Source organism: Paenibacillus donghaensis, assembly GCF_002192415.1.
GTDB classification, from domain to species: domain Bacteria; phylum Bacillota; class Bacilli; order Paenibacillales; family Paenibacillaceae; genus Paenibacillus_AQ; species Paenibacillus_AQ donghaensis.
In genome coordinates this window covers 173,015-403,700 of sequence record NZ_CP021780.1, presented here as the reverse complement: position 1 = coordinate 403,700, position 230,686 = coordinate 173,015, and the positions used below count along the sequence as shown (strand labels likewise).

At 50.1% G+C, this 230,686-nt stretch carries 154 protein-coding genes, 3 tRNA genes, 6 pseudogenes and 1 riboswitch (1 of these 164 only partly in view); of the genes and pseudogenes, 40 read left to right on the top strand and 123 right to left on the bottom strand.

All coding sequences use genetic code 11. From position 1 onward, the window contains the following. The first annotated feature begins 278 nt into the window (after positions 1–278). From B9T62_RS01555 to B9T62_RS38585, 3 genes are all read left to right on the top strand, one after another. Positions 279–1,241 carry an alpha/beta fold hydrolase gene (locus B9T62_RS01555; RefSeq protein WP_087913663.1) on the top strand — a complete coding sequence of 321 codons (963 nt, stop codon included), beginning with the start codon at positions 279–281 and terminating at the stop codon, positions 1,239–1,241. Positions 1,242–1,433: 192 nt separating this feature from the next. Next, entirely contained in the window at positions 1,434–1,517 is an 84-nt protein-coding gene (locus B9T62_RS40395) for a putative holin-like toxin (RefSeq protein WP_157794186.1), read from the top strand. 1,067 nt (positions 1,518–2,584) lie between these two features. Further along, a complete protein-coding gene (locus B9T62_RS38585; protein WP_157685397.1) occupies positions 2,585–2,782 on the top strand; it encodes a hypothetical protein in 198 nt (65 codons plus the stop codon). Here the strand turns inward: B9T62_RS38585 and B9T62_RS01550 are convergent. After that, positions 2,764–4,794 (bottom strand): B12-binding domain-containing radical SAM protein, encoded by a 2,031-nt coding sequence (locus B9T62_RS01550; protein WP_087913662.1) that lies wholly within the window; start codon positions 4,792–4,794, stop codon positions 2,764–2,766. The two genes, B9T62_RS38585 and B9T62_RS01550, sit on opposite strands and share 19 nt — an antisense overlap. A gap of 15 nt (positions 4,795–4,809) precedes the next feature. Beyond that, on the bottom strand, positions 4,810–6,636 hold the full coding sequence (recQ, locus tag B9T62_RS01545; RefSeq protein ID WP_087913661.1) for a DNA helicase RecQ: 1,827 nt from the start codon (positions 6,634–6,636) through the stop codon (positions 4,810–4,812). Positions 6,637–6,956: 320 nt separating this feature from the next. Between recQ and B9T62_RS01540 the strand changes: the two genes are divergently transcribed. The 5 genes from B9T62_RS01540 (at position 6,957) to B9T62_RS01520 (ending at position 11,417) form a co-directional block, all read left to right on the top strand. Further along, on the top strand, positions 6,957–7,979 hold the full coding sequence (locus B9T62_RS01540; protein WP_087913660.1) for an RluA family pseudouridine synthase: 1,023 nt from the start codon (positions 6,957–6,959) through the stop codon (positions 7,977–7,979). Positions 7,980–8,128: 149 nt separating this feature from the next. After that, positions 8,129–8,644 (top strand): hypothetical protein, encoded by a 516-nt coding sequence (locus tag B9T62_RS01535; protein ID WP_087913659.1) that lies wholly within the window; start codon positions 8,129–8,131, stop codon positions 8,642–8,644. Positions 8,645–8,667: 23 nt separating this feature from the next. Then, positions 8,668–9,063: a hypothetical protein gene (locus B9T62_RS01530; protein WP_087913658.1), complete on the top strand. Its 396-nt coding sequence runs from the start codon at positions 8,668–8,670 to the stop codon at positions 9,061–9,063. A gap of 25 nt (positions 9,064–9,088) precedes the next feature. Then, positions 9,089–9,658: a TetR-like C-terminal domain-containing protein gene (locus B9T62_RS01525; protein WP_087913657.1), complete on the top strand. Its 570-nt coding sequence runs from the start codon at positions 9,089–9,091 to the stop codon at positions 9,656–9,658. A gap of 178 nt (positions 9,659–9,836) precedes the next feature. Further along, entirely contained in the window at positions 9,837–11,417 is a 1,581-nt protein-coding gene (locus B9T62_RS01520; RefSeq protein ID WP_087913656.1) for an oleate hydratase, read from the top strand. A gap of 717 nt (positions 11,418–12,134) precedes the next feature. On the opposite strand, the gene B9T62_RS01515 is transcribed toward B9T62_RS01520, so the two are convergent. Beyond that, positions 12,135–12,863: a DsbA family oxidoreductase gene (locus B9T62_RS01515; RefSeq protein WP_087913655.1), complete on the bottom strand. Its 729-nt coding sequence runs from the start codon at positions 12,861–12,863 to the stop codon at positions 12,135–12,137. Between the two features lie 248 nt (positions 12,864–13,111). Between B9T62_RS01515 and B9T62_RS01510 the strand changes: the two genes are divergently transcribed. Beyond that, positions 13,112–14,044: a glycosyltransferase family 2 protein gene (locus B9T62_RS01510; protein WP_087913654.1), complete on the top strand. Its 933-nt coding sequence runs from the start codon at positions 13,112–13,114 to the stop codon at positions 14,042–14,044. A 149-nt stretch (positions 14,045–14,193) separates the two neighbouring features. Continuing rightward, positions 14,194–15,300 (top strand): FAD:protein FMN transferase, encoded by a 1,107-nt coding sequence (locus B9T62_RS01505; protein WP_087913653.1) that lies wholly within the window; start codon positions 14,194–14,196, stop codon positions 15,298–15,300. 92 nt (positions 15,301–15,392) lie between these two features. Here B9T62_RS01505 and B9T62_RS01500 read toward each other — a convergent pair whose 3' ends face one another. From B9T62_RS01500 to B9T62_RS01450, 11 genes and pseudogenes are all read right to left on the bottom strand, one after another. Further along, entirely contained in the window at positions 15,393–16,103 is a 711-nt protein-coding gene (locus B9T62_RS01500) for an HAD family hydrolase (RefSeq protein ID WP_087913652.1), read from the bottom strand. Positions 16,104–16,135: 32 nt separating this feature from the next. Then, positions 16,136–16,378 (bottom strand): GNAT family N-acetyltransferase, encoded by a 243-nt coding sequence (locus tag B9T62_RS01495; protein ID WP_245864303.1) that lies wholly within the window; start codon positions 16,376–16,378, stop codon positions 16,136–16,138. Between the two features lie 246 nt (positions 16,379–16,624). Beyond that, positions 16,625–17,131 carry a metallophosphoesterase family protein gene (locus B9T62_RS01490; RefSeq protein ID WP_087913651.1) on the bottom strand — a complete coding sequence of 169 codons (507 nt, stop codon included), beginning with the start codon at positions 17,129–17,131 and terminating at the stop codon, positions 16,625–16,627. A gap of 236 nt (positions 17,132–17,367) precedes the next feature. Continuing rightward, entirely contained in the window at positions 17,368–18,558 is a 1,191-nt protein-coding gene (locus tag B9T62_RS01485) for an anti-sigma factor (protein ID WP_087913650.1), read from the bottom strand. Then, positions 18,555–19,055 (bottom strand): sigma-70 family RNA polymerase sigma factor, encoded by a 501-nt coding sequence (locus B9T62_RS01480; protein WP_087913649.1) that lies wholly within the window; start codon positions 19,053–19,055, stop codon positions 18,555–18,557. Before B9T62_RS01480 ends, B9T62_RS01485 begins: the two co-directional genes overlap by 4 nt. Before the next feature lie 115 nt (positions 19,056–19,170). After that, a pseudogene (locus B9T62_RS01475) lies at positions 19,171–19,851 on the bottom strand (RtcB family protein); the annotation flags it as partial. Between the two features lie 385 nt (positions 19,852–20,236). After that, positions 20,237–22,321 carry a serine hydrolase domain-containing protein gene (locus B9T62_RS01470; RefSeq protein ID WP_245864302.1) on the bottom strand — a complete coding sequence of 695 codons (2,085 nt, stop codon included), beginning with the start codon at positions 22,319–22,321 and terminating at the stop codon, positions 20,237–20,239. 78 nt (positions 22,322–22,399) lie between these two features. Then, positions 22,400–23,167 (bottom strand): DUF3169 family protein, encoded by a 768-nt coding sequence (locus B9T62_RS01465; protein ID WP_087913648.1) that lies wholly within the window; start codon positions 23,165–23,167, stop codon positions 22,400–22,402. After that, positions 23,167–23,385: a helix-turn-helix transcriptional regulator gene (locus B9T62_RS01460; protein ID WP_245864301.1), complete on the bottom strand. Its 219-nt coding sequence runs from the start codon at positions 23,383–23,385 to the stop codon at positions 23,167–23,169. Before B9T62_RS01460 ends, B9T62_RS01465 begins: the two co-directional genes overlap by 1 nt. A gap of 180 nt (positions 23,386–23,565) precedes the next feature. Next, positions 23,566–23,826 (bottom strand): YqkE family protein, encoded by a 261-nt coding sequence (locus B9T62_RS01455; protein WP_087913646.1) that lies wholly within the window; start codon positions 23,824–23,826, stop codon positions 23,566–23,568. 74 nt (positions 23,827–23,900) lie between these two features. Then, on the bottom strand, positions 23,901–25,112 hold the full coding sequence (locus tag B9T62_RS01450; RefSeq protein WP_087913645.1) for an IS701 family transposase: 1,212 nt from the start codon (positions 25,110–25,112) through the stop codon (positions 23,901–23,903). Between the two features lie 188 nt (positions 25,113–25,300). Here B9T62_RS01450 and B9T62_RS01445 point away from each other — a divergent pair, with 188 nt between their 5' ends. Beyond that, positions 25,301–25,639 carry a winged helix-turn-helix transcriptional regulator gene (locus B9T62_RS01445; protein WP_087913644.1) on the top strand — a complete coding sequence of 113 codons (339 nt, stop codon included), beginning with the start codon at positions 25,301–25,303 and terminating at the stop codon, positions 25,637–25,639. A 7-nt stretch (positions 25,640–25,646) separates the two neighbouring features. Here the strand turns inward: B9T62_RS01445 and B9T62_RS01440 are convergent, their stop codons facing one another. The 3 genes from B9T62_RS01440 to B9T62_RS01430 form a co-directional block, all read right to left on the bottom strand. Further along, on the bottom strand, positions 25,647–26,171 hold the full coding sequence (locus tag B9T62_RS01440; protein WP_087913643.1) for a GNAT family N-acetyltransferase: 525 nt from the start codon (positions 26,169–26,171) through the stop codon (positions 25,647–25,649). A 30-nt stretch (positions 26,172–26,201) separates the two neighbouring features. Next, positions 26,202–27,044 (bottom strand): SDR family oxidoreductase, encoded by an 843-nt coding sequence (locus tag B9T62_RS01435; protein ID WP_087913642.1) that lies wholly within the window; start codon positions 27,042–27,044, stop codon positions 26,202–26,204. Between the two features lie 62 nt (positions 27,045–27,106). After that, on the bottom strand, positions 27,107–27,631 hold the full coding sequence (locus B9T62_RS01430) for a PQQ-dependent sugar dehydrogenase (RefSeq protein ID WP_245864300.1): 525 nt from the start codon (positions 27,629–27,631) through the stop codon (positions 27,107–27,109). A 194-nt stretch (positions 27,632–27,825) separates the two neighbouring features. On the opposite strand from B9T62_RS01430, the gene B9T62_RS01425 reads away from it, so the two are divergent. Further along, a complete protein-coding gene (locus tag B9T62_RS01425) occupies positions 27,826–28,920 on the top strand; it encodes a M24 family metallopeptidase (protein WP_087913640.1) in 1,095 nt (364 codons plus the stop codon). Positions 28,921–29,009: 89 nt separating this feature from the next. Here the strand turns inward: B9T62_RS01425 and B9T62_RS01420 are convergent, their stop codons facing one another. Beyond that, entirely contained in the window at positions 29,010–29,741 is a 732-nt protein-coding gene (locus B9T62_RS01420) for a queuosine precursor transporter (protein ID WP_087913639.1), read from the bottom strand. A gap of 291 nt (positions 29,742–30,032) precedes the next feature. Here B9T62_RS01420 and B9T62_RS01415 point away from each other — a divergent pair, with 291 nt between their 5' ends. Next, complete coding sequence (locus B9T62_RS01415) at positions 30,033–31,724, top strand: methyl-accepting chemotaxis protein (protein WP_087913638.1); 1,692 nt, start codon at positions 30,033–30,035, stop codon at positions 31,722–31,724. A gap of 92 nt (positions 31,725–31,816) precedes the next feature. Here the strand turns inward: B9T62_RS01415 and B9T62_RS01410 are convergent, their stop codons facing one another. From B9T62_RS01410 to B9T62_RS01345, 13 genes are all read right to left on the bottom strand, one after another. Further along, complete coding sequence (locus B9T62_RS01410) at positions 31,817–32,143, bottom strand: YnfA family protein (protein WP_087913637.1); 327 nt, start codon at positions 32,141–32,143, stop codon at positions 31,817–31,819. Further along, a complete protein-coding gene (locus tag B9T62_RS01405) occupies positions 32,143–33,789 on the bottom strand; it encodes a cobyric acid synthase (protein ID WP_425436673.1) in 1,647 nt (548 codons plus the stop codon). Before B9T62_RS01405 ends, B9T62_RS01410 begins: the two co-directional genes overlap by 1 nt. Before the next feature lie 1,032 nt (positions 33,790–34,821). After that, positions 34,822–35,637, bottom strand: a complete 816-nt coding sequence (gene cobS, locus B9T62_RS01400; protein WP_087913636.1) for an adenosylcobinamide-GDP ribazoletransferase — start codon at positions 35,635–35,637, stop codon at positions 34,822–34,824. After that, the gene (cobU, locus tag B9T62_RS01395) at positions 35,634–36,182 is read right to left on the bottom strand and encodes a bifunctional adenosylcobinamide kinase/adenosylcobinamide-phosphate guanylyltransferase (RefSeq protein ID WP_087913635.1); all 549 of its coding nucleotides are present in this window, start codon (positions 36,180–36,182) and stop codon (positions 35,634–35,636) included. Before cobU ends, cobS begins: the two co-directional genes overlap by 4 nt. Further along, complete coding sequence (gene cobT, locus B9T62_RS01390; protein ID WP_087913634.1) at positions 36,179–37,240, bottom strand: nicotinate-nucleotide--dimethylbenzimidazole phosphoribosyltransferase; 1,062 nt, start codon at positions 37,238–37,240, stop codon at positions 36,179–36,181. Before cobT ends, cobU begins: the two co-directional genes overlap by 4 nt. Before the next feature lie 179 nt (positions 37,241–37,419). Continuing rightward, positions 37,420–38,583: a pyridoxal phosphate-dependent aminotransferase gene (locus B9T62_RS01385; RefSeq protein WP_087913633.1), complete on the bottom strand. Its 1,164-nt coding sequence runs from the start codon at positions 38,581–38,583 to the stop codon at positions 37,420–37,422. Further along, positions 38,576–39,520, bottom strand: a complete 945-nt coding sequence (locus tag B9T62_RS01380) for a D-alanine--D-alanine ligase (RefSeq protein ID WP_087913632.1) — start codon at positions 39,518–39,520, stop codon at positions 38,576–38,578. Before B9T62_RS01380 ends, B9T62_RS01385 begins: the two co-directional genes overlap by 8 nt. Positions 39,521–39,534: 14 nt before the next feature. Then, positions 39,535–40,992, bottom strand: coding sequence for an aminotransferase-like domain-containing protein (locus tag B9T62_RS01375; RefSeq protein WP_087913631.1), 1,458 nt, complete (start codon positions 40,990–40,992; stop codon positions 39,535–39,537). A gap of 1,456 nt (positions 40,993–42,448) precedes the next feature. Further along, positions 42,449–43,153, bottom strand: a complete 705-nt coding sequence (locus tag B9T62_RS01370; protein ID WP_087913630.1) for a histidine phosphatase family protein — start codon at positions 43,151–43,153, stop codon at positions 42,449–42,451. An 8-nt stretch (positions 43,154–43,161) separates the two neighbouring features. Then, a complete protein-coding gene (gene cbiB, locus B9T62_RS01365) occupies positions 43,162–44,127 on the bottom strand; it encodes an adenosylcobinamide-phosphate synthase CbiB (RefSeq protein ID WP_087913629.1) in 966 nt (321 codons plus the stop codon). A 799-nt stretch (positions 44,128–44,926) separates the two neighbouring features. Further along, a complete protein-coding gene (locus B9T62_RS01355) occupies positions 44,927–45,712 on the bottom strand; it encodes an adenosylcobinamide amidohydrolase (RefSeq protein ID WP_087913627.1) in 786 nt (261 codons plus the stop codon). A gap of 188 nt (positions 45,713–45,900) precedes the next feature. Then, positions 45,901–46,149 carry a hypothetical protein gene (locus tag B9T62_RS01350; RefSeq protein WP_087913626.1) on the bottom strand — a complete coding sequence of 83 codons (249 nt, stop codon included), beginning with the start codon at positions 46,147–46,149 and terminating at the stop codon, positions 45,901–45,903. 148 nt (positions 46,150–46,297) lie between these two features. Beyond that, complete coding sequence (locus tag B9T62_RS01345; RefSeq protein WP_087913625.1) at positions 46,298–47,440, bottom strand: pyridoxal phosphate-dependent aminotransferase; 1,143 nt, start codon at positions 47,438–47,440, stop codon at positions 46,298–46,300. 228 nt (positions 47,441–47,668) lie between these two features. On the opposite strand from B9T62_RS01345, the gene lplA reads away from it, so the two are divergent. Beyond that, positions 47,669–48,670: a lipoate--protein ligase gene (gene lplA, locus B9T62_RS01340; RefSeq protein WP_087913624.1), complete on the top strand. Its 1,002-nt coding sequence runs from the start codon at positions 47,669–47,671 to the stop codon at positions 48,668–48,670. Between the two features lie 104 nt (positions 48,671–48,774). Here the strand turns inward: lplA and B9T62_RS01335 are convergent, their stop codons facing one another. From B9T62_RS01335 to B9T62_RS01320, 4 genes are all read right to left on the bottom strand, one after another. Next, entirely contained in the window at positions 48,775–49,917 is a 1,143-nt protein-coding gene (locus B9T62_RS01335) for an ABC transporter permease (protein WP_087913623.1), read from the bottom strand. Then, on the bottom strand, positions 49,914–50,861 hold the full coding sequence (locus B9T62_RS01330) for an ABC transporter ATP-binding protein (protein WP_087913622.1): 948 nt from the start codon (positions 50,859–50,861) through the stop codon (positions 49,914–49,916). The genes B9T62_RS01335 and B9T62_RS01330 overlap by 4 nt, the downstream gene beginning before the upstream one ends. 20 nt (positions 50,862–50,881) lie before the next feature. Then, positions 50,882–51,457: a TetR/AcrR family transcriptional regulator gene (locus tag B9T62_RS01325; protein ID WP_087913621.1), complete on the bottom strand. Its 576-nt coding sequence runs from the start codon at positions 51,455–51,457 to the stop codon at positions 50,882–50,884. Between the two features lie 190 nt (positions 51,458–51,647). After that, positions 51,648–52,361, bottom strand: coding sequence for a metal-dependent hydrolase (locus B9T62_RS01320; RefSeq protein ID WP_087913620.1), 714 nt, complete (start codon positions 52,359–52,361; stop codon positions 51,648–51,650). 223 nt (positions 52,362–52,584) lie between these two features. Here B9T62_RS01320 and B9T62_RS01315 point away from each other — a divergent pair. Beyond that, positions 52,585–52,989, top strand: a pseudogene (locus B9T62_RS01315) (EamA family transporter); the annotation flags it as partial. A gap of 136 nt (positions 52,990–53,125) precedes the next feature. Beyond that, positions 53,126–53,932 (top strand): Cof-type HAD-IIB family hydrolase, encoded by an 807-nt coding sequence (locus B9T62_RS01310; protein WP_087913619.1) that lies wholly within the window; start codon positions 53,126–53,128, stop codon positions 53,930–53,932. A 446-nt stretch (positions 53,933–54,378) separates the two neighbouring features. Here B9T62_RS01310 and B9T62_RS01305 read toward each other — a convergent pair whose 3' ends face one another. The 8 genes from B9T62_RS01305 to B9T62_RS01270 all read right to left on the bottom strand — a co-directional run bounded on the left by B9T62_RS01305 (position 54,379) and on the right by B9T62_RS01270 (position 62,795). Continuing rightward, complete coding sequence (locus B9T62_RS01305) at positions 54,379–56,193, bottom strand: ABC transporter ATP-binding protein (RefSeq protein ID WP_087913618.1); 1,815 nt, start codon at positions 56,191–56,193, stop codon at positions 54,379–54,381. 17 nt (positions 56,194–56,210) lie between these two features. Then, positions 56,211–56,783: a GNAT family N-acetyltransferase gene (locus B9T62_RS01300; protein WP_245864299.1), complete on the bottom strand. Its 573-nt coding sequence runs from the start codon at positions 56,781–56,783 to the stop codon at positions 56,211–56,213. Positions 56,784–57,114: 331 nt separating this feature from the next. Continuing rightward, entirely contained in the window at positions 57,115–57,816 is a 702-nt protein-coding gene (locus B9T62_RS01295) for a 5'-methylthioadenosine/adenosylhomocysteine nucleosidase (protein WP_087913616.1), read from the bottom strand. After that, positions 57,813–58,940, bottom strand: a complete 1,128-nt coding sequence (locus tag B9T62_RS01290; RefSeq protein ID WP_087913615.1) for an iron-containing alcohol dehydrogenase family protein — start codon at positions 58,938–58,940, stop codon at positions 57,813–57,815. Before B9T62_RS01290 ends, B9T62_RS01295 begins: the two co-directional genes overlap by 4 nt. A 65-nt stretch (positions 58,941–59,005) precedes the next feature. Further along, positions 59,006–59,665, bottom strand: a complete 660-nt coding sequence (locus tag B9T62_RS01285; protein ID WP_087913614.1) for a methionine ABC transporter permease — start codon at positions 59,663–59,665, stop codon at positions 59,006–59,008. After that, entirely contained in the window at positions 59,662–60,681 is a 1,020-nt protein-coding gene (locus B9T62_RS01280) for a methionine ABC transporter ATP-binding protein (protein WP_087913613.1), read from the bottom strand. Before B9T62_RS01280 ends, B9T62_RS01285 begins: the two co-directional genes overlap by 4 nt. After that, a complete protein-coding gene (locus B9T62_RS01275) occupies positions 60,678–61,883 on the bottom strand; it encodes an aminotransferase class I/II-fold pyridoxal phosphate-dependent enzyme (protein WP_087913612.1) in 1,206 nt (401 codons plus the stop codon). The genes B9T62_RS01280 and B9T62_RS01275 overlap by 4 nt, the downstream gene beginning before the upstream one ends. Before the next feature lie 66 nt (positions 61,884–61,949). Next, the gene (locus B9T62_RS01270; protein WP_087913611.1) at positions 61,950–62,795 is read right to left on the bottom strand and encodes a MetQ/NlpA family ABC transporter substrate-binding protein; all 846 of its coding nucleotides are present in this window, start codon (positions 62,793–62,795) and stop codon (positions 61,950–61,952) included. 254 nt (positions 62,796–63,049) lie between these two features. Between B9T62_RS01270 and B9T62_RS01265 the strand changes: the two genes are divergently transcribed. Both B9T62_RS01265 and B9T62_RS01260 read left to right on the top strand, forming a co-directional pair. After that, complete coding sequence (locus B9T62_RS01265; RefSeq protein WP_087913610.1) at positions 63,050–63,505, top strand: S-ribosylhomocysteine lyase; 456 nt, start codon at positions 63,050–63,052, stop codon at positions 63,503–63,505. Positions 63,506–63,526: 21 nt separating this feature from the next. Further along, positions 63,527–64,297, top strand: a complete 771-nt coding sequence (locus B9T62_RS01260) for an SDR family NAD(P)-dependent oxidoreductase (RefSeq protein WP_087913609.1) — start codon at positions 63,527–63,529, stop codon at positions 64,295–64,297. 884 nt (positions 64,298–65,181) lie between these two features. Here the strand turns inward: B9T62_RS01260 and B9T62_RS01255 are convergent. From B9T62_RS01255 to B9T62_RS01220, 8 genes are all read right to left on the bottom strand, one after another. After that, on the bottom strand, positions 65,182–65,964 hold the full coding sequence (locus B9T62_RS01255) for an MBL fold metallo-hydrolase (protein ID WP_087913608.1): 783 nt from the start codon (positions 65,962–65,964) through the stop codon (positions 65,182–65,184). Between the two features lie 140 nt (positions 65,965–66,104). Then, positions 66,105–67,172 (bottom strand): sulfate ABC transporter substrate-binding protein, encoded by a 1,068-nt coding sequence (locus B9T62_RS01250; protein ID WP_211296395.1) that lies wholly within the window; start codon positions 67,170–67,172, stop codon positions 66,105–66,107. Positions 67,173–67,192: 20 nt separating this feature from the next. Beyond that, entirely contained in the window at positions 67,193–68,257 is a 1,065-nt protein-coding gene (locus tag B9T62_RS01245) for a sulfate/molybdate ABC transporter ATP-binding protein (RefSeq protein WP_087913607.1), read from the bottom strand. Positions 68,258–68,259: 2 nt separating this feature from the next. Then, on the bottom strand, positions 68,260–69,057 hold the full coding sequence (locus B9T62_RS01240) for a sulfate ABC transporter permease subunit (RefSeq protein WP_087913606.1): 798 nt from the start codon (positions 69,055–69,057) through the stop codon (positions 68,260–68,262). Next, on the bottom strand, positions 69,054–69,869 hold the full coding sequence (cysT, locus tag B9T62_RS01235; protein WP_087913605.1) for a sulfate ABC transporter permease subunit CysT: 816 nt from the start codon (positions 69,867–69,869) through the stop codon (positions 69,054–69,056). Before cysT ends, B9T62_RS01240 begins: the two co-directional genes overlap by 4 nt. A 556-nt stretch (positions 69,870–70,425) precedes the next feature. Further along, a complete protein-coding gene (locus B9T62_RS01230; RefSeq protein WP_087913604.1) occupies positions 70,426–71,007 on the bottom strand; it encodes a TetR/AcrR family transcriptional regulator in 582 nt (193 codons plus the stop codon). Between the two features lie 3 nt (positions 71,008–71,010). Then, a complete protein-coding gene (locus tag B9T62_RS01225; RefSeq protein ID WP_087920075.1) occupies positions 71,011–71,643 on the bottom strand; it encodes a YigZ family protein in 633 nt (210 codons plus the stop codon). A 129-nt stretch (positions 71,644–71,772) separates the two neighbouring features. After that, a complete protein-coding gene (locus B9T62_RS01220; RefSeq protein WP_087913603.1) occupies positions 71,773–73,128 on the bottom strand; it encodes a glucose-6-phosphate isomerase in 1,356 nt (451 codons plus the stop codon). Positions 73,129–73,345: 217 nt separating this feature from the next. Here B9T62_RS01220 and B9T62_RS01215 point away from each other — a divergent pair, with 217 nt between their 5' ends. After that, positions 73,346–74,287 (top strand): NAD(P)-dependent oxidoreductase, encoded by a 942-nt coding sequence (locus B9T62_RS01215; protein WP_342746153.1) that lies wholly within the window; start codon positions 73,346–73,348, stop codon positions 74,285–74,287. Between the two features lie 292 nt (positions 74,288–74,579). Here B9T62_RS01215 and B9T62_RS01210 read toward each other — a convergent pair whose 3' ends face one another. From B9T62_RS01210 to tkt, 3 genes are all read right to left on the bottom strand, one after another. Further along, positions 74,580–75,413: an alpha/beta fold hydrolase gene (locus B9T62_RS01210; RefSeq protein ID WP_087913601.1), complete on the bottom strand. Its 834-nt coding sequence runs from the start codon at positions 75,411–75,413 to the stop codon at positions 74,580–74,582. A gap of 592 nt (positions 75,414–76,005) precedes the next feature. Next, positions 76,006–76,326 (bottom strand): pyrimidine/purine nucleoside phosphorylase, encoded by a 321-nt coding sequence (gene ppnP, locus B9T62_RS01205; RefSeq protein ID WP_087913600.1) that lies wholly within the window; start codon positions 76,324–76,326, stop codon positions 76,006–76,008. A 34-nt stretch (positions 76,327–76,360) separates the two neighbouring features. Then, positions 76,361–78,403, bottom strand: coding sequence for a transketolase (gene tkt, locus B9T62_RS01200; RefSeq protein ID WP_087913599.1), 2,043 nt, complete (start codon positions 78,401–78,403; stop codon positions 76,361–76,363). A gap of 303 nt (positions 78,404–78,706) precedes the next feature. Here tkt and B9T62_RS01195 point away from each other — a divergent pair, with 303 nt between their 5' ends. Next, entirely contained in the window at positions 78,707–79,363 is a 657-nt protein-coding gene (locus B9T62_RS01195; protein ID WP_211296394.1) for a hypothetical protein, read from the top strand. 47 nt (positions 79,364–79,410) lie between these two features. On the opposite strand, the gene thiC is transcribed toward B9T62_RS01195, so the two are convergent. From thiC to B9T62_RS01180, 3 genes are all read right to left on the bottom strand, one after another. Continuing rightward, positions 79,411–81,201: a phosphomethylpyrimidine synthase ThiC gene (gene thiC / locus B9T62_RS01190; RefSeq protein ID WP_087913598.1), complete on the bottom strand. Its 1,791-nt coding sequence runs from the start codon at positions 81,199–81,201 to the stop codon at positions 79,411–79,413. Positions 81,202–81,306: 105 nt separating this feature from the next. Further along, a riboswitch (TPP riboswitch) is annotated at positions 81,307–81,413 on the bottom strand. 55 nt (positions 81,414–81,468) lie between these two features. Continuing rightward, positions 81,469–83,772, bottom strand: coding sequence for a beta-L-arabinofuranosidase domain-containing protein (locus B9T62_RS01185; RefSeq protein WP_087913597.1), 2,304 nt, complete (start codon positions 83,770–83,772; stop codon positions 81,469–81,471). A 22-nt stretch (positions 83,773–83,794) separates the two neighbouring features. After that, on the bottom strand, positions 83,795–84,496 hold the full coding sequence (locus B9T62_RS01180; protein ID WP_245864298.1) for a dicarboxylate/amino acid:cation symporter: 702 nt from the start codon (positions 84,494–84,496) through the stop codon (positions 83,795–83,797). Between the two features lie 9 nt (positions 84,497–84,505). Between B9T62_RS01180 and B9T62_RS01175 the strand changes: the two genes are divergently transcribed. Further along, positions 84,506–85,333 carry an AraC family transcriptional regulator gene (locus B9T62_RS01175; protein WP_245864297.1) on the top strand — a complete coding sequence of 276 codons (828 nt, stop codon included), beginning with the start codon at positions 84,506–84,508 and terminating at the stop codon, positions 85,331–85,333. A gap of 182 nt (positions 85,334–85,515) precedes the next feature. On the opposite strand, the gene B9T62_RS01170 is transcribed toward B9T62_RS01175, so the two are convergent. Together B9T62_RS01170 and B9T62_RS01165 are read right to left on the bottom strand one after the other, a co-directional pair. Next, on the bottom strand, positions 85,516–89,400 hold the full coding sequence (locus tag B9T62_RS01170) for a hypothetical protein (protein WP_087913596.1): 3,885 nt from the start codon (positions 89,398–89,400) through the stop codon (positions 85,516–85,518). Beyond that, entirely contained in the window at positions 89,394–90,926 is a 1,533-nt protein-coding gene (locus B9T62_RS01165; RefSeq protein ID WP_087913595.1) for a hypothetical protein, read from the bottom strand. The genes B9T62_RS01170 and B9T62_RS01165 overlap by 7 nt, the downstream gene beginning before the upstream one ends. Positions 90,927–91,485: 559 nt before the next feature. Here B9T62_RS01165 and B9T62_RS01160 point away from each other — a divergent pair. Continuing rightward, positions 91,486–91,686, top strand: a complete 201-nt coding sequence (locus tag B9T62_RS01160) for a hypothetical protein (protein ID WP_087913594.1) — start codon at positions 91,486–91,488, stop codon at positions 91,684–91,686. On the opposite strand, the gene B9T62_RS01155 is transcribed toward B9T62_RS01160, so the two are convergent. The 12 genes from B9T62_RS01155 to B9T62_RS01105 form a co-directional block, all read right to left on the bottom strand. Beyond that, positions 91,676–92,320, bottom strand: coding sequence for a hypothetical protein (locus B9T62_RS01155; RefSeq protein WP_087913593.1), 645 nt, complete (start codon positions 92,318–92,320; stop codon positions 91,676–91,678). The genes B9T62_RS01160 and B9T62_RS01155 overlap by 11 nt on opposite strands. Before the next feature lie 29 nt (positions 92,321–92,349). After that, the gene (locus B9T62_RS01150; protein ID WP_087913592.1) at positions 92,350–92,847 is read right to left on the bottom strand and encodes a hypothetical protein; all 498 of its coding nucleotides are present in this window, start codon (positions 92,845–92,847) and stop codon (positions 92,350–92,352) included. Between the two features lie 20 nt (positions 92,848–92,867). Then, positions 92,868–93,248, bottom strand: a complete 381-nt coding sequence (locus tag B9T62_RS01145) for a hypothetical protein (protein ID WP_087913591.1) — start codon at positions 93,246–93,248, stop codon at positions 92,868–92,870. 16 nt (positions 93,249–93,264) lie between these two features. Continuing rightward, positions 93,265–93,387, bottom strand: coding sequence for a hypothetical protein (locus B9T62_RS41145; RefSeq protein WP_281257676.1), 123 nt, complete (start codon positions 93,385–93,387; stop codon positions 93,265–93,267). A 26-nt stretch (positions 93,388–93,413) separates the two neighbouring features. After that, entirely contained in the window at positions 93,414–93,623 is a 210-nt protein-coding gene (locus B9T62_RS01140) for a hypothetical protein (protein WP_087913590.1), read from the bottom strand. A gap of 57 nt (positions 93,624–93,680) precedes the next feature. After that, positions 93,681–94,550 (bottom strand): hypothetical protein, encoded by an 870-nt coding sequence (locus B9T62_RS01135; protein ID WP_087913589.1) that lies wholly within the window; start codon positions 94,548–94,550, stop codon positions 93,681–93,683. A gap of 11 nt (positions 94,551–94,561) precedes the next feature. Further along, positions 94,562–95,611: a hypothetical protein gene (locus B9T62_RS01130; RefSeq protein ID WP_087913588.1), complete on the bottom strand. Its 1,050-nt coding sequence runs from the start codon at positions 95,609–95,611 to the stop codon at positions 94,562–94,564. Between the two features lie 13 nt (positions 95,612–95,624). Next, a complete protein-coding gene (locus B9T62_RS01125; protein ID WP_087913587.1) occupies positions 95,625–97,145 on the bottom strand; it encodes a P-loop NTPase family protein in 1,521 nt (506 codons plus the stop codon). Next, the gene (locus tag B9T62_RS01120) at positions 97,142–98,206 is read right to left on the bottom strand and encodes a P-loop NTPase family protein (RefSeq protein ID WP_087913586.1); all 1,065 of its coding nucleotides are present in this window, start codon (positions 98,204–98,206) and stop codon (positions 97,142–97,144) included. Before B9T62_RS01120 ends, B9T62_RS01125 begins: the two co-directional genes overlap by 4 nt. A gap of 16 nt (positions 98,207–98,222) precedes the next feature. Further along, positions 98,223–99,002 carry an SAF domain-containing protein gene (locus B9T62_RS01115; protein WP_087913585.1) on the bottom strand — a complete coding sequence of 260 codons (780 nt, stop codon included), beginning with the start codon at positions 99,000–99,002 and terminating at the stop codon, positions 98,223–98,225. Positions 99,003–99,225: 223 nt separating this feature from the next. Next, positions 99,226–100,125 carry a formyltetrahydrofolate deformylase gene (gene purU / locus B9T62_RS01110; RefSeq protein ID WP_087913584.1) on the bottom strand — a complete coding sequence of 300 codons (900 nt, stop codon included), beginning with the start codon at positions 100,123–100,125 and terminating at the stop codon, positions 99,226–99,228. Between the two features lie 48 nt (positions 100,126–100,173). After that, positions 100,174–101,301: a deoxyribonuclease IV gene (locus B9T62_RS01105; protein WP_087913583.1), complete on the bottom strand. Its 1,128-nt coding sequence runs from the start codon at positions 101,299–101,301 to the stop codon at positions 100,174–100,176. A 171-nt stretch (positions 101,302–101,472) separates the two neighbouring features. Here B9T62_RS01105 and B9T62_RS01100 point away from each other — a divergent pair, with 171 nt between their 5' ends. Further along, positions 101,473–101,931, top strand: coding sequence for a DUF2621 family protein (locus B9T62_RS01100; protein WP_087913582.1), 459 nt, complete (start codon positions 101,473–101,475; stop codon positions 101,929–101,931). Between the two features lie 18 nt (positions 101,932–101,949). Next, positions 101,950–102,852, top strand: a complete 903-nt coding sequence (locus tag B9T62_RS01095) for a TIGR01777 family oxidoreductase (RefSeq protein ID WP_087913581.1) — start codon at positions 101,950–101,952, stop codon at positions 102,850–102,852. Positions 102,853–102,882: 30 nt separating this feature from the next. Here B9T62_RS01095 and B9T62_RS01090 read toward each other — a convergent pair whose 3' ends face one another. The 12 genes from B9T62_RS01090 to B9T62_RS01035 all read right to left on the bottom strand — a co-directional run bounded on the left by B9T62_RS01090 (position 102,883) and on the right by B9T62_RS01035 (position 114,435). Next, on the bottom strand, positions 102,883–104,532 hold the full coding sequence (locus tag B9T62_RS01090; protein ID WP_087913580.1) for a DUF6382 and FHA domain-containing protein: 1,650 nt from the start codon (positions 104,530–104,532) through the stop codon (positions 102,883–102,885). A 16-nt stretch (positions 104,533–104,548) separates the two neighbouring features. Then, entirely contained in the window at positions 104,549–105,070 is a 522-nt protein-coding gene (locus B9T62_RS01085; protein ID WP_245864296.1) for an A24 family peptidase, read from the bottom strand. A 13-nt stretch (positions 105,071–105,083) separates the two neighbouring features. Next, on the bottom strand, positions 105,084–106,076 hold the full coding sequence (locus B9T62_RS01080; RefSeq protein WP_245864295.1) for a TadE/TadG family type IV pilus assembly protein: 993 nt from the start codon (positions 106,074–106,076) through the stop codon (positions 105,084–105,086). Positions 106,077–106,094: 18 nt separating this feature from the next. Further along, entirely contained in the window at positions 106,095–108,359 is a 2,265-nt protein-coding gene (locus B9T62_RS01075) for a hypothetical protein (protein ID WP_087913579.1), read from the bottom strand. A 58-nt stretch (positions 108,360–108,417) separates the two neighbouring features. Then, a complete protein-coding gene (locus tag B9T62_RS01070; protein ID WP_087913578.1) occupies positions 108,418–109,092 on the bottom strand; it encodes a TadE/TadG family type IV pilus assembly protein in 675 nt (224 codons plus the stop codon). Then, positions 109,089–109,277 carry a Flp1 family type IVb pilin gene (locus B9T62_RS01065; protein ID WP_169834307.1) on the bottom strand — a complete coding sequence of 63 codons (189 nt, stop codon included), beginning with the start codon at positions 109,275–109,277 and terminating at the stop codon, positions 109,089–109,091. The genes B9T62_RS01070 and B9T62_RS01065 overlap by 4 nt, the downstream gene beginning before the upstream one ends. A gap of 13 nt (positions 109,278–109,290) precedes the next feature. Further along, positions 109,291–110,163 carry a type II secretion system F family protein gene (locus B9T62_RS01060; RefSeq protein WP_087913576.1) on the bottom strand — a complete coding sequence of 291 codons (873 nt, stop codon included), beginning with the start codon at positions 110,161–110,163 and terminating at the stop codon, positions 109,291–109,293. A 13-nt stretch (positions 110,164–110,176) separates the two neighbouring features. After that, positions 110,177–110,947, bottom strand: coding sequence for a type II secretion system F family protein (locus tag B9T62_RS01055; RefSeq protein WP_245864503.1), 771 nt, complete (start codon positions 110,945–110,947; stop codon positions 110,177–110,179). Positions 110,948–111,092: 145 nt separating this feature from the next. Beyond that, positions 111,093–112,322: a TadA family conjugal transfer-associated ATPase gene (locus B9T62_RS01050; protein WP_087913575.1), complete on the bottom strand. Its 1,230-nt coding sequence runs from the start codon at positions 112,320–112,322 to the stop codon at positions 111,093–111,095. After that, positions 112,315–113,475, bottom strand: coding sequence for a P-loop NTPase family protein (locus B9T62_RS01045; RefSeq protein WP_157685394.1), 1,161 nt, complete (start codon positions 113,473–113,475; stop codon positions 112,315–112,317). The genes B9T62_RS01050 and B9T62_RS01045 overlap by 8 nt, the downstream gene beginning before the upstream one ends. Positions 113,476–113,633: 158 nt before the next feature. Further along, complete coding sequence (locus B9T62_RS01040) at positions 113,634–114,056, bottom strand: thiol-disulfide oxidoreductase DCC family protein (RefSeq protein WP_087913573.1); 423 nt, start codon at positions 114,054–114,056, stop codon at positions 113,634–113,636. 100 nt (positions 114,057–114,156) lie between these two features. Further along, a complete protein-coding gene (locus B9T62_RS01035; RefSeq protein ID WP_087913572.1) occupies positions 114,157–114,435 on the bottom strand; it encodes a hypothetical protein in 279 nt (92 codons plus the stop codon). Positions 114,436–114,845: 410 nt separating this feature from the next. Here B9T62_RS01035 and B9T62_RS01030 point away from each other — a divergent pair, with 410 nt between their 5' ends. Next, on the top strand, positions 114,846–115,325 hold the full coding sequence (locus B9T62_RS01030; RefSeq protein WP_087913571.1) for a glutathione peroxidase: 480 nt from the start codon (positions 114,846–114,848) through the stop codon (positions 115,323–115,325). A gap of 162 nt (positions 115,326–115,487) precedes the next feature. Here B9T62_RS01030 and B9T62_RS01025 read toward each other — a convergent pair whose 3' ends face one another. Continuing rightward, positions 115,488–116,255 carry a DUF6179 domain-containing protein gene (locus tag B9T62_RS01025; RefSeq protein WP_087913570.1) on the bottom strand — a complete coding sequence of 256 codons (768 nt, stop codon included), beginning with the start codon at positions 116,253–116,255 and terminating at the stop codon, positions 115,488–115,490. After that, positions 116,252–116,599 carry a DUF6179 domain-containing protein gene (locus B9T62_RS41140; protein WP_169834292.1) on the bottom strand — a complete coding sequence of 116 codons (348 nt, stop codon included), beginning with the start codon at positions 116,597–116,599 and terminating at the stop codon, positions 116,252–116,254. The genes B9T62_RS01025 and B9T62_RS41140 overlap by 4 nt, the downstream gene beginning before the upstream one ends. A gap of 644 nt (positions 116,600–117,243) precedes the next feature. Between B9T62_RS41140 and B9T62_RS01010 the strand changes: the two genes are divergently transcribed. From B9T62_RS01010 to B9T62_RS01000, 3 genes are read left to right on the top strand one after another with little or no spacing between them, the layout of a single operon-like run. Beyond that, entirely contained in the window at positions 117,244–118,146 is a 903-nt protein-coding gene (locus B9T62_RS01010) for an ABC transporter ATP-binding protein (protein WP_087913568.1), read from the top strand. Further along, positions 118,121–119,773, top strand: coding sequence for an ABC transporter permease (locus tag B9T62_RS01005; protein ID WP_087913567.1), 1,653 nt, complete (start codon positions 118,121–118,123; stop codon positions 119,771–119,773). The genes B9T62_RS01010 and B9T62_RS01005 overlap by 26 nt, the downstream gene beginning before the upstream one ends. A gap of 40 nt (positions 119,774–119,813) precedes the next feature. Beyond that, entirely contained in the window at positions 119,814–120,056 is a 243-nt protein-coding gene (locus B9T62_RS01000; RefSeq protein ID WP_245864294.1) for a hypothetical protein, read from the top strand. 793 nt (positions 120,057–120,849) lie between these two features. Here B9T62_RS01000 and B9T62_RS00990 read toward each other — a convergent pair. The 4 genes from B9T62_RS00990 to B9T62_RS00975 all read right to left on the bottom strand — a co-directional run bounded on the left by B9T62_RS00990 (position 120,850) and on the right by B9T62_RS00975 (position 124,059). Next, positions 120,850–122,124, bottom strand: a complete 1,275-nt coding sequence (locus B9T62_RS00990; RefSeq protein ID WP_157685393.1) for an ABC transporter permease — start codon at positions 122,122–122,124, stop codon at positions 120,850–120,852. Positions 122,125–122,129: 5 nt separating this feature from the next. Continuing rightward, complete coding sequence (locus B9T62_RS00985; protein WP_087913564.1) at positions 122,130–122,834, bottom strand: ABC transporter ATP-binding protein; 705 nt, start codon at positions 122,832–122,834, stop codon at positions 122,130–122,132. Between the two features lie 692 nt (positions 122,835–123,526). Further along, positions 123,527–123,609 (bottom strand) — tRNA-Leu (locus B9T62_RS00980). A gap of 84 nt (positions 123,610–123,693) precedes the next feature. Then, on the bottom strand, positions 123,694–124,059 hold the full coding sequence (locus tag B9T62_RS00975) for a helix-turn-helix domain-containing protein (protein WP_087913563.1): 366 nt from the start codon (positions 124,057–124,059) through the stop codon (positions 123,694–123,696). Positions 124,060–124,302: 243 nt separating this feature from the next. Here B9T62_RS00975 and B9T62_RS00970 point away from each other — a divergent pair, with 243 nt between their 5' ends. From B9T62_RS00970 to B9T62_RS00940, 6 genes are all read left to right on the top strand, one after another. Next, positions 124,303–124,500, top strand: coding sequence for a Rha family transcriptional regulator (locus B9T62_RS00970; protein ID WP_087913562.1), 198 nt, complete (start codon positions 124,303–124,305; stop codon positions 124,498–124,500). Between the two features lie 37 nt (positions 124,501–124,537). Further along, positions 124,538–125,170 (top strand): hypothetical protein, encoded by a 633-nt coding sequence (locus B9T62_RS00965; RefSeq protein ID WP_087913561.1) that lies wholly within the window; start codon positions 124,538–124,540, stop codon positions 125,168–125,170. Between the two features lie 657 nt (positions 125,171–125,827). Further along, positions 125,828–127,267 (top strand): transposase, encoded by a 1,440-nt coding sequence (locus tag B9T62_RS00955; protein ID WP_157685392.1) that lies wholly within the window; start codon positions 125,828–125,830, stop codon positions 127,265–127,267. A 53-nt stretch (positions 127,268–127,320) separates the two neighbouring features. Further along, on the top strand, positions 127,321–128,298 hold the full coding sequence (locus B9T62_RS00950; protein ID WP_169834306.1) for a tyrosine-type recombinase/integrase: 978 nt from the start codon (positions 127,321–127,323) through the stop codon (positions 128,296–128,298). A gap of 830 nt (positions 128,299–129,128) precedes the next feature. After that, on the top strand, positions 129,129–130,574 hold the full coding sequence (gene dgt, locus B9T62_RS00945; protein WP_087913559.1) for a dGTP triphosphohydrolase: 1,446 nt from the start codon (positions 129,129–129,131) through the stop codon (positions 130,572–130,574). A 63-nt stretch (positions 130,575–130,637) separates the two neighbouring features. Beyond that, positions 130,638–131,255: a hypothetical protein gene (locus tag B9T62_RS00940; protein WP_087913558.1), complete on the top strand. Its 618-nt coding sequence runs from the start codon at positions 130,638–130,640 to the stop codon at positions 131,253–131,255. A 264-nt stretch (positions 131,256–131,519) separates the two neighbouring features. Here the strand turns inward: B9T62_RS00940 and B9T62_RS00935 are convergent, their stop codons facing one another. From B9T62_RS00935 to B9T62_RS40380, 8 genes are all read right to left on the bottom strand, one after another. Further along, complete coding sequence (locus tag B9T62_RS00935; protein ID WP_087913557.1) at positions 131,520–134,006, bottom strand: pPIWI_RE module domain-containing protein; 2,487 nt, start codon at positions 134,004–134,006, stop codon at positions 131,520–131,522. Then, complete coding sequence (locus B9T62_RS00930; RefSeq protein ID WP_087913556.1) at positions 134,003–137,086, bottom strand: pPIWI_RE_Z domain-containing protein; 3,084 nt, start codon at positions 137,084–137,086, stop codon at positions 134,003–134,005. Before B9T62_RS00930 ends, B9T62_RS00935 begins: the two co-directional genes overlap by 4 nt. Continuing rightward, positions 137,083–138,144, bottom strand: coding sequence for a restriction endonuclease-related protein (locus tag B9T62_RS00925; protein ID WP_087913555.1), 1,062 nt, complete (start codon positions 138,142–138,144; stop codon positions 137,083–137,085). Before B9T62_RS00925 ends, B9T62_RS00930 begins: the two co-directional genes overlap by 4 nt. A gap of 210 nt (positions 138,145–138,354) precedes the next feature. Further along, positions 138,355–141,594 (bottom strand): UvrD-helicase domain-containing protein, encoded by a 3,240-nt coding sequence (locus B9T62_RS00920; protein ID WP_087913554.1) that lies wholly within the window; start codon positions 141,592–141,594, stop codon positions 138,355–138,357. Next, a complete protein-coding gene (locus B9T62_RS00915) occupies positions 141,587–144,493 on the bottom strand; it encodes a PD-(D/E)XK nuclease family protein (protein WP_087913553.1) in 2,907 nt (968 codons plus the stop codon). The genes B9T62_RS00920 and B9T62_RS00915 overlap by 8 nt, the downstream gene beginning before the upstream one ends. Positions 144,494–144,836: 343 nt before the next feature. Next, a complete protein-coding gene (locus B9T62_RS40390; RefSeq protein WP_245864502.1) occupies positions 144,837–145,124 on the bottom strand; it encodes an RNA-dependent RNA polymerase family protein in 288 nt (95 codons plus the stop codon). A gap of 179 nt (positions 145,125–145,303) precedes the next feature. Next, entirely contained in the window at positions 145,304–145,468 is a 165-nt protein-coding gene (locus B9T62_RS40385) for a hypothetical protein (RefSeq protein WP_245864293.1), read from the bottom strand. Positions 145,469–145,554: 86 nt separating this feature from the next. Then, the gene (locus tag B9T62_RS40380) at positions 145,555–145,809 is read right to left on the bottom strand and encodes a TetR family transcriptional regulator (protein WP_245864292.1); all 255 of its coding nucleotides are present in this window, start codon (positions 145,807–145,809) and stop codon (positions 145,555–145,557) included. A 914-nt stretch (positions 145,810–146,723) separates the two neighbouring features. Between B9T62_RS40380 and B9T62_RS41610 the strand changes: the two are divergent. The 5 genes and pseudogenes from B9T62_RS41610 to B9T62_RS00890 form a co-directional block, all read left to right on the top strand. Continuing rightward, positions 146,724–146,837 (top strand): annotated as a pseudogene (locus B9T62_RS41610) (transposase); the annotation flags it as partial. An 8-nt stretch (positions 146,838–146,845) separates the two neighbouring features. Beyond that, positions 146,846–147,856 carry a tyrosine-type recombinase/integrase gene (locus B9T62_RS00900; RefSeq protein WP_245864291.1) on the top strand — a complete coding sequence of 337 codons (1,011 nt, stop codon included), beginning with the start codon at positions 146,846–146,848 and terminating at the stop codon, positions 147,854–147,856. Next, on the top strand, positions 147,853–148,794 hold the full coding sequence (locus B9T62_RS00895) for a tyrosine-type recombinase/integrase (protein ID WP_087913550.1): 942 nt from the start codon (positions 147,853–147,855) through the stop codon (positions 148,792–148,794). The genes B9T62_RS00900 and B9T62_RS00895 overlap by 4 nt, the downstream gene beginning before the upstream one ends. 571 nt (positions 148,795–149,365) lie before the next feature. Beyond that, the gene (locus B9T62_RS41135; protein WP_281257675.1) at positions 149,366–149,497 is read left to right on the top strand and encodes a hypothetical protein; all 132 of its coding nucleotides are present in this window, start codon (positions 149,366–149,368) and stop codon (positions 149,495–149,497) included. A gap of 182 nt (positions 149,498–149,679) precedes the next feature. Beyond that, on the top strand, positions 149,680–150,432 hold the full coding sequence (locus tag B9T62_RS00890; protein WP_087913549.1) for a hypothetical protein: 753 nt from the start codon (positions 149,680–149,682) through the stop codon (positions 150,430–150,432). A gap of 390 nt (positions 150,433–150,822) precedes the next feature. Here the strand turns inward: B9T62_RS00890 and B9T62_RS00885 are convergent, their stop codons facing one another. The 17 genes and pseudogenes from B9T62_RS00885 to B9T62_RS00805 form a co-directional block, all read right to left on the bottom strand. Continuing rightward, on the bottom strand, positions 150,823–151,212 hold the full coding sequence (locus tag B9T62_RS00885; protein WP_087913548.1) for an STAS/SEC14 domain-containing protein: 390 nt from the start codon (positions 151,210–151,212) through the stop codon (positions 150,823–150,825). Between the two features lie 30 nt (positions 151,213–151,242). Continuing rightward, positions 151,243–152,217, bottom strand: a complete 975-nt coding sequence (locus B9T62_RS00880) for an acyltransferase domain-containing protein (protein WP_087913547.1) — start codon at positions 152,215–152,217, stop codon at positions 151,243–151,245. Between the two features lie 38 nt (positions 152,218–152,255). Continuing rightward, a pseudogene (locus B9T62_RS00875) lies at positions 152,256–152,897 on the bottom strand (MBL fold metallo-hydrolase). A 58-nt stretch (positions 152,898–152,955) separates the two neighbouring features. Then, a complete protein-coding gene (locus tag B9T62_RS00870) occupies positions 152,956–153,714 on the bottom strand; it encodes a polyketide synthase (protein WP_087913546.1) in 759 nt (252 codons plus the stop codon). 37 nt (positions 153,715–153,751) lie between these two features. After that, positions 153,752–154,516: an enoyl-CoA hydratase/isomerase gene (locus B9T62_RS00865; protein WP_087913545.1), complete on the bottom strand. Its 765-nt coding sequence runs from the start codon at positions 154,514–154,516 to the stop codon at positions 153,752–153,754. Beyond that, positions 154,513–155,772 carry a hydroxymethylglutaryl-CoA synthase family protein gene (locus tag B9T62_RS00860; RefSeq protein ID WP_087913544.1) on the bottom strand — a complete coding sequence of 420 codons (1,260 nt, stop codon included), beginning with the start codon at positions 155,770–155,772 and terminating at the stop codon, positions 154,513–154,515. Before B9T62_RS00860 ends, B9T62_RS00865 begins: the two co-directional genes overlap by 4 nt. Before the next feature lie 18 nt (positions 155,773–155,790). Further along, positions 155,791–157,029 (bottom strand): beta-ketoacyl synthase N-terminal-like domain-containing protein, encoded by a 1,239-nt coding sequence (locus B9T62_RS00855; protein ID WP_087913543.1) that lies wholly within the window; start codon positions 157,027–157,029, stop codon positions 155,791–155,793. After that, a complete protein-coding gene (locus tag B9T62_RS00850; RefSeq protein ID WP_087913542.1) occupies positions 157,007–157,255 on the bottom strand; it encodes an acyl carrier protein in 249 nt (82 codons plus the stop codon). Before B9T62_RS00850 ends, B9T62_RS00855 begins: the two co-directional genes overlap by 23 nt. Before the next feature lie 26 nt (positions 157,256–157,281). After that, positions 157,282–158,706, bottom strand: a complete 1,425-nt coding sequence (locus B9T62_RS00845; RefSeq protein ID WP_087913541.1) for an MATE family efflux transporter — start codon at positions 158,704–158,706, stop codon at positions 157,282–157,284. 39 nt (positions 158,707–158,745) lie between these two features. Then, entirely contained in the window at positions 158,746–162,369 is a 3,624-nt protein-coding gene (locus B9T62_RS00840; RefSeq protein ID WP_169834305.1) for a type I polyketide synthase, read from the bottom strand. Between the two features lie 113 nt (positions 162,370–162,482). Then, positions 162,483–178,184, bottom strand: a complete 15,702-nt coding sequence (locus B9T62_RS00835) for a non-ribosomal peptide synthetase (RefSeq protein ID WP_087913539.1) — start codon at positions 178,182–178,184, stop codon at positions 162,483–162,485. Then, the gene (locus tag B9T62_RS00830; RefSeq protein ID WP_087913538.1) at positions 178,181–183,934 is read right to left on the bottom strand and encodes a beta-ketoacyl synthase N-terminal-like domain-containing protein; all 5,754 of its coding nucleotides are present in this window, start codon (positions 183,932–183,934) and stop codon (positions 178,181–178,183) included. The genes B9T62_RS00835 and B9T62_RS00830 overlap by 4 nt, the downstream gene beginning before the upstream one ends. A 5-nt stretch (positions 183,935–183,939) precedes the next feature. Beyond that, positions 183,940–198,258 (bottom strand): annotated as a pseudogene (locus B9T62_RS00825) (SDR family NAD(P)-dependent oxidoreductase); the annotation flags it as partial. Positions 198,259–198,542: 284 nt separating this feature from the next. Then, positions 198,543–209,855, bottom strand: a pseudogene (locus tag B9T62_RS40130) (SDR family NAD(P)-dependent oxidoreductase); the annotation flags it as partial. Positions 209,856–209,874: 19 nt separating this feature from the next. Beyond that, the gene (locus tag B9T62_RS00815; RefSeq protein ID WP_169834304.1) at positions 209,875–217,830 is read right to left on the bottom strand and encodes an HAD-IIIC family phosphatase; all 7,956 of its coding nucleotides are present in this window, start codon (positions 217,828–217,830) and stop codon (positions 209,875–209,877) included. A gap of 13 nt (positions 217,831–217,843) precedes the next feature. Beyond that, positions 217,844–220,216 (bottom strand): ACP S-malonyltransferase, encoded by a 2,373-nt coding sequence (gene fabD / locus B9T62_RS00810; protein ID WP_087913534.1) that lies wholly within the window; start codon positions 220,214–220,216, stop codon positions 217,844–217,846. After that, a complete protein-coding gene (locus B9T62_RS00805) occupies positions 220,213–220,986 on the bottom strand; it encodes a 4'-phosphopantetheinyl transferase family protein (protein ID WP_087913533.1) in 774 nt (257 codons plus the stop codon). The genes fabD and B9T62_RS00805 overlap by 4 nt, the downstream gene beginning before the upstream one ends. Positions 220,987–221,358: 372 nt before the next feature. On the opposite strand from B9T62_RS00805, the gene loaP reads away from it, so the two are divergent. Beyond that, the gene (gene loaP, locus B9T62_RS00800; RefSeq protein WP_087913532.1) at positions 221,359–221,931 is read left to right on the top strand and encodes an antiterminator LoaP; all 573 of its coding nucleotides are present in this window, start codon (positions 221,359–221,361) and stop codon (positions 221,929–221,931) included. 389 nt (positions 221,932–222,320) lie between these two features. Here the strand turns inward: loaP and ltrA (B9T62_RS00795) are convergent, their stop codons facing one another. The 9 genes from ltrA (B9T62_RS00795) to B9T62_RS00750 form a co-directional block, all read right to left on the bottom strand. Continuing rightward, entirely contained in the window at positions 222,321–223,559 is a 1,239-nt protein-coding gene (gene ltrA / locus B9T62_RS00795; RefSeq protein WP_087913485.1) for a group II intron reverse transcriptase/maturase, read from the bottom strand. 543 nt (positions 223,560–224,102) lie between these two features. Then, on the bottom strand, positions 224,103–225,365 hold the full coding sequence (ltrA, locus tag B9T62_RS00790; protein WP_087913531.1) for a group II intron reverse transcriptase/maturase: 1,263 nt from the start codon (positions 225,363–225,365) through the stop codon (positions 224,103–224,105). Between the two features lie 614 nt (positions 225,366–225,979). Further along, a tRNA-Leu gene (locus B9T62_RS00780) sits at positions 225,980–226,062 on the bottom strand. Positions 226,063–226,072: 10 nt separating this feature from the next. Beyond that, positions 226,073–226,144, bottom strand: a tRNA-Glu gene (locus B9T62_RS00775). A gap of 154 nt (positions 226,145–226,298) precedes the next feature. After that, on the bottom strand, positions 226,299–227,498 hold the full coding sequence (locus B9T62_RS00770; RefSeq protein ID WP_087913530.1) for an ABC transporter substrate-binding protein: 1,200 nt from the start codon (positions 227,496–227,498) through the stop codon (positions 226,299–226,301). Positions 227,499–227,666: 168 nt separating this feature from the next. Continuing rightward, on the bottom strand, positions 227,667–228,368 hold the full coding sequence (locus tag B9T62_RS00765) for an ABC transporter ATP-binding protein (RefSeq protein ID WP_087913529.1): 702 nt from the start codon (positions 228,366–228,368) through the stop codon (positions 227,667–227,669). 6 nt (positions 228,369–228,374) lie between these two features. Further along, positions 228,375–229,157, bottom strand: coding sequence for an ABC transporter ATP-binding protein (locus B9T62_RS00760; protein WP_087913528.1), 783 nt, complete (start codon positions 229,155–229,157; stop codon positions 228,375–228,377). Then, positions 229,138–230,094 carry a branched-chain amino acid ABC transporter permease gene (locus B9T62_RS00755; RefSeq protein ID WP_087920070.1) on the bottom strand — a complete coding sequence of 319 codons (957 nt, stop codon included), beginning with the start codon at positions 230,092–230,094 and terminating at the stop codon, positions 229,138–229,140. Before B9T62_RS00755 ends, B9T62_RS00760 begins: the two co-directional genes overlap by 20 nt. Before the next feature lie 15 nt (positions 230,095–230,109). Beyond that, positions 230,110–230,686: the 3' portion of a branched-chain amino acid ABC transporter permease gene (locus B9T62_RS00750; protein ID WP_087920069.1), read on the bottom strand. It continues 329 nt past the right edge of the window; only the last 577 of its 906 coding nucleotides appear in the window; its start codon lies beyond the right edge, outside the window — the gene reads right to left on this strand; its stop codon occupies positions 230,110–230,112.

The following is a 230,686-nucleotide window of genomic DNA, read 5'->3' as shown; positions in this document are numbered from 1 at the left end:
GTGCTCACAAAACTAGGTGTATGCTTCCGTAGCCAGTTTTGATCGCGCATGACGAGCATGCGGGTGCTCACAAAACTAGGTGTATGCTTCCGGAGCCAGTTTTGATCGCGCATGACGAGCATGCGGTGCTCACAAAACTAGGTGTATGCTTCCGGAGCCAGTTTTGATCGCGCATGACGAGCATGCGGTGCTCACAAAACTAGGTGTATGCTTCCGTAGCCAGTTTTGATCGCGCATGACGAGCATGCGGTGCTCACAAAACTTTAGGAGGGGCAAATATGACGGAAAACAGCTTCACCATGACCGATCCCGTAGGTGTTAATATCCATGTCTATGAGTGGCTGCCGGAGCCGGATATTCCAGTAAGGGGAATAGTCCAGATCTCCCACGGCATGTGTGAAACGGCTGCCCGTTATGCCCGGTTCGCCACTGCGCTGACTGCTGCCGGATACGCCGTCTACGCCAACGATCACCGCGGCCACGGCAAAACCGCCGGCCAGGTCAACCTGCTCGGCGATACCGGAGAGAACGGCTTCTACTGGATGCGCCGCAACCTGCTGCAGGTGGCCGCGATCGCCCTCTCCAGGCATCCGGGGCTGCCAATCTTCCTGTTCGCGCACAGCATGGGCTCCTTCCTGGCCCAGAAGCTGATGTGCGAAGAAGGCAACGAGGTCTACGCAGGGTATATCCTCTGCGGAACCAACGGACCGCGCAGCCTACTCCTGCTTGCAGAGACACTGGCGCGTGCCCAGTACAAGCTGCAAGGAGAGCTGCACCGCAGCGTACTGCTGAATGGTGTGATTTTTGGCAGCTATAACCGCTCCTTCTCTCCCGTACGGACCGCCTTCGACTGGCTGAGCAGCGACACGGAGGAAGTGGACCGCTTCATCGCCGATCCGTTCTGCGGAACCATCTGCACCACCCGCTTCTTCCGCGATTTCTTCCACCTGCTGCGTGAGCTGCACACCCGGGAGACGCTGCGCACCTTGTGCATCGACAGGCCGGTATACCTGCTCTCCGGTGCCAAGGACCCCGTCGGAATGAACGGCAAAGGGATTGAGCGTCTGGAGCAGCTCTACCGGGAGCGGGGAATTGCCGACATCGAGCGCAAGCTGTACCCTGAGGGCAGACATGAGATGCTCAATGAAATCAACCGGGACGAGGTTACTTCGGATGTGCTGGATTGGCTGGCACGCCATCTTCCTGCAGCCTCCATGCTACTTCAGGAAACAGCGACCTAGAACGCCCGCAGCAAGCATTGCAGGTACCAATAAAGACAGGTATTTCCGTTTTCCGGAAAGTCTGTCTTTATTTTTTTCCGCTACAAATCTACTAATGATCCATTTTTTGGCATTCTGAATATGATATGATTTACATGTACAACACTGCTTAAATGAGCAACCGGTCATTCTTCTAATACGGAGGTGACAGAAATGGAGGTAAAAGATGCCCTAGCACTAATGTTCGCGTTCGGAATGTTCATATTGGCCTTGCTTGCCTATCTCAAAAAGAAATAGACCGCCCCGGCAAGGTAACGGTCTATCTCAAACCCAAACATGAACGGCCGGCTGCTCTATAGCAGCAGTGAGTGTACAATGGAGCAGTGCTGACGACACTGCTCTTTTGTATTACTATTATTACAAAAACCATTTTATTACAGAAGACCCGATTCAAGCAAACCACGCGTCTAATTTAATGATTTCTCCGCAGAAAAGGCTTCGTAGGATGACACTGCTTCATACGGCGGTACCACTGCCCAAACATCCTCATGCATCCTCACGTTTAGTTGCAAAAATGGTTACTACTTAGGACCCTGCGAGGGCATAGAAGGTTTACTTGCGAAGGTTAAGGGATCGCGCTACCTTAACCCAAACACTCCCCCCTTTAGGTAACCCACGTCCTAGCGGTCCCGTATAGCTCCTATTTCCTCATTCCTGCGATGGTTTGGAGTCTAGCGGACCGCATAGCCTCTATATTGGAAAAACAGGCCCTAACTAGTGGGTTTTTGCCTGAATAGAGGCTCCTGAGTCCGTTAGACCTGCAAAACAGCCTTTTTTCAGCAAATAGAGGCTCCTGAGTCCGCAATAATCTGAAATTTAAGTGCAGGTTACTGGCGACGGTCTTCCTTTGTTATTCTTAGCCTCCTTGTCGCGCAGTGTTGTATGACAGGCACGGACGAGTAACACATGGAAAAAAAGGGGGCCCTAAGTAGTAACCAGTTTCGCATCTATTTGCTCCCAACGTGCCAGGGCAACATTCTAAATCCCTGCTGAACCTGAATAGAAACCACTAAAGCAGCTAATCGCTCTGTAAGTTAAACACAAACATCTAAGGTCCTCGTCATCCAAACTTATTGCCTTTAACTAAAGCCGACTCCCCAGGCCGCACGCTCTTTAACCCTGCTGACCCTACCAAAATTAGGAGCGTATCTCCAGCGTTGTGGGACCTCCACCTGTTGCTACAACGCCAGCGTATACCTCTACTGCGCCAGCATGTAACACTACTACGCCATATACCGCTACTACGCCAGCATATACCACTACAGCGCCAGCAATACCACTACGACGCCAGCAATACCGCTACAATGCCAGCAATACCGCTACAATGCCAGCAATACCGCTACAATGCCAGCAATACCGCTACAATGCCATATACGGCTACTACGCCAGCGTATACCGCTACTGCGCCAGTATATACCACTACAGCGCCAGTTTATATCGGCTACAACTCGAGCATTACCGCCACTACGGCCAGCGTATACCGCTACAGCGCCAGCGTATAATACCGCGCCCGCTGGCTCTCATCCTGCTGATACATCACGATCAGCAGGGTGCGGTCGCCTGCAAGCTGCGGCGGCCTCTGCTCAGCAAGCACACCCGCGCTGCCCACGGCCTGCACGTGCTGCGACACCAGGCTGCTGACCCCCGCCTGCACATGCTGCGCCGCCAGGTAATCGCCGCTCGTCTGCACCGCTAGGCCACCGCCGCTCGCCGGCACCGGCTGCACTACCGCGGCTGGCACCGCGGCAACAACTGAGCCATCGCCCGATCCGGCGATGGCATCCCCGGCCGCCCCCTCCATCGGGGCGGCCGCATCACCGAACGCCGGAGCATCTGCTCCGGCCCGCAGGCCGCTGATGGAGGCAAGCACCGCTTCCAGCGGGAAGGGCAGCACCTCCAGCACCGTAAACTTCTGCAGCTCCCGCTCGCTGAAGCCCGCTTCGGCCAGCTCCGGCGAGATCCGCGCCGGATGCGTGGCAATCTCCTTCATGTAAGCCGACCAGTCCGCTTTCTGAAGCGGGGTGTCCCACCAGATTTTGCGCGGCTTGTATTTATGGCCCAGGAAATAATCCAGCTTCATCAGACCCGTAACGATCTCCATCGATCCGGTGCCTCGATCTGTCAGGAACTGGTGGAGGCGGGTGAACAGGTCCTCCAGCTGATGGCCGATCTTCTGCCAGCCCCGCGCCTCCCAGTAATCCCCGAACTCCTGGAAGAAATCAAACGGCGACTCAAACACATGCCGGATCAGATATTTGGCGGTATGGTCCAGCCGGTGGCTGTTCCAGTATTTCTCCAACACATCCTCCAGCCGCTTAAGACGGATAATGTCGGAGAACGGCATCATATGGCTGCTCAGGATCTCATAAGGCGCATGCTCCATGTAGGTATAGTCATATTTGGCTGCCTGGGCGCGCAGTCCGGTGCCGCGCAGCATCTTCAGGAAGCCCAGCTGCAGCTCCTCCGGCTCCATCGCAAACACATCATTAAAGGTCTTGCGGAAGGTGGAGTAATCCTCCATTGGCAGTCCGGCGATCAGATCCAGATGCTGGTCAATATTGCCGCTCTCCTTGATCTTCATGACCGTGCGGGACAGCTTGGTGAAATTCTGGCGGCGTTTGACCAGCTCGTTCGTCTCATCGTTGGTGGACTGGACCCCGATCTCGAAACGGAATATGCCCGGGGGCGCATTCTTGGAGAGGAAATCCAGCACCTCCGGCCGCATAATGTCAGCTGTGATTTCGAATTGGAACACACAGCCCTGGTGGTTGTCTATTAGGAACTGGAACATCTCCATCGCGTAATTGCGGTTAATGTTGAAGGTGCGGTCAAGAAACTTGATGATGGTCGCACCATTCTCGATCAGGTACAGCAGATCCGACTTGACCCGCTCGATATCATAATAACGCACGCCCACCTCGATGCTGGAGAGGCAGAACTGGCAGTTGAACGGGCAACCCCGGCTGGTCTCGAAATACACGATCCGTTTGCCCAGGTCCGGCAGATCATCGGCGAAGCGGTGCGGGGTGGGCAGGGTGTTCAGATCACTTTTGGGACGCGGCGGATTGACGATCAGCTCCTCGCCCTTGCGGTAGGCGGCTCCATAGACGAAATGGTATTTGTGCTCACCCTGAATCTCCTGCAGCAGATGGTGGAAGGTCTCCTCCCCGTCGCCATTGACGACAAAATCAATCCCCGTCTCCCGCTTCATCCAGTAGAGAGGTTCATAGGATACCTCCGGTCCGCCCAGCACAATCTTCACATCAGGCATGACCTGCTTCAGGATGCCGACCAGCTTGACCGTCTCCTCGATATTCCAGATATAACAGGAGAAGCCGATCACCTCCGGCTGCTTCTGGTAGAGGTCGGACACGATATTCATCAAGGGATCTTTGATTGTATATTCTGCCAGTAGGATATCGCCGAATTCATGCTCACTGTAAGCCTTAAGCAGCCGGATCGCCAGCGAGGTGTGGATATACTTGGCATTTAATGTGGCCAGGATGATTCTCATGTCTTCAGACCTTCTTTACAATTCATTTTGAAAAAATTCCAGGAATGCCTTGCCGTATTTCCGGTATTTCACCTCACCGAGACCCTTCACCCTCAGCATCTCCGCTTCGGTCTGCGGGCAAACCACACTCATCTCGCGCAGGGTCGCATCATTAAAAATGATATAGGACGGCACATGCTCCCGCCCCGCCAGCTCGCGCCGGATCAGCCGCAGCTGCTCGAACACCGTCTCGTTGACGGCCGACGGCGAGATATCCCGGCTGCGGCTGCGCTCCCGTGAGCTGCCTGCGCGGGAAGGCCGGGCCACCCGCTGCATCACCTGCCGCTGACCGCGCAGCACCTCTGCTGCCGGAAGCTGCAGGCGCACGACCGGATACTGCCCTTCGGACAGGGCCAGATAACCTTCCGAGATCAGCACATTGATGCTCTCGGAGATCTCCTTCTCAGTCTTGTTGGACATCATCCCATGCGTGGGCAGCTGGTCGAAGCCATACTGCACCACCTTCTGGTTGCGGGAACCCTTCAGCACCGACGCTACCAGCGCCACGCCATAACGCTCACGCATGCGGTGAATGCAGGAGAAAATCTTCTGCGCATCCACAGTCATATCCACCAGCTCCCGCTCATCCGTGCAGGAGCTGCAGATGCCGCAAGGCTCGTCCGGATGCTCCTCGCCGAAATAATCCAGCTGGGCGCTGCGCAGGCAGCGGGTGGTGTAGCAGTAATCAATCATCTGCTGCATTTTGCGGTATTCGTTCGCCTTGCGCTCCGGGTCCTGCGGATTCTGCTCGATCAGGAACTTCTGGGTCATAATATCCTGCGCGCTGAACAGCAGGATGCAGTCGCTGGGCTCGCCGTCACGGCCGGCACGCCCCGCTTCCTGAACATAAGCCTCCATATTCTTCGGCATATTGTAATGAATGACGTATCGCACGTTCGATTTGTCGATCCCCATGCCGAAGGCATTGGTCGCCGCCATCACGCGGATATCGTCATAGAGGAAACCCTCCTGGTTGGCTGCCCGCTCCTGATCAGTCATACCGGCATGGTAACGCCCGGCGGCGACACCCGCCGCCTGCAGCCGCTGGTAGAGGTCGTCTACCTCCTTGCGGGTAGCAGCGTAAATAATGCCCGGCTGATGGGCATGTGAAGCGGCGTAGTCCATCACGAATTCGCGTTTGTTCTCTCCGCGCAGGACGGACATCGCCAGATTATCACGGCCGAGGCCGGTCATGAAGACGCCCGGCTGCCGCAGGCGCAGCAGCCGGACCATATCCTCCATTACCTCCGGCGTAGCGGTGGCAGTAAACGCAGCCAGGATCGGGCGCTGCGGCAGGCCTTCCACAAACGGCGACACCGACAGGTAGCTGGTGCGGAAATCATGGCCCCACTGCGAGACGCAGTGGGCTTCATCGACCGCTACGCAGGAGATGGGAAGCTCCGCCATCTCCTGGCGGAACCAGTCCAGCTCCAGCCGCTCAGGGGCGACATAGAGCAGCTTCAGCTCGCCCCTGCGGGCAGCGCGAATCCGCTCATTCACTTCCTTGCCGCTGAGCGTGCTGTTGATGAAGGCGGCGGAAATGCCCGCAGTGGTCAGCGCATCGACCTGATCCTTCATCAGCGAGATCAACGGCGAGATGACCAGCGTCAGGCCGGGCAGCAGCAGTGCCGGCACCTGATAGCAGATCGATTTGCCTCCGCCGGTAGGCATGATTCCCAGCGTATCCTGGCCCTCCAGCAGGCTCTGGACAATCTTCTTCTGGCCTTCCCGGAAATCGGGATATCCGTAATATTTTTGCAGCTCGGCTTGAGCCTGTTCCATGGTAGGTGCTTGCATGTTCATCTCTATCATAACTCCTTAGGCGTTTCTACCTTTAGTTTACCGGGCATCGGGGCAATGATCAACCACCGACATTATAAAGACAGGCATAGTTCTGGTGAAGGCCACATAAAAAGAGCAGCGCAGTGGGACACTTACCCTAGCTAACCGTGATTAATGGGTAATGGGCTGGATTCAGGTCGTACTGTCCTTGCTAATCATCGCCGGTTTGCTTATGTTTGTCTAAGCCTGATCGTTCGGTTCCCAGCCTTTCCGTGGTATTTCTTCACGCCCCATGGTATATTGAGGAATACACTGAAATTCAGAGGACGGAGAATGTAGTTATGAATACAAGACGCAATCCCAAAGATACCGCCAAACGGGGCGCCAAGCCTGATTCCGCCGCCAAGTCACAGCCGAAGCAAGGCTTCAAGGGCTCACATAAACCGAACAGCCGACCTGCCGACAAGGTGAAGGCGCCGCTGCCGGCCAAGCTGTATCCGGTAACCGAACCGGCCGAGCTGCTGCCTTTTCTGCTCACCCATATTACCGGACGCGGGCGCAATGCGATCAAATCCATCCTGTCGCGCGGACAAGTCTCCGTGAACGGCAAAACGACCACCCAGCATAATCTCCAGCTGCATCCGGGTCAGGTTGTAGCTATCGACCAGGAGAAGCAGGCCCCACCCGAAGAACTGATCGGCCTGACCATTGTCCATGAAGATGAGGACTTGATTGTCATTCAGAAGGATGCCGGGCTGCTGTCCATCGCTACGGCAGAGGAAACCGAGCTGACCGCTTACTACCAGCTGATGGAGCATGTCCGCCTGGCCAATCCCAAGAATCGGATTTTTGTGGTGCACCGGCTGGACCGCGACACCTCGGGACTGATGATGTTCGCCAAAAGCGAGCGGATTCAGCAGCTGCTGCAGACAACGTGGAAGGAAACGGTGAAGGAACGCTCCTATGTGGCATTGGTGGAAGGCGCTGTGAAACACCCGGAAGGAACAATCAGCTCCTGGCTGAAGGAGACCTCCACGCTGAAGATGTACTCCAGCCCCCATGAAGGCGATGGCCAGCATGCGGTTACCCATTACAAGCTGATCCAGATGAACCGTCACTTCTCTCTCCTGGAGGTGCATCTGGAGACTGGCCGCAAGAATCAGATCCGTGTTCATATGTCTGATCTCGGGCATCCGATCGCAGGCGACAAGAAATACGGCGCAGAGACGAAGACCGTCGGCAGGCTCGGACTGCATGCACGTGTACTCTCCTTCACACACCCGGCAACCGGGGAGCTGATGATCTTCGAAAGCCCGATTCCGAAGACCTTTCTGAAGTACACGGCACCTTCTTCTTCCAACTGACCTTAACAATCAGAGGTCTAAGGATTCCTATCGTTTCACCTCCAAGTGGATTCAGCGGCGACAGCCGGATGAATCCACTTTTTTCACTCTTATGACCCGCATGGTACAATAAGATAAATATAGTTACCCCCATAGAGAAGGTGCCGCACTTGTTCCATCCTACTGTCTTTGACAATATTAAAATAAGCTTTGAGAATCAGCTCTACGATTATGACAATCTGGACGGCATTCTCGTGATTACAGACCGCTCCGACCTGCTCAACCTGGCTCTGATGTCGCGGGAATTCAGCCTCTCGTTCAAGCTGCTCTCGGGCAGAAACATCACGACGGAGGTGTTCCTCAGCTCTTCCGTGAAGGATTTGAGCGATGAGATTCTCGAAGCTCCCGATACGGACCCGGGCTGCAATCTTTCACTGCGCTTTTATATGGAGATTGAAGATATCGATGTTCAGTGTCCGGCCGTGGAACGGGTACTGAGCTCGATCTGGGGCCCTGAACTGAAGCCTGTACAGGCGCTCAGCTTCATGTATGGACAGGATAATGATACCTACAATAATTGCGTAGAACTGAAATTCAACAGACAAATTACCGAGGAGCAGATGGAGGATATTCCAAGCCTGCTGAACCATTTGCTGCAAAGCGCCGAAGAACTGGAAAACATCTAATCCTAACTAAGAGGTGATTGGTTATGAAGCTCCTGCCTCCCGCCAGAAGCAAAAGCTGGGTCCTGCTGATGATTGTTTACAGCATCCTGCTGTGGTTGATTTTCTGCCTGAACCGATTTGTGCAAATGGAACGACCTGCTGATGCCGGACTGATGCTGCGGCTTGCCCTGCTGGCACTTGGCTTGTCTGCAGTGGTTCATCTGCTCGGTTGGCTGGGCCTGCGCCTGTTCTGGCTGGTCAGTACCGCCTGCACATTTGCCGGACTCGCGCTGATGTTCTTCTCCACCTACAGGGATATGTCCGGTTGGGAGGATCTCGCTGGCTTCCTGTTCTTCGTGCTGCTGACCCTGGGCGGCTTCACTCTCGGTTTGATCGTGGAAGGTGTATACCGGTTGCTTCAGCGGCAGCACCCGTATTGATTATTTATAAAAGGGGATGACCCGTGTGTCCAATTCGTCATTGACCCAGAGAACGCTCGCCCATTCACTGAAGGAACTGATGGAGCATATCCCGCTGAACAAAATAACGGTCAAACAGCTGGTGGAGCATTGCGGGCTGAAACGCCAGACCTTCTATTATCACTTTCAGGATATCTTTGATCTGCTGGGCTGGATTTATAGAACCGAAGCGGTGGAAAGCATCTCCTTGTACCGGAGCTATGATACCTGGACCGACGGCTTCTGCCGGATCTTCTGCTATATCGAGAATAATCGCGCCTTCTGCTGCAATACGCTGGACTCGCTGGGCCGAAACCATCTGGATGTCTACCTCTACGAAGTAACCTATGATCTGGTGATGGGCGTCATCCAAGAGCTGGCTGAAGGAATGACTGTCAGCGAAGAGGACAAACGTTTTATTGCCAATTTCTATACACTGGCCTTCAGTGGCCTGGTGATCCAATGGCTGAAGGGCGGTATGAAGGAGCCGACGAAGGTCATTATCGATAAGCTCAGCGATCTGATTGAGGGCCATTTCCTCAGAGCGCTGCATAAATATGAGTGCAAGCCGTCGTAGCCACTGCTGCGGCTTTTTTTCACTTGGGAATTTGTTATAAAACCATACACTTTACCCAAATTGTCTCAATTTCGTACACACGGCTGATTTTGCATATACCTTCCATGAAGGCGTTTGGATTACAGTTAATCCAGGAACTTTAACACATTCGTAATTAATTATCCTGGAGGCGATTATTGTGAACAAAGAAATTAGCGATCAACAAGTGTATTTCGTGGGAGGCGGACTGGCATCCCTGGCAGGCGCGGTATATCTGATCCGAGACTGCGGTTTCACGGGACCACAGATTCATATTATTGAAGAAATGCCCATTCTGGGCGGCAGCAACGACGGCGCGGGCAGCGGCAAAGAAGGTTATGTCATTCGTGGCGGCCGGATGCTCAACGATGAGGTTTATGAGAATCTGTGGGAATTGCTGAAGACCATCCCTTCGATTGACCACCCGGAGCTGTCGGTAAGAGAAGAGATCATTGCCTTCGACACGGCGAATCCGACTCATGGCAACGCCCGGCTGATTGACCGTAACGGCGAGGTTCAGGATGTACTGTCGATGGGCTTCGATACGGCTGACCGGCTGGCAATGGGCAAGCTGATCATTACGCCGGAGGACAAGATGGGCAAGGCGCGGATCAACGACTGGTTTGGTCCACATTTTTTCACCACCAATTTCTGGTACATGTGGGCGACCACCTTCGCCTTCCAGCCTTGGCACAGCGCCGTGGAATTCAAACGATATATGCTCCGCTTTATGCATGAGTTCCCACGGATTCAGACACTGGAAGGTGTAACACGCACACCTTACAACCAATATGATTCTATCATTCTGCCGCTGCACCGTTATCTTGAGCCGCATGGTGTCGATTTCACCTTGAAATGTACAGTCACCGACCTCCAATTCAAGGAAGGCGAAGGTATTACCGTTACCGCGCTGAATGTACTGCGCCAAGGTAAAGAATCTGTGATTGAGGTCCAGGAGAAAGATCTGGTAATCGTCACTAACGGCTCCATGACGGAAGGCTCTAGCCTTGGCTCGATGACGTCGGCTCCGAAGCTTGGCGGCAAGGGCAGCTCTTGGAAGCTCTGGGAGAACATCGCGGCCAAGAAACCGGGCCTCGGCAATCCCTCCTCCTTCGATGATCATGTGGATGGCTCGAAGTGGGAGTCTTTCACAGTAACGTTCCAGGATTCGAAATTCTTCGATCTGATGGAGAAATTCACCCGCAACCGTGCAGGCACCGGCGCGCTGGTGACCTTCAAGGATTCCAGCTGGTTCATGTCGGTGGTGCTGGCCTTCCAGCCGCATTTCCGCAACCAGCCGGAGAACGTAACGGTGTTCTGGGGTTATGGGCTGTACACGGACAACGTGGGAGATTACGTGAAGAAGAGAATGTGCGACTGTACCGGAGAAGAAATTATGGAGGAACTGATTGGGCATCTACACTTCGAGGAACACCGCGAAGAGATTATGGCTACTGCCAATTGCATCCCTTGCATGATGCCTTATATCACCTCCCAGTTTATGCCGAGACTCGGCAGCGACAGACCGCAGGTGGTTCCCGCAGGCTCCACGAACCTAGCTTTTGTCGGACAATATTGCGAAATTCCCGACGACGTGGTGTTCACGGAGGAATATTCGGTCCGGGCTGCAAGAATTGCCGTCTACACGCTGCTTGGCAGCAATCGGCCGATTGAGCCGATCAACCAGTACCAGTACGATGTCCGCACATTGTTCAGCAGCTTCGTAACTTCATACCGGTAAGACAGCAGGCGCTGAGTGAGTGACTGAGGGAGATAGATAGACTGACTGCTGAGTGAATCAGTGGGTGAATGGCTGAAAAGAGTGAGCGACTGACTGGCTTACTTGACAAGCTGACATATTGAGACTGACAGATTCAACTTACTTTTGTCCTGCGACCCTCTGCACGCCAGAAGCTGCACCACACAAACAAGCGATTCTCCACTACCTGGAGAACCGCTGTTTGTGTTTAGGCTATTAGTCAGGGCTTGGTATGACTAGAACACCATTGAATTAGTTGCGAAGTTGGTTACTACTTAGGTTCCCTAGCCCTCTTCGCTCGTAACCCTCGCTTCGATTTCAGACGGTTGCGGACTCAGGAGCCTCTATTTGCTGTACATAGGCCGTTTTGCAGGATTAACGGACCCAGGAGCCTCTATACCATAGAACAACCTTGGGTTAGGTCTTGTTTTGACGACTTAGGGGCTATACGGTCCGTAAGACGTCAAAAGATCGCAGATAGGAGGAAATAGGGGCTATACGGTCCGCTAGAATGCAGGTTACCTAGTTCAAGGGCTTGGAGTCTCGCGGGGGCCTAAGTAGTAACCGAAATTGCATCTAATTGGCGGATTTTTTGCGTTTTGGAGGAAATAGCTGCAAAAAGGCATCTAATTTCGGCGTTTGAGCAGAATAGGCCTGATTTACTCGAAATTAGTTGCAGATTCGCACTCCCTCATCCGCTTACACACTGCAGGAGCCGTCCGTACATCCGTCATCGCCGGCTGCCTGGTCGGTCGCCTTATTCCCGCCAACTGTCTGCAATACGGGGGCCGCCTGCTCCTCCGCCCATACCGTGTCAAGCACCTCGGTGAATACAGGGCCGGGCTGTGCTCCGGACACCGCATATTTATTGTTGAATACAAAAAAAGGTACGCCGGTAATATTCAGCCGCTGGCCTTCGGCAATATCTTCGTTCACAGTATCCTTATAGGCCTCTGTCTCCAGCATGGCGGCGGTTGCCGCTTCATCCAGCCCAACCTCTGCAGCCAATTGTGCCAGCACAGGGCGTTCACCCAGATTCAGTGAATCCGTGAAATATGCGCGCAGCAATCGCTCGGTCATCTCCGGCGCTTTGCCCTGATCCTTGGCATAATGGGCCAGCCGGTGGCTGTCAAACGTATTGGTAGGCTTCATGCCGTCAAAATGAAAATCAAGTCCCACGCCCTGGGCCTGCTCAGCCAGCTGATCATTCGTCGCTTTGGCCTTCTCACGTGTCATGCCGTATTTGGCAGCCAGCATGTCGTGAATATCCTGGTCCGTGTGCACAGGGGCGGAAGGGTCCAGCTGGAAGCTGCGGTACACTACCTCAACACTGTCGCGGTCCGCAAATTGGCTAAGTGCGTGTTCAAGTCTTCTTTTGCCGATATAACAAAACGGGCAAGCATAATCTGACCAAATATCTATTCTCATGAGAAAATCCTCCTAGTGTATTTATATCATTCTTAAATTCATCTTATATAACAATAAATTTGTTACTTACAATTATATAGTATAGATCATAAAATAACAACCTATTCCACCCCGCTGAAACGTATCAAAAGTAAACGAAAGTGGTATATACGCCCTCCGTTTCGACGCTTAAAATAAAAGGTAACAGACTGACCGGAAACTATCATCACAAAAGTGGGCACCCAGGTGTCCCGGAAGGAGACAACGCCATGTTTGATCTGTCTATTGTTATCCCCACCCGCAACCGAATTAATGATCTCACGCGTTGTATTGAATCGATTGGCCGCCAGGACCGTCTGCAGGATATCTCTGTAGAGCTGCTGATTGTGGACGACGGTGAGATTCCGCCGGAGGTGCTGGAGCAATTCCGCCAACTGCTGGCCCGCCTCCCGCAGGCAGAGCTGCATTATTACCGCAAGACCCGTCCGGGCGTATGGCTCTCCCGCTACGAGGCACTTGGGCTGATCCACGGTGAGATTGTGCTCTCCTTCGACGATGACGCCGAGCTGGATGATCCACTGTATATCCGCCATATGCTGGACACCTATGCATCTGATCAGACGATTGTCGGCGTAGGCGGTATCGCCAAAGGCCTCTCCAGCAGCCGCTCCGGCAAATGGCTTGGCCGGCTCACCTTCCAGATGTCCGCATCGCCCGGCAAGCTGTCGGCAAGCACGCTGGCAGGTTCACTGCTGCTGTGGGGAGAGACGGAGCAGACGTTTGAGACTGATTTTTTCCATGGCTGCAATATGTCATTCCGCGCCAGCGCTCTGCAGGATATGAAGCCTTATCCGTGGATGACCAGCTACGCTGTGGCCGATGATATCTACATGTGCCAGTTGGCCAGCCGTTACGGCAAGCTGGTGATCAATCCGGCAATGAAGATTACCCACCACGAATCACCCAGCTCACGCGACAAGGCGGGACGGGTGGCCCGGGCCACGGCAGTCAACCATTATTACCTGCTGAATCTGCGCAAAGCCCCGGTTAAGAACTATGCCGCCCTGCTGTGGACACTGACTTATCTAACCGGCAAATCGACACTGAAACGAAATTTCAACGCCGTAAACGGCTATCTTGCAGGCATCCTGTTCGTTCTGAATCCGCGCAAGAACAAATATCGTGAATATATGCTGGATTAAGCACGCCTGTTAGTTTTGTGCCGTTCTTATGCAGCCCTAGACTCTGCTCCGAAACTTCGGATGCGGAGTTTTTGGGTTTCCATGAACTTCCGTTCTGGGGTATGATAGTAAGGATGACGTCAAGAAACTAACTATATGGATGGTGGAACATGCTTAAGAACAAAAAAACGCTGCTGCTCCTAGCCGCACTGGTGTTGATTATTGGTGCCGGAGTATGGCTGTATGTTAGCAATACTAAAGAGGACAAGCCTGCGGAGTCAGCCGATGAAGCTAAGGTAAACACTTCCATCAGCGCCAGATCGTTGGAGCAAACCTTTTATATCTACGATACGGTTGTGACAATCAAGGTGTTCGGAGACGAGGTACAGCAGAGCAACATGGATTCTATCCAGCAGATGCTGGAGCGGATGGATATGGAGTTAAGCCGCACCAAGGAGGGCGGCGAGGTCTACGCCGTCAATCAGGCCGCAGGCAAGGAAGCGGTTGTCGTCTCCGACGAGACGCTGGACGTAGTGAAGCAGTCGATTAAATATGCCGAAGAAATGAACGGCCTGTTCGACCCGACCATAGGTCCCCTAGTGGACTTGTGGGCAATCGGCAATGGCGGGGAGCAGGTTCCCCCAGAGGCTGATATTGCAGCGGCTACAAGCCTGACCAATTATAAGGATGTTATTATTGACGATGCCGCGAAGACAGTTAAGCTGACCAAGGAAGGTATGGTACTGGACCTTGGGGGTATCGGTAAAGGATATGCTGCCGACCGGATTGCCGACTACCTGAAGGAAGAGGGCCTCGACAGCGCGATGATCAATCTGGGCGGCAGCAGCATCATTGCCCTGGGTACCAAGCCGGGCGGAGCACAGTGGAATATTGGCCTGCAGGACCCCGACCAGACCCGCGGCACCCAACTGGGAACGATCAAGATTACCGATGAGGTGATCGATGCGTCTGGCGTATATGAACGTTTCTTCATGCAGGACAATGTCCGTTACCATCATATCCTTGATCCACGTACAGGATTCCCGTCCCAGAACGGGCTGAAGAGCATCACCATCATGAGCCCGAATGCGACTGATGCGGATGCCTTGTCTACCGGCGTATTCCTGATGGGTCTGGAAGAGGGCATGACCTATCTTGAAGCGCTGCCCGGGGATGTGGAAGCCTTCTTCATTACCGATGACAATAAGATTTATGCCACCTCCGGCATCCGGGAACGGCTGCAGCTGACGGACCCGACTTACGAGTTCGCCAACTAGAGCTGCCTCGGCAGAAGGAAGAACCCCCTTGCCTTATTAAGGCAAGGGGGTTCTTCTGCGCCTGAACGCATCGGCTTCACTTCAGCGGACACCTAACCAATCGGCAGCTCGCCGAATTCCTTATAATCTCTAAATATATAACTAGGCTCATGCGCCGACCCCGGAAGACGGCTGCGCGGATTATACCAGCATACCTTCCAGCCCGCAGCCAGCGCGCCAACCACATCGTTCGCCCACGTATCGCCTACATAGACCGATTGGTCCGGAGAAGTACCTGTAACCTCATTCACATGGGCAAAAATCGCCGGGTCCGGCTTGGCCAGACCCACAGCGTCCGAGATAAAAATCAGTTCCGGTTTAATGATCTTGTCCACGCCCAAACCGCGGATTTTGTTCATCTGATGCTCTTTGGGACCGTTCGTGATAATCCCCACCTGATAGTCTGCCGCAAGGAATCGCTCCAGCTGCTCGCGCACGCCTTCAATCAGTTCAATCCGGTACTGGCGGCTGATATAGGCTTCCTGCACAAGAGCGGCCTGTTCATGGTTCAGCTCCATCCCCATTTCGGCGAACGCCCGCTCCAGCCGCAGCACGCGGGTCTCCTCAAGCGCCAGCTCCCCCCGCAAATATTGCGGCCACAGCAGATCACTATGATGCCTCACGGTGTAAAAAAGCTCCTTATAGTCCACACTGCCCTCTGCCGGAGACAGCACCTCACGCACGGCTTCACGGAAAGGAACCAGATGATCGTACAGCGTATCATCCAAATCAAAAAATATAGCCGGCTTGCTGCTTGTTTCCATCGTTAATCCCCTTTTAGCTACCTGCTGCTTGCTCACTTGCCGTAGAACAGGTTATACGTATAAAAATCCTCGTCCTTCACATACCCGGAAGCCTCATATAACCGCTGCGCTAGATTATTGCCCTTCATCGTTGTTAGCGTCAGACCTTTGGTTCCTGAATGAACAGCATACTGCCGCGCACTTTCCAGCAGCATTGCTCCAAGGCCATGGCCGCGCTGCTCCGCCGAAACAAACAGATCATTCAGAATCCACAAGCGCTGCCACTTGCCCGACATTCTGTACATCCGCACGTTCAATACGAAATGATTCCATGTTCATTGCCCATTTTCCGGCCAGGCCATTTTATCGCTATATAAGATGAACTTAAGAATGTTACATCAGGAGTTGGCAGAATGCCTTATACACTTGGCTTTATCCAACTCCGCTGCTTCATTCTTAAGTTCACGTTCTATATTGTACATCTGCGTCTGTCTGGCTGACCATGGAGAGTATGTGGAATAATTTGGACTTTTGCTCGATGCTCAGTCCTTTGACCCATAATACACATGGCGTGCGCTGGCTTCGCCGTCCTTCAGATGCAGAACGCCGAACGAATACAACTTCTCGCGCCGTTTGTCGGTAGCCGAGCCGGGATTAAACAGCAGAATGCCATTCTCCTGCCGCAGCAGCGGCTGATGCGAATGTCCGAACAGAATCACATCCACCTGCTCATCCTCAAAAGCGCGCAGCGCATTCCCGTCTGTCCCTTTGCCGGAATACGGGGTATGCCCATGAATCATGCCGATCCGCACGCCCTCCAATGTGAGCAGCTTGCGTTCGCCGAACCGCTTGATGATCTCAGCCCCATCGTTATTCCCGGCAATGCCCTCTACGGGGGCCAGCTCAGACAGCAAATCATAAATCTCCATAGCGACCCAGTCTCCCAGATGCAGGATCAGGTCCGCATCCCTCAGTTCCGCCTTCAGGGCCTGCGGCAGCCCTTTGCCCACACTTGACATATGTGTATCGGATACGACGCCTACTTTCATTTCTATCAGCTCCTAATTCGTGATAATTGCAGCTTCGTCAGCCTGATGATTTTCTAACAATATTGTCACTAATTGTACGTTCTGTATGGGTTAGAAGCAAGTCTGCGATCTCTTCCCCTCCAGCCCTGGCAGTGATTCATAGCGGCTTCCCAACAGCAAACAGGCAGCACACCCCTACAGAGGTGACCACCTGATTGCTGCTTCTTTGCTTACCTTGGGCAGAATCCACCGCAACCTTAGCGCTCACGGTCCCGCCAATTCCACAGCCGCACCTCACCGACACGCAGGTTGCTGATCCACTTCTCCTCCTTCAGCTTCAGCAGCTCCTTCACCGGTCCGGTCACGACGACACCGTACAGCTTGATTCCGTTCTTCTCCAGGTAAGGGATGGCTTCTTTCAGCCGGATGAACGGTGCCACACGGCTCGTAATGGAAGGATGCTCCTCCAGCAGATAGAGGGTCTTCATGAAATAATCGCCGCGCAGCTTTCCGTCGCCAAATTCCTCAACCGAAGGGCCTTGGCTCACCGAGCTGAAGGTACGGGTGAACCAGCCCCGCTTCTCCGTCTCCGAGCTTATTACTGTCATATCTACCTTACGCCATTGGGGATGGTACGGGAATCCAAGCGGCGTCGTCACCACGGCCTCATGCACATAGGGGCCGGAATCAACGGCGAACCACAGCAGTTGCAGATTGCGGTGCTCGAACTGCTTCAGCAGCTCATCCACCGTGAACAGCCGGTTCAGCGACAGTGTGGCTTCGGCCACCGTTCCTTCCGGCAGCTGCTCCAGCCGGTTCCATTCCTCGCGGTCAGCACCTTGATTGTTGATCGTCTTGTTCAGCGGATAATAGAAGATTGATCCATTGCCTGCGTTACGGTCCAGCCGGTCAATCTGACCCAGCCGGGCCCAGCCCAGCAGCATGTTCACCGACATCTCTCCGGCCGTCACCTGCTCATCGCCAATGGTCCGCACCACCTGGCCGTTCATATCCATTGAGAAAAAAGTATTCTGCCCCGTACTCAAATGTACGGTTTCATTCGGGCGTGAGACGGAAAGCGCAGCGGCTGCAACATCGCTGTATGTCTCGCTCCGCTCTCCGGTACTGTAAAACACCGCCGTAATGATGCTGCTGACCACGGCCAGAATCAGAAATGCAGAGATCACCGTCCAGGCGTTCATGAAGCGGGCCTTCCACTTCCCCCGGCGGATGATCTTCTTCTCCCGTCCCGGCTTCAGCCCGCCTTCCGTAGGCAGAGGCTGCCTTCCCAGCTCACTGTTCTCCTGATCGTCAAGCTCGGTAAGCTGCTCCAGATACTCCTGATAGGCTTCCATCTTCAGCATTTCGCGCTCCACCTCCTCCTTCTCCTGCCCGGAAAGTGTGCCTTCGCTGTAGCTCTTCAGCTTCTGCTTGAACTCTTCGCTCATCTTTCGTTCCTCCTCTGCTCCAGCTCACGCAGCTGTTGTCTGGCGCGAAAAATCAGTATCTTATATTGAGACAGACCAACCTCCATAATATCTGCCGCTTCCCGGTAGGAGAGCCCATGCCAATCATGCAGCAGCAGCGCATGGCGCTGACGTTCCGGAAGTTGGGACACATCCACGGTCATCTCTTCCCAGCGCTCTTGGCGCAGCAGCGTACCTTCGGTGGTCTCCGGGTGGGCAAGCCCCTGGAAATAACCCTCACCCTGCACTATGCTGCGTTTCTCCTTGCGTGTATAATCCACCCAAGCGTTATAGGCCACGCGGAAGAGCCACGGCTTAATCTTCTCGTCCTTACAGTCCTCCAGGTACATATAGGCACGGTAAAAGGTTTCCTGCATCAAATCCTCGGCAGCGTGATGATCCTGGCAGAGGGAGCGCAAATAACGGTAAATATCCTGGACATACTGTTGGTAAATCTCATCCAGCGTTTGCGGCTTCATCCTCTCCCCCCTCACCTTAGCCACGTACCAGCCTGCTGAAAGTTACAACATTTCTGCAAAAAGAAATGGTCTGTCCGTTACCGGACAGACCGTTCAAGCTTCGAGCAGCCAATCTTTATTTGCTGCCTTTAATCGCCGCAAGCGGCTTGCAGCGGGCCACGACCGCAGCCAGCCCCGCACCGGTCAGACTCTCAATAATCTCATCCACATTCTTGTAGGCCTGCGGCGATTCATCAAGAATCGATTCCAGGGAATGCTGATTGACTACAATCTCGTCCTGCTTGCCTACCCGCAGCGACCAGCGACCGGGCGAATTCGCCCACCGTAACCAGCTTCTTGGTCGCAGAGCGCGAGCGCAGACGGCCGGCGCCGTGGCAGATCGAATAATAACGTCAAACGCCATTCGGCTAATCTCTACATGCGTCAGCGCAGTCGATTTCTTCGGGGTGTAGCTATCGGGAACATATTTGCCCGGCAGGCCGTGCAGGCCTTTGCGGATCACATGCTCCAGCCGGATATCGTCGAAATGCCCCCGCTGCTGCGATTCCATTGGCAGATATTTCTCAATCGCCTTCACCAGCTTCCTGCGCAGCTTCACGTCCTGCAGTTCATCCTTATGCAGGTTGGTGAGATGCACCCGCATGCCGCAGCCGATATCGCTGCCGACGATCGAAGGCGACACCTAACCGTCCATTCCATCCCATACGGCGGTAGTGCCGATACAGGTGCCGATCCCTACGTGTACGTCCGGTGTATAACTCATGTATTCAATACCTGGAATATGCAGATTGTTATTGGTACTCATAATAGGTTGTCATTTCCTTTCTTATTTCCGGAAAAATCATAAAAAAGAGCCGCAGATCCTATACGGATCCACGGCTCGGCTAGAGCATCGCTTGAGCGAAACGACTGCAAATCCGTTGATCTGCCAGCCGACCCCTGAGATAACGTACAACATGACAAACTAACGTATCATGTCTGCCGGACAGGGCCAATGGAATCCAATTTCCGATATGCAGTTGGCATGGGTTGTGCCTGCGAGAATAGCGTATCCGTTCCAATCATCTTCATCGGCCCCCTTCTTAGTAAGATAAGTCCCATCTTAAACGTTATTCGAAAGTTCTGTCAACCCTATTATTGGAAATTAGTCATCTGTCCGGCTATTTCAGCTGCGGAATTTCTTAGGATTTCTCCATTAGCTTGGCAACGATCTGATTCATCGGATTCGTGAATAGAGCATACAGAATGGCTGCATTCTCTTGCTTGCTCAGCGCTGCTCTGGACTTGAAATCAACTTTACCTTTGGCATCAGCCTTGATCTCAGGTCCGTACAGACCCAGTGCCACTGCCATCTTCACTGCCGGAATCGCCCATTTGTCCGTGTTGCCCGCCAGCTTCACATTTGTGAACAGCTTATCCGGGTATTGCGCGTTAAGCAGTCTCCATATCATTACCGCCGCTTCCTGGCGGGAAATCACCCGGTCAGGCTGGAACTCTCCACCTGCCGTTCCCTGAATCATCCCGATCTCAACGGCCATCTGCACAAAAGCGGCATCCGGGTGACCCTGCAGATCCGGGAAAGCCAGCTTCTCTGTCTTGCTGCCTTTCAGCCCGCTGCTCTCCAGCATCAGCCGTACATACTCGGCACGCGTAATTCCTGCCTCAGGCTGGAAGCTCAGCGCTGCATCATTCGGCAGATAGCCCAGCGACTGCAGCATCATAACCGGGGCCGCATAAGCGTGGTTGGCGGTGACATCGGCATAACCGACACCATCCGGCCCTTTTTGCTCATAGCCGTAAGGATTGAGGTAAGGTTCTTTCAGATAGGTGCCTTGCCCGTCCGCATCCAATTCAAAGGCGGTAAATTTCTTGGTCAACTCATCAATGAACAGATTATCGTCCACCTGACGCAGCTGGCGGGTGCCCAGCAGTGCATCGGTGATGCTAAGCGCACCCCCGTTTACAGCAACGGTAGAGACCAGGCTCTTAAGACGGAGGTCAGCATAGTAGCCTGTGAACGCGTCCAGTGCTTCAGCACTCAACGGCTGGAAGGCGTCAAGCTTCGCAGGAGCGGCATATTGCGGGAAGAACTCCTGGATAAACGCCGGGTAGAACAGCTCCCGCAGCGCGCTTTGCTGATTGTAGCCAATGAAGACACCAGTGTTCTGCTCTGGAATCAGGAACATATAAGAGCTGAAGCCAATCAAATCGCCTGCTTTGGTGATAATCTTGGAGCTGCTGCCCGCGCCAGGAAGCTGAATCGGTGCTTCAAAGCCATAGGTGGTATTCGGCAGCAAGGGGTGAATCGAGGAGCGATATTGCTCCATGGCCTCTACTGAACTTTCAGCCAGAATGCGGTTGTTCCCCGCGGCGCCTCCGTCCAGGAAAGCGGTCATGAACTTGCCGATATCATCGGCGGTGGACAGCATGCCTCCATGCGGCATCACTGTTGGAGTTACCGTATACAGGTCAAGCGCCTTGCCTGTTGCATCATAGGCTGTGGCAAGATCCTCTTTCAGCTCGCCTTCCAGCAGGAAGCCGCTTTTGTCCATATTCAGCGGGGCAAACACATGCTTCTCCATATAATCCTCGTATGGCTCACCACTGGCCTTCTCAACCACCAGGCCGAGCAGCAACGAAGCAAAGTTGTCGTACATGTAGGAAGTACCCGGCTCACGGACCACCGGCGGTATATGCTGCTTCACGTAATCCTCAATCGATACCTTTGTCTTGAAATCATCATTGATATCTTCCGGCTGGGGGTCCTGAATCCGGAACCCTGTTGTGTGGGTCAGCAACTGCTCCACCGTAACCGGAGTACCGAAGGGATTATCGAAATTCAGCGGCCCGGTGTAGGTCTGAAAATCCGCTTTCAAGTCGATCTTGCCCTGCTCCACCAGCTGCATGGCGGCAGCGGCGGTGAAGGTTTTGGATACCGAAGCCATCCGGAAGACGGTTTCATCAGGGTCCACAGCAGTTTTACCAGCCTTATCTGCATAACCGAAGCCTTCTTCGATCACAGTCTTGCCATCCTTGACCACAATTACAGTTGCACCGGCAAGCTGTGCCTTAACCTCCTCCGAGCTGAAGAACTGCTTGAGGAATGCTGCGACATTCTCCGTGGTCAACGCCTTCGCTTGCGCGGGGATTGACACGGGAGCGGCCGCTGCTTGCACCGTCGAGGCCATCAGGCAAAGAATCAGGGTAGCGGCAAGAACGGTTCTCGTCCAGAAGGCCGAGCGGATACGGAACGTTGGCATGTACATTCACTTCACTCCATTTCAATATTAAGTATAAGTATAGATGTTATTACGACACTATCATGGATAAAGACTCAATTAAATTTATTTATACGCCTTGCCCGCCTCATGGTAATAGACGGTATGCTGCACCAGCAGAATGATGCCCAGCACGATAATCGGCAGCGGCGTGAAGCCGAACAGCAGAGAGTACAGCGTGAACAGCACGATGCCGGCGATTAACATTACGTTGGTAGTCCTAAATGCAGAATAGGCAGACCGGTATACGGTCCATTGCTCGCCTTCGTCCATCTTGGCAAACAGCTCACGTGCTGCTTCCTTCCCGCTGTTGGACTTCAGATTATACGTCCGCTCCGGATAGACCTTGTTGTAGATACTAAGGGTGCGATGCTGAAGGTAGATGGCCATGAACATCGTAACGCAGCCGCTGATCATATTCACCAGCATGTAGGTCTGCATATCTTCCCGTGGACCGTCTGGCGCCATGGCATGGGCAATAGCAAGCACCAGCCATAACAGGGTGACAATGGTGTTATACGAGCTGACCTTGATGATTGTGCTGAGCAGCTTTTCCTTCGGACTCATCAGCTCATCTGAATTCTCGCCTTCATCATTCATGGCGCCCAGCTGGCTGAGGCCAATCACATTCCAGACCAGCAGAACAAGCACAATCAGTGCCAATGCGGCGAACATGAGGTCATATTCGTAGATGAGCGAGAAGCTGAAGTTGGCATCCTTAGGAACAGTCAAGTCACCCGAAGCAGAGATGTAGCCGATCACCCCTCCAATAAAAGCCCAAAAAATCAGCCGCCAAGTTCTTTTGCTCTTAAATAGTTTATTTGTGTTCTCCATTAGAATTCACGCTCCTCAGTTTGGATGGAAAAGATATCTTCGACCTTCACTTTAAACACTTCAGCTATCTTGAGCGCCAGCACCACCGAGGGAGAATAATCGCCCCGTTCAATTAAGGCGATCGTCTGGCGGGAAGCTCCAATCCGCTGTGCCAGCTCTTGCTGCGATAATCTGTCTCTGGCCCGCAGGACACGGACGTAGTTAATCAGTTCACTCAAACGTTCCACCTCCATGATTCAAATTGTATATGATCGTATTTATTTTGTAAAGTATAATATACAATTTGACTATAATTATGTACATGATTCGATTAAAAATCGAGCCTGTTGCTCAAGAAGAAACGGCTGCGCAGCCCCTTTGAGGACCACGCAGCCGTCTGCAGCGCTTACGCATCATATTTATTTGAATTTGCTCCAGTCCTGGTTGCTGTTCTCCAGCAGATGGCCGAAATCATTCTCCAGCCGCTTCAGCTCCGCCTTACGCTGGTCTTCTACTGCCTGGCGCGCAGCCTCTTTGCGGCTCGTTTCCTCCGCCTTCAGCTCATCGGCCTGCGCCTTCAGCTTGCCCAGTACCTCGCTGCTGAGCAGATCCTTCAAAGTGGCCGGGCCATCTTGTGCCGCAGCCCGCGGTGCCTGGGTTACTTTTTTCTTTTTTGCCACGGTTATCTCCCCGTTCCTCTTTTGTTTTAGCTATAAATGAGCAAAAACGGATACAAAAAATTCCAAATCAAAGATCATGCTAATTTTAATCGTTTTTGAATCACTTGAAAAGGAATGTTCTTTCGGCCGCAGTCATAGATAAACTGGGCGATATCTTGTTTGACTTGCTTGCGAACGGTGCGTAGCCCATCGCCAAAGGAACAAGGCTGTTCAAGCCCCACGGTACAGAACAAATGTGTCCAGGCGAGTAGTGCCCATAGACGAATAAACGCAGTGGCCGAGCGAACTTGATACGTCTCGAATCCTAAATTACCTTTGGATTGTCTAAAGAAGATTTCAATCGGCCATCTTTTGCTGTAATACGTACAAATCGTCTCTGTCTCTAAAGACACATTCGTGCACAAAAAGGCGCGTAAAGCTTTCGGCTGACCAAAGGCTTGCTCAGGCCAACAGAGAAGTACGACTGCATTCGGGATGTCGTTTAAGGCTCCCTCATATCGGTACGTCCAGTACGAAGAACCATTCACGGTCACGAGGTGAACGTCTTTTTTGGACACATGCGCGGCAAAATGCTGAACCGAGATCCGGATGCCTTGCGGATAGAGAATACGATTGGTTTTTAAAGCGCCAATCAGGTGGTATCCTGCAGTCGCGTAGCTGTCAATGATCCGGGAGCAAGTAAACCAGGAATCGACAAGCGCATATCCCCCATATGGAGGCAAAGGCATCGTCGCAGCCATGTCACACACATGATCGATTTTAGTATAGACGGAGCCATCCGGATGAACTTTTTTTCTGTCGTATAGATCTATAGAATGAATCAATGCCGCTGCACCACATTGTACGATAGTGGCCTGAACCTGATGGCCCCAGACGGTTTTACCTTCGAGATGCGAATGATGATATCCAGTCTGTTCGATGGGAGACTTGGCCTGTGACGAAGGCTTGGTCTTCTTGCAAATCGAATCATCATGAATCACAAATAGAGGCTCCGCCGTTTGTGTGGACTCGCGGAGTACATGACGAATAGATTCTTGCTTCACTTTATGTTGAAGAATCCTTTCGTCCCAGTGCCCGTGAGTCAAAAAGTGCCCGAGAGCAGTGCGGTGACACGGGCTATAATCGGCTAGATCTACGACCTTACCCCGAAATCCTTTGGACGTTGCTGCTGCCATGTAAGATAGGATATGATTCATCACGGGTTTAGAGAAATATAAAGGCAACCGGTGCTGCAATAAATAGTTGCGAAGCATTTGATGATCAGGTACGATGGCGGTATGGGACATTGTGAGTTCTCCTTCGGCTAAAAAGTGTGTTGTGGTGACTACTTTTTAACACAAGGAGAGCACTTTGTCTCTATTCTTTTTGATTTTACAGTTTACTGGAAGCGAATTTGCTCATTTATAGGTTTTAGTTCAAATTTGTTTTAGTGCAGGGTCTTTTCGTTTATAATGTACAGTAAGAGGTGAGCCTTATGAAATCCACACACTTGTGTCCGCGTTTACAAAAAAGCATGGATATTATAGGCAGACGCTGGACGGGACTGATTATCTACCAGTTGCTCCAGGGACCACAGCGCTTCAGCGCGATCGAAGCCTCGCTGCCGGTCAGCGGTCGGCTGCTCTCCGAGCGGCTGAAGGAGCTGGAGCTGGAGGGCATTGTCCGCCGCGAGGTGTTTCCAGAGACTCCGGTCCGTATTCAATATTCGCTGACCGATAAAGGGCTGGGACTGGAAGCCGTCATCCGCGACCTGCAGCAATGGTCAGATGAATGGATTATTTCGGGTGAAGCCGTCTGTCCGCCCCCGGAATAAACGTCCCTTACGCCTTCGCAGGCTGGCCGTTCAGCTTCAGACCTATGATAACCAGATCACGCTTGACTCCATCCAATTCCGCCACACCGGGCAGCAATCCCCAATCCTTGAAGCCATTTCTGCGCAGCAGACGCAAGCTCGGTTCATTATGTCCAAACACAAAGCCCACCAGATTCTCGATGCCAAGATCAGGGGCTGTTTCTATTGCTTTGGCCAGCAGTATGCTGCCTGCTCCGCTGCCGCGGAACTTCTCGCTCACATAGACGCTGATCTCGGCTGTGCCGTTGTAGGCAGGACGGCCATAGAAGGACTGGAAGCTGAACCAGGCCGCAACCTCGCCATTCTGCCGCAGCACCCATAGCGGACGGTGATGGCTGTTATGCTTGCTGAACCAGCGCTGCCGGTCCCGGACGCTCACCGGCTCCAGATCAGCAGTCACCACTCTGCCCCCCACCGTAGAATTGTAAATCTCCACAATCGCCGGCAGATCGGTCTGCAGCGCATCCTCTATCGTATAATTCTGCCATTCCATCCTGTATTCCCCCATCATCATATTCCCTTTTCAGTCCAATCCAACCTGCTCACGGCTCCATAACCACAACCGCTGCGCTTCTTCCCGGCTCTTTGCTCTGGGTGATAATTCATTAATCTTGCGGCGGTAATAATATTGGCCTGTGGTTTCCTTCAGCTCCGGTGCCGTGGCCAGATAAACCGCCGTATCCGCGCCCTGCTCAGGCGTCAGGAAGAAATAGGACAGCAGCTTCAGCACCGAACGGCCAAAGCCGGTCTCCCGGTTAACCCCAATATTCGTGCCCACCGCTCCCGGATGCACTGCGTTGACGGTGACCCGTGTGCCCTGCAGCCGGGCTGCCAGTTCTCTCGTAAACAGAATGTTAGCCAGCTTCGAACGGCCATAGGCCTTAGCCGGATTGTAGCCGCGGGAGAGTGTCGGGTCGCTGTAGTACATCTTCCCGATTTTGTAGGCACCCGAAGCCACCACTACTACTCTGCCCTGCTCAGCGCCCTTCAGCGGTTCAAGCAGCAGATCGGTCAGCAGGAAATGGCCCAGATGATTGACACCGAGATCCAGTTCGAAGCCGTCTGCCGTCAGTTGGCGTTTAACCGAAACTACCCCGGCATTATTGACAAGCACATCCAGTACCGGATAGCTGGCAATGAAGTCCGCAGCGAACCTGCGGATACTCTCCAGTGAAGCCAGATCACAGAGCATCAGCTCAATCTGCTGCGAGCCGCTCTTCAGCCGGGCGGAAGCCAGTGCTGCTTCTCCCCGCTCACGGCTGCGGCAGACCATGATGACCTTGGCTCCCTGGCGGGCCAGTTCAATAGTAGTAGCCAGCCCCATTCCAGAATTCCCGCCGGTAACCACCACGATTTTGTCCTTCATAACCTGTCTTCCCCCTTCTGACTGGCATGTCCGGACGCTTGTCCAGCCTTTCCCTATCAATTTTACTCCCAGTTCGGTTTCAGGGCAATCAGGCGGTCGTCTGCATCACCCGCATTCCCCCTGCCATCCCTGTTGTTAGTCATCACATACAGCGTTCCATCGGGACCTTCGGCGACATTGCGCAGCCTGCCCCATTCTTCTTCAAACAATTCCTGTACGAAGGCGGGCTGGTCTCCACTCTCCGGGGATACCCGTAGCAGCATCTCTCCTCTAAGACTGGCGACCAGCAGTTGTCCTGCCAATGGACCTTGTGTAATAAAAGCCATGCCCGAAGGCGCCCACGTCTCCTCCCAGCTGTGCAATAGCGGCTGCTCCAGCTCTGCTTCAGATTGGCCGGAACCAGCCTCATCCCCTTCGATCAGCGGCCAGCCATAATTGACGCCTGCCTTAATGATATTGATCTCGTCATGGTTGGACTGCCCATGCTCCGAGCTGTACAGGACACCGCTGCCCGTCTGCCAGGCCAGGCCTTGCGGATTACGGTGGCCCCAGCTGTAGACAGCTGATCCAGGCCGTTCGGTGAACAAGATCCACCCATCCTGATTGGCATGATAAGCTAATCCGACTGGTTACATCAGCCTAAAGTTTCGGCAACTATTACCCGTGGAGTCCATCACTCAAACTCAGGCAGGCTGATCCGGAGGCAAGTGCACATGGACAAATTATGATTTATAATAAGAACATTGCCTAGTTACGTGAAGCCGAAAGGGGAACTATCGAAATGAATGAAGCTCTGAAAAGTCTGGAGCAGGCTATGGCGGGTGAAGGGCTGGATGCCCTGCTCGTCACCGATCCGAAACATGTCTACTATTTAACCGGATTCGCCAGCAACCCGCATGAACGATTTCTGGGACTGCTGTTGAAGCGCGGAGAAGAACCTGAGCTGATCGTTCCGGCGCTTGATGCCGAAGCCGCTCACTCTGCCTCTTCTGTAAGTACCATCCTTACCCACAGCGATACGGATAATCCGTATGAACTGTTGAAATCGCGTTTCGGCGGCAGCCAACCGGGAACCATGGGCCTGGAGAAGGAGCATCTATCCGTTGCACGCTTTGAACAGCTGGCCGCTGCAGTTCCGGCCGGAACATTCAGTGATATTGGAGCGCTGCTGCGCGCTATGCGGGCCAGAAAAACCCCTGAGGAGGCTCAGCGGATGATCCACGCCGCCGAGCTGGTCGAGGAGGTGCTGCGCCAAGGCCTTGAGCATGTTAAGGCAGGCGTAACTGAAATTGAACTGGTAGCGGAGCTGGAGTATATCATGAAAAAGGTTGGCGCATCCGGCCCTTCCTTCGATACGATGGTGCTGTCGGGTCCGAATACCGCTCTGCCGCACGGCGTGCCGGGCAGCCGGGTAATCCAGCCGGGCGATTTCCTGATGTTTGATCTGGGTGTATACGCTGGTGGGTATGCTTCGGATATTACACGCACCTTTGCCGTAGAGACAGCAGACAGCCAGCTGGTTACCATCTACAATACGGTGCTGGCTGCCAATGAAGCCGGAATCGCCGCCGCCAGACCGGGAGCCACCTTCGGCTCTGTCGACAAGGCAGCCAGAGATGTCATTGAAGCGGCTGGCTTCGGACCTTATTTCATGCACCGTGTCGGCCATGGGCTAGGCATGGATACCCATGAATATCCCTCCCTGCACGGCCTGAACACAGACCTGATCGAGACCGGCAATGTATTTACCGTTGAGCCGGGCATTTATGTGCAGGGAGTCGGCGGTGTGCGCATTGAAGATGACCTGCTGATTACTGCGGAAGGCGCGCAGACGCTTACCATCTTCCCGAAAGAGCTGACTGTGCTTCATCTGTAAGAGTGAGGCGTTATTTCATTTCTCGGTGGGGCCGCGCAGCAGCATATTTCAAGAAAGAGCCGTGCATTGCCGCACGGCTCTTTCTTGTTTCATTTATAAGGAGGCTGCCCGGCTTCGGGAGCTTGCCTGAGCGGCAATTCATCCTCGGCAAACCAGAAGGAACGGGCAATATATAGTACAGGGGTGCCTGCGGCGGTCAGTACAAACTTTACAATATAGGTAGTCAGCAGAATCTCCAGCCATACTCCCCACTCATATCTTCCGGCAAAGGCTATCGTGCAGAAGATCAGGGTATCGACAAAAGAGCTGATCATCGTGCTGCCGTTCGAGCGAATCCACAGCTGGCGTGCAGACCCATAGTAATTGCGGATCCACGAATACAGCCTTACATCGAGGAACTGGCTGACGAAATAAGCGGTCAGGCTGGCAAGGGCAAGCCGGGGCATAAGCCCGAATATCGCCTTCAATGCATCATGGGCCAAATCACTCCCATCCGGTTCAAACACCAGTACCATCTGCATGATGACCGTTGTCATCAGCAGCGTGAAGAATCCGAACCACACGGCGTTCCGCGCTTCTGCCCGGCCGTATTTCTCATTCAGCAGGTCACTGGTCAGATACAAGGTGACATACATGGTATTGCCGAGCGTCATAACGATATGCGGCGGCATGGCAATCGTCTTGGCTACCTGAATGTTGGCGATTACCGTAGCTATCCCTACCCAGGCATACAGCCCTTTTTTGCCGAATTGACGGTAGCAGAACAGATAAAAAATGAAATTGACCAAAACAAAAAAAACACCCCACACCAAATTAAACATTCTTCTCTATTCCTCCTAGTTTTGATTACGCGGGATGGTTACGAACCGCGGCATGCATACTTGTGAAACAAAACATTTACACTCTACCATACTGCCAGAAAACACACCACAACAATTTTTGGTTACATGAAAACAAGGTATGTCAGATATTTTTCGTGAAATTACAGAATAAATCTTCAATTATTCAAACATTTCAGAAAAATATACAAAAATGACCAAACTTCCACTATTCAACCGAGGGTTAATTCTATAGAATAGTATCAATCAAGTTTCATAGAAGGAGAGAATCATATGTTCCGCTTCAAGCAATCCATCAGCCGCAAAATTACCCGCTTGCTGTTTGTCGTTCTGCTGCTAACGTCACTTTTGTTAAGTATTAGCTTCTACTTCATATCCGTCAGTATCTTCAACAGCTACGTGGCTCCACAGATTAATAAATCGCTGACCGCTGCCGGCCAAGACGTGTATAAGAGCATCAACACCACGTTCGCCCAGCAAACACTCAGCAACGGCGAACAAGCCAGGACTCAGCTGGAGTTCTACTTCAAGGAGAAGCAAAAGCAGCACGGTTCCGAAAGCATCTATCTGCTGAACGTCAAGGACGGCAAACCCGTTGTGCTTGCTGCTGAACGGAGTGCCAAGCTGAAACCTCAGGAGAGCGTAGAGCTGCAGCCTGCCATGGAGCAAGCACTCAAAAGCGGAAAACTGGCGCTCAGCGACATGTACAGCGACAGCCACGGTATACATATTTCTTCATACATAAACATTCCCGGCAGCACCATGCTGGTAGGAGTTAACGCCGATGTGCGTTTCATCGAGGAGAAGCTGAGCAACATCCTCTGGACCAGCGCTGGAATCACCCTTGCCGCAATGGTCGTAAGTATGGTAGGCGCTATGTTTATGAGCCGGAGAATTACCCGGCCTATTACTAAGCTTGCGGCATATAGCAACAAGCTGGCTGAAGGGGACTTCACCCAGGAGTTGCACATCAAAGGCAGCGATGAGGTTGGACAGCTGTCTGAAAGCTTCCGCACCATGACCGAACGCCTCAAGGGAATGATCGGCCAGGTGCTGAACACCTCCAATACGGTCGTTATGGATGCCAACGACTTGAAGGAGCGCGTGGCGATGCTCAACGAGATGGCTAGCCACTCCTCTCAATCTGTCGAAGAGATCGGCAAGGGCAGTACAACCATTGCCGTTGCCGCCTTGGACAATGCCCGGGCGATGGAGGAGATCAACCTGGGCATCCAGCAGATTGCTTCCTCTGCAGGCGAGGTCACGGAGCAGATCAGCGAAGCGTCCGACCAGGCAACCGGCGGTAATGATACGGCTCAGCATGCCGTTGAGCAGATGCGCCAGGTGCAGCGGGCTTCCCAGAAATCGCTGCAGCAATTCCAGACGATGAATGAACGCTCTCTGATGATCGGCGAGGTCGTACAGGGCATTACCGAAATCACCAAGCAGATTCAGATGCTCTCGCTCAATGCCTCCATTGAAGCGGCGCGGGCCGGCGAGCATGGCCGCGGCTTCGCGGTGGTAGCGGGCGAAGTGCGCAAGCTGTCCGAGCAGTCCCGCAATGCAACCGAGCAGATCCGTGAATTCCTGATGAGTCTTCAGGAGGACATGAACCGCTCTGTGACCGAGATGAATCAGGTGAATGCCGAGGTTGCATCCGGGGCCGGCAAGGTTGCAGAAGCCGGAGATGCCTTCAGCCAATTGCTGATTCTTATTCAGAGCATTGACCAGAACATCCAGTCCGTATCCGCCGCCACCCAGCAAATCTCAGCAGGCACTGAGGAGGTCAGCGCTTCGGTGGAGGAGACGGCACAGATTACAGCCAAGTCGCAGGCCAACGCGGATACTCTCCAGCAGAACTCAGACCGGCAGCGCAGTGAGCTTGATGCCCACGGCCTGACTGTGGAGCATCTGCATGAGCAGGCGATCCAGCTTCAGGAAGCGGTCAAGCAGTTTAAGATTTAGTTTGTTATCCGTTTATCTGTTCACCTGTTTACTTAAAAGCTCCCGTCAGCCCTATTCGGCTTACGGGAGCTTTTGCGGTGTACGCCAGTAAATTAATGCCGGGGCGCCCACAGGATGACGGAAACCCCGATGACGCAGATGCAGGCACCGATCCAGTCGTAGAGATCCGGTGTTTTTTTGTCCACCAACCAGCCCCAGAGTACAGCAAGTACAATAAATACCCCGCCATATGCTGCGTATACCCGCCCGAAGGACGGAAACTTCTGCAAAGTGGGAATAATCCCGTAAGCGACCAGAATCAACGCCCCGACAATTCCGTACCAGAGCGGTCTCGATTCCCGCAGCCACAGCCAGACCAGGTAGCCGCCGCCAATCTCGGCAAGCCCCGCTATCACAAACAGCAGAATAGCCGCTGCCATCAGCGCTCCTCTGTCTTCTGCAGACCCATAATCTCGTAAATGGCCTGCATATTCAGATGCTCGCTCACCGCGTCTGCCAGACGGTCGAACTCCCGCTCGCGTGCGGCGGCGGCCGAGAAGGTAGACTCCAGCGGCTTCAGACCCTTGGATACCCGCAGCCCGTCCAGCCAAGCTCTGCGCAGGCCATCATTGTGAAAGAGGCCATGCAGATAAGTGCCCCATATTTTGCCGTCCAGCGTACCCCAGCCCTCCGGCTGCAGCTCGCCGTCAGCCCCCTTCAGCCGGAAGAGGCTACGGACGGCATCCGCGCCAAGATTGCTGGTGGCGCCCATGTGGATCTCATACCCGCTGACCCCCAGCTCCGCTGTTGCCGCCCTGGCACCGCCGCCAAGTCTCAGCGGGTGGTCCGCAGCCAGGCTGCCGCTGACGCGTACCGTCGTCTTGTCCGGGAGGAATACCGTCGAGAGCGGCAAATACCCGAGTCCGGCGCTTTCGCCCGGCTCACTGCTCTCGACCGCATCCGGGTCCAGCAGCTTGACGCCCAGCATCTGGTAGCCGCCGCAGATGCCAACCAATTGATGCGCTCCATCCTTCAGCGCAGCCGTAATGGCCGCAGGGAATCCCTGCTCCCGCAAATAGCGCAGGTCAGCGGCGGTATTCTTCGTTCCCGGCAGCAGAATGACATCCGGGGACCCCAGCTCCTCTGCCCGGCTGACATAACGCACTGCCGTATCCGGCTCATCGGCCAGCGGATCAAAGTCCGTGAAGTTGGAGATTCGCGGATAGTGGATCACGGCGATATCCAACTCCTTGCCGTCGCCTTGCTGCCGCGTGCCCGGCGTTCCTTCCAGAACTACGGAGTCCTCGGCTTCAATCCGCAGCTGCGGCAGAAACGGCAATACGCCCAGCACCGGAATGCCGGTGCGTTGCTCCAGCCAGTCCAGTCCGGGCTGCAGCAGCGACAGATCGCCGCGGAACTTGTTAATAATGAAGCCTCGGACGCGCTGGCGTTCATGCGGCTCCAGCAGCTCCAGCGTGCCTACGATGAAGGCAAATACGCCTCCACGGTCAATGTCGGCCACCAGCAGCACCGGGGCATCCGCCCAGCCTGCCAGATTCATATTGACGATGTCATTGGCCTTGAGATTAATCTCGGCGGGACTGCCAGCCCCTTCAATCAGCACAGCCTCATAGCTTGCGCGCAGCCGTTCCAGCGCGGCCATCACCGTGCCGCGCGCTTCCGGCAGGAACTTCTCACGGTATTCCCTGGCGCTCAGAGCGGCATGGGGTACTCCGTGCACCACAATCTGTGCGCTCATCTCACCGGAGGGCTTCAGCAGAATCGGATTCATATCGGTCGTCGCGGCAATGCCGAACGCTTCGGCCTGCATGCCCTGGGCCCGCCCGATTTCTTTGCCGTCCTCGGTAACGTAGGAATTCAGCGCCATATTCTGCGATTTGAACGGAGCCGTGCGGTACCCGTCACGGGTCATTAAGCGTCCGATAGCAGCGGTCACCAGGCTTTTGCCGACGTCTGAGGCTGTGCCCTGGATCATCAGCACAGCGGCGCGCGGTTTGCCGGATGGACTAGGGCTGAGGTTCGACGTCTGGCTGGCGGTCTGGCTGGCGGATAACTCCTGATCCATATCGGTTGAATCTTCCATATTATCGTCCCTCGCTCTCATGTTGATTTCGTTGTGAAAGTGAAGCTAATTGGCAGATTGATGTGTTTTGGAGGAAATAGATGCAGAGAAGGTTATTACTTCAGCCCCCTGTCTTCCCTATGTATGTTTAAGCCTTGTAAGTAGTATACAACTAGCAGGTGATAGGGAAAAACTACCGTTAAATTTCGGCTATTCCCCCTGTTGTCGTGGCATATAGGAAAAAGTTACCACTAAATCGTCTGTTGATGGCATTACGGGGTTGAAATCACCGGGTTAGGGGTAGTAATTCCCCATATCACCCCTGAATCGCCGTTCTGAGACCAATTTGCGGTATTTCTTCCCTATAACGAATTTGTCAGAACAGCATAAGTGCTTCATTGCAGGTACCGTCCACAGGTTGGCCATCCAGTTAGATGTAGTTTTACTTTCTTATTGGTGTATTGTGAACGCCAACAATTCAGTGGTGGGATAGGTTGCTAAGCTCGTGCCATTGAATTAGTTGCGAAAGTGCATCTATTTTGCTGATTTTTTGCGTTTTGGAGGAAATAAGTGCGAATGCGCATCTATTTTGGACTGTTGAGCGTTCCAGGGGAGTGATTTGCTCGAAATTAGTTGCATATTTGCACTTATTCGCCTAATAATGGACGTTTCATCTGAATTTAGTTGCAGTTTCGCATCTATTTGCTCCAGCGGCAGGGAACTAAATAGTAACTTGAAGTACAGTTAGCTTCGTTCAGCGCAGCGGGTTCGTTCAGCACAGCGGGTTCGTTACGCGCAGCGAGTTCGTTACGCGCAGCAAGTTCGTTCAGCACAGCGGGTTCGTTACGGCAGCGGGTTCGTTACGCGCAGCGAGTTCGTTCAGCGCAGCAAGTTCGTTCAGCACAGCGGGTTCGTTACGCGCAGCGGGTTCGTTACGCGCAGCGGGTTCGTTACGCGCAGCGGGTTCGTTACGCGCAGCGAGTTCGTTACGCGTAACTGCATTCGTTAAGCTCGGCGAGATTAATGAGCGCCGGGCTACAGCAGGTTATGCTGGAGAAGGACCAGCGCCAGCAGCAGCACCGCCTCCAGCAGCTCATTCAGCGCGCCGTACACATCGCCGGTGAGCCCGCCGAGCCGGCTGGACGCCCGGCGCGCAGCCGCGGTGCCGCAGGCCAGGGCCGCAACCGGCAGCAGCACCGCTGCTGCCAGATGCTGCGGCCACGCGGCCAAGCCCGCGCCGAGCGCCAGCGGCGCTGCGGCTGCGGCCAGCGAGAGCAGCGCGGCCCAAGCCAGCGCGCGCCGCTCGTGGGCAGGGGCCAGGCCCGCGAAGCTCGCGGCCAGGCCTTCATCGCCGCGGGCAATCGGCAGGCGGACCATCGTCCGCACCATGAACCAGCGGCTCCACACCGGCGGCAGCAGCAGCAGCGGCAGCTCGGCAATTTGTCCGCGGGCCAGCCACGCGGACAATAACGAGGCCTTCAGCAGCAGCAGCAGCACACAGGCGAGCACACCCATCGCCCCCACGCGGCTGTCCTTCATAATCTCCAGCATCCGCTCGCGCGGGCGGTAGCTGAGCAGTCCGTCGGCGCTGTCCATCCAGCCGTCCAGATGCAGGCCGCCAGTCAGCCCCACCCACAGGCAGAGCGTAATCACGGCGGCAGGACCGGCTGGCAGCAGCCAGGACGCCGCCGCACCGCCTGCCGCTACGCTAAGCCCGATGGCTGCGCCCACCAGCGGATAATACACCACGCTGCGCCGCAGCAGCTCGGGTGAGAAGCCGGGCTGGCTTCTCACCGGAAAGCGCGACAGGAACTGAAAAGCGGCCGCAGCGGCATCCCGGCGCGCCCTCACAGCTTAAACTCCCGGCTCTTCAGCTCGACGGGAATGCCCACCGTAACCAGGAACACCTGGTCACACCGGCCCGCCAGCCGGGCATTCATCCGCCCGGCCAGGTCGCGGTACAGCCGACCCAGCGCATATTCCGGCACAATGCCGTCTCCTACCTCATTGGTCACCAGTATCAAAGTTCCGGCGAAGCCGTCCACACTCTGCTCCAGCCTTGCCATTTCACGCTCCATATACTCCTGTCGGTCCGCCCGTTCCTCCGCCGCCAGCAGCACATTGGACAGCCACAACGTCAGGCAGTCCACCAGGACCGCCTCCTTGCCGGAGAGACGGTCCAGCAGTGCGGGGAGGTCGTGCGGCTCCTCGACCGTCTTCCATGCGTACCCGCCTTGGGCCCGCTGCTGGCGGTGGAGAGCGATTCTCGCCTCCATCTCCTCATCGAACGCCTGCCCGGTGGCAATATAAGTCGCTTGCCCGGCAAGCGAGGCCATCAGCCGCTCGGCGAAGCCGCTTTTGCCGCTGCGGGCACCTCCTGTGACCAGGATGCTCATAGCTTGTCTGCTCCCGAGACGCCTGCACTTTCGAAGGTAGCCATCTCGCTCATCACCCGGCTGATCGAATCGATCAGATGTAAACACAGCACCCCGCCTGTTCCTTCGCCAAGCCGCAGGCCCAGATCCAGCAGCGGCTCCAGTCCCAGCCGCTTCAGCAGCAGCCGGTGGCCCTGCTCTCCAGAGACATGAGAAGCTATCATAAACGCGGTTGATTCCGGCGCTACAGCCTTGGCCACCAACGCCGCTGCTCCAGAGATGAAACCGTCCAGTACAACAGGCGTCCGGCTCGCCGCTGCGCCAAGGATCAATCCGGTCAGAGCCGCGATTTCCAGTCCGCCCACCTTGGACAGCACGTCCAGCGGATCGGCAGGATCGGGCCAGTTCACATCCAGCGCCCGCTGCACGACGGCGATTTTGTGTAGCAGCCGCTCATTGTCAATGCCCGTTCCCCGGCCCACTGCCATCTCGGGAGACAGGCCTTCCAGCGCACATAGAATAGCAGCGCTGGCTGTCGTGTTCCCGATGCCCATCTCGCCGGTCACCAGAATCTCCGTACCGCCGGCTACCGCTTCCTGGGCCACCCTTACACCAGCCAGTACTGCACTGAGCGCTTCCTCGCGGCTCATCGCCGGTCCGGCTGCCATGTTATCCGTGCCACGCTTCACCTTGCGGTTGATCAGCTCGGGATGGTCAATATCTCCGATCATGCCGATATCCACGAACTTAACCTCTGCCCCAGCCTGGCGGGCGAGCACATTGACCGCCGCCCCGCCGCTGAGGAAATTATCGGCCATCTGCATCGTGACCTCCTGCGGAAAAGCGCTGACCCCTTCGCAGCAGACCCCATGGTCGCCGGCCATTACCACCACTGTGCGTTTGGCGTAAACAGGCTGCTCCGTTCCCGATATACCGGCCAGTCGTACGGCCAGCGCCTCCAGCTGTCCGAGGCTTCCCGGCGGCTTGGTCAGGCTGTTCAGGCGTTGCACCGCCTGTAGCGCAGCCTTCTCATCAGGTTGGGCAATCGGACCGGTTACTGCTTCAATTTCTTTTATCATATATTCTCCTCCTAGTGTCATCGAACCCTATGTACAGCGCACTGTCGGCGCAGCGAACACCACGCAAGAAACCCCTTCTCTGAAAGAAGGGGCACCCCATGCAGCGGCCGTCAGGCCATTATATCGCTATCCCTTATTCTTCCTGTAAGGATTATAGGGGATAGCGAACGATCTTACAATTACATTTTTACCTTCATAAAAGCCTCCATCCGTGTCAGCGCCGTGTTCAGCTTCTGCGGAGAAGCCGCATAAGAACAGCGGATATGCCCTTCGCCGCCCGCTCCGAACACCGAGCCTGGAACCGCGGCTACGCCTGCTTCCCGCAGCAGCCGCAGCGCGAACTCCTCCGACTTCATTCCGCTGCGTCTAATGGAAGGAAAAGCATAAAATGCACCCTGCGGTTCATGGCACTCCAGACCCGCCGCTCTTAGACCCGCCACGAACATCGACCTGCGCTGCTTGAAGGCGGCGACCATTTGGTCTTTGGCGGCCAGCCCGCTGCCCAGCGATTCGATGGCGGCAATCTGCCCCAGCACCGGCGCACACATCGCGGTGTACTGGTGGATCTTCAGCATCGCCGCCAGCAGCCCGCTATCGCCGCACGCATAACCCACCCGGAAGCCGGTCATCGCAAAAGCCTTGGAAAAGCCGCTAATCACGATCGTCCGCTCTTTCATCCCGGGTAGCGAGGCCGGACTGACATGTCTGCTGTCAAAGGTCAGCTCGGCATAGACTTCATCCGAGAGCACCAGCAGGTCATGCTCCTTCACGACCTCTGCCACCGGCAGCCAATCCTCATACGTCATGACAGCCCCGGTAGGATTATTGGGGAAATTCACCACCAGCAGCTTGGAACGCGGTGTAATCACTTTGCGCAGCGCCTCGGCTGTAAGCTTGAAGCCCTCTTCTGCACAAGTTTTCGCTTCTACCCATGTCCCTCCATTTAGATGAGCAATCGGTGAATAGGCGATATAGCTTGGAGCCGGAATAATAATCTCATCCCCCGGTGCCGTGAAGGCGCGGAGAGCCAGATCCAGGGCTTCACTGCTGCCGACGGTGACCAGAATCTCTTCAGCCGGATCATAGCGAAGCCTGAAGCCCGTCTGCAAATATCCGGCGATTTCCTGCCGCAGCTCCAGCAGTCCGGCATTTGGCGTGTACTTCGTCTCTCCCCGGTCAAGGGCGCGGATGCAAGCCGCTCTCACAGACTCTGGCGTAGCGAAATCCGGTTCACCAATCCCAAGTGATACAATATCGTTGTTACCTGCATCCACCTCGAAAAAACTGCGGATTCCCGAAGGAACAATCTCCTTCACACGCGGTGCAATCCATTCCCTAGACATGACTGACCACCGTCCCTTGCCTGCAGCTTCGTTCCTGGAGTGAACCGGTGATAATTGCATCCAGTAATCCGCTAAAAGTAAACCCCGCCGCAAGTGCGCTTTGCGGAAGCAGGCTGGTTTCGGTCATGCCGGGAAGCGTGTTGACTTCCAGCACATAAGGAACGCCATCCTTCAACATCATATCCACGCGTGCATATACCGAGCATTTCAGCAGTCTGTAGCTAGCCAAGGCCGCTTCCTGCACCCGTTCTGCGGTTGCCGCTGGCAGCTGCAGAATCTGTTCGTCCGCCCCGCCCTGTTCATATTTGGCACTGTAATCGAACCATTCCTCACCCAGCGAGCGAATGCCGATGACCGGCAGCAGCTTTCCGTTCAGCAGCGAACAGGTGATTTCCTGCCCTGCGGTGTAACGCTCAATCATCACGCAAGCATCCTCGGCAAAAGCCTTCAGTACTGCGTTCCGCAGCTCCTGTCCGCTGTTCACCTTCGTCATCCCGATGCTGGAGCCGCCGGCGTTCGGCTTCACCATCACTGGATAACCGAGACGCCGGGCGGCGTCCGTGTCGTAACACTCCATGCTGTCCCAGCAGAGCCAGTCAGGCGTGGGGATGCCGGCGTGGCGAAGAATGGTTTTGCTCAGCTGCTTATCCATACACAGGCTGCTGGACAGTACCCCGCTGCCGGAGTAGGGAATGCCGAGCGTTTCCAGCGTCCCTTGTACCGTACCGTCCTCGCCATAGGCCCCATGCAGGGCCAACAGAGCGAAATCCAGCCCATTCACGCCCTCGATCAGCTGATCCAGCCGGTTAATGATCACCGGAATGCCTTCATATTTGCTTGGGTCCAGATGCTTCAGCATCTCCCGTCCTGTATTCAGCGACACCTCATATTCAGAGGATACCCCGCCCATAATGACCCCTACTTTTAACCGCTGCATCACCCATTCTCCTCTCATCCCATCATTTCTTTCGCCGTCCGGCCGATAATCTCGATTCCCTTGCGGATCTCAGCTTCAGCTACTCTGGAGAAACCCAGCCGCAGCGTGTTCAGCCCTTCGCCATTCGTGAAGAAGATATCTCCCGCAGTAAAAATAACCCCCCGCTCCCGGCAAGCCGCCAGCAGCTCCCTCGTGCTGAAGCCCTCGGCAAACGTCACAAACAGATGCAGCCCGCCGTCTCCCGACACTGTGGTATAAGAAATATGCTCCTTGCAGCAGGCAAGCGTTAATTCGTATTTCCGTTTATATTCCGCCCGGGCTCGCTTCAGATACTTCTCCAGGTTGCCACCGAGCAGATATTGGTACAAAATCGACTGGTCGAGCGTTGAGGTGTGGATGGTTCGCGCTCTTTTGACACTTTCGAGAGCATCAATCAGCTGGCGGTCTGCCAGCACCCAGCCTACCCGCAGTCCGGGGAACAGCACCTTGGAGAAGCTGCCCAGGTAAATCACACCGTTCCCGCTGCCCGCCGCTGCAATTAACGGGGCGACGTGGGAGCCTGAATAACGCAGCTCCTCGTTGAAGCCGTCCTCGATTACCGGCACCTTGTATTCTGCCATCAGCTTCATAAGGCCAAGTCTTTTCTCGGGGGACATCACGATTCCGGTAGGATTATGATAGGAAGGAACCAGGTAGGCACAGTCATACTCGCGTTCCGCAAGCGCCTGCTCCAGTGCTTCCAGCTGAAGGCCGTCCCGCTCCATGGGAATGCCGGTCAGGGCGAAGCCGTGCAGACGCAGGTTTTTGATCGCTGTATGATGGGTCGGATTCTCACAGAGCACCGCTCCGCTCCGCTTGCCCAGCGTGGACAGCACCAGGTCGAACCCTTCCGTGAACCCGTTGGTAATCAGCATCTCCTTGCCGCGCAGATCCACGCCCTTATGCTCCATATATTGTTTTAAATAATCGATTAAAGGTTTATAACCCCTGGCATATCCGTAGTTGAGCAGCACGTTTCCTTCGACGGCCATCCGGTCCAGAAACGCTCTTTTGACATTATCGAGATCAAACAGGCTCTCATCCGGCGCAATGCTGGTAAAAGAAATCGTGCCCTTCTCCGCGCGGATGCCACGTTTCATAATATCAAGCTCGTCGGCCAGGACCGCCTGGGCGCTCAGCCGCTGACTCCAGTCCATCGTCCAGACCTCGCTCTCCAGGCTTCCGGTGTTCGCCGCAGCGGGGGCGACATAACTGCCCTGTCCCTGCAGGGTATAAGCGAACCCGTCATCCTCCAGACCCGCATAGGCGGAGATCACCGAGTTGCGGCTGACCTTGAGCAGTGTGCCCAGCTCCCGTGTGGAAGGCAGCTTCTGACCGCCTTGGAGGGCGCCTTTTAGAATCAGATGCTTCATGTAATCCTTCACTTGTATATAGACCGGACGTCCGGGCAGCAGCTTGAAATCCTTAAACATCTTTCCATCTCCCTTACAGCTATCATGGCACAGACCTCTGCATAAAAAAAGAACCACCGCCCCGGGATTTTCTTCCGGGCGTGGTTCTTTGGGTGGAATGGGAGTGGGGACAGGCCAAGTCTGGGGCGAGATATAAGCTGCGGCAGTCAGTTAGTACATTCCTTCCCCGTTCCCCAAGTTTGCAAGGCTAAAGCTTACGGACGAAGGGTCGGTTTGCATAGCCATAGCTTACGGACGAAGGGACATCAGGCTCACCCGGAGTGAAATTCCTGCAAATGTACAGGAATTTCTGCTCTTCCTCTCCTTGTTTGCTGAATTCCTGCATAAGTGCAGGTTTTCCGGCCATTGGGTTTGCGAACCAGTGCTAAGAGCGTGAATTCCTGCACTATTGCAGGCTTTGGGCCCCGAATGACCGTTTTCGCACGAAAAAACTGTAGGATTGCAGGAATTTTGAGCAGGAAGTGACTATATATATGGTCGCTGAGCTTAAAGCTGGCGGGCCTGCGTTGCTCCAGCGGTCTTCCTTCCTCATTGCCCGTTCCAAACGTTAAACTAACCCTGCTTTACAAATCTGGAGTATGCCCGGGTAAGAACTTCTGAAATGTTGCACCAGCGACTCGGAAGGGGTGGCGACGTACGCAGGGTGCAGGTAACCAGGCAGCGGTGGGGTGACGTACGCAGGGTGCAGGTACGCAGGCAGCGGTGCGGGGGACGTACGCAGGGTGCAGGTACGCAGGCAGCGGTGCGGGTGACGTACGCAGGGTGCAGGTAACCAGGCAGCGGTGCGGGTGACGTACGCAGGGTGCAGGTAACCAGGCAGCGGTGCGGGTGACGTACGCAGGGTGCAGGTAACCAGGCAGCGGTGCGGGTGACGTATGCAGGGTGCAGGTAACCAGGCAGCGGTGCGGGGGACGTACGCAGGGTGCAGGTAACCAGGCAGCGGTGCGGGTGACGTACGCAGGGTGCAGGTACGCAGATAGCGGTGCGGGTGACGTACGCAGGGTGCAGGTAACCAGGCAGCGGTGCGGGTGACGTACGCAGGGTGCAGGTAACCAGGCAGCGGTGCGGGTGACGTACGCAGGGTGTGCAGGTACGCTGGCAGCGGTGGGGTGACGTACGCAGGGTGCAGGTACGCCGGCAGCGGTGCGGGTGACGTACGCAGGGTGCAGGTAACCAGGCAGCGGTGCGGGTGACGTACGCAGGGTGCAGGTAACCAGGCAGCGGTGCGGGTGACGTACGCAGGGTGCAGGTAACCAGGCAGCGGTGCGGGTGACGTACGCAGGGTGCAGGTAACCAGGAGGGGTGCGCCGTGTTACGGCGTAACCACGAGGGCTGGCACACTGTTGGGCATTCATCGTTACGTATTCTCGAGAACATGTGGCTTGAAGGCGCTTGGCAGTTGCAGTGTTATTTGTAACACTCCCGCTTCTCTATCCTGGAGTTGCCTCGGCCACCCTTAGAATCGCCAGTTTCCATTCTCCATCCGAAGGCGGATTGTCGTTATGCCTCCTGGCGGCGGAGCAGGAGCGTTGTAGAAGCTTAGCTCTGCTTCAGACCATGCCCGCAACTGGCGGATAACACCGCCGTGAGTCACGATCAGCACGCGCAGCGGCTGGGTAGCGACAGGGTGGGTTTGGTGGTCTTGATGTTCTTGATGTTCTTGGTGGTCTTGGTGGTCTTGATGGTCTTGGTGGGCTTGGTGCCACTGCTCTGCGGCTTGCCCTAGCTCGTCCAGGAAATGCTGCAGGCGCGCCGTGAATGCCCCCCAGGCCTCCCCTTTGGGCGGCGTGACCGCAGCAGGATCATCAACCCAGCTTCGGTATTGCTTGTTATGCTGCAGCTGCTCATACGTACAGCCTTCCCACGCCCCGAAATTCAGCTCGCGCAGCCGTAGATCATACCTTGCTCTGGAGATAAGTTCAGGGGCCACACAGGCCAGTGTCTCCCGGCAACGCAGCAAATCACTGCAATAGACACGCCAGAAGCTGGCCGACAGCTCCGGCTGATCCCGGCGCAGCAGCAATTCATCCCTCGCTCCGGGAAACAGCGGAAGATCCGTATGGCCCAAATAACGCCGCTCTGCATTCCACCGGGTCTGTCCATGGCGGAGTAACGACAATTCCAGATCGGCTTCGGGTTCTGTTCTCTTATTGTGTTCCATAGTTGGCATCACCTCCAGGCTACAGCCCACAGCCATGCCGCGGCGGCACACAGGCATACAAACAGGGTGCCAGCCAGCATCATGATCCGCGAGGTCAGCCTGATATCCTCCGGCTCCATCGTCCGTAGCGGGTCCCCCATGTAGGCGCGGAACGAGCTTACCCCGTGGTAGACATTGTAGCCGCCGAGACGGATGCCCAGAGCACCGGCCACTGCCGATTCCGGGTAGCCGCTGTTGGGGCTGGGATGCAGGCGGGCATCGCGCCGTACGGTGTGCCAGCATCTGCGCCAGTCAAGCCGCAGCAGCCAGGCACATAAGGTCAACAGTAGCCCGGTCAGGCGGGCCGGAATATAGTTGGCCACGTCGTCCAGCCGTGCTGAGGCCCAGCCGAGGTCACGGTATTTATCGTTTTTGTAGCCGACCATGGAGTCAAGCGTGTTCACCGCACGGTAGGCCATAGCCAGCGGCGCGCCGCCCAGCAGGGCGTAGAATAGCGGCGAAATCACCGCGTCGACAATGTTCTCCGCCACCGTCTCCACGGTGCCGCGTACAATCTCCGGGCTGTCCAGTCCGGCGGTGTCCCGGCCAACGATCATCCCGAGTGCCTTGCGGGCTGCGGGGATATCGCCTCTCAGCAGTTCGCCGTATACCGCCATCCCCGCGTCCTTCAGACCTTTGGAGGCGATGGTCGTGGAGATTAGCCAGACCTCTGCGGCCCAGGCCAGCCAGGGCGAGAGCCGTGAGAGCAGCCAGACAACCAGCACCGTCAGTCCCCAGGCACCGCCCGCTATAATCAGCGGCAGGAGCACGCCACCTCTCTTCAGGCTGCGCGGCTTGTAGCAGAATCGGCGGATCAGCCGCTCAAGAGCAGCAATGGCCCGCCCCATCCCTACCACCGGATGGGGCAGCCTGCGCGGATCGCCCACCAGCCGGTCCACGATGTACGCTGCCAGCAATAATCCTGCACGCATCATCGGCAGGCACCTGTAAGCGGCTGGCGAGGCGGGCGCTGCATGGAGCCTGCTGCACGCGGCAGAGATGCTTGTGGGCTGGGCAGCGGGAAGTGGGCGGCTGGCTGATACACCAACAGGCCGGGGGTATGCTCGGACCGGAGGGATAGCTGATACGCTAACCTCTCGGTGGCGGGCTCAGACCGGAGGGACTGCTGATACGCTAAACTCTCGGTGGCGGGCTCGGACCGGAGGGACTGCTGATACGCTATCCTCTCGGTGGCGGGCTCGGACCGGAGGGACTGCTGATACGCTAAACTCTCGGTGGCGGGCTCGGACCGGAGGGACTGCTGATACGCTAAACTCTCGGTGGCAGGCTCGGACCGGAGGGACAGCTGATACGCTAAACTCTCGGTGGCGGGCTTGGACCGGAGGGACAGCTGATACGCTATCCTCTCGGTGGCGGGCTCGGACCGGAGGGACAGCTGATACGCTATCCTCTCGGTGGTGGGCTTGGACCGGAGGGACAGCTGATACGCTATCCTCTCGGTGGCGGGCTTGGACCAGGACGGATATCTCTGATCTCCAAATCTTTTTACGTGTGTGTGATCAAGCTTCAACAGCTCCGGCATGCCGGGTATGTACATCACACACCCGGACTCACCTTGCTGTGCTGGCAGATTAGACTCTGGTGCCCTAGCTTCATAAGTGTGAGTTGACGTGCAGGGGAGGGGCAGAGGCCGGACAGCTTGTATTCGCAATGGGAGTAGCCTATGTGTTACAGGTTGGGTTGTCTGCGGCTGTGCCGACGAGTCCGAGCAGATCATAAGTCGGAATTCCTCGCCTGCTGTGCCAATGCTGCTGCTCCTGAATCTAACAGCTGCGCAGCCTGCACCGATTGCAGGCTTGCCGTCACCGCCGTGTACACGAGCCGTCCGATGGCTCCGCCCAGATCAGTGGCCGTTCCGGCGTAGACATGCTCTGCCGCATAGCGCCGGCTTCCGCTCACGGCGAGCACAACTGCGTCCGTGGTTGTGCCCGTAGCCGTCAAGCCATTCTCGGGGTCGGTGATGCCGAGATCGGCCAGGGCGGCGGCTTTGGCTTCGGTGGCCGTCATGACGGCATTGACCATCGCCGCCGGGGTGAGGCAGCCGTCGATGGCGAGCATCAGGTTGATCGTGCCCGGACGGTATGCCTGCAATACCGGACGCAGCACTCCGGCACGCGCCGCGTTGCCCGCAGCGGCGGTAACGCAGCACCAAATGCCCGCCGAGCCGGTATCCTCCTCCAGGACGGCAGCATGCTCCAGCGGCACGGCCGTCATCAGACCGGCGCAGCCTTCCAGCGGGTAACCCCATTGCCGCAGCTGCTGTTCCATATCACGCACAGGATTGCTGCATTCGTAATCACGGCTGACAAATTGATTAACAGCCCGCTTCAGCCGGACCATTCCTCCGCCATAAACAGCGCTGGACAGCCCATCTGCCTCTGTTGGGAATTCAAGTAGCAGATGCCCGCTTTTCAACTCCAGCGTAAGCCCTGGCCATACCTTGGATTGGTAAATACGCGGCTGATCTCCATCGAAGAATGGTGTAATCTGTTTGTCCACTTGTGATCTCACTCCTTTAACTAATATTAGTTTTATGTAACTGTCGGAGCACGCGCTGCAGTCGCCGCACAGAGTTAACACGCTGCCCGCTCCTCCCTATCCCACCACTCAAAAGCATATTTGCCTCTCATTCCACCATATCCTGCTCTAGCACACATTTTAAAGGCATTTTTGCCTCTCATTCCACCCTATTCCGCTCTAGCACACATTTCAAAGGCATTTTTGCCTCTCATTCCACCATATCCTGCTCCAGCGCACATTTCAAAGGCATTTTTGCCTTTCATTTCGCCATACCCCGCTCCAGCACACATTTCAAGGGCATTTTTGCCTTTCATTTCGCCATACCCCGCCTCAGCGCACATTTCAAAGGCATTTTTGCCTCTCATTTCACCATATTCTGCTCTAGCACACATTTCAAGGGCATTTTTGCCTTTCATGATAGCTCCGTCCACCTGCAGCAGTCCAAAGTATGGGATTTATCCCCTATTTTTCTCGACATCTGCCACTTCGAGCGTAAAGTATGGGATTTATCCCCTATTTTTCTCGACATCTGCCACTTTGAACGAAAAGTATGGGATTTATCCCTTATTTTTCACGCAGCCCACCGCAGCGGGCACGGCCCTTACGGCTAGGCCCAGCCCGCATAAGCTCCTCCATGCGCAGCAGGAGGAGCGCGTTGTCGGCGCGGCCCTTGACGGCCACGCGGATGTGCCCGGGTCCCAGCCCCGGGTACATCGCGCAGCTGCGCACCAGCAGGCCGGTGCGCCCGAGCGCTTCCTGCATCTGAGCGGCGCCCCAAGGGGCAGGCAGGCCGCAGAGCAGGAAGTTCGCTTCGCCCGGCGGCACGTCGCAGCCGAGCGCAAGCAGACCCTGCCGCAGCAGCGCGCGCGCTGCTGCAATGCCCTCCCGCGTGGCCCGCTCATACTCGGGGCCGCTGCGCAGGCAAGCCTCCCCGGCCAGCAGCGCTAGGCCGTTCACGCTCCAGGTCACCTGCTTGCCGGTCATAGCGGCGGCCAGCTCCGGACGGGCGAGCGTGAACCCGAGCCGCAGGCCGGGGATGGCGTAGAACTTCGTCATCGACCGCACCAGCACCACCTGCGGGTAGCGGGTAAGCTCCGGTAGCAGCGACTGACGCTGCTCCTCTTCGATAAAGTCAATAAACGCCTCGTCCACCGCCAGGCAGGTGCCGCAAGCCTCAGCATGCTGCGCCAGCAGCCGCAGCTCCGCGAGTGAATACTGTACGCCGTTCGGGTTGTTCGGCTGGCCTAGGAACAGCAGGTCCACCTGCTCCAGCAATCCGCAGATGGCCCCGGCCTCTGCCCGGAAGCTCTGCTCCGCCGTTCCGTGCACCGATAGTACCTCGGCACCGAACTGCTCCGCGAGCTGGCGGTACTCGGAGAAGCACGGCTCCACGATGCCCACCTTCTGCGGGGCCAGCGCCAGCAGCAGTAAGGCCATCGATTCCGCTGCCCCGTTGGCAACGGTAATCTGGCTGCTGTCCACATCCAGTTGCTCCGCCAGCAGCTGCTTGAAGCGGCGGTGCCCCGGGTCCGGGTAAGCGGTCACCGCAGCCAGACCATGCTGCCGCAGCACCTCCAGCACGCCCGGCGGCGGACCGAGCGGGTTGATATTGGCGCTGAAATCGATAAAAGCGCCTTCCCCTTCCTTAACCCCGAACAGTTCAGCCGCTGTCAGCAAATCTCCGCCGTGGCCGTATTTTTCCAGCATCCTAACCTCTCCTCTTCCGATACTCCACTAATAAGACACACTTGCTTCTCCCTAAGCCAATGCCCCCATTATTGCCCAGCGCCCGGAAAGGCGTCAATGACTTCCCCGCCAAATGCTGATCCCTCCGCCGATCTTCCAACGCTCCCGCAAGCTCTCATTTTGTGAAAACTCCTATTTTGGTTTACAATAAATGCTGTATTCAATCATGCGGCAACGGAGGAGTTAACCATGCTTTTTATTGATAACACAGGGATTACGGATGCAACCGTCAATCTGGCGATTGAGGAATACGCGCTGAAATATCTGCCGATGGACGAGAGTTATCTGCTTTTTTATATCAACAGCCCGTCTATCATTATCGGCAAACACCAGAACACGATCGAAGAGATCAACCAGGAGTATGTCAAGGACAACAACATTCAAGTGGTGCGGCGGTTGTCCGGCGGCGGTGCGGTCTATCATGACCTCGGCAATCTGAACTTCAGCTTCATTACCAAGGATGATGGCCAGTCCTTTCATAATTTTCTTAAATTCACCCAGCCGGTCATCGATTATCTGCAGAGCATGGGTGTGAATGCCGAGCTTAGCGGACGCAACGACCTCCAGGTCGGCGAGCAAAAAATCTCCGGAAATGCACAGTTCTCCTCGCGCGGACGCATGTTCAGCCACGGTACCCTGATGTTCAACCTTAATCTGGAGGATGTGCAGGCCTCGCTCAATGTGAATCCCGAGAAATTCAAATCCAAGAGCACCAAGTCTGTCCGCAGCCGGGTCGCCAACATCAAAGACCTGCTGGGAACAGACATGACGATTGAGGAATTCCGCAACGGACTGCTGCGCTCGATCTTTGGCATGGAACCTGCCGAGGTACCCCAGTACAAGCTGGAGATGGACGATTGGGTCCGGATCGGTGAGATCTCCAAGGAGCATTACCAGAACTGGGATTGGAACTACGGGCTGTCTCCCAAGAGCAATGTGAAGCATATGCGCAAATTCCCGGCCGGGTTGGTCGATATCCGCATGGATATTGAAGACGCGCTGATCAAGGATATCAAGATCTATGGTGACTTCTTCGGAGTCGGCGATGTGGTAGACGTGGAGAACGCGCTGCGCGGCAGACGCTACGAGCAGGCAGAGGTCAGAGCCGCCCTGGCGGATCTGGAGCTGGGACATTACTTTGGCCGCATTGAGCCGGAGGACTTTATCGGATTGATTTTCTTGGAGGAATAGCTTCTTTAGACAATAACCAGCCAGTCTCCAATAACACGGGAACTGGCTAATTTTTTAATGAAATAGCGGTTTCAATCATCCATCATCCTTAATTTAATAAATAGCTATGCTCTGGAAAGCTTACGCCTCTGGTAGAGTATTAATCCTATTACAAAATATATTACTGTGAGTATAGCAATCATTACGAAATCAAACCAAACCTCATTTAAGCCTGCTCCATCATTCAAGATGTCATTAAATGCATTTGCGGTATGCGTAAGCGGCAATATATCTATTATCCCAAAGGAATGCCCGTGGATTGTAAATAAATTCATCTTAGGTAGGGGGAACATACTGCCTGAAAAAAACATCAGAATAAAGAAAGGAAAACAACCCACGGTTAAAACATCAAAAACTGTATTTAGGAAGCTTGCTACCACTAAGCTTATCGCAACCATTGCGAAGCTCGAGATGATCCCAACGACAAGGATTGCGCCGAATCCTCCTGCCGGTCTGTAGCCTAACCCAAGCGCCGTCCAGTATGAAAGAACAATTGCTCCTGCTGCTACTATTGCTTGCGTAATACATATACCGGCAAGGAAATTAAACGCTCCAAGACGGCTGAGCTTCAATCTTATGAGTGTCTTGTTATCATTTTCCTTCACAATTGAAGCGGATGCTGTAAAAAGAACCATTAAAACAGCCAAAGAGATTAAGCCTGGAACATATCCTTCAAATTCATTCAAGGGCTGCTTCTTCTCAACAAAAGTTTCACTTATACTTGCGGGCAACATTATTTTGGCAACATCCATGCCTTGTTTGTAAACACTATCTGCCGTGAGTACCGCCGCAACCGAATACCTCATATTTCCCATGCTTCCATAAAAGTCTACAAGAGCAGGGTTTCCATTGTTCTTAGCAGCCTTGATGGCTAATCTGTCAGAATAATCTTCAGGTATAACGATTCCTATATCTATGGTCTTTTCTTTTACCTTTGCCTTTAATTGATCTTGGTTACTGAAATCGGTTAAATTAAATATTCGCGAGTTGTCCTGCCCCTTCATCGTCTCCAGGCTGTTGATTAATTCGATGGATGCACGGCCTGAATCTAAATTCAGAACTCCTAAATGATAGGTGGTAGCTTCTCCTCCATAAAAAAGGTTCATTAGTAATAAAAAGAACGGAGAGAACATTAACACCATCACAAGAACTTTCCAATCCCTTATGTTCTCCTTGAAGGATTTGGTAACAGAAGCAGCCAGTTTCATTCCCGAAGCCCCCTTCCTGTGACAGCAATAAATGCATCCTCAAGTGTCCGCTTTCTGATCGTCATATCCTCTATATGTATGTTAAAAGCTTGTAATCTCTTGTTTACCATTGGAATAAGCTCAAGAACTCCACTCGCCCCAAGCAGAAATAGTCCATCCGAATATGTTCTCTCTGTACATTCATGCGGCATAGACTTCAACACTTGATGTGCTAAATCTTTGCTTACCCCGTTTACCCGTATCTGCAAAATATCCCCCGCCCCGGATTTTTCCTTGAGCTTCTCAGGAGTGTCTATCAAAAGCACCTTCCCATGGTCAATGATGGCCACCCTGTCTGAAAGTCTGTCGGCTTCATCCATGTCATGCGTTGTAAGAATCACCGTTCTTTCTTGTGCCAATTGCCTGATGAAGTCACGTACCAGAATCCTGCTCTGAGGGTCGAGCCCTGCCTGAGGTTCGTCCAATATGATCAGCTTCGGATCATGGACAAGTGCCAGTGCTATATTGAGTCTCCTTTGCATACCGCCTGACAGCGTCTTGGCAAGCTTATTTCTTTTATCCCAAAGTCCAAGCGATTGCAGAAGGCTTTCTGCCTTATTACCGGCAACCCTGGAGGTTAGCCCATAGGACATCCCGGCAAATTTCAATTGCTCAAGGCAGGTAAGCAGCTCCCATATAACAATTTCCTGCGGACACAGCCCTATCATAGCTTTTATACGCTCATAGCCCGAAGACATCGAGATTCCATTTAAAGTAATATGGCCTGAATCCACTTTTAATAGACCACATAACATTCTTATGGTAGTGGTTTTACCGGCACCATTGGGTCCCAGCAACCCGAAGACTTCTCCCTTACGCACCGAGAAGCTTACATCGTCTACTGCGAGCAGTTCACCATATTTTTTGCTTAATCCTTCTACAGAAAGAAATATCTCATGCTCCATACATTGATTACTCCTTTCGTTTATTTCAGCCAGACCTGCCCAAAACGTTCTGCCAGAATCTTAATATCCTCTTCAGGATGAATCATCGCATAAGAAACTACCCCATCTAGTGCTCCCATCAAAGATATCCCATAGGCTTCGGGGTCCCTCATATCAGCCTCACCTGATTCAACTGCTTTTTGAAACATACCCACAAAGAAAGCGGTACTTTGTTTTATATATTCTCTGTAATACTCCATAAGGGCGGGAGCTCCCAATGCTTTTGACATCGATAAGAAAAGAAAACTCAGTTCTCTTGGCCTGCTTACCCAATATTTCAAGTATTCTTTAATATATTGTCTTAATCCATCCATAGCACTACTATTCAAGCAAGCCTTTTCTACCATTTCCATTATTGGCTCTGAAAGCTTCTGATTCGCCTCCATCATTAGTACTTCCTTATTTGGAAAATGATGATAAAAGCCGCCCTTACTAACACCGGCTCTCTTGGCTATTGCATCTACAGATGCGCCATCATAGCCCTTTTCGAGAAATTCTTCTACTGCTGCCAGGAGCAAAGACTCCATTCTAAGTTCTTTTAACTGCTTTTTTGTCATATCATCTCTCCATTCCGACCGTCGGTATGTTAAACTTAGCAAGGTCTATGGTTTATGTCAATTAACTAAATAACATCATGCTCACAGACCTCATTGGCAGGTGCCTTCTTTTTTCCGATATATTTGAAAAAAGGATCCCCGCTGCAAGCAGCGGAAAACCTTCGGTGCCCCAGGAGGGGCCTCGCCCGTCTCAAAGGGTGAGCACAAAAGCATAGAGTGCCAGCACCAGCGTGATCACAATGCAGATGCTCTCGACCTTCTTGCCCTTCTTCGTGCCGGTGCTCATCAGCTTGAAGCGCAGCTTCAGCGGAATCGGCGGCAGCGGGGTAATTCCGCGTTGGGTCAGCGAATCGGCCAGCAGATGCATCGCATAAGACAAGCCGCCTGCGAGCCACAGGCTGCCGCCGTCATCCATGCCTTGGGAGGCGAAATACAGCAACGCTCCCCAGCCGGCAACCGCATAAAGCGTATGCGTCAGCCCGCGGTGCGGAACGACCGATACCACCACCAGCACACAGGCCGCGATGTAATTCCAGGGTTCATAGGCATCTGCAAAAGCAAATACGCCGACCGCAATCAGCAGCATCACCAGATGGCGCAGCCTGCGGCCAGGCAGGAAAGATACGCTGCCTACGAGCAGGGCCAGCACCATATTCCAGGGCGTCTCGGCAATGTCGGCAAAAAACAGGTAAATACCAGCCCCGATTAGGGCCACCTGCAGCAGCCTGAGCATAAACTCGGGGATCGCCTTGCGCACCAGCAGCGAATTCGGCTCGTCAATATCGGGCAGCAGCGAGCTTACTACCGCTACCGCGATAGCTGGAAGGGTAATGTCATAGTCCAGCAAGCTCATAACCGATAAGCTAACCCCTGTACTAATGATTATGTGGGATTTGCCCATCATGGTGAACCCGCTCCTCTCCAAGGTGTCAAAAATAGGAACAAATGTACGGTTATCGAAGTATATCAAGGACCGGAGGCTTTGTCCAGCATGAGTTTCTTGTGGAGAAGCGACTGCAAACCGTAAGGGGACATGTCTTGTCCTACTCTTGGTTTTAGGATACAATTTGAACAACTTGACCTTGCCTTCCTTCTATACATAGAAGCGGCAGATGATTGAAGAAAGAATGACGCCCTGTGAACCGCTCGCTCTGGGCCGATCTCAGCTTGCTGTGGCGATGATGTGGGACTGCACCTTTCTGATCGTGCAGAATGCGGTCCGCGTGCTGCCGCCGCTGGCCTTCAACAGCATCCGTTTCCTCGGTGCGGCCATGCTGACTGGCGCTGATTACCGCCGTATTCTACCGCAGCGAGTGGAAGCAGCTGAGCGGACGAATAGTCCGCGATTCGCTGCTGCTGGGCCTGTTCCTCGGCTACGGCTTCCAGGGCGATGGGACTCTTGTACACCACGACCTCCAACACCGGTTTCATTACCGGTCTGTCCGTGGTGCTCGTCCCGTTCCTCTCGCTGGCGCTGCTGAAGCATGCCACCCTCGCGTTACACCTGGTTCAGCGCCTTGCTGGCAGCAGCCCTCTTCGGCTGCGGTTGCATACTGGCGGCCATGCTGCTGGCGGAGCTTGCGCCGAAGCCGGGGCAGTACAGAAATACCTATTTTGTCCGCTTCCGCCGTTCTGCAAGGAATAAAGAGACTTAAGGAGAGAAACCTAATGTACAAATTGATTGCTATTGATATCGACGATACCCTGATTAATGATGACAAGGAAGTGACCCCGGCGACGCAAACCGCGTTGGAGCAGGCCGTAGCTGCAGGAGTTGTGGTTACGCTGGCTACCGGACGTGCTTATGCTTCCGCCCAGGCGATTGCCCGCCAGACCGGACTGAACGTGCCGATTATCACGTACCAGGGCGCGCTGGTTAAGAACCTGCTCGATGAGAAGGTGCTCTATGAACGTTATGTGCCGCAGGACGCCGTGCGCAAGCTATTCGATTACTGCGTGGAGCATGACCTGCACCTGCAGACGTATATCGACGACAAGCTGTACTCCCGCGAAGAGAACCAGAAGCTGAAGGATTATGCCACCCTGAACAAGACTCAATATTATATCGAGCCAGATTGGGAAAAGCTGGTGCCGCGCCAGACGCCCAAAATGCTGATTATCGACGAGCCTGACTTTCTCGATGAGTTGGCCCCTAAACTGCGCCTGCTGCTGGGCGATTCCGTGCATATCACGAAATCGAAGCCGTATTTCTTAGAGATTATGCACCATGAGGGCACCAAGGGTCTTGCACTGGAATTCCTGGCCGGGCATTTCGGCTGCCAGCTGTCCGAGACGATCGCTGTCGGCGACTCCTGGAACGACCACGAGATGCTGGAAGCGGCCGGCCTTGGCATCGCGATGGAGAACGCCATCCCGGCGCTTAAGGAAATCGCCGATTTCGTCACACTCAGCAACAACGAAGACGGCGTGAAATTCGCCATCGACAAGTTTATTCTGCAGACCGTCGGAGAGTAACGGCTCCGGGGAATTTCTTACAGGCGCTGCACCCTGCAGCGCTTTATGGCTATAAAACGCCGCAAAACGAGCTAGTCTCCGGGTTTGGAGACCAGCTCGTTTTTGTTTTTTTAAATCACCTACACAAACGGACCTTTATACCGCCTCCGCCATGTCCGCCGAAATCAAAGGCCTTTTTGCCTCTCATTCCGCCCAAGCAGCAGCATTCCGCCAATTCAAAGGCCTATTTGCCTCTTATTCCGCCCACCCAGCAGCATTCCGCCAATTCAAAGGCCTATTTGCCTCTCATTCCGCTCACCCAGCAGCATTCCGCCAATTCAAAGGCCTTTTGGCCTCTCATTCCGCCTACCACCGACAAGTAACGTTACTCAGGCTTTTTTGTGCCCGTAATCAATCAGGAGCTGCGCCCACATAACCAGCTGCGCTGCCACCCGGCTCAGAACAGCTTACACCCCTGCCGTTTCAGGCCGCAGCTCCCCGCCGGCCTCTGCTTCCTTGCCCAGATTAAGGCCACCCTGCTCTTGGTCCGCCTCCTGCCGCAGCTGGGAATAATAGAGCGCATGATAGCGGCCTTGCGCGGCCAGCAGCTGCTCATGGTTGCCACGTTCCACGATCTCTCCCTTGTCCAGCACCAGAATCAGGTCGGCATTCTGCACCGTGGATAGCCGATGGGCAATCACCAGCGTCGTCCTGTTCCCCATCAGCTGGCTGAGCGACTGCTGCACCAAGCGTTCCGACTCATTGTCCAGCGCTGCCGTCGCTTCATCGAGCAGCAGCACGGGAGCATCCTTCAGGATGGCTCTGGCAATCGACAGGCGCTGGCGCTGCCCGCCGGAGAGCCGCGAGCCCTCTTCGCCGATGTCGGTATCCAGGCCCTCCGGCAGCTCCATCACGAACTCATAGGCATTGGCCTGCCGCAAGGCCGTGATCATCTCCTGCTCCGAAGCCCCCGGTCTCCCGTTGCTCAGATTGTCGCGGATCGAGCCGGTATAGAGACCGGATTCCTGTGGAACGTAAGCGAACAGACTACGCAAACGACCCAGGCTCAGCTCCTGGAAATCCGTTCCATTGATCAGTAGACGCCCCGCCGCCGGTTCATAGAATCCCAGCAGTAGCTTGAATAGCGTGGATTTGCCGCCGCCGCTGGGTCCGACCACCGCCATATTCATTCCCTTATGCAGCTCCAGGCTAATCTTGTTCAGACTCAGCTTGTCTGCGCCAGGGTAGCCGAAGGACAGATCCGACAGCACCAGACTCTGAAATTCCAGGCTGCCGGTCACCGGCTCTGGAAGCTCCTCCACCTCAGCCTTGCTGTCCATCACCTCGAAGATCCGGCCTGCCGCCCCCAAGGACTGCTGCATCGCAGCGATAAGACCGGGCAGGGAAGAGAAAGGGTTCACGAGATAATTCATCAATTGGATAAACGCCAGCATCCCCCCGACCTCAAGCGAGCCCCTGGCGACGAAGGAGCCGGCAATCACAATCGCCAGCAGGAAGGTGGCGTTGCCTAGCAAGGAGGACACTGCTCCCGTGGCCCCTTCGATCCGGCCGCGCTTCAGTTCTCCGCTGATTATACTCTTGCTGTGTCCTTGATATTGCTTCAGCAGCCTGCGCTCAATCGAGAACGATTTGAACACCATGCTGCTGCCGAGAATATCGTGCAGGAAGGAAGTGGTCCGGCCCATATTCTGCTGCAGCTGCTCGCTGTTGGACCGCATCGCTTTGCCGAAGATTTTGCCGGTTAGGAAGATCAGCGGTCCCATCGCCAGACAGATCAGAGCCAGCAGCCAATGGATGTATAGCAAATAAACAAAGGCGGCCATTGCCAGCAACGGATTGCGGATCAGGCCAATCAGCACTTGACCGCAGGCCTCTCCTACCGTCTGATTATCATTCGTGAAGCGGGACAGCAGGTCGCCGGAATGATTATTGTCGAAATAGGATTGCGGCAGTTTCAAGGTATGTCCCATCATATCCAGCCGCAGCTCATTGCGGATTCTGGCCGAAACCTTGTTCTTCAGATAGGCATCCGTATAATTGTTGAGCCCAACCACCAGCAGATAGAACACACCAAATATCGCCAACCCTTTGAGTCCTTCCACATCCATCCCTACTGCTTTGTCTGTCACTGCCGACAGCAGCCAGGCAATGCCCAAATCCAGAGTGATGCTGAGCAGGGTAGTAAGCCCCAGCACCGAATAGAGCAGCTTATGCCTAAGCATATATGTACTTAATCTGGAGAATACCCCTTGCTGTTTCACTTCATGAACCCCTCCTGCTAGAATTCGTCACCACGTACCTTGGCATAGATCTTCGTATCATGCAGCTGGCCGTCATTCTCCAGCCGGTCCTTACGCAGAATCCCGTCCAGCTTGAAGCCCGTGCGTTCAGCCACGGCAGCACTCCGGACATTGGCGGCATTGCAGCGGATTTCCAGTCGGTTAGCGGCAAGCTCGCGGATCGCAAAATCAACAATCCCATTCACCGCTTCTGTGATGTAACCCTTGCCTGAGCAGGAGGTGCGCACCCAGTAGCCGATCTCAAACTTTCCGGCCTCCCAGTCAATCTGATGCAGACCGCTGCAGCCGATGAAAGCTCCTGTATGCTTGTCATAGATCCGCAGGAACAGACTGCTGCGTTTCAGATAAGAGATCCGCCCTTCCCGCGAGAATATTTCGGATTCCTCCACGGTAGGCAGGTTCTTGGCAAAAGGCATATACGGCAGCAGCTCGCTCCGGCTCTCACGGATAGCTTCGTTTAATTCAGCCCCGTCCCCAGCCTGCGGGGCACGGATCAGCAATCTCTCGGTTTCAAAGCTCTCGGGGAAATCAAGCAAAATCGGATTGGACATAGTAATTCCCTCCATTATGGCTCAAAACTAAAATCCTCCGACTCCTTGTGAATGATTCCCGCTAACGGGTTCGGAGGGTTCTCAGCTCTGATCACACTTATAGTCAACCGCTGAATTTTAGATGAAGCCTCATTATGTATGGTTCTTTGCCTTCGCTTTACATTTTTCCATAATATACCTCAGCATTATAACTTACGTCAGCTCGCTTGCAAACCGTAAATCTCATTGCCGCACGCCAAAAAAACCACTTCCGGTTATATGAGATGGCCTGCGCCATTCACCGGAGGTGGTTCTTAAGAAACCCGCTTGGTTCATAGGCCCTCTTCAAGGCCTAAATCGTATAAAGGGACAGGAAATCCCGCACGGCTGCTGCGGAGTTGGCCGCAGCCAGTTCGAGATTAGAGTTAAATAATCCGGCTGCTTCGCTGCCGCACACATCCGAGATCGAGCGGAAGGCAGCATAAGGAATGCCGAACTGATAGGCCGTCTGGGCAATGGCTGCCCCTTCCATATCGGTGGCCTTGCTGTCCGGGAAATTCTTGCGGATCGCCTCAGCCAGCTCTGTTCTCCCGATGAAGGAATCCTCCGTCGTGATCAGCCCAGTAACTATCTTCTCCTGACGCGCCTTAAGATCGATCAGCTTCTGTGCCAGGGCAAGCCCATCCGGATGCACCGGATAACGCTGCGGCATCTGCGGAACCTGGCCATAGGCATAATTGAAGACGGTAGCATCCACATCACTGTAGACCTGTTCTGTAGCCATCACTACATCGCCAACCGCAAGCTCCGGGTCCAGTCCGCCGGCAGCGCCGGTGTTGATAATCAGCTCCACCCGGAATCGTTCCAGCAGCACCGCCGTTGTCATAGCCGCATTCACCTTGCCGATCCCGGAGCGGACCAGCACCACCTCTCTGCCGTCCCAGCGGCCTGACCAATAAGTTGCGCCAGCCACCTGCAGCACGCGGACATCCGCCAGCTGGGAGCGGATCGGCGCCACCTCTTCTTCCATAGCTCCGATAATGGCAATGCTCATGATATCCCTGCTTCCTGTGTGATAGAGTAATGTATGTAATCTGCCAGATGTTTCTCCAGCTGCTCAATCGCCGCTGCTACCTTCACCGCGCTGATCTCTCCAGGCATTCTATGAATGGAGGCTTCCTTCACAATCGCACGCTCCGCAAGCCTCAGCAGATCATCACCGCCCAGGAAGCCAAGCCCCATATCCTTCAGTCCGGCGGGCAGCCCCAGCTTACGGTAGAACGGCAGCAGTGAGGTAATCTCGGCCCACTGGCCTTCCAGTGCTAGCTGTACCAAGACACCATAGGCTACTTTATGACCGTGCAACTGTTGATGGGCTTCTGGAATCGCAGTCAAGGCATCGTGAATCGAATGCGCCCCTGCGGTGCGTCCGTAATCCTCACCGAAGCCGCCCACCAGCCCGGCCACCATAATGTTCGTCTCAATTATCCGCAGCAGTGCATCGTTCATCTCCCCTGCCTGCAGCGCGGACAGCGCGGCTTCGCTGCATTCCAGCAGCGTGTCCCGGCATTTGCGGGCTGCGTACCAGGCCAGCTCCAGCTCTACCGGCAGCGAAGCCAGCTGCCGGATGATCACGTCAGCCTCATACCACTTGGCCAGAGTATCCCCGATTCCCGCAACCAGCAGGTCGGGCGGAGATTGGGCGATCACACGCGGGTCCACCAATACGAGCGCATTGCTGTAAGGAAACACATCCATGCTGCGGAATCTGCCCGCTTCATCATACATCACGCTCAGCGAGGACCAGGCTGCGCAGGTGGCGGCCAGCGTAGGCAGCAGGATGGCCGGCAGCTTCAGCAGCGCACCGGCAGCTTTGGTCAGATCAGTGATTTTGCCGCCGCCTATGCCTATAACAGCCTGAAGCCCATGCTGAGTCAGCAATCCGGCTATCCGGTCGCGCTCCTCATAGGTACACTCCCCGCTGTAGGCGTGGTAGAACACCTCGGTCTCGCGCAATACCGGCAGCCACGGGGCTGCGGCGCTCCAGGAACGGCTGCCGTGCACAATCAGCACACGCCGCAGCCCTCTTCTGCGCAAATGCTGCTCCAGCTCCTCCCAGCAGCCGGTACGGCAGATATATTCCTGCGGTGCCGCACGGACGATTATGGATGGCGTCATCTTCTTTTCCTCCCCGCTTAAACTGGTGGATCAGCTATCATTCTCCGGTGCCGGCTGCCCCCGGACTAGTCACGGCGTGCCTTGCGCGCCAGCCGGTTGCCGATGGACTGAATGCCCTGCACAAAAATAATCAGGATCACCACGGTCACGATCATTACAAACGTATCAAACCGCTGATAACCATAATTGATCGCCAGGTCGCCGATTCCGCCGCCTCCCACCGAGCCGGCCATCGCCGTCGCGCCCACCAGACCAATCATCGCCGTCGTCATCGTCAGGATCAGTGAGCCAAAGGCCTCAGGCAGCATAAAATGCCAGATGACCTGAAAGGTGGTGGCCCCCATCGCTTCTGCCGCTTCCAGTATGCCGGGGTTGACCTCCAGCAGCGAGTTCTCCACCAGACGTCCGATATAAGGTGCGATATAGACAACGAGCGGCACAATGGCCGCACTGGTGCCGATGGAGGTATGCACGATGGCCCGGGTAAAGGGAATAATGGCTACCAGCAGAATAATAAATGGCAAAGACCGGACAATGTTGATTACCGGATTCAGCACGGCATAGACATAGCGGTTCTCCAGAACCCCTCCCGGACGGGTAATAACCAGGATAATTCCAATCGGTATCCCCAGCAGCGCCCCAAAGAACAGCGACATCCCCACCATTACGACGGTCTCATTCAATGCCTGGAACAGCTGCTCGGAAGTAATCGTTGTATCGATCATGCTTCCACCTCCTGAATCTGTACACCCTGGGCGAGCAAATATGCCGCTGCCTGATCAATCACACCGTGATCCCCGCTCAATTGAAGAATCATTGTGCCCAGCGTCGTGTTCTGTATTTCCGTCATATTGGCAAACAGCATGTTCACATTGATCTCATAATTGCGGATCAGATTATTGATAATCGGCTCGGAGGCTGTACTGCCTACGAATTTAAGCTTGAACAGCCTTCTTCCACTCTCCGCCTTCAGCGTCTGCAGCACACTCTGCGGAACGCTGTTATGAATAACCGTCTGCACGAAATTCTTCGTCGTTGGATGGCTCGGATTGCCGAATACCTCCAGCACATCACCTTTCTCGATAATTTCGCCCTTCTCCATCACGGCTACCTTGTTGCAGATCTGCTGAATAACGGCCATTTCATGCGTGATAATCATAATTGTGATGTTGTATTCCTCGTTGATCCGCTTCAGCAGCTCCAGAATGGACTTGGTAGTCTGCGGGTCTAGCGCCGAGGTCGCCTCATCACAGAGCAGAATCGAAGGGTTGGAAGCGAGTGCCCGGGCAATGCCGACCCGCTGCTTCTGCCCACCGGACAGCTCCTTGGGGTAACTTTTGGCTTTGTCGCTTAATCCGGTAAAGGCCAGCAGCTCTGTTACCCGCTTCGCAATCTCCTGTTTACTGCGCTTCAGCAGTACCAGCGGGATGGCAATATTATCGAATACGGTCTTGGACTCCAGCAGATTGAAATGCTGAAAAATCATCCCGATCTTCTTTTTCACATTGCGCAGCTCTGCCGGACTGTATTTATCAAGCGGCTCGCCCTCCACAAATACCTGGCCAACAGACGGCTTCTCCAGATAATTCACCAGCCGGATCAAGGTACTCTTGCCTGCTCCGCTGTATCCAATGACGCCGTATATATCACCTTTTTCCACCTGGAGGCTGACATTGCGCAGCGCTTCTATGGATTGTCCCTTGCGTTCGAAGGTTTTGGATATGCCTCTGAGCTCAATCATGCCGTTCCTCCCCCTGCTGGGTGAGTGGCGATGCTGAGGATGTCTGTTGCGGCAATCCGTTCCAGCGCCTCCTTCAGCCTCTCCTCACTGTTCACCAAGCTTACTCTGACGTAATAACGTCCCTCGCTGCCGAAGCCTTCGCCTTGGGCTACCGCCACATGCGCTTCCTCCAGCAGACGGCTGGCGAACGATTCCGCTGTATACCCTTCCGGCACTCTGAACCAGGCGAAAAAAGACCCCTGCGGTGCAGTGACCCTCCAGCCCAGCTGGTGCAGGCCGTCAACCAGCACGTTGCGGCGGCGTTCATACAGTGCCCCCAGGCGCTTGACCGCATCCTGCGGACCGAGCAGGGCGGCTGCCGCCGCATCCTGAACCGCTCCGAAGATCGTGCTGTATGCCTGGGTATGATAATGCTTCAGCGCCGCAATGATTGAGGCATTGCCCACCGCGAAGCCAAACCGCCAGCCGGCCATATTGTAGGTTTTGGACAAGGTATAGGTTTCTACACCATATTCCTTGGCACCCGGCGTCTGCAGCAGACTTACCGGCTGATGCCCGTCGAACCCAAACGCGCCATAGGCAAAATCATTCAGCACAGGGATGCCATGTTTGGCCGCAAAAGCAAGCGTCCGCTCCCAGAAGCCGCTGTCCGCCAGGGTTCCTGTTGGATTATTGGGGTAGTTGAGCACCAGCAGCCTGACGCGTGCTGCAATCTCAGCCGGCACCTGCTCGTAATCAGGCAGGAAATCCAGCTCCTCATGCAGCGACATCGTATAAACCGATGCTTGGGCTAGGGAAGCTGCCACCTTGTAGGCGGGATATGAAGGGTCAGTCGTCAGCAGCACATCTCCGGGATTCAGCAGGCTCTGGGGGATGCCCACCAGCCCGATGCCTGAGCCGTTAAAGATGGCTACCTCTGTCTCGGGGTCCAGCTCCACGCCGTATTCGCGTTTATAGAAGGCGGCTACCGCTTCGAGTGTACTTTTTTTACCGTAAAATGGCGGGTATCCCTGGTTCTCCGGTTGGTCTATAGCTTCCTTAAGGGCTGCGATAATGGGTTCCGGTGTCGGTTGGTCCGGGTTGCCGCTGGCCAGATCGATAATATCCGTTCCTCTGCTGCGGTACAGGGCAATCTTCTCTTTCATCGCGTTGAAATAGTTTCCGGGCAGCTCGCTGACTGCAGTGGAGGGTTTGAAATCCATGACTGTTGCACCTCTTTATTGAAATCGAAGGATAATGGATGGCGTGAAACCTATACACTCTTATATTTAAAAATAGTCCGGCAGCCTGTAGCCTTCATAAATTGGATTGGACTTGATGTACTCCTTGAACTCGGCAGAGTGATAACCCTCAATGATGTCTTTGACAAATTGCGCATCCTTGTTCTTGCTGTCCACCGCTACAATATTGGTGAAGGGATCGGTCATATTCTCCAATTGGAGCGCGGAAGTCAGCGGAATCTTGTTCGACACTGCGAAGTTGCCCTGAATGGCGGCATAATCCACATCTTCCAGTGCACGCGGCCCCTGGGCCGGGTCAACCGCGATAAATTTGATATTGTGCGGGTTGGTCACAATGTCGCTCAGCGAGGTCTGCAGCGGGTCAATGTCTTCCTTCAGCGTTATCCAGCCTACATCCTTCAGCACATTCAGCGCACGAAGCATATTAACTGGCTCATTCGGCACGTTCACCTGGGCACCGTCGCTGATCTCGTCGAGACTGGTGTGTTTTTTGGAATAGAGACCCATCGGCGGGGTTGGCACCTGCACGACTCCCACCAGGTCAATCTTCTCCCTTTCATTGATAGACTGCAGATAGAGTGAATGCTGGAAGACGTTGGCGTCAATATCTCCATTGGTTACGGCCACATTTGGCTGGATGCCGTCCGTGAATTCTTTATATGTGATTTCATACCCTTTTTTCTCCAGATAGGGAGCTACGCCTTGTTTGAACTGGTCGCTGTAGGGGCCGGGATTGAAGCTGATATGCAGTGTTTTCTGGTCCGCTCCGGCATTGCCGCCAGCGCCTGAAGCTTCTTTGTTGTTCCCGCAACCTACTGTAAATAAAGCAACCGCAGCGATAATCAGCGTAGAATGAAGCCATTTTTTGTTCATGTGTAATCTCCCCTTAATCATTATTCCTAGTATTTTCATCTGAATTAATTGATTCATATGTTACAATGCATTAATATACAAGTCAACAGATTTTATATGCATACCTCTATAAATTAGTCGGATTACTCTGTTTATCCTATTTACTTCTATTTCGCTTTATGATAGTTTGGTACGAAAGCAAGAAATACAAGCAAATGCATAGAGAAAGCACTATAATTACTTGTATTCAAATAAAGCTCGAGAGGGAGATACACATGGCAAAAGTCGAAAGTTTCCAATTGGATCACACGAAAGTTAAAGCACCTTATGTACGCATAGCGGGTACCGAAAAGAACGAAAAAGGAAGCACCATCCAGAAATATGATCTGCGTTTCCTGCAGCCCAACGAGGATGCCTTGCCGACTGCGGCTGTCCACACTCTGGAGCATCTGCTGGCTACCTACCTGCGCGATGAGCTGACCGGTATTATTGATATTTCTCCAATGGGCTGCCGTACAGGCTTCTATCTGATTATCTGGGACGAGCATGATCCTGCCGATGTGGCAGCCGCGCTTACTACTGTTCTTCAGAAAGTGCTTGAAACCGTACATGTGCCTGCAGTCTCCGCACTCGAATGCGGCAACTACAAGGATCACTCCTTGTTCAGCGCTCAGGAATATGCCCGCATTGTACTGGAAGCCGGCATCAGCGACGACCCTTTCCGGGCGTAATCACGAAAGGAGCTGCGGTGTATGCTGACCATTGATTTCACCGGCAAGACGCTGGTCGTTACCGGCGGACTGACCGGAATCGGCCGCGGCATCGCCGATCTGTTCCTGCAGGCGGGTGCCAACGTCGTCGTGGGTGATATCGCCTGCACAGAGCCGCAGCGGACCGTGCATGAGCGGCTGGTGCATATCCGCATCGATGTCACTTCGGCTGCGGATGCGGCGGCTCTGATCGAGGGAGCGGTCCAGGCCTTCGGCCGGATCGACTTCCTGGTCAACAACAGCGGAACCTCGACGATGGATTATGCCGTGGACATTAAGGAAGCCGACTGGGATAAGGTGATGGATATCAACGCCAAAGGCGTCTATCTCGTTTCCCAGGCCGGAGCGCGGCAGCTGCTGCGCCAGGGCGGCGGCGGGCGGATCATCAACATCGCCTCGCAGGCCGGCAAGAACGGCTACCGCTGCATGGGCAACTACGTGGCCTCCAAGCATGCTGTGCTGGGCTTCACCAAGGTGATGGCGCTGGAGCTGGCTAAGGAGCAGATCCTGGTCAACGCCGTCTGCCCGGGGATTGTCGAGACCGACATGAAGCGGCGTGAGCGTGTCGAAGGGGCAAGCCTGCGCGGCATGCTGCCGGAGGATATTCTCGCAGAAGACCAGTCACAGGTGCCGCTTGGCCGGACAGCCGAGCCGGAGGATGTCGCTAATGTAGTGCTTTTTCTGGCCAGCCCATTCTCTTCCTACATGACCGGCCAGGCCATCAACGTAACCGGCGGTATGAGCATGAACTAGCCTCAATGAAACAAGAAGAAACGGATGCCGTCCTCTGCAAGAGGCGGCATCCGTTTCTTCGATAAACTTATATTTCAACAAAAGGAAGCCATGTCCGCCCATTTGGGCAACTGGCTTCCTTTTTGTTGAAAGTTGATCACCGATTATATGCAATAAACAAGTAATTCACTCGAAAATAGTTGCATATTTGCTTACTACTTAGGACTTCATAGGAAACGAGCACAAATTTTGATCGCCACATCAGTCCAATCATGAAATTAGTTGCGAATCTGCATCTAATTCACGGGTTTTTCACGTTTTGAAGCAAATAAGTGCCATAATGCACTTAATTTCCGATTCTGAGGACTGAACAAACAATTTACTCGCAATTAGTTGCATAATCGCACTTATTTACCTTCTAACAGCCGTTTTGGTTGAAATTAAGTGCGTATTCGCATCTAATTTCTTTGAAGGGATCTGCGCAGCATTCACATCGTCAGTGGACCTAAGTAGTAACCATATTTGCACTAATTTGACCGATAACAGTAATTCCAGCTGAAATGAAATGCAGTTGTGGTTACTACTTATGACCCTGCGACACTCCAAGTCCTTCAAGGATAGGTAACCCGCTTTCTAGCGGACCGTCTAGCCGCTAAATCATCCAAACAGGCTCTAAACGGGGTGATTCCTGTAATATAGGGGCTCTCCGGTCCGTCAATCCGGCAAACCTGTCTATTTCCAGCAAATAGAGGCTCCTCGGTCCGCTAGCTGTCTGAAATCGAAGCGAGAGTTACGGTCGAAGTGGGATAGGGGGCCTAAGCAGTAACCAGTTTTGCATCTAATCTCTATGAAAGCTCTAGTTCAGCATTCTACATCCTCAGCGGGATTAAGCAGTAACGTTTGTTCTAGGCTTCCGCTGTGCCAAGCGGCAGTCTGAGGCCTGTCCGGGCCAGTGTCACATTCTCCGGCAGAATATAAGCTTCGTTCACGTCAACATCATGCGACATATGCGTATAGACGGCCCGGCGCGGCTTCACCACCTGGAGCAGCTCCGCCGCCTCGGTCATATCATAGACCGAACGGGTGGACAGCTCGGCAGCCTCATAATAGAAGCTGGTTCCCAGCACCAGCAGGTCGGCTCCGCCCATCCGCCCAGTCTCCTCCGGTCCCAGCGAGATCGAATCGGGGCAATACACCCAGGCATACCCGGCCTTCTCCAGCCGGAAGGCGTAGGAATAGCCGTTTTTGCCATGGTTGACCTTCCAGGTGCTGATCTGCCAGCCATCCAGCTCCACCCCATCGTCACAGGGAATCATCTCAATATGGCTGGTGAGCCACGGATACTGCCGCTGGATCACCAGGATTATTTCAGCAGGGGCATACAGTTCTCCCTTATACCCCATCCAGCGGCAGGCATCGGCCCATTCCGGCAGTCCGCCGATATGGTCGAAGTGGGCATGCGTCACCAGCAGCCTGCGCATGCTGCGGATGCCCTCCGCCTCCATCTGCCGCCGCCAATCCGGCCCGCAGTCAATCACCAGCACATCCTCGCCGTTATCAATCAGCACGGAAGAGCGCAGCCGGATATTGTCTCCGTCCGTTCTTGCTTCTGTACAGATATTGCAGTTGCAGTAGACCCGCGGAACGCCCATCGCATCCCCCGTACCCAAAAACACCAACGTATCCATCTGTCTCTCTCCTTCAGTTCCTTACACGGAAATTCAAGTAGACTCCATTATAGAGCAGATGAAGGAAGGATTCCAAGTCCAGGGGAGCTGCAGATGTGTATCATGCCATTTCGCGAAATTACGGGCTTTGATCCCTCCACTCAGATTCCGGCCAACACCTGATACCAGATTCCACGCTTGGAATACAGCGTGCTGCGGACTTCGTCCCAGCCCCCGAGGTATTCGATATCAAACAGCCCGGCCGGGTCGGGATAACGGCTTTGGTTAGCTGCATATACCTGCTTATCCACGGGCCGGAAGCCATGCTTGGCGAAGATCTCCTGCGCTTGTGGCTTCAGCAGATAATCTACCAGCGCCTCCGCTGCCGGGCGTGTGCCATGCTCCTCTGCATATTTATCAATCACCGCCGCCGGATTCTCGATCAGAATCGTATTCTCGGGAACAATGATCTCGTAATGGACTCCTTTGGCGATTCTCGCCAGCAGCTCATTCTCATATGTTACGATCACATCGCCGACACCGTATTCGAACGCAGCCATGGAGGCGCGGCCGCTTTTGTCCAGAGACTCTACGTTGGCGTGTATCCGCTCCAGAAAATCCTTCGCAGCCACAGGGTCCTTGAGTCCCTCCTGCTCTTCAGAGAGCTTCAGACCGGCCCCATAGATCGCGTTAATGTCCCACTGGGCTCCACCGGATGTTTTGGGGTTGGGATACAGCACCTTCACCCCCCGTTTCGCCAGGTCTTGAAAATCGCGGATGTTCTTGGGGTTGCCTTCCCGCGTTCCGAGAGCCACCACCGAACGGGTCACCATGCCGTTCTCGCCCCGATCCTTCCAATCCGGCGCGACAAGCCCGGCCTTCACCAGTTTCTCCACGTCGCCTTCCATCGCCAGCAAGGTTACATCCGCTTCGAAGCCCCCGGCAATGGAGCGTGCCTGGGTTCCCGATGCCTCATATGACTCCTGGAAGCTGAGCGTCTGACCGGTATCCGCCTTCCACTGGGCCGCAAACAGCGGCAGAATCTCCTGCATCGCATCTTTAGCCACACTGTAAGCACCGATAACCAGCGTAAGATCACTTTGCCCTCCGGCCTCGGCAGCCGTTCCTGTCTGCCCGTTGCCACAGCCGGATACCGTTACTATTGTGATAACAAACATGAGGGCAGCAAGCCATCCGTGCAGCGGTCTGCTCCTTTTGATCAGCTTCATTGCGGCCCACTTCCTTTAATTTAGATAAATACCGGCATCGGATCGACCTTCAGACTATTCTCCTGAATCCAGCTGTGATCGTCGTTAAACAGGTAGGCCCGGTGGACAAGCACCGAGATATCCTGGCCCGGCTGCAGCGTCTCCTTCTCCAGCGAACGATAAGTCACCAGCTTGTGGCCGTTCACTTCAACCTCCACCAGCCATTCGCTGCCGCGGAAATGCAGCTGCTTGACGATGCCCTGCTCGGTCGCCGAGGCGATTCTGAACTCATTCAGGCTGCCAACCTCAATATATTCGGGCCGGATGAGCGCCTTGGTAGCTTTGCCGCTGCCAGCATTCTTGAAGCCCTTCAGCTCGGAGGCATCCTCAATCAGAGTTGATTCCCCGACAAAGGTGGCCACAAACGGCGTCTTCGGCTCCTTATAGATGTCCCACGGCGTCCCTTTCTGCTCCAGACGGCCCTGGTTGATGATCATAATCTCATCGGCGACCTCAATCGCTTCATCCTGGTCATGCGTCACGAAAATGGAGGTGATTCCCACCCGCTCAATCAGCTCGCGCAGCCAGGAACGCAGCTCCTGGCGGATCTTCGCATCGATGGCGGCAAACGGCTCATCCAGCAGCAGCAGCTGCGGCTCTGGAGCAAGCGCACGCGCGAACGCAACACGCTGGCGTTGTCCGCCCGAGAGCTGATGCGGGTAACGCTTCTCGAAGCCCTTCAGGCCGGTCAGCTCCACGAGTTCTGCCACACGGTCGCGAATCGCTGCTTTACTGGCTTTTTTGACCTTGAGGCCAAAAGCGATATTCTCAAAGACGGTCATATGCTTGAACAACGCGTAGTTCTGGAACACGAAGCCGATCCCGCGCTCCTGCGGCGGCAGGTGATTCACCGTCTGTCCGTGAAAAATAATCTCGCCCGAATCCGGGTTCTCCAGCCCTGCCAGCATGCGCAGGATTGAGGTTTTGCCGCCTCCGCTTGGACCTAACAGGCCAATCAGATGGCCTTTGGTAATGCCGAAATTGACGTCTTTGACCGCATGAAACTCTCCAAAATGCTTATCCAGCCCCCGGACTTCCACATGCATATCTAGTGCACTCCCTTTCTTCTCTTGGCCCATTCCATCAGCAGTAGTAGACCAGCGGAGAACGCAGCCAGCACCAGCGCTATTCCGCCAGCGGCAGTGACATTAAAATTCTCCACGTCCTGATAAACCAGCGTTGTTGCCGTTTGTGTTTTGTTCATAATATTGCCCGACACCACAAGCACTGCGCCGAATTCGCCCAGTGAGCGGGCTACCGTCAGAATCACGCCATACACGACCGCCCAGCGGATCGATGGCCAGGTTACCCTCCAGAAGGTCGTCCAGGCATGCGCCCCAAGCGTCGAGGCCGCTTCCTCCTGCTGAGAGCCGATCTCCTGCAGCACCGGCATGACTTCACGCACCATCAGCGGAAAAGTCACAAACAGGGTAGCGATAATCATACCCGGAACAGCATACACAATCTTCACACCTAGCGACTCAAACATCGCCCCAAGCGCACTGTCCGGCCCCAGCAGCAGCACGATCATCAGCCCGCCAATAACAGGCGATACCGCATAAGGCAGATCCACAATGCTGTTCAGCAGCCCTTTGAGCCGTCTGCCCAGCCATTTCGCACGTACAAGATAAAGTGCCGTCATTACACCAAACAAAGTGTTGAGCAGCGTTACGATAACCACGACAATTCCGGTCATCATCAGCGCATGCAGCGCCTCCGGCCGGATCAGTGCGCTGCGGAAACCGCCGAAGCCCTCGCTGAAGGCTCCCGTGGCCATCTTGCCCAGCGGCGCGGCAATCAGCACGAAGAACACCAGATAGGTCAGTCCAATCCATAATCTTCTCATGACCGTCTCCCCCGCATCTGCAGGATATTGATCAGCCAGAGAATCAGAAAGGACAAGGTCAGCAGAATCACCGACACTGCAGCCGCTCCCACCGGGTTGTCACTCTCCACTTCACCATAAATAAAAACAGAGGACACCAGCGTCCGTCCCGGGATATTGCCTGCCACCAGCACCACCGCGCCAAACTCGGCCAGCGCCCGTGAGAAAGCCAGCATTCCCCCGCCGATCATGCCGGGTGCCATCGAAGGCAGAATCACCTGGCGGAAGACGCGGCTTCCCTTGGCCCCCATGGTATAGGCCGCTTCCTCCTCCGACGGGTCAAGCTCCTCCAGCAGAGGCTGCACCGCACGGATGACGAACGGAAAGGTAACGAATACCATGGCAATTACAATGGCCGGCTGATGAAAAACAATCTCAAAACCCAGCGCAGCAGACATCCGTCCAATCCAGCTTCCGGGTCCCAGCAGCAGCAGAATCATCAAACCGCCTACGGCTGTCGGCAACGCAAACGGCAAATCGACAAGACTGTTCAGCAGCGCCTTGCCGGGAAATTGATAGCGGATCAGCACCCAGGCGACCATTGTGCCCATTACGACATTGATGGCGGCTGCCATAACAGCCAGCTTCAGTGTCAGCAGCACCGATTTCCAGGCGATCGGATCAGTGATGCTCTCCATGAAGCTCCCCAAACCGAGCGAGAAGGAATTGTAGTAGACCCCAAGAATAGGCAGAATGATCAGTACAACAAAATACAGCAGAATCGTAGTTCGAAAGCCTAAAGTCCAGCCCTTATGCCTAATCAGAGAATTCAAAGATAAGTCCCCCCACCTCCGGCTAATCGGTCGGTATACATTACTCACTTCAACAATTATTCCTATTAATATACTTGGTTTAATGAATATTATCATTACTTTACCAAATGCATCTAACTGCCGTCAATTACTTTCCACTGCAAATGGGGTAAAATATATCTATACAGGCCGCTAAGCCAGCAAAGGGGAGTGAGTAGGATGCTGTATACTATGGAGATTTCTGCGAATTCGACGGTCCCCGGCAGCGGCAATATTATTTGAAAATTATAGAAGGTTAATGGTGTACCAAGAAAAAACGGCTTCACCGTCCTCTGCAAAGCGTATGCTTCCGAAGCAGCGATACTACGTATCGCTTTCAGGCATCCGTTTCTGCGAGAAATAGAAGGATAATTTATGGCGTGGAACCTATAAATTCTGTATGTAAAAAAAGCCGCTCCCTTTAATAAACTGGGAACGGCTTTTTCTATATATAATATATATCGGCTATAGGACTTTCACCATGCAACGTTATACCAATGCACAGCTGTAAAGTAAGCAGCCATAAAAAAAGGCAAGGTTATAAGCTGCGGCTCAATACCTTAATATGGGACAGCGCGGCCGGTTTAACATCCTCAAATGAAACCTTATCCTGAATATAATAGGAAATAAATCCGTGGGCAGAGAGGAATAACGTCAGGGGCACACTTTGCCAATCTTCCGTAACATAACCTTCTTCCTTCATATGACGGCGTACGATACTCGCAAACAACTCGAAACATCGGCCCTGTTCTGCTCTACAATAAGCAAGCAGCTCTTCATCGCGGATCATAAACATAATTTCATATTGGTATGGGTGATCCAGACCAAATTTAATGAACTCCATAATCAGCTGTTCCACACGGCTCATGCCCTCTTCAGGCGGATTGCTCATCGATTGACTGAGCAGTGCAGCCACATAATTGAAGTCTTCTACCACAATCGCGTAGAACAATTCAGCCTTCTCTTTAAAGTGGTAATACAGTGAGCCATGGCTGTAACCCAAGTGCTGTCCAATGCTGCGCATGGAAATAGCACGGTATCCTTTCGTTATGAACAGATGCCTGGCTGCTTCCAATATCCGTTCTCTCGACAACTCCTGTTCTACTGCTCTTCTTGCCATGTTTTATTCCCCTTCGCTGTAGTAAAGCCGCCGCCCTTCTGTAACCAGGGCTTGCCCCTGGGTTAAATCTGTTATCCATGCTACAAAGCGGTCGCCTTCATCATTTCGGGGCAGACAAACCAATGTAACTTTATCCGTAAACAAAGTTTCGCCTGTCTGGATGCCTCTTCCTCTAAGCTCATTCTCAACCTTACCCAGCCAGGTGTATTCAATCTCTACGAATACCTCTCGCCGCAGTACACGGGTGATCACTTCTCCAGCTTCAAGTGCCAGCACTGCACCATCCGTGTAAGCGCGGATTAATCCTCCGGCTCCCAGCATAATGCCTCCAAAATAACGGGTTACTACAATTGCAACATTCTTAACACCCTGGTTGCGGATTACCTCCAAGATCGGTTTACCGGCCGTTCCACTCGGTTCCCCGTCGTCCGACTGCCTCTGAATTTCGTCCCTCTCACCAATCATATAAGCAGAACAATTATGTGTCGCGTTCCAATGCTTCTTCTTGATGTCTTCGATAAACTGCAGGGCTGCTTCCTCATTCTCCACCGGCATGACATGGCCGATAAAGCGTGATTTACGGATTACGATTTCCTGGGATCCAGGAGAACGCACCGTCCGGTATTGTTCCAGCATCATTATTCCAGTCCTTATGTTCCGTATGATCGGTTGATATATATGAGGAGCAGTCCTTGGTATTGGATAACCTATGGACTGCTCCCTGGTGAACGTGCCTGATATGAATATTCGGTGCCGGCTTAAAGTCTACTCGGTAAGTCTGGCTTCAAGCTCAGCCTTTTCCTTCTCGTAGCCTGGTTTGCCCAGCAATGCGAACATATTTTTCTTGTAAGCTTCCACACCCGGTTGGTCAAAAGGATTAACGCCCAGCAGGTATCCGCTGATGCCGCAGGCTTTTTCAAAGAAATAAACCAGATATCCAAAAGTATACGGTGTTTGGTCAGGGATCGTAACAATCAGGTTAGGTACCTGTCCGTCAGTATGCGCCAGCATCGTTCCCTGGAAAGCCTTTTTGTTTACGAAATCCATCGTTTTGCCGGTCAGGAAGTTCAGACCATCCAAATCATCAGGATCACTCTCAATCGTTACGTGCTGCTCTACCTGCTCCACTTGAATAACCGTTTCGAAAATGTTGCGGTTACCCTCCTGAATGAACTGGCCCATGGAGTGCAGATCTGTGGAGAAATCCACCGAGGATGGATAAATCCCTTTGAAATCCTTGCCTTCACTTTCGCCAAACAGCTGTTTCCACCATTCAGATACAAAGTGCAGCGATGGCTCATAGTTCACGAGAATTTCGGTTGTTTTGCCTTTGCGGTACAATGCATTACGAACTGCGGCATACTGGTAGCTCTGGTTCACTGCTACATCAGGGTTGCTGAATTCATCAGCTGCCGCTGCTGCGCCAAGCATCATTTCTTCAATGTTAATCCCGGCAACGGCAATCGGCAACAGGCCAACCGGGGTAAGCACGGAATAACGTCCGCCTACATCGTCAGGAATGATAAAGGACTCATAACCTTCTTCAGTAGCCAGCTTCTTCAGCGCGCCTTTCTCTTTATCGGTCGTAGCATAAATACGTTTGCGTGCTTCTTCCTTGCCGTATTTCTTCTCCAGCTCTGCGCGGAAGATGCGGAAAGCAATCGCCGGCTCGGTAGTTGTACCGGATTTGGAGATGACGTTGACGGAGAAATCCTTACCTTCAACGAGGTCAAGCAGATGCGTAATATAAGTGGAGCTGATGTTATTGCCGGCGAAATACACCTCAGGTGTCTTGCGCTTGTCTTTAGCAAGATTGTTATAGAAGGAATGGGATAAGGCTTCAATGGCAGCGCGTGCTCCCAGATAAGAACCGCCGATGCCGATAACAATCAAAACCTCGGAATCATTCTGAATCTTCGTGGCCGCCTGCTGGATGCGGGCAAATTCAGCCTTGTCATAAGCAGTGGGAAGGTCGATCCAGCCCAGATAATCAGAGCCGGCACCACTCTTGTTATGTAACTGCTCATGAGCCAGTTTCACCGGAGCGGCAAGGTTGTCAATTTCACTTTGGCTGAAGAAGGAAAGGGCTTTGCTGTAGTCAAAATTAATCTTTTTGGACACGGTAATGGAAACCTCCTGTTTGTCTCTTTAGATTTGACACCGTTTGTTACAACTTTATAATAGGATACTTTAATTTGACTTGACTGGCAAGGTCTTAGGGCACATCATGGGCGACAGAAGCAAGTTTTCGGCAGTTACATGGAAACGTTTGCTGTCAGGCTGACCATAGGTTGTGTTGTGGAACAAGCCGCCGGGTCCGTGATAGAATGAACAAAGTATGAAATACACTCAAAATAATGCTAAAGGTGGGCTAACAATGAAACGGATCGGATTTATAGGACTTGGGACAATGGGTGCGCCAATGGCCTCCAACCTGCTGCGGGGTGGCTTCGAGGTGACCGTATACAACCGCACGGCCTCCAAAAACCAACCGTTTGAAGAGCAAGGTGCAAAAACTGCTTCCACCCCCAAGCTGGCTGCCGAAGGCAAGGACGTTATTATTACCATGATCAGCAATGATGATTCGATCCGGGAAGTGTACTACGGAGATCAGGGCATTCTTGCAGAGCTGCAGCCAGGGACTGTAATTATTGATTGTAGTACAATTTCCCCCGGACTGGTTAAAGAGGTTGCGGCCGCTGTTCAGGAACGCGGCGGACATTTCCTCGACGCGCCGGTCACTGGCAGCAAGCCGGGAGCGGTCGAAGGCACGCTGGTATTTATGGTTGGCGGCCGCGCCGATGTTATCGAAGACAACCGCGATATTTTCGACACTCTGGGCAAGAAGCTGCTGCATATGGGCGACAACGGCAGCGGCGCTGCAGCCAAGCTGGCCCATAATGCCATGGTGGGCATTCATAACGTCGCCCTTGCCGAAGGCTTCGCCATCGCAGTTAAATCGGGCGTGCCAGCAGATAAATTCCTGGAGCTGGTGCAGGCCGGTTCGGCAGGCAGCAAGCAGGCGGAACTGAAAGGCCGCAAAATCATTGAAAATGATTTCAGCAACCAGTTCTCACTCGCACTGATGTTGAAGGATCTGAAGCTTGCTTCAGCGCTAAGTGATGCCGCCGGAGTACCTTCGCCGCTGCTCGGTCTGGCCAAAAGCATCTTTCAGTCCGGTTATGCCCAGGGCTATGGTGAAGAGGATCTGTCTGCGGTAGTCAAAACTTATGAAGCGCTAATCGGTCAGAAGATAGGCGACCAGCAGAACAAAGCCTAAAAATGTATGGGTTATATGAGCTCATAACTGTTAAAGCCCGATTTCCTGATTGTAAAATGTGTATAGGTTGAAAACGGGTTACTAGTTAGGCTCCAGCTAGGATGTAGAGTGTTGCCCTGGAACCTTCGGAGTAATTAGATGCATTTATGCAATTAAATCGGTGAACACTACACTTTCTCCAGAAACCTCCGCCGCTTCACTCTGTTCACACTTGTAGTCGAGCACTGATTTTTAGATTGAGCCGTAATATGAATAGCTTATCTGGCAGAATGTACTGTTTGTTCTGCCAGAGTTATTCTTCAGCTGTTGCCACACTTCTCACCCGCTCCAGCCAATCCCTCGTCAGTCCATTGAACAGCTCCACCTGCTCCAGATGCAGATTATGACCCGCCTCATCCAATACAGCAAATACCGATTTCGGATAGAGATCCACAAGCTTACAGGCATCCTTATACCCTACCATGGAATCCTGTCTCCCATTAAGAATGAGTCCCGGCTGATTAAACAGCGGAATATCATCAATCTCTTCGCTGAAAGAATAGCCGCCCGAAGCTCGGATGCCCTTCATAAATGTCTCGTCAGCAAGCGCCAGACCTACCATAACCTCCTGCTTGTAACGCTCCCACACCTCTCTGGTCTGTTTAACAGAGATGGAGCAGAACTCTTGTCTATCCTCAGCACCCAGCTCTGCCAGAAACACCTCATCGCAGGTGACCACTTGATGCTCTGGCAGCTCTCTTTGTGAGGGTTCAGCGATAATGCATGGACAGAGCAGAAAGATCCCGTTCATCAAATCACCGTAATCCTTGACGAGGCCGCGCGCCAGGTATCCCCCATATGATTGCCCGACAACAGCGAAACGTTTGCCTGGAATTAAGGCCTGCACCATCCGCTTCACGGCCTCCAGCATATCATCTGAGGATTTGATCCATTCCGCTGCAGGAGTCTGCCCAAAACCTGGAAGGTCGACATAAATTCTGCGGAACCGCTCCTGCTCTGCGAATACCGGCTCCAGACAGGCCATCATCATCCGGTGATCCGGACCATTACCATGCAGAATCAATATCGGAGTACCTTCGCCTCTTTCTTCATAATTAAAGGTGATGTCTGAATTGCTGTAGATCATCCAATTCGCCTCCGACGGGAATATATGTTCCTATATAGATTACCAAATTAATGAATTCAGCACAAGCGAACAGACCAAAAAAGTCCTGCGAATTCGCAGGACTTTTTTGGTGTTTAGGAAATAAAATTTACACTTCGCCTTTAGGCTCTTGCGCATTCCGCAGGAACAGCCCGCCCTTGACCTAGGCTCTTGCGCATTCCGCAGGAACAGCTCGCCCTTGACCTTAGGCTCTTGCGCATTCCGCAGGAACAGCTCGCCCTTGACCTAGGCTCTTGCGCATTCCGCAGGAACAGCTCGCCCTTGACCTAGGCTCTTGCGCATTCCGCAGGAACAGCTCGCTTTTGACCTTCCCCCGGCCGTGTATCCCGTCAGGGATCGCAGGCCAACCCAGCGACGTCCAAGCGGTCCCGCAGGGATAAGCGCTCTTCGCACCCACCCTCCTAATCACAGTACCGCCAGACTCATTCGCCAAGCTTGCGGGAGTCCAGAGGGCGCAGCCCTTTGGGGCCCTCCCTTGGAAGGGAGGGTTTGGGTGGGATCGAAGAGTTTGGTTTGGGTGGGATCGAGGTTTGGTTTGGGTGGGATCGATTCTTTAACCAACCACCGGGTAAGAACAGCAATAATCAGTTAGCTCGAACACTTCAAGCGCAAACTTGGAGTTGCCGGGTACATGGAATGTTTCTTTACCGTTAATCTCCTGCCACACCTCTGTGCCGGGAAGCAGCACTTTGAGATGGCCGGACAGAATTTCCATCGTCTCCGGACCTTCCGTTCCAAATTCATATACTCCAGGGAGCATAATCCCGAGGGTAACCTTCGTGCCGTCTTCCAGTACAAGTGTACGGCTGGTCACTTGTCCCCCGTGATAAATATTAGCTGCTTTCAGAACTGTCGCATTTGTGAACTGATCCATTAGTGTTCTCCCCTTTGTCTCGTACTTCCGTCTATTATAGCAGTGCTTTCACACGGCTCACAACATTCTCTACGGTGAAGCCATATTCTTTGATTACAGTATCTCCCGGTGCGGAAGCGCCGAAGGTAGTAATGCCCAGAATATCGCCCTGATCGCCGGTGTAACGTTCCCAACCAAAGGTCTGAGCCATTTCAATAGCAAGGCGGGCTTTGACTTCCGGCAGAATCACGGAATCACGGTAAGCTTTATCCTGCTTCTCGAACAGATCCCAGCTTGGCAGGCTGATTACGCGAACATCAACGCCTTCTTCTGCCAGAGCGGCTTGTGCCTTCACAGCCAGCTGTACTTCAGAACCAGTAGCAATCAGCTGAGCCTGCGGTTTGCCGTTCTTCGCTTCAGATACAACATAACCACCGCGTTTGATGTTCTCGCGCGAACCTTCGACGGTGCCTGCAAGGATCGGCAGATTCTGGCGGGTAAGCACCAGAGCTACCGGGTTGGCTTTGTTCTCCAGCGCATAAGCCCAGGCAGCGGATGTTTCATTGCCATCAGCCGGACGAATCACAGTCAGGCCCGGGATGATCCGCAGGGAAGCCAGCTGCTCGATAGGCTCATGGGTAGGACCGTCTTCACCTACAGCAATACTGTCATGAGTGAGCACATAGGTTACTGGCAGCTTCATGATCGATGCCAGACGAACCGCCGGACGCAGATAATCGGTGAACACGAAGAATGTGCCGCCGAACACTTTCAGGCCGCTGTGCAGTGCAATCCCGTTCATCGCTGCCGCCATGCCGAATTCACGAACGCCGAAATAAATATTACGGCCGTCATAAGATTCCGAAGTATATACCGGCAGTCCCTTCAGATGAGTCATGGTGGAGCTTTCCAGGTCGGCAGAGCCGCCTACCAGCTGTGGAATGCCTGCAGCCAGACCATTAAGCGCATTGCCTGAGGCTACACGCGTGGACACGGCTTTGTCTTCTGTAGTGTAGACAGGAAGCTGAGCATCCCAGCCTTCAGGAAGGTCGCCGTTAATCGCTGTTTCCAGTTGCGCAGCCAGCTCCGGATAAGCTTTTTTGTAAGCGGCGAACTGCTCGTCCCAAGTTTTGTTGGCGGCAATTCCCTGCTCTTTCACTTCTTCAAAACGGGCGCGGACCTCGTCAGGCACATGGAAGTTCTCTTCATATACCCATTTGTAGAAGTCTTTGGTCAGCTTGGCTTCATCGGCACCCAGCGGGGATCCGTGTGTACCACCGTGTCCACCCTTGCCTTGTTTATTTGGACTGCCGTAGCCGATTACTGTCTTCACTTCGATCAGTGTCGGTTTGCCGCTATCAGCTTGTGCTTCTCCGATCGCTTTGCCCAGTGCTGGAAGATCATTGCCGTCCTCCACACGCAGCACCTGCCAGCCGTAAGCTTCGAAACGTTTCGCAACATTCTCGGAGAACGAAAGGTTCAGCTTGCCGTCCAGTGAAATATCATTGGAATCGTACATAACAATCAGCTTGCCCAGTTTCAGATGCCCTGCCAGGGAAGCGGATTCGGAAGAGATACCTTCCATCAGGTCTCCATCGCCGCAAATGGCAAATGTATAATGATCAATTACATTATGTTCTTCTTTATTGTAAGTGGCAGCCAGCTGAGCTTCAGCCATTGCCATGCCGACAGCCATCCCGATCCCCTGACCCAGCGGGCCTGTAGTAGCATCGACGCCTGCTGTATGTCCGAACTCCGGATGACCTGGTGTAAGGCTTCCCCATTGGCGGAATTGCTTCAATTCCTCCATAGGCAGATCATAGCCGCTAAGGTGCAGCAGGCTGTAGAGCAGCATGGAGCCATGGCCTGCGGAGAGCACGAAACGGTCACGGTTAACCCATGTAGGGTGCAGCGGGTTGTGTTTCATTGTTTTGGCAAACAGCTGATATCCCATAGGAGCGGAGCCCATCGGCATTCCCGGGTGTCCTGAATTCGCTTTCTCAATAGCGTCAATAGCCAAGGTACGGATTGTTGTGATTGCGAGGTTGTCCACTGTGGAATTCTCATCCTTATGGATCGCTTGCTGTTGTTCATTCATTAATAGAATCCTCCTCATAAATCTCAAGAATGTCATTTTGACTCTTATTGTATCATTAGTGCAGAAGCATTTCCAATTGTTTTTAGAAACCCCGCTTTCGGACAGCTTAGGTTGTGCAACTTTACCGGATGAATATACGTAGAAACAGCAACAGCTGTGAGACCAGAAACTACTTAGGCTAAAGTCTAGGTTTCAATGCGACTAAAGTTTGTTTTACAAAGCTGGATTATACAGTAAGATGGAGGTACCAAAGACACATGAGGACAACGAATCGTCTCATACCTTTATAAGAAAGGACTGCGAATGAACATGACTTCTAACAAGGATATTTATATTGTGCTCACTGGAACAGGCACTGCTTTCAGCGGAATGATCAGATGGTTTACCAAAGCCGAGCTGAATCATGCATCGATTGCTTTTGACAGTGAACTTTGTGAAGTATACAGCTTCGGCAGAAAAAAAGCCCATAATCCGTTTATCGCCGGGTTCATCCGGGAAGATTTCAATGACCCCTTCTACAGTAATGCAGATTGTTCCATTTATCAGCTGCGGGTATCCAGCGAGCAATATGATACAATGCATAACCACGTTATGGGCATGATGCAGAATCAGGAACGTTACAAATATCATCTGCTTGGGCTGATCGGCGTGCTGCTGAACATCAAAATCAACCGTGAGGACGCTTATTTTTGTTCCCATTTTGTAGCTTCCGTATTTGAAGAAATTGAAGTCCACCATGTGAACAAGCCGGCCTGCTTCGTAACACCGGAGGACTTTGCCCTATCTCTAAACGCCAATAAAATCTACAGCGGCAAGCTTACCTACTATGTACGCAAAACGCAGGGTCGCAAGCTCCGTCCAGCCCTCATACATACGAATACCCCCTCTATTGCACCGCCAGCTTCGGTTGCCTCACGAATGATGAGAGTAATGAAAGAACGGGCCAAGGGAATTGTCTGAGGACACCTCCCTGGCCCGCTACCCGTTCCCTACTTATAATAATGAGGTTACTTATAAATCAGTCCGCCGCCATCTTTGAACTCCGCCGCTTTCTCCCTCATTCCATCGGCAATCGCCAACTCCTCCGGGTCTTGCCCGGTTCCCTCAACCTCCTGCTGCCGCGCCGTATCCCGAATCCCATGCGAAATGCGCATGCTGCAGAACTTGGGTCCGCACATGGAACAGAAGTGCGCCGTCTTGGCTCCTTCCGCCGGGAGCGTCTCATCGTGATATTCCAATGCCCGCTCCGGATCGAGCGCCAGATGGAATTGATCCCGCCAGCGAAACTCGAAACGGGCCTTGGACAACGCGTTATCGCGATCCTGTGCGCCTTGATGCCCTTTGGACAGGTCGGCAGCGTGGGCGGCTATTTTGTAGGTAATGACACCTTCGCGCACATCCTCCCGATTCGGCAAACCCAGATGCTCCTTCGGCGTAACATAACACAGCATCGCCGTTCCGAAGGAAGCGATCATGGCTGCCCCGATGGCTGAGGTGATGTGATCATAACCAGGTGCAATATCAGTAGTCAGAGGACCCAATGTATAAAAAGGGGCGCCATGGCACAGTTCCAGCTGCTTATCCATGTTCTCCTTGATCAGATGCATCGGTACATGCCCCGGGCCTTCCACCATCACCTGCACATCATGCTTCCAAGCCAGCGCCGTCAGCTCCCCCAGAGTCTCCAGCTCAGCAAACTGCGCCTCGTCATTGGCATCGGCAATCGAACCCGGCCGCAGGCCATCACCCAGGGAGAAAGCCACATCATATCTTTTCATAATCTCGCAGATATCCTCGAAATGGGTATACAGAAAGTTCTCCTGATGATGTGCAAGGCACCATGCCGCCATAATCGAACCCCCCCGGGACACAATTCCTGTCATTCGTTCCGCCGTTAACGGGATATAGCGAAGCAGCACTCCGGCATGAATGGTAAAATAGTCCACCCCTTGCTCTGCCTGTTCAATAAGCGTGTCACGGTAAATCTCCCACGTCAGGTTCTCCGCTTTTCCGTTTACTTTCTCAAGCGCCTGATAAATCGGCACCGTACCAATAGGCACGGGGGAATTGCGGATAATCCATTCCCGGGTGGTATGAATATGATTGCCGGTGGAAAGATCCATAATATTATCCGCGCCCCACCGAGTTGCCCATCTCATCTTCTCAACCTCCTCCTCAATCGAGGAGGAGACGGCCGAATTGCCGATATTAGCGTTAATCTTCACCAGGAAATTGCGCCCGATAATCATCGGCTCGCTTTCGGGATGATTAATATTCGCCGGAATAATCGCACGTCCGCTGGCTACCTCAGCCCTGACGAATTCCGGTGTTACGTTCTCGCGAATCGCAATATATTCCATCTCTGCTGTAATGATGCCTTGACGTGCGTAATGCAGCTGGCTGACATTACGTCCTTCCCTTGCTTTTAACGGTTGGCGTCCAGTACATGGAAATACTTCTACCGGTGACTTGCTGGCAGCGATACCGCCGTTATCCTCCGGTCTGATCACTCTTCCCTCATAGGCTTCTGCATCGCCGCGATCCATAATCCAGCACAAGCGGTGTGGCGATAAGCCTTGACGGATATCGCTATAAGCCTCGCTATCAGTATAAGCACCGCTTGTATCGTAGACTCGAAGCGGCGCATTGTCTTCTTCTCCGGCCATTCCTGTGGTTCTGCTCAGACTGATTTCACGCATCGGAACCCGAATATCCGGCCGCGAGCCCTCCACATAGACCTTCTGGCTTCCCGGAAAAGCAGACAGATTCACATTACCCTCATTTGTTGTACTTGGCATTCTATTTCCTCCTAATGGAATGGTTATAAATAAGAATGCGCAGCAAAAAGCCGCTCCACAATGGAGCGGCTTGATTAAAGAACAGCAAATAATAGCTATGCTCAAAAAAGTCCGACTCCACTTTCCTACGCTGGTATAATCCAGATCAGGTTCAAGGGTCCGGAAATGCACTTTTCCCGTCTCAGCCTATTCAGGCTCCCCTAGTGGGTATCTTATTTATTTAGTTATAAGCTACATGCATTGGGTTCTTTTGTCAAACAAATATAATCAGCGGGCAAGTTTGAAGTACACATGATAACGTTCATCTTGAATTAGATACAGGGGAACAAACTCGACAACATCCAGAATAAACGTCAAAGGGTTGTCCTTTTGTTGAATGACTTGTTCCAGAAGTTCTTGTTCACTGTAGCTCCAGGAGAGATAATCCTGTTCCCCGCTTATTGCCGCCAGGACATACGGTCCATAAGCGAGACTTTTAAGGGTGTGGTCATCGGAGACGCCAACCAATCTCAAAGAGCAGGGCAGCATCAGCTCGATTTCATCCTTTTTCCATACTTTACGCAGCTTTAAATATCCGTGTTCATACTCCAGATCGCGGCAAGGCTCTCCGTTAATCTTTACTTGAACGGGCCCTGATACCCAATCGGGAATTCTGAACATAAGGGTCGTCTCGGGACCGCCCTCGATATAAAAGTGGACCGTCTCCAAGCCGTCCCGGTCCCGGTTCTGCACCAGGCTGAGTCCCTGCTCGCTCCAATCCAGTCGAGAGGGAATATACAAGTTCACATACAGTCTGTCTTCATCATGAAAATAGATGGCTTCCTGGTATTTAAAATGATTTTCCAGACCGGTTCCATGACAGCAGGTATTTTCATGCGTATCGAATTTCTTGATAGATCCGGGCGCCAGTGGCATAAAGTAGGTGCTGCCACCCTCCGCTTTTCGGCTATTCTCTGAGGCAAGAATATGGTTATAAAGCGCCTTCTCATAATAGTCCATATACGTTTTGCGCGGATTAAACTGAAAAAGCTCCTTGGTCAACTTCAACATATTATAGCTCGCACAGGTTTCCGCCGTTTTATCGGTGAGAAAGCCGGCAATGGCGTCCGGCTCTCTGAACATTTCCGTCTCTCCGGTGCCTCCGATGGAATAACTATGACTTTGTGTCACCATCGTCCAGAAGTTCTCTGCGATATTGAAATAAGCCTTGTCCCCCGCAACCTCAAACAGCTTCAAGGCTCCAATCACCTGTGGAATGTGCTGGTTGGCATGCATATTTCCCAGAGTGTCTATATTCTCCTTCATCGGAAGGAACAGCTTCTCATTGTCAAAATATTTCGCTGTCATCAAATAATGTTCATTGCCGGTGATCGCATATAACTTAGCCAATACCTCATTCATACCCCCAAATTCCCCGGCAATATAAAGTGACCACATTTTATGCAACTGCTCTCTTGGAAGCCGGCTTAGTCGGTTGTGGAGCCAATGGCCCAGTTTATCGCATATATCCAAAGCTTCGCTCTGGTCCGCCAATTCGTAACAATCCAGCAGACCGGCCATAATCTTGTGTAGCGTATAGTAAGGAGCCCATATATCCGGATAAGTGGTGTACTGCTCCAGCAGATTAAACTGTTCTTCCGAATACGCGCTCAGGAAACCCTGGCCATAGCCCGCCTGTTCAGACAGGGCTGTCTGACATTTGCCCAATTCTGTAACCATGTATTGAATTTTGCCCAGCAGCACGGAATCTCCCGTGGCATTATAAGCAAGAGCCAGTGAAGAAAGATAATGTCCAGTGGTATGTCCCTTCAGATTGCATTCCGGAGCGTCCCATCCCGTCATTGGCTGTGCCCCTTTAGTATCCCCGGTGGCCGCCGCTCTGAAATTATACAGCATCTGGTCATCATCCATCGACCGCACAAACTGCAGAAAACGGTGCATAGCCGCTCCAAATTCACTTTTACTTTCCAAGCTTACCTTTTGACCCTGAAATTCCTGTAGCCGCTTGACGTGATCGCCTGTTTCCTGAGCCTTATCCACCACTTGAATGGTGACTAAAGCCTTCAAGGGACTTCCTTCTACTGTACCGTGGATCGAAAAAAATCCAGGTTGCCGATAAGCCTCCTCTTTCACCGGGTCCCAGGAAACCGGGCTTACCGTATAACTTCCGGTATCATTTTTTACAATGACGACGGTTGGCAGTTCCGGCTGTTCCCCAACGTTCGTGCGCACGGTCAGCGGATTAACTGCAACAATCTTTGCTTTATATTCTTCCTGGAGAACCGTTGCTTCAAATGTCTTGCGGGTTTCTTCTCCTTCATACGTTAACGTCGCGACAAGGACAACTTTCCGATTGCCTACCCCAAAGGTAGGTCTGGTAACCTTGCCTGTATGACTTATAAATAGAGTCTCTTTCGATTCCCATTGAATGGAAGAGCCATACTTCCCCTTCAGTGGAAGCTTCAAATCGGCTTCTACTGTATTTAAGTTTCCCAGATAAATCGCATTACTGTCCAGTTCCGTTTTTTCTTTCGCGCTTGCCAATCTGACGGCGTTTTGCCCCAGTTCCATCTCCAATCCGCCTTTCTGTACTCTACGCCTGTGTCACAGCGCCTATTTTTTGTTTGATCCAGTTCTTGCCTTCGATAATCCGTGAAATCACCATACTAATGGCCGGATCGCCGGTTACATTCACCATAGTGCACAGCGGGTCTGTAATCGTTCCCAGAATCACCAGGATCGGAACCGCTTCCATCGGAAACCCGAAGGCGGTACAAATAAACAGTTCCCCAATAAACCCGCCGCTGGGAATTGTGCCTACAATAATTCCGCTGATTAAGGCAACCAGAACGGCCTTAGCCATATCTCCCGTGCCCATCGTCATATCAAAAATCCCGAACAAGAAAAGAATTTTGATCATTTGGACGGCTACTACTCCATTTTTGTGCATACTTGCACCAAGCGGTATGATGATGTCGCCGATTTCATCGGGAATATCCATTTGCTTCACGGCCAGTCTGTTCACGGGAATACAAGCCGTACTGCTGCATGTTCCCATCGCTGTGGTCAACGGCAGCCATATATTTTTCCAAAAACGCTTGACTCCGGTTTTCCCTCCCCCATAATACGTAGCCAAAAAGGAAAACAGAATGAAAAACAATATACAAAAAACCACGTAAATAATGGACGCCCGGGCAACGGACCAGACAATTTGATTGCCTACCTTGCCGATCAGTGTCGCGAAGTAGCAGGCGATGCCCACAGGAGCGTAATACATAATAATAGAAATCTTCATGAACGCCGCATGCTTGACCAAACCTTTGACTTGATATTCGTCTTTTCGGGAACTCTTTATCTGGAGGAGGATGGGCGCAAATATACGATTGAGCCCAACCAATATTTAATTTTGCCGCCCGGGAATTTGCATAAAGGCTACAAAGCCTGCACTTCCGACACGACCTTCTCCTGGGTTCATTTCTATACAACGGGACATTACTTCTATTCCGAGAATCCCATCACTCAGGTCGATTCCAAAATGAACAAAACGAAATACTATAAAAAAGATGTGTTTTATATTTCGCTTCCCCAATACGGAAGGATTGACGACAGCCTGCATGAAATCATGAAGAACTATATGGATAGTATTTCCCAGGTCAAAATTGATAAATATCAGAATGAGAAGCTGTTTTATTCGTCGACAAAATCCCAGATCGAATACCAGCAGTCATTTCTGAAAATATTAACAATTTTATGTGATTTACGGGAACATCAAAAAGAAAAGGAGCTGGCAGAGGAAATTTTAGATTATTTTTCTTCGCATTATCAGAACCCTTTCGATTTGAACCAACTTGCCGCCCAGTATTCCTTTCATCCGGCCCATATCATTCGCTCCGTAAAGAAAAAATACGGACTGAGCCCACTGCAATTGCTGCTCTCCATCAGGGTCCAAAAAGCAATGAAGCTTCTGGCAGAAAAACGTCACTCCGTCGGGGAAATCGCTGCCCTTGTCGGCTTTACCGACTCTTCTTACTTTTGCAAGCAGTTCAAAAAGATCACTTCTTTAACGCCATTGCAATACCGCAATCAGCCAGTTGTCAACCTGTCGACACCGAATAGATCAGAATTCCATTAACTCATCTTAATTGGCTATGAATAAAAGTCCTTTGCGGCTAACGATGTAAGTGCTTGTCCCCAGATCGGGACAAGCACTTACATCGTTAAAACAAAAAACGAGCGCACCCCCCTGAGACGGTCGGTATGGTTGACTTCTACTCTTCAAAATATAAAATATGCCGCCAATAGGCGGCATAAAAATCACTTTATTCGATGAACTCTAAAATAATCAGCCCAATCACCATCAATTACAACGGCTACTGTATCTACTTTTGTCTGGTATTCATTCGTTGCTGTAAACGTGAAGGTGACCGGCCCATCCGGCAGTTTATCAAAAGCCGGATCATAGAGCTCGCCCATCCACCTTGTCTTCTCCTCATCCGCTGCAATCAGCTGCGTGGTGTATCCACCAGTCATGGTCACCTGTACGGTATCCGGCAAGCCCGTCGCTGTTCCCTGCAGTACAAACCGCTCGCCTGCCCAATACACGTTAAAGGCTCTTGGCGATTCCTCGTTGCCGCTTTTCTTCAGATTATAAGCTTTGCGGTTGGCATCCCACTCCGGCGTATGGCGCACGGCTCCTTTAATGCTGAGCAGATTGACCATAAAGTATTTGTGCGGCGCGGTCCGGCTCCATTCGAACCCGTCGAAGGCCTCCAGCTCCACCGCATACTTCTCATTCTCGATCAGTGTGCCTGCCGGGATCTTCCACTGCTTCGCACCGGAGGCTTGTTCCCCTGACTGGACCTTGACGGATCCCGTCGCCAGGTTGATGATCCGCACCCGGAACCGCTGCTGCAGATCGCCATCCTCATCCTGGTACTCCCACTTGATAATCGGCGTTAACGTGCTGGCAATCGTTGGCTTGTCCGGATTGATGCTGGTCGGATAGGTAATATTGACTGTTGGCAACCGGTTCACGACCGTCAGGGTCTGCGACAGCTCTCGCCGCAGTCCGAGCGAATCGGTAACCACCTGCCGGTAGGTGAAGCTGCCGTTTGTGCTGAACTTCTTGGTGAACGTACTCTTAGTGCTCGTCAGGCTTTCAGTCCCGTCCGCCGGCTTCAGATAATATTGATAGCTGATTACGTCACCCTTCGGCTCGTCCGGGTCTGTCGCCGTGCTCTGGATCGTCAGCGTATCGGTGCGGTAAATCGGCACTTTCACTGCATTCTTGCCCGTGTCCGTCAGCAGCGTGAAGCCCGGCTGCGGCGGGTTGTCGATAATAAACGACTTCTCATTAGAGATTTCTGACCAGGAGCCTTTGGAGAAGGCCCGGCCATTCACGATGAAATACTCAAACCGTGCAAAGGTTCCATTAGGTACCTGGTACTGGCGGATGCCCCCGCTGCTGTCATTGTTCTCTATCGACTTCGCCAGCAGGCTGTCCTTGGTGAAGAATTCCAGGCGGTATTTCTCCTGCGGATCATTCTCCGGGTCGGCGTAGGTCCACTGGATCAGCGGATCACCTTGGGTTTCGGCATCCAGTACCGTCGGATTTGCTTTTGTCCCTGCAGGCGAGGTGAGCGTAAGTCCCGGTGGTTGATTCTCAGCCACTTTCACTTTTAATGAAGCGATATTCGACTTGGCCCCGATCTGGTCAATTGCCCAGTGCTCCAGGGTGTAGATCCCCGTTTGCGGGAAGGTCAGGTCGATCGAAGGCGTGCGGTATAGCTTGGTGCGGCCATCGCTGTCTGTGACTTTCCAGAAATATTGCAGACTGGCGATGTCGGATAAATCTCCGTCCTCATCTGCAGAAGTGTACCATTTCGTATCATCTTGAAAAGCAATCTCTGGCCCGCTGATGGCAGCCGTCGGCACATGATTTTTCACGGTAAACATCCGGGTGGCATTGGATTGAAGTGAGCCATCCGAAGCCGTCAATCTCATTTCCCAGCCGTCCGAAATAGCGTTCTGCTGGGATATCCCGCTTCTCGCGATCAGGTCACGGATCGTCATCGCTTGGTAGCGGCTGTTGCCGGCAAAATAATACGGGCTGTTATTCAGCCGCCCATTCCATTGATAGGTAAGGGCATCGCCGTCTTCATCCGGATCCGGGGTCAGATTGTCCAGGGTAATCACTGTATCCCGGTATACCTCCGGAGGCATATAGAAGGCAGCAGCAGGCGGGTTGTTCTTCACCTGCACTGATTGGCTGTACGGCTCTGACCACAAGCCGCGGTTATCCCGGACCTTCAGGGTCAGCCGGTAATCGCCCACGCCAAACCCGGCAATGTTCGGTGGTACCGTAGCTCCCCCATAATGAGCCCAAACCTGCTGCCCGCCATTTTTAACCACATTCCATTCATAGGTATCCAGCGGGTCATTGTCCGGATCAAAGGAACGGTCGGTGACGGTGGTCGCTTTACGGTAAGAGACGTTGTTCGGATCGACCGTAAACATCGCTACCGGGGGAAGGTTGCCCCCACTGCCCACGCTGCGCTGGCACCAGTCGCTCCATACACCAGCTCCATTCACCCCGTCCACATCTCTGACCCGTAAGCGGATGTCATAGGCTCCCGACAACTGAGCCGGGGGCTGGCCGTCATTCCAGACTTCGGAAGATGAACGCTTATGCTGCCACTGCCAGGCCATCAGTCCTTTGTTTGAAGCGGAGGTATGGTCCAGATCATAAGAGCTGTCGCTGAGCTGAAGGCTCCCTCCGGCCAGTTTGGCCGTGAATAGAGCCACCGGCTTGCGGTGGACATGAAAGGTCATGGACGACAGATTGTCGCGGCTCCACAGGCGGAAAGGATCGAAGCGATCATCCGCTTTGGGTGAATCCTTGGCCTGAAAGGAAGCGACATACACCCCGCTGTACGGAAAAGTGCTGTATTTTGCATTTCTCCATAGGCTGCTGTCGGAAATCATCCCCATGGGATTATCAAAAAAGTAAGGATCATGGTCATATTTGAACCGGAAGGCATACGCCGGGTCATGTTCATAGTCCCCGTAATGCTCAGCGGAATCCGCCGTCTGGTTCACCAGCAGGAAGGCTTTGTTTTTTAACCGGTGGGTGACTTCAAAGCTCGTGCTGGCTTCCGATTTGAAATTATAAGGATCCACCACCTTCACATTGATGGTATATTGGCCCGGTGCGATATTCTCCTGCAGCACATCAATCGGAATGGAGAAGTCCCGGGAGGATGCCGTACCAGATAACGTTACTTTTTTGTAGAACACGTTGGGAATCTCGGCAATCACATCCACCGTGTCATTATCCGGGTCCTGGACATAACCGGTTACATGAAACGTGCTGAGTCCCTTCTCATTGATCGCCTTCTGCCCGGGCTGGGAAGTAAGCGTCAGATTGGGCTTTTTGTTCGTGGAGAAGGTAAACTGACGGGTAGAGGCTACCGTATATTCATGATAGCTTTTGTCCATCCAGCCTTCTGCATTGTCCCCGCGTTCATAGACTTCGCTAAACCAAAAATTGAGTGACACAGACACCGGCTTCTTCCCCGTATAGAGGGATAGTGTAGGGTAATCCGGGGCTTCTGCCCAATTAAAATACTCGGGAAACGGATAGTCACTATAAGAAAGAGGTACCTTCGTACGAGCTGGTATATGCACCGCCATGGCGGTATGGTTCTTGTAACTGCCCAGATCTAAATCCCCATATTGATTGTATGAAGTGGAGGTTTTAAAATCCCCAATATTTTGAGTCGTTCCATCTGCAAAAAAGAGGTCCATCGAAGCCACATAACCGGTACGATAGCCTTGTTTCATGTACCAGGCTTCAAGTGGTTGCAGCTGTTCACGGTGGGCTTCCCATAAGGTGGGCAAGTAATCATTGGCGTAACTCATGTTGAACATCCCGGTCACCTGGTTATAGCCAATCTGGTTGATCGTAAACTCCGGCAGCTGAATATTCATCGTACTGGCATGCCAGTTGTTGTCACCCGGATACGAGGGCGGCCTGCTGCCTGTCACACGTTCTGCCGGAACGAGGATATCATTAAATTCAATGACTTCCCCTGCCGCTTCTGCTACAGGGACCCCACTCACCAAGCCCATGCCACCCAATAAGGAAATTATAACAAGCAGGACGATCCCTTGGCGGATCCTTTTCTTTAGTTTCACCATGCCCAATCCACCTCCGGCGCGCGATTCTGCACTGTTATCGTACGTTCTAGGAGAAGTTGTGGCGGATTACTTGTGTTGGAGTCGGCAGATCGGCGGTCCGCCTCTGTCACGAATTCGGTAAGGGTAGGCTGGTCAAATTCTTCAAACACAGTCAGCTTGACTTCGTATCTCCCCACTTCATGCAGCTTCAATTGCAGCTGGCTGTTGTTCTCGTTGTTGGCGATGTTCCACGCTTCATCATTGAAGCTGCCGTTATTATTCGAATCATAGCGGTATTCCCATAAGCGGCGGCCTAATATATCAAAGTCCGGAGAAAATGACATATCGGACAGAGAGGCAGTCGCCAGGTTGCTCTCACCCGGATCTCTATAGATCGTCGTTGGTGATGAGAAGTATACTACCGGCGGTTCGTCAGGAATGATATCAAAGGTCTGGCTGGTGGTGTCCGAAAATCCGGCCGTGTTGGTCACCGTCAAGGTCGCTTTATAGGTACCGGCTTTTTTGAAAATCATATCCTTGTCCTTAACTGCGTTCAGATCACCGCTGTATTTGATCGCCGCCGCGGTTCCGCCTGACACTGGAGTAATCGTCAGCACAGTTTTCGCTGCCACGATCGGGTAATGCTCCGGGCTGGTGCTGATATTGTGTACGGTCACCTTGCGGTTCTCCTTCTTGATGCCCTTGATCTGAAGCACCGCCTTCGGAACCGGCTGGATCACTTCGATCTGTCCGGAAGTGGATCTGGCCAGTCCGTCATTATCGACCACCCGTAAGGTCACTCTCTTCCAGCCCAGCTGATCGATCGGATACCAGGTCCAGTCATATTTACCGCTCACCGGATTGACGGCTCCCGGAACGGACCAATGATACTCCACAATCGTGCCGTCCGGATCATGGGAGCGCTGACCGTCGGCCATAAATTCTTCACCGGCCATGACCACATCGGGGATATCCAGTACAGGAACGGGCGGCTTCAGCTCCGGCTTGGGAATCGGTGGATCTGACGGAAGCGGCGGATTCTTCATCACTTCAACCTTCTTGGTAAACGACTCCTGAAGCGAGGTCACAGTGCCAGTCTTGGTACTGACGGGCTTGGAGAAGCGAACGACAACAGTCAGATCATAATCCTGCTCGTATCTATCACTGGTGACATTCCCTTTCGGGATCGTGAAATCAAAGGAACGGGTGCTACTGAGCGTCTTGCTGTAATCCTTTTTGGTCTGCAGCGTGTTGTCCTTCCCCTTCTCTTTAGCAAAGAGCACCCACTCACTGATATTCCCGGTGTCTGCATACGCCGCAAGCTCACCCTTCAGGTTGAGCTGAACTGGTACGTCCTTGCCATCAAACTTCGCCGGGTTGGGGTTGGGCTTCAGTATGGAAGCCGTGCCGGTTAGGGTGGGTTCGGTGGGGAGGGCGTAGTCGAAGGTGACGGTGCCTCCGTAGCTGTAGGTGGTGACTTTGGCGTCGGCGGTATAGTAATAGGCAGCTTTAACCTCGTACTTCCTCCCTTGCGCATGACCAACCAAAGGATGTGATGCATCCTCAGCTTGGTTGGTATATTCAAGTAGGCCTTTTTGACCATTAATAATAAAATAGGGAAGATAATAGGTAACTATTACCTTATTATTTTTGAACTTAGGTTCTCCTTTAAGGTAAGGGGAACTCCCTACCCCGGCCCTTATCTTAATTGTTGAAGTAATAATATTTTGTGCATCTATTACTTCTGTTTTAGATCCGTTAAACCATTTAATAAATTCCATTGTTTGTGCTGGGGCCGCTGAAACAGTAACGTAAGGTGGATTAGCAGATGGTGTATAACTATCTTCTTTTAATTTATCATAAGTTTTCATACCATTAATGGCTTCATTATATTCATTTATTTGCCACCGCTGACCATCCGAATATCGCCATATAGAATTACTAGGATTCGTGATGTAGTTTTCCCCATAAGAGGCTCTATAACCCTGAACACCGCTTATAAGATTCTTATTTTCTGCGCCTTTCAGAGTAATTTTGATTTTCCCATTAACTACCTCTGCTGCTGTGATGACCTGGTTATTACCCTTGTATTTTAGAGTGTTTGTCTTGATAGTTGTCGCTGTTACGCCGTTTGGAAGATCAAGAGTAAAACTTTTTGCACTGTTGTTAGATCCTGTTAGACCAGTGCTTGTAGGGATAGATACTGTTGTCAATTTAGTATCGGCAGCAGAAATTATCGAAGAGAAATTGAAAGAGAAAGCTAATACAATACTGAAAAGGGCAATTAGTGATTTCTTCATTCTTTAACCACATATTTTTCAGAGATTTTTCCATTATTAAAAGTTCGCATTACAAAATAATTGAATTCTCCATTATAAGCATAAGCCAGATTAGACGTCAGCTTTTGACCAGGGGCTAGATTATAAGTCCATAAAGCTTCTTTATCATTTGTTTTCTCCGCTCTATTCGCAGGCCATATTCCATCTAATATTTGGCCATCCTGAAAACGCAGTAACACCATGTTCTCAATAGTTCTACCAGATCCAATTAATTTGTTTTTTGATATATTGGTAATCGTTACTTTTGTCCATACAAAGTATTTAGGGTTAACTAGAATACCTCCCATATTCTGAAAACCATATAATTTTTGTAATTTTTTAACTTCTGGCGATTTAAAATCATAAATCATCACCTTCTCCAACGTATAACTTAATCCCCCGGCCTCCACCGTAACCGGCAACTCCACATCCTTCTTCAACCCATACTTCGAAAGATTATCCCTCATAATCGGCACAGCAGTAGTCGCAGGTTTAACAGTAGCATTTGGCTTTACAGTAGCTGCCGGCTTAGCCGCAGCAGCAGTTGTGACCACACCTTGTCCCATTACTCCACTTACTAACATCGTCACAGCCAAAGCAGCCTTCACTATACTTTTATTCATTTCCTCATCTCTCCTCTGAACAAATATTGTTATTCATCCATTCTATATTCCTGAATTGCCGGTACCCGGATCGGCTCCTGCTGTTTAGCTCTGGTGATCAATACCGGATGAGCGGTTTCAATTACAGCGATGACTGATGGGCCTTGTATGTATTTGGTGATGCCATAAGCCCTGTCTTCATAGAGCAGCGGAAAAGTCACTCCCGAGGACTCATCAATAATCTCAAATTTCAGCACCTTCACCTGATGATGCAGCCTGCTGCCGGTTTCTGGGGAAAGATCGTCGCCAAGACCAAGGTTAAGCTGGACCGCCTCCGTGAAAGCGGCATAAGCTTCGGCAGGATCAATCACCAGTCTACCGTCTGCCAAGGCTGTTTGGTCCAGCGCCTGGGCTGCATCATGAACGGCGATGTTTCCCGCATCCTTCAGCATCCCACGCACCATATCCCACTCCTGATTCTGAATCTGAAAGAACCAGGAGTAGATAAAGATCAGCAGGACAAAGGCCAGTTTGATAATATAATCCATAACTTCACTTCATCCCTTAATCAATCAAGATATTCGCTCATAATCGATCCGTGTCCGTAATAAAAGGTCGGCTGGGTGGCGGTGGCAAAATTATAAGGGAACAGATTCACCCGCGGCGCCTGGATATAGACGTCAATCCGCTGCTTGCGCTCCTGCACGGTTGCGGTGCTGCTGGTGATTTGAACCGAAGCCTCGGGAAACCCTACGGCCCGGAGGTTGGCGATCACTTCACTGCGCATCGAGGCTGTGACCAGCCCTTCGGTTGCCGCTTTTTGCGTGATGTAGGAGGTGTTGGCCTTGATCTGCAGGTCCAGTAAATAATCAATGTACGAAAAAATCGGCTGCAGAATAATGAACAGCACAAGCCACATAAACAAAGCCCTGAGGACGGTTGCCTTCATCGGTTACGCCCCCTTGTCAGTATTGCTCCACTTGTTTGGTATGCGTAATGATGTCGTCCTGGCTGCTGCCGATGATATGTGTGGCTGCAGTGATGAAGATGCCCGCGATGACAAATCCGATAGCCAGAAACATAGCCACTGAGATGGAGTCCTTTTTCATAACAGTTAAACCGCGGAATGGTGCAAGATATCGCTGACAACCGCTTCAACAGAATTCCGGGGCTGAACCAGCGTTACACCGGGAATGGGGGGTCTGTTATCATCGGCGTCATTTACGACATCCTGAACAAGAGGTACCAGAATCGCAATCACAATAGCCACGCAGAGGAATCCGATAGCGATAAACATACCTGTAGAAATAGCATCTTTTTTCATTGTTAATATCTCCCTTTTGATTGTATATTTTTAAACTTATCCTGAATATATAAATTTTCACTGGAACATGCCTACACCGTTGAAATTGCCTTTAATCAGCATAATATATTGCATGGCCAGCGAGACAATCATCAAAAAGGTGGCGATCGACGGGATTACATTAATGATGGTGGAAACATCTCCGATAAAAGACCACTTCTTTAAATATTGATCGCTTGATATTTTGGAGATGATCTTGCCCTGCTCGCGCAGGTAACCTGCGGCCTCGTTGTCATCATCCATCCCCTCCGTAGCCAGCAAGATCGAGCGGATGTCATTAATGAAGCTGTGGTTGTCGGGAAATTTGCCGCAAAACCACTCAATGGCCCTTTCCACTCCTTCGTCCACCGCCCGTTCGGACAGCTCATGCAGATCCTGGCGGATATATTGAAAGTGCCCGGCAGCTCCGGCGCAAAAAGCCCCAAACTGCACATACCCATGCTTGCGCAGCCGGTTGTTCTCATACAGCCGCACGAAGGAGATCAGCTCGCCATCCTTCTGGATCAGCGTCTTCTGATGAAGCCAGGCCAGCAGCCATCCAAGCGGCAGAAACCGCCGCGGACTGGTAAGTAGCAGAATCAGCAGAGCAATCAGCAGGTCATAGGGTGAAAAAGGAGCGGCCCGGATGAAATTACCGGCGAACTGAACAGCTACGAACAGCAGGGCGGCACAATAACGGAATAAGGTGATTTTGCCTGCTGAAATCGATAAACCACTGTCATTCAGAAGCTGCTGAAGCCGGCCCACCTGCATCCGGTTACCCAGCGCATCCCACTTTAGCCCCAGCCGGACCATATACCGCTCCTGTTTGCTGCTGCTGCTGATAAATACCAGCAAGGCCAGATACACAACGCCGGCCACAGCCGTTAATAATAGAAACCTGTCCATAATCCATCCCCTCAGTGGTAGTCCAGCTTGGGCCGGGCGAGAATTGTACTGATTACAAAAGATACAAACAAACCTGAAACAATCACCATCAGGAAGGTAAGACCGACTGTGGTTTCGAACTGCAGCTGAAAATACACATCCGGCTTCAGCATATACATGAAGGTACCCACGCAGGACACCAGCACGACAAGGTTGCCGTACAGCCCCAAGCTGATCGCATCCCGGCTGCCCGCTTTTACCGTAAGAATCGTCTCTCTCTGCTGTTCCATGGAGCGATTGAGCAGCATCAGCGAGCTTTTGAGATAACGGGTGCCCTCCTTCTCCGCATAGAGCAGATCCGATATGAACTCAACCGCAAAAGTGGTGCCGATCGCCCCGGTAAACCGCGCCGCCGCTTCGTTCAGCTCCCGTTCGTGGCTGTAATTGCCGAAGGCGGCGGCGAGCAGCTTGAGCGGGGATTTCAGTACATTATCCTCCCTCAAATAGTCGGCGGTACGGTCCAGAATTGAATCCACCGAGAGGTGGGTGAACTTGGTAGAGATTTTGACGACATCCAGCAGATCGTAGCTGCCCCGCACCTTCCGCTGCGCATGAGTGTACCGCATCCGGAAATAAGGCACCGTTGCCGAAATGATCGCTACAAACATCGGAAACCGCCAAGCCCCCTCAGCCGGTGTACCGTCAGTAAGTGTAATCCCCTCCAAAAAAGGATTGGAGAAGCTCATCCGCCCCGGAAGCTCGCTGAGAGTCAGCAGTCCCGACAGGAAGACGGCAAGGAAAATCACTCCCGTCCGGATCAGAAAACGCATCACACTGATTCCCGGCTCATACCTCCGGTGCACGAAATACAGCAGATTGTCCAGGTGGCGGTAGAGCCATATCTTTTTTCGAATCCCGCTGACTCTTCCACCAAACAAACTCCAGCCGCGCTGAATGCGATAGTCGAGCTTCTGCCCCAGCTGTCTTAAATGCTGTTCAATCAGCGGCCTCGTAAGCAGCCACAATCCCCCAACAGCCAGCACATGAAGGACAAAGCGGATAAGATACATCATCAATTCCACAGCAGTTGCCCCCTCACTCGTTAAGCACAATCTTTGACTTTAGACTCTCCTTCAGCGGACTGGTCATGGGCTTCACTGCCGCCAGCCGTTTGAGTTCTTTCAGAACGGTTTGGGTAGCAGGTTGATTTTTGCGGATCATTTTGCCGATCAGGGCATCTGTCAGCTTGTCATTGTAAGTCCAGCCCAACAGCTCCGTATCCCAGCGCATCAGATCACTGGCGAACACCGAATTGCGCCCCTCGTCATAAAAAACCTCCGAAATCCGCGCCAGCCGCTTTTTCCCATTAGGAACACTCTCCAGAATAAACACCAGCTCGCAGGACTTCAGCGCTGAGATCAGATGCCCCTTCAGGCTGCCGCCAATCCGTGTCGATACCGCAAACGCGCCCTGGTACGGAATATCCTCTGAATCCACGGTGTGAAATGTGCCGGTAATGCCGTCATAGCCTTTTTCGCCGCTCCAGAGATAGAATTCCCATTCGTTATAACGCATTTCGGTCATGTAGAGGATATTGGGGTCATGCCGAAGCGATTCAACGCCTACCTCCATCAGCTCCTCGTTCGAAGCCTGAATCGGAATAATCCGGTGTCCCTTGATCTGATAGGGCAGAATCGATTCCGGGTGCTTCTCAATCATCACTACCCCCATGCAGGAGGTGGAGCCAAGCAACTGCTCGCCTACTATCGTATTGGCAAAGGTAGTTTTGCCCGAACCTACGGCCCCGGCAATAATCGTATTGCGGAATGTTGCGGTAATCGCACGGATGAGCTCAATCGCTTCCGCCGGAATACATTCGGTCCCCGCCTGATCCTCCAGATTCAGAAACTCGACCACCTGACGCCGCAGCGAGATCGTAGTGAAGCCGTCCCAGACTCTGGGCGATACCCAAATCGCCAGCCGGATGAACCGTCCGGGCCAGAGCGGATCATCCATCTTGAACTCGACCGAAGGGTTGTCTTTGTTAAGCTTTTTGTTCGGATCACTCTTGAGCAAGGAACGTTTCAGCTGTTCTACCCGGTCCAGCGAAGGCATCTCGTACGGATAAGCAACAAAGCTCCCTCTGTGGTTATAAAAAATCTGCTTCCCGATCATCTGCAGGCCGGTAGATTCGCTGTAGGCCCGGTCCGTAAACCAGCGGTAGGCCGGGCCGAAGCCCTTCCACTCATGGAACAAGGCTTCCGCCGCTGTACGGTAGGCTTCGGGAACGACGCCGGTGAACGGCGTTTTGCGCAGGTATTTCTCAATTTCGTTCATAAAAAAGCTTACCGCCTGCGGATCGCCGATCAAGGCTTTCGAATTCAGCTCAAAATAACTGTCATCCTCCCGCTCCAGGCCAAGGCTCATGTCACTTTTCATCTTGTGTAGAAAGCCGTAGAAATCCTCTTTCCCTGGCTTGCTGGTCCGCAGAACACTTTGCTTGAGGGAAAAGGGAGGCCGGAAAGTAGACCGCGGCAGGCTCCACTCCTCCGACGGCTTCGGCTTCGGCTGCAGCTGCATTGGATGCGTTTGCTCCTGCGGAGAATAACTGATCATAAGAACACCCCTTTCTTGCGCACCTCCGGCGCCAGCCCCAGCGACACCAGCAGGGAATGCACCTTGTCGTCGACGTGCTGCAGCTCTTTTTTGCCCAGTGGCAGACTGTCCTGAAACGGCGGGTAATGCGGCAGCTCCAGCAGGATCTCGCTGCCGAAGCGCTGCGAGAGATTCCTCGGCGAGGTAATCTCCTCGACATTGCTGCGGTTGATGATTAGCTGGAAATCCTGCGGCTGCAGATCCATATGCCCTGCCAGCTCCAGCAGCGGCTCCAGACGGTATTCATGCTTCGGATGGGTGACGATCATGCGCAGCGCAGATTTCTGCATCCCCACATACCACGCTGCACTTTCCGGGATGGAACCGAAATCGGCAATTACCACATCGGCATTTGCTCCCGCCCGGCTCAGGAGATACTCAATCTCATCCTCCTGATAATCTTGTGCGCTTAAATAATCGTAATTGCCGGGAAGGTAGAGGTAACCCTCCTGTCTGATCAATTGCTGGAAATCCTCATCATGAATCATCTTGCCGGTCAGCCGGGGCCGCAGCCGGTCCAGACTGATGGCCGTCTTGCGGTCATAGCCGGGATCGTAGAGATCCAGCCCCAGTACAATCACCCGCAGACCGGCAGCCGCAATCCGTCTGGCGAATAGCTTTGCGCTGCTGGTGCAGCCAATGCCCGGGCCGGACCCGAAGAAACCGACCAGGTTGCTGCGCTGCTCGCTGTCCTCTTCGAGAATAAAGCGCAGCTTCTCAATGAGAGCGGACGCGGTGGAACGCGGCGGGATGAAATAAATCCCCAGGCTCTCGCATACCATGTGCACAGCCTGATAGCCGCGCACTCCTTTTTGCTGAAACAGATACAGAATCGTTGTGTTCACAAGCTTGCGCCGCAGCTCCACCAGCAGGTGAACGGGCACATGGTCGCTGGTCACCATCAGCAGCTGTCCCTCTGCATGGGAGGGCTCAGGCAGCACATTTTGTGTGATGACCATAAATCCGGCATTTTTAATTTCGTTGACAGTCAGCTGATCGATTCCCAAACTGAATATTCTCAAAGTTGTCCTCCCACTCCTACTCCACCCTTACGATCCAGAGCTTCATCCCCTGCTCCAGATATTGTCCCAACAGCTGGCCGTCGCTTTTCTTCAGCTTAAGTTCAGGCGCAGCCACCTTGCCGGTTGAGGTAAAACGGTTATTGTTGTTGCCGTGCTCGGAATCCAGCACATCGTTATTGTCTTCTGTCCGTACATAGTTGACCGTCACCCCGGCCAGAAATACCTGCTGCTGTGGCTTATCCGGTATTTCCTGAACCGCCGCTCCGGCAGAGTCTGACGGTGCTGCGCCAGGAGGTGTTTTCTGCAGACCGCTGTTGCCTCCGGGTGTTTCGCCAGAACGCTGCGACGCCTGCTTCTCCTCCACCAGATAAATGTCTACCTTGTCCCGGCTGCGCAGCGAGCCGTTGATTGCATAAATGGCCTCCTTGGGAATAGGGAAAATCCCTTCATCCTGCAGCGGCTCCAGTCCGCTCACATCGACCAGCGAGTCGGTCAAAATACTGCCATTGGTCAGATTCACATTAGTAATTTTGTTAGCCACCTGCCCAATGTCCGTGATCACCCCGGCGGGGATATCCTTGGTCTGGACCGAATCCAGATACAGATCTGCCGGCTTTAATTCATAATTCTTGGGCAGCAGCCGTCCGTCGGCCACCTTAATTTTGACTACAGTTCCGGACAACACATAGGGCTTGAAATACAGATCGTAGCCCAGCAGCCCGCCGAAGCCGACCAATAAGATGAGCACGGCGAACAGATAATTGCGTTTCAGCAAACGGCCCCGTTGTATGGACAAGCTTCCAGCCTCCTTCACAGATTCTAATTATGGAAACGACAAAAAACACTTTGGCACAGAAGTCCAAAATGCTGGCAAAATGCTTTTTCGCCTGTAGAATACAGCCTTATTTGATTACTTACAGTTTAATCAAAGTATAGAGAACAGTGAACGGCACACTGCCCGCATACGGGCAGCGGCTCTCACCGGTGAAGCACAGTCAAACAGACCCGACAATTAAAAGCTAGTTAAACACTACCGCTTTGTTGTGATGAACGAGAATCCGGTCCTCAATATGCCACTTTACTGCCCGGGCCAGCACGACCCGCTCAATGGTGCGGCCGATCCGCTTCAGCTCAGTAACATCATCGCTGTGGCTGACCCGCTGCACGTCCTGTTCGATGATAGGACCACCGTCCAGCTCCTCTGTTACATAGTGGGCTGTGGCTCCAATGATCTTTACGCCGCGGTTATAGGCCTGGGCATAAGGATTGCCTCCAATAAAGGCGGGCAGAAAGGAATGATGAATATTAATAATCCGGTGACGGTAATGCTCAATGAATGACGGAGAGATAATCTGCATATACCGGGCGAGAATAATTACATCGATATCGTCGCCAATCACCTCCAGCTGACGCTGTTCCGCTTCCGCTTTCGTATCGGCAGTAACCGGAATATGATGGAACGGAATACCAAAGGACTCCACATAGGACTTCATATCGGCATGATTGCTGACCACAAGCGAAATATCGGCATCCAGGTCCCCTGCCTGCCACTGCCAGAGCAGCTCCACCAGGCAGTGATCCTCTTTGGATACAAAGATCGCAAGCTTCTTCTTCTGGCGCACATTAAAGATCTGCCAGTCCATCTTGAAACGTTCAGCCACGCCGCCGAACTGTTCAGTCAGCTGATCAAGGCGTTCTGCAAGGCTAGGCAGGTCAAACTCGACCCGCATAAAAAACATTCCGCCGTCCGGGTCCATCGTATATTGATCCGATTGCACAATATTGGCACCGTGCTGGTACAGAAAATGCGATACCGCCGCTACAATCCCCGGTCCATCCGGACAGGAAATCAGCATGCGCACCCGGTTCGGATATTGGCCGGCGTCAGCCGAATGATCTCTTTTTACATGCAATTCCATAATTCTCTTTCCATCCTCTCATCTGTATGCGCATTTATCGAGGCAGCCTTAGGCGTTGACAAGAAGCTGCTTGCCCGCAAGCCAAGCGATCAAGCGATGGTTAACCGCCTGTTCACTGAGGCTGGGGAATAACCCGGCGTTCATCACCTGATCATAGAGCCGTTCAAGCGGTTCACGGGGATCTGCCTTCTTGGCTTTGGCATCATTCTTCAGCAACGTCCATACGTCCAGCACATATTGGCGGGAATCCAGCTCCTGCTTGGCGAAGAAGGAATGCAGCTCCTCGACCTCCTGCAGAAACTCCGCACCGAACCGCTCGGCGACATTGCCGCGCAGCAAGGCGATCTCCACCTCATACATCGGCCGCTGTGTCTTGGCATCCTTGCCGATCCATGGGGTCTCCAGAATAAACGGCAGGCCTGCCAGCGCTTCATGATGCACTACCTTGTTGATGGTGTCGAAGCCAATCCAGCCTGAACCGATCGGGGTATGACGATCCTTGCTCGCTCCGGCCGGATTCTTGCTGTCATTCAGATGGATGACACCCAGACGCTCCAGGCCGATCAACCGGTCAAATTCCTGCAGCACACCATCCAGATCGTTTACGATATCATATCCGGCATCGTGGATGTGACAGGTATCCAGGCAGACAGACAGGCGCTGGTTGAATTCGACCTTGTCGATGATCGAGGCGATTTCCTCGAAGCTGCGGCCAATTTCCGTACCTTTGCCGGCCATCGTTTCCAGGGCAATATGCACTTCTGTCTCATCCGTGCCGCCAAGCACCTCATTCAGCCCATCGGCGATCCGCTGGATACCGAATTCGGCATCCTTGTCTGTGAAGGCGCCAGGATGAAGCACGATGTGCTTAACCTCCAACGCTTCGGTGCGGCGGATCTCCTCCTGCAGAAAATCAACAGCCAGCTGATACGTATTCTCCTTGTAGGAGCCCAGATTGATAATATAAGGAGCATGAACCACAATCTCCTCCACGCCGTTGGCCTTCATGGCCAGCTTTCCTTCCGCAGGATACATGGACTCAATTGGTTTGCGGCGCGTATTCTGCGGCGCTCCCGTATATATCATAAATGAGCTGGAGCCGTACTCGTTCGCTTCATTGGCCGCGCTCAGTAAACCCTTGTCCGCGCAGGACACATGAGAACCTATTTTTAGCATGCCTTTCCCTCTTTCCTTCACGAATTAACCCTTATTCTACCGTGATCGGAACAATAAATCTAGGCAATGCCATTCACGCCTCATCCGCCTTCGCAAAACAGGAAAAAATAAGCTATACTTTAGATGAAAGAATTGCTTGTGACAATATTCATTGCCAAAGGTGGTGTATGCATGTTTGTCAAATTCGGCTTGTTATCCGCAGCACCCAGCAACTGGTTTATGAACTCCATCGCGTTGTGGACTTTTCTGCTGCTCTTCACCATGTGTATCGGTGGCTTCTTTATGTTCCGCAAATTCCTTAAGGTCCTGCCCAAGGCGGACGGCAAATCGCGGCTCGACTGGCAGAATTATTGGGTCGAACGCAGCCGCCCGCTGTGGGGCGACGATGCCAAAGCTTTTTTGGACCAGCTGGTCCAGCCAGTACCCGGCCCTTTCCGTGATATTGCCAAACACTCCATCGCGGCCGAGATCGGCAGAATCGCCGTCGAGAGCCATTCGCCGGAGGTAACGCGCGATCATTGCATCCAGGGCTACATCACCGCCACCCCGCGCCGTGACAACCGTTTTCTGATTCATTTTCTGGAGAAGAACGGTATCGATTATGCTCCTTACCGGCATATGATCAAATAGAAACGGAGATGTCTCCCCATGAAATATGCGATCTGCGGCGGAACCGGCTTCATCGGTCTGGCGCTTACGAAATATTGGCTGGAAGCCGGGCATGAGGTCTGTATCATCGGACGTAAGCTGCCTGAGAAGAGACTCGCTGACCCCAAGGTAAGCTACCATACCTGGGATACTCTGAAATCCGATCCCTCTCCGCTTGAAGGAGCTGCCGCTCTTGTTAATCTGGCGGGTTCTTCGCTGAGCCAGCGGTGGACTTCTGCCGCCAAAAAGTCAATTATGCTGTCGCGTCTGGAAACGGTGGCCGCAGCCGCAGAGCTGCTGAAAGCCCTGAAGCAGAAGCCGCCCGTTGTGATCCAGTCTTCGGCGGTAGCCATATATGGCACTTCTCTGGACGACACCTTCGATGAGAGCTCTCCGCGCAATGTGATGGACTTCCCCTCCGAGGTTGTTTATGCCTGGGAAGAAGCAGCGGATGAGGATTATCAGGATGTCCGGCTGATCAAGCTGCGTACCGGAATTGTGCTTGGCAACGAAAGCGGTGCCTTCCCCAAAATGAAGCTGCCCTATCTGCTAGGCTTCGGCGGCAGCATCGGCAGCGGTGGGCAGTGGATGTCCTGGATTCATCTGACCGATATCATCCGGCTGATCGACTACTGCATCCGCTATACGGAAATTTCCGGTCCCGTCAACGCCACCGCGCCCCATCCTGTTACCAACAGCCAATTCGGACGCACTCTTGGCAAGGTGTATCATCGTCCCCACTGGTTCCCTCTCCCGGCCTTTGTACTGAAGACCGCAGTGGGCGAGCTGTCCGAGATTCTGCTGAAAGGCCAGCGCGTAGTGCCTGCCAGAGCACTGGAGCATGGTTTCACCTTTGATTATCCCGTCTTGGAAACCGCGCTTCAGCAGCTGAAGTCTACGTAATTCGCCCTGACTCTCCTGCAAAAAGCTGTCTCAGGCATTATGAAAGGTATAAATTCCGTTGACGATTGTGAAGCTGGCGCCTTCGGTGAGCGCATATTCCTTATAGGGAATCATGGGCTCTCCCTCAAAAAGTGTGCCATTGCGCGAATCGAGATCCTTCAGCACATAACCGACCGGACCTCTTGCGATTTCAGCATGTACTCTTGAGGTTCCGTCGGATATCTCCACATACTGGGCCACCTCTGCCGACCGCCCGATAATAAAGCTTGTCCGATTGAGTTCAATCCGCTCGGTTTCTCCTTGTTCATCACACCGGGTCAGAAAAGGCAAGGCGGCTTTGACATGGTCATTCACCTTGCTTTCTTCAGGTGGCTTCTCCCTGGACAAAACTGTAGTCGCAGCTACCGGCAGCGGTCCGTCAACCGGCTGCTGTGCAAAAAAACTATGCGCAAGCGGGGCCGGGTCAGCAACAGACAGCGATGTTAAAGCGGAGCCTTCCGGTTGCGCCCGAACCGCAGATCTGGCTGGCACAACAGGATATCTGCCGAAATTCCACTCCAGCTCCTTGCGGCCTATCGGACGTTCACCAGATTCCGGCTCTCCTGACGAACCGCCTTCCTCGTCCTCCCCGTTCTCCCGCCTCAGTGTCAGAGTCCCCTTCCAGACCAACCAGCTGAAGACAAGAAGCAGCACGGTAACAGCACCGCAGATCAACAGTCCGATCCGATCCGGGGACTGCAGGTACAGAAACTTCCATAGTGCCGCATCCGCTAAAAGACAGCCCAGCACAACATAAGTTCGGTAACCGGAAGCCTGCGGCTCCCCCTTCACCTCCTCCTTGGGACCAGCAGCCGGCTGCTCCTCTTCCCGCATCCGCATGCTGGTGTAACCGTTCATCCAGGAAGCCGTCTGCTGCGGCACCGGTTCAGGCTTCTCCCCGGAGGCTCCAGCCGTGCGGCCCAGGCCACTCCAGGAGTTAACCCCTACCCTCTCAGGCAGCTTAGCCGGCGGTGTCTGCTGCGGCAGTGCAGCTTCTCTTTTTGCTTCCAGGGCCGGAGCTGAAGCGGGCTGCGGGTCCACGTAAGGCTGACGCGTCAGCGGCTCCCCTTCCGTCAGCAGCTCAGAGAGCAGGGATTTTAGACCGGCCGGAGTGAAGGCCTCTTCACCGCAATAGTGCAGCAGCCGCTGAACACCCCCACCGGCAAGCTCCGATATCGATCCCATCAGCACAATAATCAAGTCCTTGAAGCCTTCTCCCGGAGAGAGGCCTGCCCCCTTCTCTTCCAGCGGGATATAGGTCAAATATACCTTCCCGGTCTGCAAGGGCCCTTCGATAAAGATGTAATCCGCATGCAGGGCGTATTGCTCAGCCCGCAGCATGTATAAACGGCCATCCTCCATCCCTTGGGCAATCTGCAGCAGCAATCCAAAAAAAGCGGCCATGCTCAGCTTTTCGCTTTTGAGCAGGTGGCTTAGCATTTTTTTGCGTGACACGGCGTACTCCAGCGTAATCCTCATGTCAACTTCCTTCAGCAGCAGCCGCAGATGCTGTGGAATTCCGGCATTCATCAGCATCCGGGCCTGGACCCTGTTCAGCCTGTCCGCAGGCAGACCCCCAGGCTCGCCAAGCATCATATAGATACCGTCCTGCTGCATAAAATCACGGGTCAATCCGAACAACTTGCCTCGCCTCCTTTCATAGATACAGATAAGCGCAGAATGAACCCGGAATCACCGCAAGCATAAAAGGAAATTTCAGCAACTCGCTACTGCTGCTCTTTACCAGACCCTTTCTTCCGAACCACAGCAGCCCTGTAATTCTGCCCGCGATCGTTTTCAGTACATTCCCTGCCTGCCGACTCCACAGTACGATGATCCAGCCGATCAAAGCCCCAAACAGCACGGAGTATACCATCACCTGAAGCGTGAAGAGCAGCCCGGTCCATGCTCCGATTCCGGCGAACAGCTTAACATCACCCGCACCGACCGCCCCCATGAGATGCATCAGCAGCATAATCGCGAAACCTGCCGCACTGCCTGCTCCGGCAAATAATAAACCCTGCCAGCCGCCCATAATTCCCTGCACAAGCATGCCTGCACCCCAGGCGCTCAGTGTAATCCAATTCGGAATCCTCATGGCCAGCGTATCTGTAATCAGAGCGGCTGCCAGAAACGGCAGACAACCCCAAAATGCCCATTCCGCCATCACCACTGCCACACTTCCCTTCTCATCATTTCACTACTGTGAACGTCACTTCGAGCTTTCTGCCATCCTCAAGTTCAATCACAAACGGCCAGTTGCCCGGAGTGGTGTTCACTCCAATCTTCCACTCCCATTCGATATAACCGTTCTCGTCAGCCTGCTTCCAGCCCAGGTACCTGGCGCTGCTTTTGCCGCTTTTATAAAAAATAGTCAGATTGGCCTTGGCATCAGGCGGCAGCTTGGCGCGGATCTTTCCCTGCTTGTTCGCCACTCCGGGATCAGGCTTCTCCAGAATAAGAATTCCGCTGTCCTCCTCCTGATCGGGATCATCGCTCCCGCTGCCGCCTTCCCCAGTATCTCCGATCCACAGCCGCTCTACCGCGCTGGCCTCCAGCACAATCTTCTTATTCAGAAACGGCACCTTCATCGGCAGCTCGTAGCTGACCTGAAGTCCAAAGTAAGGACGGGAGTCCTTCTCCTTCAGCTTCGGCACAAGCACATTCGAGACATGGATGCGTTCATAATCGAGCAGAGTGCTGGACAGATAAGGCTTCAGCAGCGGCTTGACGGCCAGGTCGAGTACACTCTCCGAGGCTTCGGCCTGCAACTGCTGCAGCGGCCCTTCTCCTTTCTGCAGAACACTTCGCAACCATCCATCCATCGGTTCAGGCAAAGCGTCCGCATATCCTGCGCCCCAATCCTCCACCGACAAACGCGGGATGCTCCATGGAGTCGCCTCCGCAGCACTATTCCTGCCCGCCCCACTGTCATTCTCCTGCTGGCTGCCCGGGTTCTCTTCTCCCCACCTCTCCTCTGCAAGTGCCGCCGGATACATATGAGCAGCAACAACCTTGACGGTATCCGACGCGGTACTCTGCAGAGCCGTTGAATACAAGGTCATCTGTACAATCGAGATCAAGAAGAGCACAAACAGCAGAAATACGGGAAGTACCATTGCCGCTTCTACCGTCATGCTGCCTAAATCTTGTGCAGCATCCTTCCTCCGCTTCCAGCAATCCATTAAACTCACAGCCTTCCGCTAATAAGAGAACTCGGCTTGTGCAGTTCTGTAATAAGTACTCCCCTGCACTTCACCGAAAATTCCTCCGCTGGTTTCCAGCAGCCTCACCACACCAGGCAGGAACCAGAGCCGCAGGCCCAGCTTGACCTCGGCAGCGGCATAGGTATGGATCGCTGTCGTATCGATGCCCGTATTGAGGCGAATGACAGCCAGCATTCGCGACAGCTGCACCTCTCCGCCGCCATGCAGCAGCATGAATATCCGCAAATGGTCACGGTAGGACAGTTGTGCTGGCATGTATTTGGAGAGCGGAATAGCCCCCTTCTCATAGAGCAGCAGCATATCTTGCACGGCCTGCTGGATGCCGTAGAGCAGCGCGGCTGCGAGCACAAGCAGGGGATTGCCCATTCCCGCCTTCTCAATGAATCCTTCCATGGTGCGGATAGCCAGCCGCATGGCGAAGATTTCACCATAGGCTGCCGCGATATTGCCCGCAGGATTGTGGAAGCCGTAAAGGATATATTCCAGCTCTTGGGCATGGGGATCAAGCTGTTCTGCCAGCTGTCCTTCTGCACCGGCACCTGTCTGTGCAAGTGCTGCAGCCAGACCCGCGCTGTCGAAATGGCGGAAATACTGCGCCGCATACTCTGTCTGGAACAAGCGGTCACGCCCTCCCTGCAGAACACTGCCCATGGCGGCATAAATACCATCCATGTCCTTCATCGCTGTACTTCCCGCTCTGTAGGGATCAGAATCCGTAGCAGCAGCCGATGATTCCTGCTCCAGTCCCTCGTTAAATTGACGGTTGTCTTCAAAATATTGGTACAGCAGTTCATATCGCTGCTTGGCAGCCGTTGCCCCGTCCCCCAGCCTGCGGATCTTCTCCAGCAGGTTTTCCACCCCACCGAGCTCGGCTTTGGCTTGCCGCTCTACCTGCTTGCGCTGCTCGTTGACGCTGCGGTACTGCTCAATCCCGGCCAACTCTCCGCCGATAATGGCTCCACCTTCACCGTAATTGTTCACATAAGTACTAACCATGTTCGAAGTATGGACCACAGCGCTTATGATCGAGGATGGATTGCCGTAAATCCCCGTAGTTTCGTTCAGCACTCCGACCAGTCCTGTCACAGCCGGGTCCACCGCCAAGGAGGCCTGGTTCTGCGCCGACAGCTGACTTAGCAGCAGGTCGAAATCGGCAGAGCTGATAATCAGCGCATCCTCCTGCTCACGCAGCTTGCGCAGCGGCTCTGCACTCATTCCATCCTGGCTTCCCGGGATATCCCACTGGGAAGCAGGATCAGCGGCGGCATCCGGCACACTGCTTCTTGACTGCTCCAGCAGCACTCTCATCTGCTCATTCAGGCTGCGCGCCTGCTCCAACGCAGCCCCGGCTTCGCCAGCCAGCTTCTCATACTCTGCACGAAAGGTATTCAGAGAAGCAGGAAGCCGCGATAATACATCGCCGGATTTCAGGCGGTACCGCGAACACACCTCGGTGAATCTTGTGGCCTGCCAGTTCTCACGGCTTAGATCAAACATAGTCTTGTCCACATAATCGCTGTATTGGGCAGCCATATCCGCTGCGGTAGATACAGTGTTAATTGCGGTTGGATAAATGCTGCCACCCGGAGGGTCCATCACCAGCCGCATCACCTTCCTGACTTCCTCTGCCGCCTGCTTCCGGCGGCTGGCCATCAGTTCCAGTGCCTGTTCCCGTTCATCATATAGCGGCTGCATCCGGCCCAGCAGCTCGGTTGAGCGCGATGCCTCCGCCATGGCCGCCGACAACGGCTTGAACTTGCCGGCCAGCTCCAGCGCGAAATCAACCGGTGCCTTGTATTTCATCTCCTCAGTAATCTGCCGCCGGAATACGTCATAGCTGCCCAACGGACGGCTGAATTCCAGGGAGGAGGATTCCAGGCCGAGTGGCATAATGGCGAAGGCGTCCTCGCGTCCGCTTCTGTGGAGGTTGTCATTCAGGACCCCTGACAGCAGCTGGTTGCCGTCACTTCCGCCAAAGGCAAACAATCCATACTGCTCGCGCAGGTCAACATTGTATGCCGACATTACCGATCTTACCGCTGCCCTTGCGAGCCGCTCCTCCTGCACATGGGCAGCCGCAATCCGCGCATAATCGATCAGCACGGCGGTGAACAGAAATACAAAAGCCAGCACCATAATCAGAAATACCGATACCGATCCCTCGTGCCCACCCAGCCAGCTTCTTCTAGACACCGCAGCCCGTGCAGTGCTGCCCGAAGGACCTTTTAAACCGTTCGTCATAACCGCCTCCTTCCTCCGATCCTCGCTTCCTGATGTTGCGCTCCGCCTGAACCCTGGCTTAAGATTTGCCGCCGAGTCCGGTCAACAGGGTACCTGCATCCTTGCGGTTCATCGGTTCCGTCTGTGCTCCGCCCTGTGTGCCACCGCGGAACTTGGCACCATAATAACGCATCAGATCCACCGTGCGAATGAATTCAACCGGCTCGGCCACAACCGAACGGACGCGCACAGCCGGGCTGGCTCCGTCCGCAAGCAACCCATCCAGTACAGGCAGATGCAGCAGACGGCTTAATGACACCTGGACCTTGCGGCCGCTCAGATTATATTCATACTTCATCTCTCCAGGCATATTATCCGGGACCATAGCGGAAGCCTTGCCCAGCTTCCGGGCAGCCAACTCTTGATTGGCTCCAGCATCCCCAGGCAGTTCAATCTTGACGCCTCCGCCCTCTGCTCCGCCGCCAAACAAGGCAGACAGCAGACCATCATTGCCGATCCGCCAGTAGAGCGGATCATATTCACCCGGCGCATAATACCCGTGCTTCTCCTTATTGCTGTTGTCCCAGTTGTACACCGCCCGTTCAGCGGTTGCCGAAGCCACCTGCAGCAGCATTGACTTCTGATAGCTGTAGAGGCAGAAGAACAGCAGCAGCATCGTAATGCACAGGATCATCGGCAGCAGCAGCGAGGCCTCCACCGTGAAGCTGCCACGGTCATCCCGCAGCCGGTTCATTCAAAAACTTCCTGGGTCTTTTCTCCTGCGGTGTCAAACAAGGCTTGGATCAGATCAACAATCTCTTTACGAAACAGTAGAACTACAGTAATTAATACTGCAATAATCAGGATCATCTCCAGTGTGCCAAGTCCCTCTTCGTCCTGCCAGAACCCTTTTGCCTTCTCCACCATTGTCGATAACATCAGCTTCAGCCTCCTACATATTTAACATCATGAACGCCGGTGTTCCCACCAGCACAATTACAATCAGAAAGATAACCACCATCGGAAAAACCAATTTCGAGGAAGCCTGCTCTCCTCTTGTGCGGCTGATCGCCTTGCGCTTGTCCCAGAGCATCCGGGTAAGATCACGCAGCGCCAGCACGAAGTCACTCCCGCCTCTGCGGTAATTGAGCAGAACCGTCGTCGTAAACAACGACACCTCCTGCACCGCACAACGTTTGCTGAAGTTCTCAAACGCCTGCTGGAAGGAATAGCCCCCCTCCCACTCCGCGGTCATCACCAGCAATTCCTTGTACAGCGGATGATCCACTTCCTCCTTATGACTGTTCACACAACGGATAATAGCCTGCTGTACAGTTTCACCCGCACCTACCAGCAGGACTATGCTGCTTAGCAGATCCGGCAGCGCCAGCACAATGTTCTGCTCCCTGAGCCTAACCTTCTTATGCAGATCCTTAACCATTGCAGCCGGCAGGCCAACTGCCAGAATCAAGCCCAGCATAATTCCCGCCTCTTCGCCGCTCGCCAAAGTCAATAGGCTGCCTCCTGCCAGCAGCAGCCAGCTGTAGCTCAGCATTTCGCCTGCGAAGAGCAGCGTCAGCTCTGCACTGTGGCGGATGCCGTAGCTGCGCTGCAGTGAGCGCTGAATCCGCAGCAGCAGCGAAGGGAACCGGCTGCCTGCACCGCCCTTCTCCAGCAGCAACAGCAGCGGCTCACCAAGCCAGCGCAGCTTCAACCCTTCCATCGGCAGGCTGCGCAGCGCAGCATAACGGCTGCCGCATTTCAGGCGCAGCAGGAGCCAGCCTGCTGCCAGCGCCAGCAGAACCGCGCCGCAGATCCATGGCAATCCCCGCCGCTGTTCATAGCGGTATATCCATGATCTTCGTTGTCCAGAGGTAGCAGAGGAAGAGGGCGGCAAGCGATAGGGTTGAGATAATCATTCCCGCTCCGGTATACATCGGCTGCATATAATCTCCCGCCGTAAGACTCATGAACATCACCATAATAAGTGGCGAGATCAACAGCGCCTTGGCTTCGAATTTCTTCTGGGCGATGCTGACGGAGATATCCTGCTGGATATCGAGCTTCTCTCCAATCATCGTTGACGTTCGACGCACAACCTCAACCAGATCACCTCCAGTCCGCTTGCAGACAGAGAACACATCGGCAAACCGTTCAATATCCTCCATCCCCGCCCGCTGGCTGAAATCATGCAGCGCTTCTTCAATCGGTTGGCCATATTCGAGGCGTGCGCAGATGATATTCAGCTCAGAGATCATATCGCTGCCGCCTTCCGGATCAAGCATCTGCAGATCTGCCACCGCTTCGCGGAAGGCATTCTCTACCGAGCGGCCCGCAGAGAGCGAAGAGGACAAGGAGAACAAGGTCTGCTTGAACTGCAGGTTGAGTGCGGTCCGTCTCCGTTTCCATAAATAATCACGCAGCAGCCTCGGCGCATATCCCCCGCCCGGCACTAGCAGAAGGGCTATCAGCCAGTTGTGATAGAACAAATATCCAATGCCAAGCAGCAGTATGCCTCCCACCCCAGCCGCCAGCATATACTGCAGCCGGGATAAGTGGTAAATCGTATAGTCCGGCAGCTCTTCACCTGCGGCGGAGGCCCCCTTCATCCCACCTGCTGGCGCCCTAATCTTGAATGATATCCTTCGCTTGCTCATGCCCTTCAGCCCAACAGTCTTCTGCTCCTGCTTCATCCGGTTATTCAAATCACATTCCCTCCTTCATGAGGATGCCGCACGCACAGCATTGCGGATCTCAGCCTATAGCAGGAACGGCCAGGCCAGCCATCGCCAGCTTGTCCGTATGCTGCAGCGGGTGGCCGCAGCCCACCAGGCCGCCAAGCACCCGCCCGCCCTTCTCCCCTATCTCTTTAAAAGCATACAGCGGATGCAGCTCCACCTCGCCATCCTTCATGCCGATCACCTCGCAGATCTCCATCACCCGGCGGGAGCGGTCGCGCAGCCGCGAGAGATGGACAACAATATCAATCGCTGAGGAAATCTGCTGGCGGACAACGGCAACCGGCAGATCAGCCGCACTCAGCACCATCGTCTCCAGGCGGCTTACCATATCGCGGGCGCTGTTAGAATGACCGGTTGACAAGCTTCCATCATGCCCGGTCTGCATGGCCTGGAGCATATCCAGGCACTCCGCCCCGCGAACCTCGCCGACCACAATCCGGTTAGGCCTCATGCGCAGCGAGGAACGGATCAGGTCACGGATCGTAATCTCGCCACGGCCTTCCGTATTGGCATTGCGGGTCTCCAGCGAGACCAGGTTCGGCACCGTTACAATCTGCAGCTCGGCTGAATCCTCGATCGTGATCACCCGTTCCTGGGGCGGAATGAACTGGGACAAGGCATTCAGAAAGGTGGTCTTGCCCGACCCGGTTCCCCCGCTAATAAAAATATTGTATTTCGCTGCCACCAGCCGCTGCAGCAGCTCTGCCGCCTCTTGCTCCAGCGCCCCGCGCCGCACCAGCTCAGCCATCGTCATCGGCGTCTCCGGGAACTTGCGGATGGTCATCGCCGGACCCTTCAGCGCTACCGGCGGCAGCACGATATTCACCCGCGACCCGTCCTTCAGCCGGGCGTCCACAATCGGAGAGGAGTCGTTGACCACCCGGTTTACGCCTGACACCACGGTCTGGATAATATCCTCCAGCCTACCGCTCGACTCGAAGGACAACGGCAGGCGGCGAATCAGCCCCTCCTCCTCCACAAAAATCTCGTCATAGCTGTTGATCATAATCTCCGTGATGGCCGGATTGTCCACAAGCGGCTGCAGCACATCCAGCCCGCGAAAAGAGTCATACAACCGCTTGACCAGTCCGTGCTTCTCCTGCGCAGTCAGATAGTGCAGACTCTCCCGTTCAAGGACCGTCCGCTCAATATAGCCAGTCAGCTCGCGGTTCCCCACCGCTGAAGTCACATCAAGCCCTGCACGAATCTCACCGCGCAGCTCCCTGAACATCGTTTCATTCATACCGGGCAGTCCCCGTAAATACCTGTGGCAGCGCAGGCTCGATCATCCCCCTGCACAGCTGCAGAATCTCCTGCTGGAAGGGCGGTGAATTCAAGCTAAGCTCCTCACGACGCTGCTGCGTCCATGACGGAACATAAGGCAGCATATAGTCAAAAGCGATCCCTTCGGACGGCACTCTTCCTTCTGCAGATCCGGCGGTGCAGTTAACCGCGAACCGGCTTTTGGCGGCAAGATTCGGCGGCATCCCCGAGTGAGGAGCGCTTAGATGCGCCAGCCATTTGGCCGCCTTGTGCAGCGATACCTCATCGCTGCGCAGCACCCATAGCAGCAGACCGCTGCTGTGCAGCACCGCCTTCGTCCGTTCCTCCTCCATGCTTCCGGTGTCAATAATCACCACATCGTAGCTGGCTTCAGCAGCCAGAAGTCCCAGCAGATCCTGCGTATCCTGCAGGGTCATCTGCAGCATTTCCTTGATATTGGTCGCAGGTCTGAGGGAGGTGCTCCGCAGCTCATCGTGGCGGATCATATACGGAGCCAACCCGACCGCCACCTCCTCGCGGTTGTCCTGGCCCGCCTTCAGCTCATAGAGCAGCCGCTCCATACCGGGTGCATGTCCTGCAGGCATCCGCAGAAACAAGCCGCTGGTGTCCACACTCTCCAGGTTGAGATAAAATACCGACAGTCCCAGTCCTCCGAGCTGTTTAGCCATGCTGAGTGCTACCGTTGTTTTGCCGCTGCTTCCATTCGGGGAAACAATACCCAGCAACAATGTCTCCCCTTTCGCCGGATTGGTCCTCGCCCGCTTCACCTCACACAGCTGCAGGATCGCCCCGAGCAGCACAGGCAGCGCCTGATATTTGGCGATGCTGACACCGCCCGACCTTGCCGGATTTGTGCCCGGGTACCCTTCATCCTCACTCAGTACGGCCCACGGGACATTGCTCTTTCCTTCAACGAGCCACGCCTCTACAAAAGAGACATCCCCTACCACCGCATCCGGCACTTCCCCCTGTTTCATAAATTCCACAAAGGCATCCATCCGGCTAAAAGCCGTAATCCGCAGCAATTCACCATACTCGCTGTAATGCACATATTGCAGCAATGGTTCGATATACTGGCTCTCCCGTACTGCAAGCACTATCCTCGCCGCCACTTTCGCCACTCTCCTTTCTTCCTATAACAAGACAGCAAAAAAGCACCGCCAATAACCGTGACAAACGGTTAATGAACGGTGCTTCCGTTACTATCCTTTAATTTACAGCTATAGTAGCATATATATAAGAAGGCAGCAATCATTATTTTCCAACCTACTCACAGAAATCTGTCCCGGACCTCCGGTGTCGGCAGCATACACTGCTCATCCTTCCCGAACCAGCGGTAGCGGTTACGCGCCACGTAACGGTAAAGCGCATCCCGCACGATGCGGGGTACAGCGATAAATAGATAGGCCAGAGGCCATGGAAACCTTAGCCTGCGGGCAATCCGCAATACAGCAGCCGACTGTGTGTATTGGACGCCATTCTCCAGCAGCACCACCGTACTCAGCGGTCCGGACGTTAGACCATCGGCAGGCAGCAACGCCTGTACAGCCTCACTCTGCAGCGACGCGAACAGGAACCTGGCCTCAGGATCGCGAGGAATAATGAAACGGACCACACCCTGGCACAGATGGCATACTCCATCAATCAATACTACCGATTTCCCTTGCAGCTTGCCTTCCAGCTCCTTATCCATGTTACTCCCCCTCCTTCACTTAAGATTCAGTATACCCCGTTCCCCGATATAACAAAAAAACGCGGAAGAAGCTTCCGCGCCATCATGTCCATCCATTCAATTATTCGGCAATAGCCTTGTCAATCCATTCATCGCCAAGCATCTGGCCTTCAAAATCAGCTGAGAAGGCATCCATACATTTGCAGATGAAATCCTTGCGGCAGATCGGACATGGAGTTTTAAGCAGGCGGCTGATGTTCGTCATTTTCCATTCCGGAAACCGATGATAGAACGCGCGGCACTCCGTTCCGTCAGCAAGCTTGATAATGAACTCGTACAATCCTTCCTTATCATTGCTGCTGGCTTTGGTCACATTCGTAATATTCGGTCTGTAAGACATCTTCATCACCCATTTATTAAATTTTTGGTAGTTAGTTACACGCACGGCATTTTCTCAGATACTTAGACATATTAAAGAATTTCAGGGGTGATGTCAACCAAAGAACACTTATTCACGCTGCTGCCTGCCCTCTACATAAGTTATCCTGCCTTTATTTAGCCATTATTGCCACAAAAACAAGCCTTTAGCCCAGCTACGCCGCCAAAACACACAAAAGACCTGGGATTAAGTTCCCAGGTCTTCCGATATTCACTTTAGAGGCTTCACGCTACTCTTAATAAACTTCCTGCCTATTTGAAACGCTCACACGGAAGTGTTCCCGCAATCTTAATATTTGACTCCTGATATATTTAGTGTAAAATTAAATTGTGATAAATTAATATTCGGAAACTAAAAAGGAGGTTAAAGACATGAGCATTTATGATTTCGAGGCTCAAACGCTGCGCGGCGAGGAAGAATCCCTCTCCAAGTACAAAGGCAAGGTACTGCTTGTAGTCAACACAGCCAGCAAATGCGGATTTACCCCTCAATTCAAAGGTTTGCAAGAGGTGTATGAGAAATTCAAAGACCGCGGCTTCGAGGTGCTTGGATTCCCAAGCAATCAGTTTGCAGGCCAGGAGCCTGGCGAGAGCGAGGAGATTGCCGAGTTCTGTGAGATTAACTACGGGGTAACCTTCCCGATGTATGAGAAGATTGATGTCAAAGGCGACGAAGCCCACCCTCTGTTCAAATATTTGTCCAAAGAAGCGCCGGGTCTCATGGGCTCCAAAAGTGTCAAGTGGAACTTCACCAAGTTCCTTGTGGATCAGGAAGGCCGTGTCCTGAAGCGGTTTGCTCCCAAGACCACCCCTGACCAGATTGCTGACGATATAGCCAAGCTGCTGAAATAGAGTCTTAATAAGATTACAGCTATACTTCCTGATATTTATTCAAAAAAAAGATGCCCCTTGCACACCGTAACAACGGCCATGCAGGGGCTGCTTACCATTCCCTTTAGAATGAAATAGTTCCCCAATCAAATCGGAGGAAGCCATCATTGCATTTTTTGCAGCTCAATAGAATTTGATTTCCTCATAATCAATCATATTGATGAGTTTCTCAATGGACCGCAGACGATCCGCATCCAATCCCTGCATAAATTCAATGTAGTGTGACCTCCAATCATCATCGCTTCCGCTGCTGTCTGATACAATCGTTTCAAAATCCAGGAAGTCGCTCCGAAGTTCCTCGTAAAAAACGATCTTGGCCAAGATCGCTAGTTCCGTATCGCCAAACAGGACAAATACCGCCTCATATTCGTCCCCGTAAAGACTATCAGATTCAAAAACATCCAAATAATCATGAAGCGAATACAGCCTCGATTTGATTAAAAGGGCCTTATCTTCCTTCTTGTCACTTTTCATGATTTCAGCCAGCAATTTCCGCAGTTCAATATCGCTCAAATGGTCATCCGGATTTAAAGAAAATTCAAGTGGCTTGAGTCTCTCTTCCTGCCGAGTTAAAATGAGGGCATGCATACTGCGGGAATGTGCTGTATTGACGATACGTTGTACCAGCGTATCTCGGCATTGATCCATGCACTCTGTTAATGAAGGTTCGATGATATACAGTTCATTCTGAAGACGGACCATCGCTTCACGGACGAGGAAATCAACTTGAATCGGAGTAGCCTGAGTCAAGTCCCGCTCCAACCGCTCGAATTGATACTCCGAAATCTTGACCTGGCTTGCCTCACCGCCCGATAAAACAGAGAAGATTACATTATGTAACATCAGTTCATAGATGTTGAATAATTCGATACGATAATCAAACCGGCTCACTCTCCCGAAATCACCAGCGTATCGAGAAGGTCTTCGTGGCTGAAGAAGTGGCAAAACTTAGTTTCCATCTGAAGACGCTCCAAATATTGTTTAATGTAAAAGATACCCTGAAGCCGCATATCGTCGATTGCCAGAGGATAATCAATGCTGGCCATCGTGTTATGTGCGTCAAAGATAATTCCGTATTTCTTCATAAATACGGGCAAAGACTCATCTATCGTCATGTTGTAGGCATCCACCGGGACATCGAGCTTGTTCTTTTTGACTTCATTGTAAAGTTGTTTCGTCTCTTCAAAGCATTTGCTTACAATCTTCTTCGCATACCACCGCGTTAATCGCTGCAAAATATCCCCATCCAACTTGGCTAATCTCTTTTGGCTGTAGTTCGTGTAGTAATAATTTCTCTATCCTTGGATCTTTGGATTGAGCCATTTTACCTGTTCCGCAAACGATTTCGATCGCATGCTCGGGGGGACCAATCTTTCTTTGACCACCTCTCGAATGAAGTTAGACTGAAAAGGAGATTGTAACCCATGAGAAAACTGTGTATGACGAAGCCTTTAAACGTCCGACGGTACAACATATTAAGGAAAGTGGACAAACGGTGGCGGAAGTCGCCCGAGAGCTGAAGATCAACGACAACACCGTATGGTTGGGTCAAGAAGTTTGGAACAGATCCGGAAGTGGTTGCAGCCCAGGTATTCAAGTCAGACGAGCATCAGATGCGGGAAATGCAGAAGCGAATCTGAGAGTTACAAGAGGAAAATGCAATATTAGACATCTAATCCACCAAAGAGCGAAGGTACATTTCAACTTGATCGCTCCGATCTGAAAATTGGATGAAATGTGTCTTATGAAATTTGTAAAGTTTATTAGCTTACACCCATTTGGTTACAAACTTTTATAGACAAGTACATACTGAACTAATATAATGACCTTACAATTATTTACTTTTTGGTAAATGATATCTTCCTTAAGGAGGCTTGAAATGTTACTCGAAATACAACAAGTGAGTAAGCAATACAAGAAAGACTCATGGGCATTGCAGGATATAAACCTACAACTGAAACCAGGCATCGTAGGTTTACTTGGACCAAATGGGGCAGGTAAATCTACTCTAATGCGAATTCTCGCCACCATCTCTCAACCTTCGAATGGAACTGTGAGTTGGAATGGAGAGGATATTCGTAAAAAACCCGATGAATTGCGTCGCACCCTCGGATATTTACCTCAAGATTTTGGCGTGTACCCACATTTGAACCCCGTGGAATTTCTTGAATATGTTGCTGCATTGAAGGGATTGGACCGCAGTAAAATCAGACCTCGAATTTTGGAAATTCTTGAACTATTGAATTTACATGATACTTTAAAACGCCCGATTGGTAGTTTCTCTGGAGGTATGCGCCAACGAATTGGGATTGCCCAAGCGCTGCTCAATGATCCTCGATTGCTAATCTTTGACGAGCCGACAGTAGGCCTCGACCCGGAAGAAAGGGTTCGCTTTCGTAGCTTGTTGACAGATTTATCAGGAGAAAGAGTTATTATCCTTTCCACGCACATTGTGTCCGATATAGAAGCAACTGCTGATCAAGTTGCCATTTTATCCAAGGGACAATTACTAACAAAGTCAAACCCTTCCCAACTCCTACATAATGTTAAGGGTAAGGTGTGGTCTGTTGTCATACCGGATCATGACCTTCAGGAAGCCCGTGCTAAATGGACAATTAGTGCCACAATTCGACGAGAGGACGGCCTACAACTTCGTATTGTCTCTGATCAACCGCCACTTCCAGGCTGTACCCCAGTATCTCCAAGCCTGGAAGACGCCTATTTACATATTAAGACTACCCAGGAGGGAACTTTAAGTGGGAGCATTCCGCACCATATATAACATTGCACGCGCTGATTTTCTTGAGAGGATTAGAAGATTTTCGTTTCTGGTCATTTTGGGCATTACGATCATGGCGGCATACTTCTTTGTTCCGCCTGCTGAAGGCGGTTACGTGACGCTTTACCTGGATTATTATCGCGGGATCTACAATTCTGCTTGGGTGGGAGCATCAGTCGCCATTTCTACCACACTGTTCCTTTCGTTGTTTGGTTTTTATTTGGTGAAAAACAGCATAAAACGTGATGAAGAAAATGGTTTCGGACAAATTATCGCTTCAACCTCTGTGAGTAAGTTCAAGTATTTAATTGGTAAATCAATTAGCAACTTTTCCGTTTTGTCCATTATTGCTTTAGTGGTTATTCTCATTACGATAATTATGCAGTTGATTCGTGGAGAGGTTACTAAGATCGAATTATGGCAATTGATCTCACCCTTTCTGTTCCTCACTTTCCCCATAATAGCCATCGTTTCTGCTCTCTCTGTATTATTTGAGACATTGAAGGCTTTGAAGGGCACGCTTGGTAATGTGATTTATTTCATGCTTTTCATCGTATTCATCACTTGCTCAAGCTACATCCCCTTCGGGACAGACATTATTACAAACAGAATGGTGAATGATCTCACTTCGCTCGAGCCTAACTATACTGGATCATTCGGAATAGGGTTCCTAACTCTCGGCGAGAAACCTATCCAGCTATTCGAATGGCAAGGTATACATTGGAGCGGACCGTTAATAGGGCAGCAGTTGACACCATTCCTTTATGCCTTCCTGCTGGTACTAGTTGCTGCTGTTTTCTTTCGCCGTTTTCAGGAAGTTCCTTATGCAGCAGATACAGATAGCGGTCAAGAAGAATCCGAGACCTCTTCGGATAAATCATCTCAGGGCACGGATCCGACGGATAACACTAGGGATCTTAACTGGGCTGAGCAAAATAATCAATCAGTCTCTCCCACCCGTGCTGCGACACTAACGCCGGTGACCGTTCGCGATTCTTTCTTGTCATTGGTATTTGCAGAATGGCGCTTAATGATGAAAGGAATTGCGCCAGCGTGGTATGTTGTGGCCATTGCTTTGATTTTCTTAGGTCTATTAATGCCCCTCAGTACTTCAACGGAATGGATGATTTGGCCATTCACTTGGATTTGGCCGCTGATTTTTTGGTCTGGAATGGGGAATCGAGAATATCGCTACCAGACTTATTTTCTTATAGCTTCAAGTCCACGTTTCGTTTCCCGCCAACTTACTGCTGTATGGTTCTCAGGCTTTTTGCTGACATGTATAACGGGGATAGGCATGCTGGTTCGTTTCATTTTTGTAGGTGATGTAGAACATCTGGCACTTTGGATTTCTGCTGCCCTACTCATCCCCAGCTTTGCACTTGCCACAGGAGTACTTACAAAAACAAATCGCACTTTTGAGATACTCTATATGATTATTTGGTACATAGGCCCGATTAACAAGATGCCTTTTCTTGATTTCATGGGATCAGATTCCATAGGAGGGGCGAACTGGGTTACAGACATAGGAATTAATTCCTGGGTCTTAAGCTTCATTTATGTATTAATTAGTATCGTATTACTGATTGCAGCCTATATTTCAAGAAGCCGCCTAACACGGACTATCTAATTTCCATTAAATTCAATTAATGAATCTAGGAGGGGTTTTTTTGAGTAGAAGATCGTCTAATTCAAAGATGGGGACAATTAAAGTATTTGGTCTTATTGGACTTGTCATCGGTCTAGGTTTCTTCATTCTCTCATTTTTTGGATTAAACATTCCTATTGTAGTCAACACAACTACTTATGATGGAACAACAGCAGCACTGATGAAATTGATTGGAATTCCAATTTTGGCACTTATCATTGGCAGCATCGTTTCTATCTTCAGTAGTTTTTCAAGTAACAGGTAGCATGGCTAGTATTAATAGCTAATTTGCCAGGGTGATATCCACTTACACCAAATCAGCGTCAGTCTAGAACTTTATTTCTTCTGACAACCATTATAATTCCGATCTTATCCTAGATTTAGTTTAGTTTGCGCAAGAGACTCATCAGCAGCTCATGGTTCAAGTGCCAAAATATTTGGAGAGGTCGATTTCTACCGCGTGACATAGCCTTACTGCGCATACTCTCTCACCTTGCCGCTCGCCTGTTGTGCACTCCGCCCTGGGCGGTAGCCGTAGCTCCCCTCAGAAAAGAGCGGCTCAAACTGTGGGGACAGCTGCTGGGAGATCGTCTGCTGAATTACCCGGTCTACGACGTAGGTATGCTAAGTTTCCGTACTCCACTTCCATCTGGTTTGGGAATTTCTTTGCGCAGTACTGGGCTTGACTTGTACTGGCCTTCCCTGATCTTTTGCAGAAGCTCGTCTATATGTGTTCCTGCAGCTATGGCAGCGCCTCTTCTGCGGTCATTCCAGTCGATTCCCGGCGCTCCATGGTTGCGTTTGACCTGTTTGTAGGTTCTGTTCAGATTATCTCTGTCCAGAATCTGCTCCAGGAGGTCCGTTGCACCGCCTCTTTCTTGCCATCAATAAAATTCCGTCAACATTTCGTCAACAAAATCATAACGGTATCGTTCGAGTCAGTTCTTTGATGAAAATAAAAAAAAGCAAAAACCCTTGAATCATCAAGGGTTTTCGCTTTTTAAATGTTATGCGGTAGAGAGGACTCGAACCTCCACGGGTATACACCCACTCCCCCCTCAAGATAGCATTTTCTTATATAGTCCAATCATCAATTGATTAAACTTATAATTTTTTTTATATTTAATCAGTATACAAATATAAAAAATCAATATACTTACAATCAGCCTAATAACTACATCCAGGAAGGAATGAGATGCAATCAGGAAAACAATCGAAATCATTAAATATCCAGGTACTGTTAACATAAGCATTGTTTTATTGCCAGCTTCTTTTTGAGTATCAGCAGGCCAAGAATATAAATTGAGAAAATCTGAGGTTAAAAATTGAAACCAGATCATCTTACTAAGTGAAAAATGAATCAAACCTAAAGCCAATAAAAAAATGGAACCGACAAGATTAGGAAGATTGAATATTCCATAACATGAAATTAAAATAAATTGCAAATAGCGTTTGTTATATTTTGAATCTCTATAAAAAGCCTTGAAGCAGCTTTCCGCTAAAATATTGGAACTGCTTCTTACTTTGAATAACTCTTTTGAATTCTTAAATAGTATCGGACGTGAACGGACAGAGCGGACAGTTCGAACCTTATGGCCCGTATTATTTAACAATAAGGCTAAAACTTTAAACCGGTCTTTTATATCATATTGAATATCCTCTACAAAATGTGCTTTATAGTTCTTTGGTTCTCTGTATATTAGCCATATGTTTATTATGCCAAGTACAATAATGCTGACTCCTGTAACTGTAAGGTTTTGAAGAATGGTTATCGCTACATAAATACAGCCTCCGGCAACATATAAAAGAGTGCTCAATCCTATACGTTGGAGCAGGTTATTTTTTATTCCTATTCTCTTTTTCAACAATAAAATGGGGAGCGTAAAAAAAGCAGTATATAAAGGAAAGAGGGCAATTTGTGCAGTGCTCATGCCAACTCCATAATAAATAACGGGCAACCAAATCAGCAATAACACAAAAACTTTAACTATATGAATAAGAATAGCGTATATCATCCCATATTTTCTAATTTTCATGATCCATGACTTACGCTGCAAAAGAAACAACTGGTCTGCATAATCAAAAAAATAACGAAAAGTACTAAATCCAATGACCGCAAAAAAGAATAAAGCGAAATGCTGTATCTGAATATTATAAATCCATTCTGGTTTGCTGCTCCATAAGTACATATAATATCGAATCAAGTATAACAGGGCAGGGATTATTAAATAAGCCAATACTCTCCAATCATCGACAACGGTTCGAATAACTCGATATTGGAAAGCCCATCCGGATTTTAATCTTCTGAGAAATAAATAATAAGCGTCAATCATAAATATCATCCTTGCATCATTTTATGAAAACAATCAAACAGAGTTCCCTGAGGCAAAGTATATTGTTCTTGGATTTGCTCCAATGTCCCGATAGTAGATATTTGACCTTTGTTAAGCAGAATAAAGCGATCACATATTCGTTCTGCCGAATCAAGCACATGTGTTGACATTAGTACTGCAGCTCCACGAGTTCGTTCCTGATTTATTAACTCCAAAAAATCTTTTATTGCAATAGGATCAAGCCCTATGAAAGGTTCGTCAATAATGTAAATATCCGGTTTTAATAAGAAGCTTAGTATAAGCATTACCTTTTGTTGCATTCCTTTGGAGAAGGAAGTCGGGTATTTATGAATAAAATCTTCCAGCCGGAATTTTTTTAATAACTCATCTATTTCTTGTTGGCTATCAGCCATGTTTTTTTCGTATGATGATAATGCTATAATTAAATGTTCATTTAAAGTTAACTCTTCATAAAGAATAGGCTGCTCCGGAATGTAGCTATAAGTACCTTTACCATTTTTTATTGAGATATCTCCCATCACATGTGGCAGCAAACCAATAATAGATCTAATAGTTGTAGATTTACCGGCACCGTTTGGTCCAATCAACCCCACTAACTCCCCTTCACTAATTTCAAATTGAATATCTTTAACAATTATTTCATTTGACGAATATCCACCCTCCTGAATATCCACAACAATGACAGTCATCGTGAAGGTCACTCCTAACCCAAAAATTTATTTATAAACTAAAGCCTTCTCTAAATCTAATTAAGTCAACAATCTTATAAATACATAGGATATTTGAGCATATAATGTGACGAATCTTTATGTCCTGCAAATACAAGTGCAAGAGGTAAATATGGATCTGGGAGTAGGATTTCTGGCTTAAAGGCTTTTATATCATATGCCATAAAAAAGGATATTGACCATACCATTATATTACATCCTATTCCCGTTTTTTCCAAATATAAATTGTATTATAAATAAAATAAAGGAATATTTGTAATTTTAAATATTTATTTTCTATTAATTTCATTATCGATTTTTTTTCAAACTATTCATGTTTTGTGCAACAAAAAAAGAAGCGACTCTAAAGCCACTACTTAACCAATAACGCGTTGCCGATTAACTTACATTCCTCAGTACTTGCTGATTCTACTAGATCTCGAAGTAGAAGACTCGTTGCACCATCAGTTCTCCAGATCCGAAAAATTAGTTGCGATAAGTAGTGGTATTATTGGAATACCATTAGCAGTCGAGATTTCATTTTGCCTTCGCTAAATATCCGTCAACAATTCGTCAACAAAGGCAAAGGAGCATTATAAGTATCAGTTAGTTAATAAAAATAAAAAAAAGCAAAAAACCTTGAATCATCAAGGTTTTTTGCTTTTTACATATTATGCGGTAGAGAGGACTCGAACCTCCACGGGTATACACCCACTACCCCCTCAAGATAGCGTGTCTGCCATTCCACCACTACCGCGCGGTGAAGATAAATCTAAACATAGTTCTGTTTGAGGTCAACATTCAATATTATAATTGTTTGCTTGCCAAATGTAAAGAGCGCTCAGGAATTATCCTCTTCAGCTTTACGTTTGCGGTATTCGGCAAAAGCGATATATTCCTTGATGAAGACCTGCTCCTCTGGAAGCAGTTCGTCACTGTGGCAATTGGATTGCCCTTTGGAGTCAAAAAAATAATCCTCCGCCCCTTCGCGGACCATTTCAGGAGACGGCTTGCCCAGAATCAGCCAATCCAGACTGACATGGAAAAAAGCGCTGATCTCGATCAGCTTATGCGTACCGGGAGTGGACTTCCCTCTTTTCCAGTCGCCCAGATTCCCTGTGCTTATGCTTAACTGCTCACAAAAGGATTTCTTGGTGATCCCCTTCTGCTTGATTAAATATTCTATGCGCTCGTAAATGGATAACATCGGCAAACCGCCTTCCCATAAATAAATACTGAATTAAGTCATTTATTATTGTAAAATGACGTAAAAAAGTATATAATTAACTATTGTATAAGATGAACTTAAGAATGGAGTAGTGGAGTTGCCAGAAAGTCTGATGCACAGGGCTTCCTGGCAACTCCTTATGTAGCATTCTTAAGTTCTCGTTCTATATGTCGCGATACTCATTATATCATACGGCCGGTACGTCGATAAGAGGTGAGTTCATTGAACAGCAAACGCCCCATAACCCCCTTCGGCTGGGCTATCAAGCAACGGCTGGCAGAGAGGCAAATGGATCAGAAGCTCTTTTGTCAGCTTCACGGAATTCCGCCTTACCGTCTATCCAATCTGATTCATGGTACCCGCAGGGCTGAAGTCTACCGCCGCCAGATCGAGAAGCTGCTGGACCTGCCTCCCTCTTAGCCTTTCCAACCTGAAGCTACACAAGGAGCGATAACCATTGACCGAAAGCTTGTCTGCTTCAATTCAACGCACACTATCCTCCGCATCCTACAACGCCGTTGTTGTTGACGCTTATGGAGCGGTATTGTTCAGCAATAGCCGTTGGAATGCTAATCTCAGCCCCTATGGCTTGGCTCCACAGAATTGGCTTGGAACAGACTTCGCCGTTGCTCTGCGCAAGCTCCTGAATGACCCTGAGGCAGGCCTGAGGCTGCAGGAGGCCATGCAATCCATCATCAGTGGAGAACGGCTTGGATACAGCGCAGAGTACGCACTCTGCTCTCCTCAGCAGGGCAGCCGGATGTTCCGTCTGGAGGTCTGTCCGCTAATCTCTGATTCAGCGCCCTGCGCAGAGTACCTGATCCTCTCACTTACGGATGCCGGACCCGTCCCTGAGATTCGCCATATCCCGCCTGCCGTCATACCAGGACCGGCTGGACCCGGCACAAGATTGCCCATCAAGCTCCTGCCGATCTGCGCTTCCTGCAAATCCATCCGCAACAACAAGGAGGAATGGGTCATTCTGGAGCATTTCCTGCAGCAGCAGCTTTCTGTGCAGTTCACCCATGACATCTGTCCCGACTGCATCCGGCAGCTATATCCCAAATATGCAGGTGTCCTGAAGATGTAGTAAATAAGGTATAAGGAAAAAAGTAAGAAAACCTCTGCAGAGCAAAGGATTTCTTACTTTTTCTAATTCTTATGCGGTAGAGAGGACTCGAACCTCCACGGGTATACACCCACTACCCCCTCAAGGTAGTGGGCTAGTTTGAATCAATTCCGATTAATTATGAAAAAGCCCGTTGTATCGGGCTTTTTGTATTTAGTTATCTGCTCTAATACGGTTAATTATAATGGCAGTTGTTGAATTTGGTCAACAATTCGTCAACATAATAATTATAAAACCCATCATTCAAGGCAAGAATGATTGAAAGAAGGATACAAAAATATGGGTGGTGTAAAATGGCAAGCTTACACGCAGACCTAATTCTTATCTGCTTGTAGTTGAAGCAGGTTATGATGCAAACGGGAAAAGAATCAAAAAAACAAAAACAATACAGTCTCGCACAAAGAAAGAAGCCGAAGCTGAACTTTCACGTTTCATAGTGTTTGTAGAAAGCGGTATGTACTCTGGCCAGTCAAAAGTTCTTGTCGAAAAATCGTAACACAGAAAAATAACCCAATTCGGCGATGGTCTGGTATCCTTAAGTTCTCACACAAAAAGGAAGGACCGCTGAATGGGTTACGACAAAAAGTGTACCTCATTTCCGAGCGATTGACCATACCTATGCTAAAAACTTTGAATGAACTTTTACTTCCCTTCCGTTCTTGCTTTTCCAGACAGGCTACGTTCGAGTGGTTTGTCGTTATCGTTGTCGGCTTTATGCTGCGCTCCGACCATCTCGGTGTAACTTCCGTCATTCGGGATCTCTCCCTGAATGGCCGCTGCTATGAGACGCTCCTTCACTTCTTCCGTTCTTCGGCCTGGTCTTTGCCTTCCTTGCGGCAGATGTGGCTTCAGGTCGTTCGCCGCTCTGCGCCCTTGCTGGTGATTCAGGATCGCGTAGTTCTCGTTGGTGACGGGATGAAGCAAGCTAAGGAAGGTCGCCGGATGCCGGGGGTCAAGAAACTCCATCAGGAATCCGAGAACGTCTCCAAGGGCGAGTATATTTTCGGCCATCTGTTTGGAGCCATTGGCATTCTGGCCGGTACACCCCGGAAATGGTTCTGTTTGCCTTTGTTCATGAATCTGCAAGACGGGATTCAAACCATTCTAAACTGGAAGAAAACGGACAACAAGTCAGAGCCGTCTTCTCATGTCGTTCAGATGATTGAACAAGGGTTCCAGGCCGCGAAAGTCTTCGGCCAAGCGCTGCTGCTCCTGGATCGCTACTTCTTGTCGGTTCCGGCCTTGAAGCAGTTGCAGGCGTGCCACTCGGGCTCCGAAGCCCGGATGCATCTGGTGACGAAAGCCAAGTCCAACGTGGTGGCCTACGAACGTCCTCCTGCCAAAAAGCCCGGACGCGGCCGACCGCACAAAAAGGGCCCATCCGTCAAACTGAAGGAACTTTTTTTGACTCGTGCTGCCGATTTTCAAACCGCTATCCTTCCCCTATATGGCGAAGAAGAGAAGGTTCAATTTCTCTGTCTGGATCTGCTTTGGGGGCAGGGATGGTATCAGGAATTGCGTTTTGTACTGGTCGTGCTACAGGGCCGCTACTCCATTCTGGTCAGCACGGATCTCACGCTATCTGCCACGGACATCATCTGCTTGTATGGCTATCGCTCCAAGATTGAGTGTACGTTCCGGGAAATGAAGCAGGTCATTGGCGCTTTCGGCTACCGTTTCTGGAGCAAGTCCATGCCCAAGCTGAACCGGTTTCTGAAAAAAGAGGAGGCCCACCCACTCGAAGCGGTACAAGACGAACAGGATCGGCGCCGAATTGAACAAACGATTCAAGCGATTGAAGGTTTTATCATGTGCCAGTGCATCGCGATGGGACTGCTGCAATTGATCGCCTTGCACTTTTCAGGTCGGACACCGGGTTTCTTCTTTCGCTACCTGCGAACACCGTCCCTGGCTATAGTATCTGAGGCAACCGTTTCCGCTTATTTACGCAACTCTATTTTTCGCCTGTTTGTTCAAAATCCTCACTTATCCATAACCAAAATAATTAAATCCAAGCAGGATTCGTCCATTGTTGACGAGGATTCGCAGGCTTCTTAGAGATGTAGAACTTTTCACTGTCCAGTATGTACTAAACTCCTTCAAAAATGACTTTGACTGAATTTGTTGAAGAATGGAAAACCAAATATGCACAGACTGAGCTTTCTCCTTTAACTTCGAAAACGTACAATCATCATTTGAAAAATCACATTTCACCAGCACTTGGCCATCTCAAACTCGATGAAATTAAACCAATGCATGTTTTAAGTTTAATCGAAGATCTTCGTAAGCCTGGTGCAAGAAAAGACAATTCGGATGGATCATTATCAAGCGGAACCATCGAGTACATTTATCGAGTCATGAAAAATGTTTTCAGCCGTGCTAAGGATTGGAGTATACTGACTCAAAGTCCTATGGCATCCATCAAAAAACCAAAGGTTACACAAAAAAAACTAAAGTTTTATGACGAGCAAGAGGCTGCAGAAGTAATAACCTTACTTTATAAAGCACCTATTATGTGGAGACTATTCTGCATCTGTGCTATTCTTGGTGGATTTAGACGTGGGGAGTTATTAGCGCTAGAATGGTCGGAAGTAGATTTTGAAAACCATACCATTAAAATTAGTAAAAGCATCTCGCTGACAATAAAAAGTCAGGCAGTTATTAAATTGCCAAAGACAGATGACTCCATAAGAACTGTTGATATGCCTGTTTGGTATATGGAAGAACTCAAATTATACAAGGAACGTTGTGAAAAAGAACGTATTGCTTTGGGAAATAAGTGGCTTGGCGGGGATGAAAATTACGTTTTTCATGCCGGCTTCGAAAAAGCTATTTATCACACACAACCGAGTAAATGGTGGAAAAACTTCGTAGAGAAGCATGAATTTAAGTATGTTCGTTTTCATGATTTAAGACACAGCTGTGCAACGATCTTATTAGAAAATGACGTATCTTTGAAAGCAATTCAAGAACGTTTAGGGCATTCGAAACAACAGGTTACTGCTGATCTTTATACTCATGTTTCAAAATCGTTGAGTCGAGAGACGGCGAATAAATTCAATAATCTGAATCCAAATAAAAAAAGCTAATTCCGTAAATTCCACGAACGCGTTTTGTACAGTGCGCTCCATAAAGCCCAAGATTAGAACAAACAATAGACACCAGATTCAAGAAAAGTTAAGCACCAAATTCTTCAATAAACTAATGACTGCTTATTTAACTTCTCCATAAAAATGAGCTGCCCTAAAAATCACGGGACAGCTCATTTTTGTGTGTTTCTCTTCTTTCTCTTCACTTGTAACAAATCTTATTAATACGCCTTTTCCAGAACAACACATTAGTCAGATCCATCAATATATTCCGCCAGTCAGAAAAACACTAGAACTATACTATCTTATTAAACAGTCCATAAAACGAGAATGGATAGAAATTAAAACAATAAAATCACAGTTAGATAGTTATAAGAGTAAAGTTGTTTTTTCCTGTTTATTTTGTCATAGAAATTAATACCGCATTATTATAATCTAAATATTAGCTTGTATTCCCTTTTACAGAGGCATTTTAAAGAGGCCTGTTATAAAAATTCAAGAAGAATCGCTTAGTTGTACAGGAATTACATGGTGTCTAAATATATATTGAACTTGTTATTTTTCTATTTGGATAGGTCGTGACCCCAGAGTTTTTGGACTTACGTCCACTATTGTCTGCAGATTTCTTTATTTTCCGTTGCTACGTTGGAAGTCCGCAGACAAAGGTGGACACTCTCGCTCCTAAAGATACAAAATACCCCTCCACCACCTCATCGCATAGAATTTTTTCAAGTTCAATCTATATAAAAGAATAAAGAAATGTTTTACTTCTTATTGTTTAACGAAAACACTTTAATTAATCACAGAGCTACATAAAAGGAGCACTCATTATGTCTAACACAAAAATGGATTGGAATAATCTTCTAAGTGGAGTTCGCTTAAGGGATGGAAAAGTTAAAGACAGAACATTATATAATGAATACGACTTGAGAAACGACTTTGACGACGACTACTCCAGACTTGTTTCGAGTTCCGCTGTTAGAAGACTACAGGACAAAGCACAAGTTTTCCCTTTAGATAATAGTGACTTTGTGCGAACTAGATTAACTCATTCTCACGAGGTATCTACAATAGGAAGATCCCTAGGGATCAGCATAGAAAGTCGTTTGATTAAAGATGGTTTACTTGATATAGGGCATAAAGGTAAATTAGGCTCATTATTAGCGGTGGCTGGACTCATCCATGACTTAGGAAATCCTCCCTATGGACACTATGGAGAAGCAGCAATACAAGGCTTCTTTTCTAACTGGTTTAAGAATGATGGGTTAATGTTTAAAAAATTATTAGGCACACAAAAATTTGCTGATTTTACTAAATTCGAAGGTAATGCTCAAACTTTTAGATTAGTATCCAAATTAAATAATCTTTTTGATGAGTATGGTTTTAACCTCTCAGCTGCTTCATTAGCTAGTATACTGAAATATCCAAGATCATCAATTGAAGGCAACCTTGATGATCAAACAAGAGCAGAAAAAAAATATGGGGTTAGCTATAAAAAATTTGGATACTTACAAGCTGAAACCAAAAGATTTGATGCGGTTAGGGAATACACGGGTATTGGTACACATAGACATCCTGTTACATTTTTATTAGAAGCTGCTGATGATATTGCTTATGCTGCTGCAGATATTGAGGATGGATGCAAAAAAAGAGTACTTGATTTCGAAATAATTCAGGACAAGCTGAGTAAACACCTTAAAAATGGGACGGAAGAGGAAAAAGATATTTTATCTTCTTTTATTACTTCCTATGAAAAAAACGTTGAAGAAAAGCGTTCAGACAGACTAGATAATGCGGTACAAAATCTTAGAATTAAAGCACAAGGATTTATGATTAAATCAGTTGTCAAAGAATTTTTATTAAGACATGATGATATCTTAAACGGAGATTTCGATGAAGATATTATTATGGCTTCTGAAGCAAGAAACGTTCGTAAAGCAATGAAGGAGATTTCATATGTTATCTTTGATAGTAAAGAAATTGTATTACGAGAATATGCGGGGGGAAAGGTTGTCCGCGGACTGTTAGAAATGTTTGTTGCCTGTGTTGTTTCCAAAAATCGAAAAGATCCAAAAACTGAAGAAGGAAAACTCTATTTATTGATATCAGGAAATTATAAAGATATAATGGACAAATATTGTTTTGAAAAAGACATTGAAGACCCCGAAGAACCTAGTGTTTATGAAAGACTTCTACTAGTAACAGATTTTGTTTGCGGAATGACCGATTCGTATGCCCTTGACTTCTATAGAAGGTTGACAGGAATATCACTCTAGGAGGGGTTTATTATAAAATCCGAGGCTATTATTAAAAACTCCTTGAAACAGATATCCCAATTAATGAATGAATATTCAGAAGTTTCCGACCTGTTTAATTGTTTAAATACGTTGGGTGATGTTATTATCGTCGGGGGGGCTTTAAGGGATTTCGCTTTCAAAGATTCTCCTCCTCGCGACATTGATCTTATTATAGACAACCAAAATAAAAACGAACTTGAAAACGAACTTGAAAATGTATTCAAAAAGTTTGATTTTCGTAGAAATAGATTTGGCGGATATAAAGTTGTAGTAAACAACTTAGACTTTGATATTTGGTCAATCTATGATAATTGGGCCTTCAAAGAAGGAATTCACAATTCGAGTTTTTCTAATATATCAAAAGGAACTTTCTATAATTTTGATGCTATTGCTTTTAACATGACTACTCATGAATTGGATGCTGATATTTTTATCCAGTCACTTTCGGAAAAATTATTAGACATTACGCTTGAAGATAATTTCATTTCTATGAATCCTACTCCTGAAATCAATGTACTTCGTGCTTTCAAGATACGTGAATGTTGGGGGTTGGAATTTTCAGAAAAAGTTCAGAACTATATTTCAGCGTGGTATTCAGTAACATCTGAACCTGAGGAAAAATTAAAAAAGGCCGAATTAAAACATTATGGAAAAAAATAACCACAGAATAGAATGTGAATCTTTTTTTATTTGAATCCAGCAAAATAAAACATTAAGTGCTATAGTAAAGTCCCCTTTTACTTAATAATGAAAGAGGACTTTCTGTATTTCCCAACATGTTTGTTCTCCCTATTAAGAATATCTCAAACTGCGTTAAGTTCATTCTTAATTTGGATAACTGAATCTTTACCGGCGATCCTGAGTGGTATCAAGAATCGTTACGTTACATTATTAAGTAAAGCGCCAATAAAATGAAAATAAAAGCTACACCAATTCTTCAGCTTCTTCCCATAACTCTACTCCCTCATCAAACTCCGGATCATAATTCTTCTCTTCCCCGGTTAAATATTTTGACAGTACTCTAGTAATTCGTATGCCATACGGATAAATTGTATGCTTGTCGTAATTCAAGCTCACTCTTCTCAGTTGATCAACTAAATTAGCTAGATCATCACGTTCCATCTCATCCAGCTCGCCCAGAGGAATGTACTCGACTGCTTTCTGCTGAAGTAGCTGCTTGCTAGGTGACAGGAACTTGATATCCTCGTTTCTCACACCAGACCATGCTCTTGGCCTTCCACCAACACCATAATATATCCCTAGTGGATCTTTGAAAATCCCCGAAGCTTTGTTGAATTTCTCTTCAGCATCATCTTCAATAATCCTATATTGCGGCACATCATCCGTCATATTGACACGTATAAACTTAAGACGGGCATCATTTACCAGCCGTTCGCTCAGATAAGGGACTTTATCATATATAAGGTCAGTATTTCTAATTACTGGAAGCCAGTCCTTTCTCAGCGTCGCATTCATCATTACTGTTAGCTGCTTTACATTTTGACCAAGCTCATTCTCAATAGCTCTGATCATAAAATCCCGAAAAACCTGTTTGCTTTGATTCCACTTGCCCGGATTGTCCAACATTTTGACCTGCTCCAGATAAAAAGGCGCCTCTCCTAATGGGAGCCATGAATCAATTCCAAATATCTTTAACATTATTTCTGTACCGTCCATTTTCGATATGACAGGTAAATGCTTGTTGTCTGCTTTTAAAATATTGAATGACAGAATTGGACCGTACGTATCTAGCTTAGTCACATTGTTGCTTAGGAAGCCTGCATCATTTAGCAAATCAAATAATGCATTGATTATGCGAGCAGTATCCCCCTTCTCATCTCCTGTAAGAGGATGTATGAACTGAGTAAGACGTCTTGCCTTTTTCATCCCTTCCCTTATAGCTCTCTTAGGATCACCGTCTTTGCTCCAGTTTTCTTTAGGCGCAATTTCCACTAATGCCAATGTCCGCTGATCTCCGGAAGACCGTTCTTCCTTAAGTAGCTTGTTAATTTGATTCACTCGCTTGATAAAGGCAACATCAGCTTTATATATTACAACTTCTAGTTCACTTACAATTTCAACAGGACTGCAGTGTACGAATTCTACGGTTACATTCTTATCGCAATTGAGATCATAAATATTCTCTGAAATTTGACGGTTAAAGATTATTGATTTATTTTCCAGTGATTTTTGTTCAGTCGTATAAACTTCTTTCATTGCATTAAACATTGCTTCACTGCTATAAACCTCAATAATTAGCTTTTCTGCTTGATGTGCGACAATAGGGAACCGAATATCGTTCATACGCTTACGAGGGATATCTGGAATATGAAATAACGGTGTTAGATGATACATAGCAAGTACTTCTTTAAACTTATTAAACAGACCACTTTTCTCCGACAACCCTAGTCCTGACTTCACGAAGTTACCTTTGCCATTGAAAGAATGATGATTGATTACATAAGCAGTGACTTCACCATTTCCTTCAAGGAATGTACCAGGTTTAGAGAGCAACATATCCGGTTGAAAGGATTTTTCGTACAGAACATCCCAATACAAGCCATCCAGAGCTGTTTTCCAGACTGCAAAAGGCGGTGTTCCCTGTCCACTACCCGCACGACGCTCAAACTGAAGCTGTGAGAAAGAAAGCTTCTCTTGCAACGTATACGGATTACGGACTGACACAAGAACAGAACAGGCATGATCCGCTTTTAAATAACAGGAGGCTTCCTTAATTTGTGCGTTCTTCAAATACCGCCTTGTACCTACAGTTACAAGAATAAGCGGTCTGTCAGCATCCCCACCACGATTCTTCAGTTCAACCTTCAGTACATAGGAAAAAGGATCGTGTTTCGGTGATTTCCTGATCGGAGTAGAGACACATTCATGCTGGTTATTAAAGATCGTATGATGAAACTGGAGCTCCTCTGCAATACCTTGCCCTAACTCAACCGTTCGTAGTTCTTCACAGAACTTATGAGCTGCCAAGCCAGGGAGCCATTGGTATTTATCAATAGTTTCATAAAGCTTACTAAAAGTAGAAGTTTCCCATCCCAGCTCAGCCTCTTTAATCTCTTCCGGGAGATTCGCTTCTGAATATCCTTTCAAATGTGCAAACCAGCCTAGTGTGAGCTTTTTAATATGAGACTCTGGTATCCTCACTGTGGAAACAATCCATGGCAAGTCTTTTTGCAGTACTTTATTATTTAAGTCCACATGAACAATCTCCGGAAAAATGCTCTTAAGCTTCTTGCAGAGAGGTTCAACCTTATAAGCAAGCTTGTGGTTTTGAGGTGTCGTTTGTGTAATGAAAAAATTCCGCCAGTTGTCCGGCATATGCATGACATGAATCGTTTCATGATAGAATACCGCTTCATTTACTTCTAATGCAAAGAGCTCCATTCTGTTCATATACTGCCTCCCATATTCATATTATTAATCGCTTCGCTAAAGGGCCCATATAAACTTTGGAAAATGTTATCTTTCTTGTTCTTGCGCATAATTGCTGCCCATACTTCAAGCATCGAATATCCTTCAGGGTTACCTGCTGGTTTAGCGTTGAACTTAGCATCACAGAAGTAGACACGGGCATCTAATCCTCCACGCAGCAAACGGCCGATCATCTGCCATACCGGAACAAAAGTGTACCACCCCATTATCTCTCTTTCTTTGGGACTTAAGATCGACCAGAAATCTGGTTTCATATACATATGCTCCAGCTTACCGCTGCTAATTTGTCGGAGCTTAGTAACCGCCTTATCGTAAAAAAGGTTCTTTCCTTCTATCCGACGCAAATATTCTGGCAAATACGCATGCAGGACCTGAACAAGATAATTCAGATCATTGGGTATGGGGTAAGGACGAACCAGAAAGAATACTGAACCGAAGAGGGCCTCTCCCTGCTTATCTAATATGTTATATCCTCGACCAACGGACAATAGAGGTACAATCATTACCTCAGCCCGTTCCCGATAAAAGGATTCGATCAATACTCTGGAATACTGATCTTCTTGGTGACCATCATCCCTTGAGAGCGCCTTATATCTGCCCGTCCAAGTTCGATCATTCCGAAAAGCATTGCAGACTGTTTCAACATCATCATAAGAGTTTACAACTAGCAATACTCTCCTGTTGTTACCTTCAGTTCTCCAGTGTTTCAGCTCATATTCAATATCTGGCTTTAGATGCTGCACCATCCCACTTAAATTTTGAATTCTCTGTTCTGGATCACGAATACCTGACACCGAATAGAATTCTCCATTAACCTCATCAAGCACGGACTTATAATTCATCTGAATAACTGAGCTTTGACGGTTTGCTCGTAGCAACCATTCTGAAGGTGTCTTCAAGTCATAATGAGCCGACTTCGGAGCATGACTGGTTCCAGAAAGAAATACAACCGCAGGACCTGCTTTCCCGTCACATTCTTGATAAAGATTATGCCAATCATGAAGCAGCAGGCGACCAACAGCAGTGTATTCAATTAATTTGAACTTCCCGGTCTTCTCATTGTCAGGTAAATCATATTTATATCCCAAGGTAACCCCAGTCATCGCTTCTTTCATAAATGCTTGATAATCCTTCTGCATCGTAAACAAAGGTGAGAAATTAATCGTTAGGCCAAGCTTAGCTTGAATCATAGGAAACGTAGTTAAAATATACTTGATACTCTCCTCTGCTCTGCATAAGTACAAGAAGAATTCAAGCTGCGCAAAGAGTAGTTCTGCTTTCACCGTAGGTTTGAGGACTCCGTTTACTTTTACTATGCTCTGCTCCAGAAGTCTTTGCTTCTGCTCGGGAGTCTCTGCATCTACAATCTCATCAACGATTCTTGAGAGTAGTGGATCTTTGTACGGGTCTGAAGCATACTCACTAAACCGTTTAAATAACTTTGACTGTAATTGGGTATTATCAGAAAGTTTTTCACTTAGTGTGCCTGCCATTGCTGCCACCCGAATCAGATTATTCCTAATATTTTTTCTAAGCGTCTGGGAAAGTTCCAGTTTGTTATAAATTCTCCAGATCATCTGATCCAGCATACGAAGCCTATCGTTCCATTCAATAAAGGCTGGATCACCAGCGTACTGACCATAGTAACCACTAGTTAGCTCATTAGACTCGTACCTCAACTGCTCAAAGATATCATCAGCTGCCCCGAACACATTGTATTGTGTCAAAAAGGCCTCATCGAACTGCTTCTGTACCTGATCCGCTTCATCTACAAAAACAACATCCAGCAGGTCATACATAGCTTCGTAAACCGTTCTTTCCAAAGGATCAATCACTGCCGATATCCGTGTCTTCAGCACACTTGGTGCAGTAGCTACCCAAACCTCAGCATTCTGCAAGGAAGATAGATCTTTATATACACCGCAGGCATGTGCAAGCGGGCATTTCACAGATGTATCGTCTTGCTGCAACTGGATACAAGGATATCTACTGCTCCGATCATAATCTTCAGCTAAAGCTTTAATGATACACACATCTGATAAATGAATCAGTGACTCATACTCCTGGCTCTGCCAATCACTAACCTCGTTAATGCCACTGCTATTCGCAAACAAATAGTTATTGAGATGATCTTTTCTAGAGGTTCTTCCAATAACAGGAACAGCATGTATTCCAAGCTTACGCAATTCTTTGACACGTTCAAGGGCCTGCATAACACTACCTTCAATGAAGCCTACCCTTGCACCCTCGTGTTTTACCAGCCGGTAGGCTTCCATCATCATAAAAGTCGACTTCCCTGCTCCAAGCCCCCCACCAATGTGTTGATTCCCTCGATACACAAATTCTAGATCCATACCATCAAGCGATTCCAAAAACACAGACTTAGCCCTACTTACCCACATGGCCGATGCTCCCAGGAGTTGATCCATCTCAGTTGCTAACACAGCTCCGTTATATGGGACCGAAAACTTAAATATTCTTTTAGGCCGATAAACTGGCAGAGGTTTGATTTCACTGGAGAGCATAGATTCAGGGATTTTTCCGTGGAAGGTAATCCATTGCCCACCTCGAATCCTTCGAGAGTATGTAAACTCTTTTTCATTAGCAAAAGTTTTGGTATTCAACTGACGTGGGATGGGGTATCCAAGGATACTGTTATAGATAGAAGAACGATCAATTAAATAACGCGGAGCAATACGAGTAGCTCCTTCATCCTCCTTGATTTCGTATAACCGATACTCACTCCCAATTTCTCCATAAGCATTGATTCGTTTCAGAAGATTTTTCTTTGTTCTCATTTCAGGATATAGAATTCTCAGCCGGGTAATGATATCCGAGCGAGTTGTATGTTTCAGAATGGGTTCATTGTAACCAACCAGAACTGACCACGCCTGATGGATGGATAGATTAGGATCGATCAAAGTGCAGCCTGTAATAAATAACTCCATGCTCACCAGAAGGTTAATTTCAGATTTACGCAATTGAAGTGATTCAAACGCCTTGATGATACCTTCTGAAAGCTCCCAATAAGTCTGCCTCACAGAAACACCTTCTTCAGCGTGGATTCAATTTCGTTCTCCATGATCATTTCGATACATTCCCGAGCAGTTTCGTTTAGCAGATTCATACTTCGTTCACGATAAGATGCGAAGAGCTGGCTGCGATAATTCGGAACTACAATAAGGCATTTACTCTTGTACTTTTTCAGGTAGGCAGAACTCTGATGATTGAAAAAATTAGCAAGCGTCCGTGGATCTCTGAAATCCTTGACATCAAGACATACTCTCTTGCCATCTTCGGATACCAAGAGATCATATTCATCCACATTGGGATAGAGCTCGACCTGATACCCTTTATAAATCAATCGTTCGGCGATTCTAAGTTCAGATATTCCAGGCAATAGTACAAATCTTTGAATTCCGGGCACAAGCCGCAATACTCTTTCCCTACCAAAATCAAAAAAACTCATGTGCTCAAAATCAGCAAGCAGATGGCAGATATCTTCCTTATTACAACGCCATCGGTCATTCTTGTATTCTAGGGTCCAGCCACAGTGGGGGCATTTTCGAAAGTTTGCCACCCTAGGTGTTATTTCTTCATAACATTGTTTGATCAGATTCATTAGTTGAATTTCTAGAAAAGTATCTGCAAATTGGGACAATTGAAAGGAAGTAACTACGGCATTTCGGGGATTAGATAGAAACGTGCGAATGCGAGCATACTCCTGTTGAAGCTGCCGGCCTTCTTCTCGGCAGTACATCAGGATCTCATACATAGTCTGTTGCTCAGCATCCTGTGGGGAGACATGACGGTTCAAAAACTCATCAGCATCCGGTGTTAAGCCAATGAATTCTTCTAACAAAGGAGCATCTTCAGGGTAATAGTCTTGGAGGTCAGGGATTCCCCATTCTTGGGAGGGGCGATGAAGCATCTGCAGAAGATGATATAGATCAACCGGAGGTTGAGCTTTAGAAGCAACTGTCTGTTCTATGAATAACAGCAGTCCCTTATAAAGCTCATCCGGAATCTTACCATAATTACCCTGCCATTTTTTGATGCCTGTGATCAGGGACAGTAGAGTGTCATGTGTTTTAGCCATAGAGCACCATCCTATTAGGGAAGTAGTTTACGTATAGGATAAACAATAGAAGTGACCAACGGCTGTCAGCGAATATACGTTCCCTTACGGAATTATTTCTCTTTCTTATTCAGTTCTACTATTACTGGTAAAGCATTTAGCTATTGAAATAAGACTATAGCAGGTCACTCAGAAAATCTTCAATATATCGAGCGACCTGACAGCCCTATATTATAAAAGGCAATACTCATTCCCATACAAAAAATAAAGTCCCGCTTCTTTCACTCTCAATCCAAACGCTCTCTCCAATTCTTCCCGATAAGCAACTACCTGCGGCCGATAAAACTCTAAAAATGCCAACTGCTGCCCCTCTTCATAAATATCCGTCTTAAAATCAACAACCACCCAACCGTCCTCCTCTTCAAAGAGAAAGTCAATAACGCCTTTCAAATAGAAAGTCTTAGCTCTGGTATCTGCTGGCGATGATTTACTTTCCTGAACTTCAGACGTCCTCACCGTGCGCAACGGCAGTTCATGAATCCGCTGTTTTGCCACCAGTGCACGTTGCCATAGTGGATGTTTTACCACTTCCTCTAGCATCGCATGCACGTCAGGGATTAGCATTTCATTCAATTCCTCTTCTTCGGCTATTATCTGGATATGCTTATTCATCTGTTCGGATTCCACATCGTTCCCCAGCAGTTCTATACAGCGATGGACTACACTGCCAAAAGCCATACCCCGGCCTGCAAGTGGCCTAGGCGGCTGAACGGCTCCGGACTTTGTTAGTTTCGTTACCGAAGTCGTTTCATACGTTGGCTGTGCCAGCCGGCTTCGCCACTGACGGCTAATATTTTCATCTGCCTTTTCATCATGTAGTTTTTCATAACGTAAAGGCACCTCAGGCATAACCTCCGGATCGTACAACTCCCTATTCTCCTTAATTCCATTGGTAAAACTACCCCAAGGATCATTAGCCGACTTCTTCGGATACCGGCTAATAATCATAATCTGCTTTGCTCTGGTGGCAGCAACGTACAGCAGTCGTTCCTTCTCAGCATTTACATACAGACGCTCTCGTTCAGCAAGTTCTTCCCACCCCAAAGGATGAGCAATCATATCCTCTTGATACCCTCTTTTCCGCCTAATACTGAAGTATCCGCGTGCGGAATCCTCCACCCGGTCCACGTGCTCTTCAATGTTATGGTCAGATTCTCCACAAGGACAAGCGAGCATAACTACTGGGGCTTCAAGCCCTTTCGCCTTGTGAAGGTTCATAATACGTACAGCATCCTGCTCGCCTGCGAATAGATCACCGCATTCTAGCTTCGCTTCTTTTATCACCCGCATCATATATCTGCTCAGTTCCGACCAACTTGCGGTAACTTGGCTGTCCTTCTGTAGCAAATGCAGCAGCTTAATCAATGTTCCAGCACGTGCCCGGCCGGTCTGACGAACTGCTGCGAAGGGAAGTACCCCCAGATCATCTATAATATGCAATAATGCCGCCAATGCCGGCAATCTCCGAATCACATCCGCATACTTTAAAATTCGTACCAGTGCTTCATATACTGGGGTTGCTATTCTCCCAACCTCAGAATGATTTGGTAAAGTAGCATACGTAATCGGAAACCCTTGCATTTTATAATGGAAGAGAGCATTATCACTGCAACTGAATAACATTCCTTTCAGCACAGCTAGAAGTGATAGTTGATCTCTAGGGTCGTTAAGACAATTTGCCAGCATAGCAAGCGCATTGACTTCTTCATACCTTGCCGAACTTCCAGCCGTAATCGAGGGAACTCCATACTTTTCTAGCTTTTCGGCGTAGAGGTGAATGAACTCTTTTCGTTTCATGAGTACCATGAAGTCGCTCGGTAAAGCGTTCCTTACAACTACGCCGCCTTCTCCTCCCATTTGCTTCTCCTGAATCTTTAGTTGGCCGCTGCAAGCCCATGCAATATAACGCGCGACACGGTCTGCATCTACCTCAGCAATCGCCGGCTGCCCTCCAGTAATATTCTCATGAGTCATCGTGTAAACTCCCAACTGCACATCTTCTTCGGAATTAGAGGATTGAGTATCCATATATACAAAAGCAGCCTGATGTTCCGTTTCAATACCCGGAAAACGAGTTTTAAACTCGTCATTTGTAAATTGACCAAGTTGCTGAACAGAGCGAAAATTGGCACTTAGCTGCAAAACTTCACCGCATGAACTGAGCTTGTCTTTAACCCAATTATAGGTTGAAATATCCGCCCGCCGGAACCGATAGATACTCTGTTTGGGGTCCCCAACAACAAATAATGAACCAGGTTTAGGTGTAATCCGTCTCCAATTCCCTTCACTTGGGTCATCACCTATCAGCAGAAACATAAGCTCTGCTTGAATGGGATCGGTGTCCTGAAATTCATCTATAAACAGATGCGTATAACGATCAGCAAAAAAACGCCGTACATGCTCATGTTCACGGAGTAAAGCTGTCGCTCGCATCAACAGATCCTGAAAGTCCAACACGCCTAATTCGTTTCGCTTACTTACACCATAAGCAACAGCTGGTTTGACAAAATGAATCAATTGGGGATATAAATGCTCTCGCCAAGCGCAAAGAAATGGGGATAAGATGCGGTTTTGCCACTCAGGAAAAATCACTTTATATTCCTTTGCCATCACGCTATCTGTCCATCGGTTCAAGGTTATATTGATTTTTCGCTCAAACATCAATGCAAGCTGCAGGACACGCATATCATCATCAAGCCCATGTAACATAAGTGCTCTTTTACCGTTACGAACCATGATTTGTAGCGAATCCCAGTCTTGTACTGGTTTCTTCTTTGGAATATAAACCCACGCTTCTTCAATCATCTGAGGCAAAGTAAGCCGAATACGATCGAAATCAGGTCTTGGAGTTTCAACCGTCTCAATGTGTACATCAGTATATCCACATACACGTTTATATACCTCACGTAGATCCTCTACGTTCACTTGCAGTGCCGCAAGCTCCTCTATCCGATACTCCTGATCGTTCTCGATTAAATTCATTAGAAACTCATCCCAGCATTGGTCTTGTAATAAGCTGGCTTCGTCTTCTTCAATCTCACGAAACATCGGATCAAGTCTTGCTTCAATAGGTCTCTCTCTAAGTAATTTGCCGCAAAAAGAATGAATTGTGCCAATATAGCACTGATCGATCTCCTCTAATGCCCTCTGCAGCAGAAATTTCTGCGGTTCTATAGCATTATGTATCTTTCGCTCAAGTTCCAGTCTGAATCTGTTTTTCAGTTCATCTGCTGCTTTCCGAGTGAACGTAATAGCAGCAATCTGCCCGGCAACTGAGTTCCCAGATTCGATTAGAGCAATCATCCGGCTAACCAGTGATGTCGTCTTCCCAGAACCAGCTCCTGCTTCTACTAGCATTGTTCGATCTAATCTCAATGCAATTCGCTCTCTGGCGGTCTGATCATCAACCAAAACGCTCGACCTCCTTGATATGTTCTAGTCGTAGAGAATTAGGGGCCAGATTCCATTTTGCCTTTGTACATTCCGAATCATTATTGCAAACTGCTCCATAATCACAATAGGAACATCGCTTTGAGTCTGTAGTTGTAACAAAAGTCCCCGATTCCATGGAAGTTAATAGATATCCCACCAATTCCGCTAGCTCGGACGTCTTATTTTGAATCCGGGATACTTCATCTCCCTTACCTCTTTCCGTTGGAAAATAATATGCTGATTCTATAACACGCGCCTCCACATCTTGCCCCGTCTCCCGGAGCCACTGTTCAACCGCTACAGCATATAGAGCATGCTGCAACTGCCTCCCCTGTGAGAAATATTCATTCTCATCATACTTTGTCGGACTTCCTGTCTTGTAATCGTAAATTTTGTACAAATGTGGCCCGATCTCATCGACCCTGTCCACAAATCCCTTCATTCTGATCACAATCCCATTATCCAACCTGACACTCATAGGTTGTCCGTCAATGGCCAATTCGAGTTCAAAAAAGCGTGGCCGCCCCTGGGATTTCTGCTCCATTTGATAAAAAATAGAAACATCACGTTGCAACGAGTCACATTCTTTATGAAAGATAGGTGGAGTCGGTGGTGGTACTTTCACTTCATACTCACGAATGACCTGCTCTGTAATTTCCTGAAGTCTCTGTTCATTATGCTTAGGTCTATCCTCATATGTAAACTCTATTGACATTTCTTTAAGATAGAGGTAAAAGATTCGGTGCAGCAAACTGCCTCTGCTGGCTGCATCCAGCCACTGGGCACGATTATATTCAGCAATTCCCCTGTCCTTTACCTTTAATATATGAGAATAGAAGAACCTTTTTGGGCATTCTGCGTATTTTTCGAGTTGCGTCACACTCAGATATACCTCAGGATTGTTTAAATAACTAACTGTAAAGGTATCTGTCGAAATAATCCCTTCATACTCTGACAGCAGTTCCTCTCTGATTTGCATTTCTGCTTGTTTCAATTTAGCTGTAAATGGAAAGGACTGGCTTAATGAATAGAGCCCATCCTGCAATCTCCCCTCTGCATGGAACCTTCCAAGCCAACGATCCCCCCCATCTAGTAAATGCTCTTCATTTGTGCCACTCGACATATAACCAAACGGTTTCCCAAGTACCCGTACTAATCCTGTCAGATCCATTTGAGAATCATTCGTAATTATTCTTGCAACCTGCAACAACATAAAGGCTGGAATGATTTCTTTCTCTTCTGCCGGATCGTAATTGGAATAACTTAACGTCACTGCTCCTGACAACATCTCTAATCGGGTCTCACGTTCACGAATAATACATTCTGTCCGCTCAGCAGATAAGAGCAGCCCTTCTATATTCCTGCGTTCCATATCCAGTAATACGGGATCTTGCCGGACCTGCAACGTCCAGTTTTCATTGCTCATGCCCAGCATGTATGTCTGCTTTCTTCCTGATATGCCGCCATCATGAAGCGAAGAAATATGCAGTTTCCCACTAGTAGGTCCGCCAACTAAGATACGAACCCCCTCTACCATGTCTATCGCATACCGCAGTGCACTTTCACTAGACAATGTACGTGGGGAAACAAGCTCCAGCATTTTTATTTGAGCAGTCAACTCAGTTTTAACAAGCGAATCGGCTTCACTGGACGGAACTGCGTACTTTTGAAGGAAATCCATTAACGAGTGCAAAATCACCAAAGGAGTCCACTTCTCTTGGCGTGAATCAGGCAGTTTTTGAAACACTCCCTTAAATATCCGGCTTAATATCCCTATTGATTCACCATTCACTCCTCTTAACACAGTATTACTTGATACTTCTAACATAGAATATCGTTGTCTTCCCCATCCAATTCCACTTTGCTCTAAAGTACTTATGAGATCAGTCTGATCCACATTGTCCCCAAAATGATGAAATGATAAGATATCATGCCTTAATGCATTAAGTATACATTCCACATCATAATTGCATCCCAACCATTCGAGATAAACAAGCGCTGCCTGTCCGACCTTAGAATAAATTACGGGTAACCCTTGAGAAAAGGTACAGGGAATTTCCAATGCTTGGCTGAGTGTGAATATCGCTAAACTATAATTTTCATAATTAGAAACAATGACTTCCGCTTGATCAAAAGAGTCTTCTTTATTACAGATACGTCGGAATGCTTCACGAATCTCCGCTAAAGTTCCTGTAGCCTGGAACAACTGTACTGTAATAGGTGCCTTATTCTGCAGAGATGACAAAAAAGATCCAGTTTGTGGAAGAATAATCAGTCTATCTCCAGCAATACGCTTCAGCATTTCTTGCTCGACAGAAGAAAGGTGCTCCATGTCCTTACAGATGAATAGATGATTATTCGTCTCAGCCGTTTCCGGTAAATAATCTAATAAACCCGCAAAATCAGAAAAATGATTTTGTTCTAGCCACTGTTCATATAAAGAAAGAAGTTCAGTGATGTAGAGGCCTTTTTGCTCATATTCAAAAACAGTGATTGAAAGCTTAGAAGCGCAAACTCCTGCCCCACGTAACTCTTCAATTGCGTGATGAAAGCTTCGAACGATACCAGGGGTAACCATGTCAGCTTGTATGTACATATTTAAACGCTCTGCCATTTCAATCATAAGATTCTGGACAACCCAGAACGTCTGCTTACTATTCAAAAGACGAAGTCCTCGTTGAACAAGTCCCAGTTTTGTACACTTTACTATAAGTGATCTTAACGTTTCAGTTTCCACACCAAGAAGTGGTCCGTATTCCTTTGTAAGTTGGTTCAACCATTGGTCACCTTGATCATAATGATCCACGAAGAGAATTTTTTTACGAAACGGATCGTTATTGCATATTTCAAATAAATCAGAAAACCAATTTAGACTCAATAAAACCACATCCTTCCTAACTTGTATATTTCGATTTATTATAATCAGTTCCTGCCTAACCTCATTGTATATTTCTGTGAACTTCTAATTTTTCATCGTTACTATAGTAAATAGTCCACCTAAATTTTTCACGCTTGCTTTACTACATACAAGTTCGTATATTGTGCCTTAACCAGCTTAAAGAAGTCCATTAATCTAGAGTAAAAGGCTGGTTTTATACCAGCCCCTCCTCATCAAACCGTACGTGAGGTTTTCCCTCATACGGCTTTCCGATATTCGTAATTTATTGGCATGCAGATCACAATAGCGTTTTAATCCATACATGTTGGCAATCTACTTGACCTCAGATAATGAATTCATCAAACTCCCACTTTGTCTTCTTCGAGTACCACCGGATTAATCTCTGCAGAATATACCAGTCCAACTTGGTTAACCTCTTTTGGCTGTAGTTCGTATAGTTCGGGTGTAGGATTAGTTTCAGACGTTTCATGATTCTACGTATAAGTTCATACGCATGTTCGGCATCCTTTTTCGTTTTACAGACTACTACAAAATCGTCTGAGTACATCGTCAACTCCCCAATCCCACTTCCATGTTCTTCCCATAGTCGTTCAAAATAATTAAGATAGATATTCGCCAGAAGTGGTGAGATGACACCACCTTACGGTGTGCCTAAACCGGAGCGCCTCACCTTTCCTTCTTCCATGCCCTCCGCTTGTAGCCATTTCTTAACTTCAGTATCCGCCTTTCATTGATACGCATCTGCAACAGTTTCATTAGCTTCTCTTGATTAATGTTGTTGAAGAAACCTTAGATATCGACGTCGACTACCCAATTCCCTTTGTGGTTGCAGGCTTTCCGAATTCGTTTCGGCGCTCCTTTCGCACTTCGCTTCGGGCGAAATCCGAAAGATACTTCTTCGAAGATGGGTTCAATCACGAGTTTCGTTGCCATTTGTATGATTCTGTCGCGCACGGTGGGTATGCCCAGCGGTCTTGGCTTCCCATCATTCTTCGGGATATATTGCTGCCGGACGACCTGCGGATGGTAATTGCCTTCTTTCAGTTCTCGCTCACATTCCTTGAGGAAACTTGTTTCTCCTTGTTCCCAATATCTGCGAGCGTCACGGCATCTACTCTGGCTGCTCCCTTGTTCGCTTTCACCCGTTTCCAGGCTTCGCGTAGCACATTCCACCGATAGACTTTATCGCACAGGGCATGGGATTTACGCTTGTTGCTCTCCTTGTCCGCATGACCTAGCTTTTCTTGGAGTTCTTGAACTTTTCCCTTGGGAGTCGTTAGCCGATTGGCATTCACTCACTCGTACCTCCTCCAAAAGCATAAACAATGCAGGGCTCCTTCCCTCCCTAAGGTTATGTTGTCCTTAGGTTTTTCGGTACTGTGAGCCCCTCGGACTCCCTTCCCACAGACGGTTCATTTCATCTTCTAGACTTATAGAGTGTCTCTTTACGGGTTCTAAAAAAATCCGTGTGGGGGAGGGTCTTCCCAGTTCACTGCATTATCTTTCAACCTATGTCGATCCTGCTACGCTGTAGGATTCTTCACTGTTGTTCCAAGTTCTGCCTTCGTCCATGCAAGCGGGACTCGGCATCCTCTGTTCCCCTTCGCAGGGCCTTTTTGACGACGCGGCAGGATTCACTTGATGTTACGGCCTGGGCTGTAGCTCGCCCGCTCTCTGACCAGCACTTTTGTCGGTGCGCTTCTACACACAGATTTCGCCATGCGCAAGCATCCTAGCTACAAAGGTGGCGTGGGCCCTCATTTGGTTGGACTTTCTCCAACTAGATAATGCGTGCCTCTGGGCGCGCCGAGCAACAAAAAGCACCTAAAAAATTAGAACAAGTCTAATTTCTAGGTGCTTTTAAAACTAACAGATTTACAAAGGTTAATAATTGTTGAAGTTTCAATCCCAATCTTCTGTCAAATTCAGTTCTCTATTACAGATGTCGCACTGTACATAAATAACCAAACCAAGACTGGTCGGAGTGAATACATAAGAGAACTTTGCTCCTGTCACGTCAATAGGCTTGCATGAATCCCATTCCTTTATTTTCTTTTCCATATTATTAGGGCGTGTCTGAAAACTAGATATTGCTTCAAAAGCGAAACCGTAGCATAATTTCACAAGAAAGAACTCACGAGGGGATTGTAAAAAGATGCTAAGACGCCACGAAATCAAGGACGAAGAATGGTAACGAATACAACATCTATTGACGCCCGAAAACACAGGAGAAGGCAGACCCTCGAAGTCGAATCGAGTCATGCTGAATGGAATGCTTTGGAAAGTAAAAACAGGTGCTCCTTGGCGTGATTTGCCTGAACGTTTTGGTCCTTGGAAAACCGTGTATTCCCGATTTCGTTTGTGGAGCAAAGACGACCTATTTTACTTCAAGATGCTGTCGAATTTTATTATTCAAGCGCTTCCTTTACTGAACTTGCAAAATTATCACAAACAGCCTACCGCTATGAAATGAATCTGTTCATTAAGTTCTGCAGCCAACATTTTAATCAAGATCCAGATTTCAAATCGGTTTGTACCTCTCAATTTTTAAGTAGTTACTTATTAACTGTGCAAAATAAAAATACACGAAGTAAAAAGGCTGCATTTCTAAGAAACTTTTTGCGAACCATTCTTGATCATTTTTATGAAGATAACATAGAGAAAATTAAGAGGGTATTAAAGGTTAAGGTTGACAAAAGAAATCTCCCCCGCGCCTTTACTAAAGAACAGATTGATGAGCTAATTATGCTTGCAAGATTAGGTCGTGAATCCTACCGAAATTTTGTTATTCTATGGACATTCCTTGGAACAGGAATTCGTCTCAGTGAGTTATGTACTCTTCAAATCGGGGATATAAAGCCACAAACAAAAGATATTTACGTTCGTTCAAAAGGTGAAAAAGAATTTAAAACCCCATCTAAAATTACTGATTTCTCCCTTGAACTACTCACTCAATTTGTGAAATTCAGATTTGGCGCTTTAAAAGATTTGCCCAACTACTCTGAGCTATATGTATTCTCCAACAATCAAGGTAAAACCCCCATTAATGAGAGTACTGTCCAGAAAATGCTCTCAAACCTCATAGATCAGTCTTCAACAATCACTGATGATGACAAAAATGTTTATCAGCTATCTGTCCACTCCCTTCGTCATTCTTTTGCTCTTTATTTGCTGGAGTCTGGTGTGGATCCATACACGATTCAGCAATTGCTAAGACATAAATGGCTTAGTTCAACCTTAGTTTATCTCAATTTGTTCGACAGTATGCTTGTAAAAGTGATTAACCAACATCCGCTAGCAAATTTAAAAGTTACCGACTTTTTTAAGGAGGTTAGTAAATGAACAATATTCTATTGGATTCTAAATACTATAGATTTTGGTACGAGCATACAGAGGTTACGGCGAAGCCCCATGTTACAACTCAATTACGTAGATTCGGAAATTATTTGCAAGTGAGGGGGTTTGAGGGTGAACTTGATTTCGACAAATTTCACGCAAGTCAAAGCCATCCTGGCTCTTTTCGTCCCATTCAGGAATATTTTATTGACCAATACGTGGAGTACCTTCGTATAGATTTTCAGGCAACGAAATATGTGATGTACAATGCGATCAGTGCATTAAAAAATTTCTTTAAATTCCAGTATGATATGGAATTAATCCTGCATAACCCTATGGTGGATTATCCCAATCCCTATTACGATCGGCCAATTAAAAACACCGCTCTTTCGAAAGAAGAATGCCTTGCTCTTCTTAATACCGCATTAAAAAAGGATCCTTTCTTTCACCAAGAGTTTGTTTTAATCTGGTTTATGCTAATTACAGGTATAAGAAATACAGAAGTTAGATTTCTTTCTCCAAGGAGCGTCAATTTGGAGAGCAGGATTGTATTGATTCAAGAGGGTCAAAAAGGGAAACCTCGTTCCACGAGCATTACTACTGCTCTTTCAGAGGAGCTTAAACGATATATGAACCATCCTAACTATACCGCTTGGGCACAAAAAGGTAATGACACTTTATTTTTCCGAGAAAAATATCCATTGACTAAGAATTCGTTACTAAAAATCGTAAAAAATTTGTGCATGGATGCAAAGCTATCCCGCGTCGTAACTCCACATGATTTGAGGCGCACATCCGGTTATCTTATGCAATCAGCCGGAATAGATATGATTGCGATTCAAAGGCAGCTTGGACATCAAATAATGTCTACAACGCTACGATATGTTCCGCCATTGTACGACCTAGCTGAGATTCTAGTTTGGACCGGTGATAGCGACTCATAACCTTTATGTTTTAATGTGTGAAAACGATGTCTCAAATTACAACGTTTTTAAATAAGAAATTGGAGAAGATGTGTTTATACTGCATTTTTAATAAACTCTGATGGTTCTATGCCTTCTGAAAATCTTTCCTTATGATTGATCTAGTCCGAACCATTCGAAGCTGTATAAGCGAAGTAGCACTGTGTTCTCTTAAATTGAGACCACAGTGCTTTTTATATGATCAATAAGCTCATTTAATATTCCTCATCATAATATATGACTCCATCCTACCTCAAATTCTATGGTATCTATTATTCAACCTGCTCAAAATGTAATATTATGAATAACAAACATTTAATCTGTGGACAAGCTGTTAATAAAGATGTGCAGAACAAATATTCGTAAAAAATGTTTACAAACACAATATCACACGAAAAACGTCGTCTCGTAAGATGACTGCGGTTGCTTCTAAAGCTCTTAGAAATCCGCGTTCTAGTAAAGTAACTCTCTCCCTTGCAGGTTCTGTTCTGTCTCAGTCAGACAAAAAAGCAAAGTAAGCAATTAATTAGCCATTACTAAAGGAGGTGATATTATGGCTAAGACCATGAAAATTCGTGTTGGTGGTTCAAAAGCACAACTTAAGAGCGACCTAAAGAAATTCGAAAGAGAGTTAACACGGAATCTCGAGAAAAGCATCGAACGTGAACTTAGAAAACTCAAGTAGTTAGGTACTTCATAACCTTCATTTTCTTCTCCTCCAGATGCTAACGGGTACGTCTGGAGGAACTTTTAAATTTTTCTAATGAAAATCCCCCTTAACCAAGACCCCACCACGAATATAATCAGCGTATTAATGTTCTTTAAAATCAGTTAAATAAGCTTGGAAATAACAACCGGAGGTCCTTTATGCTGGACATAACAGGCAACGATATTTCAGAACTTAATGATACAGACCTTAGATCACTTGTCGGGCTACTTTGTGAAGCTGAACTACGTAGCCTGGGACTTCCAACAGCAGGTGTTACATGGGGAGGACATCAAAATGCCAGTGACGGTGGTATGGATGTCCGTGTAGACATAAGTTCAGAATTACAAAGTGACTCCTTCCTGCCTAGATCTATTACAGGATTTCAGGTTAAAAAACCTGATATGCCAAAAGCCGCTATCATTAATGAAATGCGTCCTAATAATAAACTTCGACAGGTTATTAGAGACTTAGCAGATAATAATGGAGCATATATCATTGTTAGTAGCCAAGGCTCTACAGCAGACTCCACTTTAAAGAACCGCAAAGCTGCCATGCAAACTGCTGTTTGTGATTGCTTAACTGCATCACAACTTAAAGTTGATTTCTATGATCGCGAGCGAATTGCCGGATGGGTTCGTTCTCATCCTGCACTTATATTGTGGGTTCGCCATAAGATAGGTCGTCCAATACAAGGATGGAAATCTTACGGCAATTGGGCAAACTGCCCAGGTGGGATTGAGGAAGCATACATTACAGATGGCAGTATTCGTTTGTACAAAACAACAAGCCCAAAATCAGGTGCTCTTTCAGTGACAAAGGGAATAGAAGAACTTCGCAATATTCTTAGACATCCAGGCTCTTCAGTACGTTCAGTGGGTTTATCTGATGTTGGAAAAACACGATTAATATAGTCCTTATTTGATGAAAGAATCGGTGAAGTCCTTTTACTTCCGCTGCCCTTCTGCAGATTTCTTGATTTTAACCGCTGATAGCGGTTGAAATCCGCAGACAAAGGCAGACGCCAACGTTCCTTCAGTTCCAAAATTCCCCTCTGCGGCCACTCTTCCCTTATATATTTTTAAATTCAATCTATATAGATTGAATAATCACTATTTTTTAAATGGTTGCGATCGTCTAAAATCCGCTCTTTTCGAGTGCACTAATATATGAACTCTTTAGAACTAGAGAGCTCATATATTGCTAAAGTGGATTTTCCGGCTCTCTTCAATGGCGAGAGCTCTTATTATATTTGCAATATATTAATCAGGTATCCTTTCTTTCTTTTCAAGAAACACATTAGATTACCCCGTAACCAGCCACGTCTTGGCCTCCTCCGGGTCGCCGTAATATTGTATCGGCATCATAAATAGGGGGTCCTGCTTGCGCAAATACCTATGGAGCCGGTGTATGTTGCCATAATTTCCGACAATCGCCAGCTTCCTGATATGAGACTGCAGTCTGGTCAGATTCGCTGCAAATTCAAGCATAACCTCTCTTGTAAGCTGTGTTTCATAAAAATCCACCCATATAGCCAGACGCCTAGGCTGTCCCAGAATAAAAGCCTCCTCTGCTTTCATCAGGCTGAACAAGGATTCGCTATTTGAATGGAAGCTGCCATATTTTAAACAATGTATTTCTCCACCCTTGTAGTGATAAGGGAAAATGGAACCCCCGGGAGATTTGACGATCATCCGAATATCCCTCCGTTAAAATAATTTGGTTTACACATGAGCCGCTAAAACCATGTCTATCGACTTGCGCAATTGCTTAAAGGCATGTTGATAGGGGCTCATTAAAGTAATAATATCCGCTTGCCGAGCTGTTGCTGGGTTGGATTTGGCGAAATTAGCCAGCGTTCCCGAAGGCCCTAAATCCATCAAGGTAAATCCGCCGCCGCATGCTTGGGATAAGTAGTCCAGCGCTTTCGGGAAATTAATTTTTTCACGGGCAACCTCCCAGAAAAAACCGGCTTCCACTTCATGGACTGGGCCTCCAGTCAGACAAGAAACCAGATTTATTTGAGGATGGCGATGAACCGTTAGTGTTTTTAAAAACGCAGTGAAGGCCTTCTCAGCAGGAACAATAAAGGAAGAATGAAAGGCAAAACGTACAGAAAGGCGTTGATATAAGCCCTCATGGGCCTTCAGATAGCTTTCAATCTCCACCAAAGGATCCGCTAAACCCGATACAACAAAATGGGATGACGCATTGATCGCAGCCAGTTCACTTTTTTGATACAGAATCGGCTCCTGTTCGTACAAGTCCTTGGACTGAAGAATCGCTAACATCCCACCCTCACGACACGTAGACTCCACGATTTCCGCCTGCTTCACGATACAAGCCAGGGCATCCTCATAGCTAAGGACCCCTGCTACCGCACAAGCCGTAAACTCTCCAAGACTTGCCCCCAGCACATAATCCGGGACAATCCCGCGTTCCATCAATGTCCTAGCCATTGCAAATTCTACCATAAAAACAGCAGGATGTGTAAGCTTTAATTGATCAAAGGCCTCACTTTTTTTCCGTTCATTTCCATATAGCTGATGCAGGATAGAGTCACCGCTCAATTCTTTGTATACCTCATTTAACGTTAACATCCAATGCCGAAAGGCCGGATCTTCGAGCAACAGCTCTCTGCCCATCTGATAATACTGTGAGCCTTGACCCGAAAACATAAATACAATCGGTTTCCTCATCCAGCCACCTCACATCTTCTTCTCGAATCCATTAGCCATTAACAGAATTTTAACTGGTTGTTTTGTTTTTTCTTCATTCTGAATTCAATAAATTCTTCCCGGTTAAATCCAAGATAAATATTGTATCTTTTTATTTCTTCAATCGTTTTCCCCGGCTCAATCCCGTACGAATGCCCCGGATAAATGCGTGTATGACCAGGCAAGCTTTTGGAGATCCGCTGAATGCTATCAAACATCTGCTCTGGTGAGCCTCCCGGGAGGTCACATACCCCGCAGCCTTCACTGAATAAGGTATCCCCTGTAAAAAGATGATCGTGAAACTGAAAGCACATCCCTCCCGGCGTATGTCCCGGAGTCCACAAGCAGAGCACTTAGGTGTCACCAAACAGAATTCCATCTAAATCATTGACCGGATAAAGCTTCTCACAAGTATAAGCAAAAAACTCAATCTCAGTACGGGACATATAAACCGCAGGATGATAACGTTCAATCAGCGGAGCTACAAGGTTCACATGATCATCGTGCGCATGCGTCAGGGCAATTGCAGTCAATTCCAGGTGCCGGTCTTGCAGCAGATCAACTACTTTGTCCAGGTTCCACGAAGGATCGATAATCAAAGCCGTCTGTGTGAAGGTATCCTCTATCACATAACAGTAGTTTATGAATTGATCAGAGGTCATTCTCAGTTGATGACCAAATAGCGAGTATCCATTCTGTTTCTTATGTCCTCTCTCCCATTTATTGACCGAACAGTGCATGAATCCGTTCCTTCACCTCTTGCTGATGAAAAGTCATCTCATGCATTGCCACTTCTTGTTCAATTACATCAGGCAGCTCTCTTTGCATGGAAGCCACCAGGTGTTTTTTTAGCGTGATCAATGAAATCCTCGGCTTCTCATTAATTTCCCGGGCAAGCGCATAGGCGTGTTCCATCACTTGGTCACGGGGAAGCACCGGAAACGGAATCCCCCTCTTTTCCAGTTCCGCCCCCCGGTAATTACCAGCCCGAATCAGAAACTCCTCTGCTAAACTAATGCCGAGCTTTTTAGGAAGGATGTACGTTGCCCCCATACCGGGTGTGAATCCGTATTTCATAAAGTTAGTTGTGTAGATGCTTTCCCGGCTTAATATCACAAAATCTGCAAATAGCCCCATTACGAAGCCGCCGCCGATCCCGTGGCCTTGCATTGCTGAAATGACAGGAATTGGGCAATCTAACGCCAGGCTGTAGACATTCGTGTCGCCGCCATCCGTAAATTTAGATTTACCTTCCTGAATAGATAAAAGCACCTCTTTGGTACCGCCGGAGGCAAAATAATGATCATAGCCCGTTAAAATTACAACCTTATACTGATCACTGGCTTCAATCCTCTGGAAAGCTTCAATTAATCCCTGCAGCAGTGCGTTGGAAAATGTATTTTTATGAAACCGGTCCTGCATCGTGACCTGGACAATGCCCGGCTCAATTTCCGTAACCTGTACGACAGCTTCTGTCATGTTGCCCCTCCCAATGTTAAAGCAGTGAAATTAGAGATTATTCTTCCCAGGGAAAAGTCCCGGTTTCGATATAGCGAAAAATTGCCTCCCGGTTTCGGGAATCGGCGAATACTTCCTTATTGGCAGCTATGGCTCCGGCTCTGGCAGTATGAAGCGATCCATCCATTTCTGAGGCGTACCGTTTATATCGCAAAATGCCTTGTTTGGATATGCATTGTAAACGAAGCAAATGCTTGCGCAGTAAAGGCCCGCTTTCCGGTTCGCAGGCATCGACCAATCCCCACGCCTGAGCCTGGTCCACTGTAATCGGATGCGTCATTAAAGTTAAATAATGCGCTTTCTGAAAGCCGATGCGCCGGATGAGAAAAGGCAGAACACAGGCCGGAAACAATCCAAACAACAACTCGGACAGGCCAAATTGAGCTGACGCATCTGCTATAACAATGTCACAGGCTGCAACAAAACCAATGCCTCCGGCATTGGCCTTTCCCCTTACATGAGCAACGTTGATTACAGGTTCTTCAGCCATTCTTAGCCACAGATCATATAGAAGCTCCGGGTTATTATCACCGCTCTGGCCTGACACCGCCTCTGCATGAATCTCCTGAAAATCCGCACCGCCGCAAAATACCTCCGGCAGCCCCTCCCAGACAATGATTTTGGTGTCCGGCCCGCATGTGTCAAGCACCTGACGGCACTCCTTCACCAAAAGACCATTTATCGTATTGCCCGCCTCCGGACGATGAAGCTGAATAAAGCAGACAGGACCCTGAAATCTGACCTGAACAGTGCGGTAACTCATGAAATCCACCGGTATTCCCGGTGAAATTCGTGAATACGCTCCAGTACCAAACGGCTTTTCCCTCTTTGCGATGTAACTGCGCCCGGGATCAGGTTAACGTCCAATTCGACGTTCCGCGTACCAAATTTGACAGCGCTGCTGCCGGTCAGCAGCGTCTCATATTCATCCATAGACAACGAATATCGTTCATCCAAGTGACGCTGAATCGCAAACGCACGCTGACGCTCCTGCCCCTGTGCCGTCACGACACCGCTGTAAAACTCGGAGCAACAGCCTGAGCCGTATGAAAAGCACCCGATCCGTTTAGGTCGGTCAAACAGTCCGTTATCGATTGTACTTGCCAAGGACAACAGCGAGGTAGCTCCCATTACATTTCCGACGCGCTGACAATAGACCAATCCCGGAACAACCCTTTGCGCATAATCTGCTTCAATCTCGGGAGGAGCGGCCTTGGCCATTTTACGCATCATCGTGCGGTGTGCCCCTTTTACCATTCCGCCGAACGGAGTATGGAAAGCAAGGTATTGAAAGGTGTTCCGGTAATCAGCCCCTTCAACCTTGTTCTTATATGCGAGATACGCTTGTTCACAGCAATCCAAGTAGGACAACAGAGACAGGTCAGCATCACCAACCTCACTATCCGGAACCGGACGGCAGGTATCGCAAACCTCGTAGCCGTAGTACCCATTGGCACCTACATCGACCTGAAATACATGCGGCTGTTCACTGACCAGCAGGGCGACAGCCCCCGCACCCGAGCTCGGTTCGGCATAAGCTCCGCCCATCGACAAAGCGCCGCCTCGCTCCGCTGCCATGAAGCGCGAAATATCAGTCGCAATAACAAGCGCTTTGGCACCCGGCGATGTCTGCGACAGAATAAACTGAATTGCTGTCTGTAATCCGGCTGTCCCGGAATAACATGCGTTTTTCAATTCAAACATCCGGCAATGACGGCTCAGACCCAAATAATGGTGAATATATGAGCTCATCGATTTACTCAAATCGATACCCGATTCCGTACAGGTAATCAGCAGTTCAATGCGGTTCTTATCACTCGGCGATAAGGAATCGATCAGAGGCTTGGCGGCGTTAACGCCAAATGTAACCGGGTCCTCATACGGAAGCGCCACCGCTTTTTCCTTCATTAATAAATTTTCAAACCGGCTTGTATCCAACTCACGGTACTTGGCTAACTGCATCACATCCAGATAAGCTGTTCCACCAAAAATATTCATTGCCTCAATGCCTACTGCCATGGTATTCATTCTCCTTTATTATTCGGCGGATTCGATTTTCTGCAAACAAACTGCGGTATTCATACCACCGAATCCCATACTTAAGCTGATAGCATGGTTAATCAGGCGGCTGGCCTCTTTCTCCCTAACCCAGTTCAACGAGGGATCGATCGGCTCAATCAGATTCAGGGTCGGATGCATACGCGAAGCTCTCATCTGAAGAACCGTAGCAATGAGCTCTATCGTACCTGCCGCGCTTAATCCGTGCCCAATCAAGGACTTGGTCGCGTTTATAGAAGCATGTGAGAGCCCGCAGTCCCGCAAAGCCCGCAGTTCCACATCATCCCCTGCCGGCGATCCTGTGCCATGGGGATTGATATAATCGATATCTTTTGCCGACAGTCCTGCGTGCTTAAGTGCCTCCTTAATCACACGAACTTCTCCTTCATAAGAAGGATTCGGATTTCGGTTGGCATCCATGCCCATAGCCCACCCTGATATCTTGGCATACCGGGCTGCCTGCCGAAGCGCTGCGGTTTCAGCCCGCTCAATGACAAGAACACCGCAGTTTTCCCCATAAATGAAGCCGTCTCTGCCCTGATCAAAAGGCCGGCAGGCTTTAGCGGGATCGTGCGCATAGCGCTCTGTACCCATTGCCCCCAGAGACTGCAGGGCTTGACATTCCCAATAGGAAATGTCAAGCATTGCACCCATTGCAATGCACGTATCAACCTGACCGGACTGTACAGCCTGAATCGCCTGAATGACGGCCACTTGACCGCTGGCTGATGCACCTCCGACGGTATAAGCAAAACCTTGAATGCCAAACTGCTGAGTGCACAATCCGCATAAATCACTGTCTAAAAAAGAAACACCGTAAGAGGGCGGGACAAAAGAGACTTTATCACGATAGCGTTCATACAGTTGGACCAAATCTCTTTGCTGTAAATTAGACCCGCCGATAACCAGACCAATGCGCTTTGGATCAGCCTGATCAAGATTAGCATCTTGCCAGGCCTCCTCCAAAGTCACCATAGCTACCTGTCCAGACAAAGAGGAAGATCTCCATATCTTGGCAGGCACACGCTCCGGTGAAGATAACTCCGTAATTTCAGCACCAATAAAGGCATTGCCATGCTGACGGCCAGGCCGCTGCATTACTGTGAACTTCTGTCTACCTGCGAACATGGCAGCCGAAAAGCTGCCAACTCCTTGTCCAATAGACGAAGTGACACCAAGACCGGTTATATACAAATCAGTTGGCTTGCAATTTGGCATGTAACACCTCGGCTAATTCTCCAATGTTATTGACACCAAACAGCTCTATACGCGGGATCTGCAAAGACAAGGTGTCCATCGTCATCATAATGATTTCAGCACGGTCTATCGAATTTGCACCCAAATCAGCCATGCGGTCCTCAGGCTGTATAGGATAATCACTTAGTTCGGGGAGCACCTCCCGGATATGGCCAGTAATGATCTGAAATAACTCATTCGTACTCATTAACGTTCCTCCTCAGACAGATAGACTTATAATGATTTCGTGTTACTTTGCAGATGATTAAAATGATATCTGCCCCATACTAAGGCAATGACAAAAGGCAAAAGATTCCCTACCGCTAAGCTGATATACACAGGTGTCATGTCGGTTACCGAAATATGGAAAAGGTGCATCCACAGCGGCGTGGACATAATAACCATCCGAACGATATCATTAATCAAATTCGGAGCCGGTCTGCCTGTGCCTTGAAAGGCTGATCCAATGACTGTAATTCCGGCTACCCCTGCTGACGTAATTGCCAAGAGTCTCACCTGCCGGACACTGTCATCAATAACTTCCTGAATGTTCGTGAACCAGCTCATTACCTGCGGAGCAAATATAATGTAGAAGACCGTTAATACCAAACAAACTCCGAGACATAACCGCAGATTTGCATTATAAATAGCCCGCGCTCTCCGATGATCGCCGCTGCCAAAGTTTTGACCAATCATTGGTATGGTAGCCATAGCAATCGCTGTTGCAGGAATCAAAAACAGCTGATCTGTCCGGCTTACTAATATCCAGGCATTCATCGCCGTTTCACTGATTGATCCCACAACATTATTCAAGATCATCGTAGAGGTATTAATTAGAAGCAAACCGATGGAGGCAGGTACGCCAATCCGTAATATTTCCATGATAAGCTTCTTGCTGCTGTTAGCAGGATTTAGCGTAAGCCGCAACTTCACCTTCTTGCCTAGCAGTACAGCTACAAAATAAACAATAGGTACTGCAGTAGCAATCGAGCTGGCGAGCCCGGAGCCTTTTACACCCATGTTTAAGCCAAAGATAAAAATCGGATTTAAAATCGCGTTTAATATAGGAGAAGACATCATTGCCAATCCAACCTGGTTTGCTTTTCCTTCCCCTTGAAGAATGCCGCCGAAAGCATTGAAGAATAGCAGCAGCACCATACAAGGCAGCATGTAATAGAAGAAATCAACTCCATACTGCAGCGCTTCCGGTGTTATTTGGCTGCCTGCCAGCAATTGAAGAATTTGTTCGCCAAACAGAATACCCGCAACGAGTGTAACGACTCCTAGAATTAAAGAGAGCACGAGGGCGGAATCCGCGATTTTTTTAATTACATCATTATTTTTTTGACCGATTCCCCGTGAAGCAACGGAGCTTAATCCGACAAATAAACTCGTTGAGATGTTGAAGATAACCATGTAAATCGGATATACCAGACCTGTTCCGGCCAACAGCGCCGAGGAGTTTTTATCAATCATTGATATAAACAAAGTATCAATCATGACATAGGCAAAAATTAATATTTGGGCAATAAAAATAGGAATGCTCAATTTAATGGTGGTGCGGGTAATAGGCCCGCTTAGCATCCCCTCTGCGTCATTATTTTTTTCCTGTGTAAGCGCTTTAGACTCTGAAGATGAAATCTCAATATTATTCTCCATATCAATCTCCTTTCCAAACCGGGATCATTAGTAGATGAATTAAGCGGTAACCATTGCTTTTCCTGTTGACTCCAAGTAAGCGGACAATTTGGAAATGGTCGGATAGCTATAAATAATAGGCAAATCAATCTCTATCTGATACAAATCCTGTAGCTTGGATACCAGTTGGACCCCCAATAAGGAATGTCCTCCGAGCTCAAAAAAGTCATCATTCATACCAACTTGGTCCATACCAAGCAGACTGCTGAAAACGCGCTCCAGTAATTGTTCTATCGGCTGGCTGGCAGCCACGTAGGCTGTCGGCAGGTTAGGACGAGAGTGCCGCACACTTTCATCTTTGTTCTCTTCCAATGTCTTTCTGTCCTTCAATCTGACCCAGCGATTATACCGGTTAATCAGATTGGTCGCCGAAATCTCCAGTTCAAGGACATCCCTTACAGCGAAAGTTCTTTCCAGACACTGAATGCCCTGCTCATCGGTTAGTGCCACATCCTCAATCCGATCATACATGGTTACCGGCATGTATTGTTTTACTCTACCCCATACCGTTTCTGAAGCATCCCAGCATTGCACGACCCACGATTGCCCGGCTGTCCGGCTTTGCTTAGCCACAAAGGCTTTCACATGATTGGATACAGTTGCAATACTGATCGATCCATACCCGCCTAATACAGACACCAGCCCGCTGATAATGAACCGGAAGTCCAAATCCCGGTCAGCAAATGCCCTGTCCAGAATCATCAGACTGTAATTTACAGCTTTAAAATGACCCTGCCACATGTCCGGGGTAAATGTTCGCATTGATTCTCTTCGCTTAACGCCGGAAGATCCGGATGCATGGACGATCCCCCGGATCTGGCCATACCGCTGCTCCTGAGCTCCGATATACCGTTCGTCTTTTTCCAGGTCTGCAATTGTCCCTATATAAACTGCCCCATGATCCAGGAGCTTCAGTGCATTTTGGATCTTGATGCTGATTGCATCTTCTTCTCCATTACGCTCGACCCACTGCTCCCATTCCTCCTGCTTAGGAAATCCCTCTTCTTCCATCATCAGGAGCGTAGCGCCCTTATTCTTGGCAATATACTCGGATACCGAATAACCAACAGCCTCCAAGCCGCCAAAAACCAGATATGTCCCTTCCTGCCGGACAGGGCGCTGGTGAGGAGCATTCGCTTCAATACGTACAGGTTCAAAACCTCGAATGAAGCGTTTGGAATATCTGTAGGCACAGACGAACTCGCTCGAATCGCTGTACAGTTCCCTCATTATCCAATGTACAATCGCCTCGATTGACACTTCGCCATGTGCTGTAAGCAGCAGATCAATGACCCTGCAACGCATATGATCATATTCCTGCTGCATAACGGTACACAGACCTGGAATGGTGCTTGCCTGAATATGGATTTGCTCATTGCCGGTTACATTGAATACATTGTTGGTTAGCGCAATAAATTCACATGGCTTCTTCACACTTAAATCAGCAAACGCCTGTGTCAGATAAAGAATACTGAATAATCCGTTGTTCTGGGTCTTGATTAATGCTTCCAGGTTCATTTCCCCTGCTTCTGGTTCCTCACACGCCAAGCTCCACATAAACAGTATGCGGTCCGGCAGCAGATTCCCTGCCTGGAGGGTCCGGATCATTTGTCTGTAACCCTCCTGATCACCGGGACTCAGGACAAATAAATTGGAATTTAAGCAAGCATAGCTATCGCCAGGCTCGATCACAATTACGGTATGACCTTCTGCTTTTAGCTGCCGTGTAAGGCCTGTTCCGATCTGCAGATTATCGGCAAATACCCAATAGACTTTCGCTTCGCTGTTGTGAGCCGTGAAGGGTAATGATGTTTCTTTCCAGGACGGCAAATAGAACCAATCCGCCATATCATCCAGTTTTTTATAATAATGTTCAGAAGCTGTGTGCTCTGATGAAGCCGTCTCAGGATCGGGCTCTACCCAAAACCGTTTTCGTTGGAATGGATACGCCGGCAATGGTATACGATGCGCAGTCTGTCCCGCCCAGATGTCCTGCCAGTCATTCTCTTGGCCGGATAGCCACAAAAAGAGCTGATCTCCGACCGTCTCTCTGGGAGAATGAGCATTAAATAACGGATGCAATGTCCGGTTTCTCAGCGTGTGCACGGCTTCATTCAGTGAAGAGCAGCGCAATGCCGTCCGATAGGCAAAAGACCGGCGGCCACATTGTAAGGTGAACGCTACATCCTGAAGGGACAACGTTGGATGTGCCTCCAAGTAGTCTGCCAACTGGTCTATTCGTTGTTCCAAAGCCTCCGCCGAACGGGCTGACAGGATAAGCGTATGAACATCATCCGGGCTGGCTGCCTTTGACGGCATGGTTACCGGCCCCTCTTCAATGATGATATGGCAATTGGTCCCGCCGATGCCCATAGAGCTTACCCCTGCCCGGCGTGGTTCAGAGCCGGTTTTCCAGTCGGACAAGCGCGAATTGACATAGAATGGGCTGTTCTTAAAATCAATTTTCGGGTTGGGCTCATCATAATTAATACTCGGCGGTATTTGCTGATGATTCATTGCGAGAACTGTCTTAATCAGTCCTGCAATGCCGGCAGCCGCATTCAAGTGGCCTATGTTCGTTTTAACCGATCCAATCGCACAAAATTCTGTTTGCTCGGTATAAGACTGATACGCCTGAGTTATAGCCGTCATCTCAACCATATCGCCCAATTGTGTGCCTGTACCGTGCATTTCTACGTATTGAATATCTTCAGGAGATTGGCCGGATACAGCCAACGCTTCCACTATAGCTTTACTTTGCCCCTCGACGCCCGGTGCTGTATAGCCAACCTTATTGGAGCCGTCATTGGTAACTGCCGAACCCTTTATAACCGCATAAATGTGATCTCCATCTGCCTGAGCATCAGCGAGCCGCTTGAGAAGCACAACCCCGCAGCCATCGCCCCAAACAGTTCCTTTTGCTTTGGCATCAAACGCGCGGCAATGGCCATCGGCGGATTGGATACCATCTTTTTTGTACATATACCCCTTGCTATTCGGAAGCACAATCGAGACACCTCCGGCAAGTGCCATATCGCATTCGCCCAGCAGCAGGCTTTGTCTGGCCAAATGGATGGCCACCAGGGAGGTCGAACAAGCTGTATTAACATTGAGGCTTGGACCTTTGAGACCCAGTTTGTATGAAACCATCGTGGTCAGATAATCTTTATCGTTGCCGATCATCAATTGCTCCGGGCTGACATGCTGCATAAAGTCACTGTTTCGGATCAGAACGTCGGATAAATACGTGTTCATGGCGAGGCCGGCAAAAACTCCGATATCACCGGCAAAAGCGCTGGGATCATATCCTGCATCTTCAAACGTCTGCCAGCAATTCTCCAGAAAAATGCGATGCTGGGGGTCCATGCTGGTGGCTTCACTCGGATTATATCCAAAAAACTCCGCATCGAAATGCTCAGGATGATCCAGTACTGACGCTGCTTTGATATAGTCCGGATGAGACAGCAGCGCTTGAGGAACCCCTTTATCGGCCAATTCCTCATCGGAAAAGAAAACAACCGTCTCCTTTCCGCTCGCAAGATTTCCCCAGAATTGCTCTGTTGTGTCAGCTTGCGGGAACTTACACGACATTCCGATAATGGCAATATCCAACTCATTACTCATTGTCATGTTCTCCTTTTAATTCATGTTAGTGCAGTGCACAATCGATTCATTCCATTTCTTATCTTTTTAACAAATCCTCCGGCTAAATTGCCGGAGGACCTATCTCAATCCTGTTATTTTTTTGCCGGATTAAGTCTCATCAGTATTTCGCGTTGCTTGTTAGCCTTCTGTTTACTTCCTTCAAAAACCGAGGGTTTGGCCGGTTGGCTGAAATGAGCAGCAAGCGAATGAACGGTCGGATACTTGAATAATTCAGCAGGCGTAACTTCACGTCCTAGAAGTTCGCGTAACTGAATGGCCGCTTTAACCAGCAGCATAGAATGGCCGCCTAAATCAAAGAAATTTGCGTGGGGATCGATCTCAACCAGTCCCAGCATTTCCTGATATACAGTGGTAATAAGATGCTGCATGTTGGAATCTTTAGCCGGCTTATCAGGCACCGGTTCATTTACTTCTGCTGCATAGGCCTCCAGCGCTTTGAAATCCAGCTTGCCATGAGCTGTCAGCGGCATAACATCCAATTGGACGAATAGCGATGGAATCATGTATTCAGGAAGAGAACCCCTCAGGAAAGCTTTAAGCACTTCACCAGTCAGCTTTTTGCCATCCTTGGTGACATAGTAAGCTTTTAGGCGGGAGTTACCAGAACGGTCCACACCAGGGTCCACGACCACGCAAGCCTCACTGATCAGCACATGCTCCAAAATTCCCGCTTCTATCTCTCCCAGTTCCATCCGGAACCCCCGGATCTTTACCTGACGATCGGTTCGCCCGAAGTATTCAATATTTCCGTCAGGCAGCCATTTCGCCAAATCTCCTGTCTTATACATCTTAGTGCCCTGTTCGAAAGGATTCGCCACGAACTTATCATCCGTCAACTGCGGATTGTTAATATAGCCTCTTGCCAATCCGGCTCCGGCAATGCAAAGTTCGCCAGGCACGCCAACAGGCTGCATTTGGCCATAAGCATTCACGACATAGAGCTTAATATTGCTCATGGGCTTCCCGATAGGAATCCGCTCCACAGTTCCTTCTGTTGGACAGTCGTAATAAGTTACCTCTATCGTCGCTTCAGTAGGTCCGTATAAATTCATTAGCCGCGTGCCGTTGGCACGATGCAATGTCTTGTTAAACAAGCCGACTTGAGGAACTGTCAGTGCTTCACCTGTCGTAAATACACGTTTCAGCGTTGACAACCTCGTAAGTGCTGGACTCTCTTTAAAATATTCCAGGAAAAGGTTCAGCATTGACGGGACAAAATGGATCAGGGTCACCTGGTTGCGTTCAACAGCTTCCATGATTGCCTCAGGGTCCTTCTCGGCATTAGGCGGCAAAATACATAATTGAGCCCCCTCGGTCGACCAGCAGAACAATTCCCAAACAGAACAATCGAACGTATACGGTGTTTTTTGCAGCAGCACATCGTTCTCTGATAATGCATACACGCTGCGCGTCCATTTCAGCCGATTGATCAGCGAATGATGCTCAATCATCACTCCTTTGGGTCTGCCCGTCGAACCGGAGGTATAGATCACGTAAACAAGATCGTCCGGTTTGTTAATGCACGATAGATTACTGCCGTCTTCATGAAACGAATCCGGCTGATCCATGCTGATAATTTGCCCGCCGAACTCAACTTTGGCGATGTCTTGATGCTGGAGGATCAGAAATTGTGCATTGCTGTTCTGGAGCAGATAGTCCATCCGGTCTTTCGGATACTCTCTGTCAATTGGCAGATAGGCACCGCCGGCTTTTAAAATACCAAAAAGACAAACCATCATCTCCAGCGATCGTTCCATTATGATACCGACAACCATGTTTGGTTTAAGACCTCTATGCCGCAGCACACGGGCTAAGCGATTCGCCTTTTCATTCAACTCTGCGTAAGTCAATTTCCGGCCTTCAAAAATTATGGCAGTCTGATAAGGCGTGCGCTCCACCTGCTCTTCGAACAGTTGATGAATACAACGATCGTGCGGGTATGCCGCCTCAGTTGTGTTCCATGCAGCGATGCTCGTCTTGTCCTCAGATGTCAGGTAATCAACTCTCCCGACGGCTTGCTCACGGTTGCCAGTGAATGAGCGGAGCAATTCCGTATAGTGCCCGGACATCCTCATGACGGTTTCCCCGCTGAATAATTCCGGATTATACTTAAAGCAGACCCGGTACCGGTCGCCGATTTTGATAATCTCCAGTGTGAGGTCAAATTCGCCCTCCTGGTGAATATCTTTGATATGCTCTAAGCTCAGCCATTGTTCTTCACTAACATTGGCATTCCCGTTTATAAGCTGATCCGTTGACTGGAACCAATTTTGAAAAATAAAGGCAACCTGAATAAGCGGAGTATCTCCCCGCTGCCAGCTCCCCTTAATATCTTTTACAATTTCCGAGAACGGATAATCCGCATGCTCTAATGCATCATATGTGTTCGCGCGTACCTCCTGCATTACATGCCGGAACGTCGAATCGCCGCTAACCTCGGAGCGTATCAGCACCATATTCATGAAATATCCAATCGTATGCTGGAACCCTGTGCCTGGTCTTCTTTCAACAGCTGTACCGATCATAATATCTTCCTGATTCGTATAACGGTACAGAAGAACCTTCAAGGCGCTTAACATTAGCACAAAGGGGGATACCTTTTCATCCAGGCTGACCGATTGGATTTTTGCCGAAAGCTCCGGACTCAGCTCAATATCGTAAGTTGCTCCTTTAAAAGAAGATACTTCCCGGCGTGGTTTCGCCATCGGAAGATTCAACACAGGCAGCTCTCCCGACAGCTTTTGCTGCCAGTATGCCCGGCTCTCCTGCCCCTCCTTGCTCTGTAAAAGCTTGGCCTGCCATTCCACAAAATCGGAATAAGGCTTCACGGCCGGAAGGCGTCCGCTTTGATCTTCACCAGCCATTTCACCCGCATAAAGCTGCAGTAATTCTCTCAGCAATACCATTACCGAGGTTCCATCAAAAACGAGATGGTGCACATTCATCAGCAAGATATAGTCTTGATCCGACAAAGTTAACACATGCACCCGCAAAAGCGGGCCCTGCTCCAAATCAAACGGAAGACGGGCCAGTTCCGAAACATGCTGCATCAGCTGACTTTGCGATAAATGCCCAACCTCTTCTGTCTGCACCGAAATACGGTCAGCCGGCCCGATAGTATGAACGGGCTCCTGGTCCTGTATGCGGATCGTTGCACGCAACATAGAATGCCGCAGCACAATGCTTCTTAACGCAGCCCGCAACGCGTCCAAATGAAGATACTGCCGGATGCGATACGTATTAGGGATGTTATAAGCATAACTTTCCGGGGCTAACTGATTGATTAGCCATAGACCCTTTTGTCCGCTGGATAAACTAAATTCCTCTGATTGCCGAGAAGCAACAGAAGCTGGAGCATGCTCTTGGAGCTCATGAAGTATATAATGTGCCAGCTTGCTGATCGTAGTGTATTCTAGCAGCTGTTTTGGTGAAAGTTTAACCTGATACAACTCACGGACCGTGTTGATCAAGCCCATAAACCCAATGGAATCCAGTCCGTATGCAGCAAGCTCTTCATCCTTTTGCAGTTGGCTGGCCGGAATACGGACAAGCTCAGCGATAATTTGGGTCAGTCGCACTACCAAACCGGCTTCTGTCTCTTCTTCTTCCCGCGATACTTCCATATACTTCACAACCGGCTCTGTGGCATCCATTATTTTTGGAGGCTTGGCCGTTTCTTGATTTGCCTTCACCCAATACCGTTCCTTGGCAAACGGATAGGTAGGCAGGCTTACACGGGAAGGCTTGCTGCCTGCATACAGCTTGCTCCAATCCAAGTGCAGACCTTTAACCCAAAGCTCGAGCAGCTTCGCGTACTTTCTTTTGGCGATCCACACATCCACAACACCAGCCATGTCTTCATCGGATGCAAAAATGGCCATAGCTTCCTTGTTGCGTTTCAATTGCCCCCGGTATACGCCCCCGGTAGTCTGTTTTCCCTCAAGGAACGACTGCAATTTGTCAGAGAGCTGCTGAACCGATCCCGCAATAATGCCTAAGCGCTCTTCCATCGCTTCCCGTCCAACCTGCAGCGTATAGGCGATATCCGCCAGATCGGCATCCGTATACTGGTTCTCTTTGATGCTGCACAGCAAGAGAGCCGCTTGTTCTAGAAGTGCCGATTCATTTTTGCCGGATAAAACAATAAGTGCAGGGTTCTGATCAGAAATCGTAGGGTTGTTCATTTTCCGGTTTGCAGGGATGTATTCTTCAAGCACAATATGCGCATTCGCTCCGCCAAAGCCAAATGAGCTGACACCTGCACGGCGAGGTAAATCATTCCCATGCTCGTCTTGAACGGCTTTCCATTCACGGGCTTCCTGAACAATATAGAACGGGCTGTCCTGCAGTTGAATATAAGGATTCAGCTTTTCACTGTGCAGGCTTTTCACCAGCGTTTTATGCTTCATCTGCAGCAGACATTTCATCACGCCGGCAATTCCGGCGGCCAATTCCAGATGCCCTATATTGGTTTTAACTGAGCCAAGTCCACAATGAGCGTCCAGCACCTGTGAGTCTCCGGTCTTTTCGTACAATTCCTTGAAAGCCGCCTTCAGCCCGTTAATCTCAATTGGATCGCCTAATTCAGTGCCTGTGCCGTGAGCTTCAATGTATCCGACAGTCCGTGGATCAATGCCAGCTTTCATATAAGAAGAAACCAGCAGGTCGGCTTGTGCCCTCGGATTAGGTGCTGTCAAGGATGTAGCCCGGCCGCCGTGGTTCTCCGCAGAACTGCGAATCAGGCCATAAATATGGTCGCCGGCTTCCTCTGCATCCTTCAATTTTTTAAGGAACAACATCCCTACGCCTTCTCCTCTTACATATCCGTTGGCTTCACTGGAGAACGTTTTACAACGTCCATCCTCACAGAGCATGCCCGCTTTATTGAACATAATATGGCTGGAAGGAACAACGATTGTGTTCACCCCGCCGACAAGCGCCATCTCGCAGGAGCCGCTCTCAATTGCACTTACAGCCCGATGAATAGCAACGAGTGAGCTTGAGCAAGCCGTTTCAATAGGTTCGCTTGGGCCATGAACGTTCAGGAAATAGCTCATCCGGTTAGGTCCCATCGAAGGAGCCATCCCGGTAGAGGTATATCCTTCTGAAGCAATATTGGCCGCTGATATCAGCTCGCTGTAGCCGCTCGCCGTTGTTCCCACAAAAATCGCTGTCTTCGTACCAGATATGCTTTGTGCAGAGTATCCGGCATCTTCGAGCGCCTTCCAGGCATAAGTCATTAATAAGCGCTGCTGCGGGTCCATGAATTCAGCTTCTCTTGGGGAAATCCCGAAGAATAAAGGATCGAACTCGTCTCCCCCGTCAATGAAACCGCCCCATTTGATGTTCGTTTTGTTAGCCTCTTGAGCCGGGTCACCATAATACTCGCGCCAGTCCCAACGTGTTAAGGGAACTTCTGTGATGCAATCCTTGCCCTGAAGCAGATTATTCCAAAACTCTTCTAAATCGCCGGCCATCGGAAACGTGCCGCTGGCTCCTACAATCGCAATCGGCTCTGGCGAAGGCGGAAGTGCTGGCGATTCGGTCTGCATTCCAGACACCGGTGTGTCCTGCTTTCCGGTGCACCCCGCAAAGCGGCGATGTTTTCTTCCCGGCGGCAAGCTGGTTTGCAAGGCTGCGGCTTCTTGACCGGAAGGCCCGTCAACTATTGTTTCTGCCACTTCCGGCTTGGCAGATGCCATAAACATCCCTGCATACGTTTCAATTAAATATGCTGCTATTCTTTGAATGGTCGAATGCTCGTAAAACAGTGCAGGTGTCAAATCCGTTCCGTAAATCTGATTCAACGCATTAGCGAATTCCGTTAACGTAATTGAATCAAATCCGTATTCGCCCAGCTCCGTAAACACATCTATATCCTGCAGGTTCACTTTGAGCAGATTAGACACTTGCTGGATTAGCATATTTTGAACTTGAGCAAGCTGATTAGTGCTATCTGCTGTTACGGAGGCAGCTTTAACAGGCGAAGCAGCGGACAAGCTCTTCGTAGCTGTACCAGAAGAAATTGCTGCCTCTGATGTCTGCGGCAACAATTTCCGCCGGATTCGCTCTACATGGCCTGCGGCAACAAGAAACTGCGTTCGTTTTGCTGCAAAGGCCCGATAAAGCACGTTAAAGCCAAGTTCCGCGTCCATGCTCACCATACCGGTATGCTGGTACATGGCTTTCTCGGACGCCTCATCCAGATGCATACCGCCGTTTTTCCACAATGGCCAGTTAATGGATAAGGCTTGACCCGTGCGCTTTGCCGCTGCTGCCAACGAATTGCGGTATGCCGCAAATTCATCCATAAATGCATTCGCACATGCATAGTCAGCTTGTCCCGGATTTCCCATCGCACTTGTGAGGGACGAGAACAGCATCAGAAAATCAAGCTCAAGCGCTTTACTCGCCTCATCCAAATTGATAAGACCGGCAACCTTGGGAGCCAGTACTTGACGGCACTCCGCTGCAGATTTATTGATGATAAACTGATCACGAATAACACCTGCGGCATGCAGAATACCGTTTAACTCCCCGTATTCATGAACAATTTCACTAATCAGGTGAGACACCTCGGTCAGCTTAGTAAGATCTGCTTGCTTATAAACCACCGTAGCACCCAGGGCTTCCACTTCATTAATGATTGTTCTTGCATGCTCACGAAGCTTGGACCGGCCTGCCAAAATAAGCTTTACCCGCTTGGCGCAAGTTGCAATTTCTCGCGCAAAGACAAGCCCCAATCCGCCTGCTCCGCCTGTTATTAAATACACACCATTATCTTTCCAAGGGAGATGCGCTGCACCGTTATCCCCGCTTTCCGGAAGCTCCACAGCTTCCTTCCAGCCGCCTACCAAGCGCTCACCGTTTTGGTAACGAATACAGGTATCTTCCGGCCGCTGGCCGTTTCTGTTCATTATCGCGGCTAATTGTTTCTCGCCATCAAAGGTATCCAGCTCAATATGCTGCCCGATCAGACCAGGATGTTCAAGCTGCGCCGTTTTCAGAATACTGGAAAGACCGGAGAATAATTCACCTTCCTGTTGCCGCAGCGATACGATCTGTACCAATATTTTGCCTTTCGGTTTCGCTTTTAAGATATCTTGAAGTCTGGCAATGATCCGGCCGGCATAAGCCATGTATCGCTCACAGATATTACTCTCCAGGGAGGATAAGGCCTCACAGCTGACGGTAGGCATATCCTCTTTCAAATACGCTTCCAGTAAGGGTAAGGACGGTTGTTCCAGTTCACAAAGAAATACGACCTGCTGTGCAAAATCCAGAGGCGCTACAGCAAGTGGTTCATCCTGTATGCTCCAGACCGGCTCAAGCATCAGCATTCCAGGCTGGCTGGAATTCCCGGCATCTCCCGTACTGTCCATAACCCGTGTTGAAAGCCCGCGAACACGAATCAGAATCCTTCCGTGCTCATCGCATAAATCGATGTCCAGCTTACGAACCTGATCGGCCGGAGCACTTCCCGGTGCGTAGCGGACCCAAGCCCATACTGCATTGATGGACGGATGAATAATTTCGATCTCCTGTAAAGCAAATGGCACAGCGGGCTTCAGCGCCGGAACTGCTTCTTCATGAACAGAGTTCAGCATTAAACCGACAGAAGCTTGAAGAGCTGCATCCACGATTGACGGATGTAATATCAGGTCTCCATTAGCATGTTCAGCCCCGGCAGGCATAGCAAGCTTAGCCAATACTTGATCTGTTCCAGCGTAGAGCTGTTCTATCCCCTTGAACGCCGGACCATAAGACATCCTCATTGCGCTGAAGGTCTCATATATAGAATCACCAGTATAGGTGTTGTCTTGGCATTGCGCATGTAAAGCTGGTATATCCAAATTAGGAGGATACGGATGCTCTACAAAGGACACTGTGCCTTGGCTGTACATGGTTGCGTTTTCTTCATAGTCGTAACCCTTGCCCATTCCATAGATCTCATAACTGATGTCTCCGGAATCCTCCGGGTACAATCCGATATGAACCTCGGCCGGCCCGTTGCCTTGAATGACAGGACGAGACCAAACGACATTCTTCACACATACACCTGTACAAGCATCCACTGGCTGGCTTGTTGCCAGCAAAGCCGCTGCGCGGGCCATTTCCAGATGGGCGACACCGGGTAACATCAGCTTTCCATCGATTACATGGTCCCTAAGGAAAAATTCACGGCCAGAGAACACCGAGCTAAACCGCTGTTCAGATAAATCCGATGTATTACGGTGCAACAAAGGATGCAGAACGGATTCTTCGCGCGGTAAAGCCATGGCATGTGTATCGCTTACCTTGATCCAGTACCGTTCTTTGGCAAAGGGATATACAGGGAGAGCAATACGCATTGGTTTTTCATTTATATAAAGCTTCGTCCAATCCATATCCAGTCCTTTTGCCCAGAACTCCAAAATCTTCGAATACTTTCTTCGAATCAGCCACTTATTCATTGCTTCTTGCAGCTCTTCATCGTCAGTGAAGGCAGTTAAGGTATCTCTATTCTCCTTGGATTGTCCACGGAATACGCCTGCTGCAGAACCTCTGCCGTCAATAAAGCTTTGCAGCTTGTTCTTGAGTTCCCCGAAAGATCTAAACTCAAAAGCCAGCCGTTCTTCAAGCGGCTCCCGCCCGACCTGCAGGGTATAAGCAAGGTCTGCAAGCGCAGGTACCGGGTAGGTCTGGTCTTCCCAAACTCCGCTAAGCTGACGGGCATATGCCAGCAGTCTTTCTTCATTCTTGGCCGATAGGACAAATGCATAGGAAACCGGCTCCGTGCCATGTTCTTTGTTATCTGTAAGCGGGTTTTCATATTCTTCTATAATTACATGCGCATTTGCTCCCCCGGCTCCAAAAGAGCTGACCGACGCACGTCTTGGATACGTAACCGGTGTGCCACCGTTCATCTCAACAACAGGCTGATTCCATGGGCGAAGCTGCTGTTGAACTGTAAAAGGTGTCTTTTCAAAGCAAATGTTCGGATTCAGCGATTGTGCATGCAGAGTAGGCACTAATTGTTTGTGCTGCATTTGCAGCAGTACCTTGGTAATTCCGGCAATACCTGCAGCTGCTTCCAGATGGCCGATGTTTGATTTAACCGATCCGATCGCACAATACTGGCAATCTTCCGTATACTCTTCAAAGCTTCTAGTAAGTGCTGAAACTTCGATAGGATCTCCTAATGAAGTCCCCGTTCCATGCGCTTCCACGTAACTAATCGTCCTTGCATCTATTTGAGCTTTGCCCAGAGCTTCCGAAATGAGCCCGCTTTGGGCAGCCGGATTGGGAACTGTATAACCGTTGGTTTTCCCCCCATGATTGACGGAAGTTGCTTTAATCACTCCATAAATGTGATCTCCATCCTGAATGGCCTGATCCAGCGGCTTCACCAATAGCGCTCCGACCCCTTCGCCCGGTACGAATCCATCCCCGCCTTCACCAAAGCTGTGACAGCGGCCGTCCGTAGAAGACATCGCTAATTGTGAATGCGCAATGTATTTTGAAGGATGCAAAGACAAATTGACCCCGCCAACGACAGCAGCCCGGCATTCCCCGCGCTTAATACTTTCTACGGCCAAGTGGAGAGCCGTTAGCGAGGAAGAACACATCGTATCAATGGCAATACTTGGTCCGTGAAAATTTAAAAAGTATGAAGTCCGGTTTGCAATCGAAGCATACGAAGATATGAGGGAAGAACCGGCCTCGGATTTATTTAACAGCTGATATTCTCCGTACATGACGCCTACAAAAACGCCGACCTGATCATTAAATTTATTCTTTAGCTCATTACGGTTATATCCGGCGTCTTCTATCGTATGCCACACGGTTTCCAGAAACAGTCGCTCCTGCGGATCAAGCCGCTCGGATTCTCTTGGCGAGATACTAAAAAAGAGCGGATCAAACTTGTCCACATCTTCTATAAAGCCGCCCCATTTACTATAGGCTTTGCCGGGTACCGATTTCTGCTCGTCGTAATAATTGCTGTGCTCCCACCGGGTCACTGGAATTTCCGTGATGCAATCCACACCATGCTTCAGGTTCTCCCAAAATTCCGCTATGTTTTGCGCTTGCGGGTAACGGCCGCTGACACCGATAATGGCTATGTCCGCCGGGCTGTGGCTTTGCGGTGCCGCCTTCTTTTCTTTCCGTTCTGCCTCTGCCTGATGCCCAAACGGTTTGGAGACAGTAGCCTGGGGAAGAACCACTGCAGCAGAAGCCCCTGGAAATAATACCTCCACCTGCGCCGCATATTTTTCTGACAAGTAACATGCCAGCTCATGCAAGGTCTGATATTCAAAAAAGAGCGTTTTGGGCAGCTCGCCAAAATCTCTCTCAAGCTTCGCATTTAAAGCTGCAATCATCAGTGAGCTGATTCCATATTGATCAAGCGTTGCTTTTGCGCTGATTTGGGAAACTGCAATTTCCGAAACTTCGGAAAAGCACTGTTTTAAATAGTCTTCGAGCTGCATTAATCTTGCAGCTGATCCAGCGGTAACACTTGGCTGCTGAAGGGTTGGCACCGCAGCTTCAGAATCGACGCTCATCCAATGGCTATTTCTAGCGAACGGATAGGTTGGCAGCGGAACTCTTCTTTCATTCCCCTGATGAGCCACCTCCCATTTCATCTCTTCGCCCCTTACCCAGTGCTCTGCAATTGAATACGGGTTGCCTTCATCTGCCTGTTTATAATCTAGCGGCTTTCTTTCCGTCTCGTTTTCCTTATTTCCCCGGTACACTCCGGATAATGCTTTTGCTCCCTGCAGAACCTTATCCAGCATCTGAATGAATTCATCCATGCTGGAAGCCACGAATGCTATTCTTTCATTCAGAGGGTTCCTGCCCGTCTGAAGTGTATACCCGACATCAGCCAGGTTGAGCTGCTTATTATGCGTCAGGAATGTATAAAGCCTGGATACCGACTCATCCAGCTGCTCGCAGGATGCAGCTGATAATGGAATAACAATAGGTTTGGCGGTCCTTACCCTGTCTTCAAACAGAGGCGTATATTGCTCCATAATAATGTGCCCGCCGGAACCGGTAGCTCCAAAAGCATTAATCAACACCCGGAAAGGGGCTGTATTAGCGCGGCCGCTAAAATTTGATGAAGGCAAGGACATGTAGGACTCCGCAATCTTTAGTCCGCTTCCCTGGAGTTGAATAAAAGGGTTACGGGGCTGAGTATTCAATGTCGGTACAATCGCCTTATGCTTCATTTGAAGCAGCACTTTAGCAATCTGGGACATTGCTGAAGCTGATTCCAAATGGCCAATATTCGCTTTCACGGAGCCGATATAGCAAGGAGCTCTGTCTTCAAATTTGTGCTGAAATACTTTTTTGATGGCATCTATCTCTGCCGCATCAGCCAGACCTGCTCCGGGTGCAGCAGCCTCAATATAATGTATGGATTCAGGGGCCACCCTTGCATCTGCCAGAGCCTGTTCAATGGATTGGGCCTGTGCAGCCGATTTAGGCGCCCCAAAGCGGGCTGATTTTCCTGTATGGCCTATGGCTGTGCCCTTAATCAAACCATGGATATAATCTCTGTCTTGTTCAGCTTCCTCTATAGGCTTTAACAGAATAGCGCCTACACCTTCACCGGCCACCCAGCCGTTTGCCTCTGCGCCGAAAGGTCTGCACACCCCGTCTTTCGATAAAAATTCCAAACCTTCCAGTACATCCGAATGATACGCATGCGTCATCAGGTTCACACCGATCACGATCGCTGCGTTGCATTCCCCTCTCTTCAGGCTTTCTCCTGCTAAATGTATTGCCGTCAAAGCGGAGGAGCAGGACGTGTTCACTGACAGGCTCGGCCCTGTGAAATTAAAGAAATATGAAATCCGGTTAGCAATAGACGAATGAAGAGAGGTCGCCTGCACGTCGCGGCTTCCCTGCGCTCCCCCGGCATTTTGATTCTGATAGTCACTCCACATCGCACCTGTAAAGACGCCGATTTTGCCGCAGGACTGATTCAGGTTAGCAGCGGTATACCCCGCATTTTCCAAACAGGCCCAGGCAGCCTCCAGACATAAACGCTCTTGCGGGTCCATTCTGCGGGCCTCGCTTGGTGAAATATGAAACAGCAGACTGTCAAAACAATCGATGTCATTTAAATAACCGGCCAGTCCCGTTGCTTTCTTGCTCAATTGGGAGGTGTCTTTACCTGTATTCCACCATCTCTCCCTGCTGTCGGGAAATTCCTGAAAGCTGCTTTTGCCTGCCTTCAGATTTGACCAGAACGTCTCCAAATCCTCTGCTCCCGGGAATTTCCCGCTGATACCGACAATGGCCAAATCATGCTGGACTGCTTCTCTTTTGCGAATAAGATTAGACCGTGCAGCTTGAATAATAACAGGCGGATCTACTGTCTCTGCGAAAGGCTCATGAACAAAAACACCACAGGTAAAACTATGTAATAATACCTGGTCATTGTCCAAACGAAAGTCTGCGCGAATCCGGTCAAAGTTCATACCGCCAATAGGACAGACGCCGATATCGAATACAGCCTGATGGTCCATCAGACGTTGTCCTAAATAACCTGCTTCCAGGAAAGCCGCATATAAGCTGTCTCCCGCATAGATTGGCTCCAGCTGCTCCAGTTTTCCAATAAAATACAAGCAAAAGGCTGCCTTCCCATACTGTTTTCGGTTAAATGGTGTGTAGCTGCCTTTAATGGACTTGCTCAATTGAGATGAGATCATTATCAACCCATGCTTACCAGGGTCATATTGGTAGATTCCCTCGTCCAGGCCCTCCACACCGTTTTGCTTGATGTACAAATAAGCCTGAACGCCATATGCGCCAGACAGTGAAGGAATAATTCGATTATCGTTCTGGTGTTCCCTGTCGGTTTGGGCAAATAATGACAACACTCTGCCCAATTGCTGTAAAGACAACGGCTTATCCATATAATCGCGCTGGCTGGAACGTTTTATATATTTGCCGGGCGAAAAGGACTGACGGTCTAACGCTATGGTCTTTGTTCCTAGAGGGAACTGCCGCAAATGGACTGGATGTTCATCTGAATTGCCTTTGGTCTGCGGGCTGATATTTTGCAAGGCACTCTTGAGATCCACAGACAAAAAAGCTTCGAACGTATGCTCACCCGTGTAATTATGAATATGGTCATTGACACCTTTGCCTGTACTCCGCCGCATATAGCTATTCCCATCCTGTCCCAGTTCATCAGACGGGATGCCGCATAGCAAGCTATGAATAAATTTATGACTTTCCCCTAATTGAAACAAGTGCTGAATACGTTCAAAATCGACTCCTGCCGTCGGCAATGCGCCTAAACGGACCTCCTCAAGACCGTCTACCATAAGCTGTCCCATATACCCTGCATCAAGCGTAACCAGACTGGAGCTGATTCTTTTGTATACAGGAACAATAGCCCGAAGTTCTGCGATAAAGAACACTACAAACCCGGCGTCATCATAAACACCGCGATCATTGGTGTTGAACAGAGTCCGGTCCAATCCTGGCCCGGCTGTTATTAACATTAGCGTGTGCTCAATGGGATCGTAATAATAAATGCCTGCCTGAATTCCTTCCACCATATGTTCTTTAATATAAACATAGGTTTGGATTGAGTTTAAGCCGCCGGCAGTCGGATACAAATATTTCGTTTCACCTTTTACAGCCTCGCTTCCCAGCAGAGACATATAGCGCCCAAACTGTTCAAAAGAAATGACCGACGGCTGGAATGCCCGGCACGAGCTGCCTTGAGAATATTTCTGTTTCCACTCAAAATCATCTGCCAGCTGAATGTACTCACTCTGTGTGATCAATGCTTCACTTGACGGAGCTCGGGATTGAGTTTGAGCTGGAGCCGGAACTGGAGCCGCATGCTCAACGATATAATCCACAATAGCCTTCACGTAAGGTGACTCCAGCAGTAAATCAACCGGAATTTGCACATTATAGCTTTGCTGAACTTTGTCCACCACTTGAACTAATGTCAACGAAGTGGCTCCCGCATCAAATAAATCATCGTGCTCTCCTGACACAATCAGCCCTAATGAATCATTCAAACATGACAGTAATGCTGACTGAAGCTCGCCGGCTTTTTCAGCCCACCCGCTGCTCTGGACAGGTGTTGCCGGCTTGGCATCATGTATAGGCGAATAGGCTGCACTTGCAGCTGCTACCTGTTCAGCGCCCGATTCCTGGATGGTTGTTTCTTCCTTCAACGGCCACGGCAAGGCAGTCCGGTCCAGTTTGCCATGATGTGTCACGGGAAAAGCAGGTAATGTCACGACAAAATTGGGCACCATAAACTCCGGAAGCTTGTTACGGACAAAATCACGCAGCTGTTTGGACTCCGGCGGAGATCCGTCTGCGACAATGTAGGCTACGAGCTTGGGATCGTCAGCCACATTTTTCTGTACCACCAAGACACAATCCCTTACAGGCCCGTACTCTTTAATCACCGCCTCAATCTCTCCAAGTTCAATGCGGTTCCCCCGCAGCTTCACTTGAAAGTCCGTTCGCCCCAAATAATCAAGTGCCCCGTCAGGGAGTTCTCTAACCCAATCGCCTGTTTTATACAATTTGGAGCCCTGTTCCCTGCTGAATGGATTGGCGATGAATTTTTCTTCGCTGAGCTCCGGCCGGTTCAAATATCCGTTTGCCAAGCCGCATCCGCCGATGTGCAGTTCCCCCTCCGCACCTTGCGGAACCTGCTGTAAATGTTCATCCAGCACATAAAGCTGAATTCCGGTAATCGGAAATCCGATGGGCACTCTTTTATCCGGTCTGTCTTCGCATTCCCAGTAGGTTACATCAACCGCCGCTTCTGTCGGACCGTACAAATTATGAAGCCTGGCCGGCAGCTTTCCCATAACTTCGATCATCAAATCATATGGAAGCGCCTCGCCGCTTGTGTAGATATGCCGTAGAGTCGTACAGCGGCCAGCATTCGGATTGTTTATGAAAAACCGGAGCATAGACGGTACAAAATGGCAGACGGTAATCCCTTCCTGCTCAATGATATCCACCAGATAGTGACTGTCCTTATGACCACCCGGCTTCGCAATAACCAGACAAGCTCCAGCCAATAACGGCCAGAATAATTCCCACACGGATACATCAAAAGTAAACGGGGTTTTTTGCAGTACACGATCCCGTTCATCCAGAACGTATTGCTTCTGCATCCACAACAGACGGTTACAGATGGCCCGGTGCGGTAGCATACACCCTTTTGGGTTTCCGGTAGATCCTGATGTGTAGATCACATAAGCCAAATCATCCTGCGCGGCTATTGCGTTCAGCCGATCAGCGGATTCCGGCGCGATAACCATTTCCCAATGACTGTCCAAGCAACAGAATGTACCTTCATAATCACTCCACGCTTCTTGCCATTTCTCTTGCGACAGGACGATCGTAGTATCTGAATCTTCCAGCATAAATAACAGCCGTTCTTTCGGATAGGCCGGATCCAGAGGCAAATAGGCACCGCCTGCTTTCAGAATTCCCATGACAGCTATCAACATCTCTACAGACCGGTCCATAAGAACCCCAATAATCCGGTTTGGACCCACACCTATACTTCTTAAATAGCGGGCACATTGGTTCGTGAGCTTGTCAAATTCATCATAACTGAGCTGTTCATCTTTATAACGGATGGCCGGAAGATGAGGTGTGCATGCTGCCTGGTCTTCAAAATAGTGATGCAGGCAAGGATGCCATGTGCCATTCCCGCCAGTATTCTTCTGTTCGGCCTGCCCCCTGTCTTGTTGTTCTCCCTTAGATAAAGACTGATCTGTTATCATTTCAAAATAACCCTCCCGTCCTTTACAATGTCACTATAGAAATCAGGGCGTGCTTGAATCAGACTGCCAAAATGATGACGTTCCCAATATTCCGGCTCATCCGCCAGCGCCTTGAGCATCCGTTGATAACCTTGAAACATTTCCTCCACCATGGCTTCAGGATACACATTTTCGGCCACATCCCAACAAATATGAAGCTGCCCGCCGCGCTCCTCGCTAATATTATCCAGGTACACCTGTGGTGTTGTGCTCAATTTATCTCCGGTCTTAAAGCTCGGCGGCAGTGTTATTTCTGATGATGTGAACAAATTCGTGAATACCACTGGAAAATCAGGCTTTGCAGCACCGCTCATCGCCACTCTCCTCAAAGCATTTAGTCCGCTTACGGCCATATGCGACAGATCTTCCTGTACTACAGCGTGGTACGCGCACAATTTTTGCGAAAAGCTTTGATCTTCCTCCTTAACCACTATCCAGCTCATCGCTGTAAAATCCCCGACTACCTCCATGACATCCGGATGGATCGGCAGTCTCTCCCAGCACGGAACTACGATTGTAAACGGCAGCTGCCGCCCCCATGCAGCCAGGACTTCAGCGTAAGCCGTCAGCAGGACCATCCCTGGAGCAACGCCTAAATGCGCAGCCTTTTGTTGCAGAGTCTGCCAATTTTCCAGTACACCTGTAAGCTGCCTGTGCTGAAAAGCTGCCCTCTCCTTAGGTATAAGGCTTGTAGGAAGTTGCGGCCCTGAAGGAATGCCCGTAAACTTTTGCATCCAATAGTTCAGGCTTATCCGGTAAGTCTCCGACTTCCGGTAACGCTGGAGTGCAAGAACATAATCCCGAAAGCTCATCCCCGCACTTTCCATATCATTTTCAACGTGCTCATACATCCTTAGCAGCTGGGACAGCAAGAGACGGATACTGTTGCCGTCTGCAATCAGCATATCTATACAGAAATGAACCCGCGACCTTTGGTTGTCGATGATAGATACCCTTAAATCAAAATACGGCCATTGATCCAAAGCAAAGACATGCTCAATCATGGCCTGCTTGGTCAAGCTTAACTGCTTTTGAATCGCTTCTTCATGACCGCCCCGCAGATCTGATACCTTGATGCAAAACTCGGGCACCTCCTGTAAAACAGCCTGTCTTCCCTCACGTTTGATAACGGCTTTAAGCATGTCATGCCTTGCAATCAGCTTGTTCCAGGCCCGCTCAAGCCGTGCAATATCGAGGGATTGGACATCAAGCTCCTGATACACCTGACACCCGTTTTCTTCGCCCCCCTTGCGTTGGCTTCTGCCGAACGCATAGGCCATCTGCTGATCGGTCAAAGGAAAAGATTCATAACGGTCAGCAGGCCCGGCTTCCAGCATTAACCCCCGGGGCAGCTCAGGTATATCCATCCGTTGTTCTATGTTGCCGGCTTGAAGTCCGGACACGGGCGGTCTCCCATATTCACTTTTCCAGAAGCCATCCCCGGCTCCGGCCATCTCCAGCATTTGACTGTAAGCGGCAAACATGCTGCGTATCACATTTGTTCCGAAATACGCTTCGGCCACATCCCAGCTGTATTGTAAGCAGCCGTCCCGTTCAAAAATTTGATGGTCCAGATAGACCTGCGGTGTCTGGGTCACCATGTAGTTAATCTGGTCAAAGAAGCTTGGCTGCAGTGCAGACTCAAATTCGTTGTTTAATAATGATGTGAACACGACCGGCAGATAGGATGATCCATTGATTTTATTTCTTGATTTAAGCTCCCTCAATACCCGTACGCCGCTGGCGCTGCTATGATCCAAATCGCTCCATACCTGTTCCTGATACTGCCGGACTCTTGCCGCAAACGCATCCGGTCCGGCTTCCGCAGGCAGCTCCCGGTCTTCTGCCACAAAAATTGTGGAAGAAATAAACGGACCCAATACCTGATGAATTTGCGGATGCACAGGAAGCCGGTTGTAGTAGGTAAGGATCAAAGAGAATGCCCTATGATCACTCCATGCCCGCAGCATTTCGGTAAACAGGGCAAGAATTAGAACCGTAGTTGAAACTTTCCACTGTTCTGCCTTCTGTTTCAGATGATTCCAGGCCTCAGCGCTTAGAGTGCCCTGCAGCCTTGTCCGCTTATAGGTATCCTTGTCCTGAGGTTCTGTTGTTCGCGGGAGATCAGGTCCCTGAGGCATAGCGTTTAATTTTGTAATCCAATAGTCTAAATCCTTATGATACTTGGGAGAATGCTCAAACTGTCTGGCTGCCGTAATATAATCCCGGAACGAAAGCTGCATGACCGGCAAAGCGCATGTCAAGTCATCATACAGCTGCCGCCATTGCTGCAGGAGCATATGCAAGCCGCCGGCATCTGTAATAAATTCATCGATACTGAAATGAATCATATATTTCTTGTCAGGTAATACGCTGACGCGAATTTCAAAAAGCGGCCACTGATCCGTATCATATACTTTGTGCGACATCATCTCCCGCACAGTGCTGATATGCTTATCCTGCCCTGCCCGCGTTTTCATTCTCAGATCTACTGTCTTAATCACATACAAAGGTACAACCTCTTGAACCTGTTGCCGTCCGTTCGCCATGATTTTTGTACGCAACATATCATGATAAGCCATTAACCGGTTCCAGGCTGACTGCAGCCGGTAAATATCCAATGCGTCCGCCGCAAGCTCCAAATAAATATGACACCCGACCCAATCCTTACCTATCCGTAATTTGCGGCCGGTGAGAAATGATTCCTGCATGTCGCTTAACGGGAATGGTTCAAACCGCTGTTCCGGCTGCATAACGACCTGCGGATAATAATCCGCTTCAGCATTCAATAGCCCGTTGCCGTTGAATTGTGAAGGATCTACAATATCACTTAAATTCTGCTCCATCTGTTCAATGGTCTCAACTCCGCTGATGGTGACCATCGGAACAGCTGCTGCGAACGAGGTTTCCAGTGTATGACGGAGCTTGACAGCTTGAATGGAATTAAACCCCAAATTACGCAACGATTGATCTCCCCGCAGCTCTTCAACCGGTATAGCCAGCAATTCGCTGATCTCTTGCTTTAAATAATCAAGAAGGGCGGGCGGTTCACAAGCGGTTAGACTTGGAGATTGAACCTGTTTTACTGAAGACCGATAGTTGACGGAGCTTGAAGGTTTGGGCTCCAGCCAATACCTTTTCTTCTCAAAGGGATATACCGGCAGAGACAATTTGCGTAGCCGGGCTGCCGGATGCAATTGTCTCCAGGGAATATTGCCGCCTTGCACCCAGTGAAGCGCAAGTTTCTCCAGGTTGTTCTCCTTCATCAGCTCCTGAATCATTAGCTCCTCCGTACTTCCAGAGATAAGCTTTTTGGCGGCAAGGCGTTCCTCCGGCTGTTCTCCCATAAACCAAGGCAGGAATGGGTCCGGCGTGGATTGAACGTGCTCCTCATGTAAATACATCCGGAGCTTCTGAATCAACTCTTCCCTATCCGTTATAATGACAGCCATTCGGCATTCCATCGCTTGACGCCCCGTTTGGAGGGTGTAAGCAAAGTCCGGTATATTTAGATCCTCATGCATTTCTGCAAAAGCAAGCATACGTTCAACCACTATATGCAGGCGTTCCCGGTTTTTCGCGGAAAAAATGACCATTTGCGGCTTCGCAACGCCTGAAGATCCGGCTGCGTCCACTGGCTGCGGAATGTATTCCTCCAATACCGCATGAGCGTTTACGCCGCCGAAACCATAACTGTTTACTCCGGCGCGTCTTGGCACAGCATGACCGGAGCCGTCTTTTGCGGCCTTCCAAGCCCGGTTCTCTGCACTTATCTGCAGCGTACTTCCTTTAAGCGAAATGTGCTCATGCAGACGTGTAAACCCCGGGACGCCCGGAATCACCCGATGACGTAAAGCATAGATCGCTTTAATGAGCTGAGCCATCCCGGAGACCACTTCACCGTGGCCGATGCAAGGCTTCAGGCTGCTGACCTGACAGCAGCCTGTCTCCCGTTCAGCAGGAGCAATACATTTTAAAGCATTGATCTCAATACTGTCACCCAGCGGTGAAGCAACCCCGTTTGCTTCTACATAAGACACCGTGGACGGGTCTATTCCAGCCGATTCATAGGCTTGAGCTATTGCCGCCTGCATTCCCGCCGGATTAGGAGCTGTCAACGATATGCCTTTGCCTCCATGAGCGGTGCCGGTTCCTTGAATCAGCGCATAAATGTGATCCCCTTGTTCCACCGCTAAATGAAGCGGTTTGATAATCAGCGCTCCCACACCTTCACTCCGTGCGTACCCTTCTGCATCGAACTGGAAGGACTTCGCGTTTCCGTCTGTGCTTAAGTTGCCCATTGTCTCAAAACCGACAAAGCCCATTGGAGACAGAAGTAAATTCACCGCCCCTACAACAGCTTGCTCACATTCCTTGCGCCGGATTGACTGCACGGCATGATGCAAGGCAACCAGAGATGAGGAACACGCCGCTTCACAATATTCGCTTGGTCCACGCAAATTCAGCGCGTAAGAAATCCGGTTCGGGATTGATGACGGCACAACCGTAACCGGGCCCATCGGTTCACTTGCCGGAATCGTTACGATATCTTTATATTCTCCGGGACCGGCAGCAATAAAGACGCCTGTTGTATGCTGTGAGAATTCTTCAGGATGCAAGCCTGCATCCTCCAGCGCATGCCAGACCGTGCTTAGCATTTGTCTTTGCTGCGGGTCCATCAGCTCCGCTTCGCGGGGAGAAATTTTAAAGAACAATGGATCAAACTCATCGACTCCGCCGATAAATCCGCCCCAGCGCAACCCTGAAGCAGCAGAAGGATCTGAGCCCTGTTCCGCATAATCCCGCCAATTCCACCGGTCATCCGGAACTTCAGTGATGCAATTTTTTCCTTCTATTATATTGTTCCAGAATTCATTCGCATTTTCAGCCTGCGGAAATTTGGCGCTGATACCGACAATGGCTATGGGTTCCACAGCATAGGCGTGCTCATCCGTTGGTTGCGGCAAAAACGGCGCTGTCCTCGTACCGGAAAGTTCCTTCTGCTGTTCAGGAGGTACCGTACGTTGAATCTCCTGATTGGAAGAGACAAATACTTCCTCATACTCTTGAATTAAATACTCGGCGAAGCGATGAATGGTCGGATTATCAAAAAACATCGCCGGTGTCAGCTCCAGTTTATATTCACTATTCAAGAGATTGGACAGCTCGGTTAGCATAATGGAATCAAAACCGTACTCGCTCAGCTCTGTATCGGGGTCCAGTTCGCCGGCACTCACTTTTAATAGTTTCGAGATTACCTCCAGCAGCACCGCTTTCACCTGTTCCAGCAGTTGCCTCCCGTCTCCGGCCTGTATTAGAGGCGGAGACGCGGAAGCATAGTAGGCGGCAATTTCTTCTTCATACTGTTCCAATAATGACTGCGTACATGTCCGTATTGAAGGATTATCAAAAAAAACTGCCGGAGTCAGATTCAACTTCATCCTCTTGTTCAGCGCATTAGCAAAATCGGTGATCAAAATAGAGTCAAACCCATACTCACTCAGTTCCGTATCTATATCGATTTCTTGAATATCTACCTTTAGAAGCTCACATACGATCTCCAGTAAAACCGCTTGGAGCTGGTTCTGCAGCTGGCCTGAAGCACGGGGAGCCTGTCTTGAAGCAAGCAGCTTTAGTTGCTCCACGGCTGCTGAAGGGTCCAACTGTCCGCCTTGAATCTGTTGATACACCAGTTTAATTTGATCGTCCATTTGAATTACCCTCTCATTGACGAAACTTTAAGAATTTCGGCCAACTGTTCTTCCGAAAGCTCACCGCTGCTGATCTGCTGCGTTAGGTGCAAAAAGAATGCATCATCCGGCATCTCGCTCGCGCTTGAATGAAGAAGATCCCCGCCGGATTTCACGTCAATAGCCGGGCGCCGGTCACTGCAAACCGCTGCTCTTAATTGTGCAGTATTGCCCTCCATGACCATAGCCTGGTCCACCCCGGCTGATGCAATTTGATACAATGCCCGTATCCCCTTATCCGTACGCAGCATTGCCATACCAGCCTGCTCCATCCGTTGTCTGCGCACCGATTCATCCATCTGCATGCCCCCTTCTTGCCAGAGCGGCCAATTTACGGAAATCGTCTGGCCATAACGCTCCTTCTTCATCACCAGCCCATTACGATATGAAGCAAACGAATCCATAAAAGCATTTGCTGCCGCATAATCAGCTTGTCCCGGATTTCCCAGGCTTCCCGCAATGGATGAGAAAAGATAAAAGAAGTCCAGTCTTATCCCACGGGTAGCCTGATCCAAATGTACTAAACCGTTTACTTTGGGGTCCAGCACACTGTGAAGCTCCTCCCTGGTCTTCTTCATCAGAAAGCTGTCCCTGCACACACCGGCACCGTGAAGAATGCCATTAAGCGATCCGTATTGGGCAACAACGGACTGGATTAACCTGTTAACCGATTCTTTATCCGATACATCCACTTGTTCATAACTAACCCTCGCCCCGCTATTCCGCAGCTCGGCAATCTGTCCTTGCTGATGTAAGGTCAGTTGCGAACGGCCTGTCAAAATCAGCGTGATCTGTCGCACTTGCGAAACCATTTCTTCGGCAAAAATCAGGCCTAAACTGCCTGCCCCTCCAGTAAGGAGATACACCCCGTGTTCTTTCCATGAGATATGCAGTTCCTCTTGTGAGATGCCGAGTTCAGACCAGCCTGCGATAAACCGTTCATCATGTCTATAGCGAATCATGGGCTCTTCCGGGTTTCTGCTTTCATTGTGGAGCCTGTAAGCAAGCTTGTCCCCTGCCATATCATCCATTTCAATGAATTGTCCATAGCACTTGGGATGCTCTAACCGCAACGTCTTCAGCATTGCTGCAAGACCCGAAAACCGGCCGCTCTCTCCGTCCAAAGGAGCAACCATTTGGATGAGCATGTTACCCTTAGAGTTTCCGGACAGCACCGATTGGATTTCCAGCAGCGCCTGTTCCGCATAGGTGTGGAATCTCTGGGCTAAGTCTTTCTCATCTGCATCATTTAACTGTACACATCTTGCACCAGGACATTGAGCGGCAACCTCATGAACAAGCTCCGCCCCCGGTTCAACAAGAATGACCAGATGCTTTGAATACGGGATTACGGCTTGTTTTTCTACGGCTTTCTTCTCCCAGTGAGGCTTAAAATAAATGATGCCCGCCTGTTCATTTTTGCTTTTGCCTGGTGCGCCGGACTCGCGCTCCAATCTGCGTAATGAGAAACCCTGTATGCTTACGCATAGATTCCCTTGGTCATCGTACAAATCGATATCAAGAATTTCCTGGTCCCTTTCATTGCGGTTTTGCTCTGCAAAACGGACATTGACCCACATTTCCGCTGAACAAGCTCCATAGATCCGCATATGTTCAATGGAGAACGGTACCATTGTATCGGTATTGCCCGAAGTATTCATCAGGCCTACCGAAACCTGCAGTGCTGAATCAAGCACTCCTGGATGAAGTACGTATTGGGCTAATGTATGCTCCAGATGGTCCGGCAGTCTCAGCTTCGCCAGAGCCTGATTAACCCCAACATTGATAAACTCAATACAGCGATGCCCTGGCCCGTATTCCAGCCCCATTGCGCTGAATTTACTGTAACAATCCGCAGAGGCAAGTGCGCTTATGGAACATTTGTTTCGCAGCTCTGCCAGATCCACAGCACGGGTGTCCGCTTTTACCTGAAGCTGAGCCTTCCCTTGAGCATGTATAATCTGCTTCAATTGCCCGTTATGTTCATCTTCTGTATAAATCTCATAGGATATCTGGTCCTTCTCTTTCGGGAAAAGCCTGATATTCACTTCGACCGGCCCGTTAGCAAGGGTCAGTGGTCTCAACCAGACAATGTCGGATAACACAATGGCACGCTGTGCTTCCTTAACATCCAGGGAAGACGAAATAGCCGCACGCGCCATTTCCAGATAAGCGGTTCCCGGAAGCACGCTGCAGCCTTGAACTTGATGTCCCGCTAAGAAAAATTCCCGGCCCGTTAACAGCGTGCTATAACGCTGTCCGGAAAACGTAGACGTATTTCTGTGCACCAACGGATGGTGCCACGCATTGTTGAAAGCGTTCGGATCTGAATCAGACCGGTTAAGGGTATCTGATTCGGCGGGTAACCAATATCTTTTTTCGGCGAATGGATAACCCGTCATATGAATCCGCTTTGGCGTATTCCGAAGATACAGACGGGACCAATCCACTTCGGCTCCCGATACCCACCTTTTTGCTGTCTCATCCAGGCCTGAATCTGCCGGCTCTGCAACCCTGTCTCCGGTTTGAGCGCCCGCCATGCCCCGCTTTTTCTGAATACTTCCGGTGTACAAACCGTCCCTTGATATTCCTGCAGAGAAGTCTTGCAGCATTTGTACGGCTTGGGCTTTGCCGGAGGCAATAAACGCCAGACGGACATTCATTGCCTCCCTCCCGGCCTGCAACGTATAGGCTATATCTGCAAGCCGCAAATCTTCCGCAGCAGTCAAAAAGCCGACGAGCTGTAAAGCATACACCTTCAACTGCGTGTTGTTTTTGGCCGATAACACAAACAAAACGCCGTGATCCGGCTGATCATTCTCCGGAATATGCCCGGCTTCATGCGGCAGGGGAATGAATTCTTCAATAACCAGATGGGCATTCGTCCCGCTAAATCCAAAGGAGCTGACACCGGCCCGGCGCGGACCCGCTGCAGCCGGCACCCATGACGCCAGCTTTGTATTCAAGTAAAAAGGACTGCCCTCTAATTGAATGTGCTCGTTTAGCTTCTCAAAATGAATCAGCGGCGGAATCTGCTTATGCTTCATCGCAAGCAAAATCTTGATCACGCCGGTTACGCCGGCAGCCATCATCAAATGACCGATGTTGCTTTTCACAGAACCAAGTGCACAATAGGAAGTCTTATCTGTAAAAGCGCGGAAGGATTCCGTCAGTGCTTCCACCTCTATCGGATCACCAAGCTTCGTCCCCGTACCGTGTGCTTCCATTAACGAAATCGTCTCTGGCTGAATGTGAAAGCGCTCATAGACTTCTTTCTCCAGCATGATCTGTGAGTTAACACTGGGTGCTGTAATTCCGTTTGTTTTACCGTCCTGGTTCATGCCCCACCCGCGGATTACTCCATAGACAGGATCGCCATCACGTACTGCATCCGAAAGCCTTTTTAGCAGCAGAACGCCAACTCCTTCACCAGGAACAAAACCGTTAGCCTTCGTGTCGAACGTGAAGCAGCGGCCATCTTTAGACAGCATGCCGGACTTGCTCGTTTTGATATGCATTGAAGGTCCTGCGGTAATGTATACTCCGCCGGCAAGTGCCGAGTCACAATTATGGAGCACCAGACTGTTGCAGGCTTCGGAAATAGCTACCAGTGATGAAGAGCACGCTGTCTCTATAGCCATTGACGGCCCTTTTAAATTGAGAAAGTACGAAATCCGTCCACTTAAAATGGATGTCGCTTCCCCCATCAGACCTTGAGCGCTTAATCCCTGCTCACTAGCCATCTGGCCATAGTCACTTCCTGCACAGCCTACGAACACGCCGCAGCGGCTGCCCGACAAGGAAGACGGTTTTATTCCGGCATCCTCAATACAGTGCCAGCTGTTTTTCAGGAACAAGCGCTGCTGCGGGTCCATCAATTCCGCTTCAGCCGGGGAAATATTAAAGAATAACGGGTCGAATTGATCCGCATCCTCCACAACCCCCATCCACTTGCTGTATGTCTTACCGGAAGCCAAAGGGTCTTCGCTGTAATATTTTTGGATAGACCAGCGCGTGTCAGGCATTTCGGATACACAATCTTTGCCAAGCGCCAAGTTGTCCCACAGTTCCTCTACGGACCCTGCTTGCGGGAATTGCCCGGACATTCCTATAATCGCGATGCCTTCAAGCATAGGGTCTGCTTGCGGAAGGTTATTGCTGTTGGTTACAGCTGTAACCGGAGGCTGCGGTTTTTCTTTGCTGCGCTGTTCGCATCTGCGTTTCTGCTGGATCAGACGCTGGATACAGTGGTCTGTCAGATCTACCATCTCCTTGCTCGTATGGCTGATCACCACCTTGCCAACATGCTCCCCTCTTCCCACGTACTCCATGGCCTCTTTAATTTGCTCTTTCGGATAAATTCTCGAAACAATCGGCACGATCTGCTCAGATTCAAGCAGGGTCACCATGTTTTCCAATATTTCTCTTGCATCAATCCCGCCTTTCAAACCTAACCGGCGTAAATCAATACTATGAATGGACTGGTTTTCTGTAAGCTGTGATAAATCCAGCTTGCTGCTTGTTTTCAGGGCATGAACTGCAAGCTCTAAATAACGGCCGGAAGGAGCCAGACAATTCAATCCCTTTTGAATGGCTTCGCCTGATAACGTATTCAGTACAATGTCCACTCCGCGATTGCCCGACAAGCGCCGGACGTCCTGGTCAAAATCGCCTTCTTTATAATTTATGACGTAGGGAACATCCAGTTTTTTGAGAATTTCCAGTTTATCCGTCTTGCTGGAAGTGCCATAACAGATACAATCCTGCAGATTGGCAAGCTGCAACGCAATCAGTCCGCACCCGCCCGTAGCCGTTTGGATGAGAATATGGTCACCCGGCTTATATTCGCCGACATTCAGGGCATGTGCCACTGTTCCGTACACAATCGGTAAACTGCACGCTTCTTCAAATGAAATATTGGCCGGCTTACGTACTGCGTTGGCGGCCGGAACATTGACAAAGCCCGCATGTCCGCCCATTTGCTGAGCTGTAAGCGCGATGACTTCATCCCCCGCAAGGAAACCGGATACCTCTTTTCCGACCGAAGAGATAACTCCTGCGACCTCAAACCCGGGTACGAACGGATACTCCGGCATCGTCGGGTACAATCCTTGGACACACATCACATCAGGAAAATTAATCGCAGATGCCTTCACTTGAATTTGAATTTCAGCCGCAGCAGGTTCGCCTACCGCCCATGGCCCCAGAGCAATCTCATCCACGGAATGAACGGTTGAAAGAACAAGGCCGTAGCAATCTCCAAGCTCCTCCTGCCGCTGCAGCGGTAACGGCTTTTTTTCCGGCTCAGGAGCTAATTCAGGTGCTGCTAAGGGACCCGGGATTATTTGCAATAAATACCCTGCAAGCTCGCGTACATTCGGGTAATCATAGATTTTGGTAGCGGCAATTGACGTTCCGTACTGCTTATTCAGCAGTTTGACCCATTCAACGCCGACCACAGAATCTAGACCCAAATCAATAAAATTTTGATCAGTGTCCACATCATCAGGGCTCATGTAAAGCACATCAGCCAGGCTTGCAGCCAGTTCATGGATTAAGACTTGTGACGGCTGAGCAGCAGATGGCATACCTGAGCGCGTTAAACCGGGTAACGCTGCGGGATCTTTAAGTTGTATCACCGGTTCAGGTTCTGGAGCGGGATATGCAGTCGGCGGCGCCTGATGCTTAACGGGAGCGGCAGGCAAATCGTCCAGCGCTTGCAGTCTGATTAACGGAACCTGCTTTTTTTCTTCCACTACTGCATCCTTGACAGCAGTAAATTCATTTTTGGACATCAGCTGTTGTGATATAAATAACGAAAAAGCGTGCAGATTCGGGTAATCATAGATTTTTGTAGCTGTCAGAGTGACCCCGTACTTCCGATTCAGCAATTTGATCCATTCCACACCAACAACTGAATCTAATCCCAAATCAATAAATGAAGATTCCGGATCAATATCACTGACCTGCATATATAAAATCTCTGCCAAACTAACCGCAAGCTCACTTTCCAGTTGCAGATTAGAGATCATTGTCTGGTGCACTCCCCCCAATGCTGGTAGCGTTTTCGGTTCTTGTTTCACTGCTGGTTCAACAGGGTTGATATGAGCAAGGCTGTTCAATTGCACTTTAGATTGAGGCGCCGGCTCATCCGGGAGGGCTGCGATCGGCCGGTGATCTGCTTTCTCCTGCTCCTCCTCCTTCTGCTTCTCCTTCTCTGCTGGCGGAATGGCTTTTGTCTCTGAAGAATTTACAATCCAATACCGCTCTCTTGAAAAAGGATATGCCGGTAAACTGATCCGGCGTGGTGTATGCCCGTTATAAAGGAGGGTCCAATCCAACTGGACACCTTTTACCCACAGCTCCGCGAGCTTGGAATATTTCTTCCTGAGCAACCACTTCGCAACCGCTTCCTGTAATTCATCATCCATAGCAAACAATGATGCTGTATCTTTATTCTCCTTGACTTGACCGCGGAAAAGACCGTCAGTAAATTCGTTCCCCGCTGCGAATTCCCTTAGCTTCTCCGACAGCTCTTTGATGGAACTTACGATTACAGCCGCCCGTTCCTCCATTGCCTCCCGCCCAGTCTGCAAAGTATAGGCAATGCGGGCTAGATCAGCGTCGGTTAACCGGGCTTCCTGTATTGAATTCAATAAATTCTGCGCTTGTACCCTTAAGCTCTCCTTTTGCTTGGCGGACCACACAATCAAGAACGGATTAAGGGGTACGCCGCCTTCTTCCCTGCCCCGTTCATCCCTTTCATCCACATATTCTTCCAGCACCAAATGTGCGTTGGCTCCTCCCGCACCGAAGGAAGAAATCCCTGCACGCCTTGGCACCTCGCCTCCGTCAAGAATCGGGCGTTTCCACTCTACCAGCTCCTGCTGGACAATAAACGGTGTTTGAGCAAAGTCGATGTGCGGATTAAGCACCTTTGAATGCAAGGATGGAACGATTTGTCTATGCATAAATTGAAATAAAATCTTTGTAATGCCGGCAATTCCGGCTGCGCTTTCGCAATGTCCAATGTTGGACTTAGCCGACCCGATCGCGCAATATTGGTTATCCTTCGAGAATTCATGGAATGCTTTGGTCAGCCCGGCGATTTCAATCGGATCTCCTAAGGAGGTTCCAGTTCCATGCGCTTCGATATAACTTACAGTACGCGGGTCAATGCCGGCCAATCCGTAGGCTTTTTTAATGACATCAGATTGTGCGGAAGGATTCGGTACCGTATAACCATTCGTTTTTCCTCCGTGGTTGATCGCACTGCCTTTAATCACGCCGTAAATATGGTCGCCATCCGCTTTTGCTTTTGCCAGCGTCTTAAGTATTACTGCCCCAACACCTTCACCGGGCACATATCCGTTACCGCCTTCGCCGAAGCTTTCACAGCGGCCTTTATCTGAAATGAACCTGCCCTGCGCCAGCGCCAAATATTTGTTCGGATGAATCGAAATATTCACACCGCCTGCAACCGCCATTTCACATTCGTTGCCGGAGAGGCTCTGACATGCTAAATGGATCGTTGTAAGCGAAGAAGAGCACATCGTATTGAGCGTAATACTCGGTCCGTGGAAATTACAATAATAAGAAACCCGGTTAGCAATGGAAGCAGAATTACCTACCAGTGCAGTATGGTTTCCTTTCATCTGCTCCTGAAGTCCGTAAAGCTGGTATTCTTCATACATAACGCCGGCGTAAACACCGACATTGCCGCCCGGACTGCTTCCCCCGGCATTCCCTGTACCCTTTGCTAACAGCTCGCGCGTATAACCGGCATCCTCCAGCGCTTCAAACACACATTCCAAAAATAACCGCTCCTGCGGGTCCATCGAAATTGCCTCTCGCGGTGAAATATTAAAGAATTTAGGATCAAATTCTTCTACGCCGTCGATAAATCCTCCCCACTTGCTGTAGGTGCGGTACGGATTCTCCTGGTCGGTATCAAAATACAACCGGTGATCCCAGCGTTCCGGAGGAATCTCGGTGATACAGTCCTTGCCGTTCTTCAATGCTTCCCAGAACTGTCCGGCATTTCTTGCGCCAGGGTAACGCCCGGAAAGCCCGACAATCGCTATGTCCAGCCCTTTAGCAACTTCCTGTTCCGGCTGTGACTTCACTCCACGAAGGGCTCTTGAGCTAATACGCGGACGGGTATAACCTGATAAAACTGCCGCTGTATTCTCTTTGACCGCTTCTTTGTTGTCTGACCGGCCGATAGCCTCCGTACTGTTATAACCGAGCAGCTGGTTAATCTTCTCCTTATAACCTTCAAGGAAAAAACCCGTAACTTCCCTTAAATTCCGGTATTCAAAAAACAACGTTTTAGGCAACGGCCCGAAGGTCCGCTCTAATTCCGTCGTCAATTGCAAAATCATTACCGAATCTATGCCATAGGCTTCAAGCGGCGTATGTTCATCAATACGATGCAAAGGAAGCTTAAGTATGGAGGAAAGAGCCTTTTTAAAATATTCCGTTGCATGGTACCGAAGCTCTGAACCGCTAATATCCATAGTTAGAGTACCTGGTACTGCCTGCTGTAACATTTCCTCTTGCAGCGGCTTCTCAGGCTGCACGCTGCTCTCCCCTGCTTGTTTTACCAAGTAATCGGAAAGGCTGTCCAAGCAGTCATATTTAATCCAATCGGCCGGTGTAAGCTCCAGGTCATACATGCGGTTAAGGGATTCTATCAATTCTCCCCAGCACAGCGCATCGAATCCGTATTCCTCCCATCCGGCCGTACAATCCAGATCCTCCGGTCTTACCTGCAGCAGTGCGGCCGCTGTGCGGGTCAACTGGTTATACACTTGATCTGACAACGGATTCGCAGAAACAAGGCGCATCCCCGGGAACCAGGCCTGCTGCATGCGTACTGCATCTCCTTCGGCTGCAAACACCTGCGCCTTTTTGCTCCTAAAGGCTCTGTACAGCGCCTGAATACCTGCCGGTGTCCGCAATGCCAGCATTCCCGTTGCCTGCTGCATTTGCTTTTCCGTGGAGGCATTTACCCGCATGCCCCCCTCTTTCCATAGCGGCCAGTTTACAGACAGTGTTTGTCCGCTGCGCAGCCCTTTTTTCACAAGATCATCACGGTAGAAGGCATAGCGATCCATAAAGGCGTTAGCTGCCGCATAGTCGGCTTGCCCCACGTTACCAAGCACACCCGAGCCTGATGAAAAGAATATAAAGAACTCAAGCGGCACCTTTGAGCTGGCCTCGTCCAAATTCACGACACCATTAACCTTAGGAGCCAGAACTTGGAGGACATCCATCCCGGTTTTCTTGAGAATAAATCCATCATGAATAATGCCGGCACTGTGTATAATTCCATTCAATGCCCCAAACTCATGCTGTATATCCGCAATCAGCTCCTGGGTATTCTGCTTATCGGTCACATCCGCCTGTTTGTATACCAGCTTCGTTCCCCGTGCAAAAGTCTTCTCCAGTCCGGTACGCTTCTCTTCATCCAGCGGAGACCTCCCCGTTAGAACCAGCGTGGCTTTCCGCACTTTTGCAGCAATCTCCTCTGCAAAAATCCTGCCCAATCCGCCGGCTCCCCCTGTGATCAGATAGACACCGCCGTCTCTCCAAGGTATCGTTTCATCGGTTTGGACTTCAACATTGCTCCAATTGACAATATACCGTTTGGAGTTCATGTAACGCACCTCGCAGTCCTGAGGAGTGCGCATATTCTCTTTGATCTTATGGATGATGCCGGAAGCGCCATCCTTCATTTCCACTTCTATCCATTGCCCGCGGAAGAACGGGTTCTCCTGCGCTGCTGTTTTGAGCAGAGCTGCAATTCCGCGGCCTAACTGATGCTCTTCATCAAAAAGGGCAACAATTTGCAGTAACATATTTTTTCTTGGTTTAGATTGCAGCATCCGCTGAACCTCACGGAATACTTGACTGACATGATCAAGATAAGAACCGCCTGCATCTTCAGCGCCAGCCTGAAGAACCATACACCGCACAGCAGAACCAAGCTCTGCTTCAACCGTTTGAGGCGATAGGTGGGCAAGCCCGCACAACAATACCATATGCTCTTCAAATTCCGGAACAGCAGATGCTGCCGGCACAGCTTTCGCTTCCCAGGCAGGTGCAATCATTAGCATCTCTGCCTGTTCCCCCGGGCTGTCCTTAATGATCCCGGGCTGTATAACGGTCCCCTTCTCTGTTTCCCTAAAGGAGAATCCCTTCATCCGCAAGCAAACTTTCCCCGCGTTATCGCTTATATCGATATCCAGCTTCTGCACCGGCCCCTCTATTCCGCTGTCTGAACAGCGCCGGATATGTGCCCACATTTCCGGTTTGCAGGCTCCCAGTATTTCCATCTCCTGCAGGGCGAAAGGCAGCGCCGTCCGGATTTCTTCTGTTCCGAGCCTTAATCCCAGCGTTGCTTGAATTGCAGCGTCCACGATTGCCGGATGAATCATATAATCAGTCAGCGTATCCGTGACAACTCCAGGCAACCTAAGTTTGGCCAATACCTGGTCCTTCCCGGCATAAACTGTTTCAATTCCGCGCTGCGCCGGCCCGTATGCAACTCCCATCCTCGCAAAGACGGCGTAACACGGCTCAGCTTCAAATATACGCTCCCTGCATTCTTCTTGTATCGCCTTCAGATTGAGCGTAAACGCCGGCTCTTCCACCGGGTATAACACGGCGCTTCCTTGGCTGTAAACCACAGGTTCACCGTCAGCTTCATCTGCTTCGCCACAAATTTCAAACGCAATAACGCCGTTTTCTTCCAGCAGCAGCTCTGTATGCACTTGAACAGGTTTGTCGCCTACGATAATAGGCTGAATCCACACAACATGATTCAGATGAATGCCGGTACGCTCATCTTCCGTAAGCTTCATGGCCAAAGTAATTGCGACTCTGGCCATTTCCAGATGAGCCGCTCCCGGCAATACGCGGCGGCCTTGTACCACATGATCACGCAGAAAGAATTCCTGGCCTGTGAACGTCGTGCTAAACTGCTGCCCGGCAAAATCAGATGTATTGCGATGCACAAGCGGATGAAGTGCCGTATCGATACTTTGTATCCCATTGCCTTGCCCGGACGACTTCTGCGGAACCCAATAGCGCTCTTTCGCAAACGGATAGGTAGGTAAGCTGATACGGCGCGGCTTGTCTTTGCTGTACAGCTTGTTCCAGTCGAACGCCAGCCCTTTTACCCAGAGATCGAGCAGCTTAGTGTATTTCCCTTTTGCAATCCAGGTATCGACCGCCTGAATCATATCTTCATCAGCTGCAAAAACCGCCAATGATTCCTCATCCCTTTTTACCTGCCCGCGGTACATTTGTAATCCGTGATCCTGCTGCTGCACAAAACCTGCTAAATGCTCCTCAAGCTCTCCCACTGAGCTAACCAGGAATCCAAGCCGCTCTTCCAAAGCTTCCCGCCCCACTTGCAGGGTATAAGCTATATCAATCAAGTCCGTTTCGGAGTATCCCTGCCTGCGGACAGCATACAGGAGTTGCCCGGCCTGTTCCAGCAAACGCTCTTCATTCTTTGCCGATAACAGGATAATCGCCGGCCGCTGAGGGGTAACTGCAATATCAGCCGCTGCCCGCAAGGGCCGGTACTCCTCAATCACCACATGCGCATTCGATCCCCCTGCTCCAAAGGAAGAGAGGCCTGCCCGGCGGGGGAATTCCTTCAATTCTCCGTTTACTTGAATTACCGGCCGCTCCCAATCGGTCAGCTTCTGTTGAACGGTAAAGGGGGTAGCACCGAAATCAATGTTGGGATTCAGCGTCTGCGCATGCAAAGTAGGCGCTATTTGACCATATTTCATCTGCAGTAATACTTTCGTCAAACCGGCAATCCCCGCTGCGCTCTCACAGTGACCGATGTTCGACTTCGCCGAGCCTATGGCACAATACTGCTGATCCTTCGTGAATGCCCGGAAGGCCTTGGTCAACCCGGCAATCTCGATCGGATCACCCAGGGAGGTTCCTGTTCCATGAGCCTCCACATAGCTGATCGTCCGCGGATCAATTGCCGCTTCTTTCAAAGCACGGCCGATTACATCCGCCTGTGCCTGGGGGTTAGGTACAGTGTATCCATTGGTTTTGCCGCCGTGGTTAACTGCGGTGCCCTTGATAACCCCATAAATCTGATCCCCATCGGCAAGAGCCTTTGATAATGGTTTGAGCAGCACCGCGCCAACCCCTTCACCGGGCACGTAACCGTCGCCGCCTTCGCCAAAGCTTTCACAGCGTCCTTTGCTTGAAACGAAATTTCCTTGCCCCAGCGCCAGATATTTATTCGCGTGTACCGATACATTGACGCCTCCCGCAATTGCCAGCTCACATTCCTCCCGCATCAGGCTGTGGCAAGCCAAATGAATAGCTGTGAGAGAGGAGGAGCACATCGTATCCAGTGCCATGCTGGGTCCATGAAAATTGCACCAGTAAGAGATACGGTTTGCAATCGACGACGGGCTTCCGCCAAGCGACAGCGGGTTCCCGAGCAGTGTCTGTTCAGCCCCGTACATCTGATATTCCTCATACATAACCCCGACATAGACGCCAACCTGACCTCCATGCCTGCCCAGCGCTTCACGGGTATAGCCTGCATCCTCCAGACTTCCGTAAACGCATTGCAAAAACAAACGCTCCTGCGGGTCCATTATTTCGGCTTCACGAGGTGATATTTGAAAAAACAGCGGATCGAATTGATCGACCCCCTGCAAAAAACCTCCCCATTTGCCGTTTGTTTTGCCCGCCTTAGTCTTATCTGCATCATAGTACCTTTGATAATCCCAGCGGTCTTTCGGAATTTCGATAATACTGTCTTTGCCTTCTCTGAGATTATTCCAATACTGCTCAACATTCTCTGCACCGGGGTAACGGCCTGATAAGCCGATAACAGCAATGTCCATGCTTTGATTTCGTAAATGACCGTTCTCAGGAGCCGTTCCCGGATTGTTGGAGCCCGATGTCCAAAAACGTGAATGCTCCCTTCCATGACGGAGCGGCAGCCCAGGCGCCTGAGCTGCCTCCTGGATTGCAGCCGCCGGCTCTGCCGCTCCTGCCGGTTCACCGTCAAAGCCAAGTAACAGCTTCAGGGAGTCACGATAGGAGAGAAGAAAAAATTCGGTTACCTCCTGAATGGTCTGATACTCGAAAAACAAAGTCTTGGATAACGGTCCGAATACAAGCTCTAGTTGATTCGTCATTTGCAGCACCATTACTGAATCGATACCATACTTCTCAAGCGGTGCGTCCGCATCAATCCGGTAAACGGGTAAATGAATAACCGAAGACAGCAGCTTCTTAAAATAATGAACGGCGTTCTCTTCCAGAATATAATCAGTTCCCGATTCACATTCGCGGAAACGGTCATCCGCATTTTCAGTCGGGGTATCCTGTTCCTTCAGCCCGTCAGAATCAGCTATCAAAGTTTTAAGAAGAGCATTACGGGTTGTAAAGCCCTGCAGACTCAACGCAATGTTCCCCTGCTCATCTGCCACGTCGATATCGAACTTTTGGAAAGTGCCGTCTCCGTTACTGTGGTTAAGGCGGACCCAGGCCCACATCCTTGATGTAAGCCCGCCCAGTATATCCAGTTTCTCCAATGCAAAAGGAAGAGCCGGTGTTACCGTGCTCTCCCCTGCCGTAAAGCCTGCGGTAGCCTGAAAAACCGAATCGATGAACCCCGGATGCAGCGTATACTGCAGCTCCTCACCCGCTGGGGATGGAGGATGGACAAGCTTTGCCAGCACCTGTCCATTACCGGAATACATCTCTTCGATGCCTTGGTGCGTTGGACCATAGTGCAGCCCAATATCGTGAAACCGTTCATAACATTGCACGGAAGAAAGGATCTGCTCTTGGCAGGCCGCCTGTAAGGCTGGTATGTCCAACACTTTTACCGGCTTATCCGCAGAGGATAGCTCTGCTGCGCCTTGGCAATGTATGATGAATTCGGGCGGCCCCTCAGATGCCCCGGTTTCACTGTAAATCTCAAAAGCAATTTGTCCATTCGACTCAGGATATAGCCCGATGTGTACACGGATATCCCGCCCTTCCGACGGCAGGGGGCGCACCCAGACAATATCCTTTAAGCATACCCCTGCCGGTGCAGAACCGGAGCCGGTCATTGCTATATCAATTGCTGCACGCGCCATTTCCAAATAAGCAGCCCCCGGAAGAAGAGCCTGACCATTCACAACATGGTCCCTTAGAAAAAGCTCTTCCCCCGAAAAGGTTGAACTGAACCGCTGCTCCGACAGATTTGACGTATTCTCATGCAACAGCGGATGAAGATTATGCTGTTCCCGGACCGTTCCTGCAGTCTGAAATTGTTCGATCCAGGCAATGGCATCCTCTTTGTCCACACGCTTGTTCTTCACTTCGGTCAGAACGTATTGAAGAAAATCTTTCATAGCTCTCTCCTCGTTTGGGCAATTTCTATTAATGCAGCATCAACGGTTATCGCTTCGTTCAGAACATCGTCAAGAAGACGGTCCAAATAGGTTTTGTCAAAAGAAGACCGGCTTGTCCCGTTCACAGTCCTGTCTCTGTAATGCGTCTCTGCCGCTGTCTCCGGCAACCAGTAACGCTCACGCGCAAAAGCATAGGTCGGCAGGCTGATCCGCCGAGGTTTAAGATCACTGTACAGCTTGTTCCAGTCAAAAGGTACACCGTGAACCCAAAGATTCAGCAGCTTGGCGTACTTGCCCTTCTCCAGCCACGTTTCCATCGCCAGCTGTAAATCTTCATCCGCTTCGAATAAAGCCAACTGATCTTTTGGGCTGCGGACCTGACCCTGATATACATCAGCTGCTCCATCCTCATTGTCTATGAAATCGCCAAGCTTCTGCTCAAGCTCCTTCATAGAATCTGCCAGCAGGGCAAGCCTTACCTCCATGGCTTCCCGGCCTACTTGCAGCGTATAGGCTGCATTGGCCAGATCAGCATCTGTCAGCGGACGCATCTGAATAGCAGCCCGTAATCTTTTGGCCTGCTCATACAACCGTTCTTTATTTACAGCAGAAAGCACGATAACAGCAGGATGATGGGACCGGAGCGGAACGGGAGCCTGCTTTTCCTCAATAAATTCTTCAATGAGGATGTGGGCATTGGAGCCTCCGGCGCCAAAGGAAGAGATTCCCGCTCGTCTCGGATATGTCCGGGTTACTCCATCAATCACTAATTCAGGCTGATGCCAGTCATCCAGCACCCGCTGAACAACAAACGGTGTAGATTGAAAATCGATATTGGGATTCAAAGTCTCCGCATGCAGAGACGGAACCAGCTTGCGATACTTCATTTGCAGCAGAATTTTGGTTAATCCGGCAATCCCTGCTGCACTTTCACAATGGCCGATATTCGATTTAACGGAGCCAAGTGCACAGAATTGCTTGTCATCTGTATGCACGCTGAACGCCTTGGTCAAGCCGGTAATTTCAATCGGATCGCCTAAGGAGGTGCCTGTTCCATGGGCCTCCATATAGGTAACCGTTCTGGGATCAATGCCCGATTCCTTAAACGCCTGCTCAATTACTTGTGTCTGCGCTCTCGGATTCGGAACCGTGTAGCCGTTTGTTTTTCCGCCATGGTTAATGGCCGTCCCTTTAACAATCCCATAAATCTGGTCTCCGTCCGCGATTGCCCGGGACAAAGGCTTCAACAGAACTGCGCCTACTCCTTCACTAGGTACGTAGCCGTCCCCGCTCTCTCCGAAGCTCTCGCACCGCCCTTTGCTGGAGGCAAAATTCCCCTGTCCCAACAGTAAATATTTGTTCGGGTGAATCGATACATTGACCCCGCCTGCAATCGCAAGCTCACAGCTGCCCTGCCGGATGCTTTGACAAGCCAGATGAATCGCGGTAAGCGATGAAGAGCACATTGTATCGACAGCCATGCTAGGACCATGGAAGTTGCCGAAATAGGATACGCGATTGGCAATCGATGAAGGATTCCCGTGTAAGGCAATAGGCCTTCCTTGACTTTGTGCCGCCGCACCATAGAGCTGGTACTCCTCATACATTACACCGACAAATACCCCGACATTAGGCGCTGCGCCTTGATCTTGCTTCGAGCCAAGCATCTCCCGGGTATAACCTGCGTCTTCTAATGTTTCGTAGGCACATTCCAGAAACAAACGCTCCTGCGGGTCCATCAGCTCGGCTTCACGGGGGGATATATGGAAGAACAGGGGATCGAACCGGTCTACTCCCTCCAGGAACCCGCCCCACTTGCTGTTTGTCTTGCCCGCTTTAGTCTTGTCCGCATCGTAGTATCGGCTGAAGTCCCAGCGGTCCGCTGGAATTTCAGTGATGCAATCTTTACCGTCACGTAAATTCTCCCAATAAGCTTCAATATTCTGAGCACCCGGATAGCGGCCCGAAATGCCCACAATTGCAATATCCTCCCCGGAGGATTGCGGTTTTTTCTCTACACGCAAAGCTGCGTGTGCACGCCGTCTAACCGTCTTGCTAACAGCACCAATAGTTTCATTTACATTTCCTGTTGCAGAATTACGGTTTGCAGCCGCCTGCTCCTCATTGCCGACTCCTAGCAACAGATTGAGCTGTGCTTGATGCATTTCCATAAAATAAGCCGCTAGTTCATGAATGCTTTGGTATTCGAACAGCAGCGTTTTCGACAGAGAACCGAAATGCTTTTCCAGCCGGTTCGTCATTTGCATGACCATCACTGAATCGATGCCGTATTCATCAAGCGGTGCGTCCGCCTGAATCCGGTTGGCCGGAAGCTTGATAATTGAAGACAACAGCTCCTTGAACCAAGCAATGGTTTTATCGTGCAGCATTTGCCGTTTGGCAGTGGAACCCGCTTGTCCGCCTTGCGGACTTAGCTCCTCAGCGGGCTGCTTTTCCTCTCCCTGAGCCTGTTTTTGCAGGCTGCCGGTGTATGTGTCGCGCAGCTTTTTCACATTTCCTTCAGCTACCAGCACCTGATCATAGTCACTGGCCAGAGCCTGATACAAAGCCTTCAGGCCCAAATGCGTCTGCAAAGGCACCATACCTGTCGTCTGCTGCAGCCGCTGCTCGGTATCCCTGCCGACCCGCATGCCGCCCTCTTTCCACAAGGTCCAATTGACTGACAATGTTCTTCCGGACCGCTTACCGGCTGCAGCCAGTGAGTTGCGGTAGTTGGCATACCTGTCCATAAATGCGTTAGCCGCCGCATAATCCGCTTGACCGATATTACCGGCAGCACCTGATCCTGAAGAGAATATAATAAAGAAATCAAGTGCCGCTTCGGCGTTCGCTTCATCCAGATTCAGGACACCCCTCACTTTGGGCGCAAGTACTTCCAGCACATCTGCTTCCTTCTTTTTGAGAATAAAGGCATCCTTGACGATTCCCGCACTATGAATGATCCCGTTCAATGCGCCAAATTCCTGCCTTATGCTTGTGATAAGCTCCTCTGTCTGCCGCTTGTCTGACACATCTGCTTGTCTGTAGACCAGCTTTGTGCCCGCTGCCAGCCCCGACTTCAGCCCGGCAAGCTTCTCCGCACTTAATGCCGATCTGCCCGTCAGAATTAAAGTAACCTCTTGAGTCTTAGCAGCAATTTCAGACGCAAAAATAGCTCCCAGGCCGCTTGCTCCGCCTGTGATTAAATAGACACCGCCGTCTTTCCAGGGCAACGTTAGGCGGGAATCTTCAATTATCGGAGCAGCTTCTCTCCACTCCGTTATATACCGTTTAGCGGCCTGGTATCTGATTTCCTGATCCAGCGGACTGCAAGCATTTTCCCTGATTTTCCGCGCGATGCCCGGAGCGTCCTCATCGGCGCCTACCTCCAGCATTTGACCATGAAAATGAGGATTTTCCAGCGCTGCCGTTTTGAACAGACCTGAAATTCCCCGGTACAGCTGGTTTTCTCTATCGTAAGGGGCAATAACTTGTACCAGCACTCTGCCTTTGGGTTTCCTGTTCAAAATTTGCTGAACCTCTTGGAATACCTGAATTACGAACGCTTCATAACGATCATCGGCGCCTTCTCCCCCGATCTGCAACGCTGAACAGCGTACAGCACTGCCGAGCTCCCTTTCGACTGCTTGCGATGTGACCGGACCCAGACCGCAGAGCAGCACGCTGTGCTCCGTAAATACAGGGGCAGTTGCTGTCAAAGCAGCAGGCGCCTCCTTCCAGGAAGGGGTTAACAGCAGCACACCTTCTTCATCCAGAGGGAACTCGCGTTGAACTGCCGATCCTGCACCCCCGGCCTCCGCTCCGGCAGCCCTGGAGGAGAAGCCTCTCAGCCGCAGAACGACATTTCCTTTGTTATCGGACACCTCAATATCCAGCTTCTGCACCGGAGCTGTCTCCGCACTGCCTGGACTGCGGCAAATATATGCCCACATTTCGGCTTCACAGGGTCCCCAGCAGTCTAACTCTTCCAAGGCAAAAGGCAGCAGCGGCTCCTTATCCTCAGAACCCAGCCGGAGTCCGCAGCAGGCTTGAAGAGCTGCATCGGCAATAGCCGGATGCATTACATAATCAGTTAATGTACTCCGGACAGCCGGAGGCAGCGACAGCTTTGCCAGCACCTGATCCGCACCTATATATAATGTCTGAATTCCCCGCTGCGTTCCTCCATAAGCAAGGCCCATCTGCTCCAATAACGCATAGACTGACCCGGCTTCAACCACATGCTCGCTGCATTCTGCCTTCAGCCTGTTGACATCCAGTACAGGCATATCCTGGGCCGAACGCAATACTGCGGTTCCCTGGCTGTACACAACAGGTTCTTCACCCTTTGCAGCTGCTTCGCCGGTTATCTGAAATGTTACATTGCCGCTTTCCTCCAGCATGAGCTCCGTATGAATGTGCAGCGGCTGATTGCTGGCAATAACCGGCCGAATCCAGGCAATATTCTTCAGCCGGACGTTAAAGTGCTGCTCTTCAAGGGATTCTGCTGCTATACTAACGGCCTCTCTAACCATTTCCAAGTGTGCCACGCCCGGCAAAACCTGCTTGCCATGCACTGCGTGGTCACGCAGGAAAAATTCCTGGCCGGTAAACGTTGAACTAAAACGCTGGCCTGCGAAATCCGATGTATTACGATGCACCAGCGGATGCATAACTGAGCCGGCCGCGGAACCTTTTGTCTCAACAGAGGGTTTCTGCGGGAACCAATAACGCTCCCTGGCAAAAGGATAGGCCGGCAAGCTGATCCTGCACAGCTGATGCTTGCCATACAGTTTGTTCCAATCAAATACCAATCCCTTTACCCAAAGGTCCAGCAGCTTGGCATATTTCCCCTTATCAATCCAGGCTTCAATGGTTTGAGCCATATCCTCATCCGCTGCAAAAACAGCCAGCGAATCCTGATTTCGTTTCACCTGGCCGTGAAACACCTGCATCCCCCGGTCCTGCCGCTGAACGACGCTGTGCAGATTTCCTTCCAGTTCACTCAATGAGCTCACCAGAAAGCCCAGCCGCTTCTCCATCGCTTCCCGGCCGACTTGCAGCGTGTAGGCCAGATTCATTAATTCAGTTTCCGTGATCTGCTGCTTGCGGATCACAGCCAGAAGCCGCTCTGCTTGAGCCAGCAGGAGCTCCTCATTCTGGGCTGATAACAGAATAATTGCCGGACGTTGAGGCGTGGCCGATAGGACATTGGCCGTATCCGGACTGCGATACTCCTCAATGACCAGATGCGCGTTCGAACCTCCTGCACCGAAGGAGGATAATCCCGCCCGCCGCGGATATTCCCTCATCCCGCCGCTGATTTGAATCCGGGGGCGCTTCCACTCCGTCAGTTCTTGTTGCACGGTGAACGGCGTTGCACTGAAATCAATATTTGGATTCAGCGTTTTTGCGTGCAAGGACGGAACCAGCTGGCCATACTTCATTTGAAGCAATATTTTCGTCAATCCGGCAATGCCTGCCGCACTTTCGCAATGTCCGATATTGGACTTCACTGAACCGATAGCACAGAACTGCCGGTCCTGTGTAGAATGTCCGAAAGCCTTCGTCAATCCGGCAATCTCAATCGGGTCGCCCAATGCCGTTCCCGTTCCATGAGCTTCCATATAACTGACCGTTCTCGGATCAATTCCGGCAAAATGATAAGCTTGTCTGATCAGTGCAGCCTGGGCAGTCGGATTGGGCACCGTAAACCCGTTGGTTTTACCGCCATGATTTATGGAGCTGCCCTTAACAATACCGTAAATGTTATCCCCGTCAGCAATCGCTTTGGATAAGGGCTTAAGCAAAACAGCCCCTACACCTTCCCCGGGAACATAGCCGTCCCCTCCGTCACCAAAGCTCTCGCAAAGCCCCTTGCTCGAAGCAAATTTGCCTTGTGCCAGCATCAGATATTTATTCGGATGCAGATTTAGATTGACGCCGCCTGCTATAGCCAATTCGCAGCCGCTTCGCTGCAGGCTTTGACAAGCCAGGTGAATTGCCGTCAGCGAAGAGGAGCACATTGTGTCCACAGCCATGCTGGGCCCGTGAAAATTGCACCAGTATGAAATGCGGTTCGCAATCGATGAAGGGCTGGCTCCCAGTGATACCGGATTGCCAAGCAAGGATTGTTCCGCTCCATATAGCTGATATTCCTCATACATAACTCCAACGTAAACGCCGACATTCCCGTCCAGACCAAATCCCTGATGCTTCTGCCCCAGCGTCTGACGCGTGTACCCGGCATCCTCGATTGCTTCATATACACATTCCAGGAATAACCGCTCCTGCGGGTCCATCAGCTCGGCTTCACGCGGGGAAATGTGGAAGAACAAAGGATCAAACTGATCCGCACCGTCTATAAAACCGCCCCAGCGGCTGTATGTTTTCCCTGGTGCATCCTTATCCTCATCATAATAAAGACGATAATCCCAGCGGTCCTTTGGAATCTCCGTGATGGAATTTTTACCCTCTTGTAAATTAGTCCAATATTCTCCGAGGCTGCCGGCTCCCGGGTAACGGCCTGAAACGCCGATAATGGCAATATCCAGAGCCTCGCTGTGATGCTCCTGATTGCTTTCGCTTTGCCGGGAATTAAACCGGGACCGTCTACGCCCGGTCCAGTTCGCTTCTGGCGCTGCAGGCTCTTCACCGCCTTCAGCCTGTCTGGCCGGAAGCAGTTCAGCGCTTGTTGAATCCTGTGAGACACCTAACAGATCTATCAACTGATCCCGGTAGAATTCCAGGAAATAGCCGGTTACTGCGGTTATCGTTTGATATTCAAAAAATAATGTTTTCGGCAAAGAACCGAAGCTCTGCTCCAGCTCATTCGTCAGCTTCATCACCATAATGGAATCAATTCCATACTTGTCTAAAGAAGCATCGGCTTCGATCCGGCTTGCCGGCAGGCGGATCACGGTTGACAGCAGCTGCCGGATGTATTGAACAGCCAGCTCCTGCAGGCGGTCATCGCTAATCATTAGGCTGGCGTCATTTCTGCCCGCAGAGCTAACCGGATCGTCCTTGCCGGTTGCAGCGTTCCTTTTAACCTCTGCTGCAGGCTGGCTGTTATAGACATAATCAAGGATACGCTGCCGTTCACCGGCAATAACCATGACCTGATCCTTACCGGATGCCAGCGCGAGGTACAAGGCGCGTATGCCCTCATCTGTATGCATGGCAGCCATTCCCTGCTGCTGCTTCATATGATGCTCCACTGCGGCATCTACGCGCATTCCGCCGTCTCTCCACAACGGCCAGTTCACGGATAATGTCCTTCCTTGCCGCAGCCCGGCCGCTGCCATGCTGTTGCGCAGCTTTGCATAGGCATCCATAAATGCATTTGCCAGGGCATAATCAGCCTGGCCGGCGTTGCCAAGCGCACCCGATCCCGACGAAAAACTGATGAAGAAATCCAAAGTCACATCCTGGCTTGCCATATCCAGATTTACAAGGCCGGACACCTTGGGAGCCATTACTTCCAAGATTTCAGCCTGTTTCTTTTTGATGATATAGTTGTCCCGAATCGTCCCGGCACTGTGCATAATCCCGTTTAAATTTCCGTAGTCCCGCTGAATCTCGGACATCAATGCTTCAACGGCTTCCCGGTCGGACACATCAACTTGTTTGTAAATAACAGTAGAGCCAAGTGACTCTATTTCCTTGATCCTGTTCCATTTATGATCAGCAAGCTGCGACCGTCCTGTCAGAATAACTGTAGCACAGTTACACTTGCGTGCTATTTCCTCTGCGAATAGCAAGCCTAATCCGCCTGCTCCTCCTGTGATCAAATAAACCCCGCCGTCTTTCCAGGGTGTACTTTCAACTGTATATCCCGGAGCTTCCAGCTCACTCCAGCCAGCCACGTAGCGTCTTCCGGCCTTGTACATGATGTGCTGTTCCGGCTGGCCCAAGCTATTTGCCTTAATGATATCAGCAACTGCATCCAGACGATCGCCGGCATCAAACATGATCAGCTGGCCTATCAAATTCGGATTTTCAAGCTTCGCAGTTTTGAGCAGACCGGCTAAAGCGCCCAGCAAGCCTTGATCCTCTTGCTGAACCGCTACAATCTGCACCAGAACGCTTCCTTTTGGTTTACTCAGCAAGATACGCTGGATGTGCTCGAATGCTCCAATCGCAATCTGCTGGAAACATCCTCCGGGATGGCCGGCATCTGACTGAAGCCATATACACTGTGCTCCGCTTAACTGGGCTTCAATTGGAGTCCGCATAAGACTGCCGGAGCTGTCACAAAAGATGACCCACTTCTCAGCATAAGCCGCAGCCTGCGCTTCCGGCAGCACAGCCTGCTCCTCCCAGACGGGCTCGAACAACAACGTTTCACAGGCAGATATTAATTCTTCTCCTTCGAGCAGTCTAATGGAGAAGCCTTTCAACCTCACACAAACCTTGCCATGATCATCAAATAGATCAATATCCATTTTTTGCAGTTTGCTAGTTTGCTTGTCTTCACTGTAACGTACCCATGCCCATACAGACGATGGACATTCTCCGTATATCTCCATCGCCTCCATAGCAAACGGCAGCGCGGTAGGAAGTTTCGTTCCGGATTCCCCCGGACGGACCCGTAAGCCTAAAGTGGCTTGCAAAGCCGCGTCCATCAGGCTCGGATGAAGCTGATATTGTGTTTGGGTACCCGCAATTTCCCCCGGCAAAACCAGCCTCGCCAGTGCCTGATCTTTGCCCACCCGGATTGATTCAACCGCCTGATGCCCGGGGCCATAATTAATTCCCATGGCTTCATATGCCCTGTAGCATTCATGCGCAGATATCATATCCAGTGCACAGGCATCCATTAATTCAGATCGGTTCACATGCGGAGCTTCCAGCCGTTGAACCACTGACACACTGCCCTGGCTGTGAACAATCTGTTCATCGGCTGTTGCTGCCGTAAGGCTTTCGTGGCTGTAAATTTCATAAGCTATCTCCCTGTCATTCTCCGGGTAAAGTCCAATATGCACCTGCACAGGCTTCCCGCTGACAGTAATCGGCCGGGCCCAGACCATATTTTTCAAATAAATAGTGTCATGTTCAGGGTTCAGATCCCCTGCCGCCATGCTGACCGCAGCCCGCGCCATCTCCAAATAGGCCACACCGGGCAGAACCCGTTGGCCTTGAATCATATGATCAGTAAGGAAGAACTCGTTCCCTGTAAAAGTCGAAGTATACCTTTGCTCATTCAAGTCTGAGGTATTGGTATGCAGCAAAGGATGAATAAGGGCCGGCGCTTGAGCTGTCCCTGCCGGATAAGTCTCAGGGCTCTCCTGCGGTTTCCAGTAACGCTCCTTTGCGAACGGATAAGTAGGGAGATTCATTTTTCCGGGAATCCCATCTTTATAAAGAAGCTCCCAGCTTATATCCGCCCCCTTGACCCATGCCTCGGCCAATTGCGGCAAATTCCCCTTTTCTATCCACTGCTCTGCCAGATCATTTACGTGAGCAGCTGTGCTCTCCTTCCCCGCTTGCCCCAGCCAGATCCGCTCCGGTTCCTCTTTACCTTGAATAAACGCTTCCAAGCACGAGATCAGACCAGCTACATCTTGGACAAGAAAAACAACCCGTTCCTCCATCGCTTCCCGTCCGGTCTGCAGGGTATAGGCCACATTCTTTAGCTGAAGCCCCGGGCTTGCCTCCTCTTCCCCCAAAAGATGCTCTTGCATCTTCGGAGCCTGCGCCCCTGCTGAATAAGCGGCAATTGCGCTAATTGAATTGATCTCGCTCAGTATCTGCAGCGGTATTTCAATACCCAGCTCACCGTGCAGCTTTTGCTCCAGCAGCTTGAAATGAAGCGGGTCCAGGCCACATTCCTGTAAATCATCCTCCAGCTCGTTCTCCTGTACAAGCAGAATCTCCGAGAGCAAACGGCGTATCCCCCGCTCCAGACCGGCAGTCGGGATTGCTGCCGCCGGCAGTCCAATGCTCTGCTCCTTCAGGTATTGGAGGAACTTGTCTGCATAAGCGAGCAACCGTTCCTTCGTTTTGGCCGACAGCGGAATGAGGCAGAGACCGCCAGCCGCAGAATGATCCGCCGTGCGGGAAGGAGCAGGCTCATACTCCTGAACAACGAGATGAACGTTCGTCCCGCTGTGTCCAAAAGAATTTATTGCTGCTGTCAAAAGCTTGCCTGCGGCCGGCTGCCATCTCATGCCTGACGCATTCACATAGAAAGCCGAAGCCTGCAAATCAATATAAGGATTGAGGGTCTTAAAATTTATTAAACCGGGTATCCGCCGGTGCTTCAGTGACAGCAGGGTTTTGATAAGACCAATGACTCCTGCAGCCGCTCCAGTGTGTCCGATAAAGGATTTTGCACTCCCCACAGCGCAGTAGGATTCTTTATCCGTAAAATGTTTGAACGCCCGAATCAATGCATTCGTTTCAATCGGATCACCAAGCTGGGTGCCGGTACCGTGCGCTTCCACATAAGTAACGGATTCAGGATCTATGTTATATTGCTCGTACACGCTTTTTATCAATTGTTCCTGTGCAACCCCGTTGGGGGCTGTAATGCCATTGCTGGCTCCATCCTGGTTCATACCCGAGCCTGTAATTACCCCGTAAATAGGATCACCGTCGGCCACAGCGTCCCGCAGGCTTTTCAGAACGACAATACCCAGGCCTTCTGAAATGACCGTACCGTCGCTCGCCTCATCAAACGTATGGCATTTTCCCGTCTGGGACAGCATGCCAATCTCGGCCAGCCTGGTCAGAATCGTCTGATCCAGCAGCGTTGCCGCCCCTCCGGCAAGGGCAATGGCCGATTCCCCGCTGCGCAAGCTGTCACATGCCAGATGTAGGGCGGCCGCTGAAGAAGAACAGCCGGTGTTGACGACAAGGGCCGGCCCTTTCAGATCCAGATAGTAGGATAACCGCGAAGCGACAAGGGCATCGGAGTATCCTGTAAAGGACTCATGGAGATAGCCCGTAGGCTCAGCTCCGATGAAGATGCCTACCTGCCCGCCTGCCAGAGATTTCGGATTATATCCGGCATCCTCCAGCGCTTTCCAGCTTTCTTGGAGAACCAGGCGCTGATGGGGATTCATCGACTCTGCCTCCCGCGGAGATATATTAAAAAATAATGGATCGAAACAATCCCGTTCTTCCAAAATTCCGCCCCATTTATAGTCCTTGATCAGGGGGTTTTGCTTCAAGTAATGAGCGGGAAGCTCCCGCACCGCATCATGCCCTTGAATCAGATTGCTCCAGAATTCATCAACACTGGCTGCGTCAGGAAATTGTCCGGACATCCCGATCACTGCGATATCAGCCGGTTTCGTCCTGTACTCATGCACAGAAGGCACCGCGGCGGCCTCTTCCTCTTTCGCATCCGGACTCTCCGGCGGTTCGTTATTACTGTGCTTTAACTGATTCAACAGCTGTTTAGCTTCCTGCTCGCTCATCTCTTTATTCCGCAACTTTTCAACAACGGTTTGAAAATTAATAGGGTTCATAGGTAACCTCTCAACACGTTTATTGTCGGATCTTTTGGATTAACGAATCGATAGAAATATCATCTGCAAAAAATTGTTCTTTCAGCAAATCCAGAAAATCATCAGGATTCGGGCTGGACAGTGCAGCAGGCTTTACCGGCAACTTCACATTTGCCTGCAGCTGGTCTTTGTAGTTCTTGATGATAAACCGGCTTAACCGGTCTACTGTCGGATAATCAAACAGAATTGCGCTGTTTAATTGAATTCCAAGCCCCTCACCGGTCTGTTTTACAAACATAATCCCGATTATGGAATCCACCCCGTAATCAGAAAAGGCTGCCGCGGTATCGATACTGTCCACTGTTACTTTCAGCGATTTTGATAGCTTGTCAAGAATCACACTCTTCACGTAGGACTCAAGACTTTCGCCTGCGCTTCCGGCTGCCGACGTTACGGCCTCTGCTTTTAATTTACGCTCACCTGCCGCCGTTAGCTGCTGCTTCATTTTTATAGAAGGGTCCGCTGAACCCTTTTTCTCTTGGGATGAGGCACTCTCATTTTGCGGAGACAGCGTTTTGCCGGTTATTGGCTGGCGTATTACGCCATTGCTCTCTGCTGCAATGATCTGCTGGCCTAAACCGCGGGCTGCGCTAGCAGGAAATCCAACATCACAAAAGCCTTCCTCCTCTAGAACAGCCTTCCAGGTTTCTGGATACAAGAGCGGAGCACCCGGTATACGCAAATGCTCATCTTCGTACAACCACCAGCCGTCCAAAAGACCGAATGTCAGTGTTGTAAAAATCATCTTATCCGTGTCTTCATTTAACAGTAATAATCCGCCGGCTTTCAGAACTGCCTTCATATTACGCATGGTGCGGTTCATATTTTTGGTCGCATGCAGGCAATTTGTTGCAATCGCGATATCGTAGCTTCCGGCTTTAATATTTTGATCTGCCAGCGGCTTCTCGATATTGTTTAATTTAAATTGAATATATGGATTATCAGGGCCGTACTTCTCCTTTGCAAACAACAAAAACGCTTTGGAAATATCCGTATAACAGTACTCTACGTATTCACTGTAAGGCTTCAGCTTGGCAAACACCATGGCGCTGGTGCCTCCCGTTCCCGCCCCTACCTCAATAATTTTCACCTTTGTCAAAGGATCGGTCTGAACACGCCGGCGCACGTATTCCACGATTATATTAGCTACCACATTATTGAAATAATCTGACAAGGCATTCCCTTTATAGACGCCTTCCAGCATCTTCATGGAGGATTCCGGAAATAACACGTCTGTGGCCATCACCGTACCCCGCAGAATATCCGGCAGCTTCCGTAAGCAGGCATCTACCAGCCGTACTTTTGTCTGCCAGTTTGCATCACGTAAATAAACATCCTTTGCCGTCTCCCACATGCTCCATACACCAGCTCCATCGCGGAGCTGAGGCTGTTCCGTGGCAATTACCGCATTCCCCTCGCGCCGGATAAAACCTTTTGCCTCCAGCAAGCCCAGGCATTCGTCAACCATGCGGTCAAATTTATCCAGAGTGCCCGTGACTTTACGGAGCGCCTGTGTCTCTATCCGAATCCCTTTACGGTTAAAAAAGCCCATTTCCTGCATCTGCACATACAACAGCTTTACCATCCACAATTGAAGCTCTTCCTGATCATTAATCGCATATAACTCCGGCAATTGATCTTCCATTACAATCTCTTGATTCCACAGCGTCCCTACTTCCGGTCTGGAGTATCTCTCCAGTGCCGAAACAGTCTCCGACTCTTTGCATTTCATTAATTCAAGCACAGGCTCCGTAGCTTTTAAGCAGATGACTTGCCGGACTGTGTCCATCCGCAGCATCGCCGTGAATTGTTCAAAGCAGCTGAAGCCTTCAAACGGCTCAATAAATCCGATATTTTTGCTGAGTGAAGGGTTAAGCTCTGCCGGCATCCAGAATCCCCAGTTGATGATGCCGATAGGAAAAGCTGCCTTCGGCCGCATGTACCTGACAAAGGTATCCGCAAAGGTAATCCCTGATGCATAGGCCGATAAGGTTGCCGCTCCTGAGAAGGAGAAGGCTTGCCCCGACGAAAAATAGCATAAGAAATCCAGCTTTTCCCGCTCGAAGGCTTTATAAAAATGAATGCTTCCTTGTGATTTGACATCTAAGATGTCCTTAAATTCACGTTCGGTTGTTTGGGCAACCGAATTTTCAAATGAAATTACAATTCCGGAGAAGATAGCTCCGTTAATGTTCGGATAATGCCTTTTAATCCGGGCTACCGCTTGCTGCAATTGTTCCAGACTCGTTGCGTCAGCCTGTACATAAAGCGGAGGCTCACCCAGCGCTGCGAATGAATCCAGTTTTTCTTGTACCGCAGGTGACGATTCGGGAGAACGTCCGATCCACACCACTTTGGCCTGATAATTCTGCATCAGATACCTGGTCATTATACCGCCGACTAAGCCGCTTCCTCCTAAAATGACGTAGACGCCGTTCTTTTGCAGTCCTTGCGTTTGTTTGAACCGTTCTGTATCCAGCTTGATGAAGCTTTGTTTATATCTGCGCCCTGAATGGAGCTTTACAACGTCTCCGCGGTCAGAAGCTTCCTCATTAACGATATTTTCCAGCAAGGTGCTTCGCTTTTCCTCTGTTGCAAGATCCTCAGCAGAAATATCAATATTTCTTACCGAAAAACGGTAGTCTCCGTGTGCAATAGAATACGTAAGCCCTGTAACTCCGCCGCCGTAAGGGTTAATCGCTGAATCCGTGATCCGGCAGTTGTCCTGAGTAATGATAAAAGTAGCAATGCGCTTTCCGTCCGTCTCTTTTTGCCGGAGGGCTTTGATAAGCCTCAGCAGCTGAACCTCATTGGCCGACTGGCTTTGTATCAAATCTTCTATGTCAACCGTCGCTGCATAAGACCGGCAGTCCGACAGGGAATACAAGCAATCAATGGAGGCATATTGCCTCAGGCATACCTCAAATCCGTTAATATCATGAATGCCGCACGACCAGCTATTCTCACGGTCCTGCAACTGCTCCGTAAGCTCACTTAACCGGATATGGATCATCTGCGGCTTTGGAAATTTGTTTGAATAATATTCATTCAAAGTTTCGCTGAGCGAAGCCGAGGATTCAGAATCGACAATCAGCACCGTTTGCGGGATATCCTTCCGGACAGGCAGCCGTTCCAGCTCTTCCCACACCGGCACATACATCAGCTCGTCCCACGCCTTCTTCTGTCTGCGCGTAAGCAACTGGCCGATGTGAACAATGACTTCACCGGCCGGGTTCAGTAAGGAAGCCTGTTTCCTGCCCCCATGCTCGTCACGCTGTATATAGGCATATGCGGCAGCCGGCGTTTTTCCGGCTATTCGAACCTCTTTCATGCCTGCGATCTCATCGTTTTCTTCCGAACAATAGGCCTGCAGCTGTAAAGCGCATTCCAGCATAGCCGGGTGAATGCCGTACCCTCTTCCTAACTCGCTCTCTTTCATGCGCAGCTCCGCCAGCAGATCCCTGCCGTTGTCCCACAACCGGGTCACTTGGCGCTGCATCTCATCAAGATGAACTTCAGATTTCGCACACGCTGAATAGAACGTTTCCGGGTCTACCTGGGATAACCGGTCCTCTACAATTGCTGAGATGTCGAAAAATGCCGCCCTGCCCTCGTCCGCACGCACAGTCCCCTTGCTGTAAAGCTTAGGGTCTTCTCCGTCTGACTGGATGCAGAACACATATTGGTGTTCATCCACAGCGCTCAGTGAGAGATACACCCGGGTCTGCACTTCAACGGTAAGCGGTTCCAACAAATCGATGTTCTCAATGACAATATCAGCAGCCCCTGCGGCCTCATCCATCGCTGCACGAACCATTTCTATATAAGCCGCTGCCGGAAGCACGGGCTTGCCGCTCATAGAGGAACTTTGAATAAGGGAATGCCACGGAACCAGAGTCGTTTCAAAGACGAGCCCCGTTCCCAATTTGGCTGTCTTCCGGGAATCGATGCGGTGCAGCAGAGGCTGCAGCAGCGTTGCTGTATGCCCTCCTTTGACAAGCTCATGCTGTGCAGGAAGCCAGTGGCGCGTTTTGGCAAACGGATATCCGGGTAAGCTCATCCGCTGCGGACGCCGATGCATGTACAGACATGGCCAATAGATGTCGGCCCCCATCACCCATAACATCGCTATCCGGGCGTATTCCCTGTCCTTAAGCAGACTCTGCAGAAAGGCCTGATCTGCTTCCCTTTCGCCAAAAAGAAGCTGTCCGGAAAGTGAACTCTGCACAACGCCGGTAACGATTTTACCGGAGCCGGTGCGTCCTTCGGCAAAATCCTCCAGTTGATTGCAAAGCTCCTGCAAAGAATCGAAAATGAATGCCGCACGATATTTGAACTGTTCCCGGCCTACCTGCAAGCTGTACGCCAAAGCAGCTAATTCCGCTTCCTGAAGCCCTTCGTTCTCAATAAAAGCTCTCAGCCTTTCGGCCATCATTTGCAGCGCTATCTCGTTTTTGGCTGACAGGACTACAATGGGAACACGCTGTTCTTTAGTTAATAACACCTCTGTATGCTCATATTCCTCAAGAATAATATGAGCATTGGACCCGCCTGCTCCGAACGAGCTGATTCCTGCCCGGCGCGGTGCCGGACGCGATATACCGTTCGCGTCCATCCATACCGGCCGCCGCCACTCCTCGGCCTTCTGGGGTACATAAAAGGGCGAGGAGGCAAACGGAATCAATGGATTAAGAAGTGATGAATTCAGCGATGGTACTATGGTCTTATGCTTCATTTGCAGCAGAATCTTTATGATTCCTGCGATTGCAGCCCCGGACTCCAGATGACCGATATTCGATTTTACGGACCCCAGCGCGCAAGAACCTGAAGCAACGGAAGCCTCATGATCCGCTTTACACTGCTCGAATGCCTTGGTTAGCCCCCGCACTTCAATCGGATCTCCGAGCGGTGTCCCCGTACCGTGCGCCTCGATATAGCTAACGGTGGATGCGGGTATGCAGGCATTGTTAAGCGCGGCAGCAATCAGCTCCGCCTGGGCATTAGGATTGGGAACAGTGAACCCATTCGTCTTGCCGCCTGAATTCACGGCTGTTCCTTTGATTACAGCATAGATCCGGTCCTGATCTAATTGAGCTTGCTGCAAAGGCTTCAGCAGCAAAGCGCCAATGCCCTCGCCAAAAATCGTCCCTGCCGCATTTGCCCCAAACGGACAGCATTCCTTGTCTCTGGACAGCATTTGCATCTGCGAATATTGAATGTAACGACCCGGATGCAAAAATAAATTGACCCCGCCGACGATGGCACTGCGGCATTCTCCTCTGCGCATACTTTCGTATGCAAGGTGTATTGCCGTGCCGGATGACGAACAAGCCGTATCTACCGCCATACTAGGGCCGATGAAATTCATGAAATAGGATACCCGGTTAGGAATTTGATATAATTCGGCTCCCCGGTATGCGCTGAAACCATGCAAGGCAGCTTCACTTGCGTACAGGCTGTAATCATTAGAAATTACACCGACGAATACGCCGGTATTCGCATCCAGGCTTTTTCTTGTGTAGCAGGCATCTTCCAGTAATCCCCACACGACTTCCAGAAAAATTCGCTGCTGCGGGTCCATACACTCCGCTTCCCTCGGTGAAATGCCAAAAAAGGCATGGTCGAAGCTGTCCACATTCTGGATGAACCCTCCCCATTTGCTGTGGCTCTTGTCCGCGGATTCACCGTTGGGATCATAATACAGATCCGTATTCCAACGGTCCGGAGGAATTTCCGTAATGCAAGGCACACCTTTTAATAAATTCTCCCAGAATTCAGCCATACTGTCTGCCTGCGGAAAGCGTCCGTTAATTCCGACAATGGCCACTTCATAGGGTTCATCCCCGGTATGTTCCGAGTTCCCGCTATTATCTTTAAAATTATGTAAATCATCTGCCGATACGCGCACATCTTCTTTTTCAGTTCCTTCTGAGGCGGCCGCAGGCTGTTCCTCCGCACTGCTCAAGGCGCCGGCAATTTCAGCCAATGATGAATACTCATACAAAAAAGTAGCCGATACATTGGGGTAGCGGTTCTGCAGTGCAGCCGTCAATTCCACAACTTTAAACGAATCGTTCATGTAATTTTCCAAACCGATGTTAGCATCGATGCTTCCGGCCTCAACCGAAAGAATGCTGCCAACCAATTCTTTGATTTCCTCCAGAATATAAGGATATGTGGCTTGCAGCGGAGGAACGGGAGATGCCGGTTGATCCAAGGAACGGGAATCCTCCTTACGCAGATCTAATGTTATTTTTTTCAAAGACGCTGCGCCAAGCCGGTACTCTGCTCCTGACTCCGGCTGGTTAACTTGCGACTGCTCCGGGATTGCTTTCAGAACAAAAGCTATAAAATCACTCACCGGTTTATTCTTGTTGGTCTCTACATACCGGACATCGACATAAGAAAGGCCCTTTTCAAGCGCCAGCTCACCCAATGTCCGCATAATCTGATGCTCTACTCCCCGTCCCAATACGCGGCAGCTCAAGATAAAGGTATCCACCTTCAGGCTGTCTTCCTCAAGCTTGTAAAGAATCATACCAACCAGGCCGTAATCGCCAAAGCGGTCACGCACATGCACAACTTTGCATGTATAGCCCTCTTTATCGAGCAGCAGCTGGATCTCCTTTTGACTGCGGCGGATCGTCGTGAAGTTGAACTGGTTTGTCCGCTTTGTCAGCTGGGATACCCGGGACAAGTGTTTATTTTCCATATCAACAATATCAACTCTAAGATCCAGCTTTTGAAGAAAAGTCTGGAAATCCGCCGACTCCTCAAGCAATGATTTACGCTGCAGATTTTGCTGCGTCATCACAGTTCTTCTGGCATCTTCCGCTGTCACATTAAAATGGTCAAACGCCCAGGTATGCCGGAGCAGCTCTAATCTTTCCTCCTCCTCCGCAGGCCACTGCAGGGTAAGCACCTCAGGACAGCGGGCCTGAACCTCTGCACATTCAACCGGATTGTCGTCAATAAAAATAAAACTGTCCAAGCCCACATTAAGCGACTCGGCCAGCGACCGGAGATTATCGGATTTAAGCTGCCAATTTATGCGGGAATCCGTCAGATCCAACCGCTTCAGCGGAAAATCCCGACGGTTGTCGAACACATGCCAAACATCCTCTTCGTTGTTTTTACTGCATAGACAAAGCAGCATCCCCTGCTCCTTTTGCCGGACAAGAAAATGCTGCAATTCCAATGTCGCACCTTGAACCGCAAGCTTCTGAAAGGCCGATTCGCCGCAGACGCCCGACCATAATGTGTGGTCACAATCCGCCACGATAACTTTGTACGGTTTACTTTGCAGAGAATAATAATAACGAACCAGTAATGTCCCCAGAAAATCATAATACTTGTCTACAAAAGGAATGTGCCCCAGTTTATTGCGGGCCGGGTCATCGATGACTTCAATCCGGTACGAGTCATGATAAGCTTGCGCCCTGATGATATGGATCAGCTCCGATTGGTCAGCCTGATCCTGAAGCTGCTGTTCCAGCTCTGCGAAGCAGGAACGCCAATGCGCTTGCGATTCGTAAGCCTGAGAGGACGGGCAGATCATCAGCAGGGTCTGGCAGGAGGAACCGGTAGCGAAAGCACGCAATGCTTGTACAGCATCGGCTGCGGTAGCCGCCAAAGTTTCTCTCATTTTTTGAAACTGCTCATTTTCCGGCTTCATTGAGGCATAGTCAACGGCAGTTTCATCTTGATAAGGCAGCCAGTCCTCCCACCGGAGCATAACAACATTCAGGCCCGCCTGATTGCTGCGCAGCGCGCTTTCGGCATGAAGCCATTCCTGAAACACCTGATTGTATGCAAGCACTTCTGAAGTGTATGACAGCTGAAGCTTCTTTTGCCAGGAGTCCAACGTTTTTAACACCGGGTTCGCTGTAAAAGTAGCTGAAATCAGAATCCGTTTCACCGCTTGTTCTTCGCTCATTGTGCTCTCTCCTTCACATGTCAGTACGCAGTTCATCAACACTCAAAATGGCGTTCAATTGCTCCTTTAGACGCTGTGCCGCCCCGTCTAACAATAACAGCGCGAGTTCATCCACATGACGGTTTCTCCAGCTTTCGAGCGCCGTACCTTTTAACTCCTGATTTAAGGCGCCCAATGCAGGTCCGCAATGTACCTGGTAATCCACCTTGGATTCCTCGCTGCCCTGCAAAGCTAAACGGCTGGAATAGGTAAAATACCATTTGAACAACATGGCCATTTTCTGCTTTGGATTATTCAAAGCCTGTTCCCATTCCTGCGGAGAGTAGTAGGCCTTTATCTCGGCAAGGACCTGCTCAAAGCTCCGCTTAAAATATTTATCCTGAATTTGCAGCTTCGTCTTCTCATCAATGTCCTCCAGGGAAGCATGCATCCTGTACAAATCGTACAGCTTATTGGCTCTTGACGGAAAAAACACCCCTCTGCGGAGCACTTGAATTTTCGCACCCAGCTCAAACATATCGCCTGCAGGAGCATATTCTGTATCCTGGACGTTGATCTGCTGAAGCATGTCTTTCACTGTGTCACTTGTAGCCGCTTCCACCGTACACTGGTTAATCGATCCCGTTACAATATAGTCAGCTCCCATAATAAAAGCTGCTGCAGCCGCTTCAAGCGTTCCGATGCCGCCGGCTGCCCCCACCCGTATCCGCTTCGGATACCGGTACTTAACCATCATCTCATCCCGTAATTTCCGCATAGCCGGCATTAAGGCGTAGGCCACTCCCCCGTCCGTATGCCCCCCCGAATCCGCTTCGACGGTCAGGTCATCAGCCATCGGCACTTTGCTGAGCCGCTGGGCTTCCTGATTTGTAATCAGCTGCTCTGCCAGCAATTTCGCTACGATCCGTTCCGGAGCAGGACTCAGAAAGACTTCCGCGACCTCTGGGCGGGAGACTTTGGCAATGATTTTATTGGTTGCGGACAATACGCCGCGTTCATCCTGTCTTAGACCCTTTGCGCGATATCTGACTAAGGCCGGAGTAATGCTCAGATAAGCCGAAGCTTCAATCACCTTGACACCGCGTGCAATAAAAAGCTCTGCCAGCTGTTCTTCTTTGCGGGAATCGGATGGCGAGTAGAGAAAATTAAAGCCGTAAGCTTGCCCTTGACCCAGCTCCTTCTGAATGTCGGTAACCGCCGCTTCAACGTCTGCGATGCTCAAGCCTCCTGTACCAAATACACCAAGCATTCCTGCTTTACCCATCCGTATAACCATTTCCTTCGAGGCAATCCCCCGGTACATCGCACCTGACATGTATGCATAAGTTAAGTTGTAATCCTGTTTAAACGCCGTGTCGCCCAGAACCGCGGCCATATGGACCTGCTTTTCCACAGGAGCCTGTGCTTCACACTCCAAAACGGCTACGCTAGACTTGGCCTTTGCACTTTCTTCCTTGGCCGTTCCTCCCGCTTGTGCAGCGGATTCCCGTTCCCCTGGTTTTGACAGCCGCTCCTCTTCGTTAACAATCAGCGGCTCTGCCTCCGCCTGAATACGCGTTATAAGGCCTGTCAGCACCTTGCCCACGCCGATTTCCTCGAACGTCATGTGACCTTTGCCCATTAAATAGCGTATGCTCTCTGTCCACTTTACCGGTTGGGTGATTTGCTCCACCATATTTTCTCGCAATGCAGAAGCAGTGTAAGGCCGGGCCTGTACATTGGAGATGACGGGAATTTTCATATCCAGAAAATGATATTGCGCAAGAAACTCCTTAAACTCCTGCTTCGCCTCCTGCATATAGCGGGAGTGAAATGCTCCGCTCGTTCTCAGGGGAACGAACATCTCGACCCCGTTTGTCTTTTCAAAGACCGTCTGGGCCTGCTCAATATCGGCCTTGGTTCCGGATATGACAATTTGGACGGGAGCATTCAGATTGGCAACATTTATGCCGTCCAGCCTATTCATCAGGAGTGTTTCCCTGATCTTCTCTTCAGTCAGACCAATAACGGCAGCCATTCCTCCGCCGGTTGCCCGGCTCATTAATTCCCCTCTTTTTTTGACCAGCTCCAGGCCTGTTTTGAAATCAAAGGCTCCTGACGCAAACAAAGCGTTATATTCACCCAAGCTGTGACCCGCCACAAAATCAGGCTTTTGCCCCGTATCAATAATCTTCTTGAGGTAGCTCAGCGCATTGACCGTGTATAAAGCGGGCTGGGTAAACTGTGTCTGATTCAGCTTTCCCTCCGGGTCGTTTAAACAAAGCTCCCGGATAGAATAGCCTAATACTTCATCAGCCTGCTTCGTCAATTCGTGGAACTCGTCAAATAAACTGCCGCCCATTCCTTTTTTCTGGGCACCCTGCCCCGGAAATACATAAGTAATCATAGGCTTCTACCATCCTCCATGTAAGATTCATATAAACTTTCAATGCCCTTTCTAATAGCAGCGAGGTTCAAAACCGTTCCTTTCGGGCAGGTGATTGAACAGACAGAGGCACTGCAAATGAAAGAAAATGTTTCATACTGATAAAAATTTTCAAAACTACTGCGGAACACGCCTTCCTCAAATTGAATTTCTTTCAACGCAAAAAGGCTGAATGGGACAGTCAGCCCCGTTTTCAGCACTTTGGATAACGCTTCTTTCGCCGACCAGAACAAGGTGAGCATATGGACAAACGGATGCGGCAACGACTGAATGATACATAATTCGCGGCCCGTCATCTGACTTTGCAGCGCTTCCAGCCTGTCATCAGCTATCTGCTCAATATCTATCCCCATAAGCTGTCTGTCGGAAAATGCAAGGGCTGCCGCGAAATTTGCACAATGCGTGATGCTGACCTGCACGGGCCTCAAATAAACAACCGGCTGCATAAAAACGCCCTGCTCAATGCAAATCCGCTTCAATTCATCCTCCTTCAGGTACCGCGAAGCAGCCTGTTTGGCAGCAAAGCGGCCTGCCAGGTAGCTCTTTATTCTCGGCGCAAACTTGAGCGATTGATAGTAGGTCAATTCTTTGGGATGTAATTGGGCCAAGTTGTCCGGGAGCAGCAGGAATTCATCGAAAAAATAAAAAACATACAACACCGCCTGATCTTCATCTGCCGTTTCTCCCAAGATCAAATGCTCCATCATCATTTCCTTGCAGCCTTGTAACATGATCCCCAGCAACTCTCCTCATCTTCAGCATTATAAAAAGGAACAAAAAAATGCCTACGGCACCTCCCCTGCGGGGAGGTACAATAAGCATCGGATGGTCTTGTCTCATCACCTGACATGTATGGACCTCAAGCTTGCTCAACGCGCCTAAAACGTCGATTAAGTACACTTGAGTTATTGTTCGATTCACTTAGCACTAAACATATATTACAACACTCCATCTATTTTGTAAAGTCTTTGAGTAAATTCATTTTTTATACATAATAATACTTTTTTTAATACAAAATCCTCGCTTCGACATAATTTTTATTTTATTAGTGCTAGTATATCCATAGAAAATGCTAATATCTCCCAAAGAGAGAGGCGAAAGAAATGTCTTGGTATGTTTTATACGTTAAATCAGGCAGCGAATCACAGATAAAAAAATGGATTGAAGCAAAATTCAACAGGAGCCAAATATATAGCGTTATTCCAAAACGTAAAGTTCCCCAGAAAAAAGCAGGCCAGGAATACGATGTAGTAAAGCCCTTATTCCCAGGTTATATATTCGTGGAAACCAAAATGAATTTCTCTACATATTATCAATTAAGGGAAAACCCCCTTATCTATCAAACTTTAAATTATAACAATTTAAAAGATAGAAATATGAGGTCTTTTGATACCATTCTAATAGATGGGCAAGCAGAAACTTTAGACGAATCCTACTTTTTTAAAGAGATACCGATGGAAGAAATGTTTATTGTACTCAATCTCATGCAAAGCAATGACACCATAGAGTATTCCCAAGTCTGCATCGAGGACTCCAAAGTTATTGTAAAATCAGGACCCTTAAAAGGAATGGAACGGTTTATCAAAAAAATCGATAAGCATAAAAAAAGAGCTAAGGTCTTGCTCACAATACTTGGTTCAGAGCTATTGATCGATTTTGGCATAGAATTCCTTTGAATGTTCCTACCGCACTGCCGCAGAAATTCACATCAATGTTCAATAATTTATTGAGAAGATTATGAAAGCGAACTCAACCATCATCGACCGAATCTGTATAAGGTTCTAGTCAGTCGTTTATCAGCTCGCTTACAACCACTGATTCAGAATCGATTATGTTAAAGGGTCATTAACTAATTCCTCGTCGCTTTCAATATGTTCCGTCAACATTTCGTCAACAAGGCAATTTGGTATCATTAGTGTCTGCTTACCAAATAAGAATAATCGAGTAGGAGGGGGCGGCTAGCCCCCGACCTCTCAGTCGAGTAGCCCAAAGGAGTTTCACCTTCAGGCTCTCACAGAACCGTACGTGAACCTCTCGATTCATACGGCTCTTATCATTCAGCCAGTTATGGTTTCATTCCGAGAGCCCAATGTGGAAACATATTGGGCTCTCTTTTTGCAAGTTCTTTCAGCCATTTTTCCGCTCGACTGCGATGTCCCCTGAACCTCTTGTATTTACACATTGCCCATTTGACCAATCTGCGATTTAGACAGTCAATGGTATACTTTACTGCTGATGGATTGAATTTCGTGAAGTAGTTAAGCCAACCTCTGACCATCGGAGATAGCATTTCAGCGATCATTTCAATTTTACTACCGGTATAGCTATGAATTCGCATCGCTTTTATCTTGTCTCTGAATGCTTTGGCTGATTTCACACTCACCGATGGTAGGAAGTTGAACTGCAACCTCCCTAGTCTGTCTTTTATGAACACCCTCCGAAAGGTATATCCCAAAAACTCAAAATCGGTGACTGGAAACTCCTTCACTCTGTCCTTATCCTTGCAGTATACAATCTTGGTTTTCGTTGGATGCAATTCAAGCTTGCATTCCTCTAGTCGTTTCTTGAGTTTTTCCAGAATCTCTTCTGCTTCTGCTTGCGTTCTGCAGTGGATAATGGCATCATCTGCATATCTTTCAAACGGTGCATTTGGATTTGTTCGTTTCATCCACAAGTCAAAAGCGTAATGCATAAACAGATTCGCAAGTACAGGACTGATGACACCACCCTGAGGGGTTCCGCTTTTGCGTTCAATCCATTGACCTTCTGAATTTATGAACGGTGCGTTGAGCCATCTTTCGATATACATCAGTATCCATGATTCGCTTATGTGCTTTCGCACTGCACGCATTAATAATTCATGATCGATATTGTCAAATAGACCTTTGATGTCAAATTCTAAGACATAATCATTTCTCCAGCACCTTTTCCTCGCTTGACCTATTGCATCGATAGCTGACTTGTTTGGACGGTATCCATAAGAGTCTGTATGGAATATAGCCTCTACTCGCGGCTCTATATACATTTTAACTACCATTTGGGCCACTCTATCCCCGACTGTCGGAATGCCGAGTCCTCTTGTTCCACCTGATTTCTTTGGAATCTCGACCAATTTAACCGGTGGAGGGAAATAACTTCCGGAACTCATTCTGTTCCAGATCTTATACAAGTTTCCTTTGAGGTCTTTTTCAAAATCCTTTATGTCCAGACCGTCAATCCCTGCGCTTCCCTTATTCGCTTTGACTCTCTTAAATGCTGTCATAACAACTTGCTTTGAAATGTCAAATGGCTTGCCCTCTTTCATCGAATCCTCCTGTTACAACAGTTGTTCTCTGCTTCGAGCTGAATGATGGTACCCCTTCGCTCCATTGCCATTACAGCAACTTCATTACTATTACGGGTACCTCCGCCCCTGCATCACGCTTTGCTATTTCGACCTCGTCTTTCTGTGACTTGTGTCTTTTCACTTACTATCGTGATGCAGGTTCCTGTGTTTCACATCAGAGCCTGATATGCACTCATGCTGCCTTAATACCGTTTGCCGAGCAGTCAGCCTTCAGGTCTACTTCTGCTCTTATCCCTGTCTAGTGGTGAACAACAGGTTTTGACAAAGCTTTACGTTATCGATACTTCATCGGCAGTTCACTTTCGTTCATCTTTGCATATCCCACATGATTGCTTGTGGCAACCTTTTCCCTAGACGCTCACTACCACAACTCTTAATTGCAGCAGCTTAGGGTTGTTTGACGGGTTCGCCTGACTCGATCCCCGTCGAGGGGCCTTCCTCATCTCTGACGCAACTTTCACAGCACACCACCACCGTACGTACCGTTCGGTATACGGCGGTTCATGAAATATTCCGTAGTGAGTTGTATCTGTCCAATAAGCTCTTGAGTCCATTGGATTCCCAGTATTGGTTATTCAATGCTCGTGACAAAATTGGACTTCCTGCTATTCGCCAATACCCTTTTCGGGTATTTCCCCATTCATAGGCTTTATTCTTAGGCATGCCTAAGGATAGTAGCCTTTTGACTTTGGTTCTCGGGTTCTTCCATTGCTTCCAAAGGCACATTCGTAGCCTTCTTCGTACCCATTTATCCATGTCTTGAAGAACACTTGGTGTATCCGCTAGCGAGAAGTACCCGCACCATCCCATTAGGTATTGGTTTAGTTCCTTGATTCGCTCTTCCATCTTCATCGGTTTCTTTCGAGACGTGATCTCTCGAATTCTGACCTTCGCTTTCTGTAAGGACTGCTTCGCTATTCTCACCTTCGGCTCTTTGTCCACACTAAAACTAAACCCAAGAAATTTCCGTTTCCAGGGTCGGTCTACTGCACTCTTTCCTTGGTTCACCTTGAGTTTTAGCCTTGTCTCGATGAATCGGGTGACGGATGTCTTGACTCGTTCGCCTGCTCTTGGCGTTTTCACGTAGATATTACAGTCATCCGCATAGCGGACGAAGTGGTGTCCACGTTTCTCTAATTCCTTGTCCAACTCGTCCAGTACAATGTTAGATAATAACGGACTCAAAGGACCCCCTTGCGGTGCTCCTTCTAGTGTCGGTTGAACTAACCCGTTCTCCATCACGCCCGATTGAAGGTATTTACGAATAAGTAAAAGGACTTTCTTGTCCTTCACTTTCTCCGAAATCTTCAGCATTAGACGGTCATGGTTGACGCGATCAAAGAATTTCTCCAAGTCCAGGTCGACTACAAATCGGTATCCTTCTTTCATGAATCCTCTTGCTTCCCTTACGGCATCATGTCCCCGCCTTTTGGGGCGAAATCCATAACTGTGCTCGGAAAACTGTGGATCGAACAATGGGGTTAACACCTGGGCGATGGCTTGCTGTAGCATTCGGTCGGTCACGGTAGGAATTCCTAACTTCCTGACACCTCCGCCATTCGGTTTCGGGATTTCGACCCGACGCACGGGGCTAGGTTGGTAGGTTCCTTCTTCTATCGCTTGCCGTAAGGATTGCCAGTTGTGTACGATGTGTTCTCGTAAGGATTTTACGGACATCCCATCTACGCCATGGCTTCCTTTATTGGCTTCCACACGCTTTAACGCTTGTAGAAGATTTTCCCGTGACAGTAACTGCTCCAACATTTTTTTATATACCTCTCTTTACGTGATTTGTACTTTCCTCTTGTGCCAGAGATGAATTCTGCCCTGCCGAAGCCCCACACGGAATTCACCGCTTCCTTCTTCAGTCAGTTCCTTTCGGATATTCTGCTTTCATTACTCATCTTGAACGCCTGGATGTACAAATACCTATTTCATGTTCGGTCCTTCCGCAGCTATTGCAACAGCTTGCGTACTATGACGTCTGCTGACTTCTGTGCGTTCAGCCTGTCCTCACGAACAGGGTTACAAAGTTGTCTTCGTGTTTCGCACAGATCTCCCCAGGTAAGAACGCTATCTTTCCCTCCATCTATTCGCCTCATTTACTTCCGTTCATCTTCGGCAGTAAGGACTTTAACTTGTTATGCAGTCTCATCCAATGAACGTTAGCCTGATATGAGATTCGTGTTCCTCGAACCGGAGGTTTGCCGCCGACTTCCTTCAGATTCCACCTCACGTTGGACACCCTTGTCTTAAGCTAATGGCTACTACTGCCTTCACCATTCGGGACTTTCACCCTATAGATAGCGCCCATGCTGGGCGCACAAAAAAAGCAAAAACCCTTGAATTATCAAGGGTTTTTGCTCATTCAAATATTATGCGGTAGAGAGGACTCGAACCTCCACGGGTATACACCCACTACCCCCTCAAGATAGCGTGTCTGCCATTCCACCACTACCGCATATTTATAATGACCCGTATGGGATTCGAACCCATGTTACCTCCGTGAAAGGGAGGTGTCTTAACCCCTTGACCAACGGGCCATGTTTACAAAACAAGCTCTTGTCACAACAAAAGTGAGTATATCAAACTCGGCGATTTTTGACAAGCATTTTTTCAAAGCTCTATCCACGGACTTAATAGAAACGGCGCGCACACCCTAAATCGGTGCACGCGCCGCAACTATAAATTGATGTCTTAAGGATTAACCTTGGCTTCAAAGGTCTGTTTGCCATCAACGAACTTCAGCACTACCGCGGCTTTAACCGGGTCATGAGTTTCGTTCATAGTAATTTTACCGGTAGCCAGCTGAAGATCCTTGGTTGCGGCCAGCGCATCCTTCAACTTCGCGGCCTCTGTGGAGTCCGCACGGGTAATCGCATCAACCACCAGCTTCACCGCATCGTAGCCAAGTGCAGCCATGCCGTCAGGAACCAGATCACCATTTGCAGCCTTAAATGCATCTACGAAGGTTTTGACTTCCGGTGAACTGTCTTCAGGAGAATAGTGGTTGGACATGAAGGTATTATTAAGCGCTGCTGCTCCGGCAATCTCGGCCAGTTGCGGGGAATCCCAGCCATCGCCGCCCATGAAAGGAACGGTAATGCCCATTTCACGCGCCTGCTTCAGGATTTTACCAACCTCTTCATAATAACCAGGCAGGTAGATTACATCCGGATTCGCATCTTTGATGCGGGTCAATACGGCTTTGAAGTCGGAGTCTTTCTGCTGATAGGACTCTTCATTCAGAATGGTTCCGCCGTTTTTGGTGAAGGTTTCTTTGAAGAAGGTCTGCAGACCTTTGGAATAGTCACTGGAAGTATCGGTATAGATGACTGCAGTTTTGGCCTTCAGCGTATCTGTAGCGAAGTTAGCCATGACTTCCCCTTGGAACGGATCAATAAAGGAAGCGCGGAATACCCACTCGTTCAGATCGCCGGAGCGTTCGTCAACGGTTACCTTCGGGTTGGTGGCGGATGAGCTGACCAGCGGGATCTTTTTCTCCTGGGCAACCGGTACAATACCGAGGGTATTCGTAGAGGTTGTAGCTCCGATGATGGCAACTACCTTATTGGTAGTAATCAGCTTCTGCGCTGCACGTGTTGCCTCTTCTGATTTGGAAGCATTGTCCGCTTCAATCAGTTCAATTTGTTGCCCCAGAACTCCGCCCGCATCGTTAATCTCCTTAACCGCAAGCTTCGCCCCTTTGAGTGCTGAGTCACCGAAGGAAGCCTGGCCGCCTGACAGCTCAAAGTTCGCTCCGATTTTGATGGTACCAGCGGCATTTCCACCAGCAGCTGCGTTGCCCTCCGTGTTGCTCTCTTTGTTGTTTCCGCAGCCCGCTGCCAAGGCGGCAGTCAGTACCGTTGTCAAAATAATGGCCCCGATTTTCTTCATTCTCTTCCAGCCTCCTAGATTAATATATTTATATAAGATGAACTTAAGAATGGAACGGTGGAGTTATTAGAAATCCTGGTGTATAGAGCTTGCTGACAACTCCGAATATAACATTCTTAAGTTCACGTTCTATATAGTATTTCTGTGTTGCAGCGTATGGATAAGACCTTAGTGACCCAGGTAAGCCATCCGGATTTCTTCCGAATCCGCCAATTCCTTGGCATCTCCCTCAAGCACCACTCTGCCTGTTTCCAGAACATAAGCACGGTGGGCAATCTTAAGTGCCTGATGGGCATTCTGTTCTACGAGCAGCACAGTCGTGCCGGCAGCGTTGACCTCCTGAATAATTCTGAAAATATCCTGCACGAGCAGCGGGGCCAGCCCCATTGACGGCTCATCCAGCAGCAGCAGCTTCGGGTGTCCCATCATGGCGCGTCCCATCGCCAGCATCTGCTGCTCACCGCCGGACAAGGTGCCGGCAAGCTGTTTCTTCCGCTCCAGAAGACGGGGGAAGGTGACATATACTTTTTCCAGATCATCATCCAGACTCTTGGCATCCTGGAGGTAGGCCCCTAGCTCCAGATTCTCTTCCACCGACATATTGGCAAAGACACGCCTGCCCTCGGGACAGTGTATCAGCCCCTGCTTAACGATGGATTGTATACTCTGATTCGTGATCGATTTATCCAGAAAATCAATACTGCCCGACTTCGGCTTCAGCAGCCCGGACAACGTCTTCAGCAGCGTGGACTTGCCTGCGCCGTTGGCTCCGATCAGCGTAACAATTTCGCCTTCCTTAACGTTGATGCTCAGGTCTTTGAGGGCGTGAATCGCTCCATAATATACATTGATTCCTTGCACTGTAAGCATAGTCCGCTACGCCTCCTGTCCCAGATATGCTTCGATGACTTTAGGATGGTTCCGAATCTCTACAGGTGTGCCGTCAGCAATCAGCATGCCGCGGTCCAGCACATAAATCCGGTCGCACACCCCCATAACAAGCGACATATCATGCTCAATCAAGAGAATGGTCAGATCAAATTCCTCACGAATCCAGGCGATTAGATTCATCAGATCACGTGTTTCGTTCGGGTTCATCCCTGCCGCCGGCTCATCCAGCAGCAGCAGCTTGGGTCCTGCCGCCAGCGCACGGGCAATCTCCAGACGCCGCTGATTGCCGTAGCTGAGATTGCCGGACAACTCATTCCATTGATCTGCCAGGTTAAAAATCTTGAGAATATCCATAGCCTTCTCTGTAATCTCCTGCTCACCGGAGAAATGCTTCGGCAGGCGGAGCATAGAGGTAAACATCGAATGCTTGGCATGCTGGTGAAAAGCAATCTTCACATTGTCGAGCACGCTCATCGCAGTGAACAGGCGGATATTCTGAAACGTCCGCGCCGCACCCTTGCGGTTAATCCGGAAAGGCTTCATGCCGCCTACGGACTGGTTGGTCAGCATAATGCTGCCGCTGGAAGGCGGATATACGCCTGTCAGCAGATTGAACAGCGTTGTTTTGCCGGCACCGTTGGGTCCGATCAGGCCAATCAATTCGCCTGGATTAATATGAAGCGAAACTTCGCTGAGCGCCTTCAGACCTCCGAAGGAACGACTCGCTTGCTGGACGTCTAGAAGCACATTAGCCGCTGATACTGTCACTTGGCTTCGCCTCCTTTTTGGCAAAAAACTTGAAGGACAGGCCGGCGCTGCCAAGCAGTCCCTTCGGACGGAAAATCATCATTAATATGAGAATCGTCGAATAGATAATCATCCGCAGCTCAGGATATTGCTGCAGCACGGTAAACAACACAGTCAGCACTATAGCGCCCACGATGGCTCCAGCAGTGCTTCCCAGTCCGCCGAGCACAACCATTACCAGGATTTCAAACGACTTCAGGAAGTTGAAGCTGCCTGGATTGATAACATAGAATTTATGGGCAGACAGACCACCCGCCATCCCTGCGAACAAAGCACCCAGCGCAAAAGCGATAACCTTATACAGGGTAGTGTTAATTCCCATCGCCTCAGCAGCAATCTCATTCTCACGGATCGCCAGACAAGCGCGGCCATGGCTGGAGCGGATAAAGTTGTTAATCACGACGATCGTAATCAGGGTGAACAGAAATATAACCGTCCAGGTCGTCTGGGTAGGAATACCGCTGAGCCCGGATGCCCCTCCCACATATTCCGTGTTCAGCAGCACAATCCGGATAATCTCGCCAAAGCCCAGTGTGGCAATCGCCAGATAGTCTCCGTTCAGCCGCAAGGTTGGAATTCCGATCAGTACTCCGAAGAATGCTGCGGCCAGTCCGGCAATCACCAGCGCCAGCACAAACGGCACATCGAAGTTCAAGGTCAGAATCGCAGATACATAAGCGCCAATCGACATAAATCCGGCATGACCGATCGAGAATTGGCCGGTGATCCCGTTAATCAGGTTAAGAGATACCGCCAGCATGACGTTAATACAGATTAGAATCAGCGTAGATTCCATAACATCATCGAAGATTCCCGTTGTTAGAAGAATTTGAATGACACCATATAGCACCATGGCAAGTACAATGCCCAGCCAGAACGATTTGTTTAGTTTCTTCATCTTCATGCTGCCCCCCTACACTTTCTCCCGGACATTTTTACCAAACAGCCCGGACGGTTTAAAGATCAGGATTAGGATCAGTACGGCAAAGGCCACACCATCGCGCCATGAAGAATAACCCAATGAGGATACTTCCGTTTCTACGGTTCCCAGCAGCAGTCCGCCTACCAGCGCGCCTGGAATACTGCCTATCCCCCCTAGAACTGCGGCTACGAAAGCCTTAAGTCCAGGAAGCACGCCCATCATCGGGTCAACGGAATTGTAAGTCATTCCAAAAATAACACCAGCCGCCGCTGCAAGCGCCGAACCGATAGCAAAGGTAGCCGAAATGGTCCGGTCCACATTGATGCCCATCAGCCGTGCCGCTTCCATATCGTAGGAAACTGCCCGCATGGCCTTGCCGATCTTCGTGCGGTGGACAATAAACTGCAGGACGATCATCAGCACAACCGTAGTCCCCAGAATCATGATCTGATTGGAATCGACCTGTACTGTACTGCCAAACAAAGTGTACTGCTTCTTATTGATAATCTCGGGGAAACCCTGTGCCTGCGGGCCGAGGAAGAACACGCCCGTGTATTCCAAAAGGAAG

Excerpts from the sequence above, each read along its gene's own strand:
- B9T62_RS00940 (WP_087913558.1), top strand. The coding sequence starts at position 130,638 with ATGAATGAATATTCAGAAGTTTCCGACCTGTTTAATTGTTTAAATACG.
- B9T62_RS01335 (WP_087913623.1), bottom strand. The coding sequence starts at position 49,917 with ATGAAACTGGCTGCTTCTGTTACCAAATCCTTCAAGGAGAACATAAGG.
- B9T62_RS01345 (WP_087913625.1), bottom strand. The coding sequence starts at position 47,440 with ATGCTGGAAAAATACGGCCACGGCGGAGATTTGCTGACAGCGGCTGAA.
- B9T62_RS00870 (WP_087913546.1), bottom strand. The coding sequence starts at position 153,714 with ATGACAGAAGCTGTCGTACAGGTTACGGAAATTGAGCCGGGCATTGTC.
- B9T62_RS01290 (WP_087913615.1), bottom strand. The coding sequence starts at position 58,940 with ATGACGCCATCCATAATCGTCCGTGCGGCACCGCAGGAATATATCTGC.
- B9T62_RS01530 (WP_087913658.1), top strand. The coding sequence starts at position 8,668 with ATGAAGCTCCTGCCTCCCGCCAGAAGCAAAAGCTGGGTCCTGCTGATG.
- B9T62_RS00885 (WP_087913548.1), bottom strand. The coding sequence starts at position 151,212 with ATGATCGTCAAATCTCCCGGGGGTTCCATTTTCCCTTATCACTACAAG.
- B9T62_RS00895 (WP_087913550.1), top strand. The coding sequence starts at position 147,853 with ATGAACAATATTCTATTGGATTCTAAATACTATAGATTTTGGTACGAG.
- B9T62_RS01445 (WP_087913644.1), top strand. The coding sequence starts at position 25,301 with ATGAAATCCACACACTTGTGTCCGCGTTTACAAAAAAGCATGGATATT.
- B9T62_RS01495 (WP_245864303.1), bottom strand. The coding sequence starts at position 16,378 with ATGTCGGGCAAGTGGCAGCGCTTGTGGATTCTGAATGATCTGTTTGTT.
- B9T62_RS01555 (WP_087913663.1), top strand. The coding sequence starts at position 279 with ATGACGGAAAACAGCTTCACCATGACCGATCCCGTAGGTGTTAATATC.
- B9T62_RS01070 (WP_087913578.1), bottom strand. The coding sequence starts at position 109,092 with ATGAACCGGCTGCGGGATGACCGTGGCAGCTTCACGGTGGAGGCCTCG.
- B9T62_RS01410 (WP_087913637.1), bottom strand. The coding sequence starts at position 32,143 with ATGGCAGCGGCTATTCTGCTGTTTGTGATAGCGGGGCTTGCCGAGATT.
- recQ (WP_087913661.1), bottom strand. The coding sequence starts at position 6,636 with ATGAACATGCAAGCACCTACCATGGAACAGGCTCAAGCCGAGCTGCAA.
- B9T62_RS01480 (WP_087913649.1), bottom strand. The coding sequence starts at position 19,055 with ATGAAGCCGCAAACGCTGGATGAGATTTACCAACAGTATGTCCAGGAT.
- cbiB (WP_087913629.1), bottom strand. The coding sequence starts at position 44,127 with ATGATGCGTGCAGGATTATTGCTGGCAGCGTACATCGTGGACCGGCTG.
- B9T62_RS01485 (WP_087913650.1), bottom strand. The coding sequence starts at position 18,558 with ATGAGCGAAGAGTTCAAGCAGAAGCTGAAGAGCTACAGCGAAGGCACA.
- B9T62_RS01280 (WP_087913613.1), bottom strand. The coding sequence starts at position 60,681 with ATGATTGAGCTCAGAGGCATATCCAAAACCTTCGAACGCAAGGGACAA.
- lplA (WP_087913624.1), top strand. The coding sequence starts at position 47,669 with ATGCTTTTTATTGATAACACAGGGATTACGGATGCAACCGTCAATCTG.
- B9T62_RS00835 (WP_087913539.1), bottom strand. The coding sequence starts at position 178,184 with ATGATAACAGATCAGTCTTTATCTAAGGGAGAACAACAAGACAGGGGG.
- B9T62_RS01240 (WP_087913606.1), bottom strand. The coding sequence starts at position 69,057 with ATGAGAAGATTATGGATTGGACTGACCTATCTGGTGTTCTTCGTGCTG.
- B9T62_RS01140 (WP_087913590.1), bottom strand. The coding sequence starts at position 93,623 with ATGAAAAAAGATGCTATTTCTACAGGTATGTTTATCGCTATCGGATTC.
- B9T62_RS01490 (WP_087913651.1), bottom strand. The coding sequence starts at position 17,131 with ATGAAAGTAGGCGTCGTATCCGATACACATATGTCAAGTGTGGGCAAA.
- B9T62_RS00850 (WP_087913542.1), bottom strand. The coding sequence starts at position 157,255 with ATGAGTACGAATGAGTTATTTCAGATCATTACTGGCCATATCCGGGAG.
- B9T62_RS01470 (WP_245864302.1), bottom strand. The coding sequence starts at position 22,321 with ATGTACATGCCAACGTTCCGTATCCGCTCGGCCTTCTGGACGAGAACC.
- B9T62_RS01095 (WP_087913581.1), top strand. The coding sequence starts at position 101,950 with ATGAAATATGCGATCTGCGGCGGAACCGGCTTCATCGGTCTGGCGCTT.
- B9T62_RS01510 (WP_087913654.1), top strand. The coding sequence starts at position 13,112 with ATGTTTGATCTGTCTATTGTTATCCCCACCCGCAACCGAATTAATGAT.
- B9T62_RS00955 (WP_157685392.1), top strand. The coding sequence starts at position 125,828 with ATGCTAAAAACTTTGAATGAACTTTTACTTCCCTTCCGTTCTTGCTTT.
- B9T62_RS01245 (WP_087913607.1), bottom strand. The coding sequence starts at position 68,257 with ATGCATGTGGAAGTCCGGGGGCTGGATAAGCATTTTGGAGAGTTTCAT.
- B9T62_RS01255 (WP_087913608.1), bottom strand. The coding sequence starts at position 65,964 with ATGGATACGTTGGTGTTTTTGGGTACGGGGGATGCGATGGGCGTTCCG.
- B9T62_RS01350 (WP_087913626.1), bottom strand. The coding sequence starts at position 46,149 with ATGAAAGGCAAAAATGCCCTTGAAATGTGTGCTAGAGCAGAATATGGT.
- dgt (WP_087913559.1), top strand. The coding sequence starts at position 129,129 with ATGTCTAACACAAAAATGGATTGGAATAATCTTCTAAGTGGAGTTCGC.
- B9T62_RS01150 (WP_087913592.1), bottom strand. The coding sequence starts at position 92,847 with ATGGATTATATTATCAAACTGGCCTTTGTCCTGCTGATCTTTATCTAC.
- B9T62_RS01500 (WP_087913652.1), bottom strand. The coding sequence starts at position 16,103 with ATGGAAACAAGCAGCAAGCCGGCTATATTTTTTGATTTGGATGATACG.
- B9T62_RS01285 (WP_087913614.1), bottom strand. The coding sequence starts at position 59,665 with ATGATCGATACAACGATTACTTCCGAGCAGCTGTTCCAGGCATTGAAT.
- B9T62_RS01065 (WP_169834307.1), bottom strand. The coding sequence starts at position 109,277 with ATGTTATCGACAATGGTGGAGAAGGCAAAAGGGTTCTGGCAGGACGAA.
- B9T62_RS01440 (WP_087913643.1), bottom strand. The coding sequence starts at position 26,171 with ATGGAATGGCAGAATTATACGATAGAGGATGCGCTGCAGACCGATCTG.
- B9T62_RS01325 (WP_087913621.1), bottom strand. The coding sequence starts at position 51,457 with ATGACAAAAAAGCAGTTAAAAGAACTTAGAATGGAGTCTTTGCTCCTG.
- B9T62_RS01380 (WP_087913632.1), bottom strand. The coding sequence starts at position 39,520 with ATGCAGCGGTTAAAAGTAGGGGTCATTATGGGCGGGGTATCCTCTGAA.
- B9T62_RS01320 (WP_087913620.1), bottom strand. The coding sequence starts at position 52,361 with ATGATGGGCAAATCCCACATAATCATTAGTACAGGGGTTAGCTTATCG.
- B9T62_RS01425 (WP_087913640.1), top strand. The coding sequence starts at position 27,826 with ATGAATGAAGCTCTGAAAAGTCTGGAGCAGGCTATGGCGGGTGAAGGG.
- B9T62_RS00925 (WP_087913555.1), bottom strand. The coding sequence starts at position 138,144 with ATGGCTAAAACACATGACACTCTACTGTCCCTGATCACAGGCATCAAA.
- B9T62_RS00755 (WP_087920070.1), bottom strand. The coding sequence starts at position 230,094 with ATGAAGAAACTAAACAAATCGTTCTGGCTGGGCATTGTACTTGCCATG.
- B9T62_RS00860 (WP_087913544.1), bottom strand. The coding sequence starts at position 155,772 with ATGGCAGTAGGCATTGAGGCAATGAATATTTTTGGTGGAACAGCTTAT.
- B9T62_RS01195 (WP_211296394.1), top strand. The coding sequence starts at position 78,707 with ATGAACATGACTTCTAACAAGGATATTTATATTGTGCTCACTGGAACA.
- B9T62_RS01080 (WP_245864295.1), bottom strand. The coding sequence starts at position 106,076 with ATGGATTGCTGGAAGCGGAGGAAGGATGCTGCACAAGATTTAGGCAGC.
- B9T62_RS01330 (WP_087913622.1), bottom strand. The coding sequence starts at position 50,861 with ATGGAGCATGAGATATTTCTTTCTGTAGAAGGATTAAGCAAAAAATAT.
- B9T62_RS01145 (WP_087913591.1), bottom strand. The coding sequence starts at position 93,248 with ATGAAGGCAACCGTCCTCAGGGCTTTGTTTATGTGGCTTGTGCTGTTC.
- tkt (WP_087913599.1), bottom strand. The coding sequence starts at position 78,403 with ATGAATGAACAACAGCAAGCGATCCATAAGGATGAGAATTCCACAGTG.
- B9T62_RS01300 (WP_245864299.1), bottom strand. The coding sequence starts at position 56,783 with ATGTCCAATCCGATTTTGCTTGATTTCCCCGAGAGCTTTGAAACCGAG.
- B9T62_RS01040 (WP_087913573.1), bottom strand. The coding sequence starts at position 114,056 with ATGGATAAGGAGCTGGAAGGCAAGCTGCAAGGGAAATCGGTAGTATTG.
- B9T62_RS01420 (WP_087913639.1), bottom strand. The coding sequence starts at position 29,741 with ATGTTTAATTTGGTGTGGGGTGTTTTTTTTGTTTTGGTCAATTTCATT.
- B9T62_RS00845 (WP_087913541.1), bottom strand. The coding sequence starts at position 158,706 with ATGGAGAATAATATTGAGATTTCATCTTCAGAGTCTAAAGCGCTTACA.
- B9T62_RS01030 (WP_087913571.1), top strand. The coding sequence starts at position 114,846 with ATGAGCATTTATGATTTCGAGGCTCAAACGCTGCGCGGCGAGGAAGAA.
- B9T62_RS00770 (WP_087913530.1), bottom strand. The coding sequence starts at position 227,498 with ATGAAGAAAATCGGGGCCATTATTTTGACAACGGTACTGACTGCCGCC.
- B9T62_RS01105 (WP_087913583.1), bottom strand. The coding sequence starts at position 101,301 with ATGCTAAAAATAGGTTCTCATGTGTCCTGCGCGGACAAGGGTTTACTG.
- B9T62_RS01465 (WP_087913648.1), bottom strand. The coding sequence starts at position 23,167 with ATGGAGAACACAAATAAACTATTTAAGAGCAAAAGAACTTGGCGGCTG.
- ltrA (WP_087913485.1), bottom strand. The coding sequence starts at position 223,559 with ATGAAAGAGGGCAAGCCATTTGACATTTCAAAGCAAGTTGTTATGACA.
- B9T62_RS01375 (WP_087913631.1), bottom strand. The coding sequence starts at position 40,992 with ATGTTTAAGGATTTCAAGCTGCTGCCCGGACGTCCGGTCTATATACAA.
- B9T62_RS00990 (WP_157685393.1), bottom strand. The coding sequence starts at position 122,124 with ATGATTGACGCTTATTATTTATTTCTCAGAAGATTAAAATCCGGATGG.
- B9T62_RS40395 (WP_157794186.1), top strand. The coding sequence starts at position 1,434 with ATGGAGGTAAAAGATGCCCTAGCACTAATGTTCGCGTTCGGAATGTTC.
- B9T62_RS01515 (WP_087913655.1), bottom strand. The coding sequence starts at position 12,863 with ATGAGAATAGATATTTGGTCAGATTATGCTTGCCCGTTTTGTTATATC.
- B9T62_RS01265 (WP_087913610.1), top strand. The coding sequence starts at position 63,050 with ATGGCAAAAGTCGAAAGTTTCCAATTGGATCACACGAAAGTTAAAGCA.
- purU (WP_087913584.1), bottom strand. The coding sequence starts at position 100,125 with ATGGAATTGCATGTAAAAAGAGATCATTCGGCTGACGCCGGCCAATAT.
- B9T62_RS01075 (WP_087913579.1), bottom strand. The coding sequence starts at position 108,359 with ATGACGAACGGTTTAAAAGGTCCTTCGGGCAGCACTGCACGGGCTGCG.
- B9T62_RS00935 (WP_087913557.1), bottom strand. The coding sequence starts at position 134,006 with ATGAACAGAATGGAGCTCTTTGCATTAGAAGTAAATGAAGCGGTATTC.
- B9T62_RS41135 (WP_281257675.1), top strand. The coding sequence starts at position 149,366 with ATGGCTAAGACCATGAAAATTCGTGTTGGTGGTTCAAAAGCACAACTT.
- B9T62_RS01370 (WP_087913630.1), bottom strand. The coding sequence starts at position 43,153 with ATGGAACACAATAAGAGAACAGAACCCGAAGCCGATCTGGAATTGTCG.
- B9T62_RS01180 (WP_245864298.1), bottom strand. The coding sequence starts at position 84,496 with ATGAAGATTTCTATTATTATGTATTACGCTCCTGTGGGCATCGCCTGC.
- B9T62_RS00830 (WP_087913538.1), bottom strand. The coding sequence starts at position 183,934 with ATGGACGATCAAATTAAACTGGTGTATCAACAGATTCAAGGCGGACAG.
- B9T62_RS01260 (WP_087913609.1), top strand. The coding sequence starts at position 63,527 with ATGCTGACCATTGATTTCACCGGCAAGACGCTGGTCGTTACCGGCGGA.
- B9T62_RS01435 (WP_087913642.1), bottom strand. The coding sequence starts at position 27,044 with ATGAAGGACAAAATCGTGGTGGTTACCGGCGGGAATTCTGGAATGGGG.
- B9T62_RS01275 (WP_087913612.1), bottom strand. The coding sequence starts at position 61,883 with ATGGATTTCAAACCCTCCACTGCAGTCAGCGAGCTGCCCGGAAACTAT.
- B9T62_RS01295 (WP_087913616.1), bottom strand. The coding sequence starts at position 57,816 with ATGAGCATTGCCATTATCGGAGCTATGGAAGAAGAGGTGGCGCCGATC.
- B9T62_RS00840 (WP_169834305.1), bottom strand. The coding sequence starts at position 162,369 with ATGAGTAATGAGTTGGATATTGCCATTATCGGAATGTCGTGTAAGTTC.
- B9T62_RS01215 (WP_342746153.1), top strand. The coding sequence starts at position 73,346 with ATGAAATACACTCAAAATAATGCTAAAGGTGGGCTAACAATGAAACGG.
- B9T62_RS00855 (WP_087913543.1), bottom strand. The coding sequence starts at position 157,029 with ATGCCAAATTGCAAGCCAACTGATTTGTATATAACCGGTCTTGGTGTC.
- B9T62_RS00890 (WP_087913549.1), top strand. The coding sequence starts at position 149,680 with ATGCTGGACATAACAGGCAACGATATTTCAGAACTTAATGATACAGAC.
- B9T62_RS01100 (WP_087913582.1), top strand. The coding sequence starts at position 101,473 with ATGTTTGTCAAATTCGGCTTGTTATCCGCAGCACCCAGCAACTGGTTT.
- B9T62_RS00985 (WP_087913564.1), bottom strand. The coding sequence starts at position 122,834 with ATGACTGTCATTGTTGTGGATATTCAGGAGGGTGGATATTCGTCAAAT.
- B9T62_RS01450 (WP_087913645.1), bottom strand. The coding sequence starts at position 25,112 with ATGTCCCATACCGCCATCGTACCTGATCATCAAATGCTTCGCAACTAT.
- B9T62_RS01540 (WP_087913660.1), top strand. The coding sequence starts at position 6,957 with ATGAATACAAGACGCAATCCCAAAGATACCGCCAAACGGGGCGCCAAG.
- B9T62_RS01035 (WP_087913572.1), bottom strand. The coding sequence starts at position 114,435 with ATGTCTTACAGACCGAATATTACGAATGTGACCAAAGCCAGCAGCAAT.
- B9T62_RS01210 (WP_087913601.1), bottom strand. The coding sequence starts at position 75,413 with ATGATCTACAGCAATTCAGACATCACCTTTAATTATGAAGAAAGAGGC.
- B9T62_RS01175 (WP_245864297.1), top strand. The coding sequence starts at position 84,506 with ATGCTTGACCAAACCTTTGACTTGATATTCGTCTTTTCGGGAACTCTT.
- B9T62_RS00765 (WP_087913529.1), bottom strand. The coding sequence starts at position 228,368 with ATGCTTACAGTGCAAGGAATCAATGTATATTATGGAGCGATTCACGCC.
- B9T62_RS00805 (WP_087913533.1), bottom strand. The coding sequence starts at position 220,986 with ATGTTACAAGGCTGCAAGGAAATGATGATGGAGCATTTGATCTTGGGA.
- ltrA (WP_087913531.1), bottom strand. The coding sequence starts at position 225,365 with ATGTTGGAGCAGTTACTGTCACGGGAAAATCTTCTACAAGCGTTAAAG.
- B9T62_RS01505 (WP_087913653.1), top strand. The coding sequence starts at position 14,194 with ATGCTTAAGAACAAAAAAACGCTGCTGCTCCTAGCCGCACTGGTGTTG.
- B9T62_RS01405 (WP_425436673.1), bottom strand. The coding sequence starts at position 33,789 with ATGGATCAGGAGTTATCCGCCAGCCAGACCGCCAGCCAGACGTCGAAC.
- B9T62_RS01055 (WP_245864503.1), bottom strand. The coding sequence starts at position 110,947 with ATGAAGGGGGCCTCCGCCGCAGGTGAAGAGCTGCCGGACTATACGATT.
- B9T62_RS01385 (WP_087913633.1), bottom strand. The coding sequence starts at position 38,583 with ATGTCTAGGGAATGGATTGCACCGCGTGTGAAGGAGATTGTTCCTTCG.
- thiC (WP_087913598.1), bottom strand. The coding sequence starts at position 81,201 with ATGCCAAGTACAACAAATGAGGGTAATGTGAATCTGTCTGCTTTTCCG.
- B9T62_RS38585 (WP_157685397.1), top strand. The coding sequence starts at position 2,585 with ATGCCAGCAATACCGCTACAATGCCAGCAATACCGCTACAATGCCAGC.
- B9T62_RS01270 (WP_087913611.1), bottom strand. The coding sequence starts at position 62,795 with ATGAACAAAAAATGGCTTCATTCTACGCTGATTATCGCTGCGGTTGCT.
- cobT (WP_087913634.1), bottom strand. The coding sequence starts at position 37,240 with ATGATAAAAGAAATTGAAGCAGTAACCGGTCCGATTGCCCAACCTGAT.
- B9T62_RS00865 (WP_087913545.1), bottom strand. The coding sequence starts at position 154,516 with ATGAGTTACCGCACTGTTCAGGTCAGATTTCAGGGTCCTGTCTGCTTT.
- cobU (WP_087913635.1), bottom strand. The coding sequence starts at position 36,182 with ATGAGCATCCTGGTCACAGGAGGTGCCCGCAGCGGCAAAAGCGGCTTC.
- B9T62_RS00880 (WP_087913547.1), bottom strand. The coding sequence starts at position 152,217 with ATGAGGAAACCGATTGTATTTATGTTTTCGGGTCAAGGCTCACAGTAT.
- B9T62_RS00815 (WP_169834304.1), bottom strand. The coding sequence starts at position 217,830 with ATGAGCGAAGAACAAGCGGTGAAACGGATTCTGATTTCAGCTACTTTT.
- ppnP (WP_087913600.1), bottom strand. The coding sequence starts at position 76,326 with ATGGATCAGTTCACAAATGCGACAGTTCTGAAAGCAGCTAATATTTAT.
- B9T62_RS00975 (WP_087913563.1), bottom strand. The coding sequence starts at position 124,059 with ATGTTATCCATTTACGAGCGCATAGAATATTTAATCAAGCAGAAGGGG.
- fabD (WP_087913534.1), bottom strand. The coding sequence starts at position 220,216 with ATGATTACTTATGTATTTCCGGGGCAGGGTGCCCAGAAAAAAGGAATG.
- B9T62_RS01155 (WP_087913593.1), bottom strand. The coding sequence starts at position 92,320 with ATGAATAAAAGTATAGTGAAGGCTGCTTTGGCTGTGACGATGTTAGTA.
- B9T62_RS01250 (WP_211296395.1), bottom strand. The coding sequence starts at position 67,172 with ATGAAGCTGATCAAAAGGAGCAGACCGCTGCACGGATGGCTTGCTGCC.
- B9T62_RS01135 (WP_087913589.1), bottom strand. The coding sequence starts at position 94,550 with ATGGACAGGTTTCTATTATTAACGGCTGTGGCCGGCGTTGTGTATCTG.
- B9T62_RS01415 (WP_087913638.1), top strand. The coding sequence starts at position 30,033 with ATGTTCCGCTTCAAGCAATCCATCAGCCGCAAAATTACCCGCTTGCTG.
- B9T62_RS01170 (WP_087913596.1), bottom strand. The coding sequence starts at position 89,400 with ATGGTGAAACTAAAGAAAAGGATCCGCCAAGGGATCGTCCTGCTTGTT.
- loaP (WP_087913532.1), top strand. The coding sequence starts at position 221,359 with ATGTCTTGGTATGTTTTATACGTTAAATCAGGCAGCGAATCACAGATA.
- B9T62_RS01225 (WP_087920075.1), bottom strand. The coding sequence starts at position 71,643 with ATGCTGGAACAATACCGGACGGTGCGTTCTCCTGGATCCCAGGAAATC.
- B9T62_RS01125 (WP_087913587.1), bottom strand. The coding sequence starts at position 97,145 with ATGATCAGTTATTCTCCGCAGGAGCAAACGCATCCAATGCAGCTGCAG.
- B9T62_RS01550 (WP_087913662.1), bottom strand. The coding sequence starts at position 4,794 with ATGAGAATCATCCTGGCCACATTAAATGCCAAGTATATCCACACCTCG.
- B9T62_RS01050 (WP_087913575.1), bottom strand. The coding sequence starts at position 112,322 with ATGAATGAAACGATGTTCAGGGAGCTGCGCGGTGAGATTCGTGCAGGG.
- B9T62_RS01010 (WP_087913568.1), top strand. The coding sequence starts at position 117,244 with ATGTTACTCGAAATACAACAAGTGAGTAAGCAATACAAGAAAGACTCA.
- B9T62_RS01185 (WP_087913597.1), bottom strand. The coding sequence starts at position 83,772 with ATGGAACTGGGGCAAAACGCCGTCAGATTGGCAAGCGCGAAAGAAAAA.
- B9T62_RS01230 (WP_087913604.1), bottom strand. The coding sequence starts at position 71,007 with ATGGCAAGAAGAGCAGTAGAACAGGAGTTGTCGAGAGAACGGATATTG.
- B9T62_RS01310 (WP_087913619.1), top strand. The coding sequence starts at position 53,126 with ATGTACAAATTGATTGCTATTGATATCGACGATACCCTGATTAATGAT.